Origin of the sequence: Pigmentiphaga litoralis (assembly GCF_013408655.1) — a bacterium.
Classification (GTDB): domain Bacteria; phylum Pseudomonadota; class Gammaproteobacteria; order Burkholderiales; family Burkholderiaceae_B; genus Pigmentiphaga; species Pigmentiphaga litoralis_A.
Genome location: NZ_JACCBP010000002.1, coordinates 1 through 229,923, shown reverse-complemented (window position 1 = coordinate 229,923; position 229,923 = coordinate 1). Strand labels below are relative to the sequence as shown.

Genomic DNA, 229,923 nt, shown 5'->3' with positions numbered 1-229,923 from the left:
GAACATCGACGACCTGATCACGCACACCCTGCCCCTGGAACGCATCAACGAAGGCTTCGACCTGATGAAGAGCGGCGAGTCGATCCGGTCCGTGGTGCTGTATTGATGCCCGGGGAGTCCCGCATGCTTGAACTCCTGAACGAACACCGCTGCTTTGGCGGACACCAGCGCTTCTACCGGCACGCGTCGACCGCGATCGGCCTGCCCATGAAGTTCTCGGTGTTCGTGCCCGAAGGCGCCGAGGCCGGCAAGGTGCCCGTGCTGTTCTACCTGGCCGGCCTGACGTGTACTGAAGAAACCTTCATGACCAAAGGCGGCGCGCAGCAATTCGCGGCCGAGCACGGCATCATGCTGGTCGCGCCCGACACCAGCCCGCGCGGCGCCAACGTGCCCGGCGAAGCGGACAGCTGGGACTTTGGCGTGGGCGCCGGCTTTTATGTCGACGCCACCCAGGCGCCCTGGTCCACCCATTACCGGATGGACAGCTACGTGACGCAGGAACTGTTCGACATCGTCACGTCCGAGCTGCCCGGCGACGCCGATCGCGTGGGCATCTTCGGCCATTCGATGGGCGGCCACGGCGCGCTGGTCCTGGCGCTGCGCAACCCCGGCCGCTTCAAGTCGGTTTCGGCTTTCGCACCGATCGCCGCGCCCAGCCAGTGCCCCTGGGGGCACAAAGCCCTGGGCAATTACCTGGGACCGGACCGCGCGGCCTGGGCACGGTACGACGCCACCGCGCTGATGGCGACGATGCAGTCACCGTTCCCGCAAGGCATTCTGGTGGACCAGGGCCTGGCCGACAAATTCCTGGCGGAGCAGCTGTACCCCGACGCCTTCGAAGCCGCCTGCCAGCAGGCCGGCCAGCCGCTGACACTGCGGCGGCACGAGGGGTACGACCATGGGTACTACTTCATCTCGACGTTCATAAAGGATCACGTGGCGTTTCATGCGCGGAATCTGCAAGGATGATCGAGCGACAGAGCAGGCTTGACCCGCTTGGTCGATTCGCTTAGATTGGAGTTTCGGAACGACTGACCGGATGAGATTGAGCGTTCCCCAGCAGCGCAAGCTGTACTCGCGCAAGGCGGGTTGCAAATGGTGTCCGGATCTGCAGTACGAAAGGCGCCTTTATCGGCGCCTTTTTCTTTGGTTATTCGTATCGTCATCGGCGGGTACTAACTCGCTCCTCGCGATAGACCTTCCCGCACAACAGATGAAAATTCATGTGCCCTTTGAGCACCGGTGCGTGGCGCAGGCGGTCTTGGGGATAGGCGCTTTCGACGATCAGGTTCAGATCCTGACGCGACCGCATGGCAACGCCTGCCCGACGAATCTCAAAAAATACGTGGTACGGACCTGTGGGGTTGTCCACCCGAATCGACACGCGCTGGCGTCCTCCTCCATCCGGCAGCGCGTCCTTGTTTGCGTCCCTGGATTCATCCCATTTTTCAGTAAAGCAATGGTTGGAATAGGTGACATGCACGCGCAACTCACGGCCTGCCAATCGACTGAAGAACACCAGAGAAAAGGGGTCCAGGTGCGAGAGGTCAAAGGCCCGTTCCCCGACGATGACAGGTTTGAAGTACGCCACGTGACGCCGACCACAGTATCTATGCGGCCGTCAGTATGGCTTCCGGTTCGGCTAGCGGCCACCCGGCGCACGGACAAGAATGTCCGTATCACGAAGCGGGAAAGCCGAGCTGCGCGCAACCTGAATCCCATCCCCGCAAGTCGCCAAGGCGCCGTCGATCCGGCGCCTTTTTTTGCCTGCGTGATCACGTCCCGCGCAGCGCGTGCCCATGCTCCTGGCAGTACTCCACCAAGGTATCGATGAACAGCCGCACGCGGGGCAGCAGGTAGCGGCTTTCCAGGTAGGTGGCGTAGGCGATGCGGGTTTCGGAGGACCAGTCGGGCAGCAGGCGCGTAAGCGTGCCGGCGTGCACGGCTTCGTTGGCGACGTATTGCGGCAGGTAGCCGACGCCGAGGCCCGACGTGGTGCCGCGCATGACGGCGGTGCTGTTATTGACGCGCAGCAGGTGGCGCACCTGCAATTCGATTTCGCGTTTGCCTTTGCGCAGCATCAGGGCCGGCGAGTGGGCGGGGCCGCGGAAGGACAGGAAGCCGTGACGCCGCAGGTCGTCGGGCACCCGCACGGGCGGATGCTGCGACAGGTAGGCGGGGCTTGCATACAGGCCCCACTCAATCGGCATCAGCATCCGGGATTCGGCGTTGTCGGGCGGGTCGCGGCTGATGACGACCACCACATCCAGATCGGCTTCTTGCGGGTCCACCGTGCGGTCGGTCAGTTCCAGGTCGGACTGCACGAGGGCATTCCGTTCGACGAACCGGCACAAGGCGGGCATGACGGCGCGATTGCCGAAGGTCACGGGCGCGGTTACCCGCAGATTGCCCACCGGTTCTTCGGTCGTCTGCCGCAGGAACTGGTTGGCGCCTTTCTGTTCGGCCAGCACGCGCGCGCAGTAGGCGTAGTAGGCGCGGCCGATCTCGGTCACGTCGATCCTGCGGGTGGTGCGCCGAAGCAGCACCACGCCCAGCGACGCTTCGAGCCGCGCGATGTCCTTGCTGACCGACGATTTGGCGACGCCCAGGGACGCCGCCGCCTGCGTATAGCTGAGGGTCTCGACGATGCGGGCGAACACCGCCATCGCACCAAGCTGATCCAATGGACTCACTGTTCGCTCCTGGAAACAATCACGCCATACTAGCAGTTATCGTTTTCCAAACGAAGGACCGCTGCTATCTTGATCGCCATCGTTCAAGGAGCAGACATGCAACAGACACTGAGTCAGAAAGTGTTGGCAAAAGCCAGTGGCCGCGATCACGTGGCGGTCGGAGACGTGGTGTGGACCAAGGTGGACGTGCTGATGTCGCACGACCCCTGTATGCCCGGCGTGGTCGGCGTGTTCAAGCGGGAATTCGGCGAAGACGCCAAGGTGTGGAACGCCGACCGCTTCATCATGATCCCCGACCACTTCGTGTACACGGCCGATCCCCTGGCCAACCAGAACATCCGCCTGATGCGCACCTTTGCGCAGGCCCAGGGCATCAAACATTTCTATGACGTGGGCACCAAGGACTACAAGGGCGTCTGCCACATCGCGCTGGCTGAAGGCGGCCACAACCGGCCGGGCGAAGTGCTGTTGGGCACCGACTCGCATACCGTCACGGGCGGTGCGTTCGGCACGTTCTCGATCGGCGTGGGCAACACCGATGCGGCGTTCGCGCTGGGCACCGGCACCATCCCGCTCAAGGTGCCCGCAACCATCCGCGTGAATTACCACGGCATGATGCCCGCGCACGTCATGGCCAAGGACCTGATCCTGGAGTTGATCGGCCGATTGACGATCGAAGGCGCGACCTACATGACGCTGGAATTTGGCGGCGCGGTGGTCGATGCGATGTCGGTCGAATCACGCATGACGCTGTGCAATATGGTGGTCGAATGCGGCGCCAAGAACGGCATCATGGTGCCCAATGCGGCCACGCTGGCCTACCTGGCAGAACGCACCGACATCCCGTTCGAAGTGATGGAACCCGATGCAGACGCCATCTACGCGCAGGTGATCGATATCGACGTGACCACCCTGCAGCCGCGCGTGGCAAAGCCGCACTGCCCCGACAACGTGACGGATGTGGACACCTTGTTCGACGTGCCGCTTGCGCAGGCCTATATCGGCTCGTGCACCGGCGGCAAGCTGGAAGATTTCGTGGAAGCCGCGCGCGTGCTGCGCGGGCACACGGTGTCGGTGCCGACCTATGCCGTCCCGGCCACCAAAGAAGTGTTCCACGGCCTGATCCGCACGCATATCGCGGGGCAGTCGGTGTACGACATCCTGATCGATGCGGGGGTATTGCTGTCGTCGGAAACCGGCTGCGCTGCGTGCTGCGGCGGCCCGTCGGATACCTTTGGCCGCGTCAACGATGCGATCAGCGTGATATCGACCACCAACCGCAACTTCGTGGGACGCATGGGCAACAAGGGCGCGCAGGTCTACCTGGCCTCCCCGTACACCGTGGCCGCATCGGCCATTCGCGGGCGGATCGCCAACCCGGCGGACTATCTGGGCGCGGCCATTGCCGCGTCGGCTTCCACCCCCGCCTTTTCCCTTTGAGGAGTCGTTGATGTCATCCACTATCCCGGCCGGCCGCAACGTCATTCGCGGCACCGCCTATGTTCTTGGCGACAACATCGATACCGACCAGATCCTGACGGCCGAGTATCTCAAGATCAATCCGTCCACCCCCGACGGCTACGCCGAACTCGGCAAGCTCGCCATGTGCGGCCTGCCCGACGACGCCCTGCCCTTTGTCGATCCGGCAACCGGCGCCTGTGCCTATACGGTCATCATCGCGGGCGCGAACTTTGGCTGCGGCTCGTCGCGCGAACACGCGGTGATCGCGCTGGGGTCGGCCGGCATCCAGGCCGTGGTGGCGCAGTCCTTCGCGCGCATCTTCTTTCGCAATTGCGTGTCGACGGGCGAGGTCCTGCCCGTGGTCGCGCAGGCGGCCTTGAACGACACGGTGCGCACGGGCGACGAGGTCGAAGTGCATGTGGATGACGGCCGTGTCGTGGTGCAGGCGCGCGGCGTCAACGTGCCGACCGAACCCGTGGGCGAACTGGCCGACATCGTGACGGCGGGCGGCTTGTTCGCGTATGCCCGGGCTACCGGGCGGATGCCGGCGCGGGTGTAAGAAGGCGTGGGCGGAAGACGGCTCGCGACGCCCCCCCCTATTCCCGCTGCCGCCCCGTCGCGAACAGGTCATACGACATCTGGAACATGGCCTGCGCGTCCTGTTCCAGCACGGGGTTGTGCGGGGCGGGGCGCAGCTCGCCTGATGCGGCGTCGTAGGTCTCGGTCTGCACCGTCTTGCCGAAGCCCAGGGTCGCGATCTGATCGCCGCGCAGCATCGCAATGTTGCGGTTGTGGTTGAACACGGCGTAGCCGTCCTCCGGCTTCATGCGCAGGATGTCGCGGCCGGGCAGGCGTGACTCGTAGGACAGATGCAGCATGCCCAGCAGGGTCGGGCCGATGTCGATCTGGCTGGCCAGGGTGTCCACGCGTTGGGGCGCAAGGTAGGCCGGGGCGTGCACGATGAACGGGACCGAATAGGTCGGCACGGGGATCTGGGCGCGGCCATAGACGCGCGCGCCGTGATCGCCGGTCACCACCAGCACCGTGTCGCGATACCACGGCCGGGTCTTGAGCTTGTCGTAGAACTTGCCGATCGCGTAGTCGGCGTAACGCACGCCGGCGTCCCGGCCACCGCCCTTGGCCTGCACGCCCGCGATGCCTTCCGGGAACGTGAAGGGCTTGTGGTTGGACGTGCTCATCACCACCGAAAAGATCTTTTCGCCATGGGCGACTTGCTGGTCGAACACGTCCAGTGCGTTGTCCATCAGTTCTTCGTCGGCAATGCCCCAGATGTTGGAAAAGCGGGGCTTGGGCATGTCCACCCGATCCACCACGCGCCAGCCGTTACCGCCAAAGAACGCGTTCATGTTGTCGAAGGTGCCGTAGCCGCCATAGATGAAGGTGGGCGCATAGCCTGCGCGGCGGGCCACGGTCGACAGGTTGAACAGGCCTTCGTTGTGGCTGCGTTTGACGACGGCTTCGGGGGGCACGGGTGCGAGCGAGGTGGTCAGGGCTTCCATGCCGCGCACGGTGCGCGTGCCGCTGGCATACAGGTGCGTGAAGCTGACGCCGTCGCGCGCGATGCGATCCACGTTCGGCGTCAGGTCGCGGCCCCCCAGGCTGCCGACAAATTCCGAGCCCAGCGATTCCTGCAGCAGCACGATCACGTGCAGCTTGCGCGGCGGCCCCAGGTCGCTGTTGTCGACCTGGCGCGCCAGGGGATGGGTCGTGACCGACGGCGGCAGGAATTGCGTGTTGGACTGCTGCACGAGACGACGCAGGCGCACCGCGGCATCGGTGTCCGACAGGGTGGCGTAGTAGCGGTCGTAGTCGATGTCGGCATTCTTCAGTGCACTGAAGAACGAGTACACACCGTTGTCGGCCAGCTCGCCCGAGATGCGATTGGTGTTGGCGCCTTGCGCATTCTGCAAGGACAGGCCTTCGAGCGACAACGCGACCAGCACGCCGAAGACAAGCATGGCCAGCGTGCGCAGGCGCAGGGTGCCGGCGTCATCCTGGAAGGCCTGGCGGATGCGATGGCGCAGCAGAAAGGTCGCGCTCAGCCCGATCGATATCGCCGTCAGCAAGGCACGCCCGACCGGATAGGATTCACGGATATTGGTGAAGACTTCGGTGGGGTAGATCAGGTATTCGACGGCGGTGTAGTTGAAGCGCGCGTTGAACTCGTCAAAAAAGAAGACCTCGGCGGCCACCAGATACACGAAGGCGGCAATGGTCACGACAAAGCCCGCGAACACCAGGCGGCGTCCGAATCGCGACGCGAACAGGCGGCGCGGCGCGAGCCACAGGTACACGGCCAGACCGCCGCACAGATAGAGGCCAGTGACCGAATCGAGCAGCATGCCCATGGCAAAGGCGCGCGGCAGCATGGCCCAGCTGACCAGTCCGTCATGCAGGCTGACGGCCGACAGCACCACGCGGGTGATGAACGAGGTGGCCAGATAGGCCAGCCACACCAGGCCGAACAGGGCCAGGCGCCCATTGCGCAAGGACAGCGGCGCGCTGACGGGCAGCAGGGCCGCGGCAGGCGGCAGGGTTTTGACGGACGACACGATGGGGACTTCCTTGCTCCAGAGCAGACCGGAGCAAGACTACGGACCCGGGTGTCGAATCCCCGTTGAAGCCATGTCGAATTTGCGTCGAATCAGGCGGACATCAACCGAATTGCAAAGAAAACGCCGTATGGTGCGTGTCGCCCTCGGTGCTGGACGTGACCGTCAGCTTCCATCCTTGCGTGTCGCACACGCGTTTGGCAATGGCCAGGCCCAGCCCGCGTTCGCGGCCGGCCGCTTCGGGCGCCCCGGTTTCCATCCGGTCCTTCCAACGCCCGCGGTAGTAGCGTTCGAACACGAAGGGCAGATCGGGCGCCCCGATGCCGGGGCCATCGTCCGTCACCACCAGCCCGCTGCCTTGCGCCGTGACACGCAAGGTGGCCGGCGCCGCGTGGTCGATCGCGTTGCGGATCAGGTTGCGCAGCACGATCAGCAGGCCATACCGATCCAGTTCCGCCACGGCGGTGGGCGGCAGTTCGTTCACCAGCACCAGGCCCGCGCGCTGCCCGCGTTCGCTCAGGCCGCTCCAGGCGTCGTCCAGGCATTCGGCCAGGACCACCGGGGTGCGGGGGCCGGCTTCGGCGCTGCTGATGGCGCGCGCGGTTTCCAGGGTCGACCCGATCTCGTCGACGTTCTGCATGATGCGCGATAGCCGGTCGCGCAGCGGTGGCGAGACGTCTGCGTCCAGGGCAGCCATCTCGGCATCGGTGCGGATCGATGTGAGCGGCGTGCGGACTTCATGACTCAGGTTGGCCGAGAACTCGCGTTCCTGCGCAATGGATTGTTCGACCCGGTCCTGCACGCGGCTGAAGGCTTCGATCAGGCGGCCGGCTTCGTCATCGCGATCCACCTTGATCGCGGGCGCGCCCGGCGCCCAGCCCGACACGCGGTCCGTCACTTCCATCATCGGCCGCAGGATCAACCCGGCCACCGATCGCGACAGCCAGAACCCGGCCAGCGAACAGGCCAGCCACAGTCCCAGCAGGATCGCGCCGAACTCATACACCCGTTCTTCATTGTCGGTGGCGTCGTAGCGCACGAACACGCGGCCCGAGGGCGAGTCGGTCACGATCACGTGCCACACCGATTCATCGGGGTTGACCTGGTAGGCCCCCGGCGCCAGGGCCTGGATGCTTTCGGGGATCTCGTCATGTGTGCCCCCGGGCGGCGCCACCCAGGCCTTCAGGCTCGGCCCGAGTTCGAGCGGGCCACTGGCGGGCGGCACGACTTCGCCCAGCGCCAGCCGCTGCACCAGCCGCGTGGCTTCGGTCGTCACGATCTGGTCGACCAGCGCATCTTCCTGTTCGTCCAGCACCAGGTAGACCAGCGCCGCCTGCAACGCCACGAACAGGGCCACGGCGCCGGTCAGCGCCCACGTCACCCGCTGCTTCAGGGTCATGCGGCCAAAACGGCTGCCCTGCGCCACGCCCGGACGGCCCGTGACGCCGACGCCGGGGACCCCGGCCACCCGTGCCATTACGCGTCCCCCGCCGTATCGGCCAGCCGGTAGCCCACGCCATGCACGGTGTCGAGCCCGTCAAAGCCCGCGTCGGCCAACGCCTTGCGCAGCAGATGGATCTGGCTGCGCAGCGCGTCGCGTTCGGGCACGTCGTCCCCCCACAAGGCCGATTCCAGTTCGCTGCGGGGCACCACCCGGCCCGGGTCGCGGATCAGGACTTCAACGATGCGGCTGCCTTTGGGCGTCAGCTTGACGGGTTTGCCCGCCACTTTGACCGACCGCGTCCGCGCGTCAAACGCCAGTCGGCCGAATTCGCGCACGGGGTTGGCCACCACGCCGCTGGCCCGGTTCAGCAGCGCCCGCAGCCGCGCTTCGACTTCGGCCAGTGCATAGGGCTTGGTCACGTAATCGTCGGCGCCGTGCGAAAAGGCGTCCAGCTTGTCGCTCAGTTCGTCGCGCGCCGTGACCAGCAGCACGGGCGTGGCCAGCCGCAGTTCCGTGCGAAGGCGCCGCAGCACGGTAATGCCGTCCAGGCCCGGCAAGCCGATATCGAGCAGGATCGCGTCGAAGCTGTCGGCGCCCAGCCGGTACAGCGCCGACGCGCCGTCATACGCGACATCCACCGAAAAGCCCTTGGCTTCCATGAAGGCGCACAGGTTGGCCGAAATCGTAAGGTCGTCCTCGATGATGAGGACCCGGGGAAGCAGCGCGATCATGGCAGGGACACAGTCAGGTCGGCGGCCACCGGGACCGGGGCGCCGTTCAGCCGCTGAGTGTATCTGCCCGTTCATCAAAATGCGTTAAGGTTTTGCCTGCGCCGGGGTTTGCCTGCGCCGCGCCCACGAACGGAATCCCATGCCTGCCCTGACCTGTCGATCGCTGTTGGCGACCCTGCTGACCGCGCTGGCGCTTTGCGCCGGCGGGAAAAGTGCGTGGGCCGACGCCAGTGTCGACGCCAATCCCGAAGCCGCCACCGGGGTGACCGCCAAGGCGCTGGTGACGGCGCGCCACCTGATGGCCGCGACCGCCCACCCGCTGGCGACCGACGCCGCCTACGTGACGCTGCGGCGCGGCGGCAGTGCCGTCGATGCGGCGATTGCGGCGCAAATGGTGCTGACCCTGGTGGAGCCGCAATCGTCGGGCATCGGCGGCGGCGCGTTCCTGCTGCACTATGCGGCCAAGGATGGCGCGGTGCGATTCTTTGACGGCCGCGAGACGGCCCCCGCGCGGGTCAATGAAGACCTCTTTATGCGCAATGGCCGCCCCATGCCGTTCTTTGACGCCGTCAACAGCGGCAAGTCGGTCGGGGTGCCGGGTGTGCTGCGCATGCTGGAACTGGCGCATCGCCGGCACGGCAAGCTGCCCTGGGCCGACCTGTTCCAGCCCGCGATCGCCATGGCTGAAGACGGCTTTCTGGTCACGCCGCGCCTGGCCGGACTGATCGCCGGCAGCGACGCCCTGGCGCGCCAGCCGGCCGCCAGGGCCTACTTCTTTCGCCCCGATGGCACGCCGCTGCAGGTGGGCGACCGCCTGCGCAACCCTGCCCTGGCCGCCACCTTGCGCGCGATTGCCGCCCACGGCGCCGACGCCTTCTATATAGGCGCGCTGGCCGGCCGCATGGTGGACGCCGTGGCCAGCCACCCGGTGCCAGGCACCCTGTCTCGCCAGGACCTGTCGTCCTACACCGCGCTGGAACGCGAACCGGTCTGTGCGCCCTACCGCCACTACCGGGTCTGCGGCGCGTCGCCGCCCAGCTCCGGCGGCATCGCCATTGCGCAGATGCTGGGCATCCTGGCCCACACGCCGATTGACCGGCTGGCCCCCAATTCGGTTGACGCTGTCCACATATTCAGCGAGGCCGGGCGCCTGGCCTATGCCGACCGCGAACGGTACGTGGCGGATCCGGCCTTCCAGCCCGTGCCGGTCGACGCCATGATTGCGCCCGGCTATCTGGCGCAACGCGCCGCGCTGATCTCCCCCACCCGGTCCATGGGACGCGCCGCGCCTGGCGACCCGGTGCCCGGCGGCCTGGTGCGCCTGGGGCTGGACGACACGCCTGAACTGCCGTCGACCACCCATCTGTCGATTGTGGATGCCGACGGCAATGCCGTGGCCATGACTTCGACCATTGAACAGGCCTTCGGCAGCAAGATCTTCGTGGATGGATTTCTGCTCAACAATGAGCTGACCGATTTTTCGCTGTCGCCTTCCGATCCGCAAGGCCGCCGCGTGGCCAACCGGGTCGAGCCGGGCAAACGGCCGCGCAGCACCATGGCGCCCACGATCGTTCTGGCGCCTTCCAACGATGGCCGGCCGCCCCGCCTGCGGCTGGTGGTCGGGTCGCCCGGAGGCAGCGCCATCGTCAACTATGTCGCCCAGACCATCGTCGCCAATCTGGACTGGGGACTCGACATCCAGGCCGCGGTATCGCTCCCGCACCGGGGCAGCCGCAACCGCGAGACCGAACTTGAAGCCGCTACCGGGCTCGATTCGCTGATTCCCGCGCTGGAAAAGCGTGGTCATCATGTAACCTTGCATGAGTTCCCCAGTGGCGTGCATGCCATCGCGATCACGCCCGATGGTGGGTTGCAGTCGGGGGCCGACCCTCGCAGAGAAGGCACCGCGTTGGGGCGCTAGCCGAAGCCTGTTCTGCAACAGCCCGTGAATGGCGACTTACCTCGTTGCTGATGCAACATCTCGTATTACTTGCGTGAGAGTAAGGGGTATCGGATCTTGCCGTGCCCTCTAAAATCCCCCAAAGCTTTGCCCAGCCTTACACCTTTCTATTGCCAGACGTTAAGAGGTTCCGTGACTGAGTCTTCCACTATTGCCCATCGCGCGTACGCCCGACTGACCCGTTCGTTCATCGTGGGTCTGTTGGCCGTTTCCGGGGCCGTGAGTGCCACATCTGCGCACGCGTTCAATTTCTATGATGTCGCCCGGCGAGCCAAAGAGCTCTCCAATGAAAAGTTCAAGGCTCCGACCAGCGCCCTGCCGCGGGAGTTGCGCGACCTGAAGTTCGCCGACTACCAGCAGATCCAGCTCAAGCGCGAGAAATACCATTGGGCCGACAACAAGTCGCCCTTCGAACTCGTGTTCCATCACCAGGGCATGTACTTCGACCTGCCCATCAAGATCAATGAAGTGGATGCCGAAGGCGTCCGCGAGATCAAGTACGACCCGAACGACTTCGACTTCGGACCGCGCAAGCCCGACGCCAAGGCGCTCAACAACCTGGGCTTTGCCGGCTTCAAGGTGCTGTACCCGCTCAACAATTCGAAAAAGCCCGACGACGAGATCGCCTCGTTCCTGGGCGCCAGCTATTTCCGCGTGATCGGCAAGGGCCAGCAATATGGCATCTCGGCCCGCGGTCTGGCCATCGATACGGCGGTGCCATCGGGCGAAGAATTTCCGCGCTTTCGCGAGTTCTGGGTGTCCCGTCCGGCCAATTCCGACAAGCACATCGTGATCTACGCGCTGCTGGACTCGCCGCGCGCCACGGGCGCTTTCCGCTTCACGATCAATCCGGGCGAAGACACCACGGTGGACGTCAAGTCGCGGGTGTACCTGCGCGCGCCGGTCGCCAAGCTCGGCATTGCGCCCATGGCCAGCATGTTCCTGTATGGATCGAACCAGCCGACCACGTCGTCGAACTTCCGGTCCGAACTGCATGATTCCGATGGCCTGGCCTTCCATGCCGGCAATGGCGAATGGCTGTGGCGTCCGCTGAACAATCCACGCCGCCTGTCGACCAGTTCGTTCGGAATGGAAAATCCGAAGGGCTTCGGCTTGCAGCAGCGCGGCCGCGAATTCAGCCGCTATGAAGATATCGATGACCGCTACGAAACCCGTCCTTCCTTGTGGGTCGAGCCGAGCGGCAATTGGGGCAAGGGCCGGGTCGAGCTGATCGAGATCCCGACCGCCGACGAAACCAACGACAACATCGTGGCGTTCTGGGTGCCTGAAAACCAGCCCAAGCCGGGCGCGGCGCTGGACCTGGACTACACGCTGCGCTTCACGCGCAACGAAGCCAAGCTGCAGGACCCAAAGCTGGCGCGCGTGATCCAGACCCTACGGTCGGCCGGCGAGCTGAAAGGCGCCGACCTGATCCGCCGCGCCGATGGCAGCCTGGCGCTGATGATCGATTTCACGGCGCCGGCGACGGCCCGCAAGAATGATCCGCCGGTGCCGGTGTCGCTCAGCTTTTCCAACAACGGCAATGCCGACGTGATGGAAAACAGCCTGCGCCACAACCCGGTCACGGGTGGCTGGCGCGTGACGCTGCGCCTGAAGGTCAAGGACCCCACCAAACCGGTCGAGATGCGCGCTGCGCTGGTCAATGGCCAGACGCAGGTATCGGAAACCTGGAGCTATCAATTGCCCGCCAACGAGACGGCTGAATGATGAGCGTGCTACCTGACGACGGCGCCAGCGCCGCGGTCCCGAACGATCGCAAGGCGCTGGCACGCGCCTACGGTCCGGAGATGGACGCAGCGGGCCTGGTGCACGTCGCGCCCGACGGCGAAGCGTGCATTGCCGCCACGCCGCCGATGCATCGCAGTTCGATGGTGCCCGAGCCCTGGATCACCAACCCGCTGGTGCGCGGCTGGCGCAGCCTGCGCGGCAAGGCCCGCGCGGCCAAGGCCGGCCGCGACCAGTCGCAGGAACCGCGCTGGAAGTCGGCCGGGCGCGCGCGCCGCATGTGCCTGCTGATTGCCGTCATCGTGCAGACGGTGGTCGCGACCTGGTACATGAAGGCGGTGCTGCCCTACCAGGGCGGCCAGATCCTGGAAATCGCGATCCTGTTCCTGTTCGCGTTGCTGTTCTGCTGGGTGTCCGCCGGCTTCTGGACCGCCCTGATGGGCTTCCTGCAGCTGATGATAGGACGCGACCGCTACAGCATCTCCGGCACGGCGGCCGAAGGCATTCCGATCAACAAGTCCACCCGGACCGCGATCGTCATGCCCATCTGCAATGAAGACGTGGCCCGCGTGATGGCGGGCCTGCGCGCCACCTATGAATCGGTGGAACGATCGGGCGAACTCGCACAATTCGACTTCTTTATCCTGAGCGACAGCTACAAGGCCGACACGTGCGTGGCCGAGCAGCGCGCCTGGGTGGAACTGTGCAAGGCGGTGGGCGGCTTTGGCAAGATCTTCTATCGCCGCCGCCGGCGCCGCGTCAAACGCAAGAGCGGCAACATCGATGACTTCTGCCGCCGCTGGGGCGCCAACTACCAGTACATGGTGGTGCTGGATGCAGACAGCGTGATGAGCGGTGAATGCCTGAAGCGCCTCGTGGTGCTGATGGACGCCAACCCCGAAGCAGGCATCATCCAGAGCGCGCCGCGCGCCGCCGGCATGGACAGCCTGTATGCGCGGGTGCAGCAATTCGCGACCCGCATCTACGGCCCGCTGTTCACGGCCGGCCTGCATTACTGGCAGCTGGGCGAATCGCATTACTGGGGCCACAACGCCATCATCCGCCTGGAACCCTTCATCCAGCATTGCGCGCTGGCGCCCTTGCCGGGCAAGGGCAGCTTTGCGGGCGCCATCCTGTCGCACGACTTTGTCGAAGCGGCACTGATGCGCCGGGCAGGCTACGGCGTGTGGATTGCCTACGACTTGCCGGGCAGCTATGAAGAGTTGCCGCCCAATCTGCTGGACGAACTGCAGCGCGACCAGCGGTGGTGCCAGGGCAACCTGATGAACTTCCGCCTGTTCCTGGTCAAGGGCATGCACCCCGTGCACCGCGCGGTGTTCCTGACCGGCGTCATGTCCTACCTGTCGGCGCCGCTATGGTTCCTGTTCCTGGCCTTGTCGACGGCGCTGCTGGCGGTGCACACGCTGACCGAACCGCAATACTTCGTGGCGCCGCATCAGCTGTTCCCGGTATGGCCGCAGTGGCATCCCGAAGAAGCCATTGCGCTGTTCTCGACCACGGCCGTGCTGCTGTTCTTTCCGAAGATCCTCAGTGTGCTGCTGGTCTGGGCCAAGGGCGCGAAAGAATACGGCGGTGGCGTGAAGCTGTTCTGGAGCATGCTGTGGGAAGTGCTGTTCTCGATGCTGCTGGCGCCCATCCGCATGGTCTTCCACACGCGTTTCGTGGTGGCGGCATTCCTGGGCATGGCGGTGCAGTGGAACTCGCCCAAGCGCGACAACAACCAGACGTCGTGGGGTGAAGCTTCCCGCCGCCACGGTTTGCAGACCTTGCTGGGCCTGTGCTGGGGCGCGCTGGTGGCCTGGCTGAATCCGAACTTCCTGTGGTGGATGATCCCGATCCTGTTGTCGCTGGTGTTGGCGATTCCGCTGTCGGTGCTGTCGAGCCGCGTGGCGCTGGGCAAGGCCGCGTACCGCAACCGCCTGTTCCAGATCCCGGAAGAAACCCATCCGCCCGTGGAACTGGTCCATACCAAGACCTACACGCAGCAGAACAACACGTCCTTGCCCAGTCCGGGCTTTGCCGATGCGCTGCACGATCCGGAAGTGAATGCCCTGTCGGCCGCGATGGCGACGGGCCGGCACATTCCAACGGCGCTGCTGGCGCAAAGCCGGGCGGCCCGCGTTGCCCGCGCGCTGGAACGAGGTCCGGAAACCCTGCCCGAGCCGGAAAAAGTCCGGTTGCTGGACGACCCGGTGGTGCTGCGGGAAGTGCATCGCCAGCTGGTGTTGGCACAGCCCAAGGAAGGATTGGCGGCGTAAGCCGACACGACTTCGGGTGCCTGGATAACGCAACGCCCCGGTCTTTGGACCGGGGCGTTGTCGTTTGTGGGACCGCTGTCACGGTCCGGTCACTCGCGAAGCCTAGGCTGGCGCCTCTTCCCCCTTCTTGCGCCACGCCCAATCATGTCTTTTCGCCTGCCCCGCGCCGTCCTGCTCTGTACCGTCTTCCCCCTGCTGGTCCTTGCCGGCTGCGGCAGTGATGACGACGACAGCAACCCGGAACGCAGCGTGGGTTCGCTCAAGCTGATTGGCCAGCAGGTGCTGCCGCGCCGCGGCGAGTTCCAGGGCACCGTGGTGGGCGGGCTGTCGGGCATCGACTACGACGCGGCGCGCCAGCGCTACGTGTTCATCTCGGATGACCGCACCACCACCGATTCGCCCACGCCGCCCCGCATGTACACCGGCACGCTGACCTTCGACGCCACGACCTTCTCGGCGGTGCAGATGCAGTCGACGTTCACCATGAAGCAGCCCGGCGGCGCGGTCTACCCGAAAGTGCCCGACCCGCTGGTGGCCGATCCCGAATCGGTCCGCGTCGACCCGGTCAGCGGCAACTATGTGTGGACCAGCGAAGGCGATCGCACCCTGGCCAGCGGCACGACGGCCGAGCGTTTGATCAACCCGTTCGTTCGCGAGATCCGGCCCGACGGCACGCATGTTCGCGAGTACACCCTGCCCGGCATGTTCCAGATGTCGCGCACCGACAAAGGCCCGCGCGGCAACCTGGCGTTCGAAGGGCTGGCCTTCACCCCCGATTCATTGAGCGCGGCCGTGATGATGGAAGGCCCGTTGTTCGAAGACGGCCCGGCGCCGGCGGTCACGGCCGGCGCCCTGGCCCGCCTGACCGTGTTCAACCGCGCCGCGGGTGTGGCGGTGTCGCAATACGTCTACCCGGTCGACAAGGTGCAGGTCGCCCCCGTGCCCGCCGATCAGTTCTCGGTCAGTGGCGCCACCGAAATCCTGGCCATCACCAACACGCGTTTCCTGGTGCTGGAACGCAGCTTTTCGGTGGGCGTGACCGGCAACCAGATCCGCCTGTATGAAGTGGACATCGGCAAGGCCAGCAATGTACTGAACACCACGTCATTGGCAGGCGCGGCCTACACGCCCTTGACCAAACGCCTGGTGCTGGACTTTGAAACGCTCAAGACCCAGCTGGGCGGCATCGCCAACCTGGAAGGCATGACCTTCGGCCCGAAACTGCCCAATGGTCACGACTCGCTGGTGATCGTTGCGGATGACAACTTCCCGACGGCCGATTCGGCAACGGATCGCAACCAGATCATCGTGTTCGACGTGCAGCCGTAAAGGACGCTTCATGCGCCCGGCGGCATCATGCCCGCCGAGCGCATCAGCAGCCGGAACAGCCAGGCCACCAGGCCCAGCGCCGCGACGCTGCCCACCCAGATCAGCAGCAGCCAGCCGATGCGTTTCCACCATCTCATCAGTGGTACCCCTCGCCGTGCCGCACCTTGCCGCGGAACACGTAATAGCTCCAGGCCGTGTAGGCCAGAATCACCGGAATGATCAGCAGCGCACCCACCAGCGCAAAGCCCATGCTTTGCGGCGGTGATGCGGCCTGCCAGATCGTGATCGAGGGGGGAATCGCGTTGGGCCACAGGCTGATCCCCAGCCCCGTGTACCCCAGGAACACCAAGGCCAGCGCCGACACGAACGGGCGCGCATGGGATTCGGTGCGCAAAGACCGCAACAGCGATACCAGCGCCACCGCCACCAGAATCGGCACGGGCGCGAACCAGAACAGATTGGGCAGGGTGAACCAGCGTTCGGCGATTGCCGAATGGGCCAGCGGCGTCCAGATGCTGATCACCACCACGAAACCAAACACCGCCAACGCCGCCACGCGCGTCAGCCTGCGCATGCGCGCCTGCAAATCGCCTTCCGTTTTCATGACCAGCCAGGTACTGCCCAGCAAGGCATACGCGGCGATCAACGCCACGCCCGTGAACAGGCTGAACGGGGTCAGCCAGTCGTAGGCCCCGCCTGCAAAGGCATCGTCCCTGACCGGAATGCCGTTGATGTACGCGCCCAGCGTCACGCCCTGAAAGAAGGTGGCCAGCAGGGATCCGCCAATGAAGGCCTTGTCCCAGAAATGCCGCCGATGGTCGCTCGCCTTGAAGCGGAATTCAAAGGCCACGCCGCGGAACACCAGGCCGATCAGCATCAGGATGATCGGCAGGTACAGCGCGCTCAGCACGACCGCATAGGCCAGCGGAAACGCGGCCAGCAGGCCCGCGCCGCCCAGCACCAGCCAGGTCTCGTTGCCGTCCCACACCGGCGCCACCGTGTTCATCATCACGTCGCGGTCATGACGATCCGGCATGAAGGGAAACAGCAGGCCGATGCCCAGATCGAAGCCATCCATCACCACATACATCATCACGCCGAAAACGATGATCAGCGCCCAGATCAGCGCAAGGTCGATACCCATGGCGTCAGCTCCCGGTAGTGTGCGTGGAAGGGCTGTCATCCGCGGCGGCGGACAGCGGCCGCATCTGCTGGCGTTCTTCGCCCGGCCCGCCCAGCGGCGGTTGCGCGCCGTCGAACGCAGACGGCCCTTTGCCGATCAGCCGCAACACAAAGGCCGTGCCCGCGCCGAACACCACCAGATACACCACCACGAACAGGCCCAGCGTCATGCTCATCTGGATTGCGTCGTGCTTCGACACCGCATCGGCCGTGCGCATCACGCCATACACCACCCAGGGCTGGCGGCCGATCTCGGTCGTGTACCAGCCTGCCAGGATCGCCACGATGCCCGCCGGCCCCATCGCCACCGCGAAGCGCTGAAATCCGCGCGACGTGTACAGCCGCCCGCGCCAGCGCAACCACGCGCTGCACAGCCCGAGCAGGATCATGAGCAGACCCAGTCCGACCATGATCCGGAACGACCAGAACACCACCGTGGAATTGGGCCGGTCTTCTTTCGCGAATTCCTTGAGCGTGGGCAGATCGCCCGTCAGGCTGTGCGTCAGGATCAGGCTGCCCAGCTTGGGAATCTCGACGGCGTAGCGGGTCACTTCGCGTTCCATGTCCGGCAGGCCGAACAGGATCAGCGGCACGCCCTCCCCTGGCGGCGACTTTTCCCAATGCCCCTCGATCGCCGCGATCTTGGCCGGCTGATGTTTGAGCGTGTTCAATCCATGCATGTCACCGATCATCGCCTGCACGGGCGCCACGATCAGCGCCATCCACATGGCCATCGACAGCATCTTGCGGACGGCCTTGGTGTCATTGCCCTTGAGCAGATGCCACGCGCCCGATGCACCCACCATCAACGCCGTGGCCAGGAACGCCGCCACGCCCATGTGCGCCAGCCGGTACGGAAACGACGGGTTGAAAATGATCGCCAGCCAGTCCTGCGGCACGATGCGCCCGTCGATGATGGCGTGGCCCTGCGGCGTCTGCATCCAGCTGTTCGACGAGATGATCCACGTCATCGAGATCAGGGTGCCGACCGCCACCATGAGCGTCGAAAAGAAATGCAGGCCCGGCCCCACCCGGCTCCAGCCGAACAGCATGACGCCCAGGAAGCCCGCTTCCAGAAAGAACGCGGTCAGCACTTCATACGCCAGCAGCGGTCCCGTGACGCTGCCGGCAAAGGTGGAAAAGTAGCTCCAGTTGGTGCCGAACTGGTAGGACATGACCAGGCCCGACACGACGCCCATGCCAAAATTGACCGCAAAGATCTTGAGCCAGAAGTGATACAGGTCGCGATAGATGGCGCGGCGCGTCTTGAGCCAGCAGCCCTCCAGCACCGCCAGATAACTGGCCAGCCCGATGGTGATCGCCGGAAAGATGATGTGGAACGAGATGGTGAATCCGAACTGGATCCGCGCCAGCTCCAATGCGGTAAGGCCGAACATCCTGATCTCCCTGCAAGGCGGCACCTGTCACGACAGGTGTCCGGTTGCCAGCCAGAAACATGCCGGGGCAGGAAGCGGACGCGTCAGTCGGCGTACACCGCCGCCGCCTTGATAGGATCAGCCCATCGCCGGATTTCCGTGTGCAGATATTGGCGATGGCCCTGCGGTGTCAGCCGATTGTCGTCGACCGGGCGGATGCCCGCGTCTTGCTGCTGCTGCCGGAACGCCGGCGACGCCACTACGCCGCGAAGCGCGGACGACACGGTCTGCACGACGGCGCTGGACGTGCCGCGCGGCGCATACAGGCCATACCAGATCGTGATGGGCGTCTGATCGATACCGAACGATCGCAATGACGGGACGTGCGCGAGCGGCGTACCCGTCAATGGATCGTCCACCGTCAATGCCACGGCCTGCACCTTGGCAGCCTGGATCTGCGGCAGGGCATTGGCGGTCAGGTCACACATCAGGTCGACCTGCCCGCTCAGCATATCGATCATGGCTGGACCCGTGCCGCGATAGGGCACGGTGGTCATCCGGATCTTCAAGGCGTTCTGCAGCAGCAGGCCGCATAAATGCGACGCCGATCCCACGCCGGCATTGGCCAGGGTCACCTGTGGCTGCCGCGCCATCCAGCGCAGCAGGTCGCCCAGGCTGGCGGCAGGCACGTCGGGCCTGGCGATCAATACCAAGGGCGATTCGGCAATCACGCCCAGGGGCTCGAAGTCGTTGACCGGATCCACGTCAAGTTTGCGGTACAGGCTCGGCGCCGTCGCCATGTGCACATGGTCCAGCAGCAGGGTGTAGCCGTCAGGCGCGGCACGTTTGGCCGCCGCCGTGCCGATATTGCCCCCGGCGCCGCCCTGGTTCACCACCACCACGGTCTGCTTCAACAGGGGGTTGAGCTGCGCGGCCACCTGCCGTGCCAGCTTGTCCATCGGCCCGCCCGCTGCATAGGGGACGATGAGCGTGACCGGGCGTTCCGGGTAGGCGGCCAGGGCGGCTGGGGCGGTCAGGGCGAGGGTGGCCAGCAGGACGGTCAGGCCACCGGCAAGGCCAAGCAGGCGCGCAGGCGCAGGCCTTTGGCCAGGCAAAGGGGGAGGCACTGCCAGTCGCCGGCTCACGGCTGCGCACGCTGGCACTCCGGACCGCCCGTTCACGCCGCCGCCAGCCGCGACGCTGCCTGTTCCACGGCCTGCTTGCGAATCGCGTAACGCTGCCGCGTGGCATCCAGGCAGCGCTGCACGATGTACGGCGGCGATGTGGATGGCGTGCCGCCTTCGAAGGGCGGTTCGGGGTCGTATTCGATCTGCAGCTGGATCTGCCGCGCGGTGTCTTCGTCAATCATCTTGCCGACTGCCAGCAAGGCCATGTCGATCCCCGATGTCACGCCGCCCGATGTGAAGATATTGCCGTCGATACACGTGCGCGACGCATCTGGGATGGCGCCGAAGGCCGTCAGGAAATCGCGGGCCTGCCAGTGGCACGCGGCACGCTTGCCCTTCAACAGCCCCGCCGCACCCAGCAGCAAGGACCCGGTGCACACGCCGATCACATACGCGGCGGTGGCGGCCTGCTGCGCGGTAAAGGACACCCACCGCGCATCGGTCAGGCAGTCGTCCGTGCCCGGGCCGCCGGGCACGACCAGCACGTCGCACGGCCGCGCCGTGTCGAACGTGGTGGTGGGCATCATCACCAGTCCGCGGTCGGACCGCACCGGGTCCAGGGTCGGGGACACGAAGTCGATCGTAAAGCCCGGCGCGCGGGCCAGCACCTCGAACGGGCCGGTCAGGTCCAGTTGAGTCAGGTCAGGGAATAATAGAAAATTGACGTGCATGACATCCTCCGTATGAAGCCCAGACGATAGAAGGACGACCCATGACAGGCGCGCCAAAAAACAGTGAAAACGCGCCAATCAGCGTGGCGTTCCTGGTGTTCGACGGCTTCCAGCCGATTGACCTGAGCGGGCCGTGGCAGGCCTTCGCCACCGCCAATGACGAGCTCGGTCATGTCCGATATGCACTCAGTACCTGCGGCCTGGCAGACACGGCTTCGACGACTGACGGCGGCCTGCGGATCCTGGTTGATCACACGCTGGACGCGTCGTCAGCCACCGCGTTCCACACCGTTGTGGTGCCCGGGGGTGCAGGCGTGCATGCCGCCTCACGCGACTCCGCTTTTACACGCTGGCTTCGGCATCAGAACACCAGGTCACAGCGCACCTGCAGCGTATGTTCGGGTGCGTTCCTGCTTGCGGCGGCGGGCGTGCTCGATGGGCAATCCGTCACCACGCACTGGCGCACGGCCGACCGCCTGCGCCGCGACTACCCGCAGCTGGACGTGGCAGACGAACGCATCTTTTGTGAGAGCGGCAAGTATTGGACAGCAGCAGGTGTCACGGCTGGCATCGACCTGGCGCTGGGCCTGATTGAACGTGACTGCGGCGAACTGATCGCGCAGCGCGTGGCGCGGCGGCTGGTGGTCTACCTGCGCCGATCCGGCGATCAACGCCAATACAGCCAGACGCTGCGCCTGCAGGATCGCGCCAGTGCGCCCTTCCGGGCACTCATCGACAAGATGGAAGCGGACCTGGCGCGGGACTGGCACGTGGACGACATGTCGGACGAATGCGCCATGTCGCGCCGCACCTTTCAGCGCAAATTCAAGGCGCAGTTTGGGGTGGCGCCAAGCGAAGTGCTGCGCGGCCTGCGTACCGATCGTGCGCAGATGCTGCTGGCGGGCGGCACGCTGTCGCGCAAGGACATTGCGCGACAGGTTGGCATGGCGCCGGGAGACTTCTAGAGGTGTAGAGCGCTACATGAAGAGAGCTCCAGAGGTCCGGATAACCCGCGCCACGGACGAGACCGTGCACGTGCCTCCGGACCTGGCTCGTCACGGCGTGGGCTTGCCGCCTGTCACGCCATACACCTCGCCCGTGGTGAAGCTCGATTCCTGCGACGCCAGCAGCACATACACCGGCGCCAATTCCGCCGGCTGACCCGGACGCTTCAATGGCAGCTGTTCACCAAAGTGCACGACCTTCTCTGGCGGCTGGCCACCTGTCGGTTGCAACACCGTCCAGAACGGACCCGGGGCCACGGCGTTCACACGAATGCCCTTGGGCGCCATCTGCTCGGCCAGTGCCTTGGTAAAGCCGACGATGGCCGCCTTGGTTGATGCGTAATCCAGCAGGCCGCCCGACGGCTGATAGGACTGGATCGACGCCGTATTGACGATGGTCGCACCCGGCGGCATCAGCGGCACGGCCGCCTTGCACAGCCAGAACAGCGCATACACATTCGTCTTGAAGGTGGCGTCGAACTGCTCGGTGGTGATGTCTTCGATCGACTCTTGCGTCAGCTGCTTGCCGCCCACGTTCACCAGAATGTCGAGCCCGCCCAGCGCCTTGCTGGCATTGGCGATCAGCGACTTGCAGAACGATTCGCTGGTCAGGTCGCCCGGCAAGGGGAATGCCTTGCGACCGGCTTCTTCGATCAGCTGCACGACCTCTTTCGCATCGGGTTCTTCTTCAGGCAGATAGTTGATCGCCACATCGGCGCCTTCGCGCGCAAAGGCGATCGCCACCGCGCGGCCAATGCCCGAATCCCCGCCGGTGATCAGTGCCTTGCGGCCGGCCAGCCGGCCAAAACCGCGATAGGTTTTCTCGCCATGATCGGGTGGAGGGTTCATCTTCATGTCCAGTCCGGGCTCGGCCTGTTCCTGTCTAGGAAACGGCGGCTGGGGATACTGGGTCAGCGGATTCTGCATGGCGTACTGGTTGGGGGTCTGGTCATTCGACATCAAAAGGCTCCTGCATAAGGTTGAGTGAAGACGCGGCGTCTGGCGTGATGACGCGGCGGTCAGTCCTTGTCATTCGTGCGCTGGCCGCCGACCGGGCCACCCTGGCGGGCCGTGCCCTGCTCCAGGTCGCCGTCGCCCGCGGCCTTGTCGGGCTGGCTATGCGCGCGAGTACGTGCTGCATCGGCGTACTCATCCGTACCGGGCAGGGTGCCGACCCGCGCCTGCGATTCTTCCGCCGCCACGGCCTGGTCGAAACCGGGTTGGTCATGACGCTCGGCGCGCGGCACGTTGTCCATGGTGGAAACCGGGGCATCGTCCGCGTCGACGTGCTTGGGCCGGGGCGCGCCGCCCGTCATGTCGGGTTGGTCGGCAAGGCGCTCTTTCACGAGGGGATTGATGGTGTCTGGCATGGTGTGTCCTTATCGGTGTCGTTATGGGTGTCGTGTTGCATGTCCCGGCGTTTCAGCACATACCGTGCCGTACGCAGGCACAGAATCTGCGCAAGAGGACTCACCATCGTCCATCGCTGCGTCTCACTCATGCCCGTCGCTACTGCTGTCGCTGCATCGTCCCCTGCCCGCAAGGCGCCCCTCCGCCGCTCCACCCAAGCCGCGTCCCGCCGCCCCGGATCGTCCCGCTCCGCATCCGGCCGCGCGCCGTCGACGGCAACGTTCAAGACAGACATCGGCAGGCTGCTGCGCGATGTGTTCGGGCTGGAACGATTGCGCGAAGGGCAGTCGTCGGTGATCGACCGGGTCCTGCGCGGCAAGCACACGGTGGCCGTCATGCCGACCGGCGCGGGCAAGTCGTTGTGCTACCAATTGCCGGCGCTGATGCTGCCGGGTTGCACCGTCGTGGTCACGCCCTTGATCGCCCTGATGAAAGACCAGTGCGACAAGTTGCGCGCCCTGGGAATCGCGGCGGTGCAGTTGAACAGCGCCATCGAATCCGACGAAGTGCGCCAGACCGAATTGGCGATTGCCAACGGGTCCGCACGCATCGTGTTCACGACACCGGAACGCCTGGGCTCACCCGACATCATGGAAGCGTTGTCCGCCCATCCGATCAGCTTGCTGGTGGTGGACGAAGCGCACTGCATTTCTCAGTGGGGCCATGACTTTCGTCCGGCTTTCCTGGAAATCGGCGCGGCAGCCCGCGCGCTTGGCAGCCCGCCGGTGCTGGCGCTGACCGCCACGGCCACGCAGGAAGTCATCGCAGATCTGACACAACAATTGCAGATGCAAGACGCCGCGGTGATCAACACCGGCGTCTTCCGTCCCAACCTGCATTACGCGGTCGAGACGGTGACCGACGAACGGGCCAAGCTGTCCCGGGTGCGTGACCTGGTGCAGCGGACCGAAGGCGCGGGCATGGTGTATTGCGCCACGGTAGCCGCCGTCGAACAGGTGTACAGCGCTTTGGCCGAGACGGGCGAATCCGTGGGCCGCTACCACGGCCGCATGGGCTCCGCGCAGCGCCGCGCCAGCCAGGACGCCTTCATGACTGGAGACGTGCGTGTCATGGTCGCGACCAATGCATTTGGCCTGGGCGTCGACAAATCGGACATTCGCTTCGTGATCCACTACCAGACCCCGTCGGGCCTGGACGCCTATTACCAGGAGTCTGGCCGGGGCGGGCGCGATGGCGACGTGGCCCAGTGCACCCTGCTGTTCCATGACAAGGACCAGGCCGTGCAGCGCTTCTTCATGGCGGGGAAATATCCGTCGGCCGACGACGTTGGAGCGGTCTATGCCACCCTGCTCCATCCCCCGGAAAACGCCGCCACCGGCTGGACCACCGACGCCCTGTGCGAACACCTGGAGCGGCCCCGCAGCAAGGTGCAGGTGTCGATCAGCCTGCTGCTGGACCACGAAGTGATCGTGAAAGACCGGCAAGGCCGTTTGCGGGTTGCGATGGCGGAAGTACTGGATCGCGACCTGCACGCACTCGCCGCCGCGTACCGCGAAAAGCGCGAACACGACCGCGCCATGCTCGAAGAAATGGTGGCCTACGCGCACAGCGGCGCGTGCCGCTGGCAGGCCCTGCTGGCCCACTTTGACGCCACATCGGAAAGCGGCCCCTGCGGCACCTGCGACAGCTGCCTGCGGATCGCCGCGGCATCGGCCCGCCAGGCGGTGGAAGACACCGCGGAATCGGGCAGCGACGACGCCATCCGTATCGGGCGGGACGATGTGCTGATGGCACGCCGCAGTGGCGCAACGGGTGCCATTGGCGGCATTGCGGGCAGCGTGACTCATGGCCAGGCAGGCAAGGTCAACGGTCCGATCCGTTCTGTCGCGACCTCTGCCGTCAGCGCCGACACCGCCTCTTTGGTCCCCTCTTCGGGCCCATCATCCGCCGACCTGCCCCGTCCGGCCTTTTCCCCCGGCGACATCGTCAGTGTGCGTCGTCATGGCACTGGCACCGTCGAGCGCGTCGACGCGGACACCATCACCGTGTCATTCGAGGACGGCGCGCACCGCGCGTTCGTGGCGAGCTTCGTGCAACACGCCGAACGCGTCGCCAACGCGTGACCAGGCAGCCCGGACCGTGATTCGTCACAGGCTTGGGCAGCCCGTTCCGCGCAGCCGCCTTTATTCGCAACCTACCAGGAGAACCCAATGAAATTGCAAGGCAAACGTGCATTGATTACCGGCGCGGATTCCGGCATCGGCCAGGCCATCGCGGCCCTGTTCGCGCAGGAAGGCGCCGACGTCGCCATCACCTATCACACCGACAAAGATGGCGCGGAAGACACCCGCCGCCTGATCGAAGCCGCCGGCCGCCAGGCGATCGTGATCCAGGGCGACGTGGGCGACTCGTCATCCGTCGAACGCACTTTTGACGAAGTGATCAACACGTTCGGCAGCCTGGACATTCTGGTGAACAACGCGGGCAAGGGCATGGGCGGCGTGCCGGTCGTGGAATTGACCGACGAACAGGTCGAACTGATCCTGCGCACGGACCTGATGGGCCCGCTGTTCTGCTGCCGCGCCTTCATCAAGCGCCGCCGCGCGGCGGGCCCGGGCGGGCGCATCGTCAATATCTCGTCGGTCGCGCAGCATCTGCCGACCCCCGAAAGCGCCCCGTACGGCATGGCCAAGGCGGGTGTCGGATCGCTGGCCCGCAGCCTGTCGCGCGAACTGGCCGAAGACAAGATCAACGTGAACAACATCGCGCCGGGGCTGATCCAGACGCCCATGACCCAGGAACGTCTGGACGATCCGGAAAAGAAGGCGGAGTCCATGAAGGCCATTCCGTGGCACCGTCCGGGCCAGCCGGAAGAAATCGCCCGCCTGGCCCTGTTCCTGGCATCGGACGACGGCGATTACGTGACCGGCCAGACCTGGACGATGGACGGCGGACTGACCATGCAGTGGGGCGGCGCATGATCGTCACCCCTACCCCCACCGGGTAGTTTCCCTGACAGCGGCCGCGGCAACCCCGCGGCCGCTGTGCTACAAAGCCAGCACTTCCCTCGCTGTTCCCAGCGACGCGTCCTTGCCGCGCGGTTTCCGTTCCGCGGCGCTTACAAAGAAATATAAATCTGGACCGCCCTTGAAACGGGCCAACACCGTCCCTATAATTAGCACTCGATCGCATAGAGTGCTAACAGCGCCGGACGCCCTGCATCCGCCTGCCCCACCACTGCGATCCGGCATCCGCGGTGCCTTGTGCGTCCGGACTGCCGATCCTGGCTGACTCAGCCCCTTTTTCCAATTCATACGTCAATTTTTCGTATATCAGGAGTTTGTATGGCCCTCCGTCCCCTGCAGGATCGCGTGATCCTCAAGCGTCTCGACAACGTGCGTACAACCGCTTCGGGCATCGTCATCCCCGAAAGCGCTGCTGAAAAGCCTGATCAAGGCGAAGTCCTGGCTGTCGGTCCTGGCAAGAAGAGCGACGACGGCAAGGTGAGCCCGGTTGACCTGAAGGTCGGCGACAAGGTTCTGTTCGGCAAGTACGCCGGCCAGACCGTCAAGATCGACGGCGAAGAACTGATCGTTATCCGCGAAGAAGAAATCCTGGCCGTGATCCAGTAAGCGCCTGCTGCGCTCTGCTGTATTGATCACCCGATTTCGCTTCTAGACCCCTACTCAAGGAATATCCATGGCTGCTAAACAAGTTGTATTCGGCGACGACGCACGTGCTCGTATCGTCCGCGGCGTCAACGTTCTCGCGAACGCCGTCAAAGTCACCCTGGGCCCGAAAGGCCGTAACGTCGTGCTCGAGCGTTCATTCGGCGCCCCCACCGTCACGAAAGACGGCGTGTCGGTCGCGAAAGAAATCGAACTGAAAGACAAGTACGAAAACCTTGGCGCCCAGCTCGTCAAGGAAGTGGCTTCCAAGACCAGCGACAACGCCGGTGACGGTACCACCACCGCAACCGTGCTGGCCCAGGCCGTCGTGCTGGAAGGCCTGAAGTACGTGACCGCCGGCCTGAACCCGATGGACCTGAAGCGCGGCATCGACAAGGCCGTGGCTGCCGCCATCGCCGAACTCAAGAACATCAGCCGTCCTTGCGCCACCAGCAAGGAAATCGCCCAAGTCGGTTCGATCTCGGCCAACAGCGACAGCTCGATCGGCCAGATCATCGCCGACGCGATGGACAAGGTTGGCAAGGAAGGCGTCATCACCGTTGAAGACGGCAAGTCGCTCGACAACGAACTGGACGTCGTCGAAGGCATGCAATTCGACCGCGGCTACCTGTCGCCTTACTTCATCAACAGCCCGGAAAAGCAAGTTGCCGCGCTGGAAGACCCGTTCATCCTGATCCACGACAAGAAGATCAGCAACATCCGCGAACTGCTGCCGGTGCTGGAACAAGTCGCCAAGCAAAGCCGTCCGCTGCTGATCATCGCCGAAGACGTCGAAGGCGAAGCCCTGGCAACGCTGGTGGTCAACAACATCCGTGGCATCCTGAAGACCACCGCCGTGAAGGCGCCTGGCTTCGGCGATCGTCGCAAGGCGCTGCTGGAAGACATCGCCATCCTGACCGGCGGTACCGTGATCTCGGAAGAGACCGGCCTGTCGCTCGAGAAGGCAACCCTGGCTGAACTCGGCCAGGCCAAGCGCATCGAAGTGGCGAAAGAAAACACCACGATCATCGACGGCGCTGGCGACGGCAAGAACATCGAAGCCCGCGTCAAGCAAGTGCGTGCCCAGATCGAAGAAGCCACGTCGGACTACGACCGTGAAAAGCTGCAAGAACGCGTGGCCAAGCTGGCCGGCGGTGTTGCCGTGATCAAGGTTGGCGCAGCCACCGAAGTCGAAATGAAGGAAAAGAAGGCCCGCGTCGAAGACGCCCTGCACGCTACCCGTGCAGCCGTTGAAGAAGGCGTGGTTCCTGGCGGCGGCGTTGCACTGATCCGTGCCAAGCAAGCCATTCTGGACCTGAAGGGCGACAACGCCGATCAGGACGCAGGTATCAAGATCATCCTGCGCGCCATCGAAGAGCCGCTGCGCACCATCGTGTCGAACGCTGGCGACGAGCCTAGCGTCATCGTCAACGCGGTGCTGGCTGGCAAGGGCAACTACGGCTACAACGCACAGACCGGCGAATACGGCGACATGATCGAATTCGGCGTGCTGGACCCGACCAAGGTCACGCGTACCGCGCTGCAGAACGCTGCTTCGGTGGCCTCGCTGCTGCTGACGACGGAAGCCATCGTGGTTGAAGTGGCCGACGACAAGGCACCTGCCGGCGGTATGGGCGGCGGCGGCATGGGCGGCATGGGTGGCATGGGCGGCATGGACTTCTAAGTCCTTACTGCTTCACGCTTTACCTGCGTACGACCTCCCCGGGCTTGCCCGGGGCTGCAATACAAAAAACCCTCGACTTCGGTCGGGGGTTTTTTTATGGGCGGTCGGTATTCTTCGCGGCGCGATTCGTCACCCAAATCTGCTTGCCGGCAAGGGGTCGGCACGTCCATGATGGATGCTGGTAAACGCCTACTTCGCGAGACGCCCGCCCGCCATGCCCTATCGCACCCGCTTCGAATCGCTGGGCTACATGTTTCCCGACCTGAAGACCCTCATGGCCAAGGCCACGCCCGCACGATCGGGTGACCAACTGGCTGGACTTGCGGCATCCACGTACGAAGAACGGATGGCGGCGCGCATCGCCCTGGCCGACGTGCCGCTGCGCGACTTCCTGCAGAACGTGTTGATCCCGTACGAGACGGACGAGGTCACGCGGCTGATCATCGACACCCACGACGCGGCCGCCTTTGCGCCCATCAGCCACTTCACCGTGGGCGACTTTCGCAACTGGCTGCTGCTGGACACCACCGACAGCGCAGCGCTGACTGCGGCGGCGCCCGGCATCACCCCCGAAATGGCTGCGGCAGTCAGCAAGCTGATGCGCAACCAGGACCTGGTCCTGGCCGCGCGCAAGTGCAGCGTGGTGACCCGATTCCGGAACACCATCGGCCTGCCGGGACGGCTGTCGGTCCGGCTGCAGCCCAACCACCCGACCGACGACGTAGCCGGCATTGCCGCCAGCATGCTCGATGGCCTGCTGTATGGGGCGGGCGACGCGGTGGTCGGCATCAATCCGGCGAGCGATTCGCTGACGGCATTGACCCGTCTGTGGCAGATGCTGGACGACGTGCGGGCGCGCTTCGAGATTCCTACGCAGACCTGCGTGCTGACCCACGTGACCACGCAGATCCAGGCGATCGAACGCGGCGCGCCGATCGACCTGGTCTTCCAGTCCGTGGCCGGCACCGAAGGCGCGAACCGGGGCTTTGGTGTGACGCTGGACCTGCTGCGCGAAGCGCGCGCGGCTGCCTTGTCGCTCAATCGCGGCACGCTGGGTGACAACGTCATGTACCTGGAAACCGGCCAGGGCAGCGCGCTGTCATCCGGGTCGCACCACGGCGTGGACCAGCAGACCTGCGAGGCCCGCGCCTATGCGGTCGCCCGGGAGCTGAAGCCGCTGCTGACCAATTCCGTGGTCGGCTTCATCGGCCCGGAATACCTGTATGACGGCAAGCAGATCATCCGTGCCGGCCTGGAAGACCACTTCTGCGCCAAGCTGCTGGGCGTGCCCATGGGCTGCGACATCTGCTACACGAACCATGCCGAAGCGGATCAGGACGATATGGACACGCTGCTGACCATGCTTGGCGCGGCGGGCATCACCTTCATCATGGGCGTGCCGGGCGCGGACGACATCATGCTGAACTACCAGAGCACGTCTTTCCACGACGCGATCTACCTGCGCAACGTACTCGGCCTGAAACGCGCGCCGGAATTCGAGGCCTGGCTGGAAAAGATGGCGATTACCGATACCGCCGGCCGGCTGCGGGACGTGGGCGCAGGCCATGCGCTGCTGCGGCAGTTACCCGATATGTCGCAAGGCCGATAAGCCCATAGGAGTCACGATGAGCGATCCTGAATCGAAGCAAGGCGCGGCGCCGAAGCAGGCTGGCGGTGCGCCGTCCATGGCACCTCGGAATGGCGACGAGCCTTCCGTGCCCAGGACGCCTTTGTCGGAGCAATCCGCTGCCGAGCAATCCGCTGCCGGGCAATCTGCTGCCGGGCAGTCCGCTACCGAGCACTACGCCGCCGGGCAACATCGGCCCAAGTCGTCCCCGGCGCCCCAATCAGTCCCAGAGTCTGTTTCCCATCGGGCCCCCGCCGAGCAGTCCGTTTCGCGTTCGCCCGTTGTTCAGACGGCCGCCTTGCCGCCGCCCGCCGACGACCCCCTGGTCCAACCCGACCCATGGGACGCCCTGCGTGCGCACACGTCCGCCCGCATCGCCATCGGCCGTGTCGGCGGCAGCCTGCCCAGCGCCGAAGTGCTGCGCTTTGGCCTGGCGCACGCGCGGGCGCGCGATGCCGTGCACCATCCGCTTAACGGCGCCGACCTGGCGACCCGCCTGCGTACCGCCGGCTTTCGGGTCGCACAAGTGCGCAGCCAGGCCCCCGACCGGCAGACCTATCTGCTGCGGCCCGACCTGGGGCGGCGGCTGCATGACGACGACCGTGACGCCCTGCTGGCCGCGCCGCCGGCCCCCGAACTGGCCTTCGTGCTGGCCGATGGCCTGTCGACCTTTGCTGTCGAACGTCACGCCCTGCCCTTGCTGGAAGCCATGCGCGAGCGGTTCACGACCGACTGGGCCGCCACCCCGGTGGTGATGGTTGACCAGGGCCGCGTCGCAGTCGGCGACGACATTGGTGAAGCCCTGCAGGCCCGCATGGTGGTCGTGCTGGTGGGCGAACGCCCGGGGCTGACGTCGCCCGACAGCCTGGGCATCTATTTCACCTACCAACCCCGCACCGGACGCATGGACAGCGAACGCAACTGCATTTCCAACGTGCGGCCAGAAGGTCTGCCGGTGGATGCGGCGGCCGACAAACTTAGCCACATGTTGCGCCAGTCGCTGACCCTGCAACTGAGCGGCGTGGGCTTGAAGGACGACAGCGAAGCGCCGGAAGTCCTGAAAGCGAGCGCCACGGTGGACGTCGCCAACGCAGCGCCGTCCCAGCGCCCACTGCCCTGAACGAGGCCACGGGCACGGCTCGACCGTGAAGCCCCTCACTCAGCCGAGAAGCCCCTTACTCGACCGTGAAGCTCCTTACTCGGCCGTGAAGCCCCTTACTCAGCCGAGAAGGCCCTTACTCGACCGTGACGCCCGACGTCTTCACGACCTTGGCCCACTGGTCCGTTTCGGCCTTGATGAACGCGCCGAATTCCGCAGGTGACTGTTTGACAGCGACGGCGCCCAGCGCTTCAAGCTGCTGACGCGTCTCGGGCTTGTCCAGGACTTTGGCGATGGCCGCGTTGAGCGTCGCGACCACATCGGCAGGCGTCCTGGCCGGCGCCAGCACCCCGGTCCACGATGTGACGGTAAAGCCAGCAAAGCCCGATTCGATCATGGTGGGGATTTCCGGAGCGACGGGCGACCGTTCGGCCGACGTGACAGCCAGCGCCCGCAGCTTGCCGCTGCGCACGTGAGGCAGTGCCGACGGCAGGTTGTCGAACATGAACTGCGCCTGGTTGGCGGTCAGTTCGGCCAGGGCCGGCGCACTGCCACGAAACGCGGTGTGCGGCGTGTCGCCACCAATACGCTGCTTGAACAGTTCGCCAGTCATGTGGATGGACGTGCCCTGTCCCGACGACACGAATGTGAGCTTGCCCGGATTTTTCTTGATGGTGTCGGCCAGTTCCTTCGCGGTCTTGGCCGGCACCGACGGATGCACGACCAGCAGGTTCGGCACGCGGGCCATCATGCCGACCGGCGCGAAGTCCTTCAGCAGATCGAACGCGCTTTTCTTGACCAGCGAGTAGTTGATGGCGCTGTTGACGGCGGCCATGAACAGGACGGACCCGTCGGCGGGCGCCTTGGCCACGTAGTCGGCCGCCAGGTTGCCGGCGGCGCCCGGCTTGTTTTCGACGGTGACGTCCTGGCCCAGCGTGTCTTTCAGGCCCTTGGCCAGGATGCGCGCCAGTTGATCGGTGTTGCCCCCGGCGGCAAAGCCCAGCACGATGCGGACCGGCTTGTCGGGATAGGCCGCGTGGACCGTGCCGGGCGCGGCCAGGGACAGGCCAAGGCCCAGGCCCAGGCCGATGCAGATTGCAGCCGCAAGACCCGGAGCAGGCTTGAGGGAAGAGCGTGTTTTGCCCATGTCGTTTTCCTTGTCAGACAAAACGCCGCGGCGGCGCCGTGGTCGTGGTGACCCTAACGGCAGCAAGCCCTGCCCGCCCGATACGGGGACGTACGTACGGCAAGCAAGCGCACGGACGGCTAAGTCCTGGCCCGCCGGATACGGAAACCTACCCACGTGGCGGCACGCCCTGTCCGCTGCGCCGCAGTGCAGGGTTCCTACGGGTATTACCTAGCCGCCCGCAGGACTACGATCTGACACGCTCGCGCGCGGCGCGCGTCTTTAATTGTCCAGACAAAGGTGGGATACTCGTCCGGTGCATCGACGCTGCCTGCGCGTCATCCTTTCTTTTTTCCCGGAATCCGCTTCCCAGGAGAACCCCCGTGGTCGACTTCGTACTCAATGGCAAGCCCGTCTCGGCAGACGTGGCGGACGACAAGCCTTTGCTGTGGATCATCCGCGAAGATTTCAATCTGACCGGCACCAAATACGGTTGTGGCGTTGCCCAGTGCGGCGCCTGTACGGTGCATCTGAATGGCGCGCCGACACGTTCCTGTGTGCTGCCGGCCGCGGCCGTGGCCGGCATGCAGGTCACCACCATCGAAGGCGTGGCGGCCACGGCCGAAGGCAAGGCGCTCAGCGCCGCCTGGGTCGCGCAGCAGGCCCCGCAATGCGGCTACTGCCAGTCGGGCCAGATCATGACGGCCGCCGGCCTCCTGAAGGACGCCAAAGGCCCCCTGACCCGCGACGCCGTGCTTGAAGGCATGGCCGGCAATCTGTGCCGCTGCGGGACCTACAACCAGATCGCCGCTGCCGTCATCAGCGTGCACAAGGCTTCGGCCTGAGCCGACGGGAGCAGCACACATGGACATCAAGAACGTTTCCCGCCGCCGTTTCATCGTCGGCGCCGGCGCCTTTTCGGTGGGCGTCGCCTTCGGCCCGCTGACCTCGTTGAACGACGCGCAGGCAGCCGACGCTGCCACGGCCGCGGCGGCGTCGGGCGGCTTCCGCCCGGTGGCCTGGGTCAGCATCTCGCCCGACAACATCGCCACCATCTACTCGCCCGCGTCCGAAATGGGCCAGGGCACGATGACGGCCATTCCGATGATCTTTGCGGAAGAAATGAACCTGGACTGGAGCCGCGTCCGCGTTGAGCAAGCGCCCACTGACGCCAAGCGCTTCGGCAATCCGGCCTTCGGTGGCGGCCTCGTGACGGGGTCGTCCCGCACGATCAAGGGCTACTACGAATCGCTGCGACTGGCGGGCCTGCAGGCGCGCCTGGTGATGATCGATGCCGCGGCGCAGGCCTGGAAAGTCCCGGCCAGCGAGATCCGCGCCGAAAAGAGCACGCTGGTGCACACGCCCACGGGCCGCCGCGTGACCTACGGCGAAATCGCCGCGACCGCGCAGGCGCCGGCAGCCTTGCCCAAGGTCGACAAGACCATGCTCAAGCCGATGTCGGAATTCACGATCATCGGCACGGATCCGATGCGCGTCGAAGTCGCGTCCAAGGCGGATGGTACGGCCGTCTATGGGCTGGATATCCGCCGGCCGGGCATGGTGTGGGCGGCGATCCGCTACGCGCCCGTGCAAGGCGAAAAACCGGTCAAGGTGGATGACACCGCCGCGCGCGCCGTCAAGGGCGTCAAGCAGGTCGTGACGCTGCCGCAGGCCGTTGCCGTGGTGGCCGATTCGTTCGCGACCGCGCGCAAGGCCCGCGATCTGCTCGACGTGACATGGACTACGACGTCGCAGGCTCGCAGCTACGACAGCGACGTCGTCCTGAAAGAATATGTGAAGCGCGCCGAGAACCTGGACGACGCCGGCACCGTCTGGCACAAGAGCGGCGATGTGGCGGCGGCGCAGTCCGGCGTCGCCCGCACCTTCAAGGCGACCTACACCAGCGACCACGTTGCGCAGTTCACGATGGAACCCATGAACTGCACGGCGCTGGTCACGGGCGACATGATCGAGCTCTGGGTGCCTTCACAGGTGCCCAGCGTGGTGATCGGCACGGTGGCCGCGGCCGCCGGGTTCAAGCCCGAAAACATCAAGGTCAACATTACCCTGCTGGGCGGAGGCTACGGCCGCCGCGCCGAAGCCGACTACACGGTCGAGGCCGCCCAGCTGGCCAAGACCATGCCCGGCGTGCCGGTGCAGATGATCTGGACGCGCGAAGACGACTTCCAGCGGTCCAAGCCGCGTCCCCTGACCGCCCATCATGTGGTCGCAGGCGTCGATGCCAACGGCAAGCTGCAAAGCCTGCGCCACCGCACCGTGTCCGAAAGCATCTACGCCCGGACCTCGCCCGCGATCTTCAAGGCGGCGGGTGGCAAGGATTCGCCGGTCATGGAAGGCGCCGAGGGGGTCTACGGCATTCCGTCGACACTGATCGAGCATGTGCGTGACGAACGCGGCGTGGACGTCAGCTACTGGCGCGGCGTTGGCGCCGGCTACCAGAAATTCGTGACCGAAACCCTGGTTGACGAGATTGCCGCCGAGACGAAACAGGACCCGCTCAAGATCCGCATGGACCTGACGCAGGGGTCCCCGCGTGCGCAGGCAGTGTTGCGCACGGCAACCGATATGGCGGGCTGGGGCACGCCGCGCGCGAACGGCCGCGCGCTGGGCATGGCCTTCTCGGACGCCTGGAACACCTTCATTGCCATGGTGGTCGAGGTGTCCATGAAAGATGGCAAGCCCGTCGTGCATCAGATGTGGGCCGCGGTCGATTGCGGGCACGCGATCATGCCGCGCAACGTTCGCGCGCAGGTCGAAGGCGCGGCCATTTTCGGGCTGTCGGCGGCGCTGGGTGAGACGCTGAGCTACAAGGCCGGGCAGGTCCAGCAGAGCAATCTGACGGACTACCCGATCCTGCGGGCCGACGCGACACCGCTGGTGGAGATCAAGGTCTTGCCGACCGACAATCCCCCGGGCGGTATCGGTGAAGTCGGCTTGCCGCCAGTGGCGCCGGCAGTGGCCAACGCCATGGCCAGGCTGACCGGCAAGCGAGTGCGCAGTCTGCCGTTCCCGCAGGTGGCGTAAAGCAGGTCCGGTAGCGCCGCGGCCGCCAGGGCCGCGGCAAGAACCCGTGCGGCGGTCAGTCGACCGTCGCGCCCGACGCCTTGACCACGGTCGCCCACTGGGTGACTTCGGCCTTGATGAAGTTGCCGAACTCGGCAGGCGTCGTCTTGACCCACACCGCGCCCAGGTCCTTGAAGGACTTTTGCACCGACGGGTCATCCATCGCCTTCACCACCGCCGTATTCACCTTGGTCACCACGTCGGCCGGCGTGCCCGCGGGCGCGATCAGGCCGAACCATGACGACACATCGAAATTGGGAAAGCCCGACTCGGCCATGGTGGGCAGTTCGGGCGCCGTGGCCGACCGTTCCTTGGTGGTTACCGCCAGCGCGCGCAGCTTGCCGGCCTGCACCTGCGGCCATGACGACGGCATGTTGTCGAACATGTACTGGGTCTGGTTGCCGATCAGGTCGGTCACGGCCGGCGCGCTGCCCTTGTAGGGCACGTGCTGGATGTTCAGGCCGGACTGCAGCTTGAACAGTTCGCCCGCCATGTGGATCGACGTGCCGCTGCCCGATGACGCATACGACACCTTGGCCGAATTGGTCTTGAGGTAGCTGACCAGTTCCTGCACCGACTTGGCCGGTACGGCGGGATTGACCACCAGCAGGTTCGGCACCTTGACGACCAGCGCGATCGGCGTGAAGTCCTTGTTCAGGTCGAAGCTCAGATTCTTGTACAGGGTCTGGTTGATCGCGCTGGTGACGGCAACCATGTACAGCGTGTAGCCGTCAGGCTTGGCGCGCGCCACCTGTTCGGCGGCGATATTGCTGCCGGCGCCCGGCTTGTTTTCGACCACGAAGCTTTGACCCAGGGCGTCGGTCAGGGCCTTGGAGATGATGCGCGCGGCAATGTCGGTCGACCCGCCCGCGGCAAATCCCACCACCACCCGCACCGGCCTGTCAGGGTAGTCCGCCGCCGCAGCCGGCGCCGCCCAGGCCGCGGCCATCAGTGCTGCAAGCGCCAGGCGTGTCGCGTGCTTTTTCACGGTTCCATGACACGTGTCGGAATTGCCCATCGTCAGTCTCCATCCTTGTCGGTCCGCCGCGCGGTGATTCGCGGGCGTGCTGCTCGTGCCGGCAGCCTGACGACTATAGCGCCAGGAAAGGGGTTCGGAACAGGCGGGCAAACGCGCAAGGACAGGCATGTCCTGGCGTCATGCAACCGTTACCCGTCCGGTCAGAAATTGCCTGTATCCTGCTGCCACCTGACAGCTTCCGACCCATCCCGACATGACCAGCCCACCCGGACACTCTCCCTTCAAAAGCAAAGGCGGCCTGCAGCGGGTGGCGCGCGCGCTGCAATATTCGCTGCAGGGCCTGCGCGCGGCCTTCAAGCACGAGGCCGCGTTCCGCCAGGAAGCCGCGCTGGCCGTCGTCATGGTCCCGGCCGCCTTCTGGCTGGGCCGCGACCTGCTCGAAATCATTGTGCTGCTGGCGACGATCGTGCTGGTGCTGGTGACCGAACTGCTCAACTCGGCCGTGGAAGCGGTAGCCGATGCGCTGACGGTCGAACCGCACCCGCTGATCGGCCGGGCCAAGGACATCGGCAGCGCCGCGGTCATGGTGATGCTGATGTTTGCCGGCATGGTGTGGTTCGCGGTGGCCGCCGACCGCTGGCACTGGTTCGGCTGAAACACGCCGGATTTAGCGCATTTGCCGGTTGCTCCTACAATGGCGCGGTTGAACACCCCTCGCACGGCGCTCCCGATGTCATTCACCCAAAAGCTCGCCCAGGCCTGGTCGGCCTCCGATTCCCTGTTGACCGTGGGTCTCGACCCTGATCCGGCGCGGTTCCCCGCCGACCTGAAAGGCCGCCAGGACCGCATTTTCGACTTCTGCCGCGACATCGTCGACGCCAGCGCCCCCTACGCGTCCGCCTTCAAACCGCAGATCGCCTACTTCGCCGCGCAGCGGGCCGAAGACCAGCTTGAGGCGCTCTGTGCGCACATCCGCCAGGCCCATCCCACGATTCCGGTCGTGCTGGACGCCAAGCGCGGCGACATCGGGTCCACCGCCGAGCAATACGCGATCGAAGCCTTCGAGCGTTACCAGGCCGATGCCGTGACCGTCAGCCCCTACATGGGCGCGGATTCGGTCGAACCGTACTTTGCGTTCCCGGACCGCGGCGTGTTTGTGCTGTGCCGCACGTCCAACCCGGGCGGGTCCGACCTGCAATTCCTCGAAACCGATGGCGAACCGCTGTACCTGCGTGTTGCCAGCCTGGTGGCCGACAAGTGGAACCGCCATGGTCAGTGCGGCCTGGTGGTCGGCGCGACCTTTCCGGCGGAATTGGCGGCCGTGCGTGCCCGCGTCGGCGCCGACATGCCGCTGCTGGTGCCCGGTGTGGGCGCCCAGGGCGGCGACGTCCTGGCGACCGTCCAGGCCGGCTGCAATGCCGCCGGCACGGGCATGCTGATCAACTCGTCCCGCGCGATTCTGTACGCCAGCCAGGGCGACGACTGGCGCGACGCCGCCAAGGCCATGGCCCTGCAGACGCGCGATGCGATCAACGCGGCGCGGGCGCAGAAGGCCTGACGCCGCAGTTTGATTCGCTGACGCCCGGCCTGCTCAAACAGCGCCCAGGCCTTCGACAAGCGCGCCGGGCGCCTGCCCTGCCCTGAGCCCGGCGGTAAACGCCAGCATGCGATCGACAGGCCGGCGGGCGCGTTGTCCGAGCGCAGCGTCCAGGTGAACTTCCCCGCTGCCTGATTCCAGGGCGACCGCCACGCCGGCCAACCCGTTCATCGACATCCACGGACAGTGCGCACAGCTTTTGCACGTTGCGCCGTTGCCGGCGGTGGGCGCGGCAAGAAAGGTCTTGTCCGGATTCAGCGTGCGCAGCTTGTGCAACAGTCCGGCATCGGTTGCCACGATGAACACCGCAGCATCCGTATGCGCCGCAGCCTGCAGGATCGCCGAAGTGGACCCGACGGCGTCCGCCAGTGCGATGACATCGGCGGGGGATTCCGGGTGCACCAAGACCCGGGCGCCCGGATGCTCGCCCTTCAACAACGCCAGTTCAAGCGCCTGGAATTCGTCATGCACGATGCAGGCGCCGTTCCAGCTGACCATGTCCGCCCCCGTCTGGCGCCGAACGTAGTCGCCCAGATGGCGGTCCGGCCCCCACAGGATTTTTTGGCCGGACGCGTGCAGCGCCGCCACGATCTCTAGCGCACAGCTCGAGGTCACCACCCAGTCGGCGCGTGCCTTGACGGCGGCGCTGGTGTTCGCATAGACGACAACCGTCCGGTCCGGATGCGCGTCACAGAACGCGCTGAAGGGCGCCACCGGGCAACCCAGGTCCAGTGAACACGTCGCGTCCAGATCCGGCATCAGCACCCGTTTGTCAGGCGACAGCATTTTGGCGGTCTCGCCCATGAATCGCACGCCCGACACGACCAGGGTCCCCGCCGGATGGTCCCGGCCGAAGCGGGCCATCTCCAGCGAGTCACTGACGATGCCGCCCGTTTCCTCCGCCAGATCCTGCAGGTCGGGGTGTACATAGAAATGCGACACCATGACGGCGTCGCGTGCCTTGAGCAGGTGCTTGATGCGGTCCTTCAGCATCGCGCGTTCGGCGGGCGACGGGTCCGGCGGCACGCGCGCCCAGGCAAGCCGGGTATCACAGGCCGCGCCATGCGGGCCGGGTTGCGGATAGTCGACGGGGATGAGGGCAGTGTTCATGGGACGCGACCTTACCCGCGCCCAGGTCGGGCCGGTAGTCGGCATTCCACGTGCGCCGGCTTGCCGACGCGCCGTGCGGCGGCGATCTCACATGGCGGCGCCCGGCCGCTGTCTTACCCCGCGGCGTGCCGACTCAGTTCAGCGATATGCCGATCTCGTCGCCCAGCTTTCGCGTCTTGGCCACGTAGGCCAGCAGCATGGCGTCGAATTCTGACGGCGTGCTCGACACGGCATCGGCGCCGACCTCGTTCAGCCGGTCGCGCACCTCGGGCTTGGCCAGCGCGGCGGCGATATCGCGGCTGAGCTTTTCGCGAACGGCCATGGGCGTGCCGGTGGGCACCAGCGCGCCGAACCAGTCGTCCCCCTCGTACCCCGGCAGCCCCGCCTGCGACACGGTCGGCACGCCAGGCAGGAACTTGGCGCCCGCCGCCGAGCTGCTCGCCAGAATCACCACGCGGCCGTCCTTGGCCAGCGGCAAGGCGTTCGGTCCGGGTGAAAACACATACTGCACCCGGCCCAGCATGGCATCGGTCACGGCTTCGGGTGTGCCGCGATAGGCCGCGTGCGTGCCGGGAAATCCGCCCATGCTGGCAAACAGCGCCGCGTGCAGGTGGCCGGTACTGCCGACGCCTGCCGACCCATAGATCACGCCATTGGGCGCCGCGCGCGACGCGGCCACCAGTTCGGGCACGGTCTTGACGTTCAGGGACGGCGAGACCACCAGAAAGCTGGGCGCCCGTGCCATCAGGCCGATGCCGACCAGATCCTTCATGGGGTCGAACGTCAGTTTGTGATCAAGCGCCGCGCGCACGCCAAATGCGCTGGGCACGATCAGCACCGTCTGGCCGTCGGGCTTGGTGCCCACGACATACGATGCGCCCACGACCCCGCCCCCACCCGCGCGATTTTCGACAATGACGGGAGACGCCCAGGCGTCGGCAAGGTGTTTGGCGACCAGTCGGGCCACCACGTCCGTCGTGCCGCCAGGGGTGGCCGGCACGATGAAACGCACCGGGCCGTTGGGATAGGGCGCCGGCTGCGCCGCGCCCGGACCGGCAACAAGCAGGGCCGACAGCGACAGGACGGCGGCGAGCGCCGAAGCGCGGGTGAGACAGGCTGGCATGGAGAGTCCTCTTGAATGACATTGCACGAATGCCGCCCCGGTAACGCCATGCGTCAGCCCGGCCGCAGCCCTGGCTCCCGGCTGGACGTGATCCGCCGGAATCGCCACCTGTCCCCTCACCTTCTGTCTGGTCGACGTGTCGAGCTGCCCCGGACACCCCCCGCCACGTCAGGTCGCGAGGGCTGCCCCGGTGTTGTCTGTCGTCGTGGCGGAACGCTGCCGCCACCAGTGTTCGAGCCACCCCGCATTGCCGCCCTGCGCGATCAGTTCACGCAAGGCCGCCGGCACCGGTGCGAAAGTCGCTGTCGTGCCGCGGGTATGGTTCGTAAAAACGCCAGTCAGGAAATCGATCGCAATGTCTTCACCTGTCTCGCACAGGGCGGTGATGCCCGGGCACGGCGAAAGCACGCGCAGGCCCGTGCAGATCGCGGCGCGATAGGCCTGCACCGACATCGACTCGCACAGCAACCCCAGCCCCAATGCATGCATGGCGATGTAGCCGTTGCCCTTCGGTCCCGTGCCAAAGTTGCGGCCGGTCACGATCAGGTCACCGGGCTGGCAGCGGGACGAAAAGCCCGGGTCGGTCGCTTCGAACAGATGCGGCACCAGCACCTGCGGGTCCATCTCGCGGGCCGTCACGAAGTGCGCGGGGATGACGCCGTCGGGATGCGGGACGTCATCGCCCAGCTTGTAGCAGCGGCCGCGCAGGGCCCAGATGAAGGTGTCGGGGATCCCGTCAGGCATAGGCCGCCTCCGCCAGACGCGTCAGCGGCGTGTCCGCCGTCATCTCGCGCGGGTCAGTGATGCAGCCCGTGACGGCCGACGCCGCCACCGTCAGCGGACTCCCCAGGAACAGGCGCGCACTGGTCGGCCCAAAGCGGCCCGCATTGTTGTTGGTTGCCGTCGAGATCGACACTTCACCTGCCGCCACCGGGCCGACGACCGCGTCATTACAGGGACCACAGCCTGCCGGCAGCAACATGGCGCCGGCGTCCAGGAACACCTGCATCAGCCCGTCGCCCAGCAGGCGGCGCATGGACGCTTCCGACCCGGGCACGATGAACAGCCGCACGCCATCGGCAATCCGCCGTCCTTTCAGCACACTGGCCGCGGCGGCCAGATCGTCATACATGCCCGATCCGCAGGACCCGATGAACGCATGGCTGACAGGCGTGCCGGCCGCGCTGCCTACGTCGACCGCATTGCCCACATTGCCCGGCAGGCACACCTGCGGCGCGATATCGCCCAACGCGATGCTATGGCGGGATTCAAAGACGGCGTCGTCGTCGCTGTAGACCGGGTCGAACGGGCGCTGTGCGTGCTTGCGGCAGTACGCCAGTACGGCGGCCGACGGCGGCACGAACACACCGCCCGCCCGCATTTCGGTCGGCGTGCTGCACAGCGCCACGCGGGCGCCCAGCCCGAAGGCATCCAGATCGCCGGCATATTCCAGCACCCGGTAATCCAGGTCCACGTCCCACAACCCGGCCTTGACGATGCGCGCCAGATAGAAGCCGATGTCGCGGGCATGCACGCCGTCACCCAGGCGGCCCCGCAGTTCCAGCCTGACGGTTTTCGGCACCTCGACCCAGGTCGTGCCAGTCGCCAGCACCCGTGAAATCTCGTTGCCCACGCGCAGGCCGAACGCCCCCACCGCGCCCGCATTGGTGGCGTGGGTGTCGTTATCGAAATAGAACATGCCGGGCAGGACCTTGCCCTGCTCCATCGGGAAGATGTGCCCGTGGCCGCCCCGGCCGGCATCATAGAAGTTGGCGATCTGCCATTGGCGCGCCGCCGCGCGGTTGAAGGCGCCGCGTTCCGCGGCGCGCGCGCTGCCGTAGACGACATCATGGTCGCTGACCATCATCACCTTCTCGGGCGCCGCCACGCGGCCGATCCCGATACGGTCCAGTTCGCCCTTGGCTTCGCGCACCAGGCCGTCATGGATCATGACCATGTCCGGCTCGGGGTAGACCAGATCCCCGGCGACCACGCCCGCCTGACCCGACGTGCGCGCCATCACCTTTTCGATTGCGGTGTATCCCACTGCGACCTCCACCGAGCTGCTGTGGGATCAGTGTCGGCCCTGAGCTTATATAAGTAAAATAACAATCGACTATTCATTCATCAAGGTATGCAATGAATCTGAATCTTCGGCAAGTGGAAGCCTTTGTGCAGCTGGCGCGGCTGGGCGGCTTTTCGCGCGCGGCGGCGCAACTGCATGTCAGCCAGGCCGGCTTGAGCATCCTGATCCGCAAGCTGGAAGACAAGCTGGCCATGAAGCTCGTCGAGCGCACCACGCGCAGCGTCAGCCTCACGCCCGCCGGCCACGAAATCCTGCCCATGGCCGAACGCATGCTGGCCGATGCCGAAGCCATCCTGTCCAGCAGCCGCGGCATCGTCGCGCAGCACTCCGGCCGCATCGCGCTCGCCCTGCCGCCCATGCTGGCCGGCACGGTGCTGCCCGAGGTGCTGAAACGATTTCGCGACGACCATCCCCGCGTCGCCGTCGCGTTCCGCGAATGCGTGAACGAAGAACTGATCGGCCGCATCTACGCGCGCGACGTGGAATTCGGCCTGGCCTTCGGCGTGCAAGCCAGCAGCGAACTGGTGTGCCAACCCGTGCTGGAAGACGAACTGGCCGTGGCCTGCCTGGCCACCCATCGCCTGGCCCGCAAACGCGTGGTGCGTTGGCGCGACCTGGCCGGCGAACCCATCATCACCCACGCCACCGGCAGCATCGCCCGCACCCTGACCGAAAACGCCTTCATGGAAGCCGGGCTGCTGCTGACCCCGGCTTATGAAGCGACGAATTCCTTGACGGCGCTGGCGCTGGCCGCCGAGGGCCTGGGCCTGGCGGTGGTGTCATCGGCCAGCACGCCCGCGGCCATGTCGGGGTCGCTGGTGCTGAAGGTGCTGCGAGAACCTTTGGTGAAGCGGCACCTGCAATTGGTGACCCGCCGCGGCGCAGTACTGTCGCCGCCGGCGCTGGCGTTTGTGGAAGTGTTTGCGGGGTGCATGAAGGCGGCGCGATCGGGGGCCAGACTGTGAGAGCAACCGCGCCTGAAGAGGAGGACCGCCATCCTTGGCTTGCCCCTTGTCTACCGCGACACGACGGATCTCACGTGCGATCCACGTGTCCCATGTCCCGTCCCGGATCCAGCCGGTCGCGCACGCGTTGCTTCAGCACCTTGGCTTCGGGAAAGCCGCCGTCGGCCTTGCGGTCCCAGATCAGGGTGTCGTCGTAGTGGATCTGGAAGATGCCGCCGGTGCCGGGGATCAGGGCGACTTCGCCCAATTCCGTGCTGAACGTGGACAGCAGTTCCTGCGCCATCCAGGCGGCGCGCAGCAGCCACAGGCATTGGGTGCAGTAGGTGATGGCGATGCGGGGGGCGGGTGCAGCCGTGGCGGGCGTTTCGGTCATGGGATGTCCATCGGGCAGGCGTCGGCGCCATCGTACCGCGCACGACGATGCGACGGCGCTTGCCCTGGTCCTGCCACCCGCCTTGCTGATCAAGGCGCACGCTGCGCCCTGCCTCACCGCACCAGCGACGCGCCCCCGCACAGCTGGATATCCTGCCCCGTCATGGCCTCTGCCGCGGGGGACAGCAGAAAGGCCACGGTGGACGCGATTTCTTCGGGGCGGATCAGGCGGCCGATGGGCGGCAGGCGCGGCGCGTCGGCGGCGCGGGCGGGGTCGTTCGACATCGCCGTCTGGGTGGCGGCGGGGGAAACGACGTTGATGGTGACACCGTAGGGGGCGACTTCGGCGGCCCAGCTGCGGGCCAGCGCGATCATCGCGGCTTTGGTGGCGGCGTATTGGCTGCGGCCGGCCATGCCTTGGGCGACGCGGCTGCCGAGCAGGACGACGCGGCCGTGACGGCGTTCGACCATGCCGGGGACCAGCACGTCGGCCAGGACGGACGCCGCCTGCACATGCAGCTGCCACATCAGGGCGCCGGCTGCGGCATCCAGTTGCCCGAGCGCGCCGACGCGCAGCACGCCTGCCGCATGGACGAAGGCGGCAACGTCCGTCAGCTCACGTGCGGCGGCGACCATGGCGTCGACGTTGCGCAGGTCCACGGTCATCGAGCGGAAGCCCGCATGATCGATTGTGGGCGGTGCGACGTCCAGGCCGCTGACCTGCCAGCCCTCGGCCAGCAGTCCGGTGGCAATGGCTTTGCCGATACCGGAACTGCTGCCGGTGACGACGGCGTGTCGGGTCGCCGTACCCTCTCCGGTCCCCGCCCCGGATTCAACATCATTCGGCACGAATATTCCCCTCGGTCACGATCTTGAGCGACCGCGCCATGTCATCGCGTTGAAAGGCCACGAAGTCGTCGATCGAACCGGGTTGCAGCACCAGGCCCTGCTGTTCGAGCCGGTCGCGCATGTCGCCGGCCAGGGCCTTGTTCACTTCCACGTTGAGCTTTTTGGCGATATCCATCGGCAGCTTGGACGGACCCCACAGGCCGTACCAGCTGTAGAACTCGTAGCCCGGGATGGTCTCGCCAACGGTGGGCACGTCGGGCAGCGTGCGGACGCGTGATTTGGAGGTGACGGCCAGGATCTTCAGCATGCCGCCTTTGTAGTAGGACATGGACCCCAGGATCGGGTCGATGAAGCCGGAAATCATGCCGCCGACCAGTCCCTGGTACGCAGGCGCGGAGCCTTTGTAGGGCACGACCAGGTATTCCATGTCGCCTGCGCGGCGCAGCAACTCGGTGGCGAGCTGGCCGGCCGATCCGGTCGACCCGATGGCGAAGCTGAGCTTGCCGGGGTTGGCCTTGGCATAGGCCAGCATGCCCTTGACGTCGTTGAAGGGCAGGTCTTTGTTGACGGCGACGGCCAGCGGCGCCTGGGCCACCAGCGCAACCGGCTGGAAGTCCTTGACGACGTCGAACGGGGCTTTCATGGTCATCGGCGTGGTGGTGAACGTCGAAGCGTTGAACAGCAGCGTGTAGCCGTCGGCGGGGGCCTTGGCCACCGCGTCTGCACCGATGATGCCGTTGCCGCCCGCGCGGTTTTCCACCACGAATTGCTGGCCGGTCTGTTCGGTCAGTTTCTGGGCCAGCAGGCGGCCCACGGTGTCGAGCGTGCCGCCCGGCGGGAAGGGAATCAGCATGCGGACCTGCTTGGACGGCCACGTGTCGGCCAGGGCCGCGGTGGCGGGAATCAGGGCAAAGGCGGCCACAAGGGCGCGCGCAGCAAGGGTGCGTAGCATGAAGGTGTCTCCGATATCTTTCTTATGATGGCCGCGGCACGGTGCGGCGGATTGTCGCCGTGAATCAGTGCCGTGGTGATGCAAAGGCACGATAGGGGGTGGCCCGGCCGCATCGTGATGCCGCAGACTGAAGCGGCACGATGATGCGGTCGATCGATGCTGCACGGGGCCACGATGGGGGGTCCCGGGCGAAGCGACGATGTGGGCTGCCGCTCCTAGCGCTTCAGCAGCCCTGCCTTGCGCAGCCCAACTCGCAGCGCCTCGTTGTCGGCAGCGGTCGGCGCTTCCGTGGGCGGGCGCACTGTCGGGTCTTCAATCACACCGGCCAGGTACATGCCGGCCTTCATGCGGGCATGAGCTTCACCGGTCGGCTCGCCGCCGCCGTACACCGCGTCCTTCAAGGGGGTGATCAGCGCCTGCACTTCCTGCGCCTTCTTCAGGTCGCCGGCCTTCACGGCATTCCACAGGTCGATGATCAGTTGCGGGATGAAGGTCGCGAAGCCGACCAGTGCGCCATCCACGCCCTGCACCATCGATGCCAGCAGGTATTCATCATGGCAGGTCAGGATGGCCTTGCTGGCATCGGCGTCGCGGATCGCCTGGATGTCGCGGGCATATTTGTTCATGTCACGCTGGCCCACCTTGAAGGCCGCCAGGTAAGGCAGGCGGGCCAGGTCGGCCAGCAGTTGCGACGAGTAGGACGCCCGCGTCCAAGCCGGGTAGACGTGGCACACCAGGTCCAGTTCGGGGGCCGCGCGGTGGATGGCGTCGAAGTATTCCAGCGCATGGCCTGGCGTGAAGCCGAAGCGCAGCCAGTGATGCGGCGGCATGACGTCCAGCGCCTTGGCGCCGGCAGCCTGGGCGGCGCGGGCATGTTCGGCGGCTTCGACCACGCCTTCGCACACGATGGACGAGATCACGGGCATCTTGCCTTCCAGTTCCGACGCAACGATGCGGGTGACCTCGGCGCGCTCGGCCGGCGTCAGGGAAAACACTTCCCCTGTATGACCGTTGGTCATGATCGCGACCACGCCGTCATGGCCGGCGAGCCACGACGCCAGCTTGCGCAGCGCGGGTTCGTCAATGCGGTGATCGGGCGTGAACGGGCACGAAATGGCGGGGATGATTCCGTGGTAATTGGTGATCGAGGGCATGGCGTCTCCGGTGTCTTGGTGTGAGTAGAATGACTGCATCATTGCCGCCCGCGCCCGGACGGTCCAATACTCGAATCGCATACATCTATCCACGGAGCATCGGCAGCATGGGACCCGGCAACCGGCCCCTCGACATCGAGTGGCTCGAAGACTTCGTGACCTTGGCCGAGACCGGCAGTTTTTCGCGTGCGGCCGAAGCGCGCACCATCGCGCAGCCCGCGTTCAGCCGCCACATCCGTGCACTGGAAGAATGGGTGGGCGCCGACCTGGTGGACCGCGGCGCGCATCCGGCCACGCTGACCGCCGCGGGCAAACGCTTTCTTCCCCTGACTGAAGACGTGCTCGCCCGCCTGATCGCCGCCCGCATCAAGGCACGCATGGCGCACGACCAGAGCGTGGCCAGCCTGCGCTTTGCGGCCACGCATGCGCTGTCGCTGGGCTACTTTCCGCAATGGCTGGGGCGCATCGAAGCGCAGGGTGCGCTGGGGCCGATCGAGATGATGTCGGACAGCACCCTGGGCTGCGAAGAACTGATGCTGCAGCGGCGCGCGCAATTCCTGATGTGCTATGCGCACGACGCGGTGCCGAACCGGCTGGATGAAGCGGGTGTGGCGTGGGTGAAGCTGGAAGACGACCTGCTGGCGCCCGTGTCGGCGGTGGACGCGCACGGGGCGCCCCGTTTCAGGCTTGACCAGGGCACGTCATTGCCCTTGCTGGCCTACAGCGATGCGTCGGGCGTGGGCCGCATCATGCGGGGCCGCTTGCGGGCCGTGTCCGCCAAGGATGCGCCTTTTCACACGGTGTTTACCGGCCACCACGCATTGGTGCTGAAAAGCCTGGCGCTGGAAGGACGGGGCCTGGCCTGGCTGCCCACGCGGCTGATTGCCGAGGAACTGGCCAGCGGCCGCCTGGCGGTGACGGGGGGCGAGCCCTGGCAGTTGCCGCTGGAGATCCGGCTGTATCGCCAGCCGGTGGTGATGTCGGACGCGGCCGAAGCCTTGTGGGCGACGGTCGGGGCGGTGGCGAAGGCGTAGGCCCTCACTGCCCGGTCATTGCACGGCCGGTCATTGCACGGCCGATCCTTACACGGTCGATCCTTACACGGCACATCCTTACACCGCCGGCATGTCCAGCAGTCCCCGCAGCGCGACTTGGACGGCCGCTTCGCGCACGTCGGTGCGGTCGCCGGGGAACACGTCGGTCAGCATGCGGGTGCAGCGGCCTTCGGGACTGTCCCAGGCCCAGGCAAAACACACCATGCCGACCGGCTTGCCTTCCGTCGCGCCCCCGGGTCCCGCAATGCCGGTGGTGGACACGGCCACATTGGCCTGGCTGCCTTCCAGGGCGCCAATGGCCATCTCCAGCGCCGTGGCTTCGCTGACCGCGCCGTGCGCCTTCAGGGTGTCTTCCCGCACACCGATTTCCTGCGACTTGGCGTCGTTGCTGTAGGTGACATAACCCCGGTCAAAGCAGGCGCTGGACCCCGCAATCGCGGTGATGGCGCCGGCCACGAGGCCGCCCGTGCACGATTCGGCCGTGGCCAGCACGCGCCCGCCCACGGTCAGACGATTGACGACCTGTTCGGCCAGTATCAGGGTCTTGGGATCGAACATCAGGGTCTCCGTAAAAAGGTCAGCCGAATACGCGCGACACCAGCGCAAACACCAGCACGGCGTAGAACGCGGCCACCAGATCGTCCCACATCACGCCCAGGCCGCTCTTGAACCGCTTGTCGAAATACGCGATCGGCGGCGGTTTCAGGATATCGAACAGACGGAACAGCAGGAAGCCGAACGCCTGCGCCACCGCCGTATCCGGAATCAGCCACAGCACGACCCAGAATGCGACGACCTCGTCCCAGACCAGGCCGCTGTAGTCGGCCACGCCCAGTTCACGGCCGACCCGGTCACAGGCCCACACGCCGATGCCAAAGGCCAGCAGCAAGAAAAGGGCCATCGCCCCGGGGGACGTGATCATGGACACGGGCTGCCACAGCAGCCAGGCCAGCAGCGTGCCCCAGGTGCCGGGCGCGGGCTTGATCAGGCCGCTGCCAAAACCGAAGGCAATCAGGCGGCTCAGTTTGAGGCGCATCCACCCGAACGTGGGCTGGACGAGCAGATTCTTGGTGGACGATTCAGCCATGGCTCACGCGAAATGGTCGTAGCCGCCATGCGGCAGGGGATCGATCGGGTCGCCCGACGCATCGACCAGGCGCAGGCCGGGTGCGGCGGTGATCTGGCCGATACGGGTGACGGGAACACCGGCAGCCGCCGCGGCGGCGATCACCCGGGCACGGGACCCAGGCGCGGCGGTAAAACAGAGTTCATACACGTCGCCGCCCGACAGCGCCGCCAGGCGCCGCAACGGGACCGGCAGGGCCGCGACCGCGGGCGACACAGGCACGGCGTCGGCATCGACCCGCGCGCCCACGCCGCTGGCCGTGAGCACATGGCCCAGGTCCTGCAGCAGGCCGTCGGAGATATCCAGCGCGGCGCAGGCCACGCCGCGCAGGCCCTGCCCCAGCGCCAGGCGCGGCTCGGGCCATTCCAGGGCGCGGCGGGTAGCGGCGAGCAGGGCGGAACGGTCTGCGCCCGGCGGGAAAGCGTCTTCGCCCAGCAACAAGCGCAGCGCAATATCCGCATCGCCCAGGCAGCCAGACACCCAGATGTCGTCGTCCGGCCGCGCGCCGTCGCGCCGCAGGGCGTCATCGGGCGCCACCGTGCCAAAGATCGTGATGGAGATGACGATGCCGTCCTGCCCGCGCGTCGTGTCACCACCGATCAGCGGACAGGCGTGGCGGTCGGCCAGGGCGTACATGCCCCTGGCAAAGCCGGCCAGGAAGTCGTGGTCGATGCGGGGCAGCGCCAGCCCCAGCACGAAGCCCGCGGGCTGGGCGCCCATGGCGGCCAGGTCCGACAGGTTGACCGCCAGGGACTTGTGGCCCAGCGCCGCCGGGTCCACATCGGAAAAGAAATGCCGGCCTTCCACCAGCAGGTCCGTGCTGATCGCCATGGCGCCCGGCTGCGTGGGCAGCAGCGCGCAATCGTCGCCCACGCCCAGAACGCCGGGCGGGGCGGGCCGGCTGAAGTGCCGGCGGATCAGGTCGAACTCGCCGTCGGCCATGCTCAGGCGCGACGCACTGGCGCGGCCGCAGCCATCAGCGACGCAGGGACTGCACTTCGTTGGGCCGCACTTCGGCCGCCAGCTTGTCCAGCACGCCGTTCACGAACTTGAAGCCGTCGGTGCCGCCAAACGACTTGGCCAGTTCCACGGCCTCGTTGATGACGACCTTGTACGGGATCTCGACGTGGGTCGACAGCTCGTACGCGCCGATCAGCAGAATGCCGTGTTCGACCGGCGACAGTTCATGGACCGGGCGGTCCAGGAACGGCGCGAACTTTTCGCGCAGCACGGCGGCGTCACGCACCGCGCCGTGCAGCAGCGCGCGGTAGTGCGCCAGGTCGGCTTCGTCGAAACCTTCGGCGTCGCGCATGTGGGCGTCGATTTCGCCGGCTTCTTCAGGGTTGCCCCCTTTCACCAGCCATTCGTACATGCCTTGCAGGGCGAACTCGCGCGCACGACGGCGTGCGCTGCGCGCGTTCTGCCGTTGGGTGCTGTCATTCATCCTGGTCGTCCTCGTCAACAAAACGGGGATCTTCGTCGTCCTCGTCGTCTTCTTCCGGCTCCAGGCCGGCCAGCAGGTTCGCCATTTCAACGGCGGCCTGGGCGCAATCGCGGCCCTTGACCTCGGCGCGTTCCAGCGCCTGGGCTTCGGTGTCGACGGTCAGCACGCCGTTGGCGATCGCAATGCCGGTTTCGAGCGACACGCGCGTGATGGCGGCGGCGCTTTCATTGCTGACCACTTCGAAGTGATAGGTCTCGCCGCGCACCACCGCGCCCAGCGCGATCAGGGCGTCGAATTCGCCGGTGTTGGCCAGTTGCGCCAGGGTCACGCCCAGTTCCAGTGCGCCAGGCACGGACACGACCATGATGTCCTGTTCGTCGACGCCCAGCTTGCCGAGTTCGGCCAGGCAGGCATCCAGTTCGATTTCGCCGATGTTTTCATTGAAGCGCGCACGGACCACGCAGATGTGCAGCCCTTCGCCGTTCAGATCGGGAGTGAGGGTATAGGGATTCATGATGCGGCATCGTCCTGTGCGGAGTGAGAGTCATGACCGGCTTCATAGCCGGTCACGGTAAGGGAAAAGCCTGCCATGCTGGGCATCTTGCGCGGCTGCGCAAGCAGCTTCATCTGGCAGACATCGAGATCTTTCAGGATCTGGGCGCCAATGCCGTAGGTGCGCAGGTCGACACGCACGGGGGCGGTCCCGGTGCGTGCGCCAGTGCGGTCCATGTCGGTCAATTGCTGGAATTCCTGGAACAGGTCACCGGCGGCGCCATCGCAGTTGAGCAGGATCACGACGCCGGATTCGGCCGCCGCGATCGCTTCCAGCGCGGCCGGCACGCTCCAGCTGTGCGTGCTCTTGTCGACTTCCAGCAGGTCCAGCACCGACGTGGGTTCATGCACCCGCACCAGCGTTTCGCGGTCGGGCTGGATGGTGCCGTGGACCAGGGCCAGGTGCGGCGCGCCGCTGGGCGTGTCGCGATACAGCACGCAGCGGAAGTCGCCATGCACGGTGTGGATCACCCGTTCGGCCACCCGCTGCACCATGGATTCGTGTTCGCTGCGGTACTGGATCAGGTCGGCAATCGTGCCGATCTTCAGGCCGTGCTGCTTCGAAAATTCGATCAGGTCGGGCAGCCGCGCCATGGTGCCGTCTTCGTTCAGCACTTCGCAGATCACCGAGGCGGGCGTCAGGCCGGCCAGCGCCGTCAGGTCGCACCCGGCTTCGGTATGGCCGGCGCGCATCAGCACCCCGCCGTTGGCGGCCTTGAGCGGAAAGATGTGGCCAGGCTGCACCAGGTCGGAAGGCTTGGTGTCGCGGGCCACGGCCACCTGCACGGTGCGGGCGCGGTCGGCGGCCGAAATGCCGGTGGTCACGCCGGTGGCCGCTTCGATCGACACCGTAAAGTTGGTGCCGTGCTTGGTGCCGTTGGCGCTGACCATCAACGGCAGGGCCAGCTGGCGGCAGCGCTGTTCGGTCAGGGTCAGGCAGATCAGGCCGCGGCCATAACGCGCCATGAAATTGATGGCTTCGGGGGTGACGTGCTCGGCGGCCATGACCAGGTCGCCTTCGTTTTCACGGTCTTCTTCGTCGACCAGGATCACCATGCGGCCCGCGCGCAGCTCGGCAATGATGTCCGATACCGACGCGATGGCCGATCCCTCGAAAGAGACGGCCGGCGCGGCGTGGTTCGGCACGGCGGGAACGGCGGCGGCAACTGGATCAAATGCAGACATGGGCGGGGGTCCGGCGGGGTTGGCTCGGCGCGGCGTCGAATCTTGTATGCGACGCGGGTCGGCTAAGGAAGGAAACCGCGCATTTTACCGCCTGAAAGCGAAAATCTTCAGCGCGGGTGGGACAACGGTGTCCAGGTGGCTTTTTGACGTCAGGCGGCGGGGGCGTTCACGCGGGGCTGCAGCCCGGCATCCAGGGTCTCGCGCTCGTCGAACACGAAGCAGCTGCCGTGGAATCCGGCGCCCCCGGTTTCCTCGAAATACTTCAGGATCCCGCCTTCCAGCTGGTAGACGTGATCGATGCCCGCATCGGCCATGTAGATCGCCGCCTTTTCGCAGCGGATGCCGCCCGTGCAGAAGCTGACCACCGTCTTGCCTTCCAGCTCGGCCCGATGCGCCTGCACTGCGGCCGGAAATTCGGTGAACTTGCCGATGCGCCAGTCGATGGCGCCTTCAAACGTGCCTTCGTCCACTTCGAACGCATTGCGGGTGTCGAGCATGACCACGTCCCGCCCTTCATCATCCTTGCCCTGCTGCAGCCAGCGGGCGGCGGTGCGCGCATCGACCGCGGGCGCGCGGCCGGCGGCGGGGCGGATCGTCGGGTGGTCCATGCGGATGATTTCGCGCTTGATCTTGACCAGCAGCTTGCGAAACGGCACGCCGTCCGACGTGCTGAATTTGACTTCCAGGTCGTCCAGCAGGCCCGGGAACGCCGGGCCGTTGCGCAGCCAGTCCAGCCAGCCGTCGATCGCGGCGCGCTCGCCCGCCAGGAACAGGTTGATGCCTTCTTCGGCCAGCAGCACCGTGCCCTTCAGCCCCGCGGCGGCGGCCTGCTCGCGTACGGCCTGCTGGCGTTCCGGCAGGCGGTCGAGCGACACGAATTTGTAGGCGGCGATGTTGACGATGGCGGGCACAGCGGACTTCCAGAACAAAACGATCAGCCGGCCATTTTACGCGGAAGCGGTTTGGTTTTCGTCCTCGCCCTCGCCTTCGAACTGCACGTGGTGGAAGCCATACCGTTCGGCCGTCATGTGCGCGATGATCGCCACCGCGATTTCCGGCGGCGTGCGGGCGCCGATGCGCAGGCCCACCGGCCCGTGCAGGCGGTCGATCTGTTCCGGGCTCACATCGAATTCCAGCAGCCGTTCGCGGCGGCGCGCCTGGTTCTTGCGCGATCCGATGGCGCCCACATAGAAGGCGTCGGACTTCAGCGCTTCCATCAGCGCCAGGTCGTCCAGCTTGGGGTCGTGCGTCAGCGCCACTACCGCCATGTGGCGATCCGGGCGCATTTCAATCACGGTGTCATCGGGCATGGTCCGCACCAGGGTCGTCCCGGGCACGCTCCAGTGGTCCGCATATTCTTCGCGCGGATCGCAGATCACCACGTCGTAATCCAGCGCGCGCGCCATCTGCGCCAGGTATTGCGTCATCTGTCCGGCGCCGATGACCAGCAGGCGCCAGCTCGGGCCGTGCGTGGAAATCAGGCTGCTGTCGGTGATTTCGAACGCGTCTTCGCCCTTGGCCGGGCTGTGGGTCACCTGGCCGGACGCAATGTCCAGTTCGCGCCGCACCCGCTTGCCGGCATCCAGGTCGGCCAGCAATTCGTCCAGCCGCGTGGCGGGCGTGACGGGTTCCAGCACCAGTTCCAGCGTGCCGCCACAGGGCAGGCCGAACCGGTTGGCTTCTTCGGCCGATACGCCATACCGGGTCAGGGCCGGGGCGTCGGAAGGCAGTTCGCCCTGGCGGGCCTTGATGATGAGGTCATCTTCGATACAGCCGCCCGACACCGATCCGGCGATCGACCCGTCATCGCGTACAGCCACGACCGACCCGATCGGCCGGGGCGCCGAGCCCCAGGTGCGGGTGACGGTCCCCATGACCACCCGGTGCCCTTCCCGCTGCCAGGCCGCGACGCGCCGCAAGACGTCAAGGTCGACGTTGTCCATAGTTCATCCTCATGTGCTGGAGCGCGGCAGAACCGCGCGATGGGCACCATGATAATGCGGCGCGGCAGTAAGCCCTCCCTATGCACCTACGCCGCGGCAGGAAAACGCCCTGCCCGGGCCAGCCCGCTCATCGGCGGGTGGCCCAGCCGGTCACCCAGCCAGCCCGCCGTATCGATCAGCATTTGCAGATCGACACCCGTATCGATCCCCATGCGTTCGAGCAGATACACCACGTCTTCGGTCGCGACGTTGCCCGTGGCCGCCGGCGCAAACGGGCAGCCGCCAAAGCCGCCGATGCTGCTGTCGAGGGCGTGCACGCCAGCTTCAACCGCGGCCAGCACGTTGGCCAGCGCGGTGCTACGGGTGTTGTGGAAGTGGCAGCGCAGGCGCATGCCGGCATCCAGCGCCTTCGCCCCCGCCAGCAGTTCGCGCACTTGCGTGGGCACGCCACACCCGATGGTGTCGGCAAACGCAATTTCGTCCGGCCGCGCGGGCAGCAGCGATTCGACCAGGCCCAGCACCTTGGCCGCGGGCACTTCGCCTTCAAAGGGGCAGCCAAACGCGGCGGCGATCGTGACCGATGCCGGGATGCCCGCCTCGCGCGACTGCGCCAGGATGGCGGACGCGGCGGCCACCATGTCGGCAATGCCCGCGCCCTGGTTCTTGCGCGAAAAGGTCTCGCTGGCCACCACCACCACATTGATCTCGTCGCACCGCGCCGCGCGCGCCCGATCAAAGCCGGCCTGATTCAGCACCAGCCCGATCAGGGCCGCATGACCCGGCTCGGCCCGCGCACCCGCCATGACGGCTTCGGCATCGGCCATCTGCGGCACGCGTTTGGGGCTGACGAAACTGGTGGCCTCGGTACGGCGCAGGCCCGCGGCGTGGATACGCCGCAGCAGCTCCAGCTTGTCGTCGGTCGACAGCACCACCTTTTCGTTCTGGATGCCGTCGCGAGGGGATACCTCGATCAGTTCGACGCGTCGCGCCGCGTGTTGTCCTTCGGTTGTCATGGCTGCCTCCAAGCATGCATTCCCAGCGGTCAGCGGATAGTATAGTATTTGTCCGGACAAAGCATCCGACTCACTTGAGTGACCACCAGACCACAAGGAATGCCATGGACGAAGCGCGAGATGCCACCCGGTCGGGCCCCCTGACCGACCTGCGGGTCATTGAAATGGGCCAGTTGCTGGCCGGTCCGTTCTGCGGCCAGCTGTTTGCCGATTTTGGCGCCGAAGTCATCAAGGTCGAACAGCCCGGGCTGGGCGATCCGATGCGTGAATGGGGCCGCGAAAAGCCGCACGGCAAGTCGTTGTGGTGGCCGGTGGTGGCGCGCAACAAGAAGTCGGTGGAGATCAATGCGCGCGAAGCGGAGGGCCAGGCGCTGATCCGCGACCTGGTCAAGGATGCCGACATCCTGCTCGAAAATTTCCGGCCGGGCACCATGGAACGCTGGGGCCTGGATTACGCCACGCTGCGCGAGCTGAATCCACGGCTGATCATGGTGCGGGTGTCGGGCTACGGGCAGACCGGGCCCTATGCCTCGCGCGCCGGTTACGGGGCGATCGGCGAAGCCATGGGGGGCCTGCGCTATGTGGTGGGCGACCCCTCTACCCCGCCCAGCCGCATGGGCATTTCAATCGGCGACACGCTGGCCGCCACCTTTGCCTGCCTGGGCGCGCTGACGGCGCTGCATCATGTGCAAAAGACCGGCCGCGGCCAGATCGTGGACAGCGCCATCTATGAAGCCGTGCTGGCCGTGATGGAATCGCTGGTGACCGAGTACGACCAGACCGGCTATGTGCGCGAACGCACCGGCGCGATCCTGCCGAACATTTCTCCGTCCAATGTGTACCCGACCAATGACGGGCGCTTCACCTTGATCGCCGCCAACCAGGACACGGTGTTCAAGCGGCTGGCCACGGCCATGGACCGCGCCGATCTGCTGGCCGATCCGCGCTACATCACGCACACCGCGCGCGGTCAGCATCAGACCGAACTGGACGACATCATTGCCGCGTGGACCCGCACCCTGAGCGCCGACGCGCTGGCCGCGCTGATGGAACAGCACGGCGTGCCCTACGGCGACATCTACCGCGCGCCCGACATGCTGGCCGATGCCCACTTCAAGGCCCGCAATGCGATCGCCGACGTGCTGCATCCGGCCTTCGGTTCGCTCAAGATGCAGAACGTCGCGCCGCGCCTGTCCGAAACCCCGGGCAGCATCGTGTCGTGCGGACCGGAACTGGGCCAGCACAACCGCGAAGTGTTCGAAGGCATCCTGAAGATGGACCGTTCAACATTGAGCGCGCTCATGGAAAAGGGCATTATCGGGACCCTGGACAAGGATGCTGCCGAGGTCCCCGCATGACACCCCTCCGGTTAGGCGTGATCGCGCCGCCCACCAATACCGTCAACGAAAAGGAATGGGCGACGCTGCTGCCGGCTGGCGTGTCCATGCAGTTCACCCGCATGGCGCTGCACGCGAACACGGATACGCCGTCCGGCAAGCAGGCCCTGCACGACGACCTGGCCACCGCCATGACCCAGCTGCGCAACGAGGGCGCCGATGTCATGGTGTACGCGTGCACGGCCGGGTCCATGACGATTCCGCATCACGACCTGCCCGACTGGATGGCCCGGACGGCGGGCGCTCCGGCCGTCACCACGGCTGCGGCTATCGTGGACGCGCTGCGTTTCCTGGATGTGAAACGTGTGGCCGTGGCCACCCCGTATCACGATGCCTTGAACGACCACGAAACCCACTTTCTTGAACACGCGGGGTTCAAGGTACTGGCCTGCAAGGGGTTGGGCATCGGCGCGAACGGACCCCACGAATATGTGCAGATCGCCAAGGTGCATCCGGCAGCGATTCAGGCGCACGTCAGGTCGGTGCATCAAGATGGCGCTGACGCACTGCTGGTGTCGTGCACCGATTTCCCGACGCTCGGCCTGATCGATGCGCTGGAACAGGAATTCGGCATCCCGGTGCTCTCGTCCAATACCGCCACTCTCTGGGCCGCCCTGCGCGCCGGCGGCGTCCATTTCCAGGATGCCCCGGTGCCTGCATCGGGCGGCCAGCTCTTCAACCCTGGGAATCAAGCATGAACGAATCGGATCTGTCGTTGAAGGATCGTGTCGTCGTCGTTACGGGCGGCACGCGCGGGCTGGGCAAGGAAATGGCGCTGGCGCTGCTGGCCGCCGGCGCGCGGGTGGCCATCACCGGATCGGAAATCACGCCCGCCATGGATGCGACGCTGGCCGAAGGCCGGGCATTGGCCGGTGAAGACCGCATGTTCGCGGTGGCGGCCGACGTGGCCGATCCCGGCGACTGCCGCCGGGCCATCGACCAGATCATCGACGTGTTCGGCGCGGTGCATGTGCTCGTCAACAACGCGGGCCGCGGCATGCGGCTGATCAGCGAGACCTTCAACACGCAGCCCACCCGCTTCTGGGAAGCCGATCCCATTGCGTGGCGCAAGATCATCGATACCAATGTGAACGGCCCGTTCAACATGGCGCATGCCATCACGCCGCACATGCTGGCGCAGGGCTTTGGCAAGATCATCAACGTGTCGACCAGCGACGTGACCATGGTGCGCAAGGGCTACGCGCCCTATGGCCCATCCAAGGCCGCGCTGGAAGCCGCATCGCGGGTGTGGGCGCAGGACCTGGCCGGCACGGGCGTGACCGTCAATGTGTACCTGCCGGGCGGCGCGGCCGATACCGACCTGCTGCCCACCGGCCCCGACAAGAAGGGCGCCGATGGCAAACTGCTGTCGCCGGCCATCATGCGGCGGGGCATTCTGTGGCTGTGCTCGGACGCGTCCAACAGCCATACCGGCGAACGCTACACGGCGCGGTTGTGGGACGAGGCCTTGCCGGCGGATCAGGCCGCGGCCGGTGCACGATCGGCGGCGGTGGAAAAGCCTGCGATCATGTGAGCCGCGGGACGCAGGATGCGGGACGCAGGACGCAGGACGCAAGCCTAGCGCTTGCGTTCGATCTGCATCTTGTAGCTGAAGCTGTCGGCCGGATGCCAGTTGAACGACGCGATCTGTACGCCTTCGGCCGAAAAGTATTGCCGGATCAGGCACAGCGCGATCGCGTCGTCACTTGCCCCAAACACATCCAGCAGATGCGCGGGCATCCGTTCGCCCCGGATCTCTTGGGTTGCATGGGTCAGGGGTTCCTTGCTGCGCTCTTCGATGTGCGCATAGAACGGCCCGACACAATCGGGAAGCTCGGGCCCGACCCAGGCCAGGCGTTCCGGAATGAAAGAACTGGTGCAGCAGATCGGCGTGCCGCCCGGCGCGGTCCAGCGCACGCTGTCCACCTGCAGCCAGCGCTCGCCGGGCTCGGCGCCCAGGGTGCGCGCGATCTCTTCGGTCAGCTCGACCAGCGTGCTTGAACGGATCAGTACATAGGTGTCCAGCGCGAACTGGAACAGATCGGCCAGCGAACTGATGGACTGCTGATACGCCCGCTGCGAATGCGCCGCGATCACCACCGTGCCGATGCCCTTGCGGCGCGTCACCATGCCATGTTCGACCAGATGGCTCAGCGCCGCGCGCACCGTATAGCGGCTCACATCGAATTCTTCGCACAACTCGCTTTCGGTCGGCACGTGGCTGCCCACCGGATAGATCCCCTGCGCCACACGTTCGGTCAGCGTCTTCAGGATCTGGCGATAGCGAGGGCTATCGTCGGCGGGTGCGACGTCAGCCGTCTTGTGTTTTTTTGCCGGCATACCGCTGTCATCCTCAACCATGCATTATTCGACTAGCCCGGGAAGATACCACTTCCCACGGTGGGTCCCGGGCGCCGACGCTTACTCCGGCTTGACGCCAGCGTCCTGCAAGGCCTTGGTCAGACGCACCGACTCCTTGTCGATGAACGCCACGAAATCGGCAGTGGTGCCGCCGGTGGCGTCGGCGCCGCCGTTGGTGATGGCGGTCTGCATGGCCGGCGACGCAAGGATCTTGGCTGCGACCGACTGCAGCTTTTCGATAATGTCGGGCGGCGTGCCGGCGGGGGCCAGCAGGCCGAACCAGCCGGTCAGTTCATAGGGCACGCCCAGCACTTCCGATACGGTCGGCACATCCGGCATCAGGGGCGAGCGTTTGGCCGACGTGACCGCCAGCGGGCGCAGCTTGCCGCTGTTCACGAAGGGCACGGCCACCGGCGTGTTGACGATGCCAAATTGCAGGCTGCCGCCCAGCAGGTCGGTCGTGGCCTGCGCGTTGCCGCGATAGGCCAGGTGCACGATGTCCACGCCGGTGGCCGACGCCAGCAGCACGCCCGACAGATGGCCCGAACTGCCGTTGGCGGGCGATCCATAGTTGAAGCTGCCCGGCTTGGCCTTGGCCAGCGCAATGAATTGCTTCAGGTCCTTGGCGGGCGAGTCGGGCGTGACCGCGATCACGTTGGACATGCCGCCCACCGAGATGATCGGCGCAAAGTCCTTGATCGGGTCATACGGCAGCTTGTTGAACAGCGCCTTGTTGGTGGCCAGCGTAATGCCGTTGACCAGCAGCGTGTAGCCGTCGGGCGCGGACTTGGCCACGTAATCATTGCCGATATTGGTGCCGGCGCCGGCGCGGTTTTCGACCACGAAGGGCACGCCCATCGCTTCGGACATCTTGGTCGACAGGATGCGGCCCAGGAAGTCGGCCGTGCCCCCGGGCGCCGAGGGCACGATCACGTGCACCGGTTTCGACGGGTAGGCTTGGGCCAGCGCAGGGGAGGTGGCCAGGCTGGCGGCGGTCAGGCATAGGGAAGTCAGCGCAAGTCGGATCATCTCGTTTCTCGGTCAGAAGGGTCAGGAAAGGTCGAAGCCAAAAACAGGTCGATGCCAAAAGCCGTCCGGCGGGCGCCATGCGCCTGCCTGTCTCCTGCGGGGGTCGAGTCGCGGTCTTGATGCCGGCTGTCTGGAAAATCAGTAGTGCGACAGCAGCTTGCCAAAGCCCTGGATCTTGTCGTCGATGCCGTTCTGCCGCAGCGCCCACCAGTAGGTCGCGGTGTTGATCGCGATCACGGGCTTGCCCAGCCAGAATTCGGCAATGCCGGCCACGCGCGCCATGGCCAGGTTGGTGCCGACCTGTACGATCGCGTCAACCGTCGGGTCGTCCACCTCGATGATCGCGTCGCGCAGTTCGGCTTCGCTCACATGCGCGATCAGCATCGGACCGGGGCACTTCAGGCCCTTCAGGTTGACGACTTCGAAGCCGCAATCCGCAAAGAATTTGCGCACCTGCTGGTCGCCCACCGGCATGTAGGGCGTGATGACCGAAATGCGCTTGATGCCGCCATAGGCTTTCAGGGCGGCGCGGCAGGCATCCGATCCCATCGCGACCTTGACGCCGGCGCGCGCTTCCACGCGCTGCTGCAATTCGACGGATCCGTCCAGGCCGTCCCAGAAGGTTTCGGCCGACATGCCCATGACGATGTAGTCGGGGCTGCAGGTCATGACCGCATCGACCGAGTCCATCAGCGTCGAGCGGATGTCGTTCATCAGCTTGTTGAAATCGTCATCGTTCCGGACCGGATTGTCGGGAATGACGATGCGTGAAAAGTGGTTGGTGACACCGACCGGCCGCATCGAGTCGAATTCGGGTTGCACCGAGGTATTCGTGCTGGGGGCAATGACGCCGAACTTGCGGCGGTAGCCAAGACTGTCAGTCATGCGGGTTCCTTAGCGATCTGAGGATTCAACGATGGATCAGGGCGTCGACCGACGACAGGTCGGCATACTTCTGCCCCATGTCGAACAGGTTCGCGTCATGCGGGCCGATCGCCCGGTCGCCGGTGGCGTCCACCGGCAAAATGGTGCGGAAGTTGTGGGCCACGCTGTCGATCACGGTGGCGCGCACGCAGCCCGACGTGGTGCAGCCGGACACCACCAGCGTGTCGGCGCCGCGCCAGTGCAGCCAGCCGGCCAGCTCGGTGCCAAAGAAGGCCGATGCCTGCCGCTTGCGCACGATCAGCTCGCCCGGCATGGGTTCCAGTTCCGGCACGATCTGGCTCAAGGACGAGTGCTCGGTCAGCTTGAGCAGGCCGGGCACCTTGCTGGTGAACGCATTGGCATCCGACGCGTCATCGGCGTACACGACACGGGTGTGCGCAATCGGCCATCCCTGCGTGCGGGCGTGGGCCAGCAGCTTGACGGTCTGCGTAATGGCGGCAGCAATGTTGCCGCCGCCAAAGTGGGCGGGGTCGGCAAAGGCCACCACAAAGTCGACGATCACCAGCGCCGGGGTCTTGCCGAAGCCGACGCTCTGCCCCATGCCCTGGCGGCGGTACACGTCGAGTTCGTCGTTGGCGGCATCGGGGGCCGGGTTGTGCGAAGTCGTGTTCATGCCACGGTATCCAGGTCGCGCAGCGATTGGATCATGGACGATTGCAACAGGTATTCGCGATGCTTTGCCGGGTCCCGCACGGTGGCGCGCAGGCTGTCGTGATGCGCGCGGCGCGCGGCCGGATCGCGTTCGTTCAGCACCTTGCGGTTGCGCAGCGCCTGCATCTGCACAGTCTCGACCGCCACCTTGCGGCGTTGCCGTTCATACCGTTCCATGGTGTCCAGCGGCGCGCCCTTCCAGACGTCAGACAGCTTTTCCGCCAGGTTCATGGCATCGTGGATGCCGCCGTTCATGCCCATGCCGCCCAGCGGATTGTTCAGGTGCGCCGCGTCGCCCGCCAGGAACACCCGGCCCTGCACGTAGTGCTCGGCCACGCGTTCATGCACGCGGTAAGCGGTGCAATGCGCGATCTCGTAATTGCCGTCGATGGGGTTCAGTTTCTGCAGGCGCGCTTCGATCGCATCGGCCTGCTTGATGACGTCTTCGGGCTGGCTGGGATCGGTCGGCAACAGCACGCGCCACAGGGTGGGCGTGCGCAGCAGTACGGCCCATTCTTCCGGATCCGAAATGTAGGCGATGTTGCTCAGCCCGCCGATGTCGTCGCTGAAGGAATGCGGGGTCGACATCGACAGATAGATCTCGGGAATCGTCATGCCATCGAAGGCCACGCCCAACGATTTGCGCACCGTGCTGCGCGCGCCATCGGCGCCGATCAGGTAGCGGCCACGATGGGTTTCGTTCACGCCATCGGGCATCGTGACGGTCAGCGTCACGCCGTCGTCATCCTGCTCGACGGCCGTGGCGCTGGCGCCGTAGATGAACTCGGTGCCAGCGGCTTCGAGCTTGGCGCGCAGCAGCCGCGTCAGCTTCCATTGCTCGCATTGCAGCCGATACGGATGCCGTGTGTCGTTGGCCAGCACGGCCAGATTGAAGGTGACGATGGGGCCTTCCTGCCGGTCGCGGAATTGCCATTCCGGGCAGATCAGCCCTTGCGCGATGCAGGCATCGGCCACGCCAAAACGGTCGAGCATGTCGAGCGTGGGCGGATGGAAGGTCGACGCGCGCAGGTCTTCGGGCAGCTCGCGGCTCAACTCGAACACGGTCACGGGAATGCCTTCACTGGCCAGATAGGTGGCGGCCACCAGTCCGACCGGACCCGCGCCAACGATAAGTACGCGATCACGCGCCATACAGCCGTTCTCCTGAAGTCATCCGGGGCAGCGCCACGGCACGGCACGCTGCCGACATGGCTCACATCCTAAGACGAAATCTTTGTCCGGACAATATAAATATGCGTTGGCGGACCGGGCGTCCGGCGGCGTGTCGGCGCGGTGCCGGATGGCGCGTGACAGGCGCACCAGAACGGATCGCGGTGCAGCATCCGGCGGATCACGGCGGGCCAAGGGGAAGACGGCGATGCGTGCGCGCAATAGGCGCAAAGTGGTGCATGGCAGCGCGGCGCGCGCACCGGCATGCGACGCGATGGCGGAGGCAAAAAAAAAACGGGTCCCGAAGGACCCGATCCATGCTGGCGGCGGCTACAGCTCCATCGTCAGCACATGATGGAACATGGTCCGCTTGGGGTTGCGGAACAGGGGGCGCACACGATCGCTCCACGGCGACGCACGCACTTTCAACCACGCCGGCGACCCGAAGGTTTCCTGCGTTTCCAGTTCATACAAGGCGTGATACCTGGGCGACCCGGTGGGGTCGGACAGGCGCTGCGCCAGCACGGTCCCGGGCACCGACGCCAATCCCGGCAGGTGTTCCTGGTCGTACCACGCATTCAGGTCGTCTTCGCCGCCTTGCGCGACGTCGGTTTCGACCACGTAATGGAACGGCGCCGGCTGGCCTGCCGATGCGCCGGCAACCGACATCATCATCTGCAGCGGCATTAGCTGCGCGCCGGGTTCGGTACGCGCCAGCGCGTCCTGCAGCGGCCCCAGGTGCGGCACGCCCGGTTGACGCAGCGCCAGGTACACATACGATTCGACCGACTCGATCGCCGCATGCGCCGCGATGTGGCGCAGCGGCGGCGCCACATCCCGCAGCGCCGCGGCCAGTTCGCGCACGCCGGCGGCGTCGATGCGACGCGCAGGCAGCTTGAGCAACAGCACGTCGATGGAAGTCATGCGCGTCTCCGTCTCAATGGCCGATATGCATCGCGACCAGGAAGCGCGACACCATGTTGTAGGCCGCCACTGTGGCGGTCAGCTCCACCATGCCCTGCGGACCGAAGTGGTCTTGAAGCGCGTTGAACTGCGCATCGGGCACTTCGATCTCGCGGGTCATGGTGTCGGTCAAGGCAAGCACCTGCCGATCCAGATCGTCCAGCTCGATACCGCGAATGGCGCCATCGGCATCCTCGCGCAGCGCATCGATCGCAGCCTGCGACACACCGCCCTTGAGCGCATGCGGCACGTGCGCGTCGAACTCATAGGCGGCGCGATTGAGCATCGCGACACGCAGGATCACGAGTTCGCGATGCCGGGCCGAGATGCCCGTTTTGTTGCGGATCGCGGTCAGCATGGCTTCCCAGCCTTCGACCACGGCCGGGCTGTTCAGCAGCACCTGGTACAGCGGCGAGATGCGGCCGCGCGCACCCTGGATGCGGGCTTCCATCTCGGCCAGTTCCGGCCGCGTGCCGGGCTCGACCAGCGCGACGCGCGGGCCGTGTGTCGCGTTCGGGTTCGCGTTCGGGTTCGTTGAAGTTGTCATTCATTCCGCCTTGATGTTCTTGGCCTTGATCAGGCCGCCCCACTTGGCCGTGTCCGACGCCATCAGCTTGCCCAGTTCGTCGGGCGTCGATGGCGCGGGTTCGGTCCCCAGCGCAATCAGCTTGCTGCGCACGGCCTCGTTGCCCAGCGACTTACGCACGGCAGCATTCAACTTGTCGATGGTGGCCTTGGGTGTCTTGGCCGGCACGACAATGCCATACCAGTTGTTGGATTCAACATCCTTGATGCCCAGCTCGCCCAGTGTCTTGACGTCAGGCAGCAGCGGATGGCGCTTGGGCGATGCAATGCCGATGGCCTTGAGCTTGCCGCCCTTCACGAAGTTGATCACGCCCGGCACGTCGCCAAAAAAGCCGGCCACCTGATTGCCCATCACGTCGTTGATCACGGGCGCCGCGCCCTTGTACGGCACGTGCAGCACGTTGGCGCCGCTGGACGCCGCGAACAGTTCCATCGTCAGGTGCGGAATGCTGCCCACGCCCGACGATCCGATCGCCACGGCCTGCTTGGCCGTTTTGGAACGGGCCACGAAATCCTTGGCGTCGGTAGCCGGATTGGACGGGTTCACCACGAACAGTTCGGCGTTGTTCACCACCAGCGACACGGGGGCAAAGTCCTTGGCCGGGTCATAGGGCAGCGTTTCGTACAGGGCCGGGCTGACCGCCACGGCGCCCACGCTGGTCAGCAGCATGACGGTGCCATCGGCCGGGCCACGGGCCACGGTGTCGGCGCCGATGTTGCCGTTGGCGCCCGCGCGGTTTTCAACGATCACGCGCTCGCCCAGTTCTTCGGACAATTGCTGCGCAAGGATGCGGCCGACTAGGTCAACCGGCCCCCCCGGCGGAAAGGCCACGACCATGCGGGTCACGTTGTTCTGGGCCTGGGCGCCGCCGATCAGGGCAAGGCTGGCAGCGACCGCAAGCAGGCTGGTACGCAAAAATGCTTTCATGGATACGTCTCCGTTGGTTTTATCGGTAAGGCGGACTCAGAACCCGAACAGCCGGGCCGGATTGTCCACCAGGATCTTCTGGCGGGTGGCGGCATCAGGGCAGGCTTCAAAGAAGCTGTTCACCAGTTCGCCATCATCGGGCATGTCACCCGCCACGTTGGGATGCGGCCAGTCGGTGCCCCAGACCAGGCGGTCGGGCATGGCGTCGATCAGCGCGCGAATGTACGGCAGGCCGTCATCAAAGGGCCGCTTGCCGCTGGAAATCCGGTCGATGCCCGACACCTTCACCCAGCCGGTCGGCACGTCTTTCAGACGCAGCAGATTGACGAAGGCCGGATCGTCCAGGCCCCGGTCGGCGCGGATGCGGGCCATGTGGTCGATCACGAAGGGCATGGGAAGCCTGACGAAACGGTCCAGGTGCTGGGTCAGGTCCTTGCCGTCGATGTGCAGCGCAATGTGCCAGCCATAGGGCGCGACCAGATCGACGATCCGGTCGAATACCTCGGGCGACGGCGCGCCGCCCAGATGGGGCACGAAGTTGAAACGCACGCCGCGCATGCCGCCGTCGTGCAGCGCACGCACCTGGGCATCCGTCGCACCGGCGCCCAGCAGGCACACGCCGCGATACCGGCCTTCGCTGCGGGCCAGCGTATCGAGCAACGCAGAGTGGTCGGTGCCGTGGCAGTTGGCCTGCACGATCACGGCGCGGCTGGCGCCCACGTGCGCATGCAGCGCGGCCAGCTTTTCATAGGGCGCGTCGGGCGGCGTGTAGGACCGGCCTTCGGCATACGGGAAGCGGTCCCCCGGGCCGAACACGTGGCAGTGGCTGTCGCAGGCGAGCGGCGGCAGCGCATGGCGCGGAGCGGAGGGGTGCGACAGCGGAGGCGCGCAATCAGGCATGGCGGTCGGTCCGGAAACAGGAAAGACGCCTATCCTCCAAGATCCTGCATCAAGGAACAAACCGATATCGAAAATTTCTGATATCTCAAAATGAGATATCCTGACGGCACCATCCGAACAAAAGCCCAAACGGCTGCCAGGAGGAGACCCCTGTGGATCTGAAGCAGATCGAATATTTTCTGCGCGTGGCCGAACTGCGCAGCTTTTCGCGCGCGGCCGAATACCTGAACATTTCGCAGTCCGCGCTGAGCCGCCAGGTGCGGCTGCTGGAACTGGACCTGCGCCAGCACCTGCTGTATCGCAATGGCCGGGGCGTGGAGCCCACCGAAGCGGGCGAGCGTTTTGTCGGTTACGCCAAGGCGCTGTTGCAACTGGTGGATCGGGCGCGCGAAGACATGCAAAGCATGCAGGATGCGCCATCGGGCAAGGTGACGCTGGGCCTGCCGCCGCGGGTCGCCCACGTGCTCACGCCGCCCATGGTGCTGGCCTTTCGCAAACAATTTCCGCAAGGCGCGATCAGCGTGGCCGAAGGCCTGAGCGCCCAGACCCGCGAATGGTTGATCACCGGCCGGGTCGATATCGCCCTGCTGTATGACCCGCCGCCCTCCCCCCTGCTGGGATACGAAACGCTGTTTCGCGAGGAACTGGTGCTGGTGTGCGCCCGTACGCAAACGCCGGCGCTGCCCGCGTCGGTCACCGTGGCCGACCTGGCCAACTATCCGCTGATCCTGCCCAGCCAGCCCAATGCCATCCGCACCCTGACGGAACGGGTGTGCGGATCACAGAACGTGCGGCTCAATGTGGTGGCGGAAGTGGATGCGGTGCATACGATCACCGAGTTGGCCGCGCAGGGTCACGCCTACGCGATCCTGCCGGAATCGGCCGTGGTGCTGGAAGCCAATCCCGAGGCCTTCGCCACCGCGCGGATCACGTCGCCCGCGATCCGGAACAACCTGGTGCTGGCGGTGCCGCGCAGCCGGCCCATGACGCGGCTGGCGGTGGCGACGGCGGAACTGATCCGGGGAACGGATTTCCCGTCGTTGTTCGTCAAGACCGCGCGGGCCGGGCAGGCGGTGCGGGCCGGAAGGCCGGCCGCGGCGCAAACCGAAACGGCCGACATGGAGTCGCAGTAAGGCAGAGGGCCTTGCTGCCCGCGGTCAGCGCACCTCGGCCAGCACCCGGTGGTAGTCGTACGAACATACACGCTGGAACAGCGTGCGTTTGGTGTTGGTGAACATGGGCCGCACCACGCCGCTCCACGGCGTGTTGCGCACCGCCAGCCAGGCCGGACTGCCGGCCGTGTGCGAGCTTTCCAGGTCATAGCATGCGTGATAGCGGGGCGAGCCACTGCTGCTGCGAAACCGGCGCGCCAGCACATTGCCCGGAACGGCGGCCAGACCCGGCAGATGCTCGTTGTCGTACCACTCGTTCAACTCTTTTTCAGCCACCGGCACCACATCGGTTTCCACCGTATACCGGTAGGGCGCGGGGCGGCCGGCCGATGCGCCGGGCAAGCACAGCAACAGATTCAGGTCGACCAGCTTGAGCGACGGATTCACGTCGGCCAGGTGCGCGCGCGCCCGGCTCATGCACATCGCGCCCCCCAGGATAGGTTCGACCGTCAGGTAGATGTAGGCCTCACGCGTTTCGAGGCCGTTGTAGGCTGCGACATGCAGCACCTGGGGATACGCCGGTGCAAGCCGTTGCACCAGCGAACGTACCCACGTTTCATCGACATGCGTGTCCGCAGCTTTCAGCAGTAAGACGGAGATGTCGGACATAGTCTTCAGTAGTACCTCAATTGGCCAATACGATGCAGCAGGCGTGGACCCGCCCGCCGCGATGCGGCGCCACGATATCGACGCGGCAGCCTGTCGACATGCGACAGGGCGGCGCCAACCTCGCGCTGTTCATAACCAGGGGAATGTGGACTCGTCGGACGGGACGTCGATGCGCGCGCGCATCTGCGATGACCGAGCCAGGATGAATACCTCGCTATGCTCCGGCATACCGCCGCGAATGACAATGCGACTTGGCGTATTTCTGATATCCATAAATGGGATATCGGGCGATTGCCAGGCGGTCATCATAAACCACAATCCGTGAGTATCCGGAGAACTCCTGACTTGGTACACGGCGTTTCCCGGCTGTCAGAACTGTTTCCGAATGCCATTTCGGTGCGCAAACGCAGCGGTTTACAGGATGATCCTTCCTGCGCCGCGCCGTGTGGCGCGCGCGATACTTCAAGGGCATTACCGCGGTCCCTATCCGCGGTGACCAGGCAGTCACGAAGTCGCAGCGACTTCAGGGAGTGAGAACATGCAACGCAGAAAAATGATGGCAGGCCTCGTGATGGGCGCCGCAGCGCTGATGCTGGGCGCGTGCACGACGACCCCGCAGACCCCGGTGGACAAGGCAGCCAAGCGCACCGAAATTAACAACAGCTATGACACCGCGCTGAACAAGCTGTATGCGTCGGCCCCCAGTTCGCGCGAGCTGGTGAGCCGCGCCCGCGGCGTGCTGGTGTTCCCGAACGTGCTGGCCGCAGGCCTGGGCGTGGGCGGCGAATACGGCGACGGCGCGCTGAAGGTCGGCAACCGCACCGAAGGCTACTACCGCACCATCTCGGGCTCGTTCGGCCTGCAGATCGGCGCGCAGTCCAAGGCGGTGATCCTGCTGTTCATGACGCAGGATTCGCTCGACAAGTTCGTGGCCAGCAAGGGCTGGACGGCAGGCGTCGACGCCTCGGTGGCGGTGGCCAAGATCGGCGCCAACGGCGACATCGACACCAACACGATCCGTCAGCCGGTCATCGGCTTTGTCGTCACCAACGCCGGCCTGATGGCGAACCTGACGGTGGAAGGCACGAAGATCACCCGCCTCGATCTGTAAACCGGATCCGGTGTGGCAAAACGGCGCCAGGACATCCCTGGCGCCGTTTTTTTTGATGACGCGGCGCCAGGACTTTCCCGGCGCCGCTTTTTTTTGCCGCGTTCTCTTTAATCCTTCAAAGCAAACAGACTCGTCGCCTGCAGGTCCAGCACTTCGACATTTTCCTGGTTGAACAGCTGCCAGCGCCACCGCAATATGCCCATCGGCCTGGTGCGCGCGCGGCGCACCTCCACCACTTCGGCCCTGACGCGCAAGTGGTCGTTGGCGCGCACCGGGTGCGGCCACTTGATGTACTCGATCCCCGGCGACGCAAACGATTCCGACCCTGCCAGCGCATGGTCGGCAATCAGGCGCATGGCAATGCCGCAGGTCTGCCAGCCGCTGGCGATCAGGCCGCCGAACGGGCCGCCCTGCGCGGCATCCGGATCCGTATGGAACCACTGCGGATCGTAGCGATCCGCGAACTGCAGCATCTCGTCTTCGGCCAGCACATAGGGGCCGGCTTCGATGATCTGGCCAACATGGAATTCGGCAAACTTCATGACGCAGCTCCTGCCGGGATGGTCGGGATGGTCGGGGTGGACGGGGCGGTCGCGGGAACATCCCACCGCGGCGCATAGTTCGGCGCACGGCGTTCGGCCATGGCCGCCAGGCCTTCGCGCGCATCGGCGCCCGCAAAGCCGGCGATCTCGGCACTCAATGAATGTTCAAACGCCGGCCACGCGGCGCGCAGCCAATGGTTCAGGCTGCGTTTGGTCGCGGCGATTGCACGCGGACTGCCGGCAGCCAATTGGCGTGCCACCTGCCGCGCCGTGTCCAGCAACCGGTCATCGGCCACCACGCGGCTGACCAGGCCGATCCGTTCGGCCTCGGCGCCGGTCAGCGGCTCGTTGGTCAGCAGGTAGTACTTGGCCTTGGCCATGCCGCACAGCAGCGGCCAGATCAACGCCGCATGGTCGCCCGCGGCCACACCGATCTTGACGTGTCCGTCGATCACCTTGGCCGATTGGCCCGCGATCGATACATCGGCCAGCAAGGCCACGGCAGCACCCGCCCCCACTGCCGCGCCGTTGATGGCGGACACGATCGGCAGTTCACAATCGACCATGCCTTGCACCAGCGCCCGCGCTTCGCGCATCACGCGCATGCGGGCCGATTCGTTGTCCAGCATGTCGTTGACCAGGTCCATGTGCCCGCCCGCGCAAAAGCCCTTGCCGGCGCTGCGGACCAGCACCGCGCGCACATCGGCCTGCGCTTCCAGCTGCGACCACACGGCAGCCAGTGCGCCATGACCGCGTGCGTCGGTGGTGGGCATGGTGCCCGCCTGGCCCAGCACGATCTCGGCCACGCCGTCGTCGCCGATATCGACGGCAAAATCGTTGGTATCTACAACCAGTGTGCGGCTCATGCCTTGCCCTCGCCCTTGTCCGACATCCACGCCGCCGGGCGCTTGTCCAGAAACGCCGCGAAGCCTTCGCGCGCTTCGTCCGTCATGCGCACGCGTGCAATGGTGCGTGCCGTCAGTTCGCGTGTGGCCTCCGTCACCTCGCCCACCGGCAGCTGGCTGAACAAGGCTTTGATCTCGGCCAGCGAGTCCGGGCCGTTGCGCAGCAATTCATCGACACGCGTCTGCACGGCGGCATCCAGTCCGTCACGCGTGACAACTTCGTCGATCATGCCGATACGCTGCGCTTCGACCGCACCGATGCGGCTCGCCAGCAAGGCCAGGCGGCGCGCATGGCGGCGGCCCACCGCATTTGTCAGGTACGGACCGATCACCGACGGCAGAATACCAAAGCGCGCTTCGCTGGCTGCAAAGGCCGCGTCGCCGCTCGCCACCGCCATGTCGCAGGCGCAGATCAGGCCCACGCCGCCGCCCAGCGCCACGCCATGCACGCGGGCAATGGTCGGCTTGGGGCAGGCGTCGATCCGCTGCAGCATCGCGGCGAAACGCCGGGCGTCTTCCAGGTTATCGGCTTCGCTGGCCACGCTGGCGCGCTTCATCCACTGCAGGTCGGCGCCGGCCGAAAAGGCCTTGCCCTGCCCTGCCAGCACGATCACGCGCACGGCCGGATCCTGGCCGAGCGTGGTGAACACCTCGGTCAGTTCCGCGATCATGGTTTCGTCAAAGGCGTTGTATACCTCGGGGCGCGCCATCTCTACGGTGGTCACGCCCGCTGCGCCGTACGCTACGGCCAGGGTCTTCATGCTGTGATGTCTCCCTTCTTGTTGTTCGATCACCGGCCCACCCGCTGCGTCAGTACGTCTCCAGGTGCAGCCGCCCTTCTTTCTTGAGCGATCCCGCCACGCTGTCCCAGTCCAGCCCCGCGTCCCGCACGATGTCGCGCAGGGTCAGCACCACGCCTTCTTCCATGCTCTTCAGGCCGCACACATAGATGTGCGTGGCGCCGTCCTGCAGCAGTTGCGCCAGGTCGGCCGCGCGCTCGCGCATCACGTCCTGCACATAGCGTTTGGGCTGGTTGGGCGCGCGCGAAAACGCCAGGTTCACGTCAATGAAATCCTTGGGCAGGTTCTGCAGCGGACCGAAGTACGGCAGTTCCTGCTGCGTGCGCGCGCCAAAGAACAGCATCAGCTTGCCGCCTTCGAACTTGCCGCTGGCCCGCAAGCGGCGGCGCCATTCGGTCATGGCGCGCATGGGCGCACTGCCCGTGCCGGTGCAGATCATCACGATGTGCGACTTGGGGTGGTTGGGCATCAGGAAGGAATGGCCGAACGGCCCCACCACCTGCACCTTGTCGCCCACCTTCAGGTCGCACACATAGTTCGACGCCACGCCACGCACCGGGTTGCCCGCATGGTCCACGGTCACCCGCTTCACGGTCAGCGCCACGTTGTTGTAGTTGGGCCGCTCGCCATTGCGCGGGCTGGCCACCGAATATTGGCGCGGCATGTGCGCCTTGCCGTTGGCATCCGTGCCCGGCGGGATGATGCCGATCGATTGGCCTTCCAGCACCGGGAAAGGCATCGACCCGAAATCGAGCACCACGTGATGGGTCTCGCTGTCGAAGCCGGCATCGGTACAGTTGTAATTGCCAACGACCGTGGCGGTCGTCGCATTCTTGGGGCCATACAGATTCGTGAAGGCCTTGGCCGCTGACCAGGGCGGCGTCGTGGCGCCGTACGAGGCCGAATTGAACACGTCCTCGCCCGCGGGCGCGACCGGCGCGGTCGCCGCGCCGAACGATGCCGCCACGTCAATATCCGCGGCATCCACTTCCATCTGCTCGGGCGTCAGTTCCGCCGGCAGCACTTCCCACGTCAGCTGTTCTTCGATCGAATAGGCCTTGGCCACCGGCATCGTTCGCCAGTTGTCGATCGAGCCGGTCGGGCACGGCGAGATGCAGGCCATACAGCCATTGCAGATGTCGGCACGGACCACGTAGTTGTTGTCATCGTGCGTGATGGCGTTGACCGGGCAGGTCGCCTCACAGGTGTTGCACCGGATGCAGATCTCGGGATCGATCAGATGCTGCTTGATGATCGTCACGTCGGTAGCCATGTCCATGTCGTCTCCTCTCTTGCTGCAGGGCGGACCCTGCGTGCACAAGCCCGCCGAGGCGGACCTGCGCGGCGGGCTTGTGTGGCCGGTTGGTATTGCCTGGATCAGCCGAAGCGCACGTATTCGAAATCCACCGGCTGGCGGTTGATGCCCATGACCGGAGGTGCGATCCAGTTGGCGAACTTGCCAGCCTCGGTCACCCGGCCCATCAACGACGCCACGAAGGCGCGGTCATCGGGCGTGGGCAGCCATTCGTCCTTGCGGCCTTCCCATTCGGCGGCGCTGATCACCTTGCCTTCGGGCGACATGCGGATACCGGCCAGGGCGCCGATCTGACGGTTGAACGCCTTGTGCGGCACGGTCAGGCGCATGGGCAGGCCGGCCTTTTCGATCACCTTGTTCCAGCGGTTCACACCGGCAATCGAATCCTTGATGAAGTCGTCGCGCAGCACTTCATTGAGCGCGTTCAACATCGGGGCTTCCTTCTCGACCAGCTGGCCGTTCTGGACTTCCAGCACCTTGTAGGTCTGGCCCTTGAGCACGTGATCGTCAGTACGCTTGCCTTCTTCGTACCGGCCCTTCAGGCCGCTGCTGTAGAAGCTGGCGGCGTTGCTGGACTGGTCGGCGCCGAACAGATCGATCGTGACGCTGTAATGGAAGTTCAGGTAACGCTGGATGGTCGGCAGATCGATCACGCCGGCGGCGCGGATCTTTTCCACGTCGTCCGTCTTCAGTTCGTTCATGACCTGGCAGGTGCGCGAGATGGTGCGCGAAATGCCGCTTTCGCCCACGAACATGTGGTGCGCTTCTTCGGTCAGCATGAACTTGGTGGTGCGGGCCAGCGGATCGAACGCGCTTTCGGCCAGGGCAGACAGCTGGAACTTGCCGTCGCGATCGGTAAAGTACGTGAACATGAAGAAGGCCAGCCAGTCCGGCGTCTTCTCGTTGAACGCGCCCAGGATGCGCGGATTGTCCACGTCACCCGACGTGCGCTGCAGCAGCGCATCGGCTTCTTCGCGGCCATCGCGGCCAAAGTGCTTGTGCAGCAGATAGACCATGGCCCACAGGTGGCGGCCTTCTTCCACGTTGATCTGGAACAGGTTGCGCAGGTCATACATCGACGGCGCGGTCAGGCCCAGGTGGCGCTGCTGTTCGACCGATGCGGGTTCCGTGTCTCCCTGCGTCACGATGATGCGGCGCAGGTTGGCGCGGTGTTCCCCGGGCACGTCCTGCCACACCTTCTGGCCCTTGTGATCGCCAAAGTGCACTTCACGACTGGCGTCACCCGGGTTCAGGAAAATGCCCCAGCGGTAGTCGCGCATCTTGACGTGGCCGAACTGGGCCCAGCCTTGCGGGTCCACGCTCACGGCGGTGCGCAGGTAGACGTCATGGTTGGTCGATCCTTCCGGACCCACGTCATCCCACCAGTTGATGAAGTTGGGTTGCCACTGCTCCAGCGCGCGCTGCAGCGTGCGGTCTTCGGCCAGGTTGACGTTGTTCGGGATACGTTCGCTGTAGTTGATGGAAGACATGTCGGATTCCTTGGATGCGTGAATTGTTTACGGTCAGACCCGGTTCAGGTCGAAGGCAGCCTTTTCGCCGGTGCCGTAATTCTTCAGCGCACCTTTTTCTCCTACAGCGTTGGGCCGGTTGAAAATCCAGTTCTGCCAGGCGGTCAGCCGCCCGAAAATACGCGTGACCATGTTTTCGTTGCTCGAGAAGCGCAGGTTCGCTTCCAGCCCGGTCAGGGCGTCGGGCGACATGGCCGCGCGCTCTTCGATGGCGATGCGGATCTCGTCGTCCCAATCGATGTCATCAGGCGCAGCAGTCACCAGGCCCAGGGCCAGCGCTTCGTCGGCGTCCAGCGGCTTGCCCGCCGCGCCACGCAGCGCTTCCATCGGCGACGTTTCTTCATAGAAACGGCGCTGCAGGCGGCTCTGGTCGTTCACCATCGGGTAGTAGCCAAAGTTCATTTCGTTCAGGGCAATACGGGGTGCGCGCTCGGGGTCGTCGGGCAGGGCCAGCATGTAGGCGCGGTCGGCGGCAAAGGCCACTTCAGCCAGCGTGCCGACAAAGCACGAACCCGGTTCGATCAGCGCAAACAGACTGCGCGACGACACGTCCAGACGCGCCAGCGTGCGGCGCAGCAGGCCGATCGTTTCGTTCACCAGCCAGTGGTCCTTGTGGGCCAGCAGCGTAGCGTCGGACGCCAGCACGGCATCGGCATCCCCTTCGGTCTTGAGCAGCCAGGTGCCCACGTCGAGCTCATTGGTGCGCATCACCAGGATTGCGTCGTCCAGCTGACGGCCCATGGCCAGCGGCCACCAGGTGGCGCCCTGCGCTTCGATGCCTGCAATGTCGGTCGGCGTGGCCGTCGTCGGCGCCTTGATGGTGAAGGTGGCGCAGCGCTTGGCGCGGTCGATCGATACCGTCACGTATTCATAGTTCACACCGTTGTCGGTGTCTTCGCGTTCGATGCGCGGCAGGGCGACGCCCTTGCCATCGGCCGGACGGGTGCTGCCTTGCGCCAGCTTTGCAGCGCGTTCCTGCACGGTGGCGGCGAACTGGGCGGGCTTGGCCACGGCGTCGACCAGACGCCATTCCACGGCCTTCTGTCCGCGCACGCCTTCCACGCTGGTGCAGAAGATGTCGGCCAGGTCATGGCGCACATGGCGCTTGTCGGTGACGCGGGTCAGGCCGCCGGTGCCCGGCAGCACACCCAGCAGCGGCACTTCGGGCAGCGACACGGCCGATGACCGATCGTCCACCAGAACGATGTCATCGCAGGCCAGGGCCAGTTCATAGCCGCCGCCGGCGCAGGCGCCGTTCACGGCCGCCAGGAATTTCAGGCCCGAATGACGCGACGAGTCTTCGATGCCGTTGCGGGTTTCATTCGTGAATTTGCAGAAGTTGACCTTCCACGCATGGCTGGACACGCCCAGCATGAAGATGTTGGCGCCGGAACAGAAGATCCGGTCCTTGCCGCTGGTCACGACCACGGTGCGAACTTCGGGGTGTTCGAAGCGCACGCGGTTCAACGCGTCGTGCAGTTCGATGTCGACACCCAGGTCGTAGCTGTTGAGCTTGAGTTTGTAGCCGGGGCGGATGCCGCCATCTTCGGCGATATCGAGCGACAGGCGAGCCACCGAGCCCTCGGTGGAAAGCGTCCAGTGACGGTACTTGGACGGTTCGGTGCGGTAATCGACGCGCGGGGCTGCGGTGGTGGTCATACGGTCTCCGACGGGCAGTGGAAATATAATGCAGCTTCTGTTTGCTGATGTCTGCAGAATATTGCACTAAACTTCCACTGTCAACCGGGACGTGATGCTTTTTATTGCATGCTGGGGATTACCTGGGGGGCATGCCCGCCGCCTGCCGCACCATGCTGCGCAGCGTGCCGAACGACTGCTCCAGCGTCTGCCCCGTGGTATCGACCGTCAGGTCCGCCTTGGAATAGAAGGCGGACCGGCCGCTCAGGATGCGCCGCAGGTCTTCCATGGCCTCGGTGCTGGCCGCCATGGGGCGGGTGTCGCCCTGCGCCGTGACGCGTCCCATGTGTTCTTCGGGCGCCGCCTGGAGCCAGACCGTCGTGCAATGGGTCAGCAGCTGATTGAAGGTGGCTGCGTCGGACACGATGCCGCCGGGCGTGGCGATCACCACGTCGGCATGGATCTGGATGGTTTCTTCCAGCGCCCGGCGCTCGTAGCGGCGGTAGGCATTGGTGCCATACAGATCATGGATCTCGCGAATGCTGCAGCCGGCGAATTTTTCGATCTCGCGGCTCAGCTCGACAAAGGGCACGTCCAGGTCATTGGCCAGCATCTGCCCCAGCGTGGACTTGCCCGCGCCGCGCAGGCCGACCAGGGCGATCCGCCGGTGGCGCGCGTCGTCTTGCGTGCCGGCGCCCAGCAATTCCGAGATGCCGATACGCACGCGCCGCAACTCGGCCTCGCTGCGGTTTTCCAGCATTTCGCGGATCAACAGCCATTCGGGGGAGCTGGTCGTCACGTCGCCCAGCAGCTCGGACATGGAGCACTGCAAGGCCCCGGCCACCTGCTGCAGTACCAGGATGGACGCGTTGCCCGTGCCGTATTCCAGGTTGGCCAGGTGGCGCTCGGAAACATCGGCCGACAGCGCCACGGCCTTGCGCGTGAGCCCGCGCCGTGCGCGCAGCGTACGCACCCGCTCGCCCAGCGCTTCAAGCAAAGGATTCTTTTCGGAGGGAACGACAGACAAGGGCGTATCGGAGCCGGAAGGGTTGGCGTTCAACATGTCAGGGAAATCACCATAGATGCATTATATTGCTTGACACTCATTTCGCACGACGCTACCTTGCAGTCACCAGCAAGATACTGCATAAGGCATCGACCAACAAGCGACGCCCCAGCAGCTTATAAGGGAGACACGCATGTCGCAGCAGGAATTTCGGGCCTTGATCCAGAACGTGACGTCCCAGCTGGCCGGCCGTTCCATCGATGCGTCGCTCGACACGTGGCTGAATGCCGAGCACGGCGCCCAAAGCGACACCTACCGTCATCTTACGCAAGCCTGTCGACGCGGCGTGGAAGAGGGCTGGCTGGCCGACCGCGAACATGGCGGCATCCGCTACGGGCGGATCTTCAAGGCCGATGACGACCTGCATGGATTTTCGGTCGATGTGGTCGACATGAACGACATTGCCGGTCCCCACCACGTGCACCCGAACGGCGAGATCGACCTGATCATGCCGATCGACGACGACGCCCGCTTTGATGGCCGCCACGCCGGCTGGTGTGTCTATCCCCCCGGCAGCGCCCACCGCCCCACCGTCAGCCAGGGCCGTGCCCTGGTGTTGTACCTGCTGCCGCAAGGCGCCATCGAATTCACCCGGAACTGATCCCAAAGGATGCACGTGGACCTCTTGAAAAACCATGTTGGCGGACAGTGGATCGCCGGTCACGGAGACGGCATCGCCCTGCGCGACGCCGTGCTGGGCAATGAAGTGGCACGCGTGTCGTCGGCCGGCATCGACCTGCCTGCCGCCTACCGCTATGCCCGCGAGACGGGCGGCGCCGCCCTGCGCGCCCTGACCCATGCGCAGCGCGCCAGGCTGCTGGCCGACGTGGCCGCGGTGCTGCAACAGAACCGCGACGCCTACTACGACATCTCGATGCAGAACTCGGGCACGGTCAGGAACGATTCGGCCGTGGACATCGATGGCGGGCTCTACACCCTGAACTATTACGCCAAGGCGGGCGCGGCACTGGGCCAGCACAGCGCGCGCACCGATGGCGATGCGGTGTCGCTCGCCAAAGACAAGGCCTTCCAGTCGCAGCACGTCATGGTGCCCACGCGCGGCCTGGCCCTGTTGATCAATGCCTTCAATTTCCCGAGCTGGGGCTTCCTGGAAAAGGCCGCCCCGGCCTGGCTCGCAGGCGTGCCGCTGGTGGTCAAGCCGGCCACCGCCACGGCCTGGCTCACGCACCAGATGGTCAAGGACATCCTGGACGCCAAGGTGCTGCCCGAAGGCGCGCTGTCCATCGTCTGCGGGAGTTCCGATGGCCTGCTGGACCCGCTGTCGCCCTTCGATGTGGTGTCGTTCACCGGCTCCGCGGCCACCGCGTCGGTGCTGCGCCGCCATGCCGCGTTTGCCGATCGCTCGGTCCGCCTGAATGCGGAAACGGACAGCCTGAACAGCGCCATCCTGGGGCCCGACGCCGCGCCGGGCACCGAGGCGTTCGACGCCCTGGTGCGCGAAGTGGTCCGCGAAATGACCGTCAAGTCCGGCCAGAAGTGCACGGCCATCCGCCGCATCCTGGTGCCGCAGGCCTGGTATGACGAGACCGCGCAAGCGATTGCGGCCAAGCTGGCCAAGACGACGGTCGGCAACCCGCGCAATGAATCGGTGCGCATGGGGTCGCTCGTGGGCCGCGCGCAATACGACACGGTGCAAGCCGGGCTGCGCGAACTGGGCGGCGTGTGCGACACGCTGTTCGACGGCAGCGGCGTGAGCCTGGTCGATGCCGATCCGGCCGTGGCCGCCTGTGTGGCCCCCCACCTGTTCGGCACCCGCGATGCCGACGCCACTGACCTGGTGCACGACCTGGAAGTGTTCGGTCCGGTCGCCACCTTGATGCCGTATCGCGATGCCGCGCATGCCAATGACCTGGCGCGCCGCGGTCACGGTTCCCTGGTGACGTCGCTGTACAGCGCCGATACGGCCTACCTGGGCGCCACCGCGCTGGACCTGGCCGACAGCCATGGCCGCGTGCACGTGATCACCCCGGACGTGGCCAAGGTGCAGACCGGCCATGGCAATGTCATGCCGCAATCGCTGCATGGCGGCCCCGGCCGCGCAGGCGGCGGCGAAGAACTGGGCGGACTGCGGGCACTGGGCTTGTATCAGCGCCGCGCCGCGATCCAGGCGTCGCCGGACGTCGTGGCCGCGCTGTTCCCGGCGCAGGCTTCCGATGCGTCCTCGCCCCCCGCTGACCGCAACTGATCCGCGAGCCGCCCACCCGACTTTTACCTACTGATCCCACGCGCGAAGGCAGCCAACAGAGCCGCCCACGCGCCATGCAGGAGACCATCGTGACGATCACCCCACCCAGCAGCGACCTCAACTTCGCCAGCTACCTGTTAGACCTGAATGCCGGGCGCGGCGACAAGCTGGCGTTCATCGACGACACCCGCCGCCTGACCTATGGCCAGTTGGGCGATCGCATTCGTCAGTTCGCCGGCGTGTTGCGGGACCTGGGCGTACGCCGCGAAGAACGTGTGCTGCTGCTGATGCACGACACCATCGACTGGCCCGTGGTGTTCCTGGGTTCGCTGTATGCCGGGGTGGTGCCCGTAGCCGTCAATACGCTGCTGACCGCCGACGACTACGCCTACATCCTGGCGCACAGCCGGTCGCGCGCCGCCTTCGTGTCGGGCGCGCTGCTGGATACGCTCAAGCAGGCGATGGCATCGGGCCCGAACCAGGTCGAACACATCGTGGTGTCGCAACCGGTTGCGGACAACAACGTTGCGGAAAGCAACGTTGCCGATAACAACCGATCCGTCCCGGCCCTGCATGAATTTGAAGCCAGCATGGCCGCCGCCGCGCCGCGGGCGCAGGCTGCTCGCACCCTGGCGGACGAGATCGCATTCTGGCTGTATTCGTCCGGGTCCACCGGCCGCCCCAAGGGCGTGGTGCACAGCCACTGCAATCTTTGGTACACCGCCGAACTCTATGCCAAGCCCGTCCTCGGCATCACGGAAAACGACATTACCTTCTCGGCCGCCAAGCTGTTCTTTGCGTATGGCCTGGGCAATGGCCTGACCTTTCCGCTGTCGGTCGGCGCCACGTCGGTGCTGATGGCCGAGCGCCCCACACCCGCAGCCACCTACGCACGCATTGTCGACCACCAGCCCACCATCTTTTTTGGCGTGCCCACGTTGTACGCCAGCATGCTTGCGCACACCGCGATCCCGGCGCGCAGCGATGTGGCCCTGCGTGTCTGTGCGTCGGCCGGCGAAGCCCTGCCGCAAGACATCGGCGATCGATTCACCCAGCACTTCGGTTGCGAAATCCTGGACGGCATCGGGTCCACCGAAATGCTGCACATCTTCCTGTCCAACCACAGCGGCAAGGTGCGCTACGGCACCACCGGCCTGCCGGTGCAAGGCTATGAAGTGGAACTGCGCGACGAAAACGGCAAGCCGGTGGGCGACGGCGAAATCGGCGACCTGTACATCCGGGGTCCCAGCGCCGCCGTCATGTACTGGAACAACCGCGAAAAGACGCGCCAGACCTTTCTGGGCGACTGGCTGAAAAGCGGCGACAAATATCAACGCGACGCCGACGGCTACTACACCTACGCCGGCCGCAGCGACGACATGCTCAAGGTCAGCGGCCTGTATGTCTCGCCCGTGGAAGTCGAAAACGTGCTGTCGCAACATCCGGCCGTGCTCGAAGCCGCGGTGGTCGGACTGACCGACAGCGATGGCCTGGTCAAGACCAAGGCGTACGTGGTGCTGTGCCAGGGCAATGAGCCGTCGGTGGCCATGCAGGAAACGCTCAAGCAATTCGTGAAGGCGCATCTGGCGCCGTTCAAGTACCCGCGCTACATCGAATTCGTGGACGACCTGCCCAAGACGGCGACCGGCAAGATCCAGCGCTTCAAGCTGCGCCAGGCGCAGGAAGCGGTTGCCCATCCCGGAGCCGCGGCGTGAGTGCGCCGTCGTCGTTCGTCGACATCCGGCACGGCGATCGCGACTACCGCATCGAATACCGGTGGGTCCATGGCGAGCGCGTCAACGCGCCTGTCATCGTGTTCCTGCATGAAGGGCTCGGCTCGGTATCGATGTGGAAGGACTGGCCATCCGAAGTGTGCAGCGCGCTCGGCATGCGCGGCCTGGTGTTCTCGCGCTACGGCTATGGCAAGTCGACACCCCGTCCCGATGCCGAACGCTGGACGCCCGAGTTCCTGTTCGAGCAGGCGCGCGATGCCCTGCCCGCCGTGCTGCGCGGGGTCGGCATCGACGCCAAGCGCGACCGGCCGGTGATCCTGGGCCATAGCGATGGCGCATCGATCGGCCTGATCTACGCGGCGCTGTATCCGGATTCGCTGTCGTCGCTGATCGTGCTGGCGCCGCATGTCATGGTCGAAGACGTGGCCATCCAGAGCATTGCCGCCGCCCGCGAAGCGTATCTGAACACCGACCTGCCCCGCCGCCTGGCCCGCTATCACGCGTCGCCCGATTCGGCCTTCTGGGGCTGGAACGACGTGTGGCTGTCGCCGGCCTTTCGCGCATGGAGCATCGAAAGCCTGTTGCCGCGCATTACCTGCCCCGTGCTGGCGGTGCAGGGGGTCGATGATGAATACGGAACCCTCGACCAAGTGCGCATCATCCGTCGGCGTACCCCGCAAACCCTACTGGCGATCCTTGACGATTGCCGGCATTCTCCCCACAAAGATCAGCCTGTCGAGCTGGCAAAACAACTCAAAGGCTTTCTACAAGCCCAACTGCAGCACACATAAAAGTCACTCAGGAGACACACCATGACTTCGTTGCGCGACAAAGTACTGCAGGCCACCGCCTGCGCCACCCTCAGCCTGATCGCAGTGGGCGCCCAGGCCCAGGAAAAGATCAAGGTCGGCTTCATGCTGCCTTACAGCGGCACCTACGCCGCCCTTGGCACCGCCATCGAAAACGGCTTCAAGCTGTATGTCGAAGAACAAGGCGGCAAGCTGTCGGGCCGCGAAGTGCAGTACTTCAAGGTGGACGACGAATCGGATCCGGCCAAGGCCACGGCCAATGCCGACCGCCTGATCAAGCGCGACAAGGTCGACCTGCTGGTCGGCACGGTGCATTCCGGCGTGGCCATGGCCTTGACCAAGGCCGCCAAAGACAACGACGTGACGCTGATCGTGCCGAATGCCGGCGCCGATGCGATTACCGGCCCGATGTGTGGACCCGGCGTGTTCCGCAGCTCGTTCTCGAACTGGCAGCCCGGCTTTGCAATGGGCAAGGTTGCTGCCGAAAAAGGCAAGAAGACGGCCGTGACCGTGACCTGGAAATACGCAGCCGGTGACGAGTCGGTCGGCGGCTTCAAGGAAGGTTTCGAGAAAGGCGGCGGCAAGGTGCTGCGTGACCTGAACGTGCCCTTCCCCAACGTCGAATTCCAGTCGCTGCTGACCGAAATCGCTTCGCTCAAACCCGACGCGGTCTATGTGTTCTTTGCCGGCGGCGGCGCCGTCAAGTTCGTGCAGGACTACGCGGCCAGCGGCCTGGGCAAGACGTCCACCCTGTATGGCGCGGGCTTCCTGACCGACGGCACGCTGCAGGCCCAGGGCGCCACCGCGCAGGGCCTGTTCACCACGCTGCACTATGCCGACGGCCTGAACACCGCGCGCGACACCTCGTTCCGCACGGCCTACGCCAAGTCCTTCAAGATGCAGCCTGACGTGTACGCAGTGCAGGGCTACGACGCAGCGCAGATGTACGGCGCCGGCCTGAAGGCCGTGAAGGGTGACTTCACCAAGAAGGCCGATCTGCGCTCCGCCATCCGCGTCGCCAAGATCGACAGCCCGCGCGGTCCGTTCAGCCTGTCCAAGGCCGGCAACCCGGTGCAGGACATGTATCTGCGCCAGGTCGACGGCATGGAAAACAAGCTGGTGGGCGTGGCGGTGAAAGGCCTGGTCGATCCGGGCCGCGGCTGCCGCCTCTGATCCTGTAGCACGATCCCTGTAGCACGATCCGCCAGACCTGGCCTGCGCCGCCGCGTGATGTGATGCGCGGCGGCGCGTGCCGGGCCCGACAGCCAGGGTTGCGTTCGCGCGCCCGTGCAATGGACTCACCATGGATGTATCGATCTTTCTGATCCAGTGTCTCAACGCGGTCCAGTACGGACTGCTGCTGTTCCTGGTCGCCAGCGGGCTGACGCTGATCTTCGGCGTCATGGGCGTCATCAATCTCGCGCACGGCAGTTTCTACATGATCGGCGCCTACATGGCGTTCGCGCTGTCCCCGCTCGTCCAGGGCGTGGTGGGCGGTGGCTTCTTCACGACGCTGGTGTTCGGTCTGCTTCTTTCGGCGGTGCTCGGCTATCTGCTCGAGTGGGCCTTCTTCAGTTATCTGTACGACCGGGATCACCTGCAGCAGGTGCTCATGACCTACGGCCTGATCCTGGTATTCGAAGAGCTGCGCAGCATTCTGGTCGGCAACGACGTGCACGGCGTCAAGGTGCCCGACTGGCTGGCCGGCACGGTGCAGCTGGGTGACGTCATGACGTACCCGGTGTACCGGCTCTTCATCTCCGCCGTCTGTATCGGCGTCGCGCTCCTGCTGTACTTCCTGATCGGCCGCACGCGGCTTGGCATGATGGTGCGCGCCGGCGCCAGCAACCGCGAAATGATTACCTCTCTGGGTATCAACATCAAGCGCCTGTACCGCATCGTGTTCGCGGTCGGCGTGGTGCTTGCGGCGCTGGCCGGCATGCTTGCCGCGCCCATGTCGTCGGTGTATCCGGGCATGGGCAACCATGTGCTGATCATCTGCTTCGTGGTGGTGGTGATCGGCGGCATCGGGTCGATCCGCGGCGCTTTCCTGGCCGCGCTTCTGGTGGGCTTCGTCGATACCTTCGGCAAGGTGCTGTTCGCGGAAGCGGCCGGCGTGGCGGTGTATGTGCTCATGGCCGCCATCCTTTTGTACAAACCCGAAGGCTTGTTCAAGCAAGGCTGATTCCATGCAAAACGCAACTACCCACGCCTTGCCCGCGGCCTTGCCGGCGGGCCTGCCACAGACCCGCAGCGGCACGCTGGCACGCGCCGTGCCGCTGGTCGCGGCGCTGGTCCTGCTGGCCGTCTTCCCGATGTTTGGCGACAGCTACTACACCGGCCTCGTCATCAAGATCATGATCTACGCCGTGTTCGCGCTCAGCCTGGAACTGCTGGTGGGGCAGACCGGACTGGTGTGCTTCGGGCATGCCGCATTCTTTGGCATCGCGGCCTATACCGCCGCGCTGCTGACGCCGCAGGCCGGTCCGGTGTCGATCTTTTTCCTGCTGCCGGCCGCGCTGATCGTCACGGCGCTGTATGCGCTGATCACCGGCGCGCTGTCGCTGCGCACCAAAGGCATCTACTTCATCATGGTGACGCTGGCCTTTTCACAGATGGCCTACTTTGTCTTTCACGACACCAAGATCGGGCGCGGCAGCGACGGCATCTATCTGTACTTCAAGCCGCTGGTCGAATTGGGCGGATGGGCGCCCTTCAGCCTGGAAGACGGCAGCACCTTCTACTACTTCGTGCTGGGCGCCCTGGTGCTGACCTACGCCTTCCTGGCCATGCTGCTGAACTCCCGCTTTGGCCGCGCGCTGGCCGGCATCCGCGTCAATGAACAGCGCATGCGGGCCGCCGGCTTTTCCACCTTCCCGTACAAGCTGACCGCCTTTGTGGTGTCGGGCACCCTGGCCGGCCTGGCAGGCTTTCTGTTCGCCCTGAAAGACGGCTTTGTGAATCCGGAATTCCTGTCGTGGCACCAGTCGGGCGCCGTGCTGCTGATGATCATCCTGGGCGGCATGGGCAGCCTGCGGGGCGCGGTGCTGGGCGCCTTCATCTTGACGATGCTGCAGGAAGTCTTCCAGTCGCAGGAAATCTTTGGCGACTTTGCCAGCCACTGGAACCTGAGCCTGGGCCTGGCCATCATCGTGCTGGTCGCGCTGCTGCCCAAGGGCGTGATCGGCCTGCCCGCGCAACTTGGCGCACGCTTCAACAAGGGGACCCGTCCATGACTGACATTCTTGTCCAGGCCGACAACATCACGCGCCGCTTCGGCGGGCTGACGGCCGTCAATGACGTGTCGCTGACCCTGCAACGCGGCCAGGTGCATGCAGTCATCGGCACCAATGGCGCTGGCAAATCGACGCTGGTGCACGTGCTGTCGGGCGAGATCCCGCCCACGTCCGGCACCATCCACCTGGGCGGCCGCGATGTGACGCGCGCCACCCAGCCCGACCGCGCCCGCGCGGGCCTGGGCCGCAGCTATCAACGCACCACCATCTTTCCGCAATTCAGCGTGTTCGAAAATGCGCGGCTGTCGGCGCAGGGCGGTTATCAACGTTTCTGGAACTGGTGGTCGCGCGCATCGACCTGCCCGGATTCGTCGGCGATCGCAGCCGACGCGCTGCGTCTGGCCGGACTGGATGCGGTAGCCGACCGCCCTGCCGGACTGCTGTCCCACGGGCAGAAGCGGCAGCTGGAAATCGCGATGTGCCTGGCGCTGCGGCCCAAGGTGCTGCTGCTGGACGAGCCCCTGGCCGGCATGGGCGCCGAAGAAACCGAACGCATGCTGGCCCTGCTGCATTCGCTGAAAACCGATCACGCGATCCTGCTGGTCGAGCACGACATGGATGCGGTGTTCCGCGTGTCGGACGTGATCACGGTCATGGTGAACGGCAGCGTGATCGCCAAGGGCGCACCCGAAGCGATCCGCGCCGATCCGCTGGTGCAGACGGCCTATCTGGGCGAGACGCATGCCGAGGCGGGGGCGGAACCGTCAGCTTTTGCGGTGTCTTCCGCCGCCGGTCATGCCGCGCCGGTTCAACCCTCTTCAGTGCACTGATCATGACAGCAACAATGACCGCTCCCGCGTCCGCAGCCGTTTCCGCCACCGCGGCGGGCCGCGACACCGCGCCCCCGACGGCAGCCGCCGCGGCCACCACGCCGGCGCTGATCCAGGCCCAGAACCTGCATGTGCACTACGGCGCGAGCCACGTGCTGCGCGGCATCGACCTGGCGATCGCACCGGGCGAATCCATCGGCCTGCTCGGCCGCAACGGCATGGGCAAGACCACGCTGATCCGCACCTTGATGGGCCACCTGCGCGCCACCGAAGGCAAGGTCCACATCCGTGCCCGCGACTGCACCCGCACGCCGCCCTACGGCATCGCGCAGCAGGGCATCGCCTACGTGCCCGAAGGCCGGGGCATCTTCCCGAACCTGAGCGTGCGCGAGAACCTGCTGGTGGCGGCCCGCGCCGGCGTCAACGGCCAACGCGCCTGGACCTACGACCGTGTGCTGCAAGTCTTTCCGCGCTTGAGCGAGCGGCTCGGCAACGGCGGCAATCAGCTGTCGGGTGGCGAGCAGCAGATGCTGGCGATCGGCCGAGCACTGATGACCAACCCCGACCTGATCATCCTGGATGAAGCCACCGAGGGCCTGGCGCCGCTGATCGTCGCCGACATCTGGCGCATCATCGGCGAGATCCGCAAGACCGGCATTTCGTCATTGATTGTGGATCGCAACTATCGCAGCGTGCTCGAGCACACCGATCGCTGCGTGGTGATGGAAAAAGGCCAGTGGGTGTTCCAGGGCGACTCACGGTCCATCGCGTCGCAGCCGGATGTGCTGACGCGGCATCTGGGGGTATAGGAAGCGTCCGCGTCAGGGCGCCAGGGCGCAGCCACGGACGCCGCGCGACGATAGCGTGCGCTGGCGGCCTGGTTTGTATCGCATCACCGGGGCGTCTTGAACGCCTGGATCACTTCCGGTTCGACGCGGATCGCGGCTTGCCCGCCCCCTTGTCCACTTCCCTGTTGCGACTCGATGGCCGTCTTGGCCGCCAGCGCCGCTGCCGGGCTGGGATAGACCAGCATCGCCATCGACGCAGCGGCGATCAGGCTGTCCACCGCGCCGCCCGTGCTGCTTGCCACGGAGGCAGCCTGCGCAGTCGACACGCCAAACAGCTTCAGGTGATTCGAGACCAGCACCGGACTGCCCGTGCGCCGGTTCACGGCGACAAGATAGTCGGAAGTTGGGGAGGAGGACGGCGCCGATTGCGGTGCTACCGCGCCGCTCGCGGCGGCGGTCGATCCTGTCGCCGGCAAGGTAATCGTGTAGTCACCGATCGTGCCCACCGTCACGGCCCCTGCAGTCCCTGCTGCTGAACCCGCCGCGCGCGCTGCCGGATCCGCGCTGCCCCGTTCCGCCCGCGCGCGCGTCACCACCTGATAAGGCGTGCCGCCCACCGTAAAACTGGCGCCATCGGCCGAGCCGATCAGCGTCGCGTCGGCCGCTTCCGCAACCGTGGAAAAGGATGCCCCTGCCATTGCCGTCACCGCCGTCACCATCGACAACAGCAAGCCATTCACGGTCCTTGAAACGAAAGTCATGATGACGCTCCTGTCAGATCATGCAGGGTAAAAATGTGCGTGTGCGCCAGGTTCATCACCGCCCCGTCACCCGCAAGGACCACGACACCAGCTGGCTGGGACTCGTGCCCGACGCCGCCGTCACGTCCACCACCTCCAGCCGCCAGGTGCCCTGCGCGTTTTCATCCAGGAAGGCATTGGTCAGCATGCGGTCCGACCCGAAACCTGCCGTGGTCGATCCGGTCAGCGGCCGGATGCCACTGAACGGCCACACCAGGATGCTGCGCGTGCCGCTGGGCGAAATCAGCGCCACCCGCAGATTTGCCGGCCGGCGATGCGTCGTGTTGAACGCCACCTGCACGCTTTCCACCGTCAGGCTCGCGCCCACCGAAATCGGCAGGCTGCCCGCCGTGCCCGCGCCATCCCGAAAGGGAATTGGCACCGGGGTGGCCGGCGCTGCCGTCTGCCAGTCGATCTGCCGGCGCGGCGCCAACGGCGTGAAGGACCGCGCCGCCGCGACCGCCGCCTGCGCGTCGACCACCCCGAACCCGTACGAATTGCTGAACGCCCGCCGCGCCCCATTCACGACCCACCCGTCGTACACCGCCACGCCCTGGAACTGCACCGGTGTGCCCGGATAATCGATGCGACGCGCCGTAGTGGCCAGCAGGTACTGCACTTCCCGCTGCGACAGCTGCGGATTCACCTGCAGCATCAGCGCCGCCACCCCGGCCACGGTCGGCGCCGCGGCAGACGTCCCGTTGAAGATGGCCGTGTAGTTGCACGACGGATCCAGGGGCGACGGCCCGACCAGATCCAGCGGATTGGCCGGCGTGCCCACCGTACGGTGGTAGCCCTTATCGCAACCGGAATAATCGGTGGTCAGCAATGCCGGCTGGTAGGCCACGTCGGCCTGGCCTGGCGCCTGCGCCCGGTTTTCGCCAAATTCACCGCCCAGCCCCATCACCGCCAGCGACGCACCCTGCGACGAATACGATGCCCGCCGGCCCGCAGCGTTGACCGACCCCACCACCGTCATCGACACCAGATTGCTTGACGTTTCCAGATTGGTATTGCCGCAGCTCACACCCAGGCGCTGCGCCACGCTGCAATCCACGCCATCGATCGAAAAGAAACCATTGCCGGCCGACTTGACGTAAATGCCGCCCCGCCCGACCCGTGACGACGCCATCACCTGCTCGCGCGCGGCCAGTTCATCGGCCGACACCACCGCGACTTCGGACAGATCCTCGCCATAACTCAGGTTGAACACCTGCACCGGCGCCGCCTGCGCCGCACCGCCAAATGACGCCAATTCGTTGGCCAGCGTCGGCGCAACCAGGAAATTGAAGCCGTGCAACACCGCTTCAGGCGCCACGCCGCGGCCGCCCAGCCCGTTCCAGGCCCGCGCCGCCACCACGCCCGCCACCGACGTGCCATGGTCGCCGCCCGTGCTGGCCGACGTCGGGTCACCCGACCCATTGCGGAAATTGATCGACCCGCCAATCGCCACATTGGCCTGCAGGTCTTCATGGCGGATGTCGAGCCCGGTGTCCAGCACCGCCACACTCACCCCCGTCCCACGCACGCCCGAGTCATACAGCGTGCCCAGGTTCAGGTCCACGCCCGCCACCGGCCGTGTGGATGACAGCGCGTCCTGCCCCGTGTTGAGCAAGTGCCACTGATAGCGCGCCAGCGGATCCTCGGCCACCACCGACGGCACCACCGGCAACGTGACCGGTGGCAAGGTCCCGGGCGGCGTCGTCGTCGCCGCGGCCGTCTCGTCCCCGCCGCCCCCACCGCCGCATCCCGCCAGCAGCAGGGCGGCGATCAGTGCCGACAGCGCCGGGGCGTGTGAAAGGCGATGCGCGTAAGGAAGGCGCAGCGCGTCGGGCAGCGCCGGCGCACAGGGCAGGCCGGACGATCCCTGGTCGGCCGCGTCGAATCGAACATGCATCATCACCTGCCCCCGTCACGCACGCCGTCATGGCAGCGCACTGTCAACCCGCAACAGCGCGGGCGTTCCCAGATATTCCGCGTGCGCGGTGACGCTGGCAAGCGCGGCAGGAAAAGACTTGTGTAACGAGTCGCGAATGCGGGGATCGTGACGTGTCATGGACGGGTCATGGACAGGTCCTGGCACACTTTGGGAGCCGTCCATGCTGGGCGGCGGAGCACGGAGTGCAGTCAGCACCACGCGTGACCGCACGGCATCCCGCCCGGCCAGGCCGATGCCTACCTGGGCGTCATGAACGCCTGGATGACTTCCGGTTCCGCCTGCGCGCCACCCCCGCCGCCCTGGATGGCCTCCAGCGCCACCAGGGCCGCCGCCGGGCTCGCGTACAGCAGCACCGCCATCGACGCAGCAGACACGGCAATCTCGACACTGCCGCCAGTCTGGCGGGCCACCGACGCCGCCTGGTCGGCCGACACCTTGAACAGCTTCAGCCGGCGGGACACCAGCGCCGGGCCGCCTGTGCGCCGATTCACGGCAACCGCGTACTCGGACGATGCCGCCGACTGCGTGACATAACCGTTCGTGCCGCCGAGGGTGATGCGGTAGTTGCCGATACGGCCGACCACGGCAGCGGGCGCCCCGATTGCGTCCCGGGTAACCAGGCCGTTGCCGGTGCTGCCGCCGCCAGAGCCGCTGCCGCCGTCGGAACCGCTGCCGACGCTGCCACTGCCGGTATGGCCACTGCCAGCACTGCCACCGCCGGCAGCCGCATTCGGCACCGCACGCGCCGCTGTCACCACCTGATAAGGCGTGCTGCCAATGCTGAACGCGGGGCCGTCGGCTGCACTCAGCAAGACGGCGTCGGACGCCATGGCGGAAGCGGGCGACAGCGCCAGCGGCAATACCCACAGCGCCGCGGGCAAGACCGAGGCCGCCGCCACGATGACCGCGCGCAACGAAGCAGGCAACAAAGCAGGCAACAAAGAAAGGGGATGATTCGTCATGATGATCGCTCCTGATTAACGGCCGGCAATACGCAGCGACCAATGGGTGAACTGCGACGTGCTCGTTCCCGAAGGCGCCGACACATCGACCACCTCCAGCCGCCACGTGCCCTGCGCCTTCTCATCCAGGAAAGCGTTCGACCGCATCAGATCCGACCCAAAGCCCGCCACCGTCGTCCCAGCCAACGGCTTGAGCCCGCTGAACGGCCACACCAGAATGCTGCGTGTCCCGCTCGGCGAAATCAGCGTCACCCGCAGCTTCGCCGGGTCACGGTGAGTCGTGCTGAACGACACCTGCACGGTTTCCACCGTCAGCGGATCGTTGACCGCAATCGGGATGCTGCCGCGGGTGCCCGCGCCATCGCGATACGGAATCGCCTCGGGCGACGCAGGACGCGCTTCCAGCCAGTTCGACCGGCGCGGCGCGGACAGTCCACTGCCACGACGCGCCGCCTCAACCGCCGCCCCGGCATCAACCAACCCGAACCCGAAGGTATTGCTGAACGCCCGATTGGCGCCGTTCACCACCCACGCGTCATCGATGGCCACGCCTTCAAACTTCACCGGCGTGCCCGGGTAATCGACGCGGCGCGCCGTGGTGGCCAGGATGTATTGCACTTCGCGCTGGGTCAGGGCGGGATTCACCTGCAACATCATCGCCACCACGCCGGAGACGGACGGCGCTGCTGCCGACGTGCCGTAGAAGATTGCCGTGTAGTTGCAAGACGGGTCGAGCGGCGACGGCCCCACAACGTCCAGCGCATTGATCGACCTTCCAATATTCCGGTGATAGCCTTTGTCGCAGCCCGACAGATCCGTCGTCAACACGGCCGGCTGGTACATGATTTCCTGCGCGCCTGGCGCCTGATTGCGATGCGCGCCAGCCTCGCCTCCCAAGCCTGCCACCAGCACGGATGCGCCCGGTGTCGAGTAGGACGAGCGCTTGCCCGCGGCATTGACTGCGCCCACGACCGTGATCGCCGAAAGATTGAAGACCGTCTCGAAGTTGCTGTTCGCGCAGCCCACACCGTAACGTTGAGCCAGCGAGCAATCCACGTTGGCCATCTCCAGGAAGCTGTTGCCTGCCGACTTGACGTAAATGCCACCGCGGTTGGACCGGGTCGACGCAAAGAATTGATCGAGCGTCTGAATATCGTTGGCGGAAATCGGGGCAATATCCAGGGTTTCGGCCCCAAAGCTGAGGTTGAACACCTGGGTCGCGGCAGTCAGCGGCGAGACCCCCAAGGCCAGGGCCAGGTTGGTCGCATTCTGCGCCGCCATGAAATTGAAGCCCTGCAGCCGGGCTTCCGGCGCCACGCCCCGCCCGCCAACGCCGTTCCAGCCGCGCGCTGCCACGATGCCGGCTACCGCCGTGCCGTGATCCGGATCCGACTTGCCCGGCGTAGGATCGCCAGAGTTGTTCAGGAAATTGATGGACGCGCCCGCAACCACGTTGGCTTGCAGATCTTCATGGCGGATGTCCAGCCCGCTATCCACGATGGCCACCCGGACGCCCGTGCCCCGCACCCCCGCCGCATGCAGCCCGCCAACGTTGAGGTCAACCCCAGGCACGGGCCGCGTCGACGACAACGCGTCCTGACCGGAATTTGCCAGATGCCATTGATAAGGGAACAAAGGGTCGGTCAGCGTCGTGACCGGTGGCGTGACGGGTGTGGGATCCGGCGTGGTGACCGGTGTCGTCACCGGCGGGGTGACCGGGCCCGTGACTGGCGCCGTGGCGGGCGGCGACGCCGCACTCGGGCTGTCGCCCCCTCCCCCGCCGCCGCACCCGGTCGCCACCAGCGCCGCCATCACTGCCACGGCCAGCGCCGCAGCATCCCGCCGGAGTCCCTGCCTGCCTGTGTCTGTCATCGTCAAGTCCTCTGTCCGCGGGCCGCTTGCAGGGCCCGGTAGTCACCCGCAACATGCGGGCAACGTCGGATGGTGCTCAGAGGACATCAACCCAACCAGTTCGTAGTCCACACAATTGCCTAACGGGATGCCTTGCCGATCCACGCACGCGTGACCAAGACGACAACGAAAATTCCTAACGCAACGATGACAACCCAGCGATATCCACGGCAATCCCAATGCCCGGCCGATCCGTCAACGTCAGCCGCCCATCAATCACGTCCGGGAAATCGGGCGCCGACAAGGTCCGCAGCGGATTCACGTTCACGTCCAGCTCCAGCCTGCCATCCCCCCCCACCGCCGCAAGCACATGCGCCGCGTGGGCCGCGCCGACATACGTGCCGAACGAATGCGGGCAGTAACGCAGACCGTGCGCCAAGGCAGCCCGGGCCAACGGCACCACGCCACTGACGCCGCCCCACTTCCCCAGGTCGGGCTGGATGACGCCCAGCCAGTCGAACGCCGCCTCGAACCGCGATCGCGACAACAGGTTCTCGCCAGCGGCCAGGGGATGGCGGGTGCGCGCGGCAAGCCTGTGCCAGGCATCGTCGGCCACCTCGGGGCCCACCGGCTCTTCGATCCATTCCAGCGGACAGCCCGCCAGCGCATCGAACGCCCGCTCGGCCGCAGCGACGTCCCATCCGCAATTGGCATCAATCATCATGTGCTCGCCGGCCGCCAGGTCCCTGCCTTGCCGCCGCAAATGGCCCAAGGTCGCCGCGTCGTCAAAGCCGGCCTTGAACTTGAACGCGCGAAACCCGGCCTGGCGCAGGGTGTCCATTGCAGCCGGGTCAAGGTCAGGCCGGATGCCGCTGGCGTAGGTCGCCATCGTCGCGCCGGTCCCGCCAAGTAAGCGATACAGGGGCAGGCCGCTGCGCGTCGCCGCAAGATCCCACAGTGCGCAGTCGATGCCCGCAATGACCTGCGACACCGGACCCGGCTCGCCTGCCAGCCGTTCGATCGGCAGCATGGCGGCGTGCAGCTGTTGCGAGACATGATCGATGCGCCGGACGCGTTGACCGATCAGCAGGGGCGCCGCAATGTGGGTCAGCAAGTCGTACCGATGCCCCGCGCCAAAGGCCGGCATGCCAGTCCAGATCTCGCCCCAACCGACCTGGCCATCCGTGTCTTCGATCGACACCAACAGACAGCTTCGTTCGGTGACCCACCCGAACGAAGAGCGGATGGGCGGCACGACCGGCGCGTCGAACCGGTAGGCCTTGACGTCCTGGATGACGACATCGACCGAGTGGTCGGTCAATGACGCCCCACCCCGATCCGCCTCATCCTGCCGTCCTCGCAGGGCAAAGCCGGCCGCGTCTGCCCGCCCGGCCTCAGACATGCCCGTACGTCTCCAGCGCCTGGGCGAGGCTCAGCCCATTGGCCAGGTCGGTGCGTATCTTCGCTTCCTGCGCCGTCAACCGTTCCGCTTCGTTCAGTACCTGCTCCACGTACTCGCCCGGAATGGCGATGACGCCGTCGTCGTCACCCAAAATAAAGTCGCCCGGCGACACGCTCACTTGCGGCCGCGTCGCGCCGGCGATCCACACCGGCTCTTGCCATCCCGTCACCTTCCAGCGGCCGATCGACTGCACCGGGGTGCGATAGGCCGCAAACACCGGGAAGCCCAGCTTCTTGAGCCAATGAATGTCGCGGATGCCGCCGTCCACCAGCGCCCCGACACTGCCACGCTCGCGCATGCCCAGCGCAATTAATTCGCCGAAGTAGCAGATGCCGTGGCCGTCACCGCTCCAGACGCTGACCTCGCCTTCGGCAATGGCGTGGCACGCCGTCATCTTATTGGCGTCACCGCCCTGCGGTCCCGGCGCCATCTGTCCGCGCAGCGTGAATGCCCAGCCGGCCAGACGTGGCCCGCCCGTGAAAGGCTTGAAGTGCGGAGCAAGACCCTGGTCGAAGATGCCCATCGAGTCCAGTACGTCGGCAACGTTGGCGGTGTCGATGACCGAAAATCGTTGGCGAATGGCGTTCTTTTTTTCTTGTGTGTGGGTCATGAAAGTGCTCTTCAGAAAATGCTTGGGATCAGGCCGCCATCGACCCGCAACACGGTGCCGGTGATGTAGCTTGCGCGCGTGCTTGCCAGGAAGGTGACCGCATCCGCGTATTCGCGGGGATCGCCGTAGCGGCCGACAGGGATCGATGCCACGCTGGCAGCCGATACGTCTTCGACCGCCTTGCCCTGCTTCGACGCCTTGATGGCATCGAGCGACGCGACACGTTGCGTGGCGATCCGGCCGGGCACCACGACGTTGACGGTAATGCCGTCCAGGGCGACCTCGCGCGCCAGCGTTTTGGACCATCCCAGCAACGCGATACGCAAGGTGTTCGACACACCCAAGGTATCGATGGGGGCGATCACGCCCGACGACGCGCTGGTCAGGATGCGTCCCCACCGCCGCGTTTTCATGTCGGGCAACACGGCGTTGGTCAGCGCAACCAACGAGACGACCATGGCATTGAAGTGCTGCTGCCATGCTTCGATACCGACGTCGGCCAGCGGCGACGGAGGGGGACCGCCGGAATTGTTGAAGAGGATGTCGATGGGGCCGAGCTGTTCGTTGACGCGCGCCACCTTGCCTGGCATGTCGGCCAGCCCGTTCAGATCCCACTGCAAGGCAATGGCGTTGCCGCCCTGCGCCTGGATGCGTGCAACGGTGCGCAAGGCAGCCGCCTCGTCGATATCGGCGACCGCAACGCGCGCGCCTTCATGGGCCAGCGAGACCGCCACTGCGCCACCGATACCGCCCCCACCGCCCATGACAAGGGCGACCTTGTCCTTGATACCGAGATCCATGCTGCTACTCCTGTTGAAGGGCTTTCGATTGAGCGACCGTCTTTTCCCACAGGGCGGCTTCGGCGCGCCAGAAGGCTTCGAAGCTTGGCGCCGAGGCATCGCCTGGCAACAGCCCTGCGGTGTGCAGCTTGCGCGCCATGTCGCGATTCGCCAGCACCTTGCCGATCGCCGATGACAAGGTCGCAATGCGGTCGGGTGCGACGCCACGCGGCACGAACGCACCTGCCCAGGTCGTGATGACGAACCGGGGTACGCCCGACTCCGCCACGGTCGGAAGCGTGGGCACCAGCTTGAAGCGCGATGCACCCGTCATGGCGATGCGCTTGGCACGGCCTGAACTGACGACCGGTTCCGTCGACGCCACGGTTTCGAACAACAGGTCGGCATTGCCGGACGCAACGGCCAGCGCGGCCGCTGGACTGGTGTTGAAAGGCACGGTGTAGATGTCGACCCCGGCCTGCTGCTTGAACAGCTCGATCGCCACATGCGACGCACTGCCCACAGCGGCATAGGCCGCGGTCAGCTTGCCCGGCGATTTGCGCGCGGCGTCCAGCAACGCACCGACCGACTCCAGGCCTTCACCAGACCGCACGATCAGGCTCATGTCGGTTTGATAGATCTGGCTGACTGCCGAAAAATCATTCAACACCTGCCCTGCCTGCTTCTTGTAGACATGCGGCGTGACGGCCATGGTGCTCGACGGCGCTACCAGCACCGTGTATCCATCGGCCGGGCTCTTCAAGACTTCGCGCACGGCGATCAGTCCGTTGACGCCTGGCTTGTTCTCGACAATGACCGGCTGCTTGAGATCTTCAGTCAGGTATTGCGCCAGCAATCGCGCACCCACGTCGGGCGTCGACCCGGGCGGCGTCGCAATCACCAGCCTGATCGGCCGGTTGGGATACCCGGTGGCAGGCTGAGCCATCGCTGCGCCACACACCACAAACAGACTCCAAAACGCTATCAGTTTTCGCATGTCGTTCCGATTGGTCAAAGGCGACCCGGTGTCGATGTCACGGGTGTGATCGACGGCAGGCATGCAATGAAGTCTAGAGCGCGCGCGATAGGCAGACTAATATTGAATTTCACCTGTGCGATACGAATGTCCTATCGCTGCGATTCACGTGTTGCCTTGGGGACCCCTGTGGAACTGAAAGCCATGCGGCAGTTTCTGGCCGTTGCCGAAGCCCTGAGCTTTCGCAAGGCGGCTGAACGCCTGCACATGTCGCAGCCGCCGCTGAGCGTCGCGATCCGGCAGCTGGAAACCGAGTTGGGTGTTGCCCTGTTCGACCGGCACAGCACCGGGGTGTCGCTGACCCCGGCCGGGTGCACCTACCAGCGTGAATGCCTCCGCCTGGTGACCCTGGCCGAACAGGCCGTTGCCCGGACCCGGGCCGTCGCACAGGGCGGCGCAGGCGAAGTGCGGGTGGGATTCATCAGTTCTGCCATGATCGAGTTCCTGCCGAAGGTGCTGGTGGCGTTCCGGGCGGCGCATTCCGGTGTGCGCCTGAAGCTGGTCGAAGGGATTTCGATCGATGTGGCGCGCATGGTCGAACTGGGGCAGGTCGACGTCGGCCTGCTGTCGCCGCCTGTCACCTTTGCCGCCGCCATGCGCCAGGACGCGCTGCTGTCCGACTGCCTGGTGGCCGTCCTGCCCGTCGACCATCCCCTGGCCGCGTCGCCCCACATTGCGCTGAGCGCGCTCAAGAATGAACCGTTCGTGTCGTTCACGGCGGCGCGGGTGGCGTCCTTCCATCACCGTATCGTGGCGGCATGCATGGAGCAGGGATTCGAACCCGACATCGTCCAAGAAGCCACGCAGGTCTATACGATCCTGTCGCTGGTGGCGGGCGGCATGGGCGTGGCCTTGCTGCCCTCGGCAACCGCGTCGTTGCGGCACCCGGGTGTCGTGCATGTCCCCATCAGCGATGCATCGACGCTGCTGCGCACGCAGATCGACGCCGTGACCCTGGACGGTCCGATAGCGGCCGCCGCGCGGGCCTTTCTTGACGTGGCAAAAGCAGTGGCCGCCTCGGCGGGTTAGGCGGCATAGGCGGCATCATTGGCTTCGATGGCGTCCAGCCACGCGCCGCATCCAGGTCAATCCAGCACGATCCGGTTCGCCTCGATCACCGGCTTCCATCGCGCATATTCCTTGTCCATCTATACCTTGAATTCTTCCGGCGTGCTGGCCACGACATCCATCATCTGCTGACCCAGCAACGTCCGCGTGGCCGGATCGTTGAGTACCGCAACGATCTCGTCATGCAGCCGCCTGGCGATCGGCGCGGGCAGGCCGGCCGGGGCCACGATGCCCATCCACGCGCCGGCGTCGATGTCGGACATGCCTTGCTCGCTCAGCGTCGGGATGTCGGGCAGCAAGGCGGATCGTTTGGCGGTGCTGGCGCCGATCACGCGCAGCTTGCCCGCCTTGACTTGCGGCAGCACGGCCAGCGCGGGCAGCACCGCCATGTCGACGTCGCTCGAGATCATGGCCATGACGGCCTGGCTTGATCCGGGGTATGGCACGTGCACGATACGGGTGCCGCTGCGGGCGGCAAGCAGTTCCATCGTCAGGTGCGAGAGCGAACCGTTGCCGATGGACGCATAGTTGTACTTGCCGGGCTGACGCTTGAGCTCCGCAACCAGTTCGGACAGGTTGCGCGCGGTCAGTCCATTGCGCACGACGAGCAGGCTGGTCTGGTTGACGGCGACCGAGATGGGCAGCAGATCGCGCACCGGGTCATACGGCATGGACTTGTACAGCATGCGGTTGTTGACGAGCGGCCCGGGCACGCTGACGCCGATCGTGTAGCCATCGGGCGCTGCCTTCGCGACCGTGTTGGTGCCGATCATGCCGGCGCCACCGCCTTCGTTCTTTACGACCACGGCCTTGCCGAGCCGCTTGCCCAGCCCTTCGGCCAGCACGCGCGCCAGGGTGTCTGGCGTGGATGCCGGAGCGAAAGGGGTAATCAGCGTGATGGGGCGCGCGGGCCAGTCTTCGGCGTGGGCCGATGGGGTCAGCGCGACAGTCAATGCGAGCGCGGCCAGACGGACAAACATGTTCATGAATGGTCTCCTTCGATATTGTTTTGGGTGCGGTTCCGCAAGTGCATGACGAGCTTCGGCACGCCGTGACACGGGGTATTGCGCAGATGCGCAGGGGACCTGCGCCGGATCCTTTTGAGAGTGAAGTTCCGCAGCAATCAGCCCAGGAACGCACCGTCCTGCTGCAAGGTGCGCTGCAAGACCGCCACGTCGATATCGCGCACGCGCACACCTTGGCTGTGTGCCTGCGCGGCCGCCGTGCCAGCCGCCTGGCCCATCACGAAACACGCGCCGGACACCCGCGCGGCGGACTGCCCCATGTGGGTCATCGAAGCGCAGCGGCCCGCGACCAGCAGGTTGTCGACGACCTGCGGCACGATCATGCGGTAGGGCAATTGGTTGTAGCCGCGCACTTTCGGTATGTCGGGAAACTTGAAGACAACGTCACCGGCCACATGCGCTTCGATCGGCCAGCCATTGACGCCGATGCTGTCGTCGAAACCCACGCACTGCAGCACATCGTCTTCGGTCAGCTGGTAGCCGCCAACAATGCGGCGGGTTTCGCGCACGCCCACCTGCGGCGCAATTTCAAGGATGTAGGCGTTTTCGAAACCGGGCGCCGTGCTGCGCAGGAATTCAAAGAAATCGACGATCTGCCGGCGGCCTTCCATCTCGGCCCAGCTCAGTTGTTCCGCATTCGTGCAGTCGACGGCGGACCCATCCGGCATGGCCAGCTGCGTGACGTTCGCGCGCCATTCCATCGGATTCTTTTGCGGCCGGATGATGGGCGTCTTGCGGGGAAACACGCGGCCCTTGGCGATCGCTTCATCCATCCATCGGCCAAAGTGATTCCAGGCGTCGCCAGCACGCACGGGGTCCACGCCGTTCACCCGGAACATGGTTGAGGGATACAACATGTCGTGGCCGCCCTCGCCTTTTTCGAAGGGTGCGCCGGCCAGGGCCGCCATGTCGCCGTCGCCCGAGCAGTCGATGTAGGTACGCGCGGTGACGGCCAGGCGGCCCGACTTGGTCTCGATCAGCAGCGCGTCAATCTCGCTGGGTGATCGCATGATCACTCCCACGGCTCGCGCATGGAACAGGACGGCCGCGCCGCTTTCCTGCACCAGCTGATCGGCCGCAACCTTGAAGGCGGCGTTGTCGTAGGCCTGCGCGGCGATCTTGCCCTGGAACATGACGTGCGGTTCGCTCAGCCCGCCCAGTGCCCGCATGCGCGACAGCAGCGTGTCGGCGTCGCCATGCACGACCTGCTGGATATCGCCGAACACGTTGGCGTGCAAGCCGCAGAAGTTGGTGACGCCCGCGGCGGTGCCCATGCCACCCAGGAAGCCGTAGTGCTCGATCAGCAAGGTGCGTTGGCCGGCGCGTGCCGCCGACGCAGCGGCGGTCATGCCGGCCGGACCGCCGCCCAGCACCACCACGTCGTAGTCACCGAACAAAGGGGTCTTGCGGGCGGGCTCGTCGATCTCGCGGCGGGTGGGGGATGTGGACATGCAATGACTCCAGACAGTAGCGGCCAGGTGCCGCGTTGGGGTCATTCTATCTACGCCAGGCGGCAAGCAATTGCTCTATATTGCGAGACCATCTATCGCGATTCTGAACAGATCAAGGCGCCGTCATGGACACGTTGGGCAACCTCAGGGCGTTTCTTGCCACCGTCAAACTCGGCAACTTTTCGGAAGCGGCGCGTGAGCTGAGTGTGGTGCCGTCGGTCGTTGCAAAGCGCATCAATCACCTGGAATGGACGCTGGGCGTCACGCTGTTCCAGCGATCGACCCGCAAGGTGACACTGACCGAGGCCGGCCACCGCTTCCTGCCCAAGGCCAGTGCGTTGCTTGCGCAGTTCGATGGCATCGTGCGCAGCTTCGAGCAGGAAGCCGGCGCGGTCGAAGGGCATGTGCGGCTGAAGGCGCCCACGTCGGTCACAGTGCTGTACCTGGCCGACATGCTGGCGCGATTCAAGAAGGCGTATCCGGCGATCACGCTCGACGTGATGCTGGTGGACCGGTCCGTCAATCCGATCGAAGAAAACTACGACATCGCCATTGGTGGCCGCGCGGGCGCGTACGACGGCGTGACCGATGAACCCCTGTGCCGGTTGCGGCAGGTGCTGTGCGCGTCGCCGGATTACCTTGCCGCGGCCGGCCTGACCGCGAAGGGCATGCCTACGCACCCGCGCGATCTGCTCGACCACCCCTGCCTGGTCTTCAGTCCGACCGGCAACACGTGGCGCTTCGAAGGCACGCGCGGCCCGGTCAGCGTGGACGTACCGGTGGCATTGTCATCGAACGACAATCACATGCTGTACTCGGCCGCCTGCGCCGGCACAGGCATCGCCATCCTGCCGTCCTATGTGGCGCGGCAGGCGGTGCTGACCGGCCTGCTGGTGGAATTGCTGGAAGATTTTGCGCTGCAGTCCACTTGGCTCAAGGCGCAGGTGCCGACCCGCAAGACGGGCTTGCGGCGGGTGCAGGTGCTGCTGGACTGGCTCAGGAACGAGCTGGGACCGGTGCCGCCCTGGGAATCCTAGGCGGCGCTCAATGTTGAGCAGGCTCGGCATTCCCCGCTGCGGGCGCCGTGGCCATGCGCTCCACATATCGCGCGATCATGTCGATTTCGACATTGACCTTGCGGCCGACGCGGAGGTGCTTGAGCGTGGTCACCTCGATCGTGTGCGGGATCAGGTTGATCGACACGTCGCAGCCGGCCTGGTGATCGCGCACGCTGTTCACGGTCAGGCTCACGCCGTTGATGGTGATCGATCCCTTGTAGGCCAGGAAGCGCGCCAGATCGGCGGGCACGCGCACTACCAGTTCATGCGATTCGCCAACCGGTTCGAACTTCATGACGGTGCCCAGGCCATCGACGTGGCCCGACACCATGTGCCCGCCCAGCCGGTCGCCCAGCCGCATGGCCTTTTCCAGATTGACGTCGCCTTCGGCGTCCAGCCCCACCGTGCGGTTCAGGCTTTCGCGCGACACGTCCACGACGAAGTGATCGTTGTCGAATTCAACGACCGTCATGCAGGCGCCCTGGATCGCGATCGAGTCGCCCAATTGCACGTCGGTCAGATCAAGGCCGCCTGACGCGATATCCAGCCGCACGCCGCCTTCGATGTCGCCACCCTGCGACGCCACGCGCGTCACGCGTCCGACTGCTGCAACGATGCCTGTGAACATGGTCCTGCTCCTGGAATGCTTGATGTATGGGTTCTGAAAGAATGTCTTGCTACGGCCTGCCGGGATCGACGCGCCAACCTGAGTCTGCATCGACTGCCCTTTATCACGCCGCGACTTCGACTGCCTTGCGCAGCGACTGCCAGCGCGCTTCAACCTGCGCGCGCACACGCAGATCATCGCCCAACTGCCGCACGTCCGTGTAGCGATAACGCTGCGCCTGGTCCAGCTGCGTCAGCACCGGCAGCTTGGCCATCGCGGCGCCTTCGCCCAGCAGCATTGGCGCCAGGTACAACAACAGTTCGTCAACGCAACCGGTGCGCAGCAACGAACCATTCAATTTTTCGCCGGCTTCGGCATGCACTTCGTTGATCTCGTGGCGGCCGAGCCACTGCATCATGGCCGTCAGATCCACCTTGCCGGCCGCGTCGGGCAGGCAGGTCACGACGATGCCCCGGTCGGCCAGCACGGCGGCCTTGGCCGCGTCCTCGCGTGCCGTAAAAATCCATGTCGGCGCGCCGTCCAGCAGCCTGGCGTCCAGCGGCACTTCAAAGCGCGAGTCGAGCAGGATCTTGCGCGGCTGGCGCGGCGTGCTGACGGCTCGCACGTTCATTTGCGGATCGTCGGCCAGCACGGTGCCGATGCCGGTCAATACCGCGCAACTGCGCGCGCGCCAATGGTGGCCGTCGGCCCGCGCATCGGGCCCAGTAATCCATTGCGACACGCCATTGGGCAGCGCGCTGCGCCCGTCCAATGACGACGCCATCTTGAGCCACATCCACGGCGTGCCACGATGCATGCGGGCGATGAAGCCGATGTTCAACGCCAGCGCGTCGTCCAGCAGGACACCCGCCGTGACCGCGATACCCGCCGCGCGCAAGCGGGCCAGGCCCTGGCCATTCACCTGCGGATTGGGGTCGCCCATCGCGATGACCACCCGCGCGGGCGCGGCTGCGACCAGCGCGTCCACGCACGGTGGCGTGCGGCCGTAATGGCTGCAGGGTTCCAGCGTCACGTAGACGGTCGCGCCTGCCACGGATTCACCGCGTGCCTGCGCATCGCGCAAGGCCATGACTTCGGCATGCGGGCCGCCCACGGGTTGCGTAGCGCCTTCGCCGATCAGCCGGCCGCCCTGCACGATCACGCAGCCGACACGGGGATTGGGGGTGGTGGTGTAGAGCACGCCTTCGGCCAGCGACAGCGCGCGCCGCATCCACATCAGGTCGTCGGACGGGTCGTGCATCACGGCAGCCGTCATTCCGTGGGCGGGCGCGTCACCGCAGGAGGTGGCGCAGCGGGGGACGAGGTCGACGATGGCGACGCCACTGCAACGGCAGGCGCCGCAGCGATAGACGATGTTGCCGATGCAGCACCGGCGGCGGCGCCTGCAAGCGGCTTGGGCACCGCGGGCGGGCCCTGCATCTCGCGGACTTCATCGGCGAATTCGTCGATGTCTTCGAAATTCTTGTACACCGACGCAAATCGGATGTACGCAATCTTGTCGAGCTTCTTGAGCTCCTGCATCACCAGTTCGCCCACACGGTGCGAGGGCAGCTCGCGCAGGCCGCTGGTCATCAGCGCTTCTTCGATACGCGTGATCGCAAGTTCCACGGCATCGGCGCTAACCGCCCGTTTGCGCAGCGCCAGCATCAGGCTGCCGCGCAACTTGGCGGGATCGTATTCGGTCCGGCTGCCATTGCGTTTCACGACCGCGGGCATGAGCAGCTCGGCCCGCTCGAAGGTCGTGAAACGGCGATCACAGCTCGTGCAACGCCGCCGGCGCCGGATGGCGTCGCCTTCTTCGAGCACCCGGGTGTCGACCACCTGGGTGTCGTCGTGACGACAGAAGGGGCACTTCATGTGTCAGTCCGGCGCGGGGCGATGGGAACGATCAGCCGTAGACCGGGAACTGCGCGGTCAGGGCATTGACGCGTTCGCGCACGGACGCGATCACGGCTTCGTCGTTCGGATTGTCGAGCACGTCGGCAATCAGGTGCGCAGTCAGTTCCGCCTCGGCTTCCTTGAAGCCGCGGGTGGTCATGGCCGGCGTACCGAGGCGAATGCCGCTGGTCACGAAAGGCTTTTCAGGATCGTTCGGGATCGCGTTCTTGTTGCACGTGATGTGCGCGCGGCCCAGCGCAGCTTCGGCTTCCTTGCCGTTGATGCCCTTGGAACGCAGATCCACCAGCATGACGTGGCTTTCGGTACGGCCCGACACGATACGCAGACCGCGTTCGACCAGGGTATCCGCCAGCACGCGGGCGTTCTTCACGACCTGCGCGGCGTAGTCCTGGAACGAAGGGTCCAGCGCTTCCTGGAACGCCACGGCCTTGGCGGCAATGACGTGTTCCAGCGGACCGCCCTGGATGCCCGGGAAGATCGCCGAGTTGATGATCTTTTCGTGCTGCGCCTTGCACAGGATCAGGCCACCGCGCGGACCACGCAGCGACTTGTGCGTGGTCGACGTGACGAAGTCCGCATGGGGCACCGGGTTCGGGTACACGCCGCCCGCCACCAGGCCTGCGTAGTGGGCGATGTCAACCATGAACAGCGCGCCGCACGCCTTGGCGATCTCGGCGAAGCGGGCAAAGTCGATCTTGAGCGAGTAGGCGGAGGCACCGGCCACGATCAGCTTGGGCTTGTGTTCCTGCGCCAGGCGTTCGACCTGTTCGTAGTCGATTTCTTCTTCGGCATTCAGGCCGTAGGAGATGAAGTTGTACAACTTGCCCGAAGCATTCACCGGCGAGCCGTGCGTCAGGTGACCGCCTTCGGCCAGGCTCATGCCCAGCACGGTGTCGCCCGGCTTCAGGACGGCCATGTACACGCCCTGGTTGGCCTGCGAACCCGAATTCGGCTGGACGTTGGCGGCTTCGGCGCCGAAGATTTTCTTGACGCGATCGATGGCCAGCTGCTCGACGATGTCGACGAACTCGCAACCGCCGTAATAGCGCTTGCCTGGGTAGCCTTCGGCGTACTTGTTGGTGAGCTGGGTGCCCTGCGCCTGCATGACAGCCGGGCTGGCGTAGTTTTCGGACGCGATCAGCTCGATATGCTGTTCCTGGCGTTCGTTTTCCTGCTCGATGGCGGCCCACAAGGCGGGGTCGATCTGGGCGATGGTGACTTTACGGTCGAACATGTAGGTTCCTTCCTGTGCAGAACGAGGGGACCGACCGGGACACAAGGGGAATCCGGCCAGCCGCGAATGTGCGAATACCGTACCGAACGGGCGCGGAACGCGATTTCCAGGGAAAAAGCGACCCGGCAAGACCGGAACGATTGTCGTAACTGCCTACGGCTGCCCAGGCGAACGGCGTGGCGCGGAGCGCACGCAACGATGCCGTGCACTGCCTCGCCAGAACCCTGCGCTTCCTTGTGGTGATCCCACCTAGGGTGGCCGCTTTGAAGTGGCCCCTAGAATTCGCCAGTCACGCAGGGAAAGGCATGGGTATTATACCCCCCCGCGGCGCTTCGCGCCTCCCCCAGGGGCGACGCGGGCGGACTGGCGGAGCCAGATCCGCCGCGTCCTGGATCTGGGGCGGGGTGGTGCGGGCCAACCCGGAATCAGGGCGGCTTCGTCGTTGACGGCTCCGGCCCCATCCTCGCGGCGATAGCTTCAATCATCCTTACCCCGCCTCGCCGTCATAAAACACCTTCCGCGCGTTGGCATCCCACGGCACGTCTTCGCCAAGTTCCTCCGCCCAGGCGGACGGCAGCGCGTGCAGCGCTTCGTAGTCAGCGTCCGGCTCGAAGTTCGTGCAAGGCCAGTCGGATCCCCACAGCAGGCGGTCGGTGCCTAGCAGGCTTGCCCAGCGGCGCAGCAGCGCGGCGGGGTCCTGGCCTTGCAGGCGGTAGGCGGCGCTGCACTTCACGTACACGGGGTGGTGGTCGGCCAGGGACATGGCGGCGGTGAAGGTGGCGCAGGTGCTGCCGCGAGCGGGGTCGGGCTTGCCAAAGTGGTCGAGCACGAGCCGGATGCCGGTCGAGGCCAGGTCGGGCAGGCGGGCCAGCGCGGCGGGCATGCCCCCGACATCGCCATGCACTTCCAGGTGCCAGCCCAACGACGCCACCTGCGCCAGCAAGGCGGGCCAGTGTGGGTGCGACCATGCTTCGTCGTTGACGCGGCCGGCCATGTTCCAGCGCACGCCGCGGACACCCGCCGCATGCAATGACGCGACCTCGTCCGCCGAAGTGTCGGGCCGCAGTTGCACGACGCCGCGCATGTGTGGGGCGCGGGCCAGCACGTCAAGCAGCGCGCGATTGTCGGCGCCCAGAAAGCTGGGTTGCACCAGCACGCCGGCGCGCACGCCACAGGGCTGAGCTAGGGCTTCCCATTGCTCATGGGTGGCGGCGTAGGCCGGACGATAGCGCGCGCCGGGCACGGCGTCGGCATCGGCGGGAAACACGTGGAAATGGGTGTCGATGGAAGGCGACGACACCGAAGATTTGACAACTGCCATGACCGGCCCCTATGCTGCGTCCTCTAGATGACTAGAGCTATCAATGACCGAGTATAACGGTCCGACAACGAGACGTCATGCCCGCATCCTCCCCCGCTTCAGACAAGTACACGCAGTCGCAGCCCTTGTGGGCGCGCATCGCGCTGGCCCTGCGCGGCCGCGTGCTGGCGGGTGAATGGAAAGCGGGCGAGGCCATCCCGGCCGAAAGCGCGCTGAGCGAGTTCTACGGTGTGGCGCTGGGCACCATGCGCGGCGCGATCCAGTCGCTGGTCGAAGACGGCCTGCTGGAACGCATCCACGGCCGCGGCACGTTCGTGCGCGGCGGGTTGACGGGCGCGACCATGCTGCGCTTTTTCCGCTTCGGGTCGGCGGAAGGCGATGTGCCGGCGTCGCGCATCAAGAGCGTCAAGGCAGTCAAGGCGCCCGCGCTGGCTGCGCGTGAGTTGCTGCTGGCCGCCGACGAGCAGGCGATCTGCATCGAACGTCAGCGCTGCTGGGGCGGCAAGGTGCAGTTGCTGGAAACGCTATGGGTGCCGCATGGCCCGTTCAAGGCGCTGCTGGATCTCGACAAGAAGGATTTTTCGCCGCTGATGTATCCGATGTATGCCGAACGCCTGGGCATCACGGTGAACCGAGCGGTGGATGAGCTGAGCTTCGACCGGCTGTCGGCCGCGCAGGCCCGCACGCTGGACCTGCCGGTGGGCCACCCCGCGCTGCGTGTGGAACGCGTGGCATTCGACCTGGCCGGCCGGCGCATTGAATTTCGCGTCACCGTCGGGAACGCCGACCACTTCCGTTATCGGGCCGAAATCCGCTAATCCACAAGATCGACCGCAAGTGGGTCGCTTCACTCGATTACCGCGGGCCGCAGAGCCCGCAACTGGAGATTCCATGTTTGCCCGTCTGACCTCCCTTCCCCGCCTGACCGCGCTCGGCGCGCTGGCCGTATCGTTTGCCGCGGCCGCGCCCGCGACCGCGCAACAGGCCGCGTGGCCGGCACGCATGCCGATCCGCCTGGTCGTGACCTATGCCCCCGGTGGCGGCGCGGACACCATGGCCCGCCTGATCGCGCCCAAGGTGGGCCAGATCCTGGGCCAGACCGTGGTGGTGGAGAACCGCCCGGGCGGCAGCGGCCAGATCGCCGCCGCGAACGTGGCCCGCAGCGCGCCCGATGGCTATACCTTCATGGTCGATGCCGCGTCGTTCTCGACCAACCCGTCGCTGTTCAAGAAGCTGCCGTACGACACCGCGCGCGATTTCACGCCCGTGTCGGTACTGGCCCGCTTTCCGAACATGCTGGTGGTGACGCCGACCCTGCCGCAAAAGAACGTGCAGGAATTGATCCAGGCGATCCGCAGCAAGCCCGAATCGCTGGCCTATGCATCGTCGGGCAACGGGTCGGCGCAGCATCTGGCCGGCGCGCTGTTCGCGCAGCGGCTGAAGCTTGAACTGCTGCATGTGCCGTACAAGGGCGGTGGCCCGGCCATGACCGACGTGATGGCCGGCCAGGTGCCGATCTTTTTTGCGAACACGGCATCGGGCCTGCAGCATGTGAAGTCGGGCAAGCTGCGCGCGCTGGCGGTGACGGGCGCGACCCGGGTCGGCGCGCTGCCGCAGGTGCCGACGCTGCTTGAATCGGGCGTGACGGACTACGAAGTGTATGAATGGAACCCGGTGCTGGCCCCGGCCGGCACGCCGGCCGATATCGTGGCCAAGATGTCGGACGCGATTGCGCAGACGCTGCGGTCGCCGGAAGTGACCAAGCAGATCGAAGAATTGGGCGGGCGGGTGGATGCCATGTCGCCGGAACAGGCCAAGACGTTCATCACGGCGGAAATGCAGCGCTGGGATGGCGTGATCAAGGCGGCCAAGATCCAGCTGGACTGAGCAGACAGCTGCGTCAGGGTACCCACCTAAAGGTACCTGAAGTCGGTACCGCCCCAAGGTAACTACTTCAAGGTCCCTACCTCAAGGCACTGACCTCAAGCTGCCGACCTCAAGCCGGGTGGATCTCCGCCGGCGCGCCTGCCAGGTGCGACACGTCGCCCCAACCCAGCACGCGCCAGTGTTCCCCGTCGATTTCCAGACGGTTGATGCTGGCGTTGGGCACCGACCGGCGCCGCTCCGCTTCGACCGGAATGCCCATCGCGTACCGGTAGGCCATGTCGATCACACCGCTGTGCGTGAACACCAGCACCCGCTGATCGGGATGCTGCGCGGCGATTCGCGTCAGCGTGCTCACGACGCGCTGCTGGAACTGCCGCAGCGATTCGCCGCCCATCATGTCGTAGTCCGGACGTCGGTGATGCACGGCATCGGCCGCTTCAGGAAAACGTTCGGCCAGCTCCGGAAAGCTCAGCCCTTCGAACACCCCGTATTTGCGCTCGCGCAGGCCGGGCTCGATGCCCAGTGGCAATCCGAGCTGCGCCGTGCCGGGCCGCGCCGTGTCATGGGCGCGGTCGAGATCACTGGTGTAGCTGGCATGCGCCTGCGGCGAGACCTCGCGAAAGTGCGCCGCCAGCTGCTCCGCCTGACGATGGCCTTCTTCGTCCAGGGCGATATTCAGCATGCCTTGCACACGATGCGCGCGATTCCATTCGGTCACGCCGTGGCGTATGAGCCAGAGTTCAGTCATCTGCTGCGATCTGCTTTGGCGCGAGGGCCGGGTTCAGGGTGTAGGTGCCGGTGATGGCTGCCTGGTCGATCACGTGCTTCTCGATCGCCCGGCGGACATCGGCCCCCGTAAAATTGCCTTCGACCGGCAATACCGGAATGTCCAGCGCGTACAGCGTGAACACATAGTGGTGCACCAGCGCGTCGTTCCACGGAGGGCACGGGCCGTCGTAGCCGTAGTAGTCGCCGTTCATGTCGTGATCGGCCGAAAACCAGATGGTGTAATCGTTGATGCCCTGGCGCGCGTCAAAGGGCGTGGCCGGGCTCTTGCCGCGAGGGGTCACGCCGCTGCTGAACGCGGCTTCGTCGATGTCGCGCAGGTCGGCCGGCAGGTCCACCAGCACCCAGTGGAAGAAGTCGACGCGCGGCAGGTCGGCCGGCACTTCGACGCCCGACTGGTTGACGGTGTCGCCCACGCTGGGCACGTCGTAGTCGTGGCAAAGCAGCACAAAAGACTGCGTGCCCAGGGGCACGTCGCTCCATCCCAGCTGCGGGTTCAGGTTGTCCGACAGCGTCACCTGAGTCTTGGGATCGATCTTCCCGAACGCATAACGTGGGGGGATCGGCTGTCCGTCCGCGAATGAGTTGCTCCAGATCTTCATCGCGCTGCTCCTAGAAAGGTGAGGTCGAGATTGGCGTGCCAGGTTCTATTATTCACCATGCACCGCAGCAAATTGCGGCGTCGTCGATGCTTTTACACCCTGGAACGCGCGTCACGTCCGTACGCGCGCCGAATACGAAGGTCTCGTGTTCCGGCTACAGGAAAGCCCTTAGGCGTCTCCGACGATAGCACGCACCCGGGTGTACTCCCTGTGTCCGGAGCGCGACACTTGCCGAAGCAAAAGGCGGGCACCCTGTCAGATCTGCCAGGTGCCCGCCGGCCGTGCTGCTCTGCGGCGTGAAACGGCTGTCGAACCACCCGCCGCAGCGCGGTCCGCGCTCGGCCCTTAACCTTTCAGCACACAGCTTCAGAGCCTCAGCCCAGGGTCACCCGCGCGAACTTGCGCTTGCCGACCTGCAGCACGTAGGTGCCGGCGTCCAGCTTCAGGCCCTTGTCGTCGACCTTGACGCCGTCCACCCGCACGCCGCCCTGCTCGACGTTTCGCTGCGCGTCGGACGACGACGTGCACAGGCTGGCTTCGCGCAGCACTTGCAGGATGCCCATCGGCGCGCCGGTCAGTGCGACTTCGGGCAGGTTGTCGGGAATTTCCTTGTTCTTGGTGCGGGCCACGAAATCGGTCCAGGCCTGTTCGGCGGCTGCCTGGCTGTGGAAGCGCGCCACGATTTCCTGCGCCAGCAGCACCTTCACGTCGCGCGGATTGCGGCCGTTCTCGGTTTCCTGCTTGAGCGCGGCGATCTCGTCCAGCGACTTGAACGACAACAAGGTGAAGTACTTCCACATCATCACGTCGGAAATCGACATGAGCTTGCCGAACATCGACTCGGGCGTTTCCGAAATGCCGATGTAGTTGTTCTTGGACTTGGACATCTTTTCGACGCCGTCCGTGCCTTCCAGCAGCGGCATTGTGAGCACGCACTGCGGTTCCTGCCCGTATTCCTTCTGCAGTTCGCGGCCAACCAGCAGGTTGAACTTCTGGTCGGTGCCGCCCAGCTCCAGATCGGACTTCAGGGCGACCGAGTCGTAGCCCTGCATGAGCGGGTACAGGAATTCGTGGACCGAAATCGGTACGCCGCCCTTGTAGCGCTTGGTGAAATCCTCACGCTCCAGCATGCGGGCTACCGTGTAGCGCGACGCCAGCTGGATCATGCCGCGGGCGCCCAAGGGGTCGCACCATTCGGAGTTGTAGCGGACTTCGGTGCGCGCCGGGTCGAGCACCAGGCTGGCCTGCTGATAGTAGGTTTCCGCATTGACGGCGATCTGCTCTTTTGTGAGCGGCGGGCGGGTGGCGTTGCGGCCGCTGGGGTCGCCGATCATGGACGTGAAGTCGCCAATCAGGAAGATCACGGTGTGACCCAGTTCCTGCAGCTGGCGCATCTTGTTCAGCACCACCGTGTGGCCCAGGTGGATGTCGGGCGCGGTGGGGTCCAGTCCCAGCTTGATCCGCAGGGGCACACCGGTTGCGCGGCTGCGGGCCAGCTTGCGCGCGAACTCGGATTCCACCAGCAGTTCGTCACAGCCCCGCTTCACGATCACCAGGTCGCGTTCGACCTCGGGAGTGATCGGATAGGCCGCAGCAGCGGCGGTGGAAGGGGTCGGAGAAACCGGTAAGGTGGAGTCAGTCATTTCAGCCGTATGGGGGAAGAGATGTAAATGGTAAGGAGGGCGTGTTGGCACGCCAGCTTGAGTTATATATACTCGGCGCGTTCCGGTTGAAACATCGTTGTTACATATACGGGTTCAATTGGTGCGCGCGCAGTCCTGATTGCGTCGGTCCCGAACATGGCTTCCGACGCGGCGATGCGTGTGCTGCAGCCGGAACCCGCCGCGTTTCGAACCCGCACTTCGAAGCAAATTCTAGCCCAACCGTCTCTCGGGGCCAGGACGCATGAATCCTAAGTTTTCAGGCGTTGCTCACGCAATGCTCAGCCGTATCGCGCACGCCGTGCGCACCGCCATCACCCGCATCACCTCTCCCGGCACTACCGCACAACCCACCGTCGCTCCGATCAAGAAGCGCATTCTGATCGGCGTGGGCGCTGTTGGCGTGTTCGCCACCGCAGCCGCCATTGGCGTGGCGCCGCTGTCGCCCGACGATGCCCTGCCGCCCACCACCCGCGTCACGCAGGCCCTGCTGCTGCCCGACCTGGCCGACCAGGTCTTGCGCGACGAAGCCGCCGCACCTGCCGATTTCATCCGCGAAGAGCGGGTCCAGCGGGGCGACTCCATCGCGTCGCTGCTGAACCGGCTGGGCGTGGACGATCCGGAAGTCGAAAAATTCCTGCGCACGTCGCCGGAAGCCAAAGGGTTCTATCAGCTGGTGCCGGGCCGCACCATCCAGGCGTCGACCGACGTTCTCGGTCAGGTCCGCTGGCTGCGCTACCTGCATACGCCGGGCGCCGATGTGGACGGCAAGGTCGTCTCCAAGATGCTGCAGGTAGCACGCACCGACGCCGGCCTGAACGCCAGCGAAGTGCAGTTCGATACCGACCGCCAGGTCCGCATGGCCCATGGCGAGATCCTGAGTTCGCTGTTCGGCGCCACTGACGCCGCCGACATTCCCGACTCGGTCGCGACCCAGATCGCCGAAATCCTGTCGGGCGAGATCGACTTCCACCGCGACCTGCGCCGCGGCGACCACTTCAATGTGGTGTACGAAACCTATACCCACCAGGGCAACTACGTGCGCGCCGGCAAGGTGCTGGCGCTGGAATTCGTCAACAAGGGCGAGTCGCACGAAGCCATCTGGTTCGACCAGCAGCCCGGCGCGACCGGCGGCTACTACACCTTTGCCGGCAAGAGCCTGCGCAAGGCCTTCCTGCGGTCGCCCATGGAATTCACGCGCGTGACCTCCGGCTTTTCGCGCCGCTTCCACCCGATCCTGAAGACCTGGCGCGAGCACAAGGGCGTGGACTACGGCGCACCGACCGGCACGCCGATCCGCAGCACCGCCGACGGCGTGGTCGACTTCGTTGGCACGCAGAACGGCTACGGCAACGTGGTCGTGCTGCGCCACAGCGGCCAGTATTCGACCCTGTACGGCCACATGAGCGCGTTCGCGCCCGGCCTGAAGAAGGGCCAGCGGGTGCAGCAGGGCGAATTCATCGGCAAGGTCGGCTCCACCGGCTGGGCGACCGGACCGCATCTGCACTACGAATTCAAGATTGCCGGCAATGCCGTCGATCCGCTGACCGTAGCCCTGCCCGGCGCGCCCGACCTGAGCGCCAAGAGCCTGGCGCTGTTCCGCAGCTACACCGACCCGCTGCATCATCAGATGGAACTGCTGGCGAAGCTGAACGGCCCCACCGGCCCCGGCCTGCCTGTCGCTGCCAAATGAGCACGGACTCGTCATCAGACCTCTACATCGGTCTGATGTCGGGGACCAGCCTCGACGGAGTCGATGGCGTGCTGGCCCGCTGCCCGGTTGACGGCCCCCCGGTCGTGCTGGCGCATGCCGACCTGCCCTTCCCGCCCGGACTGCGGGACACCCTGCTTGCCCTGAACGCCCCCGGCCCCGATGAACTGGATCGGGCCGCCCGGGCGTCGGTGGCGTTGGCGCAGGTGTATGCCAACGTGGTCAATGCCGTGCTGAAGGAATCCGGCGTGGGCGCCTCGGCCGTGCGGGCCGTGGGCGCCCATGGCCAGACGGTGCGCCACCGGCCGGAACTCGGCTACACGCTGCAGCTGAACGCGCCGGCGCAATTGGCCGAAGCCATCGGCATTCCAGTGGTGGCCGATTTCCGCAGCCGCGATGTGGCGGCCGGGGGCCAGGGCGCGCCCCTGGTGCCCGCCTTCCATGCAGCCTGCTTCGGCACCGGCACGCCCCGGGTGATCCTGAACCTGGGCGGCATTGCCAACGTCACCCTGCTGCAGCCAGATCAACCGGTCACCGGCTTCGACACCGGGCCGGCCAACCTGTTGCTGGACCTTTGGTGTGCGCGTCATACCGGGCAGCCGTACGACGCCCAGGGCGCGTTTGCCGCATCGGGAAGCGTGTCGGACAGCCTGCTTGCCCATCTCGTCGCCAGCGAGCCCTGGCTGGCCCTGCCACCGCCCAAGTCGACCGGACGTGACCTGTTCCATGCCGACTGGCTGGACCAGCGCCTGGCCGCCTGGCAGGTGTCGCACGAGGCGCAAGGCACAGACGAAGCCCAGGAGGTGGAAGGCGTGGCCGGCCCCCTGCCCCCGGCCGACGTGCAGGCCACCCTGCAACGGCTGACCGCGCAGACCGTCGCCGACGCCTTGCAAGGACGCGTTGCCGATACCACCGAGGTCTGGGTGTGCGGCGGGGGCGCGCGCAACGATGGGCTCATGGCCGATCTGGCGCGGTGTCTGCGGCGGCCGGTGCAATCCACCGAGGCCCTGGGCATCCCGCCGCAGCAGGTGGAAGCGCTTGCTTTCGCCTGGCTGGCCGCCCGCCATGTGCAGGGGCGGACGGCCAACCTTCCTGCCGTCACGGGCGCGCGGGGCGAAAGGATCCTGGGCGCGTACTACCCGGCGTGATCCGACGGCGTATCACCCGGCCGGATCCGGCGTGGCCGCCTCGGCCTCGGCATCGGGCTTGGCCCTGATCCTGGCCTGCCGACCCGACGGCGGATGCGACGACCCGTCGCAATATTCGATCAGCAAATCAATCAGCGCGCGGATCTTCCGGGCGGGATGTTGCCCGGGCGGCCGGACCACGTAGGCGCCCGCGGGCGGCGGTGGGTAGCCCGGCAGGACGGGCACCAGCGCACCGGACGACAGGTGCTCGTGGATCAGGCAATCCGGCAGATACGCAATGCCCAGCCCCGCCACGGCCGCGGCGACCAGCGCCACGCCGCTGTCCGACTTGAATCGCCCTTGCGGACGCACCGTACGAATCGTTTCGCCGTCCGTCAGCTGCCAGACTTCCGGCCCCTTCGTCAGCGCCTCGTGGTGGGCCAGGTCGTCCGGCGTCACCGGATGGCCATGTGCCTCCAGGTAGTCCGGACTGGCCACCATCTGACCGTACAAGGGCCCCACGCGTCGGGCGATCAGGTTCGAATCCGGCAGGTGGCCGACACGGATCGCGCAGTCGTAGCCTTCGGCAATCAGGTCGACGAAACGGTCGGTGTAGCAGGCCTGCATCTGCAGCTGCGGATGGCGCCGCGCCATTTCCGCCAGGGCTGGCGCAAAATGATTCGGACCGAACGACATTGGCGCCGAGATGCGCAAGTGCCCGCGCAGGGGGCCGCTGGGCAGAATCGCTTCCTTGCCGATCTCGATATCGGCGCACACCTTGGCCGCGTAGTCCCGGAAGGTTGCGCCCGCCTCGGTCAGCGCCGCGCCACGGGTGGTCCGGGACAGCAGTTGCACACCCAGGTCCGCTTCGAGTCGCGCCAGGCGACGGCTGACGATCGACTTCGATACGCCCAGCCGCAGGGCGCCTGGCGAGATGCCGCCGGCATCGGCCACTTCGACAAATGTCCTGAGTTCTTCGATGTCCATGCTGGCGTTCCCCCGCTGACGTTCCAGTTTTCGCGACACAGCTTGCCCGCCGATGGTACTACTGGAGCGGGAACAGGAACATGACAATGCAGCTCCGGCACATCGCGACAGGCGATGGCTGCCGGTCAATCTCTAACGACTGACCGAAGAGGATGCATGCAATGACTTTACGCAACGGCCTTGATTCGCTGCTACGCCCCGAAGATTCCGTTCTGGTCCTGATCGACCATCAGCCCTTCCAGCTCACCAACCTGAACAGCCACGACCCGCAGGCGGTGGTCAACAACGCGACGGCGCTGGCGAAATCCGCCAAGGCCTTCAACGTGCCGACGATACTGACCAGTGTGATTGCCGACCGGGGCGGCTATATCTTCCCGCAGATCACCGACGTGTTCCCGGGCCAGGACATCATCGACCGGACCCTGATCAACACGTGGCAGGACAAGAAAGTCGTCGATGCCGTCAAGGCGACCGGCCGCAAGCAATTGATCATTGCGGGCCTGTGGACGGAAGTCTGCGTGGCGATGCCGGTCATCCAGGCGCTGGGCGAAGGATGGGACGTGACGGTCGTGACCGACGCGTCGGGTGGCATTTCGGTGGAAGCGCATCAGGTGGCGATCCAGCGCATGATCGGCGCCGGCGCCAACATGATGACGTGGATGGCCGTGGCGGCCGAATGGCAGCGGGATTGGGCGCGGCTGGAAACCGCCGGCGCCGTGACGGACGTGCTGAAGCAGCACGCCGCCGGCAGCGGTATTGCCTATCTGTGGGAGCAGCAGCTGCTGAACACGCCAGTGCCTGCAGCCACGTAAACGGCCCGTCAGCCGCGCTTGCTTTCCAGCGCTTCCCAGCGTTCCAGCTTCTGCAGCATCTCGGCCTCGATGTCGGCCAGGCGCTTTTCGAATGCGGCGGCGTCGGCGGGCTTGTCGCGGTAGATCATGCCGTCCGCCAGCCTGGCGGTCAGGTCGGTCTGTTCGCTTTCGAGCTTGGCGATGGCGTCCGGCAGGCTGTCCAGTTCCTTGGCTTCCCACGAGCTGAGACGCGACTTTTCGGCGGGCTTGGCGGCCGGGGCCGCTGCGGCCGGCCTGGCGGCGGCGGCGGCTTCCGCAGCCGGTGCCGCCGCAGCGGTTGACGCAGCCTTGGCCGCGGCAGCGGGCTTCGCTGCCGCGGGCGCGGCCGCGGCCGGCACGGCCACGGCGGCCTTGGCTTCATACGCCGCTTCGGCCGCCGACGACCGCTGGTTCAGCCAGTCTTCATAGCCGCCCACGTAATCACGCCAGCGCGCATCGCCTTCGTAGGCGATGGTCTGCGTGACGACGTTGTCCAGGAACGCGCGGTCATGGCTGACCAGGAAGACGGTGCCACTGTAGTCCTGCAGCAGGTCTTCCAGCAGTTCCAGGGTTTCGATATCCAGGTCGTTGGTCGGTTCGTCCAGCACCAGCACGTTGGCCGGGCGGGCAAACAGCCGGGCAAGCAGCAGGCGGGCGCGTTCGCCCCCCGACAGGCTCTTGACCGGCGAACGGGCGCGTTCCGGCGCGAACAGGAAGTCGCCCAGGTAGCTCATGACGTGCTTGCGCTGGCCGTTGATTTCGACCCATTCGCTGCCCGGGCTGATGACGTCGACCAGGGCGTCGTCTTCGTTCAGTGCACTGCGCATCTGGTCGAAATAGGCCACAGCCACGTTGGCGCCCAGCTTGACCGTGCCGCTGTCGGCGGGCAACTGGCCCAGGATTAGCTTGAGCAGGGTCGTCTTGCCGGCGCCGTTGGGCCCGATCAGGCCGATGCGGTCGCCGCGCATGACGGTGGTGGAAAACTCGCGGATGATCGCGCGATCCCCAAACGACTTGGATACGTTTTCCAGATCCGCCACCAGCTTGCCCGACCGTGCGCCTTCCGCCACTTCGATCGCCACCTTGCCGACCTGGTCACGGCGCATGGTGCGCTGCTGCCGCATTTCCTGCAGGCGCTTGATCCGGCTGACACTGCGCGTCCGGCGCGCTTCCACGCCCTTGCGGATCCAGACTTCTTCCTGCGCCAGCATCTTGTCGAAACGCGCATTTTCCAGCCGTTCGTTTTCCAGCATGTCGGCCTTGCGGGCCTGGTATTCCTTGTAGGAACCCGGAAAGCTCACCAGCTTGCCGCGATCCAGTTCGACAATCCGGGTCGCCACGGCATCCAGGAAGTGCCGATCGTGGGTCACGAAGATGACACTGCCGGCAAAACCGCGCAGCAGGTCTTCCAGCCAGGCGATCGCATGGAAATCCAGGTGGTTGGTCGGCTCGTCCAGCAGCAGCAGATCGGGATCGCCCAGCAGCGCGCGGGCCAGGGCGACGCGCTTGCGGGTGCCGCCCGACAGGCCCGAAATCAGGGCGTCGGCCGGCAGGTTGAGCTTGACCAGGGTGGCTTCGATCCGCGCCTGCACGGTCCAGCCGTCCTGCGCTTCCAGCTTGCCCTGCAGCACCATCAACTCGTCCATCAGCGCGTCGTAGTCGACGTCCTCGCCCGGCTCGGCCAGGTCGTGCGTGACCCGGTGATACGCCCGCAGCAGGTCGCGGCTTTCGGCCAGGCCTTCGCTCACGGCATCGAATACGGTGTCGTCGTCGTTCAGCAGGGGTTCCTGCTCGACGGTCGTGACCTTGAGCTTGCCCTGGCGCACCAGCAGGCCGTCGTCCGGCACGGAACGGCCATCGAGCAGGCGCAGCAGCGACGATTTGCCGGTGCCGTTACGCCCGATCAGGCCCACACGTTCGCCCGTCTCGATCGAGAAGTTCGCTTGGTGCAGCAGGGGAACGTGGCCAAATGCCAGTTCGATGTCGGTCAGAGCAAGGAGAGCCATAAGGGGGCGGCGCGGCGTACCGGCCTGAATGAGGTCACAGACCAAAGACAAAAAGCGCCCCGCTTGCGCAAGGGCGCTCCAGGCACCGGCCAAGGCCGGTGGCGAAGGGATACTTACCGGATCAGACCGAGAAGGACGAACCGCAACCGCAGCTGCTGGACGCGTTCGGGTTCTTGATCACGAACTGCGCGCCTTCCAGGCCTTCCTTGTAGTCGATCTCGGCGCCGACCAGGTATTGAAAGCTCATGGCGTCGATCAACAGTTCCACGCCATTCTTTTCGAACGTCGTGTCGTCGTCGTTCACGTCTTCGTCAAACGTGAAGCCATATTGGAAACCGGAACAGCCGCCACCCTGGACGAACACGCGCAGCTTGAGCGCGGCGTTGCCCTCTTCTTCGATCAATTCCTTGACCTTGGCTGCGGCCGAATCGGTAAAGATCAGCTGCATGGGAGGGGCGTCGAGGTTGACTTGTTCTACTGCTGCATTCATGGACTGCTCCTTGTGCACGCCCGCTGCGACGGCCCGTTGGGGAAGCCTGCGAACGAAGGTGCTGAATCGATCTTGCGATACGGGTGACGCGGCCAGGGTAACGGGCCGCGATCGGTTCTATTCTGCGATAAGGCTATTGCACCGCTATCGTCGGCTAAATTCAACCCCGGCGGCGTCAGGGGTTCTTCCGCAACATTCAAGATGCGGGCTGTTGGCTGAAGTTCAAGCGCGCGGCTGAACTCCGAACCCATGATAGTACCGTTAACCACCCGGGTTCGCACGTAACCGTTCAGGGCATCAGGTTGACGGTACTTTGCGACCGGACCGCGCCGCCTTCCAGGACCCGCACGGTAACGGTGCGCGGCGTGAAATTGCCCGGCAGCGCCAGCGCCCCTTCGGCACGCTGATACTGCCGGAAGCTCAGGGCCAGCGGATTGCCGCCTGGCGCGGCCGGTGCCGCCGCCGATCCGGGCAACGGATTCCCCAGTACCGGCGCGCCCAGCACCGGCGCCGAAGGCCGGATCCCGCCTGGCATCGCCACGCCCGGCGCGGCCGGCTCGACCAGCGGCTGCAGGTCCACCGTGGCAGTGGCGCCACTGCGAATCCCCACCGCCGAAAACTGCAGCGTCCCCTTGAACTCGCCAGAAGGCCGGCCGCTGCGCATCAGCAATACCCGATAGCGTAGCGCGGTGCCCTGCTTTTCCAGTTCGGCAGACCGGATGCTGACCTGCCCCATCCGCGGATCGGCCGGAATCAGCTGTTCAAAAAACGCCAGGTCGTTGCGCAGGTCGCCCACTTCCTTTTGCGACGCGCGCAATTCGGCTTCCAGCTTGTCCTTGGCGGCGCGTTCCATTTCAATCCGGCCATCGGCGGCGTTGAGCCGGCCCTGCAAGGCCTGCAGTTCGGCCGCCAGCCGTTCGCGGTCCGCCTGCAAGCTTGCCGCGTCGGACGCGCTGACCTGCGGCGCAAGTCCGACCACACGGCGCACCCATTCATACAGCCCGCTGCCCAGCGCGGCGCCCAGCGCCAGGATCAGCAGCAGGGCAAACGCGCGCAGGGGCCACGGCGCACGGGCCTTGGCAGCGCGAGGGGCGGACGCCGCCGCCAGCCGTCGCCTGCGCTGGACTGCCGCAGGAAACAGAGGGCGGCGCTTCATCAGGGCAGGACCGCGACGTGACCCAGACCGGCGTTTTCGGGCAGACCAAACATCAGGTTCATGTTCTGCACGGCCTGGCCTGACGCGCCCTTTACCAGGTTGTCCTGCACCACCAGGATCACCAGTTGATCCCCGCCGTTGGGGCGGAAGACCGAGATGCGAACCATGTTCGATGCGCGCACCGACCGCGTTTCGGGCGTGCTGCCGGCAGGCATCACATCCACGAAGGGCTCGTCGGCATAACGTTTTTCGAACAGCGCCTGGAAGTCGACGTCGCGCGCCTCGGGCTGGATGCGGGCATACAGGGTTGAATGCATGCCGCGGATCATTGGCGTCAAGTGCGGCACGAAGGTCAGGCCGACCGGGCCGCCATGCAGCTTTTCCAGCTGTTCGACGATTTCGGGGTGATGGCGGTGACCGCCCACGCCATAGGCCTTGAAGTTGTCGGAGGCTTCCGAAAACAGGATATGCACTTCGGCCTTGCGGCCGGCGCCGGTGACGCCTGAAGCGCAATCGGCGATCAGGGTCTGCACGTCGACCAGCGGCTTGGCGTCGCTGCCCCGCCCTTCAAGCAAGGGCGCCAGGCCGAGCACCACCGTGGTCGGGTAGCAGCCGGGATTGCCCACGACCCGGGCGTTGCGGATCCGGTCGCGGTTCACTTCGACCAGGCCATACACCGACTCTTCCAGGATGTCGGGGCAGGTGTGCGGCATCTTGTACCACTTCTCGAATACCGCGGTGTCCTGCAGGCGGAAGTCGGCGGCCAGGTCAATGATCTTGACGCCCGCATCGAGCAGCGCCTGGGCCTGAGCCATGGCGACGCCGTGCGGCGTCGCAAAGAACACCACATCGCATTCTTCAAGCTTCGCGTTGTCGGGCGACGAGAACTTCAGGTCGACCACGCCGCGCAGGTTCGAATACATGTCGGCCACCGGCAGACCGTCTTCCTTGCGGGAGGTGATGGCTCGCAGTTCGGCATGGGGGTGCTGGGACAACAGGCGGAGCAACTCGACACCGGTATAACCCGTGCCACCCACGATACCTACTTTGATCTTGGCGGTACCCGCCTCGTCGCGACTTGCCATCTTCCTCTCCAGATTTTGTACAGCCAGAATCGGCAGGGTGCCCTCTGAAACCGGGCACCAGCATGCCATCGCAATATGAACACAAAACAAAAAAGGCCGCATCGCTGCGGCCTTTTTTTGCCCACCCCAGGTGAATCCACCTGGGGAACTGCCGGGCAAGCAGGGATCAGCGCTTGCTGAACTGCTTCCTGCGTCGTGCTTTACGGAAGCCGACTTTCTTACGTTCAACTTCACGCGCATCGCGCGTGACGAAGCCAGCTTGCGACAGCTGCGACTTCAGCGTTGCGTCGTAGTCGATCAGAGCGCGGGTGATGCCGTGACGCACCGCACCGGCCTGGCCGCTTTCGCCGCCACCGCCAACGTTGACGTGAAAATCGAACGACTCGACGTGACCGGTCAGCACCAGTGGCTGGCGAACGATCATGCGGCCCGTTTCACGAGCAAAATATTCGTCGACAGGCTTGCCGTTGACGACAATCTTGCCCGAACCTTTCTTGAGGAACACGCGCGCAACCGAAGACTTCCGGCGGCCGGTTCCATAATTCCAGTTACCGATCATTCACGGCTCCTCAGAGTTCCAGCAGCTTGGGCTGCTGGGCGGTGTGCGGATGCTCGGATCCAGCGTACACCTTCATCTTCTTGATCATGGCATAGCCCAGGGGACCCTTGGGCAACATGCCCTTGACGGCCTTCTGGATCGCACGACCAGGAAAACGCTCTTGCATCTTCTGGAAGGTGGTTTCAGTAATACCGCCCGGGTAGCCCGAGTGACGGTAGTACCGCTTGTCTTGTGCTTTGTTGCCGGTAACGACAATGTCGGCGGCGTTGATGATGACGATGTAATCGCCGGTATCAACGTGAGGCGTGAATTCTGGCTTGTGTTTACCGCGCAAACGGCGTGCGACTTCGCTGGCCACACGACCTAGGACTTTGCCCTTGGCGTCAATCACGTACCAGTCACGCGTCACTTCTTGCGGCTTCGCAACGAAGGTTTTTTGCATGAGAGTGTTCTCTGTGACGTTGGTTTTTTGCCGGCAAGCCCCCTTCGGACTTGCCTGACTGCCGCATTGGCGCTGGCCCCGCTACCGCTACTACATACTGCACCGGGCTGGCCTTTGCGACCCCTGCCCCGGCATCACCTCGGCATTGTCTAACTGCGAGTGTAAATAGGGGCAAGCCTTTGATCATAGCGGGTTTGGGACCCGAAAGTCAAAACAAGATTGCCAAAATGGTGTAGGCAAAAAAAAGCCCGGAGCCGTGAGGCTTCGGGCTTAATCCACCAAATGAGGAGGTGGAGGAGACACGTTAGAGATCGCTTTGCGGGACTTTCCGTCGAATGCCGAGGGGCCTGAGGCCGTGTCTGCATCCAAAGCGACATCTGTTGAATGAATTATAGGAAGCTTTTTTGTGCGGTGCAAGACCTATTTGAGCGATTTACCACAATGCGGTGTGGCATTTCACAAACAGGATTGCCTTATAAAACAAGTACTTAAAACCTAAAGCATTCTGGATGTGCGTAAAAGCCAGGCAAATCAACGACTTATCAGCTGAGCATCACCGCTGTCCCAAGCCGATAAAGCCGTATTTCATGGCGCACCGCAACATGGATCGAGAGGCCAAATATGCGCATCGTTAACATCCGAGCGACAGATCGAGCCAAAGTTCCGTTGCGTTTACGCATCCTTCGCCGTGCGCAGAGCGGGCGGCAAGGGCAGATGGCAGTTGAAGTCCGACAACAGGTCGTGTGCGTGGATCGTAGACTGACGACAGCTACCCGCAAATATCGGACCGTGAACCGTCGCCCGCTATGACCGGACAAAAAAAAGCCCGGAGCCGTGAAGGCTTCGGGCTTAATCCACCAAATAAGGAGGGTGGAGGAGACACTTTGGAGATCGCTTTGCGGTGCTGTCCGACGGAGACGAGGGGCCCTGGGCCGTGTCGTCACTCAAAGCGACTTCCGTTAGAACAATTATAGGAAGGCGTTTTGTGCAGCGCAAGAATTTTCTAGGGTTTTCGTGTAGGTAGTGGCCTCCGGTGTGGCGACGGCGCTGATGCCGCCGGGCCGCACGCTATCATCCCGCCCTACCGACACCGCATCATCAAAGGACGATCGACATGGAATGCACAGTGAGCTGGGGCGGCCCCCAGGGGATGTTGTTCACGGCCCAGACCGGCAGCGGCCATATTGCCGTGATGGACGGCGCGCCCGATGGGGGCGGCAACAACCTGGCGCCGCGGCCGATGGAACTGGTGCTGGCCGGAACCGGTGGCTGCACGGCCTATGACGTCGTGCTGATCCTGAAGCGCGGCCGCCATGCGGTGCGCGGCTGCACGGTCGCCATGCAGGCCGAACGCGCCGAAACGGACCCCAAGGTGTTTACCAAGATCCACTTCCAGTTCACCGTGACCGGCAAGAACCTGCCGGTCGCCGCCGTGGAACGCGCGGTGCAGCTGTCGCACGACAAATACTGCTCGGCGTCGGCCATGCTGGAACACACGGTCGCCATGACCTGGGGTGTGGACGTGGTGGAAGCCGACTGAGGCTGGCAAGGAAGGCTGGCACGGCAGGCCGCCGCTGCAGCCCGGCCCACGCCCCCGGCCTGCGGCCTGCGTCCTCAAATATAGTAGGACGTCGTCGTCATCACTTTCGAGCCCGCCCGCATGGCGGCGCGCGCCAGGGGCGGCAGAGGCCGCCCGCCTGCATGCTGGGCGGTCTCGCGGTGATGGCGCTCTTCTTCGCACATCTGCGTCACGATCGCCCGTGACCGCACGTCATTGACCGGCAATTTCTGCAGATGCCCGTCAAGATGCTGTTCCACCTGCTTTTCGGTTTCGGCCATGAAGCCCAGGTTGACGGCGTCCCCTGCCCGTCCCGCCAGCACCCCCAGGCCGAACGCACCCGCGTACCAGAGCGGGTTCAGGAAACTGGGGCGTGATTTCAATTCCTTGAGCCGATCGGCCAACCAGGTCAGGTGATCGGTCTCTTCGACCGCGGCTTCTAAGAAGATGGCGCGCGTCGACGCGTGCCGGCTGACCAGCGCCTGCCCGCGATACAGGGCTTGCGCGCAGACCTCCCCGACATGATTGACGCGCATCAGCCCGGCCGCGTGGCGGGTTTCGGCGGGCGTCAGTTCCGTGGACGTCGCGGGATCGTCGGTATTCAGGCCGCCAGTCACGCCGCCACTCACGGCACCACCCGCGCCCGCCGCGGTCGACACGCCGACCACGGCCAGCGGTTCCGTCGCCAGGACGGCCGGGGGCGCCGGCTTGCGCAGCGCCGCGGCGGGATTGGGGCGCGTGCCGGACGTGCTGCCTGACAGCACCCGCAGTGCGCGGTCGGCTTCGGCCAGCAGGCGGTCGAGTGGCGAGATCCGGCGGAAGCTGGACGGCGACGAAGAAGAAAAAGACGAAGGGGAAGAAGAGGTCATGACCGGTGCCTTCTGCATGCGGCCCGCCGGACAGGCAGGCACGGACGAACGATCTGCCCAGTATAGGCAATCGCGAAGATGTCATCGGCCAAGCACGCGGAGTACCCGCCGCCAGGACGGCCCTCCGGCGCCTGCCCAGCGTCGTTGCACGAACACAACAAAGGATGAGCGGCCCGGGCGTTGTCACGTGGTGCACATATTCACTCGTCATTCTGACCGCCGTGCACCAGGAAAGACGTGCCGCACCACCATCCCTTATTCGGAGCTCCAATTGAACAAGACCCTTATCGCCGCCGCCCTGCTCGCTGGCTTCGCGGGAGCCGCCCAGGCTCAAAGCAACGTCACCCTGTACGGCATTGCCGACGCGGGCTTCGTCTCCAGCAAGAACGACGGTCAGCGCGCCACCAACGGCATTGACAGCGGCTATGCCGGCGGTTCGCGCTGGGGCATCCGCGGTTCGGAAGACCTGGGCAACGGTCTGAAGGCCAACTTCCAGCTGGAAAGCGGCATCAACATCGACCAGGGCACCACCGGTCAATCGCTGGGCACCACCAGCCGCCTGTTCGGCCGTACCGCCTGGGTGGGTCTGCAATCGACGTCGCTGGGCGAACTGCGCCTGGGCCGTCAGGACTCGTTCGCGTTCGGCTGGTTCGGCAGCAGCATCAACCCGTTCGGCAACGCCTACGGCCAGGCCCAATCGCAAACCATCTTCGGCTTCAACGCCACGGGTGGCACGGGTGACCGTCTGGACAACACCGCTCTGTACATGACGCCCGTGTTCGCAGGCTTCCAGGCCGGCGTGGGCTACAGCTTCAACGCCGCCGGCGCCGAAGCCACCGTCGCCTCGGGCGCAGCGCGTACCGACCAGCGCGTCATCACCAGCGGTCTGCGCTATAACAACGGCCCCCTGGCCGTCGTGTTCACGTACGACCAGCGCAATGCGCCTGACTCGGCAGCCGCCGCGGCCAGCAGCGACATCAAGAACTACCAGCTGGGCGCCACCTACGACTTCGGCGTCGTCAAGGCCCACGCCGGTTACGGCCGCCTGCAGAACTACGCGTTCCGCTCGGCGTCGGAAAAAGAAAATGCGTACCTGCTGGGCCTGAGCGTGCCGTTCGGCGCCCACGCCCTGCTGGCCACGTACCAGCGCCTGGACAACCGCAACAAGAACCTGGGCCGCGAAGACAACAACATCGACGGCTTTGCCATCGCCTACAACTACAAGCTGTCAAAGCGCACCATGGTCTACGCCGCGGCCAGCCAGTACAGCGATTCGGTGCAGTACACCGGCGCCGCCGCCACGCGTACGGGCGACCGCCGCGAACTCGGCTTCGGTATCCAGCACCGCTTCTGATCGGTCCCGCAAAGACCTGTACGGCAACCGGATTCATCCGGTTGCCATCCCGGATGGCAGAAATTGCTACCGGCGCTCAAGGCTCGTTCCCCAGGGAAACGGGCCTTTTTGCTGCCTCTGTTGGTACAAAAGCACGTCTGACGTAAGCAGTCGTAAAAACACGGGCTCAACTGCAGGCAATCTTGGCCCTTGAACGAATTTTTTGATGGAATAGCACCACGGCTTCCAACGAGGCCAACTAGACCGGGCCCAAGGCAGGGACCGGAACCGACGCTGCGGGCGTGCATCGACCGCCCCCGTCGGCCCCCTGCCCGGCCCGTCTTCCAGACAACAACCATCCGATCCCGGAGATCTTCATGAAGAAAACGCTCATCCTCGCAGCCATCCTGGCCAGCGCAGCAGGTACCGCCCAGGCACAAAGCTCGGTCACGCTCTACGGTCTCGTGGACGCCGGTTTCCTGCATTCGAAGGTTGACGGCCAGAGCTCGCGCAATGCGCTGGACAGCGGCATCCAGAACGACTCGCGCTTCGGCATGCGCGGTTCGGAAGATCTGGGCGGTGGCTTGAAGGCCAACTTCACTCTGGAAAGCGGCATCAACGTCGATGACGGCACGACGACCGGCAGCGGCCTGTTCAACCGTCAGGCATGGGTGGGTCTGTCGCACTCGCGTTTCGGTGAAATGCGTCTGGGCCGCCAGTTCATCCTGGGCTCGGCATTCTTCACGTCGATCGACCCGTTCGGCACCGTGTTCCGCCAGGCCGGTATCGGCTCGACGGTGATCGCCGCCAACCAGGTGCGCAACGACAACACCGCCATGTTCTTCTCGCCGAACTTCGGTGGCCTGCAAGCCGCGATCGGCTACAGCTTCACGCGTTCGGGTCAGGAAGTTCCTGGCAACGCCAACAACAACCGCGCTGTCACGACCGGTGTTCGCTACAACAACGGCCCGATCGAAGCCGCTGTGACGTATGACCGCCTTGACCCGGGTACGGGCGGCGCGAACGGCATCTCGACGCAAGTCGGTGGCGCCTATGACTTCGGCGTCGTGAAGGTCCACGCCCTGTACGCTGACCAGCGCAACATCGCCGTGACCGCCGGTACCGCAGCCACGCCGGCCACCAGCGTGCCGTTCGCATCGAACACCAAGTCGTACATGGTGGGTCTGTCGGCACCGATCGGCGCCGGCCGCGTGTTCGGTTCGTACCAGAAGGCGAAGGACTGGGACATCAAGGGCTACAGCGTCGGCTACACCTACGCACTGTCGCGCCGCACGAACGCCTACGCGTTCTTCAGCGACATCGACAACCTGGGCAGCCGCGCCTCGGTTCGCAACGACATCGGTACCCGCCAGGCCGGTTTCGGCGTGCGCCACATGTTCTAAGAATCTCCGGGGCTTCGGCCCTTGGGATTTGCGGAAAGAAAAAAGCCGGATCGCAAGATCCGGCTTTTTTTCGTCCTGGCGATGCCTGTCGATCAGGCGTCGGCCAGCGCCTGCAAGGCTTCGTCACGCGTCATGACGGTGGCGTACTTCTGGCCCATGTCGAACAGGTTGGCGTCGTGCGGCGCAATCGCGCGGTCACCCACGCAATCGGACAGCACCAGCGGCCGGTAGCCGTACGACATGGCGTCGACCACGCTGGCCCGGACGCAGCCGCTCGTGACCGCACCAGCGATCACCAGAGTCTTGACGCCGCGCTGCGCCAGCCACGCCGTCAGCATGGTGCCAAAGAAGGCCGACGGCACCGTCTTGCGTACCACCAGCTCGCCCTGCGCAGGCGCGAGTTCCGGCACGATCGCGCTGCGCGCTTCGTTTTCCTTCAGGGTCAGCATGCCCGGCACTTTCTGCGCGAACACGTTGTGGTCACCGCCGTCATCGGCGAACACGATGCGGCTGTGCGCCACCGGCCAGCCGCGCTTGCGCGCTTCTTCGAGCAGGGGCACGGTGTTGGCGATGGCTTGGGGAATGTTGCCGCCGCCGAAGATCTCGGGGTCGGCAAAGCCGTTGACGAAGTCAATGATCAGAAGACCGACCGGGCCTTCGAGTTTCAGCGCGGTGCCGAAGCCCTGGCGCTGGTAGGTGTGAACGTCGTTGTTCATCAATTGTCCTGTGGTTGATCCAATACCTTGCCGTTGCGCACCACCGGATCGCCATCCAGGCTGACCGTGCAGTCGCGCAGCGGGATATCGATATGGCAGGCGGTGCTGCGGCTGCCGCCTGCTTCGTTGTTGGGCCCGAGCGAGAACAGGAAGTTGCCTTCGTAGGCGCGCGCGTCCATGCCGATGGTGGCTTCACGATCGTACAACCCCAATGTGGACCAGCGCGCGCGGGGCTGCAGGCCCCAGCCGATGTGCGAGATCGCATAGGCCTCGGGGTCATTGAACGACGACATGTAGTCGCGCAGCAAGGCCGCATCGACCCCGCCTTCGATCTTCGTGGCGTAGCCGTTTTCCACCGTCAGCGTGATGGGCTCGGTCACGTAGCATTTCTGCGGCAGCAGGATGTCGCCCTTGTCGATCACGATGCGGCCCGACGTCTTGCCATCGTCCGGGAAGGTCAGCACGAAGCCGCTCGGCCAGTGGTCCCATCGGCCGGGTTCATCCACGAAACCGTATTCGCTGATGACCGGGAACTGGCCCATCGGGCAGGTCAGTTCCGTGCCGGCACCCGAGGTGACCGTCATGGTCCTGGCGCGCGACAGGCGGGCGTTGGCCTTGGTGACCCGTTCGCGATCGGCTGCCGTCGGCACCAGGCGCACCAGCACTTCGGGCGGCTCCACCGCCAGCAGGATCTTGGTGCCGGTCTTCAGGATGTCGTGCTGCTCGGCCGAGAACAGCAAGGTCATCAGATCCAGCACCAGATCGCTTTCCTTCAACGCGGCAATGGCGGCGTTGTTGCCCGTCAGGGGCGTGGTGCCCAGGTAGGCCAGCGAATCCCGGCTGAGCGCCTTGTCGGCATTGACCGGCAACAGGTCGAGCCGGTTGACCACCGCCCCCAGCGACTGCGCCGCGACCAGCGCGCTCGACAGCGTCTGCGGATGGGTGGCGGCGCCGGTCAGCACCGTGACGGTCTGGCCCGCCTCGAGCTTCGACAGCTTCAGCACCTGGGTCCAGGCGTTGATCATTTCATAGTCACTGACCGGCATGGCGGTTACTCCTGGAAGGTCTAGAGGCGGGGTTCAGGCAACGCGCCATCAGGGCGTGGCGGGCGTGCCCATGGCGGGGTCGTCGTTGGCCGCGCCTGCCTTGCCCAGCGGCGCGCCCAGGAAGGAGCCAAAGGCGGCATAGAAGCCGGCTTCGTCGTCCCACGGAATCATGTGGCCGGCATTGGGGACATGGGCCACTTCGGTGTCGGCGTGCAGCGAGGTGATCTCTTGGATGTCTTCGGGGCGGATCACGTCGCCGCGGCCCGCCACCATCAGCATGACCGGCACGGTCAGCTTGGGCAGGTCGGCATGGATGTCATCGGTCGCGAAGGCTTCGAAACTGGTCAGGATCGCGCTTTCGTTGCAGGTATGCAGCCATTCGGCGCGCAGCGCGCGCTGCTCTTCGGTCCAGGTCGGGCAGAAGGCCAGCATGCCTTCGGCGTCGGTGCCTTGCATGGCCAGGCGGATCGAGTCGATATACCAGGGCAGCTTGGCCGGGTAGGCGCGGCGGCCCGGACCCGACACGGGCGGGTCGATCAGCACCATGCGCTCCAGACCCGCGGGGGCCGTGCGGCCGGCGCGAACCGCGATGCGGCCACCCATCGAATGGCCCACGATCATCCAGCGGTCCAGCTTGAGCGCCTGCGCAAAGGCCAGCACGTCGGCCGCCTGGGCATCCAGGCTGTAGTCCAGGCCGTCTTCGGCCGACGACAGGCCACGGCCGCGCACGTCCAGCACATAGGTGTCGAACTGCTCGCCGAACACCTCGCCCACGAAGCCCCAGGTAATGGCCGGGCTGGTGATGCCGGGGACCAGGATCACGGTGGGACGCGAGGCGCGCGCTTCGGTGGCGCCGCCGTAACGAAGGTAGTGTTGGCGGATGCCATTGGCGTGCACGTTGCCGCCAGCGATGAATGTGCTCAAAAGTTGCTCCTGTTCGCGATGAGGAACGCCTGCGTCAGGCCACGACGACGACACGTCGGGGCCCGAAGGCAGGCGCTGTCTGGGCGGGCCGCCTGCTGCGGCCCCGGTGGCGCGTTGCGGTCTGAAGCTGATGAAGCCTTACAGCTTGAACAGGCGCTCGGCGTTGCCGTGGCAGATCAGGTGACGGGTTGCCTCGTCGAGCGGGGCGGCTTCGATGAAATCGGCCGCGTCGGCGCTCGACTCGTAAGGATAGTCTACCGAGAACATGACGGCTTCGGCACCCATCTCTTCGATCGCGCCCATCAGCGCGCCTGGCGAACAGACGCCCGATGTGGTGATGACGATGTTGCTGCCGATGTATTCCGACGGCTTGCGCTGCAGCGTGATGCCGTGCGGATAGGCCGCGAAGCGGCTGTCGAAACGCCAGCGCTGGTAGGGCAGGCCTTCGCCCATGTGACCAATGACGATCTTCAGGTCCGGGAAGCGGTCGAACACACCGGCGAACAGCAGGCGCAAGGTATGCGTGCCGGTTTCGACGCCCCAGCCCCAGGCCGCGCGGCTGATTTCAGGATGGTCGTTATAGGCGTGCGGCATGATGAACGCATCGGTGGGATGCAGATACATCGGCACGTCCAGCGCCTGCATGCGTTCCCAGAACGCGTCGTACTTGGGCTCGTCCAGGTACACGCCGTTGGTATGACCGTTGACCAGCGAACCCTTGAAGCCAAGGTCGTTCACGCAGCGTTCGAGTTCGTCGGCGGCGGTCTTGGGGTCATGCATGGGCAGCGTGGCGAAGCCGGCATACCGGGTCGGGTGACGCTGCACCTGGCTGGCCAGGAAGTCATTGTTTTCGCGGGCGCGGCGCAAGGCGACGTCGGCATCGGGTTCGGCCTGCACGCCCGGACCGCTTTGCGACAGGATCGCCAGATCAATGCCGGCCGCATCCATTTCGGCCAGGCGCATGTCGTCGAAGTCCGACAGGCGCGAACCGAGTTCGGCGATCTGGACCGGATCGATGTGCTTCAGGAAGCTCGATGAATAACTCTGGAAGCCGGCTCCCATGAAGTGTTCTTCGAACGCAATCTTGCGAATCCTCGTCATTTTCCTCTTCCCCAGGGTGGCCGGTGGCTGGCGGTTGCGGGCGTCTGCCCGTCATCGATTGTCAGTGTACTGATAATAAAGTCTAGCAACGGAAATCGTAAAAGTCCACCTGTCGCACGTGCATGGAATCGGTGCCGGGCCGCGTGCGTCCTCACGGATTCGGTGCGCGGCGGCTCCCGTTTCTGGTGCGCCTACCCCGGGCATCCCCTAGCGCCGCACGCCGTTGACCCTGTCCAAGTCCGTCAGTATGCTCACCATATGTTCAGTGTACTAACGAACAATTCAGTATACGTACAGACTTGCAGGCAGGCTGCGCGCGGCATTGGCATGCAGATTGCTTGATGGCCCCATCCGAATTTCCTTTCCTTCCTCGAGGTCGCCATGCTCCAGAAAATGATTTCCACGATTGCCGGCGCAGGCGCCATCGGTCTGCTGGGATTCTGTCTGTCCACCCCCGCCATGGCGCAGACGGCCGAGCCGCTGCGGGTGCGCCTGGACTGGACACCGTGGGGCGTGCAGGCGCCATTCCACCTGGCGCAGCAAAAGGGCTGGTTCAAGCAGGCGGGCCTCGATGTCATGCTGGAAGACGGCAACGGGTCGGTCACCACGGTGCAGATCGTCGGATCGGGCGACAGTTTTGAAGTGGGCCATGCCGCGCTGGCATCCATGATGATTGCGCGCGACAAGGGCCTGCCGGTCAAGGCCGTGGCCGTGTTTGCGCGCCAGAGCGACATCGGTCTTCTGGTGCCCGAAGGCAGCGGCATTACCGGCCCGGCCCAGCTCAAGGGCAAGAAGATCGCGTACACGGCGGGCTCGCTTGAAGCGCCGTTTGTCGACGCCTTCCTGGCGGCCGGCAAGCTCAAGCGCACCGACGTGGAACTGTTGAACGTGGACGCCGCCAGCAAGGCGACGACCTATGCCGTCGGCCGCGCCGATGCGGCGTTCTCGACCATTCCTTTCTTCTTGCCGTCGGTTTCGAAGCAACGGCCATCACAAGCCGTGCGGTTTGCCGACTATGGCCTGAACATGCCCAGCTTCGGCCTGTTCGCCAGCGAAGCCAAGCTGGCCAGCAAGCGTGACGCGATCAGCCGCTTTGCCAGCGTGACGGCCATGGCCTGGGAATACATCCACGCCGGCCACCAGGACGAAGCGGTTGACGCGATCGTCGCGCAGCGTCCGCAGGCACGCCTGGACAAGACCGTCCTGCGCGGCCAGATCGATGCGCTCAAGCCTTACTTTGGCACGGGTGGGCGGGTGGGTGCGATGGTGCCCGCCGATTGGGCCGATGCGGTCAAGACGCTGTCGTCGGTCGGCCTGATCGGCACGACCCGCGCCGCCAACGACTACTACGTCGACGGCCTGGCCACGCCCGAAAAATTCAGCGCGCTGGCCACCAAGAAATGAGTGGTTCGGTTCACGCAGCAGGCGTACACAAGCAGTATCCCGGACCGCGCGGCGTCCAGGCGCTGGCGGGCATCGACGCGGACATTCCGCAGGGCCGCTTCGTCAGCATCCTGGGCCCCAGCGGCTGTGGCAAGAGCACTTTCCTGCGCTGCGTAGCCGGCCTGGAAACCATTACGGACGGCACGCTGGAAGTGCATGGCAAGCCCGTGCGCGGCGCGCCCGACGGCATCGGCATCGTGTTCCAGCGCGACGCCCTGCTCGACTGGCGCAGCATCCGCAGCAACATCCTGCTGCCCGTGGAATTCGCGCACAAGCCGGTTGCGCGGTATGCCGAAAAAGTCGATCACCTGCTGGCGCTGACCAAGCTGACCGACTTTGCCAACAGCTATCCGCGTGAACTGTCGGGCGGCATGCGCCAGCGCGCCGCGATCTGCCGCGCCCTGGTGGATGACCCCGAACTGTTGTTGATGGATGAGCCCTTTGGCGCGCTGGACGCATTGACGCGTGATCAGATGAATGTGGAGTTGCAGCGGATCTGGATGGAAACGCGCAACACCGTCATGTTCGTGACGCACGGCATTGCCGAAGCGGTGTTCCTGGGCGACGTGGTGATGGTGTTCTCGCCGCGCCCCGGCCGTATTGTCGAGACGATCACCATTGACCTGCCCCGCCCTCGTCCGCTCGCCATCCGCGAAACGCCCGAATTCGGCAAGTATGTCGCGCACATTCGCGGCCTGTTCCAGGACATGGGACTGATCGACGAGAAGAAGGCCTGACATGCGCGAGTCCCGTTATTCCAGCACCCTGGCCGGCCTGTTCTCGACCGTGGTCGTGCTGCTGTTGTGGGAAGCCGCCGGCCGCCTGTTGCAGGTGCGGCCCATCATGCTGCCCCTGCCGTCCGCCATCCTGATGGAACTGGGCGCCGAGTTTCCCTGGTACATGGGCCACGCGGCCTACACCTTGCTGACCACGATGGGCGGCTTTCTGCTGTCGGTGATCGGCGGCGTGGCGATCGCGGCCGTCATTGTCGGATCCCGGACGTTCGAACGCTTCGTGTGGCCGGTCATCGTGGCCTTCAACAGCGTACCCAAGGTCGCCATCGCACCCCTGTTCGTGATCTGGATGGGCACCGGCGCCGAACCGAAAGTCGCCATTGCCTTCCTGATCGCCGTGTTCGCGATCATCGTCGATACCGTCCATGGTTTGCGTTCGGTGCCGCCCGACGTGACGGACCTGTCGCGCGTGCTGAAGGGGTCGGCGTGGGACGTGTTCTGGAAGGTGAAGCTGCCGTGTGCCTTGCCGTCGATCGTGACGGGCATGAAGGTCGCGATATCCCTGGCGCTGGTCGGTGCGATCGTGGGCGAATTCGTGTCGTCGCAACGCGGCCTGGGCTACGTGATCATGAGCGCGCAAGGCACGTTCGACACGGTGCGCGTGTTTGCCGCGCTGTTCATTCTTGCGATCATGGGCATGGTGCTGTACGGCGCGCTGGTGCTGCTGGAACGCCGCGCCACGCCCTGGCGGAACGACCCGTCGCATTGAGCGGAAAGCTGGCGCGCACAAATCGCCCGCGCCATCTTCCATTCGGCAATAATCTCAGTATACTGACGATTATTAGTCAGCATACTTACAGATAGGTTTATTATGGCCTGGATCAAAGTCGCAAATGCCGATCAGCTGCAGAACGGCGACGTGATCGGCGTGCATGCCGGTCAGGCGCACATCGCGCTCTACCGCGACGACGACAGCTACTTCGCGACCGACAACGTCTGTACGCACCAGTACGCGCTGCTGTCCGACGGCTACATGGAAGACGGCTGCATCGAATGCCCGCTGCACCAGGCCACCTTCGACATCCGCACCGGCAAGGCCCAATGCGCGCCGGCGACCAAGGACCTGGTGACGTACCCGGTCAAGGTCGAGGGCGACGACGTGCTGGTCGACGCATAAAGGCACGCCATGAGCGCCGATACCCCCCTCAACGATTCCGCTGCCAAGCCCATCCTGATCATCGGGGCGGGTCAGGCTGGCGCCACCGCCGCGGCCACGCTGCGCCAGCTGGGCCACACCGGTGGCATCGTCATGCTCGGCAGCGAAGCGCATGCCCCGTACGAACGCCCGCCGCTGTCCAAGTCGGTGCTGAGCGGTGAGCAGGCCGACCACGAGATCGGCGTGCACCCCACGGCGTTCTACGACGAGAACACCATCGACCTGCACCTGGGCCGCACCATTGCCTCGCTGGACGTGGCGGCCTCGGTCGCGCACGACAGCGCAGGCGAAACGATTGCCTACAGCCATTGCCTGATCGCCACCGGCGGCACCGCGCGCGAACTGCCCGAACTGCCGGCTGGCACGCCTGGCGTGCACTATATCCGTTCGCTGGACGACGCCCGTGGCCTGCGCGCCGCGCTGGCCGCCCTGCCTGCGGGCGAGACCGTGCTGGTCATTGGCGGCGGCTTTCTGGGCCTGGAAACGGCATCGACGGCACTGACGCTGGGCCGCCGGGTGGTCCTGGTCGAAGCCGGCAGCCGCCTGCTGGAACGCGCCGTGCCGCCCGCCCTGTCGGAATGGCTGTCGGCCCGCGCGCGGCACGCCGGCGTGGACCTGCGGCTGGGCCGCCGTATCGCCAAGCTGACCCATACCCCCGACGGCACCTCATTGATGCTGGATGATGGCGCCGAAGTGTCGGCCAGCCTGACCGTCGTCGCGATCGGGCTTGTGCCCGACACGGCCCTGGCTGACGCCGCCGGCATTGCCGTGCACCCGGTCAATCGCGGGGTGCGCATCGACGCGCAGTGCCGCACCAACATTGCCAACGTGTTTGCCGCGGGTGACTGCGCGTCGCAATTCCAGCCGCTGTTCAAGCAGGAAATGCGGATGGAGTCGTGGCAAAGCGCGAATGAACAGGCCCGCCTGGCCGCCGCCGCCATGTTGGGCGTGGACACCGCGCCGCAGGCCGTGCCGTGGTTCTGGACGGACCAGTTCGGCTGCAACTTCCAGATGCTGGGCGCGTACGACCCGGCCCTGGACTACATCCTGCGCGGCAATGCCGATCCGGACGCGGCCGCGCCCAAGTTCCTGCTGCTCGGCCTGGACAACGGCCACCTGCGCCATGGCATTGCCGTGAACGCCGGCGGCGACCTGCGCCAGCTGCGGGTGCTGATCGAAAAAGACCTTCCCTGCGCGCCCGCGGCGCTTCAGGACACGACGCTGAATCTGCGGCAACTGGTGCGCGACGCTGTCGCCGCGTCGCCCGCCGCGCCCCTTCCCTGACAGGAATCGCCATGTATAACGCCCACGCAGTCATCAACCGGACGCTCGGCCACAAGGATGCGGAGCTTTCCTCCTATGCCTGGCCCGAAGACGCGCTGCACGAAATCCCGGACTGGATCTACACCAGCAATGCCGTGTACGACCAGGAATTGCAGAAGATCTTCAAAGGCCGGGTCTGGAACTTTGTCGGCCTGGAAGCCGAAGTGCCGAACGCCGGCGACTACAAGCGCTCGTACGTTGGCGCAACGCCCGTGGTCATGTCGCGCGCCGAAGACGGCTCGGTCAACGTGTTCGAGAACCGCTGCGCGCATCGCGGCGCCGAGTTCTGTCGCAACAGCCAGGGCAACGCAAAAGAGTTCGTGTGCCCCTATCACCAGTGGTCGTATGACCTGAAGGGCAACCTGCAGGGCGTGCCCTTCAAGCGCGGCGTGAACCGGATCGGCGGCATGCCCAAGGACTTCAAGAACGAAGACCACGGCCTGCTCAAGCTGCACACCACGACCTACAACGGCGTGGTGTTCGCGTCCTATCACGACGACGTCGAACCGATCCCCGAATACCTGACGCCCGAAATCCTGAAGGACTTCGATCATGTGTTCAACGGCAAGAAGCTGAAGATCCTTGGGTATTACAAGAACGAGCTGCCCTGCAACTGGAAGATGTATCACGAGAACCTGAAGGATCCGTATCACGCGACCCTGCTGCACTCGTTCCTGGTGGTGTTCGGCCTGCTGGTGGCGGGCAATGATTCGGCCATGATCGCCGACCCCGTGCATGGCCGCCACGGCACCATGGCGTCGGCCAAGAAAGAAGACAAGTACGCCGAAGTCAGCAGCGAGAACAAGAAGGAAATGCGTTCGTACCATGAAGGCATGCGCCTGCAGGACGACCGCTTCCTGGAATACATCAAGGAAACGGATTCGCGCTGGTCCGTGACGATGCAGACGATCTGGCCCAACCTGGTCGTTCAACGCGAGATGAACACGCTGGGCGTGCGCCACATCGTGCCCAACGGTCCGGACAGCATGCTGATGATGTGGACCATGTTCGGCTACGAAGACGACACCGAAGAAATGACGCAGCACCGTCTGCGCCAGGGCAACCTGATGGGCCCGGCCGGCTTCCTGGGCCTGGAAGACAACGAGGCCATGAAGTTCGTGCAGGAAGGCGTGCGCCGCACCAGCACCGACGTCAACGTGCTGAAACTGGAGTCGGGCCACGTGGGCACCAGCGAGACGCTGATCTCGGAAGCGGCCATCCGTGCCATGTACCAATACTATCGCGGCGTCATGGGATTCTGACCGTTATGACCTTCACTACGACTTCACTGTTTCACGCGTCGACGCTGGCGCCTGCCCGCGCGCTGGAGTTGCGCCAGCACGTCGAGACCTTCCATGCCGACTACTGCGCGACCCTGGATTCGGGATCGCTGGAAGACTGGCCCGAGTTCTTTACCGAGCAAGGCATCTACCGGGTGACGGCGCGCGAAAACGCCGAACTGGGGTTGCCTGTGGGCCTGGTGTATTGCGAAGGCAAGGGCATGCTGCAGGACCGCGCGGTCGCGATCAACCGCACGCAGATGTTCGCACCCCGCTACATGCTGCATCTGGTGACCAACACGCGGGTGACGGCCGAAGAGGCCGATGGGGCGATCGTTGCGCAAGCCAACTTTCTGTTGATGCAGACGCTGGTGGAAGGCCCGACCACGGTGCACATGGCCGGCACCTATCACGACGTGTTCGTGAGGGAAGGCGATCGACTGCTGTTGAAGGACCGCCAGGTGATCTACGACAGCACCATCATCGCCAACGACCTGGTGTATCCGGTCTGACCGGATTCCGGCTTGCCGGAAGGGAAAGAAAAAGCCGCGGGGCGCGATGCACCCCGCGGCTTTTTTTATCAGCTGCGCAGCGCGGCGCGGCTGTACTGGTTGTTGGCTTCCACCAGTTGCGAGACCAGCTTCATGAATGTTTTCTGCTGCGCGTCGGTCAGGGGGCTGAGCATGCGTTCCTGCGCGCGGACCATGTCGGCATGCATGGCGTTGACGGCGCTTTTGCCCTCGCGCGTGAGGAAGACATGACGCGTGCGGCGGTCGGCTTCGTTCTCGCGGCGTTCGAGCAGGCCCCGCTCTTCAAGGCGGCGCACGACGTCGGCCGTGGTGGTGCGATCCAGTCCCACTTCCTGGCCCAGCGCAGTCTGGTCCAGGCCAGGCATGACGGCCAGCGCCGACAGGATGGCGTATTGCACGGGCGTGGTGTTCGACGATTTGCACTCTTCGAAGAACATGGCCACGTGGATCTGGTGCAGCCGGCGCACGAGGAAGCCGGGCCGCGCCCACAGCAGTTCCTTGGCGGGATCGACAACAGCCGCCGCCGCGGGCTTGCTGGATTTCTTCTTGACTGCGGGTCGGCTGGTGCTCGACGACATGAGAGTGCCCGGGGTTATTAGTATGCTGAAGATTATAACCGCCGGCACCCGCGCCAGCAGGCCGAATACGCCCGAAATACGGCCGATGTGCGGCCAGGGGCGCCGCGATTCGTGGTTGTCCGGATGAATGCGCGGCATACGTCGTATATGCTCAGTATGCTGATAATCCGTTGGTACGCGTATCGCCGCGTCTGGCATGTCCCTTGCATTGCCGCAGGTCCCTGCCCTCGGAGTTCATCATGTCATCACCCGTCCTTTCGCTGTCGACCCAGGGCGCCCGCCGCCGTCTCGTATGGCTGGGTCTGTCGGTCAGCGCCGCCCTGTTGCCCGGGCTGGTCCAGGCCCAGGGGGACACCTATCCCGCCAAGCCGATCCGCGTCATGGTGCCCTTCAATACGGGCGGCGCGGCCGACACGCTGGCACGGGTGATCGGCGTGCCGCTGGGCCAGCGATTCGGCCAGCAATTCGTGGTGGAAAACCGTCCGGGCGCGGGCGGCACCATCGGCATGGAAGCGGGCAAGCGCCTGCCCGCCGACGGCTACGGCCTGATCCTGATCAGCAACAGCCAGGCCGTCAGCGAAGCGATCTATCCCAAGCTCAGCTATGACCTGCGCAAGGACTTCATGCCGATCAACGTGATTGCCGACTCGCCCATGGTGATCGCCGCCAATCCGGGCATCGGCGTCAAGACGATGCCGGAACTGGTGGCCTATGCACGCAAGAATCCGGGCAAGCTGTCCTACGGTTCGTGCGGGGTCGGCACCGCGCATCACCTGGCCATGGAAATCGTCAAGGTCGAAGCCAAGGTAGACATCGTGCACGCGCCCTATCGCGGCTGTGCGCCCGCCACGCTCGACACCGTGGGCGGGCAGATCCAGGTGGTCGTGGGGTCGGCGCCCGCCGTGCTGCCGCATATCAAGGCGGGCAAGCTGGTGGCCCTGGCGGTGACCAATCCGAAGCGGTCGCGTTCCCTGCCCGACGTGCCCACCATTGCCGAAAGCGGCGTGCCGGAACTGGCCAAGAGCGCCATCGGCAACTGGTACGGTTTCATGGCGCCGGCAGGCGTGCCGAAAGAGCGTATTGCGCTGATGGATGCCGCCATCCGTGAAGAGATCGCCAAGCCCGAGGTGGGCGAAAAACTCAGCGCCGCCGGGATCGAAGTCGAGGTGGCCGACGCGGCCGCGCTGGACCGTCTGCTGCGCGGCGATATCGCGCAATTCACCGAGGTCGTCACCGCCGGGAACATCCGTCCGGAATGACCCGCGGGCGTGCTGCGAATAATCGTCAGCATACTGCTCATCTGCACTAAAACGGGCCGGCGTTGCGCCCCAACATGCCGCAGCGCCGGGCCGCTTTTGGTGCATTGCAGATGCCCCCCGCCTGCCGGCCGCAGGATCAGGATTAACCCCGAGCCGATCCGAAAAAATTTTTCATACCGTCAGTACACTGATAATATGCCTCAGCATACTGACGAATCGCAGGAAGCGCCCGGGCGGTGAGGGCGCCATTTTTTCAAAGTGGCATAGCGCTTGCTTGATGCTTGCTCCCCTACCCCGAACCTTCTGCAGGAGTCTTCCATGTCGTTCTGGAAACGTGTTTCAGTATGCGCCTCCGTGCTGGCCGTCAGCTGTCTGTCATCGGCCACCGCCGTGGCGGCCGATGCTGCGACCTTCCCGACCAAGCCCGTCACGATCATCGTGACCTTTCCCCCGGGCGGAGGTACCGACCTGCTTGCCCGCCTGATCGGCGGCGAACTCCAGAAGGTCTGGGGCCAGACCGTGATCGTTGACAACCGCACGGGTGCGAGCGGCAACATCGGCGCCCGCGCCGTGGCCGAAAGCCCGGCCGACGGCTACACCCTGTTGATGGTGAACAGCTCGTTCGCGGTCAACCCAGGCGTGTTCCGCAACCTGCCCTTCGATCCCAAGGCCGACTTTGCGCCTGCCGTGAACGTGGCCTTCGTGCCGTCGGTGATCGTGGTGTCGGCCGAGTCCCAGTACAAGACCCTGCCCGAGATGATGGCCGCGGCCAAGCCGGGCGCAGGCGGCGTGTCCTTCGGTTCGTGCGGCAACGGCACCCCCCAGCATCTGGCGGGTGAAATGCTGAACGTGCAGGGCAAGATCGCCATGCAGCACATTCCCTATCGCGGTTGCGGCCCGGCCCTGACCGACGTGCTCGGCAAGCAGGTGCCCGTCGCGATCGTGACCGCGTCGTCGGCCATGCCGTACGTGAAGGCCGGCAAGCTGCGCGCGCTGGCGGTGACGTCCAAGGGCCGCTCGCCCTTCCTGCCTGACGTGCCGACCGTGGCCGAGAACAACATGGCCGGCTATGAGCTCGACCAGTGGCATGGCCTGCTGGCCCCGTCCAAGACGCCGAAGGCCGTGGTCGACAAGATCAATGCCGACGTCGCCAAGATCGTGGCCCGTCCGGACATCAATGAAAAGCTGCTGGGCCTGGTGTATGCGCCAACGTCCAGCACGCCTGCGGAGTTCAGCAAGATCGTGTCCGACGACATCGATCGCTTTACCAAATTGACGCAGCAAATCGGTCTCAAGGTAGATTAACGGTTGCGTGGCCACCGGCGCGGATGCGCCGGTTTTTGTTCAACATCGTTTGAGAAAATCAGATGAAGAAATTGCAGATCAGCCTCTCGTGTGGCGACTATGACCGGACCCGTGCCATTCTGGATGGCCGCGCGCAGATTGAAGGGTGCGAGGTCGTCACCGCGGCCATCGAACCGGAAGAAGCTTTCCACCGCGCATTCCGCTACCAGGAATTCGACGTCACCGAAATTTCGATGAGCAGTCACATGATGACGACGGCTCGCGGCGACAACGAGTACATCGGCATCCCGGCCTTCATTTCGCGCGTGTTCCGCCAGTCGGGCATCTATGTGCGCACCGACCGCGGCATCAACACGCCGCAGGACCTGAAGGGCAAGACCATTGGCGTGCCCGAATACCAGATCACGGCCAACGTGTGGATCCGCGGCATCCTGAAAGACGAATACGGTCTGGAACCGCGTGACGTGAAGTGGGTGCGTGGCGGAATCGAAGAACCCGGCCGCGGCGAACGCTCGCCCATCGTGCTGGACGACGACATCGACCTGACCCAGATCCCCGACGACAAGACCCTGTCGCAGATGCTGGAAGACGGCGAGATCGATGGCTACATCGGCGCGCGCGCCCCGTCGTGTTTCCTGCGCGGCGCCCCCAATGTGGGCCGCCTGTTCGGCGACTACATCGAGGCCGAAAAGGATTACTTCCGCCGCACCCGCATCTTCCCGATCATGCACATGGTCGGCATCCGCAAGTCGCTGGTCGAACAGCATCCGTGGCTGCCCGTGAGCGTGTACAAGGCCTTCATCAAGTCGAAGGAAATGGCGATCCACGAACTGAACGAGATCTGCCACCTGGCCGTGACCCTGCCATGGATGGTGCATCACCTGAACGAAGCCAAGGCACTGATGGGCGACGACTACTGGCCGTTCGGCATGGAAAACAACCGCCATACCATCGAGACGTTCGCGCGCTATCACTACGATCAAGGCCTGTCGAAGCGCCTGGTCAAGCCCGAAGAACTGTTCCACCCGGCAGCGCTCGACCTGTCGAAGATCTGATACAAGGCAGGCCGTAGTGAAACCTCCCGTCGTAGGCTACCACTCCCCCTCCAGCGTCGATGAAGCATTGCGGCTGCTGGCGGCCCACGAGAACGTTCGCGTGCTCGCCGGCGGCCAGTCCCTGATGGCGATGCTGAACATGCGTTTTGCGTTCCCCGACCATCTGGTCGATATCAACGGGCTGCAGGAACTGGGCTATATCCGTGACGACGGGTCCGCGGTCCGCATCGGCGCGCTCACGCGCCAGCGGGACGTGGAATTTTCGCAGGTGGTCAAGGACCGCCTGCCGCTGCTGGCCGAAGCCATTTTGCAGGTCGGGCATCGCCAGACCCGCAATCGGGGCACGGTCGGCGGCAGCTTGTGCCAGCTGGATCCGGCGGCCGAGATCCCTTCCGTTGCGATGGCGATGGATGCGGTCATCACGGTCGCCAACCAGGGCGGCACACGCCAGATTGCCATGACGGATTTCCCGGCCGGCTACATGACGCCGTCCATGGAACCCGACGAATTGCTGACCGACATCACATTCACGCCCTGGCCTGCCGGCCACGGCTGGTCGTTCCTGGAATACGCGCGCCGCCATGGCGACTTCGCGATCGTGTCGGTGGCTGTCCTGCTGGCGCCGGGCGCCGACGGCAGCATCGCGCGCGCATCGATCACCCTGGGCGGCGTGGGCTCGGGCCCGGTCCGCATGACGGACGCCGAAGCGCTGCTGGTCGGCTCGCGCGGCAATGCGGCCTTCGATGCCGCCGCGGCCGCCTGTGCGCTGATTGACGCCAGCAGCGATTCCTATGTACCGGCGTGGTATCGCCAGCGGCTTGCGCGCGTGCTGACGCGCCGCGCCCTGGATACCGCGCTTTCACGCATCGCAAGGTAAGCCATGGAAGAATTCGATCCCGCGCAAAAGCGCACCATCATGCTCAAGGTCAACGGCACGGACCACCAGTGCGAGGTCGACGTGCGCATGCACCTGGCCGACTGCCTGCGTGGCGAGCTGGGCCTGACGGGCACCCACGTTGGCTGCGAGCACGGCGTGTGCGGCGCCTGTACGGTGCTGGTCGACGGCCATTCGGCACGCAGCTGCCTGATGCTGGCGGTGCAGGGCAATGGCCACGAGATTTCCACGGTGGAAGGCCTGGCCGATCCGGCCGACCCGCTGCACCCGATCCAGCAAGCCTTCCATGACCTGCATGGCTTGCAATGCGGCTATTGCACGCCGGGTATCCTGATGTCGGTGGCCGAGTTGCTGGCCGACGACCCGGACCCTTCGGAAGCCACGGTGCGCGACGTGCTGTCGGGCCACCTGTGCCGCTGCACCGGATACCAGAACATCGTTGCCGCGACGCTGCGCGCGGCCCACATGCTCAAAGCGAGGCCCGATCATGGACACGCGGGTTAAACACGGCGCCGGCGTCAGCGTCGGCCGCATGGAAGACCAGGCGCTGCTGCGCGGCACGGCGCGTTTCGTCGACGACGTGCCCGTGACGGCGCCCCTGCACGCCTGCTTCGTGCGCAGCCCGCACGCGCACGCGCGTATCTTGTCGATCGACACGTCGATGGCGGCCGATCTGCCCGGCGTGGTCGGCATCTATTCGGCGGCCGACCTGCGCGGCGACGTGACCACGCTGCGCATGCCGCTGGGCTTTCCGTCGCCGACCATGCCCAAGAACACCACGCCGTTCGTGCTGGCGCCCGATGAAGTCAGCTTCGTGGGCGAAGCGCTGGCGGTGGTGGTGGCCGAGTCGCGCTACCTGGCCGAAGACGCCGCGCAAATGGTGATGGTCGACTACGACATCCTGCCAGCGGTATCGGACTGCCGCGCCGCGGTCGAACCCGGTTCGCCCACCGTGCGCACCGAGATCGAATCGAATGTACTGCAGCAGTATCAGCTGGCCTATGGCGATTGCGATTCGGTATTCACCGCGGGCCACACCATCGTTGCCGACGACTTCTGGGTGCATCGCGGCTGCGCGCATTCGATGGAAGGCCGCGGCGTGCTGGCCGTGCCCGACCTCTCGTCAGACACGCTGATGGTGTGGTCGTCGACGCAACTGGCGCACGAACTGCATGCCGCCATTGCGCAGATGCTGGGCCAGCCCGAAGACAAGCTGCGCGTGATCACGCCCGACGTGGGCGGCGGCTTTGGCGCCAAGTTCATGATCTATCCGGAAGAAGTCGCGATCCCGGCCGTGGCGCGCAAGCTGCGCCGCCCGGTCAAGTGGGTCGAAGACCGCCGCGAACACTTCACCAGCGCCATCCAGGAACGGGACCAGTACTGGCATGCCGAGATGGCGGTCGATGCGGCCGGCAAGATCGTCGGCCTGCGCGGCAGCATGATCCACGATCACGGCGCCTACACGCCGCAAGGCACCAACGTTGCGTACAACGCGGCGTCGTCCCTGACCGGTCCGTATGTGGTGCCGAACTTCCTGCTGGATGTGCAGGTGGCCCATACCAACAAGGTGCCGGTCGCGACCATTCGCGGCGCGGGCTATCCGCAAGCCAACTTCGTCATGGAACGCCTGCTGGACCAGGCCGCCCTGGTGTTGGGCCTGGACCGCGCCGACCTGCGCCAGCGCAACCTGATCCCGCCCGAAAAGATTCCGTACACCAAGCCGCTCAAATCGCGTGCCGGCCTGCCCCTAGTCGTTGACAGTGGCAACTTTCCGGCGCTGCAGGCGGCGCTGCTGGAACGCATTGACTATGCCGGCTTCCAGGCCCGCCAGGATGCGGCCCGGGCGCGCGGCGTGTATCTGGGCATCGGCATTGCGAACAGCGTCAAGCCCACCGGCCGCGGCCCGTTCGAGACCGCCAAGGTGCGCGTGCTGCCCTCGGGCAAGATCACGGTCTACACGGGCGCGCTGGCCATGGGCCAGGGCCTGAAGACCACGCTTGCGCAGATCTGCGCGGGCCACTTCGGGGTGTCGATCGACGCGATCGATGTGATCGCGGGCGACACGTCGTTCGTGGGGTACGGCATGGGCGGCTTTGCCAGCCGGCAGACCATCATGGCCGGGTCGGCCGTGCACCAGGCGTCGATCGACGTGGTGGCCAAGGCGCGTGCCGTGGCCGCCTCCATGCTCAAGCAACCCGAGTCCGAGATGTCGGTGCAGGACGGCTACGTGACCGGCGCCGAAGGCAAGAGCCTGTCGCTGGCGCAGATCGCACTCGCCATGAAAGGCGCACCCGGGTATTCCTTGCCCTATGCATCGGACCCCGGCCTGGAAGCCACGTCGCATTTTCATTGCGATGACCAGACCTATGCCGGCGCATCGCATGGCTGCGAGGTCGAGGTCGACCCCATGACCGGCGCGATCACGCTGACGCGCTACGTGGCCGTGCAGGACAGCGGCAACCTGATCAACCCGCAAGTGGCCGAAGGCCAGGTGCACGGCGGTGTGGTGCACGGCATCGGCAATGCGCTGTTCGAGTTCATGGCCTACGATGAAAGCGCGCAGCCGGTGTCGACCACCTTTGCCGAATACCTGCTGCCGACCGCGCCCGAATTGCCGCACATCGACGTGCTGTTCTGCAACTTCCCGTCGCCGCTCAACCCGTTGGGCGTCAAGGGCATCGGCGAAACCGCCACGATCCCCGTTGCATCGGCCATCATCGGCGCGGTGGAACATGCCCTGTCGGACATCGGCGTGCGGATCGCCGAATCCCCGCTGGGCCCGGTGCGTCTGCTCGAATTGATCGACGCGACCGGCCACGACGCACATCTCCGCTAGGAAAACCGCATGGAATTCACCAATAAATTTCACGTTCCGCTGCCCATCGACCAAGCCTGGGCGCTGCTGCTTGACGTGCCGCGCATCATGCCTTGCCTGCCGGGCGCCAAGCTGACGGAAGTCGTCGGGCCGGGCAAGTACAAGGGGTCGGTCAGCGTCAAGCTGGGCCCGGTCTCGTTGACGTTCAATGGCCTGGTGGAACTCGTCAAGCAGGACGACGTGGCCCACATCGCGTGGCTGAAAGGGTCGGGCGTCGACCCGAAAGGCCGTGGCGGCGCGCAGTCGGAATTCAGCTTTGCGCTGACCGAAGCGGGCGCCGGCACTGATGTGCTGGTGACGACGAATCTGGCATTGTCCGGATCGGTCGCGCAGTATGGCCGCGGCAGCGGCATGATTTCGGAAGTGGCGGCGCAGATCCTGAAGCAGTTCGAAAAGAACCTGGCCAAGTCGTTCGCGCAGCCTGACGGGGCGGCGCCGGCGGCTGCGCCTGCTGTTGCGCCTGCTGTGGCACCTTCAGCGGCGCCTGCCGCGATGCCGGCAGGGGCTTCCGGCGCACCGGGCGTGACCGACACGTCGTCCCACGCCGCACCGGCTGCCGGCGTGGCCGCGGCGACGGCTGCGGTGCCCGCATCGACCGGTGTGCATGCCCCGGCATCCATGGCGGCGATGGCTGCCGCAGCCGATGGCGCGGCGTCACCTGTCGCGCCTGTCAGCCCAAGCTCGACGGCAGGGGCAGCGCCCTCCCCCGCACCCGCCTATCGTCAGCCCCCCGTGGCCAACGACGAGCCGGTGCAGGAAATCAACATGCTGGCCATTGGCCTGAAAGCCATGTGGCGTTCGTTTCTGGGCATGTTCGGCATCGGCAAGAAGCGCTGATCTGAACTGCATTGCCCTGCCTTGCGCCGAACGCATCGCGGCATAAAAAAAGCGCGCGGAAGACCAAACTTCCCCGCGCTTTTTTGTTGTCGCGCTGGCTCGCGGCAGGCGCGCCTCAATGCGCGGCGGCCCCCGCATTGGCGGGCGCTGTCCGCTTTGGAAACGCCAGGTTCGCCACCAGCGCGGCGGCCACGCCGCAGCCTGCAATCGCACCCAGCATCGGCGCTGCCGTGCCGTCGGCCAATGCCGCGACGATCGCGCTGCCGATGGCGCCCAGACCAAACTGGAACGCGCCCATCAATGCGGCGGCCGTGCCGGCAATCGCGCCGTGCGCTTCCATCGCCAGCATGGTGCTGGGCGGCAACAAAAAGCCCATGCTGGTGATCACGACGAACAGCAGCACGCACAGCAGGGGCAGGCTGGCATAGCCCGCCTGGTCGGCCAGGGCCAGCACGACGGCCGCGATTGCATACACCACCGTCGCACACCGCACCACCGGCGCTGCGCCATGCTTGCGCACGAAGCGTGCATTCAATTGCGCGCCGGCAATCAGGCCCACGGCATTGACGCCGAAGATGATGCTGTACGCCATGGGCGACAGGCCGTGTAGCGAGATGAAGACGAAGGACGACGCCGACAGGTAGGCAAAGAAGCCGGCCTGCGCCAGGGCCAAGGCCAGCACATAGGGAATGAACTTGCTGCTGACCAGCAGGCCGGCGTAATGCTTGAACGCGGCCGATGGATGGCTGACCGCGCGCAGTTCCGGCATCCGGCTTTCAGGCAGGAAGCGCGCCACGACGGCGATCGCCACCACGCCGTAGATGGCCAGCACGATAAAGATGATCTGCCATGTGGCCACCGACAGCACCACGCTGCCGAACAGCGGCGCAAGAATCGGCGCGATGCCCAGCACCATGATCATCAGCGACATGAGCCGCCCTGCCAGCGCGCCCGTGTACAGGTCACGCACCACAGCCATGCCGATCACCATGCCGATCGATCCGCCCAGGCCCTGCACCAGCCGCAGCAGGGTCAGCTGGTCGATCGACGTGGCCATCGCGCAGCCGATCGACCCCAGCGTGAACAGCGCCAGGCCCACATAGATCACGGGCTTGCGGCCGACCTTGTCGGACACCGGCCCGTACACCAGCTGGCCAAGCGTCAGCCCGATAAAAAACGACATTAGGCTGCGTTGAACCGCGCCGTCATTGGTGGCGAGATCGTTCACCATCATCGGCAGCGCCGGCAGATACATATCGATGGCCAGCGGCCCGAGCGCGCTGAGAGCGCCCAGGATGATGGCGATGCGCAAAGCGCGTTTGTCCATGATCGGTAGTCAAAAGAGGGGGAAGCCCGTATTATGGAACTATTGAGTTTCCTTAATCAAGGCTTGTGACCGCTCCGATGACGCAAGACACCGACACGACCGAAAAAAAGGGGCCCGGACGCCCCCCTGTGTTGTCGGCAACCGACAGGCGGCGCCGCATCCTGGACGCCGCCGAAGCGCTGTTCACCGCAAAGGGATATGGCGACACGAGCATGGACGACATCGCCCGGGCCTGCGGCATGTCGAAGAAAACGCTGTATGCGGTGTTCGCGGACAAGGCCACCCTGTTCTCGTCCCTGATCGCCGACAATGAGGCCTTTCCCATCCTGGCCTACGAAGGCGGCAAGACGGTCGCCGACACCCGCGCGGCGCTGACGGACGTGCTGACTGGACTGGTGGATTTCATTCTGATGCCCAGGCAGGTGTCGATGACCCGCCTGGCGATTTGCGAAACGCTGCATGCGCCGGAACTGAGCCAGCAGTTCTTTACCGCCGCACTCGATCGCGGTGAAAGCTATCTGCGCGATGCGCTGACACGTGTCTTTCCGGCCTGGAATGCCAGGACGATCCAGCCGCTGCTGCCCATTATGGTGGGCGCCGCGCTGGGGGGCCTGCAACTGCGCGCGCTGGTCGAACCCGGCAAGCTGCCCGACCGGCGTACCCGGCGACGCAACATCGCCACGTGCGTGGCCATGGTGTGGCCGCTCCTCAGCCAGCCACCGGGGGCGGCCGACTGAAGCGCGGGGATAACCGCCGCGTCGCGACGTGACGGATGTCTGACCGCATGACGGTCAGGGGACGGTCGTGTGTGCGCGTTTGGCCGGCGACGATGATGCGACCACGGTCTGCGCCTTGATGCCCTTGGACTTCTTGCCGACCATCATGGCCAGCATGACCATGCCGTAAATGAGGGCGCACGTGCCGCCGATGAGACCTACAACGATGAGTAGCGTAACCATGGCAACTCCTTGACTAGTGAGCTTCCAGTCTAGGAGTGCAAGGCCGGCAGAAACCGGAATGCGCCTTACCGTATGGATAGGCAGGAATCGCCCGCGACGCCCGGTATCGCTCAATATTGAGCTTGCTCAGGGGTTACGGTTTGGTAAGAAACGCGGCTGACCGAGGGATAACCCGGCCAGCCCGTGTGCGGTTGCAAGGCGACGTGCACGCCTTACAGGAAGCCCATCGTGCGCGAACCGAAGTTGCCGATGCCCGGCACCACCAGGCTCAACTCGCTGTCGGACACGCCAAACCAGCGGGCCATCGTCGCCGCGAACTGATCGACCGACGTGGTCGGCAACAGGCGGCCCTGACCGACATCGTCCGGCCCGTTGACCGACACCGACGGCGCCGTGCCGTAGAACTGCTTGCCCTTGACCGCGCCGCCCACCACGAAGTGGTGCGAGCCCCAGCCGTGGTCGGAGCCGTCGCCGTTGGACACCAGCGTGCGGCCAAAGTCGGATGCCGTGAAGGCCGTCACGCTGTTGGCAATGCCCAGTTCCACCGTGTTGGCGTAGAAGGCGGTCATGGCTTCCGACACCTTGGCCAGCAAGGCCGGGTGCTGATAGGGCAGGCCGTCATGCAAGTCGAAGCCGCCCATCGACACCATGAACACCTGGCGTTTGGTGCCCAGCGCGCTGCGTGCCGAAATCAGCTTGGCCACCATCTGCAGCTGCGCAGCCAGCGGGTTGTCGGCGGGGTAGGCCGTGGTGGACGTGGGAATGCCGGCCAGCGCCGCACCGACTTGCGCTTCGGCCGCGATGGAACGGCTGGTCACACGGGCGTATTCGTTTTCCAGCGTGTGCGTGCTCGAACCGGTAATGAGCGACTTGAGCGCCGCGCTGCACGCGTTCGATCCATACAGGCCGCTTTTGGTAGGCCACATCGACACGGGGCCCGACGGGCTGACCTGGTATTGCAGGGCGGAATCGCCCGACAGGTACACGGCGTTGCCGGACACGGAAATGCAGGTGAAGACCGAGCTGCCGTTATTGGCCATGGCCAGGTCACCCATGCGACCGCCCCAGCCGCGCGTTGCGCCTTCGGTCTGCGACGACTGCCAGATGGATTGCTGGTCGTTGTGCGAAAACAGCTTGGGCGGCAGCGGCACCGAACGCGCCTGATATTGCGCCAGGGTGGTCGGCACGCGCAGCGGGCCCACGTTCAATTGCACCGCCATGCGGCCGCTGTCGAACAATTGCTTGAGGCCGGTCATTTGCGGCGCCAGGGCCAGCTTCATGCCGTTGGGCAGGGCCGTCGACGGGTCGAGCGTCGTGCCGGCCAGGCTGGCTTGCGGCAGGCCGAGGCCGCCACGGATCGTGGCGTACTTGGCATAGTTGGCGGCGTCGACCGGGATCACGGTGTTGCCGTGATCGTTGCCGCCGTACAGGAACACGCAGACCAGCGCCTTGTAGTCCGACGCCGTAAAGGCGGCAGCCTCGCCAATGGCGGCAAGGTTGAGTGCCCACGGCGTGGCCACGCCGGCCAGTCCGAGTTGACCCGCGCGGCGCAGGAAGGCGCGGCGGGCGAGCTGGCCCGAAGAATGAAGAGGAGTCATGGCGGGGCCTATTTCTGGACGATGTATTGCGGGGAAGCCATCACCAACAGGATGGCGGCATAGACCCGGTTCTTCAGACCGTCGGCCGAATTGGCCGAGATCGACGACACGGCGGTCACGATGGTGTTGAGGGTCGCGGCGCTGAGTTGCCGGCCCGACATCAACAGGTTGACGCGGTCCACCAATGCGGTGGCGTCGGCGGCGATGCTGAGTTCCTTGCTGTAGTTGGGCACCAGTTGCACAAAGCCCTTGCGGACGGTGTCGGCCATGAAGTTGATGTAGCAGGCCACGGTCGATTCGTTCGTGATCTGGAATTCAGGCGCCACCTGGCCGGTCGCGGCCAATGCGGTATCGGGCGGCACATAGCCCGGCCGGAAAAAGTTGAAGACCGATGACGAGTAGAACGGGCTCTGCCCCAGGGCCCACGAGCTGCTGTTCAAATCGCCCAGGGTCCATTCGCCCGACGGCGAGCTGGCGTTGAAGGTGCGTGCCCACTGGATGAAGCGGACCATGGGTTCGCGCAGCTTGCCCCAGGTCGGACCGCTGGCGATGCTGCCGCTGCGAGCTTCGTCGTCCAGCAGGATCGCGCGGAGCACCGCCTTCAGGTCACCCCGGACGCCCGAGCCATTGTTGTTCCAGACTGCCGACACGCGGCCGATATAGGCCGGGCTGGGATTGCTGGTGACCAGACGCTGGATCAGCTGACGGCCAATGAAGGGCGCCACGTTCGGATGGTTGGCCAGGGTGTCGAGCGCCACCTTGAGCGCGGTCGCGCCGTCCGTGCCGGCCGCCACGTTCGTGCCCAGGAAGCTGGCGGCCGCGGTCGAGTGCAAGGCGGCGTTGAGCTTCATGGGCAGGCGCACCTGCACCGGATTTTCTTGCGTGTGGCCTTGCGTGTAGTCGTAGTCCCAGCCCGTAAAGACGCTGGCCATGGCTGTCACGGTGGCCTGGTTGTAGGTTTCGATCGGCTGACCGTTGCCGTCGGTCTTGAGCGAGCCGTCCTGGTTCAGTTCGTACAGCCCGATCGAAAACAGCTGCATGACTTCGCGGCCGAAGTTCTCGTCGGGTGCGCGGCCGGTGCTGGGGTTGGCCTTCTGGTTGCCCCGCACGTTCAGGAAATAGCCCATGGCCGGGTTCAGCGTGACCGCTTCAAGCAGCTGGCGATAGGTGCCGAAGGCATTGCTGGACAGCATGTCCCAGTAGGCGGCCAGCAGGAACAGCGGCCGTTCGGCGCCCTGCACGTTTTCGGCGGCCACCACGAAGATTTCGGACAGGGCGAGCGCGACACGCTTGCGCACGGCGTCGCCGCTCATGATGAGCTGGTGCCACGCCATGTAGTTGATCGGGAAGAAGTTGCCGTTCTGGTTGCTGCCGTTCAGGCCGCGGCTGATCAGCCAGTCCCAGCCGCTGATGGCGGACGGGGCGTTGAATTGCTGATCCAGCCACGCCTTGTAGCCGGCCGTCTGCACTGCGGAGATTTCCGCATCCGACGCCGAGAATTGCGCTTGCTGCAGGAAGCGCGACGCTTCGGCAGCCGTGGGCGCGATCGCGGGCTGCGGCTGCGGGGTCGGCTCGGGCGTGGGCTGAGGCGTCGGCTGGGGGGTCGGCTGCGGCGTCGGGGTGGGGTCCGGCGTCGGGGTGGGTGTTGGGGTGGGTGTCGGTGTCGGTGTCGGCGTCGGCGTGGGCGTTGGCGTCGGCGTGGGCGTCGGGGTTGGCGTCGGCGTCGGGGTTGGCGTCGGTGTCGGCGTTGGCGTCGGCGTTGGCGTCGGCGTTGGCGTCGGGGTCGGCGTTGGCGTCGGGGTCGGGGTCGGGGTCGGCGTTGGCGTCGGGGTCGCTACTGCAGACCCGACTTCCGCACCGCCTTCACCGCCACCGCAGGCGGCGAGCACGGTCGCGGCCAGGGCCGACGGCCAGGCAAACAGCGACGACCGCACGGTATTGAGCAGTCCGTTGGACGCCGGCGACGCAGCTACGTCTTCCGGTTCAGGCATGGCGACGCCGGTCACGGCGTCATCGATCGTCACGTTGGACGCGATCGGGTCGTCAAGGCTGGGATGGGTGCTCAAGGGGTCTTCCGCCGCTGCAAAGGGCCGGCTGCTTCAACGCAACCGGACTATGTAGAATCTATATTTACGTGGTAATCCTTACAAATAGTGAATGACGGCCAAGATGTACATCGTTCGAAAAGGACTACTTTCCCGGTTCTAATCTTGTATGTCTCAAAAATGGCGACACTTGCCGAAAAGCCCGCTACAGCGGGCTTTTACGTATGTTCCACCTAAGGACGGTAAGAAGCCTGCCTACATACTTCAGGACCTATACTGCTTCCTGTTGAGCAGCCAAGCCAATCCTGTCAAAACTTCACTCCCCGACAAGTAAGGAATACAACCCGTCCCGTGCATGGGTGTCCCTGACACATCCTCTGACAGACATTCCCTTACACGAGGTTGACACCCACGCCCGCCGCAGCACGAAAAAAAACCGGCCACCCAAGCCGGTCGTTGTTGCTGCAAACACCACAGTTCCTACAAGGCTGCGGCAAATCGGTCATATCAGCGTCACGCCAACGTCACGGCATGGTCACGGGATGGTCATGGCGCAGTCAGGCTGTCGCGCTTACAGCCGAGCAGCCAGGAGGCCACCGACCTTTTGCGAGCGCATCAGCCAGTCACGCGTGTGCCAGCAACGCATCCCTACCAATTGGCTTATTGCATCCAGGTGGTCTGCCAGGGGCATCTGGAAGACTGGCTCATGGTGAGCAATGCGGTTCCTAAGATGACGCAGCGTTTTCAGTTGGGCATTCATGGACGCGCGCACCACGCTGTATTTCGTGGAACGAGGCACCTGCGGCAGAACCCGATGCAAATGCTTGTCCCAAAGACCCGCATCAAATCGGGCAGTCAGCATCGATTCCCAGAATGCGAACTTGATCTCTGCGACGACGGCTCCGGTTGGAGCTGCTGGTCCGTGCCTGCGCCGGACCTTTTCCGCTGCCAGCACAAGCTCTTTACGAGGATTGAAGTTGCCCGAATCCGGCAGATTCAACAGGAAGCCCCGCGACCATGGCCAGCCCGCGCCGTGTGTGGCTTCTATCGCTTCAGAAATCGTGTTCCTCACGACGACCTCACAGATGTGCAAGGGATGAAGAAAAGCAGCCGACACGTGGGCATTCCAGTTGTAGAGGTCAATGGCGCTCTGAAGATCATTGGGCAGCCGCGCCGCCTTCATGAAGGTGCCCATTCTTGCAGGGGAAATAGCGGCTTGAATCGCGGCTCGATGAGGCATGGGCGGAAAGGTCGGGCCAGGATGTTGACGACGATGTTTGGACTTGGCTACTATAGAACCACTAGCCGCTCAGACCGGGCCGGCACATGGACATAAATGTGCAGGTTCCCTGGGGGACGCACGCAGTACCAAAAAGCCCGCAATGCGGGCTTTTTTCGTCTTATCCCGAGCCCGCCATGCGGGCTATCACCCGAGCCTGAGCACAACGAAAAAAGCCGGATCATCCAAAGATGATCCGGCTTTCCGATTCTTGGTCGGGGCGAGAGGATTCGAACCTCCGACTCCTGCGTCCCGAACGCAGTACTCTACCGGGCTGAGCTACGCCCCGACGGTAACGCTACTTCTGACCGGTCGCCCGATCACGGGATTCTTTCAGCGATCTCGATTGACCGCGAAAGCGCAGAATTCTATCAAAGAATTTCTGAAATCGGAAATGGGATAGGCCTCCAGCGCCTGCCGCGCCGCATCGGCTTCTTCCACTGCGCGCTGGCGGGTGTAGGCCAGGGCGTCGGACTCGCGGATGGCGGCGGCGACGGCGGCAAAGTCGCCTTCGCCCGTCTCGATGGCTTCGCGGATCAGGGCCTGCTGCGACGGCGTGCCGACGTTCATGACGCGGATCAACGGCAGGGTGGGTTTGCCTTCGCGCAAGTCGTCGCCCAGGTTCTTGCCCAGGGCATCGGCGTCCCCACTGTAGTCGAGCACGTCGTCGATCAGCTGGAAGGCAGTGCCGATGCGGCGGCCGAATTCGGTCGCGGCGGCTTCCTGTTCGGGGGTGGCCCCGGCCAGCACGGCGCCCAGTTGCGACGATGCTTCGAACAGGCGCGCAGTCTTGTAGCGGACCACCTGGAAGTAGCGTTCTTCGGTCACCAGGGGATCGTGCACATTCAATAGCTGCAGCACTTCGCCTTCGGCAATCACGTTGGTGGCGTCGGCCAGGATCTGCATGACGCGCACGGATCCGGTCTCGACCATCATCTGGAACGAGCGGGAATGCAGGAAGTCGCCCACCAGCACGCTGGCGGCGTTGCCGAACACCGCGTTGGCGGTGGGCCGGCCGCGGCGCAGGCTGGATTCGTCGACGACGTCGTCGTGCAGCAGGGTGGCCGTGTGGATGAATTCGACCACGGCTGCCATCAGGTGATGGTTGGTGCCCTGGTAATTGAGGGAACGCGCGATCAACAATAGCAAGGCAGGCCGCATCCGCTTGCCGCCCGCGCCGATGATGTAATCGGCAATGGTGCGGATGAGCGGCACATCGGAGTCGAGACGCGCGCGGATCACGGCATCGACAGCTTTCATGTCGTCGGCGATCGGGGCAAACAGCGTAGGCAGGCTCAAGGGGAATCCGGGCGGCAAACTGGCTGCCGAAGGTCGGGTGCACACCCGGCGGCCAGGACAGTGATCAATGACCGAGAACCCCGGTCGGCGGCAGACGTGCAGATTGCCCTGCAGTCGTTCGGCACATCGGGGAAACCCCGGCGCGCGTTCCCCGATTATACGGTGCTGCGCGCCCGCCACGGCTCGGGTTGACGCCGTGAAACAAGTCTTGCTATAGTCGCATGTTCACCCTGTCAAAAGGATGAATACGTGCGCATGCAGCGTGTTGAATGCGTACGGAGCACTGCAGAAAGATGCACTACAGGCAATACGCACTACCAACGACGCATCATGAAGTGACGCCCGCACGCCCCTTGGCGCTGCATTCCGGCAGGCTTCGCGTCAGCACTATCAGCACGACCCTCAGCATGGCTGCCGGACGTTGTCCGCCGCGGCCTTGCAAACAACCCAAGAAAGAAGCTAGAGGTTATCCCATGTACGCGGTCATAAAAACCGGTGGCAAGCAATATCGCGTTGCTACTGGTGAAAAATTGAAGATAGAACAGATACCGGCAGACATTGGGCAAGAAATCACGCTGGACCAGGTGTTGGCAGTGGGTGAAGGCGATCAGATCGTGATCGGCGCTCCCCTCCTGACCACCGCGGTCGTTACGGCAACGATTCTTGCACACGGTCGTCATGACAAGGTCCGCATTTTCAAGATGCGTCGGCGCAAGCACTACCAGAAGCGCCAGGGCCACCGTCAGAACTACACCGAAATCCAGATCGGCACCATCACCGCCTAAAGCAGGCTGGATGTTCCCTGGATTGCCGGCGTAGCGGGCAAGAATCTTAAGAGTAGTAGGAGTTCAAAATGGCACAGAAGAAGGGCGGCGGTTCTACACGGAACGGCCGCGACTCAGAATCAAAGCGCCTGGGCGTCAAAGCCTACGGTGGTCAAGTCATCTCGGCAGGTTCGATCATCGTGCGTCAGCGCGGTACGCGTTTCCACGCCGGCGTGAATGTTGGCATGGGCAAGGACCACACCCTGTTCGCGCTGAGCGAAGGCCGTGTGACGTTCGCGTTCAAGGGCGCCCTGCGCAAGCAGGTCGTCTCGATCGTACCGGCCTGATAGCCGTCAGCCCTGCGCGGCAGGCCATTGCGCCTGCCACGCATTGCGGCGTCTAGGTCGTGCACAATGGGTCCTGTCTCTCGCGTGGCAGGACCTTTGTTTTTTGCAGTCCTGATTTTTGCACTCCCCTGTTTCCGGCGTCGGCCTGACTGACGCTGTTTTGCCGTTGATTCACAGCGGCGGTTCCTATTTGCGGTACTGATCATGAAATTCGTCGACGAAGCCACCATCGAAGTCATTGCCGGCAAGGGCGGCAACGGCGTGGCGAGCTTTCGCCGCGAAAAATTCATTCCCTTCGGCGGCCCCGATGGCGGCGACGGCGGACGTGGCGGCACGATCTACGCGATCGCCGACCGCAACATCAACACCCTGATCGACTACCGGTACGCCCGGCTGCACCGCGCCCAGAACGGCGAACAGGGCAGCGGGTCCGACCGGTACGGCGCGGGCGGCAAGGACATCACCCTGCGGATGCCCGTCGGCACGATCGTGCACGACGCGGACACCGGTGAATTCCTGTTCGACCTGTCGACCCATGGCCAGCGCGTCGTGCTGGCGGCGGGCGGCGCCGGCGGCCTGGGCAACCTGCACTTCAAGTCGAGCACGAACCGCGCCCCGCGCCAGTTCACGTTCGGCGCCGAAGGCGGTCAGCGCAAGCTCAAGCTGGAACTGAAGGTGCTGGCCGATGTGGGCCTGCTGGGCATGCCGAACGCCGGCAAGTCCACCCTGATCCGCAAGGTGTCGAACGCGCGGCCCAAGGTGGCGGACTATCCGTTCACCACCCTGCACCCGAACCTGGGCGTGGTCCGCACCGACACGGATCGCAGCTTTGTGATCGCCGACATTCCCGGGCTGATCGAAGGCGCATCCGACGGCGCGGGCCTGGGTCACCAGTTCCTGCGTCACCTGTCGCGCACCCGCGTGCTGCTGCACCTGGTGGACGTGGCCCCGCTGGATTCGTCGGTCGACCCCGTGCACGAAGCGCGCGCGATCGTCGAAGAACTCCGCCGCTATGACGAAGAGCTCTACAACAAGCCACGCTGGCTGATCCTGAACAAGCTGGACATGGTGGACGACCCCAAGGGTCTGCAGGAAGCGTTCTGCTATGAACTGGGCTGGGATGGTCCGGTGTTCGGCATTTCGGCGCTGAGCGGCGCCGGCACCCAGGAACTGGTGTGGGCCTTGCAGAACTGGCTGGATGAACAGCGCCTGGCCGAACAGGCCTTCGACCAGGACTCGCGTTTTGCCGACAGCCGGTCGGCGGCGTCGGCCCGGGCCGAACACGATGCGGTCATGTCGGCAGCGCAAGCCGGCGTGGATGCCGGTGACTACCCCGGTTCGGACGACGACGCCGGCCACGGCGCGCATGGCAACGATGCCATCCGCGACGAAGACCAGGACGACCAGGATGGCGAAGCCTTCGTCAAACGCAGCGACGATCCCCGCTTCCGTTAAATCGTCAGGCCCTTCCCGATGACATCGACTTCAGTGATCGCCGAGGCCAAGCGCCTGGTAGTAAAAGTGGGTTCCTCCCTTGTGACCGACGAGGGCCGCGGCCTGGATCGCCAGGCCCTGGCCCGGTGGGCGGCGCAGATCGCGCAGCTGCGCGCGATGGGCAAGGACGTGGTGCTGGTGTCGAGCGGCGCGATTGCCGAAGGCATGCTGCGCCTGGGCTGGGACAAGCGCCCCACCCACATTCCCGAATTGCAGGCTGCGGCCGCCGTGGGGCAGATGGGCCTGGCGCAAGCCTATGAAACCAGCTTTGCGCAGCATGGCATCCATACCGCGCAGATCCTGCTGACCCATGACGACCTGTCGGACCGCCGCCGCTACCTGAACGCACGGTCGACCCTGTTCACGCTGCTGCGCCTGGGTGTCGTGCCCATCATCAATGAAAACGACACGGTCGTGACCGACGAGATCAAGTTCGGCGACAACGACACGCTCGGGTCGCTCGTGACCAATCTGATCGAAGCCAACGCGCTCGTGATCCTGACGGATCAGGCTGGGCTGTATTCGGCCGACCCGCGCAAGCAGCCCGACGCCCGGTTCATCTCGCTGGCCAACGCCGGCGACCCGGCGCTGGAACTGATGGCGGGCGGCGCGGGCAGCAGCCTGGGCCGCGGCGGCATGCTGACCAAGATCCTGGCCGCCAAACGCGCGGCCGGCAGTGGCGCGCACACCGTGATCGCCTCGGGCCGCGAACCCAACATCCTGGAACGGCTGGCCGGTGGCGAGTGTATCGGCACCGAACTGCGTGCGTCCGTGCCGATGCTGTCGGCCCGCAAGCAGTGGCTGGCCGATCACCTGCAATTGCGCGGGCGCATCACCCTGGACGAAGGCGCCGCCAAGGCGCTGACCCGCGATGGCAAAAGCTTGCTGCCAATCGGCGTCACGGCCGTGGAAGGGGAATTCGAGCGGGGGGATGTGGTGGCGTGCATCGACGCTTCGGGCCAGGAACTGGCCCGGGGGCTGATCAATTATTCAGCCAGCGACACCCGGCGCATCATGCGCAAGGCGTCCAGCCAGATCGCCGCGATCCTGGGCAGCATGGAAGCGCCCGAGCTGATGCATCGCGACAATCTGGTGGTTCGGTAGGCAGACAAGCCGCACGCAGAAAATGCCGCGGCCACCCACCCCGCCCGGTTCACCGGAACAGGTCGGGCGCCGTCGCATCCGCGTAGCGCGTCCAGTTCCGCAAGCGGTAGACCAGGTCCTGCGGCCGCACGGCAGCCGGGCCGCCGCCGGTGCAGAACACACCATTGCGCAGCACCTGCTGGACCGAATCGTTGTCGATCGGGCGCCAGGCTTCCTGGTAAGGCCGCTCCCACCCCGTCCCCTTGCGCAGCGTGGCCACCGGCCGCCATTCCTTGCTGCGGCAGCGGATCGACTCGTAGCTGGCCGTTTCGGCACCCCGATCACTGACCTGGTACAGCGTGTAGCGCACAATCCCGCCGGGCGCCACGCCGACCGACCGCGGGTCGATCCCGAAATCGAAGGTACGGTTCTGCCGCACCGACATCGGTTCGATCGGCAAGGTGTCGGTCCTGGTCGGCACGGGCGGCAGCTGGGTCCGGAGTTCTTCCCAGCCCGCGTCGGGCAGCATCTTGTCTTCGTCCAGATCGTCGAGCAGATAGGTGCCCGGCTGACGCGGCGCGCCGCAAGCGGCCAGCCCGGCCACCAGGCCCACGGCGACTCCGGTCATGACCGCGCGGCGCAGCCAGGTGCGGCCCCGTGCGAAGTCAGGCGTATTCCCCGCGGCAGGCGCGGGTGTCCCAGCGTTCAAAAGCATCATTCGATTTCCGGCGCGCCGCTTTTCAGCAACGGTTGTTCTTCGGTTTGCGTGCGGCGATGCGTGCCCACGTGCTGGCGCAGATAGCGCGTTTCGTGGCTGCGGCGAAACAGCACGAGCGACAGCTCGTTCAGCGCCAGCGTGTACACATCGCGCTTGAATTCGATGACGGCGTCCAACGGGACCCAATAATCGCTCCAGCGCCACGCATCGAATTCCGGATGCGTGGACGCGCGCAGGCAGACATCACAGTCCCGGCCCAGCATTCGCAGCAGGAACCAGATCTGTTTTTGCCCCTTGTAGTGCCCTCTCCATTCGCGTCTGACGAAATGATCGGGCACGTTATAGCGTAACCAGTCTCGCGTTCTTCCCAAGATACGGACATGCTCGGGCTTCAAGCCCACTTCTTCATAGAGCTCGCGGAACATGGCTTGCGCAGGGCTTTCACCGTGCTTGATGCCCCCCTGCGGAAACTGCCAGGAGTGTTCGTTGATTCGCTTGCCCCAAAAGACCTCGTTACGTTGATTCACGAGGATGATGCCGACGTTGGGACGGTAACCTTCGCGGTCAAGCATGAGCCACCCCAGCGATTCTCATACAATTGAGTCGATTATAGGCCCGAGGGGGCCGAACCCACATTTACTCTCGTGAGCAACGCAATGCGCGCATCGCAGTTCCATATCAGCACGCTCAAGGAAGCGCCGGCCGAAGCCGAAATCGCCAGTCATCAATTGATGACCCGCGCAGGCATGATCCGCAAGTTGGCGGGCGGCATCTACAACTACATGCCCCTGGGCCTGCGCGTGATCCGCAAGGTCGAAGGCATCATTCGCGACGAAATGCAGCGCGCCGGCGCGCTCGAATTGCTGATGCCCCTGGTACAGCCGGCCGAGCTCTGGCAGGAAACCGGCCGCTGGGAACTCTACGGTCCGGAACTGCTGCGCATCAAGGACCGGCATGGCCGCGATTTCGTACTGCAGCCGACGTCGGAAGAAGTCATTACCGACATCGCGCGCAACGAGATCCACAGCTGGCGCCAGCTGCCCAAGAACTTCTTCCACATCCAGACCAAGTTCCGCGACGAACGCCGTCCACGCTTTGGCGTGATGCGCGGCCGCGAATTCACCATGAAAGACGCGTATTCGTTCGATCGTGATGAAGCGTCGGCGCAGAAGAGCTACGACGTGATGTACTCGGCGTACATGCGCATTTTTGAACGCATGGGCCTGACCTTCCGCGCGGTGGCGGCCGACACCGGTTCGATCGGCGGCTCGCGCAGCCATGAATTCCAGGTGATTGCCGATACCGGCGAAGACCTGCTGGTCTACAACCCCGACACGCAATACGCGGCCAATATCGAACTGGCCGAAGCGCCCTGCCTGATCGCGGAACGCGCCGCTGCGGCCCAGCCGCTGACCAAGGTGTCGACGCCAGGCGCCGGCAAGTGCGACGCCGTGGCCGAGATGCTGAAGCTGCCGCTGTCGCAGCAGGTCAAGACCCTGGCGATCGCGGTCGAGCCGGAAACCGCCGGCCAGCCGGTCGAGATCTGGGCCCTGCTGCTGCGCGCCGACCACGACCTGAACGAGATCAAGGCCGGCAAGATCGAGGGCCTGAAGCGCGGCTTCCGGTTTGCGACCGACGACGAAATCGTGGCGCACTTTGGCTGCCGCCCGGGCTTCATCGGCCCGATCGGCACGGCCAAGCCGGTCCGCACGATTGTCGATCGCACCGTGGCCAACATGAACGATTTCGTGTGCGGCGCGAACGAGGCCGACTTCCACTACACCGGTGCGAACTGGGGCCGCGACCTGCCCGAGCCGACCCTGGTGGCCGACCTGCGCAACGTGGTGGCGGGCGATCCGTCGCCCGACGGCAATGGCTCCCTGGCCATCCAGCGCGGCATTGAAGTCGGCCACGTGTTCTACCTGGGCACCAAGTATTCGTCAGCCCTGAAGGCGACCTACCTGGACGAAACCGGCAAGCCGGCCCTGCTCGAAATGGGCTGCTACGGCATCGGCGTGACCCGTCTGCTGGGCGCCGCGATCGAACAGAATCACGACGCCAAGGGCATCATGTGGCCGCGCGCCCTGGCGCCGTTCGAAGTCGTGATCTGCCCGGTGGGCTGGGGCAAGAGCGAAGCCGTGCGCGACGAGGCCACCCGCCTGTACGAGCAACTGCAGGCGCAGGGTGTGGACGTGCTGCTGGATGACCGCGACGAGCGGCCTGGCGTCATGTTTGCCGATTGGGAACTGATCGGCGTGCCGGTGCGCGTGACCGTGGGCGATCGCAGCCTGAAAGATGGCGTGATCGAACTGCAGGGCCGCCGCGACAGCGCTTCGGCCAAGGTCGAAGTGGCGCGCGGGCTGGAAGAGACGCTGGCCAAGCTGGCTGCCGCGGTGTAAGCAGCAGGCCGGGACGAAGTTGGGTCCCGGCCCCCGCTCCGCCTACTTCCCCAGCAGCGCGATCATGCGCGCCTGCATGTCGATGTCCGGGTACGGCCCCACGCCTGCCTGGACGTTGTCCCGCATGTGGTCAGGTTTGCCCGTGCCGGGAATGGCGCACGTGACCGCCGGGTGGGCCAGCACGAATTTAAGCAGCAGTTGCGCCCAGGACGTGCAGCCGATCTCGCCTGCCCACGATGGCAGCGACTGGCTGCCCAAAGACCGCAACAGCCCCCCGCCACCAAACGGCTGATTCACGATCACGGCCACGCCACGATCCGCCGCCAGGGGCAGCAGGCGCTGCGCGGCTGCGCGATCATCCAGCGCGTAGTTCAGCTGCACGAAATCGAGCTTTTCAGACTTGATGACGGCTTCGAGCTGCGCATGCGCGCTGGCGGTGTAGTGCGTCACCCCCAGGTAGCGGATGCGCCCTTCGGCCTTCCACGCGCGCAGCGTGGGCAGGTGCACCTTCCAGTCCACCAGATTGTGGATCTGCATGAGGTCAAGCTTGTCGTCGCGCAGCAGGCGCATGGATTCGCGCATCTGCGTGATGCCGGCCTCGCGGCCCTGCGTCCACACCTTGGTGGCCAGGAAGGCGCGGCCGTGGGCCTCGTTGGTAAAGCCGTCCATCAGGGCCAGCACGTCGCCGGTGACTTTTTCGGACGCGCCATACATGGGCGAACTGTCGATGACCGACCCGCCCGCATCGAACAGCACCTGGAGCACCTCGGCCAGCGGCGCGCGGTCTTGCGGCCGGTCGCCCACGTCAAAGGTGCGCCAGGTGCCCACGCCGATCACCGGCAGGTTCTCGCCACTGGAGGGGATACGGCGTTGCTGCATCTGCCCCTTGGCGGGCGCCGCGCCGGTGGCATCTGCCGATTGAGCCGCCGCCTGGTCGGGCGAAGGCGGTGGCGACGATGTGGCGCCCGATGCCGGATTGGCGCCGATCGACGGCGTCTTGGCCAATGGCGGAGGATCGACCCGGCCGGACTGCACCGCGGTTGCGGCATTGAGCGCGCGGGCCGCGGCGTCGGATGCGGCCGACGCGCGCGCCGTGCCGGGCACCAAGCCCAGCGAGCCTGCGACTGCCGCGCCCGCACTGGCCACGCCAAAACGCAGGAAGTCAGCGCGGGTCATCCGTGTATCGGGGTCGCGTCGCTGCGGGGTTCGCTTCATCGTGCCTCCTAATCGAACAGGCGTTGGCCGCGTGATCCCGGGCGCGTGATCAGCGCCACCCGACACGGCCCGCCACCCGGCCGTCGCCTCGTCACGCCACCCACCGCATCACTTCATGCCGGGCAGGCCCTTCATGCCCTTCAATGCCTTCATGCCGCCCATGGCCCGCATCATCTTGGCCATGCCGCCCTTCTTCATCTGCTTCATCATCGACTGCATCTGCTCGAACTGCGACAGCATGCGGTTGATTTCCTGCACCGGCACGCCCGAACCGGCCGCAATGCGCCGCTTGCGCGAGGCCTTGAGCAGTTCCGGCTTGGCCCGTTCCATTTCCGTCATGGAATTCAGGATGCCTTCCATGCGGCGGATCTGGCGCGACGCCTGTTTGCTGTCGACCTGCGACGCCGCCTGCGAAAACTGCGCGGGCAGCTTTTCCAGCAGCGAGCTCATGTCGCCCATGTTCTTCATTTGCGCGATCTGGGCGCGGAAGTCGTTCAGGTCGAACTTGTCGCCGGCCTTCATCTTCGCGGCGAGCTTTTGCGCCTCGTCGACGTTGATGGCTTTTTGCGCTTCTTCGACCAGCGACAGGATGTCGCCCATGCCCAGCACGCGCTGCGCCATCCGTTCCGGGTGGAAGGGTTCCAGGCCGGCCAGCTTTTCGGACACGCCCACGAACTTGAGCGGCTTGCCCGTCACGTGACGCACCGACAGCGCCGCACCGCCGCGCGCATCGCCGTCCAGCTTGGTCAGCACCACACCGGTCAGCGGCAGCGCTTCATTGAAGGCCTTGGCGACGTTGACGGCGTCCTGGCCCAGCATGGCGTCAACCACGAACAGGGTTTCGATCGGCTTGAGCAGGGCGTGCAGCGCACGGATTTCCTGCATCATGGCTTCGTCGATGCCCAGGCGGCCGGCCGTGTCGACGATCAGCACGTCATGGTGGTGGCGCTTGGCAAAGTCCAGCGCATTGCGGGCGATGTCTTCGGGCTTCTGGTCGGCCGACGACGGCATGAAATCGACGCCAGCCTGCGCCGCGACGGTTTTCAGCTGTTCGATAGCGGCCGGACGGTACACGTCGGCACTGACCACCAGCACTTTCTTCTTGCCCGACTTGTGGCCGTTCTGGCTGTGGCCGCCTTCGGCCAGCCAGCGGGCCAGCTTGCCGGTGGTGGTGGTCTTGCCCGAGCCCTGCAGGCCGGCCATCAGGATGATCGCGGGGGGCTGCTGCGCCAGCGACAGTTCGCTGGCATGCGGGCCCAGGTCGCCGCCCATCAGGGACGTCAATTCCTTGTGGACCACGCCGACCAGGGCCTGGCCCGGCGTCAGGCTGTTGGCGACTTCCTCGCCCAACGCCTTTTCTTTGACGCGCGACACGAATTCGCGCACGACCGGCAGCGAGACGTCCGCCTCGAGCAGCGCCAGGCGCACTTCGCGCAGCATGTCCTGGGTATTGGCCTCGGTCAGTCGGGCTTCGCCGCGCAGCGTCTTGACGACGCGCGACAGGCGGTTGGTAAGGTTATCAAGCATGACTGGGTTCGCTTACACTTCCATATGGATATGGGAATTGTATTGCACGCACTGGCCGCAGCCGGTTACGCCGTTTTGGCGGTAGTCGCCTGGCGCGCCGTTTCCTCGCACCCCGAAGCCCGGGCAGGCGCGGCCGAACGTGTCGGCCTGGCCCTGGTGCTGCTCGTCCATGGCATTGCCGTGCAACAAGGCATGCTGGGGGACGGCGACTTGCGCCTGGGATTTGCGCTGGGCGTGTCGGCGGCCTTGTGGATGGGGCTGGTCGTGTTCTGGGGGGAAAGCCTGTGGATCGCGATCGACGGCCTGCGCCTGTGGCTGATGCCGATCGGCGCCATCGCCACCCTGCTGGTGCTGCTGTTTCCCGATGGCCGGGTGATCGCCCATGCCGACAGCGGCTGGCTGCGCGTGCACCTGGCCATTTCGCTGTCGGCCTACGCCATGATCACGATCGCCGCGCTGCACGCCCTGCTGATGGCGTCGGCCGACCGCCGCCTGCATGAATTGTCGACCGACGCCGCCGTGCCGGCGACCCGCACGGGCCAGGTGCTGGCGCGGCTGTTCGACGCCATGCCGCCGCTGCTGATGCTGGAACGCCTGCTGTTCCGGCTGATCTGGGTGGGTTTCGTGCTGCTGACCCTGGCGGTCATGACGGGCATCATCATTTCGGAAGCCCTGTCGGGCAAACCGCTGCCCTTCGACCATAAAACGGTGTTCACGCTGCTGTCGTGGCTCACGTTCGGCCTGCTGCTGCTGGGCCGGCAGGTGTGGGGCTGGCGTGGCCGGATCGCGCTGCGCTGGACCCTGACCGGCTTTGCACTGTTGCTTCTTGCGTATACCGGCAGCCGTTTCGTGCTGGAAGTCATCCTTCACCGCTAAGCTGACAGATATCCCCGGCCGCCGTCCGGCGCGCCTGGTCCTGCATTCGCCCCCTTCCCTGCACCCTTCCCTGACCCTATGAGCAAGCTTCTTTTCTGGATCGTGATCATCCTGGTGGCGCTGGTGGTCGCGCGGCTCCTGGCGCAAAAAGCCGCCCGGGGCGCCCCGCCCACGCCGTCATCACGGCATCAGCACCCGCCGGGCACCCGGCCGGGCGCCAAAGGCAACGGCAACGGCACGGGAACCGAACTGATGGTGCGCTGCGCCCACTGCGGCATCCAGTTGCCCACCGATGAAGCCGTGCGGCGCAAGGGCTATAACTATTGCGGGCTGGCGCATTCGCTGCGCGGCCCGAAGTCCTGATCGAGCGTCACGATGGCGCAGTCTGATTTCCGCGACACGCAATGGCCCGACCCTGGCGGCACGCTGACGCCATCCCATACTGGCGGCCGGCTGGCGCAGGCCGAGGCCGCGGCTGCGCCCCTGTCCCAGTCCGACCCCCTGGGGCCGGTGGTTGCGGCCCCCGCCATCCTGGACCGGCATGGCTGGATCATCCACCCGGCCGTGCGCCACGCGCCGTCGCCCAACAGCGACGCCCGCCCGCCCGGCACCCAGGTGTCCCTGCTGGTGCTCCACAACATCAGCCTGCCCCCGGGCGAATTCGGCGGACCGTACGTGCGCGGGCTGTTTACCAACACCCTGGATTACACTGCGCACCCCTGGTTCGACCGCTTGCGGCCGCTGCGGGTGTCGGCGCACTTCGTAATCGGCCGGGACGGCGTGATCGTGCAGTTCGTGAGCACCGACCGGCGGGCCTGGCACGCGGGCGTCTCGTCGTTTCGCGGGCGGGACCGCTGCAATGACTTTTCGATCGGCATCGAGCTGGAAGGCACCGACACCCTGCCTTTCACTGCCGCGCAATACCGGTCGCTGGCCTGGCTGACGCCCGCGCTGCGCACCCGCTACCCGCTATGGGCCGTGCGGGGGCATGAACATATCGCGCCAGGGCGCAAGACCGACCCGGGCCCGGCCTTCGACTGGGGACGTTTTGCCACAGAAGCGGGTTGGGCGCTGCGGCAATTGCCCGCCTGAAAATTTTTTTCTGGCGCGTTCCGGCCGGCCGGAATCGTTGCGGAACGGGCTTCTCCAGCGGATTCTGGCTGGAATCCCTTGCCAATGATCGATGCCCGTCACAAAGCGGCGCAGTTCATGCGTTTGGAGGAGGTGACCCCGGTATTTTGCGTAGCCGCAAGCCGCTTTCGACAGCCGATAACAGGTTTGCCGCGCTTGATCAAGGGCACCTCGCACCACTACACTTAGTGCTATCGCTTCGAGACACCACTGCATCTAGTGTTTACAAGACGAATTTCGCACGTTCAAGCAGTACCCAATTTGCACGGTCAGTCGACCCGTATGTCGGAAAGGCCTCACCGCCCGGCGGTTAGGCCTTTCGCTTTACTACAAAGCCTTCGACGTGGGCGCCAGTACCTGTCCAGCCTTATCTCATAACCCGATCTTGAGCATCGACCTTCCCTGCTCACAGTCTTCGAGGAGCCACCATGCAACTATCCACGCCATCGGCCCAACCGGCCGCCGTGCCGCCCGCCACCAAGCCAGCCGCCCCGGCGGCCGAGTCCAAGGCGGTCTACAACGACCACAAGATCATCCGTCGTAACGGCAGCGTGGTCAGTTTCGAACCCGGCAAGATTTCTGTCGCGCTCACCAAAGCCTTTCTCGCCGTCAATGGCGGCCAGGGCGCTGCTTCCGCGCGTGTGCGCGAGCTGGTCGAGCAGCTGACCGGCCAGGTGGTGAACGCGCTCGTGCGCCGCCAGCCCAGCGGCGGCACCGTGCATATCGAAGACATCCAGGACCAGGTCGAACTCGCGCTGATGCGCTCGGGTGAACACGACGTGGCCCGCGCCTACGTGCTGTACCGTGAAAAGCGCGCCCAGCAGCGCGCCCTGATGCACACCGACGCCAGCCAGCCCACCTTGCACGTGACCGACAACGGCCGCCGCGTGCCGCTGGACCCGGCCCATCTGCATTCCGTGATCGAAGCCGCTTGCGTCGGCCTGACCGAGTTCGTGTCGGTCGACGGCATCTTCAAGGAAACGGTCAAGAACCTGTACGACGGCGTGCCTGTCGACGAGATCTTCAAGTCGGCCATCCTGGCAGCCCGTTCGCAGCTCGAAAAGGATCCGGCGTACAGCACCGTCACCGCGCGCCTGCTGCTGCACACGATCCGCAAGGAAGTGCTGGGTGAAGAAGTCGAGCAGTCGGCCATGGAAGAGCGCTACGCCGAATACTTCCCGACCTTCATCGCCCGCGGCATCGAAGGCGGCCTGCTGAACCCGGAACTGGCCAAGTTCGACCTGGACCGCATCGGCAAGGCGCTGGACGACAAGCGCGACCTGCAGTTCACCTACCTGGGCCTGCAGACCCTGTACGACCGTTATTTCCTGCACATCGAAGGCAAGCGTCTGGAACTGCCGCAGGCCTTCTTCATGCGCGTCGCGATGGGCCTGGCGATCGCTGAAAAAGACCGCGAGACCCGCGCGATCGAGTTCTACAACATCCTGTCGTCGTTCGACTTCATGAGCTCGACCCCGACCCTGTTCAACTCGGGCACGCTGCACTCGCAACTGTCGTCGTGCTACCTGACCACGGTTGCCGACAACTTGGAAGGCATCTACGACGCCATCAAGGAAAACGCGCTGCTGGCCAAGTACGCCGGCGGCCTTGGCAACGACTGGACCCCGGTCCGCGCGCTGCGCAGCCACATCAAGGGCACCAACGGCGAAAGCCAGGGCGTGGTCCCGTTCCTGAAGGTCGTCAACGACACGGCCGTCGCGGTCAACCAGGGCGGCAAGCGCAAGGGCGCGGTCTGCACCTACCTGGAAACGTGGCACCTGGACATCGAAGAATTCCTGGAACTGCGCAAGAACACGGGCGACGAACGCCGCCGCACGCACGACATGAACACGGCGAACTGGATTCCCGACCTGTTCATGAAGCGCGTGATGGAAGGCGCGGACTGGACGCTGTTCTCGCCATCGGACACGCCTGACCTGCACGACCTGGTCGGCAAGGACTTCGAAGCCGCGTACCTGGGCTACGAAAACAAGACGCAGACCGGCGAACTGAAGCTGTTCAAGAAGATGCCTGCGCTGAATCTGTGGCGCAAGATGCTGTCGATGCTGTTCGAAACCGGCCACCCATGGATCACGTTCAAGGATCCTTGCAACATCCGGTCGCCGCAGCAGCACGTCGGCGTCGTCCACAGCTCGAACCTGTGCACCGAAATCACGCTGAACACCAACGACTCCGAAATCGCCGTGTGCAACCTGGGTTCCGTGAACCTGGTGGCTCACCTGACGACCGGCGCCGATGGCAAGGTCACGCTCGACCACGACAAGCTCAAGCGCACCATCGACATCGCGATGCGCATGCTCGACAACGTGATCGACATCAACTACTACGCTGTCGACAAGGCCCGCAATTCGAACGCGCGTCATCGTCCGGTCGGCCTGGGCATCATGGGCTTCCAGGACTCGCTGCACATCATGCGCGTGCCGTACGCCTCGCAAGACGCCGTCAGCTTTGCCGACACGTCGATGGAAGCGGTCTGCTATTACGCCTACCTGGCCTCGACCCGTCTGGCCGAAGAGCGCGGCGCCTATCAGTCGTTCAAGGGTTCGCTGTGGGATCAGGGCATCCTGCCGAAAGACTCGGTGCAACTGCTGCGTGACGCACGCGGCGGCTATGTCGACGTCGACGACAGCGAGACGCTGGACTGGAACGCGTTGCGCACCCGCATCAAGGCCCATGGCATGCGCAATTCGAACTGCGTCGCCATCGCGCCCACCGCCACGATTTCCAATATCATTGGCGTATCCGCGTGCATCGAACCGACCTATCAGAACCTGTACGTGAAGTCGAACCTGTCGGGTGAATTCACCATCGTCAACGATTACCTGGTCCGCGATCTGAAGAAGCTCGGACTGTGGGACGAAGTGATGGTCGCCGACCTGAAGTATTTCGACGGCAGCCTGGCCAAGATCGACCGCGTGCCGGCCGAAATGCGCCAGCTGTACGCCACCGCGTTCGAAGTCGAACCCAGCTGGCTGGTGGAATGCGCCTCGCGCCGCCAGAAGTGGATCGACCAGTCGCAGTCGCTGAACATCTACATGGCTGGCGCGTCTGGCAAGAAGCTGGACGAAACCTACAAACTGGCATGGCAACGGGGTCTCAAGACCACCTACTACCTGCGCACGATGGGCGCGACCAGCGCCGAGAAGTCGACGGGCCGTGGCGGCGAACTGAATGCCGTGGCCAACGCGTCTTCCGCCGCGAACTCCGCCGCATCGGGTCAGCCGGGCCTGCCCGAGGCCGAGATCCTCGGCGCGGCATGCACGATGCGGCCAGGCGACCCTGGCTTCGAAGAGTGCGAAGCCTGCCAGTAAACCGCAACACAAGAATTTGGAGTGAATGACATGCTGTCCTGGGACGAAGACGTCGCAACCCCTACCCCCGCACGTGGCGCACGCCCCGCTGCGGGGGCGCCCCGGCCTGTCGACAGTTCGTTTGACGATGGCGCGCTTGCCGTGCCTGCCGTTGCGAACCCGGCCGCCGAGGCCCCTGCCGCCCACCGTGTGAACGTGGCCGACAAACGCATCATCAATGGCGAGACCGACGTCAATCAGTTGGTTCCGTTCAAGTACAAGTGGGCCTGGGAAAAGTACCTGGCCACGTGCGCGAACCATTGGATGCCGCAAGAAATCAACATGTCGCGCGACATCGCGCTGTGGAAGAACCCCACCGGGCTGACCGAAGACGAGCGCCGCATCGTCAAGCGCAACCTGGGCTTCTTCGTCACGGCCGACTCGCTGGCCGCGAACAACATCGTGCTCGGCACGTACCGCCACATCACCGCGCCGGAATGCCGCCAGTTCCTGCTGCGCCAGGCCTTTGAAGAAGCGATCCACACGCACGCCTATCAGTACATCGTTGAAAGCCTGGACCTTGATGAGTCCGAGATCTTCAACGCGTACAACGAAGTGCCGTCGATCCGCGCCAAGGATCAGTTCCTGATCCCGTTCATCGACGCGATCGCCGATCCCCACTTCAAGACCGGCACGCCCGAAGCCGACCAGACACTGCTCAAGTCGCTGATCGTTTTCGCATGCCTGATGGAAGGGTTGTTCTTCTATGTCGGCTTCACGCAGATCCTTGCGTTGGGCCGCCAGAACAAGATGACCGGCGCGGCCGAGCAGTACATGTACATCCTTCGCGATGAATCCATGCACTGCAACTTCGGCATCGACCTCATCAACACGATCAAACTGGAAAATCCTCACCTTTGGACACCAGAATTTCGTGAAGAAATCCGTGCACTCTTCCGCAAAGCTGTCGATCTGGAATACGCTTACGCCGAAGACACGATGCCGCGTGGCGTGTTGGGTCTGAATGCACCGATGTTCAAGTCGTATTTGCGCTTCATCGCAAATCGCCGGTGCCAGCAGATCGGAATCGAACCGTTGTTTGCGCAGGAAGAAAATCCCTTCCCGTGGATGGCGGAAATGATCGACCTGAAGAAGGAACGCAACTTCTTCGAAACGCGAGTGATCGAGTACCAGACCGGCGGTGCGCTGAACTGGGATTGATCTCACGATTGCGACAACGGTGTGATGTGCACCGTTGATTGAAGACGGCGCGAGTTGCGCCGTTGGAAGATACGGCGCCTTGTGCGCCCGAGCTGCGAAGTTGGATGCGTCAGACGCGAGCGGGAGAGGCACCTTGCCCCCGCACCCCGCGCACCATCGAACTTCGATGCGGCAGGCCGATCGGCCTGCGGCACAGCCGGGACACAAGGCGCCATTCGGCATACGGGAAACAGACCGTCTGCCAGGCCATTCGACATCGGCCGCACCGGATGCGGGTTATGTCGAATGGCTGTGTGCCTGATTCATTAGCGCAAACCGTGGCGCTGACTGGAGATCGTGTCCAGCAGCGGGGCTTGCGCCGATGAATAGCCCGTCAGGATGGTCCGAGCGGGTTTGTGTTCTGGGTCCCTGAACGTCTCGTAAAGGAGCAGACCATGGCGACAGCCAAGAAGGCCGCGAAAACGGCCGCAAAAAAACCGGCAGCCACTAAGGCGCCGGCGAAGAAAGTAGCGGTCAAGAAAGCCGCCGCGACGAAGGCACCGGCCAAAAAAGCCGCTGTGAAGAAAACTGCAGCTACCAAGAGTGCAGCGACCAAAGCTCCGGCAAAGAAAGCCGCAGTGAAGAAGACAGCAGCCACCAAGGCACCGGCGAAAAAAGCGCCCGCCAAGAAAGCCGCTGTAAAGAAAGTCGCAGCAAAGAAGGCCCCGGCCAAAAAAGCGCCTGCCAAGAAAGCCGCCGTAAAGAAAACGGCAGCCACCAAGGCACCCGCAAAGAAAGCCCCGGCCAAGAAGGCAGCAGTAAAGAAGGTCGCGGCCAAGAAAGCGCCTGCCAAGGCCCCCGCGAAGAAAGCCGCAGCAAAGAAGACGCCAGCCGCTAAAAAGGCTCCGGCGAAGAAAGCAGCTGCCACCAAGGCACCTGTGAAGCCGGCGGCCACGAAGGCGCCTGCAAAGAAGCCTGCAGCCAAGAAACCGGCAGCAAAGAAAGTCGCAGCGGCGCCCGCAGCCGACGCGCCCGCAGCAAAGACCGCAGCCAATCCGGCAGCCGCCGCTTGGCCATTCCCAACGGGCAGCCGTCCGTGAACGAATGATCGTCGCGCCTCTGGCGCGTCGATGCGAGCCCCACCCGGGCAGTCCGCCGGGTGGGGTTTTTTATTGGCTGCACGAAGCTGACATTTTGCTGACCTGCCCCATGCGAGGCGCAGCGACTCCGTGCGACAATCGACGCTCTGTTGATGGTCCGCCACTTGGGCGGGTTTACCGGAGCCACTGTCATGGGCGATATTGCCCGCTTTATCCTGAATATTCTCTTCACCCTGTTTGGCGCGGTGCTGCTGCTTCGCGTGTGGCTGCAAATGGCGCGCATGCCGCCGTTCAATACGGTGTCGCAAACCGTGTTCAAGGTCACGGACTGGCTGGTGATTCCGCTGCGCCGGGTGCTCGGCAGCCGCGGCGGCATCGACTGGGCTTGCGTGTTCGCCGCCTGGTTGTGCGCAGTGGTCTTCCTGTTTGCCACGGTGGCCGTGTCGGGCATCAGCCCGCTGGACTTCTTTCCGGAAGCCTTGTGGATCGCAGTGGTGATGGTCCTGAAGTGGGCCGTGAACCTGGTGATGTGGATCACGCTGTTGATGGTGATCATGTCGTGGGTCAACCCCAGCGCGCCTGCCATGCCGGTGCTGATCGCACTGACGGATCCGCTGCTGGCGCCCATCCGCCGCGTCATGCCGTCGCTGGGCGGGCTGGACCTGGCGCCCATCGTGCTGTTCATCCTGACGCAGGTCGCGTTGATGGTGATCGCGCGGATCGGACTCCCATTCCTGGGAATGTAGTCTCGGGAAGCGGAATGAAAAAAGGGAGACCCGAGGGTCTCCCTTTTTTATTGCAGCGTTGCTGAGGCGATCAGCGATGCGTGACGCGCGATGCGCCGCTGCCGCTCAACACACGCACCCGGTCGCCCACGTAGAACTGCTCGTCGGCTTCCTGCACGATCGACCGGATCTCGCCGCTTTCAAAGCGCACGGTCAATTCCAGGCCCTGCTTCTTTTGCACGCCGCCTTCAATGGCCTGACCCGCCAGGCCACCGGCAATCGCGCCGAGTACGCTGGTGATGATCGAGCCGCGGCCGCCGCCGATGGAGCTGCCGGCTACGCCGCCAACGATGGCGCCGCCCGCGGTGCCCACACCGCTCTGGCCACGGTCGATGGTCACCGGACGCACACCTTCGATCGTGCCGTAGCGAACGACCTGCTCGCGTTGGGTGGAGTTGCGGTCGTACACCGCGCCCGAGTTGCTTGCGCTCGTCCCGCCGCCCGCCGCGCATCCAGCCAGCGAGGCGACGAGGGTCAGCGCAGCTGCCATCACCGTCAGGCGGGCGCGGGGCGCGTTATGGAGGTTGGAACCACGTTGGGCTTGCATAGTATTTTTCCCTGCAGGTGACCGGCGTCAGGCAGCCGGCAAAACCGAATCATGTCTGTTTGACGTAGTTATACCTGCTAGGTTCGGTCAAATTGCCACAGTCCAGCCAGCCACCCCCTGAAAGGTGTGTCAAACGATAACAACTCAGGGCAGCGTCAGGCCATAGTGCTGCTGCAGCAGGGCCGAGATCTGTTCGCGTGTGGCGCTGTGATTCTGCGCGCCACGTTCGGCGATCTTGAGCGATCCCATCAGGCTGGCAATGCGGCAGCAATCGGCCCATCCCCAACCCAATGTCAGGCCGTACAGCAGGCCGGCGCGATAGGCGTCGCCGCAACCGGTCGGGTCCACCACTGCGGTCGCCCTGACGGCCGGGATATGCGTTTCGGCGCCGTCGGCCAGCAGGGTCGATCCCTTTTCACCACGCGTGATGATCGCGGCCTGCAGGGTCTTGGCAATGTCGGCCATGGAACGGCCGGTGCGCTGTTCGACCACCGTCGCTTCGTAGTCATTCACGGTAATGACCTGCGCCATCGTCAACATCTCTTCGATGTCGGCGCCGCTAAACAGCGGCATCGCCTGGCCCAGGTCGAAAATGAAGGGGATGCCGCGGGCATGCAGACGGCGGGCATGCGCGAACATGCCATCCTTGGCGTCAGGCGCCACGATGCCCCACACGCCTTGCGCCGCCGACAGATCGTTGCTGGCCGAATCGCCCATCGCGCCCGGATGGAAAGCCGTGATCTGGTTGTCGGACAGGTCGGTCGTGATGAAGCACTGCGCCGTGAAGGTATCGGGGATCACCTTGACGAACGACGTGTCGGTGCCCTGTTCCTGCATGCGCGCCAGGTAGTCGCCCGCGTCCTGGCCGACGGTGGCCACCGGCACGGGCTGGCCGCCGAGCAGGCGCATGTTGTAGGCCATGTTGCCGGCGCAGCCGCCATATTCCTTGCGCATCGACGGCACCAGGAAGGACACGCTGAGCGCATGCACCTGGTCAGGCAGGATGTGGTCCTGGAACTTGCCTTCGAAGACCATGATGGTGTCGAAGGCCACCGAACCGCAAATGATGACCGGGGATGTCTGGGGGCTGTGCATGGCGGAATGGGACCTGGCGGAATTCAAGGAAAGAAGGCGGCAACACGATAGCCGCTGGCACGCGCTTCCGTGGTGTCGATCGGAATGCGCAGCGAACGTTCTTGCCCCGCGGGGATCGGATCGGCCAGTTGCTGCGGCGGCAGGTAGGTGGACGGCAGCAAGACGCGCCGCGACACCACGGTTTCGGAAAAATCGGTCAACGACAGTTCAAGCGCGGGCCACGGTTGCGGATGCTTGGCGCGATTGCGCAGCGTGACCCGCAAGGCCAGGTGCCGCACGCCGGGGGTGGCGGACGACGCCGCTGCCGGGGTGCCGGTTTGAGCCGACGGGGCGATCGCGGTGGTGTCCGACGTGCCTGTTCCCGTGCTTGCGCCCGTGCCGGTGGCCGCGGCCCCGGTGGCGCCATCGGCGCCCGCCGCCGCTTCGGGCGACCAGGTTTCCAGCGCCGACGATTCGACCGTCAGTTGCCGCGGGTCGCGCGGGTAGCTGACCGTGCAATCGAGCTGCACGCAGGCCTTTTCCAGCGCGGGCCGCATGGCCGGGAACCACGTCGCCAATTCGGTGCGATACAGCCAGATGGACTGACCCAGCAGCGCCAGCACCGCCACGACAGCCAGGACGATCCAGACCCAGCGCCACGGCGACGGTTCGGCGTCGTCCGGCGTCCCCATGAAGCCGGGGGACGAGGGGTGCGGGGCGTCGGGGGTTACAGCCGGAGACGTGTGGGGAATGTCATCGGCATCGTCGTCGCGGAGGTGGTCGCGCGGGTTGTCGCGCGTGTCGTCGCGCGTGTCATCGTGCGTGTCGCCAATGACAAAGTGCGGTTCACGATCGTCGCGCGCCAGCGGTGGCGTGCCGAACGTGGGTTCGGTCGTGCGCAGGCGCGGTTCGGACGGTGTGGTTGTCGGTGATGACGCCGCTGCGGCTGTGGACGTGACCGGGCCGAACGTGGGCTCGGTCTGGCGAGAGACGGGATCGTTGCCACGGCGCGGGGCGTCGGCAGCCCCCATCGACGGCTCGGACGTGCGCAACGTCGTGTCGCCAAAGGAAGGTTCGGTACCGCGTGGCGACGGATCCGGGCGTTCGAACAGGGGCTCGACGCTGCGTGGTGGAGCCGTGCGTGGCTCAAACGCGGGTTCGTCGCTGCGCGATGGCGTGGCGCGGGTATTGAACGTCGGTTCGTTGGCCCGTAGCGAGGCCATCTGCGGATCGAAGGTTGGCTCGTTGGCGCGCAGCGACGGTTCCGTGCCCCGCAAACCAGTGTGTGCGCTTGCACCCGACTCGCCCGCCCACACGGACGGCTCGGTGCGGCCCGACGCGGCGCCTTGCCCCAGCGCGGCACGCAAGTGCGCGGCCGATGCAGCTTCGGTATCGGCGCGGAAGGTGGGGTTCGGGACAAACGGGCCCGGCGCGGCAGACGCCGTGTCCGGTTCTGGACGAACCGGCGGTGCTGAAGGCGCCACCGATGCAGTCCGTACCGGCGCGGCTGGCGCCGCAGCCAGCACAGGGGCCGGCACAGGGGCCGGCACAGAGGCCTTCACAAACGTCGGCGCAACCGGTTGCGATTCCACCGGCAAGGCCGCCCGCCGGGCGGCATCGGCCGCCGGATACAGATCGGGCACCGGACCGAAGCTGGCCGCATCGTCCCGCGGCAGCGCTATCCCGCCGCCCGCGAATCCCGGCGCGGCAGGCGCAGCCGCATTGCCATCGGCCGGACTGGGCGCACGCGGCACCCGCGTCCGCAACACGGCCGGATGGTCTTCGATCGGGTCCGGCGCAGGCGGCGCGGGCTGGGCCGAATGCGGTTCGGCCACCGGGGCCTGCGCCGCCACCGGCGGTTCCACCGGCGCCGGCGTGGCCGGCACGTCGATCTCGATCAGCGACGCATGGCTGTCGAACGGCGTGGAACACACGCCGCAACGCACCCAGCCTTCACGCAGCTTGATCTGGTCGCGCACCACCCGAAACGTGGTGCCGCACTTTGGACAGCGGGTTGCCAGCGCCATGATCGCGCTCAGCTGGCCTGGGTGGTGCGCTGCCCGTGCAGGCAGACCCAACCGTCAAGCGAACGCCAGACGCTGAGCTGTATCCACGGCGCATAGAAGGCCGCCACTTCATCGGCCTGGCGTTCCAGGACGCCCGACAGCACCAGATGGCCGCCATCGACCACGCGCTCGCACAGCATGGGCGCCAGCACTTTCAGGGGATTGGACAGGATATTGGCGACAACCACATCGGCATGCCAACCCGGCAGCATGTCGGGCAGACCAACTTCGATCACCACGTCGTTGGCCGACGCGTTGTCTTGCGCGGATTGCACCGCTTGCGGGTCAATGTCGATGCCGACGGTATCACCCGCGCCCAGCTTGCGGGCGGCGATCGCCAGGATGCCGGACCCGCAGCCGTAATCCAGCACGCGCTGGCCGGCCTGCAGATGCCGCGCCAGCCACGACAGGCACAGGTGCGTGGTGGGATGGCTGCCCGTGCCAAAGGCCAGGCCCGGGTCGAGCCGGATGGAAATGGCATCGCCCAGTTCAGGCACTTCATGCCACGACGGCACGATCCAGATCCGGTCGTCGATCGAAATGGGGTCGAACTGCGATTGCGTCAGGCGCACCCAGTCGGCGTCGGGCACGTCCCGCAACGACCATTCGGGCACGTCGGTGATGCCCGTGGCGGCGCAGGCCGATTCCAGCATCAGGGCCGGATCCTCGCCGTCGGGCAACAGCGCGACAACACGGTTCCGGCTCCAGGCCTGGGTGGTGGGTTCAAGGCCGGGCTCGCCGAACAGCGGCTGCTCGGCCTCGGTACCGAAGTCGGCGTCTTCGACGGACACCGAGAGGATGCCCGCGTCGAGCAGCGCGTCGGACAGGGCTTCCGCCAATTGCTCGGGACAATCGAAGACGAGTTCACGCATGGGGCGATCTTATTCCGGACGCTGCGACAGACGGTGTTCCAGGTAATGGATGTTGGTGCCGCCTTCAATGAAGCGGGCATCCTGGAGCAGTTCGCGGTGCAGCGCGATGTTGGTGGAAATGCCTTCGACCGCCATTTCGGACAGCGCGATACGCATGCGGGCAAGCGCCTGCTCGCGCGTGTCGCCGTAAGAAATGACCTTGGCGATCATCGAATCGTAGTTCGGCGGCACGAAGTAGCCAGCGTACACATGCGAGTCGACACGGATGCCAGGGCCGCCCGGCACATGCCAGTTCAGGATGCGACCTGGGCTGGGCGTGAAACGGAAGGCATCTTCGGCGTTGATCCGGCATTCGATGGCATGGCCACGGAAGACGATGTCGCGCTGGCGCAGGCGCAGCTTTTCGCCGCAGGCGATGTAGATCTGTTCCTGCACGAGGTCGACCCCGGTAATGGCTTCCGTGACCGGATGCTCCACCTGGATCCGCGTGTTCATTTCAATGAAATAGAACTCGTTGTTTTCGTACAGGAATTCGAAGGTACCCGCACCGCGATAGCCCATCTTGCGGCAGGCGTCGGCGCAGCGATCGCCGATCCGGTCGATCAGGCGGCGCGGAATGTGCGGCGCCGGCGCTTCTTCAATGATTTTCTGGTGGCGGCGCTGCATCGAGCAATCGCGCTCGCCCAGCCACACGGCGCCACGCTGGCCGTCGGACAGCACCTGGATTTCCACATGGCGAGGGTTCTCAAGGAACTTCTCCATGTAGACCTCGGGGTTGTTGAACGCGGCGCCCGCTTCGGAACGGGTCATCGTCACGGCGTTCAACAAGGCCGCTTCGGTGTGCACCACACGCATGCCACGTCCGCCACCGCCACCCGCCGCCTTGATGATGACGGGATAGCCGACCTTGCGGGCGATCTGGATGATTTCTTTCGGGTCTTCAGGCAGGGCGCCTTCGGAGCCGGGCACGACCGGCACGCCGGCAGCGATCATGGCCTGCTTGGCACTGACCTTGTCGCCCATCAGGCGGATCGTTTCGGGCTTCGGACCGATGAACACGAAGCCGCTCTTTTCGACGCGTTCCGCGAAGTCGGCGTTTTCGGAAAGGAACCCGTAACCCGGGTGGATCGCTTCCGCGTCGGTGACTTCGGCCGCGGAAATGATCGCGGGCATGTTCAGATAGCTTTCCCGCGACGGCGCGGGGCCGATGCAGACCGACTCGTCGGCCAGCTTCACGTACTTGGCCTCGCGATCAGCCTCGGAATGGACGACCACCGTCTTGATGCCCAGCTCGCGGCACGCGCGCTGGATACGCAGGGCGATTTCCCCGCGATTGGCGATCAGGATCTTCTCAAACATGATGAACGGATGTCCTGAAAACGTCGGGGCGTGCGGTCTGGCCGCGTCCTGGCGGCCAGCGCCACGCGGGCGCGCGCGCCCCGACAGATACATAATTGCGGCGCCGCATCGCCCCAGGCGTCATGCGGCGCGGAAGGCTGACCGGAATCAGCCGATGATGAACAGCGGTTGGCCGTATTCGACCGGCTGGCCGTTCTCGACCAGGATTTCCTTGATCACGCCGGACTTGTCGGCTTCGATCTCGTTCAGCAGCTTCATCGCTTCGATGATGCACAGCGGGTCGCCTTCCTTGACGGTCTGACCCACTTCGACAAACACCGGCGAGCCGGGGTTGGGCGCGCGGTAGAACGTGCCGACCATGGGCGACTTCACGGCGTGGCCCGTGGGGGCCGGGGCCGGAACCGGTGCGGCTTCGGCAGCAGGCGCGGCGGCGGGCGGTGCGGCCTGCGGCGCGACGGGGTAAGGCTGCACGCCGGACATCACGCCAACCTGCCCACCCTGCGCAAATTTGACGATACGGACCTTGCCTTCGCCCTCGGTGATTTCCAGTTCGGCAATACCGGACTCGGCAACGAGGTCGATCAAGGTTTTCAGCTTTCGGAGATCCATGGATGGTTCCCTAACAAAATTCTTTTTAGTGCGTCAGTGCGTAGCGCACTGCCGCTTCGTAGCCATCGGCACCCAGCCCGGCAATCACACCCACGGCCAGATCGGAAAAGTAGGAGTGATGCCTGAACGCTTCCCGCTTGTGGACGTTCGACAGGTGGACCTCGATGAACGGGAGGCCCACGGCTGCCAACGCATCCCGAATACCGACACTGGTATGCGTGAACGCCGCCGGGTTGATGACGATGAAATCGGTCCCATCATCCCGCGCAGCCTGAATGCGATCGATCAGCGCGCCTTCATGATTGCTCTGATAAGAGGCGGTCACCGCGCCGCTGGTCTGCGCAAGCGCAGCCAGGCGGGCATCGATGTCGGCCATCGTCGTCGACCCGTAGATACCGGGTTCACGGGTGCCGAGCAGATTCAGGTTCGGGCCGTGCAAGACGAGGATGCGTGTGGCCATGGTGCCTGTAAGCGAGTCAGAAGGGCGCGATTTTTACGCGAATCACCCTACATTGTCCATCAAGTGTAACCAAAACGCGGATTTTTCTTGCCTGGGCGGGTCAGAAACGTCCTGCCGCTGCCACGTCAGGCTCCGCGCACGACCGAACGCAAAGTATCCACGTGGATCCGCCCGGCGTATTGATGGATAAGCGCGCCTTTTTCGTCGATCACGACGGTAAAAGGCAGCCCGCCGCTGGTATTGCCCAATTCACGGGCCAATTCGGTGCCGACGTTGCCGGCGACCAGCAAGGGGTAGCGCACCGCGACCTTTTCAACAAATCGCTTCATGTTGGCGGCTGAATCGATGCCGATGCCAATAAATTGCGCCGTATCCTTGAGTTCAGCCTGCAAGGCGTCGAGTTCGGGCATCTCGTCCACGCAGGGCGCGCACCAGGTTGCCCAGAAATTGACCACCAGCGGCCGTCCTTGCCACTGGGACAAGGCCTGCTCGGTACCATCCAACGCGGCCAGCCGCTGGGCAAACAGGATATTCACGGCCTTGTCGCCTGCGGCGCCCGGGGCATAACGCTGCCAGGCCAGTGTGCCGCCGGCCACCGCGGCCAAGGCGCCGACACCGGCAAAGGTCAACGCACGTCGGCGATTCATTCGTCATCTCCTGAAGGCGTGGCGGTCTCGTTGATGAGCCGTTCAAGCGCCTTGGCATTGGCGCGTTCAGGGCGCCCGTCGGCCCCCGTACGCAGTGCGCCGCGCAGGGCGTGGCTGTCGTAGATGCTCAGGACCACGCCTTCGTCCTGCCACATGAAGTACAACGCTTCGACCATCTTCCGGCCACCACGAAAATCCGGGCGTTCACCCACTTCGTACTGGATGCCATGGTTGATCAGGTAGATCTCGACTTCCTTGGAAGAGTCGACAAAGCACTGCAGATAGATATCGGAATGCTCCCCCGCCGTGCCGGTCCACACCGGACCCACCAGGTACGGACGGAAGATGGCCAGCCGTTCCATGACCGACAGCGCGACCTGACGCAGGCGAGCCAGCCGCATCGGCTGCGTGTCGCCCATATACAAGGCCTGGTACTCGCGCACCTCGGTCTCGATCTCGTCGTTGTCGGGCAGGAGGTCGCCACGCGGAAGGGTGCCCGGCCCCACCAGCTGCTTGATCGCCTTGCGTTTGGCCGTGCTGTAGTCCAGCCCGTCTTCGGCGATCATGCGGGCCGCCGCCGCGGCGATTTCCTGGCGCAAAAAGGGGTGCGTCATGATTGCTCCAAGAATGCGACCTCTCATGATACTTCCTGAGCGCTGCGCCAACATGCCGCCGCCTGGACGTCTTGCGCCTTGTTACCCTCCGGCCGATCGCCTGCCCTGCCGCCGTCCGGTGGCGCTGCATGGACAGTTTTGCCCTGCCCGGATGGGGGCTCGCGGCGCAAGACGCTCTACAATCCCCCTCCCTAACCTGATACGCGCCGCACCGCGCGGACTTCCGGACATGCACCTACACATCCTTGGCATCTGCGGCACCTTCATGGGCGGCCTGGCACTGATCGCCCGGGCGGCCGGCCACCGGGTGACCGGTTGCGACGCGGGCGTCTATCCGCCCATGAGCACCCAGCTGACCGAACAGGGCATCGACCTGATCGAAGGCTTTGGCGCCGACCAGATCGCGCTGCGGCCCGACCTGTTCGTGATCGGCAACGTGGTGACCCGCGGCAACCCGCTGATGGAAGCGATTCTTGACGCCGGGCTGCCCTATACGTCGGGCCCGCAGTGGCTGGGCGAGCATGTGCTGGCCGGCCGCCATGTTCTGGCCGTGGCAGGCACGCACGGAAAGACGACCACGACAGCGATGCTGGCGTGGATCCTGGAACAGGCCGGACTGGCGCCATCGTTCCTGGTGGGCGGGGTGCCGCAGGACTTCGGCATGTCCGCGCGGCTGGGCACCACCCCCGCCCCGGGCGCGGCGGGGCGCAACGTGTTCGCGATCGAAGCCGACGAATACGACACCGCGTTTTTCGACAAGCGGTCGAAGTTTGTCCATTACCGTGCGCGCACAGTAGTGCTCAACAATCTGGAATACGACCACGCCGATATCTTTCCGGATCTTACGGCGATCGAAACCCAATTCCATCATCTGGTCCGCACCGTGCCCATGTCGGGCCGGATCATTGCCCCGACGCACACGAGCGCGATCGACCGTGTGCTGGCCCGGGGGTGCTGGTCGGACACCGTCACCTTCGGTGCCGACGCCGACTGGCAGGCTGGCGCCGAACAGGATGACGGCGCGTTCGAAGTTGCCCTGCGTGGATCCCCGGTGGGTACGGTGCGATGGGCGTTGAGCGGCGCGCACAACCGGATGAACGCGCTGGCGGCGATTGCCGCGGCCGATCACGTCGGCGTGTCACCCTCCGAGGCCACTGCGGCGCTGAGCCGCTTTGCCGGGGTCAAACGCCGCATGGAATTGCGGGGCACGGTAGCCGACATCCGTGTCTACGACGACTTTGCGCATCACCCCACCGCGATCGAGACGACTGTGGCGGGATTGCGCCGCCGCATGCCGTCCGGCCGTATCCTGGCCGTGCTGGAACCGCGTTCCAACACGATGAAACTGGGCGCCATGAAGGCGCAATTGCCGGCGTCGCTGCATCAGGCCGACCAGGTCTATTGCTACGGCGCGACCGACGGCAAGCAGGCGCTGGGCTGGTCCGCGGCGGACGCCCTGGCGCCCCTGGGCAACAAGGCCCAGGTGTTCTCTGACCTGCAGGCGCTGGTGGCGGCGGTGTCGGCAGACGCCGCGCCGGGCGATCACGTACTGGTCATGAGCAATGGCGGATTTGGCGGCGTGCACGGCAAGCTGCTGGCGGCGCTGGCGGCGCGGTTCGATGGCGGCTCGGTGCAAGGTGCCGTCGGGGCGGTGGGGACTGCGGATGTCCCAGATCCGACGCGTCCCGCGGCGTCTTCTGCCAAAGGATCGCAGCCATGATCCTGTATCTGCACGGATTCCGCTCATCGCCCGAATCGTTCAAGTCGCGGCTGCTGGCGCAGGTCCTGGCCGCGCAGGGGCGCAGTGATGAATGGGCCTGCCCTGCCCTGTCCGCCAGCCCGCGGCGTGCCGTCGAACTGGCGGAATCGCTGGCGGCCGACCTGCAGCGCCGGGCCGGCGTGCGCCAGTCGGCCGACCGTCCGCGCCCCGGCCTGACCATTATCGGATCGTCGCTGGGCGGCTACTATGCCACCTGGCTGGCCGAACGCCTGGGGTGCCGCGCCGTGCTGCTCAACCCGGCTGTCCACGCCGCGCGGGACCTTGCCACGCAAGTGGGCGAACACACCTCTTACCATGACAACCAGCCCTTCGTGTTCACGCCGGCGTACGTCGACGAACTGAAGGCCATGGAAGTCCCGCGCATTACCGACCCTGACCGCTACTTTCTGGTGGCCGCGACGGGCGACGAAGTGCTCGACTGGACTGAAATGCGCGATTTCTACGCCGGTGCGCGCCAACGCATCATCGAAGGCAGCGACCATGGCATCGCCGATTTTGCGACCTGGCTGCCTGAAGTACTGGCCTTTGCCGATGCCCCGCATCCGCATGCCCCCCATGACGAATAACGCGCCGCTGGCGCAGCAGGATTGTTAGCAATGCATGTCTTATACGAGGATGACGGCGGTTTCAAGGCGGCCACCCTGCTGAGCGAGACCGACGCCAGCCTGCAGGTCGAAGCCACCTCCGGCAAACGCAGCAAGATCAAGAAAACCGCCGTCATTCTGCGGTTTGAAAAGCCGTCGCCCGACGCGCTCGTCAAGGAAGCCGAGGCTGCCTCGGGCGACCTCGACCTGGAATTCCTGTGGGAATGCGCGCCCAAGGAAGACTTTGACGTGCCGGCCCTGGCCGAAGAATATTTTGGCCACAAGCCCGGCCCGGTCGAACAGGCCGCGCTGCTGTTCCGCCTGCACGGCGCACCGGTGTATTTCCATCGTCGCGGCAAGGGCAAATTCCGTCCGGCGCCGCCCGACATTCTGGCCGCCGCGCTGGCCGCGGTCGAAAAGAAGAAACGCCAGGCCGAACAACAGCAGGCCTGGGCCGACGAAATGAAGGCGGGCACGCTGCCCGACGCCATGGCGCGCATGGCCGAGATCCTGCTGTTCAAGCCGGACAAGAACACGCAAGAGTGGAAGGCCTTTGATATGGCCTGCACGCAGATCCAGATCCGTCCGGACCGCCTGCTGCTGAATCTGGGCGCCTTCCCCAGCGCCCTTGCGATCCACAAGCGCCGCTTCCATGGCGAGCATTTCCCGAAAGGCACGGCGTTCGCGCCCGTGACCGTGCCGCCCGTGCCCACCGAATTGCCGCTGGCCACGGTCGACGCGTATTCGATCGACGACGTCACCACGACCGAAATCGACGACGCCCTGTCGGTGGAAACGCTGGCCGACGGCAACGTGCGCGTGGGCATCCACATCGCCGCGCCGGCCCTGAGCGTGACCCGCGACAGCCCGCTCGACCTGCTCGCGCGCGGCCGCATGTCCACCGTCTACATGCCCGGCGAAAAGATCCCGATGCAGCCGGACGAGGTCATTGCGGCGTTCTCGCTCGACGCCGGCAAGCCCGTGCCGGCGCTGTCCTTGTACGTGACGGCCGACCCCGCTACCGGCGACGTGATTGCGAGCGAGACGCGCATCGAACGTGTCGTCGTCAAAGAGAATTTGCGGCACAACCTGCTGGACGAGTCCGTCAGCGAAGCCGCCCTGGACGACCCCGCGTCCGACCTGCCCTACGCCGACCTGTTCCGCCCGCTGTGGAACCTGGCGCAGAAGCTGTCCGCCAAACGGGACGCCGTCCGCGGCCGTCCGGAACTGAACAACCGCGTCGACTTCAGCTTCTATGTCGATGGCGACCCCGACCTGCCCGACGAGGCGACGGTTCGCATCGTGCAGCGCAAGCGCAATGCGCCGCTGGACCGCATGGTGGCCGAGTACATGATCCTGGCCAACAACCTGTGGGGCGGATTGCTCGCCAGCTGCGGCGTACCCGGCATCTACCGGTCGCAGCAGATGGGCCGCGTGCGCATGAGCACCGTGGCCGCGCCGCACGATTCGATCGGCGTGCCGCAATACGCCTGGTGCACGTCGCCGCTGCGGCGGTATGTCGACCTGGTCAACCAGGGCCAGCTGCTGGCCGCGGTGGAACACGGCGTGTCGGCGCGCCTGGTGGCGCCCTTCAAGCCGCGCGAAGCCGACCTGTTCGCCATCATCAGCAACTTCGATGGCAAGTATTCGGCGTACTCGGACTTCCAGCAGCAGATGGAACGCTTCTGGTGCCTGCGCTGGCTCAAGCAGGAAGGCGTCACCCGCGCCGAGGCCGTCGTGCTGCGCGAAGACGCCGTCCGCCTCAAGGACGTGCCGCTCTTCACGCGGGTCGGCGGCCTTCCGGCGCTGCAGCGCGGCCAGACCGTCCTGCTCGACATCATGGGCAGCGACGAGCTCGACCTGGAACTTGACTGCCGCTTTGTGGAAGTGGTCCAGACCGAAGCCCTGGAAGCCCCTGAAGAGGAGCCCCTGCTCGTCGACACCGACGTGGAACTGGCCACCGGCGACGTCAGCCCCGACGCCGTCGCCGAGACCGCCGAAGTCGAAGCCGCGGATGGCCCGGATGCCAACGATTTGCCGTTGGACACGGCGGGAGCCAGCGAACCGCCGCTGGATACGTCAGCGGACAGCGAACCGTCCGCACCGCCGCAATGACAAAGGGTGCCGAAAGGCACCCTTTGTCAGATCATGCCGCGACATCCTGCCGGCTGCGGATAAGGCGCAGCACGCTATTGCCCAGCCGCGCATGGTGACTGCGCGTCGCGTTGTACGCCCCTTCGCAATCGCCGGCCAGAATCGCCTGGACAATGGCGGCGTGATCATCGTGAGAGATCTGTAGCCGGTCGTCGACCTGCGACTGAGCCTGGCGAAACGGAGCAAGCCGCTCGCGCAGATCGGCCACCATTCCGGTCAGCACATCGTTGTGCGCGCCCACCAGAATCAGATTGTGGAATTGCCGGTTGTTGGCCAGGTAGGCTTCGATATCGCCCTCCCGGCTGAGCGTTGTGCTTTGCTCGAAAATGAATTCGAGTTCCTTCTTCTCCATGGCTGTCATGCATTCGGCGGCGCGGCGGGCACAGAGCGCTTCCAGCTCGCAATCTGCTTCCAGAAGCTTGGCCAGTTCACCGACGCCGATGCGCGCGACCACCACCCCGCGCCGAGGCACGACTTCGACCAGCCCCTTGCTTCCCAACTCCCGCAGCGCTTCGCGGATCGGCGTACGCGACACCTCGAATTTTTCAGCCAGCACCCGCTCTTCGAGTTTCGCGCCCGGGGGGTAGGTGCCATCGACAATCTGTGCAGCGAGCAGTTTGGAAAGTTTGGACGAGATGGTGGACATGACTGCCTGGGTTAAGCCTGACCGCCCGCGCGAAGGTCCGGGCGCGGGCGTGGACCCTGAAAGATACACGATCACGCAGTGCGCATGAAATCGAGGATCTCGCGTCCCAGCAGCTCTTCACCGCTGTCGAAATGCGCCACGATCGACGTGTGATTGTGTTTGCGCATCTGCAGGAATCGAGGCACCTTGCCGCGGGCTTCGCACAGGCTCTGCACGAAGGCGACCCCGTACAGATCCAGATACGGGTTTTCGTATTCGGCAATGACGACCATGACCGGCAGGTCGCAATGGGCAGCGTGGGTGGCCGGCGAACGCAGCGCGTACGTCGAGGCATCGTCGCCGAAATAGGCCTGCACTGCCTTGGCGTTGGGATTGCCGTCCAGCACGTCCGCCTGCAACCGGCCACTGATCAGAATGGCGCCGCAGACTTCGGCCGCCGCGCGGCGTGGATGGTTCGGGTCAAAACAATAACTGGCGACGTGCGTGCCGCCCGCCGAATGGCCGATCAGGAACACCCGGCGCGGGTTGCCTCCGAACGAGGCAATGTTGGCCACGACCCAGTCCACGGCCGACGCAACGTCTTCTGTTCCGCCAGGAAATGGTGCCTCGGCCGCCAGCCGGTATTCGACATTGACGGCCACGCATCCCTGGCGCGCGAACCACCAGCACACGTTGTCGTAGATATGGCCGTTCGAACTTTTGGCGCCACGGATGAACGCGCCGCCATGCACAAAGACGACCACGTCGGCGTCTTGAGCTCCCTCAGGCTGGAACACGTCCAGCACCTGTCTGGCGCTTGCGCCATACGCCAGGTCTTTATGCATCGTCATGCCCTCTTTGGGCGTCGCCGACACCAGAGGCGTGTAGGCATTGAACACGACATCGCGAAACCCGTTGATGTCGGTTCCCCAAATCGGGCCAATCGATTCCAGCAAGGCCGCCTGGTCGGCCGGCAAACTGCCTAGCGGTTCAAGCGGATTGATGACGCGGGTGGAATCAATCGATGGCATTGGCGGTTTCCAGGCTTTCAAGAAGGGAAGCCCGGCGCATATAGCGGCGGGCGGACTCTGGATTGGAAGCCGTGCGGCGCAGTTCGTCAAACTTGGCCAGCCGGCTGGCAGGATCCTTTTCTTCAAGCAGCTTTTTGTTGGCAATGGTCTGCGCCTGCACGAACGACACCGCAGCATGGCGGCGTTGACGGCTGTACAGGTCCAGATGTGCGCCGTCCACACCGTGCAGCAGCACATCGGTCAGCTTGCCCGCCAGATTGATCGCATCATGGATCCCGCCGTTCATGCCCATGCCGCCGATGGGATTATTGACATGCGCGGCGTCCCCCACCAGCAGAAGGCGGCCGCGATGGAAGGTCTGGGCCACCCGCTGGCTGACGTTGTAGACATTGACGTAGGCCACGTCGTAGCGCCCGGCCTTCGGAAAGAACTTTTGCAGCCGGGCTTCGATACCGTCGGGGCTGAGCGCTTCGGCTTCCGACTCATCCGACCGGGTGGGGAAGATGGCGCGCCACAGCCCGGCGCCGTCTTCACCGCGTACCTTGAACAGATTGCACCATTCGTCGGGATCGGAAAAATAGTTGCGGTACGCGTAGTCCGGATGGCCCGATTGAAAGTCGAAGTCGGTGGCGATCTTGATGAAGCGTTCCTGATAGGTGAACCCTTCGAACGCGATGCCGGCCGCCTTGCGCACGGTGCTGCGGCCGCCGTCCGCGCCGATCAGATACGCACCCGAATGACGCTCGGGACCATCAGGACCGTCGACTTCGATGTCCACGCTACCGTCGTGCTGCACCACCGACCGCAGGCGATGCCCATAACGCACGTCGAAGTCAGATTGATCGGCGTAGGTTTGCGCGATGTCATGCGTCAGCTTGTATTGCTCATACTGCAGCACGTAGGGAAACCGGAAGACATCGCGCATCGTCGACAGATCGAATTCGGCGATCAACGCGCCACTGACCCGATCACGGTACTGATAGGTCTCCGACACCAGGCCCCGCGGCACGATGGTCCGGGTCACGCCCAGGTCGTCGAGCATGTCCAGCGTGGTGGGGTGCAGCGACGCCGCCCGCTGATCGTGGACCGGGCCGGCTTCCTGCTCGAACACAGTGACGGGAATGCCTTGCCGATGCAATGCCAGGGCACACACCATGCCGACCGGCCCGGCGCCGACGATCAGGACGCGCTGGGGTTGTCCATGCTTCATGCTGTTCATCTCCTGACTGCTCTCATGGCACCGCGCCCTCACTCGGGTGTGATGCCTGCTTGTTCAGCGATGGGTTTCCAGGTCGCGATGTCGTTCTGGATACGCCGCGCAAAAGCCGCTTTGGCTTCGGGCAACGGGGTAATGCCAGCGTCTTCAAGGCGCTTCTGGAACTCGGGCGACGCATGCGCCGCCATCACGGCTTCGGCGATCCTGTCGACGATGGCGCTGGGCATCGCGGCAGGTCCGACCAGGCCGTTCCACGTTTCGACCGGTTGGGCATCGGGAAAGAGTTCGGAGACCGTGGGCACGTCCGGCAACTGCCGGATGCGCGACTTGCTCGACACCGCCATCAACCGGACCTTGGCGTTGTTCGCATAAGGAAGCACTTCCGACAGGTTTCCCGAATACAGATCGGTCTGGCCGCTCAGCACGTCCGCCAGCGCCAACGCCGCGCCCTTGTAGGGCACCTCCGTCACTTCGATGCCCGCCCGCCTGGCGAACAACAAGCCGGACAGGTGAGTCAGGCCACCCACCCCGGCGTTGCCCATATTCAATTTGCCGGGATTGCGTTTGCCGTAATCGATCATCTCCGCCACGGTCTTGTACGGCTTCTGGGTGCTGACAGTAATCACGAACGGGTTGCCGCCCACATTGGCGATTGGCACAAAGTCCTTGATGGGGTCGTATCGGATCTTGTTGGTGAACGGCGCCGTGGATATCTGAGTGAGCGTTGCCATGAAGAGCGTGTACCCATCGGCGGGTGCCTTGGCAACGAAGTCGGCAGCGATGGTCCCGCCAGCGCCTCCCTTGTTGTCGACGATGAAGGGTCCACCCAATGACTTGGTCAGGCGTTCGCCGATCAGGCGCGCCATGAGATCCGTGTTCCCCCCTGGGGCGAAGGGCACCACGATCGTTACTGGCCGCGTCGGCCATGCCGGCGCAGGCGTGTCGGCCGCACTAGTGTGCGTGATCAGCGCGGAAACGACGGCGAGGAAGCTTGAGGCGATGAAGCAAGACCTGCGTGTCATGGCGATACCCCTAGGAATGGAAGACTGAACGCCGCACCCGATTGGGGCAGCAAGGCGATGCGAACTTCACAATGCAATTTGCATTCCAGAAGTCTTTCTGGTGCGCAGACCTGGCTAATTTGTTCTCTTGTTCTTCTTTGGGTATACCAATAATATATCCAGGAATACTTTTTCAACAGCTTTTTCCACTTGCGCGGGTTCGCAGGTAGCCGGAGAGATCATGGACAAACTCAGACATATCGCGTTGTCGGTCAGCGACCCGGAAGCGGCCGCGCAGTTTTTCGAGAAGGCTTTCGGCATGACCCGGGCCGGCCCCGCGATGCGAGGCATTTACATGACTGACGGCGTCATGAACGTGGCGCTACTCGACTTTACGAACGAGACGGTGCCGGGATTCGCCGGACTGAAAGACGTGCGGGGAGTGATTCACTTCGGGATGTGGGTGGACAACCTTGAAGAGGCCGAACAGCGTGTGATGGATGCGGGCGGCACCTATCTCACGGGCCGCAGAGAAACCGATCCGAACGTCTTTTATGAGGTCAAATACCGCATGCCTGACGGCACGGTGTTCGACATCACGGAAAGCGGCTGGAAGGGCGCCGTCAAGGAAGTGGCTGCTGTCGACCCTTCAACGGTCCCCTCTACCCTGCCCTGACTCTTCACATAGGTCCCCCATGCCCCACGACGTCCTGGCGCTGATCGGTCTGTCCGGTCCGATGCGCACCGCGCTGGAATCCCGCTTCCGGCTGCACTTGTATGAACAGGGGCCGGACACGATGGACTGGGCCGAGCCGGGCTTGTCGGACACCGTGGCCGTGCTCACCAACGGCACCGTGGGCTGTGCGCCGGCGCTGATGGACCGCATGCCCCGCCTCAAGCTGATCATGGCGATCGGCGCGGGGTACGAGAACATCGATGTGGCGGCGGCGGCGCAGCGGGGCGTGACGGTCACGCACGGGCCGGGGACCAATTCGGTGTCGGTGGCGGAACATGCGGTGGGGTTTGCGCTGAGTCTGGCGCGGGGCTATGCGCCGCTGCACCAGGCCTTGCGAGGCGGCACGCCGTGGATGGATCTGCGGGCGTCGCGGCCGGCGTTCAGCGGGTCGCGGGTGGGCATTCTTGGAATGGGGCAGATCGGGCAGCTGGTGGCGGCGCGGGCGGCGGCGTTCGGGGCGTCGATCGCCTATCACTCGCCCCGGCGCAAGCCCGAGGTGGAGTCGGCTTTCCAGGCCAGCTATCACCCCGACGTTATCAGCCTGGCGGCGGCCAGCGATTTTCTGTTTGCCTGCTGTCCGGGCGGCCCGGCCACCCGTCATTTGCTGTCGAAACCGGCGTTTGATGCCCTGGGGCCTAAGGGTTTCGTGATCAATGTGGCGCGGGGGTCGGTCCTCAAGACGGCGGACCTGCTGGACGCGCTGCGCAGCGGCACGATCGCGGGGGCGGGGCTGGATGTGCTGGAAGAAGAGCCGTCGCCGTCGCCGGAACTGCTGGCGGAACTGACCTCGTATCCCAATGTGCTGATGACGCCGCATATGTCGGGCCGGTCGCCGGCGTCCGTCCTGGCGCAGCGTGACGTGGTGGTGCAGGCGATCGAAGCCATCCTGGCGGGCCAAGCGCCGGCGTATCGGGTCACCGCCTAGCCAGACTTATCGAGTCACTGCGTAGCCGCCGCCTTCCGCCTGGCGCATAGCGATTGCTCACTAGCGTCGAGCCTCGCGCCGCTACGGTCGAGCATCCCGAACTGTCCAGCCGTTGTTTACGCCGCAGCGCGACGGTTTGAGTCTCACCCGTGCCGTAACTTGCCCCTACAATTGCGGCGTGCCAGCTACCTTGACTTCTCGCTCTTCCGCTCCGCCTCGCGCAGCGCGGACTGCGCCGCGATCCTCACCGCCTCCCAGGCGCCCAGACCGCCCGGCGGGCCCGATTGCGTCCCTGTTCCACGATCGCCGCTATCGTCTGATGCGAACCGCGGTGGTGATTTCGCTGCTGACGCACGGCCTGGCGATGACGGTGCATTTCACGTCGCCCGAACCGCCCAAGCCGACGGCGCAGGAAATCGGCATGGAAGTGATCCTGGTCAACGCCGGGACCAAGTCCGCGCCAGCCAAGGCCGAGGTGCTGGCCCAGGTGAACAGCGATGGCGGTGGCAACAGCGATCGGGGCCGTGCCGCGGCGCCGGTCCCGCGGTCGGCTGCCAACAGCGAAGGCGAGATGCTGGCCAGCGTGCAGCAGCAACAGGCGCAGCTGGAAGCCCAGCAACGCCTGCTGGCGGCCGAGGTCGAGGCGCAGAAGCGGCATGTCGCGCCGCCGCCCGCGCCCGAGGGGGCCAATGGGGTGCCGACCCAGCAGCCGGTGGATGCCAAGACGCGGGCGAATCAGCTCACGCGGCAGTTTGCCGAGATTGCCAATCGCATCGAGGATTACAACAAGCGTCCGCGCAAGCATTTCTTTGCGCCGTCGACGTCCGAATACCGTTTTGCGACCTACGTGGACCAGTGGCGCACCCGGATCGAAGCGGTGGGGAACCGCAACTATCCGCCGGAAGCGCGTGGCCGGCTGTATGGATCCTTGCGGATGACCGTGTTGATACGGGCCGATGGCAGCATCGAGTCCTTCGATATCGACCGCCCGTCAGAACATAAAGTCCTGAACGACGCCGCCCGCCGCATCGTGGCGCTGGCTGCGCCTTTCCCGCCCTTCCCGCCCCAGATCGCGAAAGACACGGATATCCTCGCCATCACGCGCACCTGGCACTTCACCAAAGATTCCTTGATAGCGACACCCGGTTAATGGCCCCCACTGACCTTCCCTCGCGCTACGCCGTGATCGGCAACCCGGTCATGCACAGCAAGTCTCCCCAGATCCATGCGGCTTTTGCGGGCCAGACGGATCAGAACATGGTCTATGAACGGCTGGCGGCCCCGGTCGATGCCTTTCCGCATACGGTCGACGAGTTCTTTTCGACGGGTGGGGCGGGCCTGAACGTGACGGTGCCGTTCAAGATGGAAGCGTTCGAACTGACGCGCGGCCGCCAGACGCCGCGCGCGATGGCGGCGGGCGCGGTCAACACGCTGTGGGTCAGGCATGGCGAGTTCCATGGCTGCAATACCGATGGCGTGGGGCTGCTGCGCGACCTGGGCCGCCTGGGCGTCGCGCTGGATCGCGCACGGGTGCTGCTGGTGGGCGCGGGCGGCGCGGCGCGCGGCGTGGTGCTGCCCTTGCTGTCGGCGGGTGCGCAGCGCCTGCACGTGGTCAATCGCACCGAAGACCGCGCGCATGAACTGGTGCAGGCGTTTGCCGAGCACCCCGCCGCGGCGCGCCTGAGCGCCGGCGGCACGGCCAGCGGCATCATGCTGCACAGCCAGTGGGATGTGGTGATCAATGCCACGGCAAGCAGCCTGGGCGACACCGCGCCCGATCTGCCCCCCGGTCTGTATGCACCCGATTCGCTGGCGTACGACATGATGTATGCCTCGCAGCCCACGGCATTCATGCGTCAGGCCACGACCGATGGCGCGGCGCGCACGGCCGACGGCCTGGGCATGCTGGTCGAGCAGGCAGCCGAAAGCTTCTTCTTGTGGCGCGGCGTGCGGCCGCAGACGGCGCCGGTGCTGTCGTCGCTGCGCGCCATGTTGCAGACGGGCGCCTGAACGATGGCGGCACGGAAGGCGGCAGCGTCGGGCCGGGGCACCAAGACCCGCAAGCGTGGGGTGGTGGGGACCGTGTTCAAGATCCTGGGCGTCTTCCTGCTGCTGGTCGTGCTGTACCAGGCGTGGCTGTTCGGCTGGGTCGTCTGGTACGCCTACCAGGCGCCGGGATCGACGTCGGTCATGCGCAGCGAACTGTCGCGCTTGCAAACGATCGACCCCAATCGCCGTCTGCAGTATCAGTGGGTCGATTACGGCCGCATCAGCAATAACCTCAAACGTGCGGCCATCGCGGCCGAAGACGCCAACTTCATCGAGCATGGCGGCATCGACTGGGACGCCATCGAGCGCGCCTACGAACACAATCGTCAACTGGCCGAAGCCACCGAACGCGCCCTGGCCCGCGGCCGCAAGCCGCCGTCCAAGCCCGTGCGCGGCGGATCGACGATCACCCAGCAGGTCGCCAAGAACCTGTTCCTGTCCAACTCGCGCAATTACGTGCGCAAGGCGCAGGAAGTCGTCATCACCTACATGATCGAAACGGTCATGAGCAAAGAGCGGATTCTTGAGCTCTACCTGAACATTGCCGAGTGGGGAGAAGGCGTGTTCGGCGCCGAAGCCGCGGCCCGCCACTACTTCCGCACGTCGGCCAGCAATCTGACGGCCTATCAATCAGCGCGGCTGGCGTCCATGCTGCCGCGGCCGCGCTTCTACGACCAGCATCCGGGGTCCGCCTACCTGGCGTCGCGCACCGATACGCTGGTGCGCCGCATGGCCGGCACGCCCATCCCCTGACGCAATTGCAACAAACCGGGACTGCCTTCTTGCTGCAATGACGGAAGAGCAACCGCCCGCGTACAATCCTCGCTTCGTTGACTCCGCGGCGCCTTCCCGCCGCTCACCGGAATGGCCTCACCGCCACCCCCAAGCATCCCAGCCCGCAGTGCCGGTTTCCTGAATTCCGGATCTCGCACCCGCCCGCTCTGACCGCCGCGCCCTCGCGCATGACGGTCAGGCGCACGGCCCGTGCGGACCCGTTTTGCCTTTCCCCGCGCGATGGTCGAATCCGTTCACACCCACAAGTCGCTCGAGCGTAACCGGCTCGAACCCGAAGACGCCCAGGAAGCCCTGGAACACGTCCAGGAACTCTTGCGCCGCCAGCATCTGGTGGCGGATCTGGTCCATCGCCAGGAAGTCGGCGATAGCCGCGGCCCCCTAGTCGAAGCCCTTGTCCATCGCCAGCACGACGCCGAACTGAGCGCGCTGCTCGACGATCTGCATTCGGCCGACGTCGCCTTCATTCTTGAATCGCTGCCCAAGGACGATCGCCAGAGCATCTGGCAATTGGTGCGGGCCGATCGTGATGGCGAGATCCTGCTGGAAGTGGCCGACTGGGTTCGTGAATCGCTGATCTCGACCATGGACCAGCAGGAGCTGGTCGCGGCCACCGAGAATCTGGAAGCCGACGAGCTGGCCGACCTGGCCCCCGATCTGCCGCCCGAAGTGGTGGCCGAGGTGCAGAAAGGCCTGACCGACGAAGAGCGGGCCCGGCTGACCGCGGTCATGAGCTACCCCGAGGACTCGGTGGGCGCGATCATGGACTTTGAGATGGTCCGGGTGCGCAATGATGTGACGCTGGAAGTCGTGCTGCGCTATCTGCGCCGCCTGCAGGAATTGCCCGACCATACCGACCAGATCTTTATCGTCGACCGCCAGGAAAAGCTGATTGGCGGGCTGCCGATCAACCGCCTTTTGGTGACGGATCCGGAACGGCAGGTGACCGACGTCATGGATACCGAAATCCTGACCCTGGCCCCGCTGGACGAGGCTGATGAAGCCGCCGCGGCGTTTGAACGATACGACCTGGTGTCGGCCCCGGTGGTCGATGCCGTGGGCCGGCTGATCGGCCGCGTGACCGTGAACGACGTCGTGGACGTGATCCGCGAAGCCTCCGACGAACAGGCCCTGTCCAAGGCCGGTCTGGGTGAAGAAGACATTTTTGCGCCGGTGTCCCAGGCCATCCGCAACCGTGCGCCATGGCTGCTGGTGAATCTGTGCACCGCCGCCATCGCGTCCTTCGTGGCATCGCGTTTCGAAGACACCGTGGGCCACATCGTTATCCTGGCCTTCCTGATGTCGATCGTCGCGGGCATTGGCGGGAACTCGGGCAACCAGACCATGACCCTGATCATCCGGGCATTGGCGGTTGGCCGGATCAACAGCGCCAACGTGTCCAAGCTGGTGCGCCGCGAATTGCAGATTGCGCTGGTCGTCGGCATTGGCGGCGGACTGGTCGCGGCGCTGTTCGCGTGGGCCATTTCGGGCCGCTATTCGCTGGGCCTGGTGATGATGTCGGCCATGGTGCTGAACCTGCTGGTGGGCGCCAGCATCGGCATGCTCGTGCCCCTGACCCGGACGCGCTTCGGCAAGGACCCCGCCATCGGGTCGTCGGTGTTGTTGACCTTTGCAACCGACACGATGGGGTTCTTCATCTTTCTGGGCCTGGCGACGGTGTTCCTGCTGTAAGGGAGCGTGGGCCCGCAGCCCGGGTTACCTCGCCGTCCAGGGCCACGTACTCCCGGCCCAGCGAAGATGCCTCCGCCATCAACTTTGCGCTGACCCCATGACCCGAACGCCCCTCGTCTTCCTGCCCGGCCTGCTCTGCGACGACGCCTTGTGGCGCGCGCAGGCGGCTGACCTGTCGGACGTTGCCGATCCGCTGATCGCCGACCTGACCCTGGACGACACGATCGCCGCCATGGCCCGCCGCACCCTGGACGCAGCCCCGGAACGCTTTGCCCTGGCCGCGCTGTCCATGGGCGGCTACGTGGCCTTTGAAATCCTGCGCCAGGCGCCCGACCGCGTCACCCGCCTTGCGCTGTTCGACACCCGCGCCACGCCCGACCATCCCGACAAGATCGCCGAGCGCCGCGCCGGCATCGCGTCCCTGGAAATCGGCCAGTTCCGCGGCGTCACCACCCGCCTGTTGCCGCGACTGGTCCACGCGTCGCACGTGGCCGGCCCCGTAGGAGATGAGGTCAAAGCCATGGCCCTGCGCGTAGGCGGCCCCGCCTTCATGCGCCAGCAACTCGCCATCCTCGGCCGCCCCGACTCCCGCCCCCTGCTCCCCACCCTTGCAGTCCCCACCCTGATCGCCGTCGGCGACCACGACGTCCTCACCCCGCCCAGCGACGCCCAGGCCCTGCACAAAGCCATCCTCGGCTCGCGCCTGCACACCTTCCAAGACTGCGGCCACCTGCCCGCATTGGAACAGCCCGAAGCCACGAGCCAGGTGCTGAGAGACTGGCTGAGCTGGTAAGGCCAGCAGCCTCAGTTCAGAAGCCCAAAAGAAAAATGCCCGCGAACCATCGCGGGCATTCTTCATTCAAGCCAAGCAACCCACCACCAGCACCTACGCTCCCCCAAATCCAGGACGCGGCGGATCTGGCTTTGCCAGTCCGCTCGCGTCGCCCCTGGGGGAGGCGCGAAGCGCCATGGGGGGTTACTCTAATTTTCCGTGGCACTGCTTGTATTTCTTGCCGCTGCCACACGGGCACGGATCATTGCGTCCCACCTTCGGCACCAGATTGCGCACGGTATCTTCGTCGCTGCGATCCGTAGCCGCTTCCGCCGCCGCCATCGCCTCGTCGTAGTCCGAGTGGTGGTACTGCACGTTCTGCACTTGCGGCTGGGCCATGTCTTCGGCCTGCTCGACCTGTTCAGGCGACTGCACGCGCACCGTCATCAGCACCTTGACCACTTCGTTGCGGATGCGGTCCAGCATGCCCGAAAACAGTTCGTAGGCCTCGCGCTTGTATTCCTGCTTCGGATTCTTCTGCGCATAGCCGCGCAGATGGATGCCCTGACGCAGGTGGTCCAGCGACGACAGATGTTCACGCCAGTGCGTGTCGATCGACTGGAGCATGATCGACCGTTCGAACTGCGCCCACATCTCGTCGCCCACCAGTGCGACCTTGCTGCGGTAGCTGTCGTTGGCCGTCTGCACCACGCGTTCCAGCAGGTCTTCGTCGGTCAGGTTGGGTTCGGCGTCGACGATGCTGGCCAGCGGCATCGGCGTCTGCCATTCCAATTCCAGCACCTTTTCCAGGCCCGCGATATCCCACTGCTCTTCCACCGAATTTTCCGGCACGTAGCTGCGGAACACGTCGGTAAAGGCCGCCACGCGCAGGTTCGAGACCATGTCGGAAATCGACGCGGCTTCGAGCACTTCATTGCGCTGCGCGTAGATCACCTTGCGCTGCTCGTTCGACACGTCGTCGTATTCAAGCAGTTGCTTGCGGATGTCGAAGTTGCGGCCTTCCACCTTGCGCTGAGCGGTTTCGATCGACCGGGACACCATGCCCGCTTCGATCGGCTCGCCTTCGGGCAGCTTCAGGCGTTCCATGATGCCGCGCACACGATCGCCCGCGAAGATGCGCATCAGCGGATCTTCCAGCGACAGGTAGAAGCGCGACGACCCCGGGTCGCCCTGGCGGCCGGCACGGCCACGCAGCTGGTTGTCGATACGGCGCGATTCGTGACGTTCGGTGCCGATGATGCGCAGGCCACCGGCCTGTTTCACCACGTCGTTCAGCGGCTTCCATTCGGCGCGCACCGTGGCGATCTGCGCTTCCTTGGCGTCTTCGGTCAGCGCATCGTTCGCGCGGATCAGGTCGATCTGCTTTTCGACGCTGCCGCCCAGCACGATGTCGGTCCCGCGGCCCGCCATGTTGGTCGCGATCGTGATGCGGCCCGGCTTGCCGGCTTCGGCCACGATCTCGGCTTCGCGGGCATGCTGCTTGGCGTTCAGCACTTCGTGCTTCAGCTTGGCGTTGGTCAGCATGTCGGACAGCAGTTCCGAGTTTTCAATGCTGGTCGTACCGACAAGCACTGGCTGATTGCGTTGCTGGCAGTCCCGGATGTCTTCCAGGATCGCGTTGTACTTTTCCTGCACCGTCTTGAAGACCTGGTCGTTCTGGTCTTTCCGGACCATGGGACGGTTGGTCGGCATGATGATCGTTTCCAGGCGATAGATTTCCTGGAATTCGAACGCTTCGGTGTCGGCCGTACCGGTCATGCCGGACAGCTTGTTGTACATGCGGAAGTAGTTCTGGAACGTGATCGACGCCAGCGTCTGGTTCTCGTTCTGGATCTTGGCGCCTTCCTTGGCTTCGACGGCCTGGTGCAAGCCGTCGGACCAGCGGCGGCCCACCATCAGGCGGCCCGTGAATTCGTCAACGATGACCACTTCACCGTCCTGCACCACGTAGTGCTGGTCGCGGTGGAAGAGGTTGTGCGCGCGCAGCGCCGCCATCAGGTGATGCATCAGCGAGATGTGGCGCGGCTCGTACAGCGATTCGCCCGGCGGCAGCAGGCCCTGGCGTTCCAGGATTTCTTCGGCCTTTTCGTGGCCGGCTTCGGACAGGAAGAGCTGATTGCCCTTCTCGTCCACCCAGAAGTCGCCTTCGGGTTCGGGTTCGTTCGTTTTCGGTTCGGACGCCATGCGCGTGAGCAGCGGCGGCACCGCGTTCATGCGGATGTACATCTCGGTGTGGTCTTCGGCCTGACCCGAGATGATCAGCGGCGTGCGCGCCTCGTCGATCAGGATCGAGTCCACTTCGTCGACCACCGCAAAGAACAGGTCGCGCTGGCGGCGGTCCTGCACCTGGTATTCCATGTTGTCGCGCAGGTAGTCGAAGCCGAACTCGTTGTTCGTGCCGTACGTGATGTCGGCCTGATACGCGGCCTTCTTCTCGTCATTGTCCTGCTGAGACACCACCACGCCGATCGACAGACCCAGGAAGCGGTACAGCCGCCCCATCCAGGCCGCGTCACGCGTTGCCAGGTAGTCGTTGACCGTGACCACGTGCACGCCTTTGCCGGCAAGCGCGTTCAGGTAGGTGGGCAGCGTCGCGACCAGCGTCTTGCCTTCACCCGTGCGCATTTCGGCGATGCGGCCGGAATGCAGCACGATGCCGCCCAGCAGCTGCACGTCGAAGTGGCGCATGCCCAGCGCGCGCTTGCCCCCTTCGCGCACCACGGCGAAAGCTTCAGGCAGCAGGTCGTCCAGCGTCTCGCCATTCTGGTAGCGCTGCTTGAATTCCTGCGTGCGGGCGGCGAGTTGCTCGTCGGTAAGGGCAGCGGTCTGGGATTCCAGCGCATTGATGCGCTCAACCAACTTGCCGTACTGCTTCAGGAGCCGGTCATTACGGCTGCCGAATAATTTCTTGAGCAGAGAGGAAACCATTGCGCGATGTCTGCAAGGAACCGGGGCGCCGAACCACTGGCGCAACGACCCAGCCTATAGATAGAGGGAAGCCGACGAGTTTAGCACCGTAGTGGCAAAACGGCCGCCCGGGGGCGGCCGTGAGTGTCCATGCAGGCCGCGCGGAGGCGGCGCGGCGGTGCTGCAAGGCCGGACGAATCAGTCCAGCGGCTGCGCAGGCAGCGTCGCGATCACCGGTGCATTGGGCACCGGCTGCTTGCCGGGGCCATGGACCAGAAACATATTGGGATCGACCGCAACACCCGAGATCCGTACCTCGAAGTGCAGGTGCGGCCCGGTGGATCGCCCGGTGCTGCCGACCAGCGCAATCTTTTGTCCCCGCTTGACCAGATCGCCGGTCTTGACCAGCAGGCGCGAGGTGTGGGCATAGCGGGTGACCAGGTCGTTGCCGTGATCCAGATCGATCATGTAACCATATCCCGCGTGGTGCTCGGCCGCCTGCACCACCCCGCCCGCCGCCGCCACGATCGGGGTACCGCTGGGCGCGGTGAAGTCGATCCCTTCATGCAGCGACCGCGAACCCGTGAACGGGTCCAGCCGCCAGCCAAAGCTGGACACGTGCAGGCCTTCGGACACCGGCATGACCGTGGGCGTCATGGATTTGCGCACCGACAGCGTCGTCAATTGGGCGTCGAGCACGCTCAGGTAATCGGACCGCTCGGCCAGCTGCGATTCAAGCTTGTCCAGTTCGCTGCTGACATCCTTGCGCGACAGTTCGTGCGGATCGACCAGCAGGCCGCCGCGGCCGGGGTTGCGCTTCATGTTGAAAGTGGGGGTCACGCCTGCCAGTCCGGCCACCCGTTCACCCAGGGCGTCGAGCTGGACTAGCTTGGCCTGCATTTCGCCCACGCGGCGGGCCAGCTGGTTGATGTTTTCGCGCATGGCCGCTTCCTGGCGGGCCTCGTCGGATTCGACGCGTGCGGTCGTTTCCTGCCACGGCAGCACGCTGTCGGTGCTGGCGGTGACCGCATGCAGCAGCAGCGCGCCAAGCGCCACGGTGGCCAGCAGGGCCGCCACCGCGCCCGCCGCAAGGCGCGGCGTGATGGTAAGCGTGCGTGCCTGGCGCAAGCGCGGATGCACTATGATGATCTGCACTTGCGTGCCTCCTGGACTGATGCGCCTTGCTCGGCGCGCTGCACCCTTCTGGTACGTAGGGTTCCCGGGTATCCGGACGAACCTGAATTTCGACTATCGAGACCTTCTCGCAGTGCTACGACGCAAGAAAAAACTGACCGATCCGGCTTCGCAGACCGCCACGATGAACTGGCTGCGCCACGACAGCCGCGGGGCCAGCCTGATGAGCACGGCCACCCAGTTGATGGCCCTGCAGAATCAGGTCGATGCCGTGCTGCCCGAAGCCCTGCGCGGCGCCTGCCGCGTGCTCCGCTTCCAGGACAATAACCTGACTTTGGGGGTGCCGGCCGCATCGCACTCGGCCAAATTGCGCCAGCTGGCGCCCCGGATCGTGGCCGGGCTCGAGAAGCAAGGGTGGCAGGTTAACGGAATCGCAGTGCGCGTTCAAGCATCCCTGACCCGTCCCGTTGAAGCCCTCATGGCTGAACATGCCCTGCCCCGCCAGCCCGCCCAACCCCTGGGAAATCAAGGCATTGCGGCGTTCGAGGAACTGCAGGGACACCTGCGCGAAGGACCGCTGGCCAACGCCGTGGCGCGGCTGCTGGCCCGGCGCAAGCCGGGTTGATCAGTCCATCAGCCGGCTGACGAACAGCACCCCGAAGAACACCAGCGCGACGGCAATGCCGATCCGGCCGAGCTTCCATGCACGCTGGTAGTACTTGCGATTGCCCGTGACGAAACCGGCCACGATCAGCAGGCCGACCGCAACGGCCAGCAGCACGACAAGGAGGCGGACGAGAACCAAGGGGACAGGTCGAAGCGGCAGCAGGCGGCGGCGAGCGTGATGCTCAGGCCAGCGCCCACTCCTGGCGGAACGCCCGCGGCGCGGCGGCCGTGGATTCGAACGACACCAGTTCCCACGCGTCCTGTTTGGCCAGCAGTGCGCGCACCAGCTGGTTGTTCATGCCGTGGCCGGACTTGTGCGCGACATACCGGGCGATCAGCGGCTTGCCGATCAGGTACAGGTCGCCAATCGCATCCAGGATCTTGTGTTTGACGAATTCGTCGTCGTACCGAAGGCCGTCGGCATTCAGCACGCGGTATTCGTCCATCACGATGGCGTTGTCGAGACTGCCGCCCCGGGCCAGGCCCGCGGCACGCAGGTTTTCGACGTCCTGCATGAAGCCGAAGGTACGGGCGCGGGCGATCTCGCGCACGTACGACTGCTTGGAGAAATCGATCTCGGCAAAATTCGCGGTCGAATCGATGGCCGGATGATGGAAGTCGATGGAAAACGCCAGCGCATAGCCGTCGAACGGTTCCAGGCGGGCCCACTTGGCGCCCTCGCCTTCGCCTTCGCGCACTTCCACGGGTTCGAGCACCCGGATGAATTTCTTGGCGGCGTTCTGCTCTTCCAGCCCGGCCGATTGCAGCAGGAACACGAACGTGCCCGCGCTGCCGTCCATGATCGGCACTTCTTCGGCCGTCAGGTCGACATGCAGATTGTCGATCCCCAGGCCGGCGCACGCCGACATCAGGTGTTCCACGGTGGACACCCGCACATTGCCTTTCTGCAGCACCGACGCCATGCGCGTGTCGCCCACTTCCAGCGCGGACGCGGGCAGGTCGACAGGTTCGGGCAGGTCGATACGGTGGAACACGATGCCGGTATCAGGCGCCGCGGGCCGCAGCGTCAGCTCGACCCGACGACCTGAGTGCAGGCCGACGCCGGTCGTGCGGGTAACGCTTTGGATGGTGCGCTGACGAAGCATGGCAATGGGCCAAAAGAAGGAAAGCAGAGGGGGATTGTAACGTTTCTATGCTAGGGGAGCCAGATGGCGTCGTCGCGCCAGCCACAGAGAGGCTGAAACCGGTTGCAACGCAGCATGCGAAAAGCGATACAGATGGCTCATCCATAGAGGGACAAGCTGGGGAAAAGTTCGCGCCGGGGGTGGCCGAGGGTCTTGCGGGGTGTGGGAACCTGGCTGCAGCAGGAGGGCCGGCAGCAGAATGGCACTGCCCAGTCGGCGCCTTGCCCCCCGCGTCGTGCCTTACAGCTGGCCGAGCATCGTCGCGCCGTCGCTGACTTCGTACTTGCCGGCGGCTTCGACGTTCAGTTGCTTGACGACGCCGTCATCCAGCAGCATCGAATAGCGCTGCGAACGCACGCCCATGCCGCGTTCGGTCAGGTCCATGTCCAGACCCAGCGCCTTGGTCCACTTGACCGAACCGTCGGCCATGAAGCGGATCTTGCCGCTGGCCTTCTGGTCCTTGGCCCACGCGCCCATGACGAATGCGTCATTGGTCGCCACGCACCAGATCTCGTCCACACCCTTGGCCTTGATGGCGTCGAAGTTTTCCAGATAGCTGGGAACGTGCTTGGCCGAGCAGGTCGGGGTAAAGGCGCCAGGAACCGCGAAAACCGCGATCTTCTTGCCCTTGACCAGGTCTGCTACCGGGAAGGCATTGGGGCCCAGGGAGCAGCCCTCGGTTTCCACTGCGATGAACTCGGTCAGGGTGCCGTCGGGAACGCGATCGCCAACTTTGATGGTCATGCTCAACTCCAGTAAGAGGGAAATACAGCCGGACAGTATAGGCAACTATCGATTGCAACTTCGTACCCTTCTGAAATTCTTGCGCGGCTAAGATCGGTGCACCCCTCCACTCATCAGGACATCCATGCGCCCCATCGCCCTGCCCCTCGCCGCCATCGTCTGCGCCATCGCCTCGGCGAATGTGTCGGCGCTCGAGTTGGCGAGCTATCCCAAAGTGTTCACGGCCGACGAAGGCGTCGAAGTCGTGATCGCTCCGACTGCGGACGGCAAGCAGGCACTGATGCGCATCAGCGGCGTCAATCATCCGGTCGACAAGGTCGTGTTCCTGACTCGCGTGGAACGCTGGGGCAGCGGCACCGATGCCTATGTGACGACGTTCGACGGCCGCGACTCCGGCATGGTGCAAAAGAAAGGCAGCGTGTACGGCGGCGGTGACCGCTACGTGGCCTACCTGCCCGGCCGCAAGCAGGAATACGCGCTGTCGTTCGACGAAAAGAAAACCAAGGCGATGAAGCCGGCAGCGCTGCTGGCCAGCTATGAGTCGCAGAACAAGCAGGGCGTGCAACAGAAGCTGGCGCGCTTTGATCGGGAAAAGCACGTGACGCAGGGCCAGGCCGCGCTGGCCGCGACCGATGCGGCCGCCAGCGCGTCGTGCGGCGTGCCGGTCAAGACCACCGTCGATTGGGCGGCGATCAACGACGATCGCTTGAAGAAGGTCAGCGTGCAGGGCTACTGCGGTGCGGTGGCGGCCGGGCTGGACCGGATGTGCGGCGATGCGTCGGCCAACTTCAAGCAGAAGGCAGGCGCCCTGAGCCAGATCACCTGCCAGTTCGGTCCTGAACTGCGCGCCCGCGTGGTGGATCGCAAGGTCGTGTTCACCACGGAAGAAAACGCGCCGAACCAGGACGATTTCATCCGCGAATTCCTGCGGAACAACTGATCGATGCGGAACACTGCTGTCATGCTGACAGGGTGGATAGCCAGCATGTTGGCAGCGTCAGCTGCGATTGCGACAGAGAACCCAGGCTTCTTCGGCGTGGCCACTGTCAAGCCGAACGGCGAGATCTGCCTGCAGTTGCGGTCGGCAGAACCAGGGCGACCGGTGGCCGAAAGCTACCAATGCTACGGGCCGCGGCATCCGGACTTTGCCATGATCCGCGAGCATGTCGGGCCGATCCGGCCGGGCGAAGAAAAGGTCATCCGCCCCTTCCGTTAGCGGATGACCTTGCAGCCGGAACATCAAGCCTGCGGCCGGTTCGCCCCCGATGCGTCAGCAGTCACATCAGCGGGTCCGTCGCCGCCTGCGTTTTCCGACTGCATCGTCACTGGTGCCGCCGTGCCGGCACTGGCCGCGCCCGCACCTGCCATCACCAGCGCTTCCGCCGCCTGTTGCTGCTGCGCGCGCATGACCTGGTGGCGATGCCAGTACTGGCCTACCGCCGCCTTGAACTCGTCTTTGCGCTTGGCCAACCCGGTCAGCTTGATGGTGGTGGTCTTGGCGCCCAGGGTGCCCTTTTCAAAGTGGGTCACTTTCAATGTGTCGCGGCCAAAGTTGCTGTCCTTGAAGGTCAGCCCCTTGATCTCGTCCCAGGTCATCGTCGTGCCCATGTTGGCGCTGGGTGTCAGGCCGAGATAGCTCACGACAATGTTGCCTTCCTTCAGGTCGAATGACACGGGCGGGAAAAAGCGCAGCACGTGTTCCGTCTCGTCTTCGGTCGCGGGCTCGTAGCGGTAGGCCAGGCTCAGTTCATGGTCCTGCACGAAGCGTTGTTCATACTCGCTCCACAGGCGCTGCTCGATCGCATCGGCGGTTTCGATGTCGTCGACCCAGGTTGCCGCCGGCGTCGCCGTTACGATCGCGCCGTATTCCTGCTCGGCAATGTGATGCCCCACATGGCGCATGCGTTCCGACAAGGGCGGGTGGCTGTCGTAGGGATGCGGCACGCCGCCCTGCTGCATGTCAGCCAGGAAATCCGACGACCGGGCATACGGGGGCAGGCCTTCGGCCACGAACCGCGCAATGCCCAGTGCGCCATCATGCTGATGCTGCTGCGCGAACAACCGGTTTTCGACGTCATTGCGATAGCTGGCGTACGCAGTGATCTTGATCAGCGCGCGGATCACGGCGCCGGGTTCGGTCACCTCAGCCGCCACGCGGTCGGCCGCATGTTCGCGCTCGCGGCTGTCACGCGCCAACGCATATTCGATGATCATGCGGAACAGGCGCAGCAGGTAATGCGTGACGATGGTCAGGCCGCCTTCGCGCATCTGCCAGGTGTATCGATCGAACTGCTGCAGCTTGGGGCCCAGGGCCGCGCTCAGGCGCGTATCGCCACCGCCCAGATGCGCCAGTTCATGCGCCAGCACGGCATCGGCTTCGGCCTGGTCCAGCACCCGCAACAGCGGCAGGCTGACGAACAGCGTGCGGCCGGTCAGGGTCCGGCCGCCCACGTCGCACGGCGCTTCGGTCACGAAAAAGTTGGTGTCGATGCCGGCCACGACATGGTCGGGCGGCGTGGTCTTGGCGGCCGCGGCCAGCTGGCGGATGCGGTCCCACAGGCGCGGCGCATCGGCCTCGTTGATCAGCTCGCCTTCCACGGCGTTGCCCGACGGAATGCGTTTGAACAGCGTCCAGATCGCAAAGAACACGGCGGCTGCCGCGGCAATGCCGGCCAGCGCGATCAGCTTCACGTAGTAGCTGTTCCAGAAATACGCGGTCACCCAGAACGACAGCCACACCAGCATCACGCTTTGCAGCACGACTTCAATCGCGCTGGTGATCGTGACCAGGCGCCAACCCGCCACAAACGCCGCATACCGCAGCGGCCGGCTGGCATAGGCGATGGCGCCCAGCGCAAGCGCTGCAAGCAGCAAGGCCACGCCGAGCACCAGCGTCCAGATCGCGGTCAGTTCAAGGTAGTGGAACTGCCAGTGCATCGAGTACGGACTGCAGACCTTGTCGTGATAGACCTGGTCTTCCGGACTGGTAGCGGCACACGCGCCCGACAGCGGATGGCTGCGGTAGTACGCGATGGAGTCGGCGCGTTCGGCGGCCGACATGCTGGAATCGGACCCCATGCGCTGTTCGATGCCCTGGATGAATTCCGCGTCTTGCGTGCGCAAGGCGTATTCGGTGAACAGCAGGGTGGCGATGGGGATCAGGAACAGCGATACGAGGGTCAACAGGAAAATTCGTACGAGCTGGGTGCGTGGGTTGGACATCGACAACTCCAGGGTGGGTGCGCAGAGCGTATCCCGTGCTCTTCCGTCGATGGCGTAACAAAAGCGCAGCGGTGTATCCGAACTCTCTCCTGTTGCTCACATGCTGCAAGCCGGTCGTTGTCATCATCAACGACTATAAAAAAACCGCCGCGTGGATCGCTCCACGCGGCGGTTTTGCTGAAAGATCGAACGATCTCAGTCGGCTTGCTTGCGCAGGAAGGCCGGGATGTCCAGATGTTCCATGCCCGAGCTTTCCAGAGCCTGGACACGCATCGATGCGTCACGCGGATTGCGGAACACGGTCGGCGTGTCGTAGTCGTGGTAGTTGGTCGAACCGTTGTGGTTGCTGTTGCCGCCGCCTGCATTGCCGGTGTTGCCGCCGGCTTGCTGGTAGGCGTGGGCATCGCTGGTGCCGGTGCGCAGCTGGGGCATGGCGTTCTGCACCAGTTGCGGCTTGGCCTTCGCACGGCCCAGGCCGGTGGCGACCACGGTCACGCGCAGGTCTTCACCGATCGCGTCGTCGTACGCCACGCCAAAGATCACGGTGGCTTCTTCCGCGGCATAGCTGCGGATGGTGTCCATGATTTCGCGCGTTTCGCGCATCTTCAGCGAACGGCTGGCAGTGATGTTGACCAGCACGCCGCGCGCGCCGTTCAGATCGATGCCTTCGAGCAGCGGGCATGCAATCGCATGCTCGGCAGCCACGCGCGCGCGGTCCACGCCGCTGGCGATGGCCGTGCCCATCATGGCCTTGCCCTGCTCGCTCATGATGGTCTTGACGTCTTCGAAGTCGACGTTGACGTTGCCGTCGACGTTGATGATTTCGGCGATGCCGGCGCAAGCGTTGTGCAGCACGTCGTCGGCGTTCTTGAAGCAGTCTTCCTGGGTGGCGTCTTCGCCCATCAGGTCATACAGCTTTTCGTTCAGCACGACGATCAAGGAATGCACGTGTTCCGACAGCGCGTCGATGCCTTCTTCGGCCATGCGCATGCGCTTGCCGCCTTCGAACGCGAACGGCTTGGTGACCACGGCCACCGTCAGGATGCCCAGTTCCTTCGCGACTTCCGCCACGACCGGACCGGCGCCCGTGCCCGTGCCACCGCCCATGCCGGCGGTAATGAAGACCATGTTGGCGCCTTGCAGCGCGTCACGGATTTCTTCGCGTGCCGTGTCAGCGGCAGCGCGGCCCTGCTCAGGCTTGGCGCCAGCGCCCAGGCCGCTGCGGCCCAGACGGATCTGGATCGGGGCATTGGTGTGGGCCAGCGCTTGTGCGTCGGTATTGGCGCAGATGAAGTCCACGCCCTGGACGCCACGGCGAATCATGTGGGCGACGGCGTTGCCACCGGCTCCGCCCACACCCACGACCTTGATGACCGTGCCACGGGTATCGGTGTCTAGCATTTCGAATTTCATAAGGTTCTCCGAAGAGGTTCTGGCAGTTTGGGAGTGGGTGATCGGGAATACGAAAAATGAAAAGCGATCCGGACAAGCAGCCTTGCGGCAAAAACAACCCGGCCGTGACCCCGCCAAGGATCACGCTTCATATTTCATATTCCCGGCACACGCGGCTCCATAGGTTGAATGAACAAGAAAGTACCGGTGGCTTGCGCCGGCCGGGCACTGCAACTACGACTGCGACTGCAGGACTTGCACAAAATCTTTCTGCGACTGGGCTCGCACTCAGAAATTCCCCAGAAACCACTCTTTCATGCGCGCGAAAATCTGCGTGACGTTGCCGGTCTGCTGTGCAACGCGGCGGCCGCGGACACGTTGCAAACGCGCCTCGGCCAACAGGCCCATCACGGTGGAAAATCGCGGACTGCGCACCACGTCCGCCAGGCTGCCGGTGTATTCCGGCACGCCCAGGCGAACGGGTTTCAGGAAAATGTCTTCGGCCAGCTCGACCACGCCAGGCATTTGCGATGTACCGCCGGTCAGCACGATGCCGGACGACAGCAGCTCGTCGTAACCGGATTCGCGCACCACCTGCTGCACGAAGGTGAACAGCTCTTCAACGCGCGGTTCGATAACGGCGCCCAGGGCCTGGCGCGATAGTTGACGCGGTCCACGATCGCCCAGGCCGGGCACTTCGATCCGTTCGTCGGGGCTGGCCAGCACTTGTTTGGCCACGCCATAGCGCAACTTGATCTCTTCGGCGTCGGGCGTCGGCGTGCGCAGCGCGGCGGCAATGTCGCCGGTGATCTGGTCGCCCGCAATCGGGATTACGGCCGTGTGGCGGATCGCGCCGCCGGTAAAAATGGCGATGTCGGTCGTGCCGCCGCCGATGTCGACCAGGACCACGCCCAGTTCCTTTTCGTCGGTGGTCAGGCACGCCAGGCTGGACGCCAGCGGTTGCAGGATCAGGTCCTGCACTTCCAGGCCGCAGCGGCGCACGCACTTCACGATGTTCTGCGCGGCGCTGACGGCGCCGGTCACGATGTGCACGCGCACTTCCAGGCGGATGCCGCTCATGCCGATCGGCTCGCGAATGTCTTCCTGGCCGTCAACGATGAATTCCTGCGTCAGCACGTGCAGGACTTGCTGGTCGGTCGGGATGTTGATGGCCTTGGCCGTCTCGATCACGCGGGCCACGTCGGCCGCGGTGACTTCCTTGTCCTTGATCGCGACCATGCCGCTGGAATTGAAGCTGCGGATGTGGCTGCCGGCAATGCCGGTGAACACGTCGCGGATCTTGCAGTCGGCCATCAGCTCGGCTTCTTCAAGCGCGCGCTGAATGGAATTGACGGTCGTCTCGATGTTGACGACAACGCCCTTGCGCATCCCGCGCGACTCGTGCTGCCCGAGTCCGAGGACTTCGAAGCGCCCTTCCGGCTGCATCTCGGCGACCACTGCCACCACTTTGCTGGTGCCAATGTCGAGGGCAACGATCAGGTCCTTGGTTTCACGGGTCATGGCTTTTTCTGGGTAGTTTTCGGGGTTGATGCGGGTTTCTTGGTGCCTGGCGCCGCCTTAGGCGCCGGGGCCGGCTTTGCCGTGGTGATGGCAAAACCGTTGGGGTAACGCAGGTCGGCATGGATCGTCTTGCCGATCCGGCTGTCGATGACCGGGGCGGCCTGCACGAAACGCTGCACACGCGATTCGAGCGAGGCCGGATCGGTCCCGCCGACCGAGGTCGGATCCCGACCCAGGTCGATCGTCAGACCGGTCGACAATTCGACCTGCCACGCGTACCGCTGAGTCAGCAGTACCCGGGACGGGTCGACCTTGATGGGCGCAAACCAGCGGATCAATTCCGCGTAGCGCTGCGCCACGAGTTTTTCCGAGCCCGGCGGGCCGCCGAACACCGGCAGCGCGCCGTCTTCCTCGGCCTCGCCCAGGTTCGCCGTGAACGACTCCCCATAGGTGTTGAGCAGCCGGTTTTCGTTCCACAAGCCCAGCACCCGGTGCTCTTCCACCGTCACGCGCAGCGCATTGGGCCACTGGCGACGAATCGAGGCATGGCGCACCCAGGGCACGGTCTCGAGCACCTGCCGTACCTGCTCCAGGTCGGCCGTGAAGAAATTGCCCGTCAGCCGTCCCTCGATGGTCGCGCGCACGCTGGCGGTCGTCACATGCTGCAGCTCGGCGTTGTCGGCTTCCACCACGATGCCCTTGAGCGCGAACACCGGCCGCTGCGCCATCCACAGCAAGGCGGCCAACCCCAATGCCAGCGCCGCCAACAGATACAGCGTGTTGGCAAGAAGGTTGAGGGTTCGGGAGTCGTTCCACACAGATCGTCCGATTAAGCGCTTTGGGGCCGGCTGGCCGAGACCTTGCACCGGGCATCCGCAAGGAGCTCGACACACAGGCTTTCATAGTTCATGCCGTTCGCGGCAGCCGCCATCGGGACCAGCGAATGGCTGGTCATGCCGGGCGACGTGTTGATCTCGAGCAGGTACGGTTCGCCGTTGTCCGCCAGGATCACGTCGGCGCGGCCCCAGCCTTCGCAGCCAATGGCGCGATAGGCGGCCACGCAGATGTCCTGGATGCGGCGGGTGGTGTCTTCCGGCAGATTGGCCGGGCAGAAGTACTTGGTCTCGTCGCCAAAATACTTGTGCTCGTAGTCATAGTTGCCATCGGGCGCGACGATCTCGATCACCGGCAGGGCATACGCATTCGCGCCCTTGCCCAGGATCGCCACCGTCAGTTCGCGGCCGCTGATGAAGGCTTCGGCCAGCACGTCTTCGTCGAATTCCGATGCCTTGGCATAGGCCGCGGCCAGGTCTTCGCGGCGCGTGACCTTGGTCACGCCCAGGGTCGAGCCTTCATGCGGCGGCTTGACGAACACGGGCAGGCCCAGCGTCGAGATCACATTGTCCAGATCCGTCTCGGCATCGAGCACGGCATAGCGCGGCGTGGGCAGCGCTTCGTGCAGCCACACGCGTTTGGTCATGATCTTGTCCATGGCCAGCGACGACGCCAGCGGGCCGCTGCCGGTGTAGGGAATGCCCAGCAGTTCCAATGCGCCCTGCAGCGTGCCGTCTTCGCCATAGCGGCCATGCAGCGCGATGAAGACGCGATCGAAACCTTCGGCGGCCAGTTCGGCCAGCGAGCGTTCGCCGGTGTCGAACAGGTGCGCGTCGACGCCGGCATTGCGCAGGGCCTGGTGCACCCCGGTACCGGACATGATCGAGACGTCGCGCTCGGCGGACTTGCCGCCGTACAGCACGCCGACTTTGCCAAAGGACTGCGGGGACTTCATGACGGACTTCCTTGAAGAATCGGTGCGGCCGCGTGCTGCGGGTCGGCGAACATCGCGCCCACCTTGGCCGGAACGGCGCCAATCGAACCGGCGCCCATGACGATGACCACGTCGCCATCGCGCGCAAAGTCGGCGATGGTGTGCGGCATGTCGGCAATGTCTTCGACGAACACGGGCTCGACGCGGCCCACCACCCGCACGGCGCGGGTCAGCGACCGGCCGTCGGCGGCCACGATCGGGGTTTCGCCGGCGGGGTAGACCTCGGCCAGCAGCACAGCGTCGGCGGTGCCCAGGACTTTGACGAAGTCTTCAAAGCAGTCGCGCGTGCGGGTGTAGCGGTGCGGCTGGAAGGCCAGCACGATGCGGTGTTCCGGATAGGCGCCCCGGGCCGCGGCCAGCGTGGCGGCCATTTCCACCGGGTGATGACCGTAGTCGTCGATCACACGGAAGCTGCCGCCGCCGTTGGCGTCGGTCACCGGGAAGACGCCGGCCTGCGTGAAGCGGCGGTTCACGCCGTTGAAGGCGGCCAGCGCATCGCGAATGGCCGCATCGGACACGCCCAGTTCGGTCGCCACCGCGATCGCAGCCAGGGCGTTGCGCACGTTGTGCTCGCCCGGCAGGTTCAGCGTGATGTCGATCGGCGGCAGTTCCACGTCGCGGTCGCGGCGCAGCACGGTAAAGCACATGCGGGGGCCATCGGCGCGCACGTCGATCGCGCGGATCTGCGCGTCGGCATTGAAGCCATAGGTCGTGATCGGACGTGAGATGAACGGCATGATCTCGCGCACGCTGGCGTCGTCCGAACACAGCACCGCCGTGCCGTAGAACGGCATGCGCTGCGTGAATTCGACGAAGGCGCTTTTGAGCCGCGCGAAGTCATGGCCATACGTGTCCATATGGTCCGCGTCGATGTTCGTGATCACGGCCATGACGGGCAGCAGGTTCAGGAACGATGCGTCGGACTCGTCGGCCTCGACCACAATGAATTCGCCCTGCCCGAGCTTGGCGTTGGCGCCGGCCGAGTTCAGGCGGCCGCCGATCACGAAGGTCGGATCCAGGTCGCCCGCGGCCAGGATGCTGGCCACCAGGCTGGTCGTGGTGGTCTTGCCATGCGTGCCGGCCACGGCAATGCCGCGCTTCAGGCGCATCAGCTCGGCCAGCATCAAGGCGCGCGGCACGACCGGAATGCGTTTGTTGCGGGCCGCAATCACTTCCGGATTGTTGCCCGCCACGGCGGTCGACGTGACGATGGCATCGACGCCTTCGATGTTCTCGGCCTTGTGGCCTTGCACGATGCACGCGCCCAGCGCGGCCAGGCGTTGCGTGGTCGCGTTGTCGGCCAGGTCGGACCCGCTGATGCGATAGCCGAGGTTCAGCAGGACTTCGGCGATACCGCTCATGCCGGAGCCGCCGATGCCGACGAAATGGATGTGTCTGATCCGGTGTCTCATGGTTTCTCTTTGCGCGCCGCGGCTTCGCAGATGTCGGCGATGCGGGCGGTTGCCTGCGGCCGGGCCATCGCACGCGCACGCGTCGCGGTCTCGATCAATTCGGGGCGCGTGCGCTCGGCCAGCCAGGCCGCGAGCCACTCGGGCGTCAGCGCCGATTGCGGCTTGAGCCAGCCGGCCTGCGCATCGCTCAGGTATTTGGCGTTGGTGGTCTGGTGGTCGTCGACCGCGTGCGGGAACGGCACGAACAGCGCGGCCGCGCCGGCCGAGCAGATCTCGGCCACCGTCATGGCGCCCGATCGGCAGATCACCAGGTCGGCGTCGGCATAGGCCGCCGCCATGTCGGTGATGAAGGCGCGGCAATCGCCCGTCACGCCGGCCTTGTCATAGGACGCCTGCAAGGCCGCCAGATGCTTTTCGCCGGCCTGATGCACGACCGTGGGTCGCGCATCGGCAGGCAGGCGGGCCAGGGCTTGCGGCACCGTATCGTTCAGGGCTTGCGCGCCCAGGCTGCCGCCGACGACCAGCAGGCGCAGCGGGCCGGTGCGGCCAGCCAGGCGGTCCGCGGGCGCCGCGAGACGGGTCATTTCAGGACGCACCGGATTGCCGACCTGTTCGACCGCCGCGTTGCCGCCCTTGCCCGGGAACGCGCCCGGGAAAGCCGTCAGCACCTGGTCCGCCACCCGGGCAAGCACCTTGTTGGTCATGCCGGCCACGGAATTCTGTTCGTGCAGCACCAGCGGAATGCCGCGCATCGCCGCCATCAGCCCGCCGGGCAACGCCACATAGCCGCCCATGCCCAGCACGACGTCGGGCTTGTGCCGGCCCAGGGCCGAGAAGGCCTGGCCCAGTGCACGCAGCAACGTGAACGGCAGCTTGACCAGCGTCTTGACGCCCTTGCCCCGCACGCCCGAAAAGCGCAGCGGCACCAGCGGAATGCCTTGCGGCGGCACCAGGCGCGATTCCATGCCATCGGGGTGGCCCATCCAGACCACGTTCCAGCCGCGCGCGCGCAGGTCTTGCGCGACGGCCAGGCCGGGCATGATGTGCCCGCCCGTGCCACCGGCCATGACCATGAGGGTGCGTGCGTGAGCCGTCACAGGCGCCCTCCACGCATCAGGATGCGGTTTTCGTAATCCACGCGCATCAGCACCGCCAGCGCGCACATGTTGAACACGATGCCCGTGCCGCCAAAGCTCATGAACGGCAGGGTCAGGCCCTTGGTCGGCAGCAGGCCCAGGTTCACGCCCATGTTGATCAGCGTCTGCACGCCGAACCACAGCACGACACCCTTGGCGACCAGACCGCTGAAGGTGCGGTCCATGGCAATGGCCTGGCGGCCGATCTCAAAGCCGCGGCGCACGATGGTCGCGAACAGCAGGATCACGACGGCGACGCCGACAAAGCCCAGTTCCTCGCCAATCACGGCGAGCAGAAAGTCGGTATGCGCTTCGGGCAGGTAATGCAGTTTTTCGACGCTGCCGCCCAGGCCCACGCCCAGCCATTCGCCGCGGCCGAACGCGATCAGGGAATGCGACAGCTGATACGCCTTGCCCAGCGCATTGCCCTCGCTCCACGGATCCAGGTAGGCGAACAGACGTTCCCGGCGCCACGGCGCGGCCCAGATCAGCAGCATGAAGGTGCCGACCAGCACGCCCGTCAGGCCCGCGAACAGCTTGCCGTTCATGCCGCCCAGGAACAGGATGCCCATCGAAATCGCCACGACCACCACGAAGGCGCCCAGGTCGGGCTCGAGCAGCAGCAACAGGCCGGACGCCGCCATGGCCACCGCCATCGGCACAAAGCCGCGCCAGAAGAACTGCATGTGTTCCTGCTTGCGCACCGTGTAGTCGGCCGCGTAGATCAGCACGGCCAGCTTCATCAATTCCGACGGCTGGAAGTTGACGACGCCCAGCGGCAGCCAGCGGTGCGCGCCGTTCACTTCCCGGCCGATGCCTGGCACCAGCACCACCGCCAGGAGCACCAGCGAAATTGAGAACAGCGCCATGGCGTACTTCTGCCACGTATCCAGCCGGATCGAAAACGTGAACACGGCCGCGAACAGCCCCACCATCAGGTAGGCAACATGGCGGATAAGGAAAAAGTAATTGCCGTAGTTCTTGTACTTGGGCGAATCGGCCAGCGTGACCGATGCCGAATACACCATGACCAGGCCGATCAGCATCAGGGCAGCCGCCGACACCACCAGCGCGGCGTCGTAATTGAGCATGCGCGTGCGGCTGGGGCGGACGGCGTTCACGCCATTGGACAGTTCTGCGAACAGGCTCATGTCAGATCTCTCCGCGGTCGTGCGCGAGTTCGGTGACCGCGGCGTCGAACACATCGGCGCGGTGCTTGTAGTCGCGGAACATGTCGAAGCTGGCGCAGGCTGGCGACAGCAGCACCGCGTCGCCATCTTCGGCGTGTGTCAGGGCGGTATGGACGGCGGCTTCGAGCGACTCGCTCGTCACCAGCGGCACGTTGGTGCTGGCCAAGGCATCGGCAATCGCAGGTGCGTCGCGCCCGATCAGGACCACGGCGCGGGCATGCAGCGCCACGGCGCGCGCCAGGGGTGCAAAGTCCTGCCCCTTACCCACACCGCCCGCGATCAACACCGACCGCTGGCCCAGGCCTTCGAGCGCCGCCACGGTGGCGCCCACGTTCGTGCCCTTGCTGTCGTCGATGAAGTCCACGCCACCAATGGTGCGCAGGAATTCCACCCGATGCGGCTCGCCGCGGTAATCGCGCACCGAGTGCAGCATCGGCACCAACGACAGGCCGATGCACCGGGCCAGTTGCAGCGCCGCCAGCACATTGGCGGCGTTGTGCTGACCGCGCACCAGCAAGGCGTCGACCGGCATCAGGCGCACGACGCGCCCGGCGGCCCGCAGGATGGGATCGTTCTTTTTGCGCTTGACCGGCTCGGCATCGAATTCGTCAAACGCCGATTCGGCCAGCCAGGCCACGCCATGGCTGTGGTCCATGCCCATGTCGCCGGCCAGCGCGGGCAGGTCGCGGCCAAAGCTGCGCACCCGTTCGGCGTCCAGGCGATCGACCATGGCGACCGTGGTCGGGTCATCACGATTCACGATCGCGATGGCGGACGCGGCCAGCAGCTTGGCTTTGGCGGCAGCGTAGGACGCCATGTCGCCATGCCAGTCCAGGTGGTCCTGCGTCACGTTCAGCACCACCGCGGCGTCGGGCCGCAGGCTGCTCGTGGTCTCCATCTGGAAGCTGGACAGCTCCAGCACCCACACGTCGGGCAAGGCGCCGGCGTCTTGCGCGGCCATCAGGGCCGTCAGCGCGGCGGGGCTGATGTTGCCCGCCACCGCCACCGACTTGCCCGCGGCGGCCACCAGCCGGCCGGTCAGGGACGTGACCGTGGTCTTGCCATTGGTGCCGGTAATGGCCAATACCTTGGGGGCATAAGCCTGCTCATTCTTGAGCATGTTCAGTGCTTGCGCGAACAGTTCGATTTCGCCGATGACCGGAATGCCGCGTGCCTTGGCCGCATCGACCAGCGCGCGGGCCGGAGCCAGGCGGGGCGACAGGCCGGGGCTCAACACGACACGTTCCACGCCATCCAGCAGCGCGGGGTCGAACTGCGATTCGCCATCGATGTCCCGCAGGGCCGCCGCGCCGAGCACGAACTCGGCGTCGCCCGCCTGCTCGCGCAGCGCGGCCAGGCCGTTCGTTTCGGTCCGCGTGTCGGCGACGCGCACGCCGCAGCCGGTGCGTACGCACCACTGCACGGCGGCCGAGCCCGTCTCGCCCAGGCCAAGGACCAGGGTGAACGGCATCGCGACAGGAGACTCCAGCGTGTCCATCAAGGCTTCCACATCACCGCAACTTGAGGGTCGACAGTCCGATCAGCACCAACATCATGGTGATGATCCAGAACCGCACGACGACCTGCGTTTCTTTCCAGCCGCTGACTTCAAAGTGATGGTGCAGCGGCGCCATCTTGAAGATGCGGCGGCCTTGGCCATACCGCTTCTTCGTGTACTTGAACCACGTGACCTGCATGATCACCGACAGCGTTTCGACCACGAACACGCCGCCCATGATGAACAGCACGATTTCCTGGCGCACGATCACGGCCATGGTGCCCAGCGCGCCGCCCAGCGCCAGCGCGCCGACGTCACCCATGAACACCTGCGCCGGATACGCGTTGAACCACAGGAACGCCAGGCCCGCGCCGGCCAGCGCCGCGCAGATCACCATCAGTTCCGATGCGCCCGGAATGTACGGAAACAGCAGGTAGCGCGAATAGTCGGTCCGGCCGACGACATACGCGAACACGCCCAGCGCACTGCCCACCAGCACGGTCGGCATGATCGCCAGGCCATCCAGCCCGTCGGTCAGGTTGACCGCATTGCTGGTGCCAACAATCACCATCCACGTCAGCACCATGAAGCCCAGCGCGCCCAGCGGCAGGCTGATGCTCTTGAAGAACGGCACGATCAGGTCGGCCCGCGTCGGCAACGCCATCGTGAAGCCGCCGTGGATCCAATCCCGGAACAGCACCCAGGTGCCGGCCAGGTCGGGCGCCGCGATCGCAAAGGTCAGATAGACCGAGGCCACCAGGCCGATCAGCGCCTGCCAGAACATCTTTTCGCGCGCCGGCATGCCTTCCGGATCGCGGCGCACCACCTTGCGGTAATCGTCGGCCCAGCCGATCCAGCCAAAGCCGAAGGTCACCAGCAGCACCACCCACACGAAGCGGTTGCTCCAGTCGGCCCACAACACGGTCGACACGCCGATCGAAATCAGGATCAGCGCGCCGCCCATGGTCGGCGTGCCGTTCTTGACCAGATGCGATTCCGGACCGTAGGCGCGCACGGCCTGGCCGATCTTGAGCGCGGTCAGGCGGCGGATCACCCACGGCCCGGCCACCAGCCCGATCAACAACGACGTTGCGCATGCGAACACCGCGCGCAGCGTGATATAGCTGAAAACCGAGAAGCCCCGGAAGTCTTCGGATAGCCACTGGGCCAGTTCAAGCAGCATTCCGCGTACCATTCAAAAAGTCATTTGACGGGTCGTTGCCGGCCAGCAAGGCCGCCACCACCCGTTCCATACGCATGAAGCGTGAACCCTTCACCAGCACCGACGCCGGCCGCACGGCCCGGATCGCCGGGGCCAGGTCTTCCACCCGGTCCGCATGCACACCGCGCCGGGTGGCGTTGTCGTTGCCAGCGTCATTGCCTTGGCCGTCGTTGAACGCCGCCACCGTGTCGCGCGTGGCATCGCCCAGCGCGAACACCGCATCGATGCCGCAGGCACGGGCGTATTCGCCCACTTCCCGATGCATGGCGGGGCCGTCATTGCCAACTTCGCCCATGTCACCCAATACCAGGACACGCGGTGACGGCAGGCTGGCCAGCACGTCGATCGCGGCGCGGGCCGAATCCGGATTGGCGTTATAGGTGTCGTCGATCAGCAGGCCGCCGGAGGGCAGCGCATGACGCTGCATGCGGCCCTTGACCGGCGCAAACGCCTGCAGACCATCCACGACCTTAGCCAACGGCGTGCCAATGGCCAGCGCGCAGGCCGCGGCGGCCAATGCGTTGCGCACGTTGTGCAGCCCGGCCGCGGCCAGCACGACCGGTGCCGAACCCGCCGGAGTCACCAACGTAAAGCGGGTATCGAAAGCCTGCATGTCGATGCCCGTGGCCGTGACGTCGGCAGTCACGTCAGCCGTACCGTCCAGGCCAAACCGCAGGCACGGACGCGCACCGGCCAGCGCCATCCAGATCGGGGTATGCGGATCGTCGCTCGGGAACACGGCCACGCCATCGGGCGGCAGGTGCTCGATCACGGCGCCGTTTTCACGCGCGACCGCTTCCACGGTATGCATGAATTCCTGATGCTCGCGCTGCGCGTTGTTCACCAGGCCCACGGTCGGCGCGGCAATATGCGCCAGCTGGGCGATCTCGCCCGGGTGGTTCATGCCCAATTCCACCACCGCGCTCTGGTGCTCAGGGGTCAGGCGCAGCAAGGTCAGCGGCACGCCGATCTCATTGTTCAGATTGCCGCGGGTCGCCAGACGCGCCGGCTCGCCATGCCACGCCGCCAGAATCGACGCGATCATTTCCTTGGTGGTCGTCTTGCCATTGCTGCCGGTCACGCCAATCAGCGGAATCGCAAACCGCGCGCGCCAGGCGGCGGCCAGACGGGCCAGCGCCACGCGCGTGTCGGACACGACGATCTGTGGCACGCCCACATCGTCCATCGGACGCTGCACCACGACCGCCGCCGCACCGGCTTGCGCCACGGCCGCGACGTAATCGTGCGCATCGAATGTGTCGCCCACCAGCGCAATGAACAGGTCGCTTGCGGCAACGCTGCGTGAATCCGTGCTGACACCGTGGATCGCGATGCGCGGCGCGGCGGCCGTTTCACCCGATGCGCCGTGCAGCACGCCTTGCATGGCGGACGTCGCATCCGCCAGACTCATGAAGCCCAAAATACGTGTTTCCTGTCGCGGGTAGCCGGCAAGCACCTTGCGCGCTTCGTCGACATCCGAGAAGGGCTGTCGCACACCGGCAATTTCCTGGTAAGACTCGTGACCCTTGCCCGCGAGCAGGATCACGTCGTGGATGTCCGCGCCCAGAATGGCGGCGCGGATGGCGTGCGCCCGATCGATGTCGGACGTCACGCGGTCAGCATGCTGCAGCAGATCCGCGGGCACGCCGGCAAGGATCTGTTCGATGATGGCGCGCGGCGATTCGCTGCGCGGATTGTCGCTGGTGACAACGACACGGTCGGCGCGCGCCGCCGCGATGCGGCCCATTTCCGGGCGCTTGCCGGCGTCGCGATCGCCGCCGCAGCCGAACACGCACACGCAGCGGCCGCCGCGCGCGGCCGCCACGGGCAGCAATGCGTCGATCGCGCGTTCCAGCGCGTCGGGCGAATGGGCGTAGTCGACCACCACCAGGGGGGTGCCGTGACCCGGCGTGCTGTCTGGCGCGGCCACGGCTTCCAGGCGGCCCGGCGCGGCCTGGGCCGACCCCAGCGCGCCCGCCGTGTCCTGCACCGACCAGCCCAGCGCGCGCAGCACGCCGCCCACGGCCAGCAGGTTGGCCACGTTGTGCGCGCCCAGCAAGTGCGTGGCGATCTGCACCGACCGGTCATCCAGGTTCAAGGTAAAGACCATGCCCTGGCTCGTGCCGTGCAGATCGCTGGCCGACAGGACGGCAACGCCGGCGGGCATCACTGCCGATGCGGCGTCGAGGGTGAAACCCGTCAGGGCCACCGGTTCGACCGCGCTGGCTTCGGCTGCATTCGCCGCGATCGCCTCCAGCACGCGATGCCCGGCCGGATCATCCAGGTTGACGATGGCCGCGCGCACGCCCTTCCAGGTGAACAGCCGCGTCTTCTGCCGTTCGTATTCGGCCATGTCGCCGTGGTAGTCCAGGTGATCGCGCGTCAGGTTGGTCAGCACGGCCACATCCACGTGCAGACCATCCATACGGCCTTCGGCAATGCCGATCGACGATGCCTCGATCGCCACGGCCACCGTGCCCGCCGCGCGCATCTGCGCCAGCGACCGGTGCAGGGCCACGGCGTCGGGCGTCGTCAGCCCGGTCACGACATGCGCGCCCGCGCCATCGGCCGTCGGCGTGCGAATGCCCAGCGTGCCGATCACGCCGCAGGGCTGGCCATGGGCGGTCAACGCATCGGCCAGCCATTGCGTGCACGACGTCTTGCCATTGGTGCCGGTCACTGCGATCACGGTCATGGCCTTGGATGGCTCGCCATACCAGGCCGACGCCGTCTCGCCCAAGGCTTCTTTCAGGCCGACAAAGGCGCACGCAGGCACGCCACGTTCCGCCAGCACCGCATCGATCTCGGCGCCATGGGCGCCTTCGGCCGCTTCATACACCACGGCCGCGGCGCCTTGCGCCAGCGCCTGGCGCAGGTAGTCGCGGCCATCGCTGCGCGCCCCCGGGTAGGCCAGGAACACGTCGCCCGCCACCACCGCCCGCGAATCCAGGGTCAGCTGCGCCGACGCCAGCACGTTCGCGCGCAGCCACGCCACCAGGGCGGACGGATCGCGCGCCTGCGTGCGGAAGTCCACCGCGCTCACAGCACTTCTTCCATCAACGGCACATCGGGCACGACCAGCGACTTGAACGGCGCATCGGGTTCGACGCCCATCAACCGCAGGGTGCCGCCCACCACATTCGAGAACACCGGGCCCGCGACGGCGCCGCCGTACACGCTGCCGGTGGTCGGTTCGTCCATCATCACCGCCACGACCAGGCGCGGGTTGGACGCGGGCGCCAGCCCGATGAACGACGCCACATACTTGGTGCTGTAGGCGCCGTTGATGATCTTGCGCGCGGTGCCGGTCTTGCCGGCAATGCGATAGCCCATGACCTGCGCCTGCACGGCGGTGCCGCCCGCGCCCGTCACGGCTTCCATCATCTTGCGCATGGTCCGGGCCGTGGCCGGTGTGTAAACCTGCGTCGGGGTCGGCTCGCGATCGGTCTTCAGGAACGACAGCGGCACCATGTCGCCATTGCGGGCAAACACCGTGTAGGCCTGGGCCATCTGCACCAGCGACACCGACAGGCCGTAGCCGTAAGCCATCGTGGCCTTTTCAATCGGACGCCACCGGTCATACGGCCGCAGGCGGCCCGCCACCGCACCCGGAAAGTCCAGCTTCGGCACCTGGCCGAAGCCCAGCTCGCTGTACTTGTTCCACATTTCGCGGTTTTCGATCAGGTTCGCAATCAGCGACGTGCCGATGTTGCTCGACTTCTCGATAACGCCGGCTGTGCTCAACACCCCGTAGCCGTGGGTGTCCGAAATCGACCGGCCAAAGAACGTCATGCGGCCATTGCCGGTGTCGAACGTGCTGGTCGGACGGATACGGCCCAGGTCCATGGCCAGCGCAATGGAAAACGGCTTGATGGTCGAACCCGGCTCGAACGTGTCGGTCAGCGCGCGATTGCGCAACTGGCCGCCATTGAGCCCTTCGCGGGCATTCGGGTTGTAGGTCGGCAGATTGACCAGCGCCAGGATCTCGCCCGTGCGGGTATCGACCACGACCGCGGCCGCGCCGCGCGCCTTGCTCTTGTCCACCGCCGCCTTCAATTGCGAAAACAGCAGGTATTGAATGCGGGTGTCGATCGACAGCGTCAGGTCGTGGCCGTTGGCGGGCGAACGCACGGCCTGCACGTCTTCGACCACGCGGCCCAGACGGTCCTTGATCACGCGGCGGCTGCCGGCGCGGCCTGCCAGCTGCGAGTTGTACGCCAGCTCGATGCCTTCCTGGCCCTTGTCTTCGATATTGGTAAAGCCCAGCACGTGCGCCACCATTTCCCCTTCCGGGTAGTAGCGCATCGTTTCGCGTTGCTGGTGGATGCCTTCCAGGCCCAGCGCGGCCACTTTGTCGGCCGTCTCGACCGTCAGCTGGCGCTTCAGGTAGACAAACGTCTTGTCTTCATTGGACAGCTTGCGCTGCAGATCGCGCAGCGGAATGCCCAGCAGGTTCGCCAGTTCGGCCAGCTTGTCGGGCGGCGCCTTCACGTCTTCCGGGATCGCCCACACGGCGCGCGCGGGCACGCTCGACGCGATCACCACGCCGTTGCGGTCGGTGATCTTGCCGCGCGACGCCGGCAGCACCAGCGTGCGCGCATAGCGCGATTCGCCCTGCCGCTGCAGGAATTCGTTCGACAGTCCCTGCAGATACAGGGCCCGCACCATCAAGGTCGCAAAGCCGGCGAACAGCAGGAACAGCACGAAGCGCGACCGCCATGGCGGCAGCTTGGCATGCAGCACGGGGTTGGACGAAAAGCGGACGCTTTGTGTGCTCTTGCGCTTCATCGGCGGGCTCCCGACGGATTGCGGCCGGCAGGCGCCGGCATCGGTTCGCCCAGCGGTCCGAACGGCAGGACCACGGGCGCATCGCCCTGGTCGCGGCGCTGCGCGAGATAAATGGTGCGAGCCGGCGTGACCGGCTCCATCTTGAGCGTGTTGCGGGCCACATTGTCGATCAGGCCGTGCTTGGAATGATCGGTCTGTTCCAGCTGCAGACGGCGCCAGTCCACGTCCAGGTCGCGCGTCACGACCTGCGCGCGTTCCAGCTCCATGAACAGGCTGCGCGCTTCGTACTGGCTGCTGACGAGCGACAGCGCGCAGCCGATCAGCGCGAGGGTCAGGACGAACAGAAGACGGGCCATGGCGCCGGGACCTAGGTCGACGAGCGTGCTTGCGCACGCACCTGCCGCGGACGCGACGACGCGGGGCGGCGAGCCGCACCCACGGGCAATTCGGACCGGATGAACGCCGCGCCGCCTTCGGCAGGCAGCGGCACCGACGTGCGCTCGGCCACCCGCAGCACGGCGGAACGCGCGCGCGGATTGCCGTCGACTTCTTCATGGGTCGGCAGGATGCGGCCGATCGACAGCAGCACCGGCTGGGGCCGGTCGCGTTCGGGAATCGGCAGGCGAGCGGTCTCGGCGCCCGGATTGGCGGCGGCCGCGATGAATTGCTTGACGATGCGGTCTTCCAGCGAGTGAAAGCTGATCACCGCGAGACGCGCACCCGGCGCAAGCAACTCTAGAATGGACGCGAGCGCACGCGAGAGCTCTTCAAGTTCCTGATTGAGGAAAATCCGTATAGCTTGAAAGGTGCGTGTCGCTGGATGTTGCCCCTTCTCCCGCGTGCGGACTGTACCAGCCACGAGGTGGGCAAGCTCACCGGTTGTCGTAAGAGCCCGCACCTCGCGGCCAGCTGCAATCGCCTTTGCAATCTGGAAAGCAAACCGTTCTTCTCCATAGCGCGCTATGACCTCCCGCATATCGTCGATGCTTGCCTCGGCAAGCCATTGCGCGGCGGTCAGGCCGCGCGTCGTGTCCATCCGCATATCGAGCGGGCCGTCCCGCATGAACGAAAATCCACGCTCCGGATCGTCGATCTGCGGCGAAGAAATTCCCAGATCCATCATGACGCCGTCGACCTGGGTGATGCCCAGCCCGGCCAGCTCTTCACGGATATCGGCAAAGCCGGCATGCACGATGGTCAGGCGAGGATCGGCGGCCGCGACTTCGCGTGCCGCCTCAACCGCCTGGGGGTCTTTGTCGAAAGCAATCAGCCGTGCGTCCGGTCCCAGGCGCGCCAGAAGCGCGCGAGAATGACCGCCACGGCCGAACGTCGTGTCCACCCACACGCCGCCCACGGCGTCGCCGTCGTCCTGTCTGGACAACGCGTCTATCGTCGGCGCCAGCAGCACGGGCCGATGTTGAAAGGGGGAATTCACGATTTAGAAAGAAAACTGATTGAGGACTTCTGGCGAGGCCTGATCGAGCAGTTCCTGCTCTTTTCGGGCCAAAGCGGCGGCGTCCCAGAGTTCGAAGTGCGCGCCCATGCCGAGCAGCATCACATCGCGTTCCAGGGAGGCAGCCGAGCGTAACTCGGGGGCAATCAGGATCCGTCCCGTTCCGTCGAGTTCGACGTCTTGCGCGCTTCCGAGCAACAATCGCTGAAGCCCGCGCGCCTGCATCGGAAACGCCGCGATCTGTTCGCGTTTCGTTTCCCAAATCGGACGAGGATAGACCAGAAGGCAACCATCGGGATGTCGGGTGAGTGTCAGGCGCCCTTCAGCTTGAACCATCAACGCGTCACGATGCCGGGTCGGGATCGATACCCGCCCCTTCGCATCCAGCGTTAATGCGCTGCTGCCCTGGAACACGACTTTGTCACCCCACTTTTTTGCACAAAATTCTACTATTTCCCACTCTAAAGGACCGCCCTTGCAGGGTCAAGCCGGTAACGGCCATTTATCCATTAGTAACAAGGACTTAGCCGAACTTGCTCGAAGATTCACGATATGAAATATCGAATCGAATCAGTGCCTTGGGTGTAGAAGTGAATGCGAGACGTGAGGATTCCGGGAAAAACGCCCCTCTCAAGAGTGTGGTAACTAGATACAAGTGCTTTCCCGGGCCACCCCGTATTGCTGTCCAAACTTGCCTGACCACGAAGGATGGCCAGCCTGACATCCGCCTGAAACGGACGGCGAAACGGCTTGCTCGCGGCCATCCTGGAATCGGGGGAAAGGGATCCTCTCCTGTTGGCGAAGGGTAGGGACGCACGAAACGGCCTGCTCGAGGCGGCGTTTCGGTACGGAAATGGGGAGGCAAAGCAGATCGATAGGCCGGATTCTGTACACGGGTCGCCCCGCGGGCAATCATTCCTCTAGGCGGACCATTGCTGGCCAGCTCAAGCCACCTACCCGCATGCGCGAACTAGCCGCCCTCCACGGCCCGGGGGCCGCATGCATGCCTATTTGGTGTTGCTCCGGATGGAGGTTGCCGCGTTTCACCCTGCTGCGCCGCGCCCGGGGTGACCCGAACGCGCAGCACGGAGATGCCGTGCCGGTGCGGATCGAAATCCGCCCTCGCCGCAGACTCGTCTCTGTGGCCCTGTTCCTCGGCTTCGCGCCCCATGCTTGCGCACGGGACGATCGCCGGACGGTCGTTAGCCGCCATCCTGCTATATGGAGTCCGGACCTTCCTCGCCGCTTGCGCGCCGCGATTGCCTGATCTGCTCTGCGCCGACAGTTTACCTCTGACGCGAACGCCCCGGCCGGAATACGTCGGTATCGTCGTAAAAGCCGGGCGCCGTGTTGGCGGCCCACCACCCTGGCAGGCCCAGCACGGGCAACGGCGACAGGTCGCGCGGGGTAAAGAAGGGCCAGTTGGCCAGCCAGTCGCTGACCAGGCGGTCGATGGTGGACCGCCGCTCGCCAAACGACGCGCGAAAGTAGGAATCGTCCACCGGCACGATCAACGTGTGCGCCGTGATCGACTTGTACGGGTTCATGAGCTTTTCGAGCAGCGCGTGCCCCACCACCCACGGCTCGGTCTGCACGAGCGTGGCGGTGCGCCGGTCCTGGAACAGCGTCTGCCAGTCGAAGCGCCGCAGCGCTGTCGCCAGTTCGTCGTTGGAGCAAGCCAGCACCAGGCCGTTTTCGTCGAACAGGGTGACCGCATCGCGAAGTGCCCCGCGGCCGTTCTTGCCGCCTTCACCTGGCGGCGGCATGTGCGGCTGCGCCAGCGCGTGGGCCTGCGTGGCGTTCAGGCGCGACTTGATGTGCGGGTAGGACAGCCAGGCCAGGCCGTTGAACAGGTCGTGCAGGTTGTCGCGGGTCGGGATGCGGCCCGTGTCGTAGATGTGCTTTTCGTAGGGCGTGCCGTCCGGCAGGTCGGACTGGGGCGCGAATACGATCGGCTTGCCCGAATCCATTTGCGGCCGCACGCCCCGCGCCGACGACGTCACCAGCAGCCGATTCAGGCGATCGCACAGCGGCTCGCCCGCCTCCAGCGACAGCAGCGCGCCGGCAGGCGCCACGCCGGTGAACCAGGGCTGTTCCCAATCGATCACGGTTGCGCCCGCGTTCGTGCCGTCCTGGGCGTCGTCGGGGCCATTCTGCGGCCCGGCGTTCAGCTCGCGACCCGCCATGGCAGCGTCTCCCCGGCGGCAAGCGGCACCACCGTCTGCGCACCATAGGGGAGTTCGTCAGGGATCGTCATGGGTTCGCGCAGCAGGGTCAGCGTGCCGGTGTTGCGGGGCAGGCCATAGAAGTCGGGGCCAAAGAAGCTGGCAAAGCCTTCCAGCGCCTCGATCTTGCCGGCCAGATCGAACGCCTGCGCATACAGCTCCATGGCGTGCAGGGCGGTGTAGCAGCCCGCACAGCCGCAAGCATGTTCCTTCAGCCCCCGGGCATGCGGCGCGCTGTCCGTGCCAAGGAAGAACTTGGGATTCCCGCTGGTGGCGACCTCGACCAGCGCCTGGCGATGCCGCTCCCGTTTCAGCACCGGCAGGCAATACCAGTGCGGCCGCACGCCGCCCACGAACAGCGCATTGCGGTTGTACAGCAGGTGATGCGCCGTCACGGTCGCGGCGGTGGGGCCATCGGTATCGCGCACATAGTGGGCAGCGTCCGCCGTGGTGATGTGTTCAAAGACCACTTTCAGCCCCGGGAACGACTTGCGCAGCGGAATCATGACCGTGTCGATAAACGCCTTTTCGCGATCGAACAGGTCAATGCCCGGATCGGTCACTTCGCCATGCACCAGCAGCGGCAGGCCGACTTTTTCCATGGCTTCAAGCGCTGGCGCGCAGCGCCCCAGCAGATCGGTCACCCCGGCGTCGGAATTGGTCGTGGCGCCGGCGGGATACAGCTTGACCGCATGCACGAAGCCCGAGGCCTTGGCCTTTTCGATTTCGGCGGGCGGCGTATTGTCGGTCAGGTACAGCGTCATCAGCGGCGTAAATGCCGGCGCATCGGCCGGCCGCGACGACAGCGCCTGCAGGATGCGGTCGCGGTACGCGCCGGCCTGCTCGGACGTGGTGACCGGCGGTTTCAAGTTGGGCATGACGATGGCGCGGGCAAACTGGTCGGCGGTATGCCCCACCACGGCCGCCAGCGCCTCGCCATCGCGCAGATGCAGGTGCCAGTCGTCGGGTCGGGTGATCGTAAGCGTAGGAGTCGTCATCGTCATGGCCGCCGTAGCGGCTTCGGGAAATGGGGAAATGCGGAAGGAACGCTCCGCAGGTTGTGGGGAATGTTAACCGCTGTCGTTCGCTTCGCCCGCGACGGGCCCCTGATGCAGGGTGCGTTCGTCCAGGTCAGTCCACCACCGGCATGCTGCGTTCCACGATCGACGCCATCACCCCGGCGCCGACAGGAATGATCGCATCGTTGAAGTCGTAGCCCGTGTTGTGCAGGAAGCATCCGCTTTCGGCGCCGCCCTGTCCGACGCGGAAGTACGCACCCGCCCGCCCCTGCAGCATGAACGAAAAGTCCTCGGCGCCCATCGATGGGGTCAGGTCGCGGATCACGTTGTCCTTGCCGATCATCGCGGTCGCGACGTCAGCCACGAAATTGGCTTCGTGCGGCGTGTTGATGGTGGCCGGATAGATGCGTTCGTACTTCAGCGCAGCCGTCGCTCCGAACGCCCCGGCGATCGACGACGCGATGTCGCCCAGCCGCGTCTCGACCATCTCTTGCACACTGCGGCGGAAGGTCCGAACCGTGCCCACCAGCCGCGCCTCGCTCGGGATGACACTCATCGCGCCCGGATGGCCGGCCTGCACCGAACAGATCGACACCACCGCCGCATCCAGCGGGCTCACGTTGCGCGACACGATGGATTGCGCCGCCGTGATGATGTGGGCGGCCACCACCACCGGGTCGATCGTCTGGTAAGGATGCGCGCCATGGCCGCCCTTGCCGTTCACGACGATCTCGAACCGGTCGGCCGCCGCCATCATCGGGCCCGGGTTGATGCCGATCTTGCCGGGCGGCAGGCCCGGCCAGTTATGCATCGCGTAGATGGCGTTGCACGGAAAGATATCGAACAGCCCGTCTTCGATCATCGCCTTCGCGCCGCCCAGGCCTTCTTCGGCGGGCTGGAATATCAACACGGCGGTGCCGTCGAAGTTGCGGGTGCGCGCCAGGTATTTGGCGACGCCTATCAGGATGGCGGTGTGCCCGTCGTGACCGCAGCCATGCATCAGGCCGGGCTTGGTCGAACGATGGCCAAAGGTGTTCTGCTCGGTCATGGGCAGCGCGTCCATGTCGGCACGCAGCGCAATCATCCGGCCGCTGTCGCAGCGCCGCCCGCGAATCACGCCCACCAGGCCGGTCTTGCCGATGCCGCGGTGCACCTCGATGCCAAGCAGTTCAAGACTGCGCGCCACGATGCCCGACGTGCGGACCTCTTCGAATCCCAGTTCCGGATGCGCGTGCAGATCGCGCCGCAGCGCCGTCAGCTCGTCATGAAATTTGCGGATCGCTTCCAGCGGCGACCGCAAGCCCACCCCAACATCCATCCTGTTCTCCGAAGTCTGCGTCGTGCCTGCTTCTAGTCGATTGCCGTCGGGCCCTGGGAGTTCCCCAACGCGGTCGTGCGTTCGGTCAGCAAATGAATATCGCCGTACCAGGCTTCGGCGCGCTGACGCGTGTTGTCGGTGTCGGTCAGTACACCCACGCCCAACAATTTGCCCGGAGGTTCACCAAATATCTCGGTGTAGTCCTTCACGTAGTCGCGCTTGTAGGACAGCCATTGGCCCACGCGCGCGGGGCCGGATTCCACCACCTTCTTCTTCACGCGCGACGTATGCGAATTGGCGATCACCGTGCCCACGGGTTGCTTCGTATCCCACGTGTAGATCAGCGTCGCATACGGCATGTCGCGGCCCAACAGCATGCGCGCCGTTTCGGCCAGCATGCGTTCCTTCATGGGCAGGCGGCTCATGTCGCCATCGAATGCCAGCACCACCCGCGTTGGCGCATCTTCGGCGTCGGCGCGCGTGCTGTCCGCGCCCGGGATCATTGCATCGGTGCGCCACGTCCACGTGATCGACGATGCGGACGGGGCCACGGGCATCGGCACCCACAATCCGCTGGCCGATGAATCGGCGGCCGCATGCAGCACGCGCGTCGGCTTGGCCGCCACGTGTTTATGCGTGACGCTATAGCTGGTGCGAGTCTTGTCGCGGCGAATGATGAGCGGCTGCCAGCCTGCGGGTGGCTCGCCAATCGGCGACGCCGACGTCGACACCACCAGGGCTTGTTCAGGGGCAATCACGACCGCATCGGATGCAGGTGTAACCACCTGCTCATGGTCGTGTTCATCTTCATAGTTGGGCAATTCGGGATGCGTTGCGCAGCCACTTACCACCAGGCCGAAAAGCGCGCTGCAGCAGGCGTTTCGGGCGAGACGAACGGGCAAGGAAGACATAGATTTCACAGTCGGCACCGGCGCTCATGAAAGACGGTCGGGTCATTCTACCGGCCTGGCGTGACGTCCAAGCGTTGCGCACCGGGCAAATTCTGCTGGGAAACACCAATTCAAACGAAATTTTGTTGTAGCTTTCCCTGGCGAAACGATATGCTGCGCTCGCGGGGTTATTCCGCAGTACTGGAGTTTGCCTCTCTCGCGCACTGCGGTGTGGCCCTGCTACCGATCGGACGATTCTTCTTTGTAGGAGTACAGCATGGCCACAGCCAAGAAGGCAGCAGCGAAAACCGCCGCGCCCGCCAAGAAAGCAGCCCCGGCTAAGACCCCCGCCGCTAAAAAAGCAGCGCCGGCCGGCACGAAAGCGGCTCCTGCCGCCAAGAAAGCAGCAGCCACCAAGGCTCCGCGTAAAGTCAACGCAGCTTTCCTCAAGCCCCTGACCCCGAGCGCCGAACTGGCCGCGGTCATCGGCTCGGAACCGCTGCCGCGTACCGAAGTCACGCGCAAGATCTGGGAATACATCAAGAAGCACGACCTGCAAGACCCGAAGGCCAAGCGCAACATCAACGCCGATGCCAAGCTGAAAGAACTGTTCGGCAAGCCTACCGTCGATATGTTCGAACTGACCAAGATCGTGAACGCCCACTTGAAGTAAACCAAGCAGCCCTGGCATGCCCCCGGGTACTCCGGGACCGCTTGACGCCCACATTGACGTACGTCGCTGTGGGCGTTTTTACGTGGGTACCCGCAGCAGCAGCCGGCCAGTGGCGCCTTGGCGTTCGATGAGATTGTGGTCTTCGATGCTGACATGCCGTGAAAGCGTCAGCACCCGATCGACCCGAGCCGGTCAACCGCCCGCGGGCTTGAGCACGATCACTTGCCCGCGTGGTGCATCCGTCAGCAGATAGACCTCTCCTTGCCGGCCCACCGTCACGTTGCGCACGCGCGCTTCGCCCGACATATAGCGGTCTTCCTTCACGATCCGATCACCCTGGCGCTGCAGCCGGATCAAGGCCTGGCCGCTCAACGCACCCAGCAGCACACTGCCCTTCCATTCCGGGATTCGGTCGCTGGTATAGAACGCCAGGCCGCTCGGCGAAATCGATGGCACCCAGCTGTACAGCGGCGGCATATAGCCTGGCGCGGACGCTTCTTCACCGATCTTGCCGCCGCCATACTGCTCGCCGTAGGTGAACTTGGGCCAGCCATAGTTCTGGCCGCGCTTCACGATGTTGACCTCGTCCCCACCCTGCGGCCCATGCTCGGCCACCCACAGTTCGCCATTGACCGGATCCAGCGCCGCGCCTTGAGGATTGCGATGGCCCAAGGAGTAGATCTCGGGCAGCGCACCCTTCGTCGTGCGTTGAGCCGAAGGGTCTGCATAAGGATTGCCTGGCGCCGGCTTGCCCGCATCGGTCAGTCGCACGACCTTGCCGTGGTGCGTGCTCAGGTCCTGCGCATCCACGCTGCGTGACGATCGCTCGCCCAAGGTCACGAACAAGGCGCCGTCCCGATCGAACACCATGCGCGACCCGAAGTGCAGGCTGCTCGCATACTTGGGGGCCTGCCGGAAGATCATGGTCGTCTCAGTCAGCGCCCACGTGCCCGAGGTCTGCACCAGCTTGCCGCGCATCACGGCAGTGCTATTGGTTCGCGCCGCTTCGCCCGGTTCCGAATAGCTCAGATAGACCCACTGGTTGCGCGCAAAGTCCGGGTGCAAAACGACGTCCAGCAGTCCCCCCTGCCCCCGCGCATCCACCTGCGGCGTACCCGTTACAGGCGCCGACAAGGACCCGTCTTTTGCGACCACACGCAGCCGGCCTGGACGCTCGGTCACCAACGCTTCGCCGGACGGCAACAAAGCCAGTCCCCAGGGATGTTCCAATCCATCCGCCCAAGTGCTTTTGGTGACGCCATTGGGCAAGGATGCGCGTTCAGCACGCACGTCACTGCCCGGCCGCACCGCCTGGGCCTGCGCCTGCAGGGCAGTGGCCAAGGCAAGGACACTGAAGCCGGCGGCCGCAGCCTGCCGGAAGAAACGTTGTGGATGCATCGAGGCTCCCTGTGATGTCGCTGTGATGTCGTCTACGCGCACGCACGCCCCGCGAGAACGTGCCGAGCCCAGCTGCGGACTCACGCGTGATTGGATGGTGTGAGGGAAGACTGTAAGCGCAGAGCGATAGGCGTGCCGGTGTCGAACGGACGCAATGCGTAATTGGGAGTAAATGCGGGGGAGAACAGCGGGGGAGTTGACGCGGGGGATTACCTGCGTTCCCCAAAAGCAAAACCCCCCGCAGCGTTCGCTACGAGGGGTTCTGGGTATAACTAGCCTGACAATGACCTACTTTCACAGACGTCCGTC

The 229,923-nt window shown here is 65.2% G+C and carries 211 protein-coding genes, 1 tRNA gene, 1 other RNA gene, 2 pseudogenes and 1 riboswitch (1 of these 216 only partly in view); of the genes and pseudogenes, 86 read left to right on the top strand and 129 right to left on the bottom strand.

Features of this window, described 5'->3' with window-relative positions; all coding sequences use genetic code 11:
• Together HD883_RS21365 and fghA are read left to right on the top strand one after the other, a co-directional pair.
• A protein-coding gene (locus tag HD883_RS21365; RefSeq protein WP_179589014.1) for an S-(hydroxymethyl)glutathione dehydrogenase/class III alcohol dehydrogenase crosses the window boundary here: on the top strand, positions 1–106 show its 3' end. Its footprint begins 1,001 nt before the window's first position; 106 of the gene's 1,107 nt are visible here — the last part of the coding sequence; its start codon lies off the left edge, out of view; its stop codon occupies positions 104–106.
• Positions 107–123: 17 nt separating this feature from the next.
• Positions 124–969, top strand: coding sequence for an S-formylglutathione hydrolase (fghA, locus tag HD883_RS21360; RefSeq protein WP_179589013.1), 846 nt, complete (start codon positions 124–126; stop codon positions 967–969).
• A 193-nt stretch (positions 970–1,162) separates the two neighbouring features.
• On the opposite strand, the gene HD883_RS21355 is transcribed toward fghA, so the two are convergent.
• Both HD883_RS21355 and HD883_RS21350 read right to left on the bottom strand, forming a co-directional pair.
• Positions 1,163–1,591, bottom strand: coding sequence for a hypothetical protein (locus HD883_RS21355; protein WP_179589012.1), 429 nt, complete (start codon positions 1,589–1,591; stop codon positions 1,163–1,165).
• A gap of 184 nt (positions 1,592–1,775) precedes the next feature.
• Positions 1,776–2,693, bottom strand: coding sequence for a LysR family transcriptional regulator (locus HD883_RS21350; protein WP_373563446.1), 918 nt, complete (start codon positions 2,691–2,693; stop codon positions 1,776–1,778).
• A 96-nt stretch (positions 2,694–2,789) separates the two neighbouring features.
• On the opposite strand from HD883_RS21350, the gene HD883_RS21345 reads away from it, so the two are divergent.
• On the top strand, positions 2,790–4,133 hold the full coding sequence (locus HD883_RS21345) for a 3-isopropylmalate dehydratase large subunit (protein ID WP_179589011.1): 1,344 nt from the start codon (positions 2,790–2,792) through the stop codon (positions 4,131–4,133).
• 10 nt (positions 4,134–4,143) lie between these two features.
• Positions 4,144–4,713 carry a LeuD/DmdB family oxidoreductase small subunit gene (locus HD883_RS21340; RefSeq protein ID WP_179589010.1) on the top strand — a complete coding sequence of 190 codons (570 nt, stop codon included), beginning with the start codon at positions 4,144–4,146 and terminating at the stop codon, positions 4,711–4,713.
• Between the two features lie 37 nt (positions 4,714–4,750).
• On the opposite strand, the gene HD883_RS21335 is transcribed toward HD883_RS21340, so the two are convergent.
• The 3 genes from HD883_RS21335 to HD883_RS21325 form a co-directional block, all read right to left on the bottom strand.
• Entirely contained in the window at positions 4,751–6,727 is a 1,977-nt protein-coding gene (locus tag HD883_RS21335; protein ID WP_179589009.1) for an LTA synthase family protein, read from the bottom strand.
• A gap of 103 nt (positions 6,728–6,830) precedes the next feature.
• Positions 6,831–8,126, bottom strand: coding sequence for a sensor histidine kinase (locus tag HD883_RS21330; RefSeq protein ID WP_179589731.1), 1,296 nt, complete (start codon positions 8,124–8,126; stop codon positions 6,831–6,833).
• A gap of 77 nt (positions 8,127–8,203) precedes the next feature.
• Positions 8,204–8,902 (bottom strand): response regulator transcription factor, encoded by a 699-nt coding sequence (locus HD883_RS21325; RefSeq protein ID WP_179589008.1) that lies wholly within the window; start codon positions 8,900–8,902, stop codon positions 8,204–8,206.
• A gap of 148 nt (positions 8,903–9,050) precedes the next feature.
• On the opposite strand from HD883_RS21325, the gene ggt reads away from it, so the two are divergent.
• The 4 genes from ggt (at position 9,051) to HD883_RS21305 (ending at position 16,216) form a co-directional block, all read left to right on the top strand.
• Positions 9,051–10,823, top strand: coding sequence for a gamma-glutamyltransferase (gene ggt, locus HD883_RS21320; RefSeq protein WP_179589729.1), 1,773 nt, complete (start codon positions 9,051–9,053; stop codon positions 10,821–10,823).
• A 171-nt stretch (positions 10,824–10,994) separates the two neighbouring features.
• Positions 10,995–12,590: a glucan biosynthesis protein G gene (locus HD883_RS21315; protein ID WP_373563445.1), complete on the top strand. Its 1,596-nt coding sequence runs from the start codon at positions 10,995–10,997 to the stop codon at positions 12,588–12,590.
• Positions 12,590–14,887, top strand: coding sequence for a glucans biosynthesis glucosyltransferase MdoH (mdoH, locus tag HD883_RS21310; protein WP_257022577.1), 2,298 nt, complete (start codon positions 12,590–12,592; stop codon positions 14,885–14,887). Before HD883_RS21315 ends, mdoH begins: the two co-directional genes overlap by 1 nt.
• A 144-nt stretch (positions 14,888–15,031) precedes the next feature.
• On the top strand, positions 15,032–16,216 hold the full coding sequence (locus HD883_RS21305) for an esterase-like activity of phytase family protein (RefSeq protein WP_179589006.1): 1,185 nt from the start codon (positions 15,032–15,034) through the stop codon (positions 16,214–16,216).
• Positions 16,217–16,224: 8 nt separating this feature from the next.
• Here HD883_RS21305 and HD883_RS21300 read toward each other — a convergent pair whose 3' ends face one another.
• The 5 genes from HD883_RS21300 to HD883_RS21280 all read right to left on the bottom strand — a co-directional run bounded on the left by HD883_RS21300 (position 16,225) and on the right by HD883_RS21280 (position 20,632).
• Positions 16,225–16,353 (bottom strand): DUF2474 domain-containing protein, encoded by a 129-nt coding sequence (locus tag HD883_RS21300; RefSeq protein ID WP_179589005.1) that lies wholly within the window; start codon positions 16,351–16,353, stop codon positions 16,225–16,227.
• Positions 16,353–17,360 carry a cytochrome d ubiquinol oxidase subunit II gene (cydB, locus tag HD883_RS21295; protein ID WP_179589004.1) on the bottom strand — a complete coding sequence of 336 codons (1,008 nt, stop codon included), beginning with the start codon at positions 17,358–17,360 and terminating at the stop codon, positions 16,353–16,355. Before cydB ends, HD883_RS21300 begins: the two co-directional genes overlap by 1 nt.
• Before the next feature lie 4 nt (positions 17,361–17,364).
• Positions 17,365–18,795, bottom strand: coding sequence for a cytochrome ubiquinol oxidase subunit I (locus tag HD883_RS21290; protein WP_179589003.1), 1,431 nt, complete (start codon positions 18,793–18,795; stop codon positions 17,365–17,367).
• Positions 18,796–18,878: 83 nt separating this feature from the next.
• Positions 18,879–19,901, bottom strand: coding sequence for a tripartite tricarboxylate transporter substrate-binding protein (locus HD883_RS21285; RefSeq protein WP_373563444.1), 1,023 nt, complete (start codon positions 19,899–19,901; stop codon positions 18,879–18,881).
• Between the two features lie 50 nt (positions 19,902–19,951).
• Positions 19,952–20,632, bottom strand: a complete 681-nt coding sequence (locus HD883_RS21280) for a DJ-1/PfpI family protein (protein WP_179589002.1) — start codon at positions 20,630–20,632, stop codon at positions 19,952–19,954.
• A 41-nt stretch (positions 20,633–20,673) separates the two neighbouring features.
• On the opposite strand from HD883_RS21280, the gene HD883_RS21275 reads away from it, so the two are divergent.
• The gene (locus tag HD883_RS21275; protein ID WP_218863547.1) at positions 20,674–21,597 is read left to right on the top strand and encodes a GlxA family transcriptional regulator; all 924 of its coding nucleotides are present in this window, start codon (positions 20,674–20,676) and stop codon (positions 21,595–21,597) included.
• A gap of 90 nt (positions 21,598–21,687) precedes the next feature.
• Here the strand turns inward: HD883_RS21275 and HD883_RS21270 are convergent, their stop codons facing one another.
• Positions 21,688–22,596 carry an SDR family oxidoreductase gene (locus HD883_RS21270; protein ID WP_179589001.1) on the bottom strand — a complete coding sequence of 303 codons (909 nt, stop codon included), beginning with the start codon at positions 22,594–22,596 and terminating at the stop codon, positions 21,688–21,690.
• Positions 22,597–22,655: 59 nt separating this feature from the next.
• Positions 22,656–23,006: a hypothetical protein gene (locus HD883_RS21265; protein ID WP_179589000.1), complete on the bottom strand. Its 351-nt coding sequence runs from the start codon at positions 23,004–23,006 to the stop codon at positions 22,656–22,658.
• Positions 23,007–23,135: 129 nt separating this feature from the next.
• On the opposite strand from HD883_RS21265, the gene HD883_RS21260 reads away from it, so the two are divergent.
• From HD883_RS21260 to eutC, 6 genes are all read left to right on the top strand, one after another.
• Positions 23,136–25,130: a RecQ family ATP-dependent DNA helicase gene (locus HD883_RS21260; protein WP_179588999.1), complete on the top strand. Its 1,995-nt coding sequence runs from the start codon at positions 23,136–23,138 to the stop codon at positions 25,128–25,130.
• A gap of 87 nt (positions 25,131–25,217) precedes the next feature.
• Positions 25,218–25,988: an SDR family NAD(P)-dependent oxidoreductase gene (locus HD883_RS21255; protein ID WP_179588998.1), complete on the top strand. Its 771-nt coding sequence runs from the start codon at positions 25,218–25,220 to the stop codon at positions 25,986–25,988.
• Between the two features lie 363 nt (positions 25,989–26,351).
• Positions 26,352–26,639 (top strand): co-chaperone GroES, encoded by a 288-nt coding sequence (locus HD883_RS21250; RefSeq protein WP_179588997.1) that lies wholly within the window; start codon positions 26,352–26,354, stop codon positions 26,637–26,639.
• Between the two features lie 67 nt (positions 26,640–26,706).
• The gene (gene groL / locus HD883_RS21245; protein ID WP_179588996.1) at positions 26,707–28,359 is read left to right on the top strand and encodes a chaperonin GroEL; all 1,653 of its coding nucleotides are present in this window, start codon (positions 26,707–26,709) and stop codon (positions 28,357–28,359) included.
• A 214-nt stretch (positions 28,360–28,573) separates the two neighbouring features.
• On the top strand, positions 28,574–29,968 hold the full coding sequence (locus HD883_RS21240; RefSeq protein ID WP_179588995.1) for an ethanolamine ammonia-lyase subunit EutB: 1,395 nt from the start codon (positions 28,574–28,576) through the stop codon (positions 29,966–29,968).
• Positions 29,969–30,284: 316 nt separating this feature from the next.
• Positions 30,285–31,106, top strand: a complete 822-nt coding sequence (gene eutC / locus HD883_RS21235) for an ethanolamine ammonia-lyase subunit EutC (RefSeq protein ID WP_373563463.1) — start codon at positions 30,285–30,287, stop codon at positions 31,104–31,106.
• Positions 31,107–31,221: 115 nt separating this feature from the next.
• Here eutC and HD883_RS21230 read toward each other — a convergent pair whose 3' ends face one another.
• Positions 31,222–32,232, bottom strand: a complete 1,011-nt coding sequence (locus HD883_RS21230) for a Bug family tripartite tricarboxylate transporter substrate binding protein (protein ID WP_179588994.1) — start codon at positions 32,230–32,232, stop codon at positions 31,222–31,224.
• Between the two features lie 362 nt (positions 32,233–32,594).
• Here HD883_RS21230 and HD883_RS21225 point away from each other — a divergent pair, with 362 nt between their 5' ends.
• Both HD883_RS21225 and HD883_RS21220 read left to right on the top strand, forming a co-directional pair.
• A complete protein-coding gene (locus HD883_RS21225; protein ID WP_179588993.1) occupies positions 32,595–33,056 on the top strand; it encodes a (2Fe-2S)-binding protein in 462 nt (153 codons plus the stop codon).
• Positions 33,057–33,075: 19 nt separating this feature from the next.
• Entirely contained in the window at positions 33,076–35,256 is a 2,181-nt protein-coding gene (locus HD883_RS21220) for a xanthine dehydrogenase family protein molybdopterin-binding subunit (RefSeq protein ID WP_179588992.1), read from the top strand.
• Between the two features lie 55 nt (positions 35,257–35,311).
• Here the strand turns inward: HD883_RS21220 and HD883_RS21215 are convergent, their stop codons facing one another.
• A complete protein-coding gene (locus HD883_RS21215) occupies positions 35,312–36,313 on the bottom strand; it encodes a tripartite tricarboxylate transporter substrate binding protein (protein ID WP_179588991.1) in 1,002 nt (333 codons plus the stop codon).
• Positions 36,314–36,527: 214 nt separating this feature from the next.
• On the opposite strand from HD883_RS21215, the gene HD883_RS21210 reads away from it, so the two are divergent.
• Complete coding sequence (locus tag HD883_RS21210) at positions 36,528–36,929, top strand: diacylglycerol kinase (protein ID WP_179588990.1); 402 nt, start codon at positions 36,528–36,530, stop codon at positions 36,927–36,929.
• Positions 36,930–37,004: 75 nt separating this feature from the next.
• Complete coding sequence (pyrF, locus tag HD883_RS21205; RefSeq protein WP_179588989.1) at positions 37,005–37,832, top strand: orotidine-5'-phosphate decarboxylase; 828 nt, start codon at positions 37,005–37,007, stop codon at positions 37,830–37,832.
• 33 nt (positions 37,833–37,865) lie between these two features.
• On the opposite strand, the gene nadA is transcribed toward pyrF, so the two are convergent.
• From nadA to HD883_RS21185, 4 genes are all read right to left on the bottom strand, one after another.
• The gene (gene nadA, locus HD883_RS21200; RefSeq protein ID WP_179588988.1) at positions 37,866–38,981 is read right to left on the bottom strand and encodes a quinolinate synthase NadA; all 1,116 of its coding nucleotides are present in this window, start codon (positions 38,979–38,981) and stop codon (positions 37,866–37,868) included.
• A gap of 133 nt (positions 38,982–39,114) precedes the next feature.
• Positions 39,115–40,104, bottom strand: coding sequence for a Bug family tripartite tricarboxylate transporter substrate binding protein (locus tag HD883_RS21195; RefSeq protein WP_179588987.1), 990 nt, complete (start codon positions 40,102–40,104; stop codon positions 39,115–39,117).
• Between the two features lie 168 nt (positions 40,105–40,272).
• Positions 40,273–40,848 (bottom strand): hypothetical protein, encoded by a 576-nt coding sequence (locus HD883_RS21190; protein WP_179588986.1) that lies wholly within the window; start codon positions 40,846–40,848, stop codon positions 40,273–40,275.
• The gene (locus HD883_RS21185; RefSeq protein WP_179588985.1) at positions 40,841–42,151 is read right to left on the bottom strand and encodes a 3-isopropylmalate dehydratase large subunit; all 1,311 of its coding nucleotides are present in this window, start codon (positions 42,149–42,151) and stop codon (positions 40,841–40,843) included. The genes HD883_RS21190 and HD883_RS21185 overlap by 8 nt, the downstream gene beginning before the upstream one ends.
• Before the next feature lie 92 nt (positions 42,152–42,243).
• On the opposite strand from HD883_RS21185, the gene HD883_RS21180 reads away from it, so the two are divergent.
• Positions 42,244–43,155, top strand: coding sequence for a LysR family transcriptional regulator (locus HD883_RS21180; RefSeq protein WP_179588984.1), 912 nt, complete (start codon positions 42,244–42,246; stop codon positions 43,153–43,155).
• 70 nt (positions 43,156–43,225) lie between these two features.
• On the opposite strand, the gene HD883_RS21175 is transcribed toward HD883_RS21180, so the two are convergent.
• The 4 genes from HD883_RS21175 to HD883_RS21160 form a co-directional block, all read right to left on the bottom strand.
• The gene (locus HD883_RS21175) at positions 43,226–43,528 is read right to left on the bottom strand and encodes a SelT/SelW/SelH family protein (RefSeq protein ID WP_179588983.1); all 303 of its coding nucleotides are present in this window, start codon (positions 43,526–43,528) and stop codon (positions 43,226–43,228) included.
• Between the two features lie 113 nt (positions 43,529–43,641).
• Positions 43,642–44,376, bottom strand: coding sequence for an SDR family NAD(P)-dependent oxidoreductase (locus HD883_RS21170; RefSeq protein ID WP_179588982.1), 735 nt, complete (start codon positions 44,374–44,376; stop codon positions 43,642–43,644).
• Positions 44,366–45,328, bottom strand: coding sequence for a Bug family tripartite tricarboxylate transporter substrate binding protein (locus HD883_RS21165; protein WP_179588981.1), 963 nt, complete (start codon positions 45,326–45,328; stop codon positions 44,366–44,368). The genes HD883_RS21170 and HD883_RS21165 overlap by 11 nt, the downstream gene beginning before the upstream one ends.
• 215 nt (positions 45,329–45,543) lie before the next feature.
• Positions 45,544–46,482: a dihydrodipicolinate synthase family protein gene (locus HD883_RS21160; RefSeq protein WP_179588980.1), complete on the bottom strand. Its 939-nt coding sequence runs from the start codon at positions 46,480–46,482 to the stop codon at positions 45,544–45,546.
• A 107-nt stretch (positions 46,483–46,589) separates the two neighbouring features.
• Between HD883_RS21160 and HD883_RS21155 the strand changes: the two genes are divergently transcribed.
• Positions 46,590–47,516, top strand: a complete 927-nt coding sequence (locus HD883_RS21155) for a LysR family transcriptional regulator (RefSeq protein WP_179588979.1) — start codon at positions 46,590–46,592, stop codon at positions 47,514–47,516.
• Between the two features lie 78 nt (positions 47,517–47,594).
• Here the strand turns inward: HD883_RS21155 and HD883_RS21150 are convergent, their stop codons facing one another.
• From HD883_RS21150 to HD883_RS21110, 9 genes are all read right to left on the bottom strand, one after another.
• Positions 47,595–48,095, bottom strand: a complete 501-nt coding sequence (locus tag HD883_RS21150; protein ID WP_179588978.1) for a CinA family protein — start codon at positions 48,093–48,095, stop codon at positions 47,595–47,597.
• A 19-nt stretch (positions 48,096–48,114) separates the two neighbouring features.
• Positions 48,115–48,624: a phosphatidylglycerophosphatase A family protein gene (locus HD883_RS21145; protein WP_179588977.1), complete on the bottom strand. Its 510-nt coding sequence runs from the start codon at positions 48,622–48,624 to the stop codon at positions 48,115–48,117.
• A gap of 3 nt (positions 48,625–48,627) precedes the next feature.
• Complete coding sequence (gene thiL, locus HD883_RS21140) at positions 48,628–49,605, bottom strand: thiamine-phosphate kinase (protein WP_179588976.1); 978 nt, start codon at positions 49,603–49,605, stop codon at positions 48,628–48,630.
• Positions 49,606–49,639: 34 nt separating this feature from the next.
• A complete protein-coding gene (gene nusB, locus HD883_RS21135) occupies positions 49,640–50,107 on the bottom strand; it encodes a transcription antitermination factor NusB (RefSeq protein ID WP_179588975.1) in 468 nt (155 codons plus the stop codon).
• Positions 50,100–50,621: a 6,7-dimethyl-8-ribityllumazine synthase gene (gene ribH, locus HD883_RS21130; protein ID WP_179588974.1), complete on the bottom strand. Its 522-nt coding sequence runs from the start codon at positions 50,619–50,621 to the stop codon at positions 50,100–50,102. Before ribH ends, nusB begins: the two co-directional genes overlap by 8 nt.
• A complete protein-coding gene (gene ribBA / locus HD883_RS21125) occupies positions 50,618–51,715 on the bottom strand; it encodes a bifunctional 3,4-dihydroxy-2-butanone-4-phosphate synthase/GTP cyclohydrolase II (protein WP_373563462.1) in 1,098 nt (365 codons plus the stop codon). The genes ribH and ribBA overlap by 4 nt, the downstream gene beginning before the upstream one ends.
• Before the next feature lie 278 nt (positions 51,716–51,993).
• The gene (locus HD883_RS21120) at positions 51,994–52,755 is read right to left on the bottom strand and encodes a sulfurtransferase (protein ID WP_179588972.1); all 762 of its coding nucleotides are present in this window, start codon (positions 52,753–52,755) and stop codon (positions 51,994–51,996) included.
• A 36-nt stretch (positions 52,756–52,791) separates the two neighbouring features.
• Positions 52,792–53,787, bottom strand: a complete 996-nt coding sequence (locus HD883_RS21115; protein WP_179588971.1) for an XdhC family protein — start codon at positions 53,785–53,787, stop codon at positions 52,792–52,794.
• 86 nt (positions 53,788–53,873) lie between these two features.
• Entirely contained in the window at positions 53,874–54,800 is a 927-nt protein-coding gene (locus tag HD883_RS21110) for a hydroxymethylglutaryl-CoA lyase (RefSeq protein ID WP_179588970.1), read from the bottom strand.
• Between the two features lie 104 nt (positions 54,801–54,904).
• Between HD883_RS21110 and HD883_RS21105 the strand changes: the two genes are divergently transcribed.
• Genes HD883_RS21105 through HD883_RS21095 form a run of 3 tightly spaced genes read left to right on the top strand, consistent with a single transcriptional unit; the run spans position 54,905 to position 57,731 of the window.
• The gene (locus HD883_RS21105) at positions 54,905–56,158 is read left to right on the top strand and encodes a CaiB/BaiF CoA transferase family protein (RefSeq protein ID WP_179588969.1); all 1,254 of its coding nucleotides are present in this window, start codon (positions 54,905–54,907) and stop codon (positions 56,156–56,158) included.
• Positions 56,155–56,895: a maleate cis-trans isomerase family protein gene (locus HD883_RS21100; protein WP_179588968.1), complete on the top strand. Its 741-nt coding sequence runs from the start codon at positions 56,155–56,157 to the stop codon at positions 56,893–56,895. The genes HD883_RS21105 and HD883_RS21100 overlap by 4 nt, the downstream gene beginning before the upstream one ends.
• Positions 56,892–57,731 carry an SDR family NAD(P)-dependent oxidoreductase gene (locus HD883_RS21095; protein ID WP_179588967.1) on the top strand — a complete coding sequence of 280 codons (840 nt, stop codon included), beginning with the start codon at positions 56,892–56,894 and terminating at the stop codon, positions 57,729–57,731. The genes HD883_RS21100 and HD883_RS21095 overlap by 4 nt, the downstream gene beginning before the upstream one ends.
• 44 nt (positions 57,732–57,775) lie before the next feature.
• Here the strand turns inward: HD883_RS21095 and HD883_RS21090 are convergent, their stop codons facing one another.
• The 9 genes from HD883_RS21090 to HD883_RS21050 form a co-directional block, all read right to left on the bottom strand.
• Positions 57,776–58,537, bottom strand: a complete 762-nt coding sequence (locus HD883_RS21090) for a GntR family transcriptional regulator (RefSeq protein ID WP_179588966.1) — start codon at positions 58,535–58,537, stop codon at positions 57,776–57,778.
• An 81-nt stretch (positions 58,538–58,618) separates the two neighbouring features.
• A complete protein-coding gene (locus tag HD883_RS21085) occupies positions 58,619–59,587 on the bottom strand; it encodes a Bug family tripartite tricarboxylate transporter substrate binding protein (RefSeq protein ID WP_179588965.1) in 969 nt (322 codons plus the stop codon).
• Positions 59,588–59,725: 138 nt separating this feature from the next.
• Entirely contained in the window at positions 59,726–60,472 is a 747-nt protein-coding gene (locus HD883_RS21080; RefSeq protein WP_179588964.1) for a maleate cis-trans isomerase family protein, read from the bottom strand.
• A gap of 25 nt (positions 60,473–60,497) precedes the next feature.
• Positions 60,498–61,145 carry an isochorismatase family protein gene (locus HD883_RS21075; protein ID WP_373563443.1) on the bottom strand — a complete coding sequence of 216 codons (648 nt, stop codon included), beginning with the start codon at positions 61,143–61,145 and terminating at the stop codon, positions 60,498–60,500.
• The gene (locus HD883_RS21070; protein WP_179588963.1) at positions 61,142–62,335 is read right to left on the bottom strand and encodes an FAD-dependent oxidoreductase; all 1,194 of its coding nucleotides are present in this window, start codon (positions 62,333–62,335) and stop codon (positions 61,142–61,144) included. The genes HD883_RS21075 and HD883_RS21070 overlap by 4 nt, the downstream gene beginning before the upstream one ends.
• A 348-nt stretch (positions 62,336–62,683) precedes the next feature.
• A complete protein-coding gene (locus HD883_RS21065) occupies positions 62,684–63,277 on the bottom strand; it encodes a DUF4286 family protein (protein WP_179588962.1) in 594 nt (197 codons plus the stop codon).
• 13 nt (positions 63,278–63,290) lie between these two features.
• Positions 63,291–63,863, bottom strand: a complete 573-nt coding sequence (locus tag HD883_RS21060) for a carboxymuconolactone decarboxylase family protein (protein ID WP_179588961.1) — start codon at positions 63,861–63,863, stop codon at positions 63,291–63,293.
• The gene (locus HD883_RS21055) at positions 63,864–64,829 is read right to left on the bottom strand and encodes a Bug family tripartite tricarboxylate transporter substrate binding protein (RefSeq protein WP_179588960.1); all 966 of its coding nucleotides are present in this window, start codon (positions 64,827–64,829) and stop codon (positions 63,864–63,866) included.
• A 36-nt stretch (positions 64,830–64,865) separates the two neighbouring features.
• Entirely contained in the window at positions 64,866–65,729 is an 864-nt protein-coding gene (locus HD883_RS21050) for an amidohydrolase family protein (RefSeq protein ID WP_179588959.1), read from the bottom strand.
• A gap of 152 nt (positions 65,730–65,881) precedes the next feature.
• Here HD883_RS21050 and HD883_RS21045 point away from each other — a divergent pair, with 152 nt between their 5' ends.
• Entirely contained in the window at positions 65,882–66,862 is a 981-nt protein-coding gene (locus tag HD883_RS21045; protein ID WP_179588958.1) for a LysR family transcriptional regulator, read from the top strand.
• Between the two features lie 24 nt (positions 66,863–66,886).
• On the opposite strand, the gene HD883_RS21040 is transcribed toward HD883_RS21045, so the two are convergent.
• A complete protein-coding gene (locus HD883_RS21040; RefSeq protein WP_179588957.1) occupies positions 66,887–67,510 on the bottom strand; it encodes a DUF4286 family protein in 624 nt (207 codons plus the stop codon).
• A 538-nt stretch (positions 67,511–68,048) separates the two neighbouring features.
• On the opposite strand from HD883_RS21040, the gene HD883_RS21035 reads away from it, so the two are divergent.
• Entirely contained in the window at positions 68,049–68,621 is a 573-nt protein-coding gene (locus tag HD883_RS21035) for a BPSL1445 family SYLF domain-containing lipoprotein (RefSeq protein ID WP_179588956.1), read from the top strand.
• A gap of 107 nt (positions 68,622–68,728) precedes the next feature.
• Here the strand turns inward: HD883_RS21035 and HD883_RS21030 are convergent, their stop codons facing one another.
• From HD883_RS21030 to HD883_RS21000, 7 genes are all read right to left on the bottom strand, one after another.
• Positions 68,729–69,163, bottom strand: a complete 435-nt coding sequence (locus HD883_RS21030; RefSeq protein ID WP_179588955.1) for a MaoC family dehydratase — start codon at positions 69,161–69,163, stop codon at positions 68,729–68,731.
• On the bottom strand, positions 69,160–70,029 hold the full coding sequence (locus HD883_RS21025; RefSeq protein ID WP_179588954.1) for an enoyl-CoA hydratase/isomerase family protein: 870 nt from the start codon (positions 70,027–70,029) through the stop codon (positions 69,160–69,162). Before HD883_RS21025 ends, HD883_RS21030 begins: the two co-directional genes overlap by 4 nt.
• Positions 70,026–70,829 carry an enoyl-CoA hydratase-related protein gene (locus tag HD883_RS21020; RefSeq protein WP_179588953.1) on the bottom strand — a complete coding sequence of 268 codons (804 nt, stop codon included), beginning with the start codon at positions 70,827–70,829 and terminating at the stop codon, positions 70,026–70,028. The genes HD883_RS21025 and HD883_RS21020 overlap by 4 nt, the downstream gene beginning before the upstream one ends.
• 49 nt (positions 70,830–70,878) lie before the next feature.
• The gene (gene boxA, locus HD883_RS21015) at positions 70,879–72,147 is read right to left on the bottom strand and encodes a benzoyl-CoA 2,3-epoxidase subunit BoxA (RefSeq protein WP_179588952.1); all 1,269 of its coding nucleotides are present in this window, start codon (positions 72,145–72,147) and stop codon (positions 70,879–70,881) included.
• Between the two features lie 98 nt (positions 72,148–72,245).
• On the bottom strand, positions 72,246–73,673 hold the full coding sequence (gene boxB / locus HD883_RS21010; RefSeq protein WP_179588951.1) for a benzoyl-CoA 2,3-epoxidase subunit BoxB: 1,428 nt from the start codon (positions 73,671–73,673) through the stop codon (positions 72,246–72,248).
• Between the two features lie 33 nt (positions 73,674–73,706).
• The gene (gene boxC / locus HD883_RS21005; RefSeq protein ID WP_179588950.1) at positions 73,707–75,371 is read right to left on the bottom strand and encodes a 2,3-epoxybenzoyl-CoA dihydrolase; all 1,665 of its coding nucleotides are present in this window, start codon (positions 75,369–75,371) and stop codon (positions 73,707–73,709) included.
• A 118-nt stretch (positions 75,372–75,489) separates the two neighbouring features.
• On the bottom strand, positions 75,490–76,413 hold the full coding sequence (locus HD883_RS21000; protein WP_179588949.1) for a helix-turn-helix transcriptional regulator: 924 nt from the start codon (positions 76,411–76,413) through the stop codon (positions 75,490–75,492).
• Positions 76,414–76,549: 136 nt separating this feature from the next.
• Between HD883_RS21000 and HD883_RS20995 the strand changes: the two genes are divergently transcribed.
• The 9 genes from HD883_RS20995 (at position 76,550) to HD883_RS20955 (ending at position 86,039) form a co-directional block, all read left to right on the top strand.
• A complete protein-coding gene (locus HD883_RS20995; RefSeq protein WP_179588948.1) occupies positions 76,550–77,017 on the top strand; it encodes a DUF4863 family protein in 468 nt (155 codons plus the stop codon).
• A gap of 9 nt (positions 77,018–77,026) precedes the next feature.
• Entirely contained in the window at positions 77,027–78,622 is a 1,596-nt protein-coding gene (locus HD883_RS20990) for a 3,4-dehydroadipyl-CoA semialdehyde dehydrogenase (protein WP_179588947.1), read from the top strand.
• A gap of 74 nt (positions 78,623–78,696) precedes the next feature.
• Positions 78,697–80,337 carry a benzoate-CoA ligase family protein gene (locus tag HD883_RS20985; protein WP_179588946.1) on the top strand — a complete coding sequence of 547 codons (1,641 nt, stop codon included), beginning with the start codon at positions 78,697–78,699 and terminating at the stop codon, positions 80,335–80,337.
• Positions 80,334–81,146, top strand: a complete 813-nt coding sequence (locus HD883_RS20980; protein ID WP_179588945.1) for an alpha/beta fold hydrolase — start codon at positions 80,334–80,336, stop codon at positions 81,144–81,146. The genes HD883_RS20985 and HD883_RS20980 overlap by 4 nt, the downstream gene beginning before the upstream one ends.
• 21 nt (positions 81,147–81,167) lie before the next feature.
• The gene (locus tag HD883_RS20975) at positions 81,168–82,337 is read left to right on the top strand and encodes an ABC transporter substrate-binding protein (protein WP_179588944.1); all 1,170 of its coding nucleotides are present in this window, start codon (positions 81,168–81,170) and stop codon (positions 82,335–82,337) included.
• A gap of 130 nt (positions 82,338–82,467) precedes the next feature.
• A complete protein-coding gene (locus HD883_RS20970; protein WP_179588943.1) occupies positions 82,468–83,349 on the top strand; it encodes a branched-chain amino acid ABC transporter permease in 882 nt (293 codons plus the stop codon).
• A 130-nt stretch (positions 83,350–83,479) separates the two neighbouring features.
• Positions 83,480–84,400: a branched-chain amino acid ABC transporter permease gene (locus HD883_RS20965; RefSeq protein WP_257022634.1), complete on the top strand. Its 921-nt coding sequence runs from the start codon at positions 83,480–83,482 to the stop codon at positions 84,398–84,400.
• The gene (locus HD883_RS20960; RefSeq protein WP_179588941.1) at positions 84,397–85,230 is read left to right on the top strand and encodes an ABC transporter ATP-binding protein; all 834 of its coding nucleotides are present in this window, start codon (positions 84,397–84,399) and stop codon (positions 85,228–85,230) included. Before HD883_RS20965 ends, HD883_RS20960 begins: the two co-directional genes overlap by 4 nt.
• A 14-nt stretch (positions 85,231–85,244) precedes the next feature.
• Positions 85,245–86,039, top strand: a complete 795-nt coding sequence (locus HD883_RS20955) for an ABC transporter ATP-binding protein (RefSeq protein WP_179588940.1) — start codon at positions 85,245–85,247, stop codon at positions 86,037–86,039.
• An 83-nt stretch (positions 86,040–86,122) separates the two neighbouring features.
• Here the strand turns inward: HD883_RS20955 and HD883_RS20950 are convergent, their stop codons facing one another.
• From HD883_RS20950 to HD883_RS20915, 8 genes are all read right to left on the bottom strand, one after another.
• Complete coding sequence (locus HD883_RS20950; protein WP_179588939.1) at positions 86,123–86,779, bottom strand: hypothetical protein; 657 nt, start codon at positions 86,777–86,779, stop codon at positions 86,123–86,125.
• A 55-nt stretch (positions 86,780–86,834) separates the two neighbouring features.
• Positions 86,835–88,718, bottom strand: coding sequence for a S8 family serine peptidase (locus HD883_RS20945; protein WP_179588938.1), 1,884 nt, complete (start codon positions 88,716–88,718; stop codon positions 86,835–86,837).
• 275 nt (positions 88,719–88,993) lie between these two features.
• On the bottom strand, positions 88,994–89,719 hold the full coding sequence (locus tag HD883_RS20940; RefSeq protein WP_179588937.1) for a hypothetical protein: 726 nt from the start codon (positions 89,717–89,719) through the stop codon (positions 88,994–88,996).
• Positions 89,720–89,734: 15 nt separating this feature from the next.
• Complete coding sequence (locus HD883_RS20935; RefSeq protein WP_179588936.1) at positions 89,735–91,591, bottom strand: S8 family serine peptidase; 1,857 nt, start codon at positions 91,589–91,591, stop codon at positions 89,735–89,737.
• Positions 91,592–91,766: 175 nt separating this feature from the next.
• A complete protein-coding gene (locus HD883_RS20930; RefSeq protein ID WP_179588935.1) occupies positions 91,767–92,972 on the bottom strand; it encodes a mandelate racemase/muconate lactonizing enzyme family protein in 1,206 nt (401 codons plus the stop codon).
• Positions 92,965–93,642 (bottom strand): RraA family protein, encoded by a 678-nt coding sequence (locus HD883_RS20925; RefSeq protein WP_179588934.1) that lies wholly within the window; start codon positions 93,640–93,642, stop codon positions 92,965–92,967. Before HD883_RS20925 ends, HD883_RS20930 begins: the two co-directional genes overlap by 8 nt.
• An 11-nt stretch (positions 93,643–93,653) precedes the next feature.
• Positions 93,654–94,442 carry an SDR family oxidoreductase gene (locus tag HD883_RS20920; RefSeq protein WP_179588933.1) on the bottom strand — a complete coding sequence of 263 codons (789 nt, stop codon included), beginning with the start codon at positions 94,440–94,442 and terminating at the stop codon, positions 93,654–93,656.
• Between the two features lie 4 nt (positions 94,443–94,446).
• Positions 94,447–95,367, bottom strand: coding sequence for a Bug family tripartite tricarboxylate transporter substrate binding protein (locus tag HD883_RS20915; protein WP_179588932.1), 921 nt, complete (start codon positions 95,365–95,367; stop codon positions 94,447–94,449).
• Positions 95,368–95,601: 234 nt separating this feature from the next.
• Between HD883_RS20915 and HD883_RS20910 the strand changes: the two genes are divergently transcribed.
• Positions 95,602–96,486: a LysR substrate-binding domain-containing protein gene (locus tag HD883_RS20910; RefSeq protein WP_179588931.1), complete on the top strand. Its 885-nt coding sequence runs from the start codon at positions 95,602–95,604 to the stop codon at positions 96,484–96,486.
• 119 nt (positions 96,487–96,605) lie between these two features.
• On the opposite strand, the gene HD883_RS20905 is transcribed toward HD883_RS20910, so the two are convergent.
• Positions 96,606–97,511, bottom strand: a complete 906-nt coding sequence (locus HD883_RS20905; RefSeq protein WP_179588930.1) for a Bug family tripartite tricarboxylate transporter substrate binding protein — start codon at positions 97,509–97,511, stop codon at positions 96,606–96,608.
• A gap of 137 nt (positions 97,512–97,648) precedes the next feature.
• The gene (locus HD883_RS20900) at positions 97,649–99,001 is read right to left on the bottom strand and encodes an FAD-dependent oxidoreductase (RefSeq protein ID WP_179588929.1); all 1,353 of its coding nucleotides are present in this window, start codon (positions 98,999–99,001) and stop codon (positions 97,649–97,651) included.
• A 125-nt stretch (positions 99,002–99,126) separates the two neighbouring features.
• Between HD883_RS20900 and HD883_RS20895 the strand changes: the two genes are divergently transcribed.
• Positions 99,127–100,038, top strand: coding sequence for a LysR family transcriptional regulator (locus HD883_RS20895; RefSeq protein ID WP_179588928.1), 912 nt, complete (start codon positions 99,127–99,129; stop codon positions 100,036–100,038).
• 7 nt (positions 100,039–100,045) lie between these two features.
• Here the strand turns inward: HD883_RS20895 and HD883_RS20890 are convergent, their stop codons facing one another.
• The 5 genes and pseudogenes from HD883_RS20890 to HD883_RS20870 form a co-directional block, all read right to left on the bottom strand.
• Complete coding sequence (locus tag HD883_RS20890) at positions 100,046–100,687, bottom strand: riboflavin synthase (RefSeq protein WP_179588927.1); 642 nt, start codon at positions 100,685–100,687, stop codon at positions 100,046–100,048.
• A 103-nt stretch (positions 100,688–100,790) separates the two neighbouring features.
• Complete coding sequence (ribD, locus tag HD883_RS20885) at positions 100,791–101,927, bottom strand: bifunctional diaminohydroxyphosphoribosylaminopyrimidine deaminase/5-amino-6-(5-phosphoribosylamino)uracil reductase RibD (RefSeq protein ID WP_257022576.1); 1,137 nt, start codon at positions 101,925–101,927, stop codon at positions 100,791–100,793.
• A 167-nt stretch (positions 101,928–102,094) separates the two neighbouring features.
• A pseudogene (gene nrdR, locus HD883_RS20880) lies at positions 102,095–102,544 on the bottom strand (transcriptional regulator NrdR); the annotation flags it as partial.
• A 31-nt stretch (positions 102,545–102,575) separates the two neighbouring features.
• The gene (gene glyA, locus HD883_RS20875; protein WP_179588925.1) at positions 102,576–103,820 is read right to left on the bottom strand and encodes a serine hydroxymethyltransferase; all 1,245 of its coding nucleotides are present in this window, start codon (positions 103,818–103,820) and stop codon (positions 102,576–102,578) included.
• Positions 103,821–103,974: 154 nt separating this feature from the next.
• Positions 103,975–104,123: riboswitch (ZMP/ZTP riboswitch) on the bottom strand.
• Between the two features lie 184 nt (positions 104,124–104,307).
• Positions 104,308–105,141 carry an amidohydrolase family protein gene (locus tag HD883_RS20870; protein WP_179588924.1) on the bottom strand — a complete coding sequence of 278 codons (834 nt, stop codon included), beginning with the start codon at positions 105,139–105,141 and terminating at the stop codon, positions 104,308–104,310.
• A 77-nt stretch (positions 105,142–105,218) separates the two neighbouring features.
• Here HD883_RS20870 and HD883_RS20865 point away from each other — a divergent pair, with 77 nt between their 5' ends.
• Entirely contained in the window at positions 105,219–105,959 is a 741-nt protein-coding gene (locus tag HD883_RS20865; protein WP_179588923.1) for a GntR family transcriptional regulator, read from the top strand.
• 73 nt (positions 105,960–106,032) lie between these two features.
• Positions 106,033–107,028: a tripartite tricarboxylate transporter substrate binding protein gene (locus tag HD883_RS20860; protein WP_179588922.1), complete on the top strand. Its 996-nt coding sequence runs from the start codon at positions 106,033–106,035 to the stop codon at positions 107,026–107,028.
• 109 nt (positions 107,029–107,137) lie between these two features.
• Here the strand turns inward: HD883_RS20860 and HD883_RS20855 are convergent, their stop codons facing one another.
• From HD883_RS20855 to tyrS, 3 genes are all read right to left on the bottom strand, one after another.
• Entirely contained in the window at positions 107,138–107,776 is a 639-nt protein-coding gene (locus HD883_RS20855) for a histidine phosphatase family protein (RefSeq protein WP_179588921.1), read from the bottom strand.
• The gene (locus HD883_RS20850; RefSeq protein WP_179588920.1) at positions 107,769–108,416 is read right to left on the bottom strand and encodes a YbhB/YbcL family Raf kinase inhibitor-like protein; all 648 of its coding nucleotides are present in this window, start codon (positions 108,414–108,416) and stop codon (positions 107,769–107,771) included. The genes HD883_RS20855 and HD883_RS20850 overlap by 8 nt, the downstream gene beginning before the upstream one ends.
• Positions 108,417–108,790: 374 nt before the next feature.
• Positions 108,791–110,059, bottom strand: a complete 1,269-nt coding sequence (tyrS, locus tag HD883_RS20845; RefSeq protein ID WP_179588919.1) for a tyrosine--tRNA ligase — start codon at positions 110,057–110,059, stop codon at positions 108,791–108,793.
• A gap of 295 nt (positions 110,060–110,354) precedes the next feature.
• Between tyrS and HD883_RS20840 the strand changes: the two genes are divergently transcribed.
• Together HD883_RS20840 and HD883_RS20835 are read left to right on the top strand one after the other, a co-directional pair.
• The gene (locus tag HD883_RS20840; RefSeq protein WP_179588918.1) at positions 110,355–111,770 is read left to right on the top strand and encodes a M23 family metallopeptidase; all 1,416 of its coding nucleotides are present in this window, start codon (positions 110,355–110,357) and stop codon (positions 111,768–111,770) included.
• Positions 111,767–112,936, top strand: a complete 1,170-nt coding sequence (locus HD883_RS20835; RefSeq protein WP_179588917.1) for an anhydro-N-acetylmuramic acid kinase — start codon at positions 111,767–111,769, stop codon at positions 112,934–112,936. The genes HD883_RS20840 and HD883_RS20835 overlap by 4 nt, the downstream gene beginning before the upstream one ends.
• Positions 112,937–112,948: 12 nt before the next feature.
• Here the strand turns inward: HD883_RS20835 and HD883_RS20830 are convergent, their stop codons facing one another.
• Positions 112,949–113,902, bottom strand: coding sequence for a LysR family transcriptional regulator (locus HD883_RS20830; protein WP_179588916.1), 954 nt, complete (start codon positions 113,900–113,902; stop codon positions 112,949–112,951).
• Positions 113,903–114,063: 161 nt separating this feature from the next.
• Between HD883_RS20830 and HD883_RS20825 the strand changes: the two genes are divergently transcribed.
• Positions 114,064–114,714, top strand: a complete 651-nt coding sequence (locus HD883_RS20825; protein WP_179588915.1) for a hydrolase — start codon at positions 114,064–114,066, stop codon at positions 114,712–114,714.
• A gap of 8 nt (positions 114,715–114,722) precedes the next feature.
• Here HD883_RS20825 and HD883_RS20820 read toward each other — a convergent pair whose 3' ends face one another.
• The 6 genes from HD883_RS20820 to rplM all read right to left on the bottom strand — a co-directional run bounded on the left by HD883_RS20820 (position 114,723) and on the right by rplM (position 120,470).
• The gene (locus tag HD883_RS20820) at positions 114,723–116,738 is read right to left on the bottom strand and encodes an ATP-binding cassette domain-containing protein (RefSeq protein WP_179588914.1); all 2,016 of its coding nucleotides are present in this window, start codon (positions 116,736–116,738) and stop codon (positions 114,723–114,725) included.
• Between the two features lie 121 nt (positions 116,739–116,859).
• Entirely contained in the window at positions 116,860–117,228 is a 369-nt protein-coding gene (erpA, locus tag HD883_RS20815; protein WP_179588913.1) for an iron-sulfur cluster insertion protein ErpA, read from the bottom strand.
• 289 nt (positions 117,229–117,517) lie between these two features.
• Positions 117,518–118,384 carry a DUF6776 family protein gene (locus HD883_RS20810; RefSeq protein ID WP_179588912.1) on the bottom strand — a complete coding sequence of 289 codons (867 nt, stop codon included), beginning with the start codon at positions 118,382–118,384 and terminating at the stop codon, positions 117,518–117,520.
• The gene (argC, locus tag HD883_RS20805; protein WP_179588911.1) at positions 118,384–119,469 is read right to left on the bottom strand and encodes an N-acetyl-gamma-glutamyl-phosphate reductase; all 1,086 of its coding nucleotides are present in this window, start codon (positions 119,467–119,469) and stop codon (positions 118,384–118,386) included. The genes HD883_RS20810 and argC overlap by 1 nt, the downstream gene beginning before the upstream one ends.
• 166 nt (positions 119,470–119,635) lie before the next feature.
• Positions 119,636–120,028 carry a 30S ribosomal protein S9 gene (gene rpsI, locus HD883_RS20800; RefSeq protein WP_179588910.1) on the bottom strand — a complete coding sequence of 131 codons (393 nt, stop codon included), beginning with the start codon at positions 120,026–120,028 and terminating at the stop codon, positions 119,636–119,638.
• Between the two features lie 10 nt (positions 120,029–120,038).
• Positions 120,039–120,470: a 50S ribosomal protein L13 gene (rplM, locus tag HD883_RS20795; RefSeq protein ID WP_179588909.1), complete on the bottom strand. Its 432-nt coding sequence runs from the start codon at positions 120,468–120,470 to the stop codon at positions 120,039–120,041.
• 1,114 nt (positions 120,471–121,584) lie between these two features.
• Between rplM and HD883_RS20790 the strand changes: the two genes are divergently transcribed.
• Positions 121,585–122,010 (top strand): OsmC family protein, encoded by a 426-nt coding sequence (locus HD883_RS20790; protein ID WP_179588908.1) that lies wholly within the window; start codon positions 121,585–121,587, stop codon positions 122,008–122,010.
• A 74-nt stretch (positions 122,011–122,084) separates the two neighbouring features.
• On the opposite strand, the gene coq7 is transcribed toward HD883_RS20790, so the two are convergent.
• Positions 122,085–122,897, bottom strand: a complete 813-nt coding sequence (gene coq7, locus HD883_RS20785) for a 2-polyprenyl-3-methyl-6-methoxy-1,4-benzoquinone monooxygenase (RefSeq protein ID WP_179588907.1) — start codon at positions 122,895–122,897, stop codon at positions 122,085–122,087.
• A gap of 271 nt (positions 122,898–123,168) precedes the next feature.
• On the opposite strand from coq7, the gene HD883_RS20780 reads away from it, so the two are divergent.
• Both HD883_RS20780 and HD883_RS20775 read left to right on the top strand, forming a co-directional pair.
• Positions 123,169–124,251, top strand: coding sequence for a porin (locus HD883_RS20780; protein WP_179588906.1), 1,083 nt, complete (start codon positions 123,169–123,171; stop codon positions 124,249–124,251).
• 356 nt (positions 124,252–124,607) lie between these two features.
• Positions 124,608–125,633 (top strand): porin, encoded by a 1,026-nt coding sequence (locus HD883_RS20775; protein ID WP_179588905.1) that lies wholly within the window; start codon positions 124,608–124,610, stop codon positions 125,631–125,633.
• A 92-nt stretch (positions 125,634–125,725) separates the two neighbouring features.
• On the opposite strand, the gene HD883_RS20770 is transcribed toward HD883_RS20775, so the two are convergent.
• The 4 genes from HD883_RS20770 to HD883_RS20755 form a co-directional block, all read right to left on the bottom strand.
• Complete coding sequence (locus HD883_RS20770; protein WP_179588904.1) at positions 125,726–126,349, bottom strand: N-carbamoylsarcosine amidohydrolase; 624 nt, start codon at positions 126,347–126,349, stop codon at positions 125,726–125,728.
• A complete protein-coding gene (locus tag HD883_RS20765; protein WP_179588903.1) occupies positions 126,349–127,395 on the bottom strand; it encodes a 2,5-dihydroxypyridine 5,6-dioxygenase in 1,047 nt (348 codons plus the stop codon). The genes HD883_RS20770 and HD883_RS20765 overlap by 1 nt, the downstream gene beginning before the upstream one ends.
• A gap of 48 nt (positions 127,396–127,443) precedes the next feature.
• Positions 127,444–128,319, bottom strand: coding sequence for an alpha/beta fold hydrolase (locus HD883_RS20760; RefSeq protein ID WP_179588902.1), 876 nt, complete (start codon positions 128,317–128,319; stop codon positions 127,444–127,446).
• 138 nt (positions 128,320–128,457) lie between these two features.
• Complete coding sequence (locus HD883_RS20755; RefSeq protein WP_179588901.1) at positions 128,458–129,420, bottom strand: amidohydrolase family protein; 963 nt, start codon at positions 129,418–129,420, stop codon at positions 128,458–128,460.
• Between the two features lie 381 nt (positions 129,421–129,801).
• On the opposite strand from HD883_RS20755, the gene HD883_RS20750 reads away from it, so the two are divergent.
• From HD883_RS20750 to HD883_RS20720, 7 genes are all read left to right on the top strand, one after another.
• Positions 129,802–130,824, top strand: coding sequence for an ABC transporter substrate-binding protein (locus HD883_RS20750; protein WP_179588900.1), 1,023 nt, complete (start codon positions 129,802–129,804; stop codon positions 130,822–130,824).
• A complete protein-coding gene (locus HD883_RS20745) occupies positions 130,821–131,600 on the top strand; it encodes an ABC transporter ATP-binding protein (RefSeq protein ID WP_179588899.1) in 780 nt (259 codons plus the stop codon). Before HD883_RS20750 ends, HD883_RS20745 begins: the two co-directional genes overlap by 4 nt.
• A gap of 1 nt (position 131,601) precedes the next feature.
• A complete protein-coding gene (locus HD883_RS20740; RefSeq protein ID WP_179588898.1) occupies positions 131,602–132,366 on the top strand; it encodes an ABC transporter permease in 765 nt (254 codons plus the stop codon).
• A gap of 102 nt (positions 132,367–132,468) precedes the next feature.
• A complete protein-coding gene (locus HD883_RS20735) occupies positions 132,469–132,774 on the top strand; it encodes a non-heme iron oxygenase ferredoxin subunit (protein WP_179588897.1) in 306 nt (101 codons plus the stop codon).
• Positions 132,775–132,783: 9 nt separating this feature from the next.
• The gene (locus HD883_RS20730; protein ID WP_179588896.1) at positions 132,784–134,097 is read left to right on the top strand and encodes an NAD(P)/FAD-dependent oxidoreductase; all 1,314 of its coding nucleotides are present in this window, start codon (positions 132,784–132,786) and stop codon (positions 134,095–134,097) included.
• An 11-nt stretch (positions 134,098–134,108) separates the two neighbouring features.
• Positions 134,109–135,398: an aromatic ring-hydroxylating dioxygenase subunit alpha gene (locus HD883_RS20725; RefSeq protein ID WP_179588895.1), complete on the top strand. Its 1,290-nt coding sequence runs from the start codon at positions 134,109–134,111 to the stop codon at positions 135,396–135,398.
• A 5-nt stretch (positions 135,399–135,403) separates the two neighbouring features.
• Positions 135,404–135,928, top strand: coding sequence for an aromatic-ring-hydroxylating dioxygenase subunit beta (locus HD883_RS20720; protein ID WP_179588894.1), 525 nt, complete (start codon positions 135,404–135,406; stop codon positions 135,926–135,928).
• A gap of 68 nt (positions 135,929–135,996) precedes the next feature.
• Here HD883_RS20720 and HD883_RS20715 read toward each other — a convergent pair whose 3' ends face one another.
• Positions 135,997–136,524, bottom strand: a complete 528-nt coding sequence (locus HD883_RS20715; protein WP_179588893.1) for a MarR family winged helix-turn-helix transcriptional regulator — start codon at positions 136,522–136,524, stop codon at positions 135,997–135,999.
• Positions 136,525–136,763: 239 nt separating this feature from the next.
• On the opposite strand from HD883_RS20715, the gene HD883_RS20710 reads away from it, so the two are divergent.
• From HD883_RS20710 to HD883_RS20680, 7 genes are all read left to right on the top strand, one after another.
• Positions 136,764–137,783, top strand: a complete 1,020-nt coding sequence (locus HD883_RS20710) for a tripartite tricarboxylate transporter substrate binding protein (RefSeq protein WP_179588892.1) — start codon at positions 136,764–136,766, stop codon at positions 137,781–137,783.
• 318 nt (positions 137,784–138,101) lie between these two features.
• The gene (locus tag HD883_RS20705) at positions 138,102–139,088 is read left to right on the top strand and encodes a tripartite tricarboxylate transporter substrate binding protein (RefSeq protein ID WP_179588891.1); all 987 of its coding nucleotides are present in this window, start codon (positions 138,102–138,104) and stop codon (positions 139,086–139,088) included.
• Positions 139,089–139,150: 62 nt separating this feature from the next.
• Positions 139,151–140,143, top strand: coding sequence for an ABC transporter substrate-binding protein (locus HD883_RS20700; RefSeq protein WP_179588890.1), 993 nt, complete (start codon positions 139,151–139,153; stop codon positions 140,141–140,143).
• Positions 140,144–140,159: 16 nt separating this feature from the next.
• Entirely contained in the window at positions 140,160–141,020 is an 861-nt protein-coding gene (locus tag HD883_RS28045; protein ID WP_179588889.1) for an FAD binding domain-containing protein, read from the top strand.
• A gap of 3 nt (positions 141,021–141,023) precedes the next feature.
• Positions 141,024–141,542, top strand: coding sequence for a (2Fe-2S)-binding protein (locus HD883_RS20690; protein ID WP_179588888.1), 519 nt, complete (start codon positions 141,024–141,026; stop codon positions 141,540–141,542).
• A complete protein-coding gene (locus tag HD883_RS20685) occupies positions 141,526–143,874 on the top strand; it encodes a xanthine dehydrogenase family protein molybdopterin-binding subunit (protein WP_179588887.1) in 2,349 nt (782 codons plus the stop codon). The genes HD883_RS20690 and HD883_RS20685 overlap by 17 nt, the downstream gene beginning before the upstream one ends.
• Positions 143,875–143,883: 9 nt before the next feature.
• Positions 143,884–144,750 carry an SRPBCC family protein gene (locus tag HD883_RS20680; RefSeq protein WP_179588886.1) on the top strand — a complete coding sequence of 289 codons (867 nt, stop codon included), beginning with the start codon at positions 143,884–143,886 and terminating at the stop codon, positions 144,748–144,750.
• Positions 144,751–144,865: 115 nt separating this feature from the next.
• Here the strand turns inward: HD883_RS20680 and HD883_RS20675 are convergent, their stop codons facing one another.
• Positions 144,866–146,077, bottom strand: a complete 1,212-nt coding sequence (locus tag HD883_RS20675) for a multidrug effflux MFS transporter (RefSeq protein ID WP_179588885.1) — start codon at positions 146,075–146,077, stop codon at positions 144,866–144,868.
• 128 nt (positions 146,078–146,205) lie between these two features.
• Between HD883_RS20675 and HD883_RS20670 the strand changes: the two genes are divergently transcribed.
• Complete coding sequence (locus tag HD883_RS20670) at positions 146,206–146,814, top strand: TetR/AcrR family transcriptional regulator (protein WP_179588884.1); 609 nt, start codon at positions 146,206–146,208, stop codon at positions 146,812–146,814.
• 54 nt (positions 146,815–146,868) lie between these two features.
• On the opposite strand, the gene HD883_RS20665 is transcribed toward HD883_RS20670, so the two are convergent.
• From HD883_RS20665 to ispB, 6 genes are all read right to left on the bottom strand, one after another.
• The gene (locus tag HD883_RS20665) at positions 146,869–147,036 is read right to left on the bottom strand and encodes a hypothetical protein (RefSeq protein WP_179588883.1); all 168 of its coding nucleotides are present in this window, start codon (positions 147,034–147,036) and stop codon (positions 146,869–146,871) included.
• A gap of 212 nt (positions 147,037–147,248) precedes the next feature.
• Positions 147,249–148,634 (bottom strand): DUF1501 domain-containing protein, encoded by a 1,386-nt coding sequence (locus tag HD883_RS20660; RefSeq protein ID WP_179588882.1) that lies wholly within the window; start codon positions 148,632–148,634, stop codon positions 147,249–147,251.
• Positions 148,635–148,642: 8 nt separating this feature from the next.
• The gene (locus HD883_RS20655) at positions 148,643–150,700 is read right to left on the bottom strand and encodes a DUF1800 domain-containing protein (RefSeq protein ID WP_257022575.1); all 2,058 of its coding nucleotides are present in this window, start codon (positions 150,698–150,700) and stop codon (positions 148,643–148,645) included.
• Positions 150,701–151,250: 550 nt separating this feature from the next.
• Positions 151,251–151,919 carry an Abi family protein gene (locus HD883_RS20650; protein WP_179588881.1) on the bottom strand — a complete coding sequence of 223 codons (669 nt, stop codon included), beginning with the start codon at positions 151,917–151,919 and terminating at the stop codon, positions 151,251–151,253.
• 251 nt (positions 151,920–152,170) lie between these two features.
• Positions 152,171–152,247 (bottom strand) — tRNA-Pro (locus HD883_RS20645).
• 44 nt (positions 152,248–152,291) lie between these two features.
• Positions 152,292–153,257 (bottom strand): octaprenyl diphosphate synthase, encoded by a 966-nt coding sequence (gene ispB / locus HD883_RS20640; RefSeq protein ID WP_179588880.1) that lies wholly within the window; start codon positions 153,255–153,257, stop codon positions 152,292–152,294.
• A 473-nt stretch (positions 153,258–153,730) separates the two neighbouring features.
• Here ispB and rplU point away from each other — a divergent pair, with 473 nt between their 5' ends.
• From rplU to proB, 4 genes are all read left to right on the top strand, one after another.
• Positions 153,731–154,042, top strand: a complete 312-nt coding sequence (gene rplU, locus HD883_RS20635; protein ID WP_179589713.1) for a 50S ribosomal protein L21 — start codon at positions 153,731–153,733, stop codon at positions 154,040–154,042.
• A gap of 68 nt (positions 154,043–154,110) precedes the next feature.
• On the top strand, positions 154,111–154,368 hold the full coding sequence (gene rpmA / locus HD883_RS20630; protein WP_179588879.1) for a 50S ribosomal protein L27: 258 nt from the start codon (positions 154,111–154,113) through the stop codon (positions 154,366–154,368).
• 204 nt (positions 154,369–154,572) lie between these two features.
• Positions 154,573–155,823, top strand: coding sequence for a GTPase ObgE (obgE, locus tag HD883_RS20625; protein WP_179588878.1), 1,251 nt, complete (start codon positions 154,573–154,575; stop codon positions 155,821–155,823).
• 18 nt (positions 155,824–155,841) lie between these two features.
• Positions 155,842–156,966 carry a glutamate 5-kinase gene (gene proB, locus HD883_RS20620; protein ID WP_179588877.1) on the top strand — a complete coding sequence of 375 codons (1,125 nt, stop codon included), beginning with the start codon at positions 155,842–155,844 and terminating at the stop codon, positions 156,964–156,966.
• 49 nt (positions 156,967–157,015) lie between these two features.
• On the opposite strand, the gene HD883_RS20615 is transcribed toward proB, so the two are convergent.
• Entirely contained in the window at positions 157,016–157,663 is a 648-nt protein-coding gene (locus tag HD883_RS20615) for a CNP1-like family protein (protein WP_179588876.1), read from the bottom strand.
• Complete coding sequence (locus HD883_RS20610; RefSeq protein ID WP_179588875.1) at positions 157,660–158,235, bottom strand: RNA pyrophosphohydrolase; 576 nt, start codon at positions 158,233–158,235, stop codon at positions 157,660–157,662. The genes HD883_RS20615 and HD883_RS20610 overlap by 4 nt, the downstream gene beginning before the upstream one ends.
• An 84-nt stretch (positions 158,236–158,319) precedes the next feature.
• On the opposite strand from HD883_RS20610, the gene HD883_RS20605 reads away from it, so the two are divergent.
• Positions 158,320–160,062, top strand: a complete 1,743-nt coding sequence (locus HD883_RS20605; RefSeq protein ID WP_179588874.1) for a proline--tRNA ligase — start codon at positions 158,320–158,322, stop codon at positions 160,060–160,062.
• Between the two features lie 42 nt (positions 160,063–160,104).
• On the opposite strand, the gene HD883_RS20600 is transcribed toward HD883_RS20605, so the two are convergent.
• Both HD883_RS20600 and ffh read right to left on the bottom strand, forming a co-directional pair.
• Positions 160,105–161,277 carry an aldo/keto reductase gene (locus HD883_RS20600; protein WP_306455932.1) on the bottom strand — a complete coding sequence of 391 codons (1,173 nt, stop codon included), beginning with the start codon at positions 161,275–161,277 and terminating at the stop codon, positions 160,105–160,107.
• A gap of 108 nt (positions 161,278–161,385) precedes the next feature.
• Positions 161,386–162,804, bottom strand: coding sequence for a signal recognition particle protein (gene ffh / locus HD883_RS20595; RefSeq protein WP_179588873.1), 1,419 nt, complete (start codon positions 162,802–162,804; stop codon positions 161,386–161,388).
• Positions 162,805–162,828: 24 nt separating this feature from the next.
• On the opposite strand from ffh, the gene HD883_RS20590 reads away from it, so the two are divergent.
• From HD883_RS20590 to HD883_RS20560, 7 genes are all read left to right on the top strand, one after another.
• Positions 162,829–163,680, top strand: coding sequence for a cytochrome C assembly family protein (locus HD883_RS20590; protein WP_179588872.1), 852 nt, complete (start codon positions 162,829–162,831; stop codon positions 163,678–163,680).
• A 78-nt stretch (positions 163,681–163,758) separates the two neighbouring features.
• Entirely contained in the window at positions 163,759–164,043 is a 285-nt protein-coding gene (locus HD883_RS20585; RefSeq protein WP_179588871.1) for a PP0621 family protein, read from the top strand.
• 12 nt (positions 164,044–164,055) lie between these two features.
• A complete protein-coding gene (gene ampD, locus HD883_RS20580; RefSeq protein ID WP_179588870.1) occupies positions 164,056–164,772 on the top strand; it encodes a 1,6-anhydro-N-acetylmuramyl-L-alanine amidase AmpD in 717 nt (238 codons plus the stop codon).
• A gap of 467 nt (positions 164,773–165,239) precedes the next feature.
• Positions 165,240–168,143, top strand: coding sequence for a ribonucleoside-diphosphate reductase subunit alpha (locus tag HD883_RS20575; protein WP_179588869.1), 2,904 nt, complete (start codon positions 165,240–165,242; stop codon positions 168,141–168,143).
• Positions 168,144–168,173: 30 nt separating this feature from the next.
• Positions 168,174–169,343 (top strand): ribonucleotide-diphosphate reductase subunit beta, encoded by a 1,170-nt coding sequence (locus HD883_RS20570; protein WP_179588868.1) that lies wholly within the window; start codon positions 168,174–168,176, stop codon positions 169,341–169,343.
• Between the two features lie 434 nt (positions 169,344–169,777).
• Positions 169,778–170,422 (top strand): histone H1-like DNA-binding protein, encoded by a 645-nt coding sequence (locus HD883_RS20565; RefSeq protein WP_179588867.1) that lies wholly within the window; start codon positions 169,778–169,780, stop codon positions 170,420–170,422.
• A gap of 191 nt (positions 170,423–170,613) precedes the next feature.
• Positions 170,614–171,168, top strand: coding sequence for a YggT family protein (locus HD883_RS20560; RefSeq protein ID WP_257022574.1), 555 nt, complete (start codon positions 170,614–170,616; stop codon positions 171,166–171,168).
• Positions 171,169–171,238: 70 nt separating this feature from the next.
• Here the strand turns inward: HD883_RS20560 and HD883_RS20555 are convergent, their stop codons facing one another.
• The 9 genes from HD883_RS20555 to HD883_RS20515 form a co-directional block, all read right to left on the bottom strand.
• The gene (locus HD883_RS20555) at positions 171,239–171,754 is read right to left on the bottom strand and encodes an outer membrane lipoprotein (protein ID WP_179588865.1); all 516 of its coding nucleotides are present in this window, start codon (positions 171,752–171,754) and stop codon (positions 171,239–171,241) included.
• A 144-nt stretch (positions 171,755–171,898) separates the two neighbouring features.
• Positions 171,899–172,849 carry a carbohydrate kinase family protein gene (locus tag HD883_RS20550; protein WP_179588864.1) on the bottom strand — a complete coding sequence of 317 codons (951 nt, stop codon included), beginning with the start codon at positions 172,847–172,849 and terminating at the stop codon, positions 171,899–171,901.
• A gap of 23 nt (positions 172,850–172,872) precedes the next feature.
• Positions 172,873–174,855 (bottom strand): zinc-ribbon and DUF3426 domain-containing protein, encoded by a 1,983-nt coding sequence (locus HD883_RS20545; protein ID WP_179588863.1) that lies wholly within the window; start codon positions 174,853–174,855, stop codon positions 172,873–172,875.
• 8 nt (positions 174,856–174,863) lie between these two features.
• Complete coding sequence (prmA, locus tag HD883_RS20540) at positions 174,864–175,766, bottom strand: 50S ribosomal protein L11 methyltransferase (protein ID WP_179588862.1); 903 nt, start codon at positions 175,764–175,766, stop codon at positions 174,864–174,866.
• A 9-nt stretch (positions 175,767–175,775) separates the two neighbouring features.
• Positions 175,776–177,125, bottom strand: a complete 1,350-nt coding sequence (gene accC / locus HD883_RS20535) for an acetyl-CoA carboxylase biotin carboxylase subunit (protein WP_179588861.1) — start codon at positions 177,123–177,125, stop codon at positions 175,776–175,778.
• Between the two features lie 147 nt (positions 177,126–177,272).
• The gene (accB, locus tag HD883_RS20530; RefSeq protein WP_179588860.1) at positions 177,273–177,734 is read right to left on the bottom strand and encodes an acetyl-CoA carboxylase biotin carboxyl carrier protein; all 462 of its coding nucleotides are present in this window, start codon (positions 177,732–177,734) and stop codon (positions 177,273–177,275) included.
• A gap of 25 nt (positions 177,735–177,759) precedes the next feature.
• Entirely contained in the window at positions 177,760–178,194 is a 435-nt protein-coding gene (gene aroQ / locus HD883_RS20525) for a type II 3-dehydroquinate dehydratase (protein ID WP_179588859.1), read from the bottom strand.
• Positions 178,195–178,319: 125 nt separating this feature from the next.
• Positions 178,320–178,841, bottom strand: coding sequence for a TlpA family protein disulfide reductase (locus HD883_RS20520; protein ID WP_179588858.1), 522 nt, complete (start codon positions 178,839–178,841; stop codon positions 178,320–178,322).
• Positions 178,838–179,455, bottom strand: a complete 618-nt coding sequence (locus tag HD883_RS20515; RefSeq protein WP_179588857.1) for a hypothetical protein — start codon at positions 179,453–179,455, stop codon at positions 178,838–178,840. The genes HD883_RS20520 and HD883_RS20515 overlap by 4 nt, the downstream gene beginning before the upstream one ends.
• A 229-nt stretch (positions 179,456–179,684) precedes the next feature.
• Here HD883_RS20515 and mpl point away from each other — a divergent pair.
• The 3 genes and pseudogenes from mpl to HD883_RS20500 all read left to right on the top strand — a co-directional run.
• Positions 179,685–181,076, top strand: a pseudogene (gene mpl / locus HD883_RS20510) (UDP-N-acetylmuramate:L-alanyl-gamma-D-glutamyl-meso-diaminopimelate ligase); the annotation flags it as partial.
• A gap of 95 nt (positions 181,077–181,171) precedes the next feature.
• Positions 181,172–181,801, top strand: coding sequence for a YqiA/YcfP family alpha/beta fold hydrolase (locus tag HD883_RS20505; protein ID WP_179588855.1), 630 nt, complete (start codon positions 181,172–181,174; stop codon positions 181,799–181,801).
• A gap of 30 nt (positions 181,802–181,831) precedes the next feature.
• Entirely contained in the window at positions 181,832–183,934 is a 2,103-nt protein-coding gene (locus HD883_RS20500) for a ribonuclease catalytic domain-containing protein (protein ID WP_179588854.1), read from the top strand.
• Positions 183,935–183,965: 31 nt separating this feature from the next.
• On the opposite strand, the gene HD883_RS20495 is transcribed toward HD883_RS20500, so the two are convergent.
• The 4 genes from HD883_RS20495 to HD883_RS20480 form a co-directional block, all read right to left on the bottom strand.
• Entirely contained in the window at positions 183,966–184,619 is a 654-nt protein-coding gene (locus HD883_RS20495) for a GntR family transcriptional regulator (RefSeq protein WP_179588853.1), read from the bottom strand.
• A 71-nt stretch (positions 184,620–184,690) separates the two neighbouring features.
• The gene (locus tag HD883_RS20490; protein ID WP_179588852.1) at positions 184,691–185,629 is read right to left on the bottom strand and encodes an alpha/beta hydrolase; all 939 of its coding nucleotides are present in this window, start codon (positions 185,627–185,629) and stop codon (positions 184,691–184,693) included.
• The gene (locus HD883_RS20485; protein WP_179588851.1) at positions 185,616–186,839 is read right to left on the bottom strand and encodes an FAD-dependent oxidoreductase; all 1,224 of its coding nucleotides are present in this window, start codon (positions 186,837–186,839) and stop codon (positions 185,616–185,618) included. Before HD883_RS20485 ends, HD883_RS20490 begins: the two co-directional genes overlap by 14 nt.
• 38 nt (positions 186,840–186,877) lie before the next feature.
• Positions 186,878–187,711 carry a Bug family tripartite tricarboxylate transporter substrate binding protein gene (locus HD883_RS20480; protein ID WP_257022573.1) on the bottom strand — a complete coding sequence of 278 codons (834 nt, stop codon included), beginning with the start codon at positions 187,709–187,711 and terminating at the stop codon, positions 186,878–186,880.
• A gap of 376 nt (positions 187,712–188,087) precedes the next feature.
• On the opposite strand from HD883_RS20480, the gene HD883_RS20470 reads away from it, so the two are divergent.
• From HD883_RS20470 to HD883_RS20440, 7 genes are all read left to right on the top strand, one after another.
• The gene (locus HD883_RS20470; protein WP_179588849.1) at positions 188,088–188,522 is read left to right on the top strand and encodes a VOC family protein; all 435 of its coding nucleotides are present in this window, start codon (positions 188,088–188,090) and stop codon (positions 188,520–188,522) included.
• Between the two features lie 19 nt (positions 188,523–188,541).
• Positions 188,542–189,507, top strand: a complete 966-nt coding sequence (locus HD883_RS20465) for an NAD(P)-dependent oxidoreductase (protein ID WP_179588848.1) — start codon at positions 188,542–188,544, stop codon at positions 189,505–189,507.
• Positions 189,508–189,826: 319 nt separating this feature from the next.
• On the top strand, positions 189,827–190,657 hold the full coding sequence (locus HD883_RS20460; RefSeq protein ID WP_179588847.1) for a TonB family protein: 831 nt from the start codon (positions 189,827–189,829) through the stop codon (positions 190,655–190,657).
• Positions 190,657–191,517 (top strand): shikimate dehydrogenase, encoded by an 861-nt coding sequence (gene aroE, locus HD883_RS20455; protein ID WP_179588846.1) that lies wholly within the window; start codon positions 190,657–190,659, stop codon positions 191,515–191,517. Before HD883_RS20460 ends, aroE begins: the two co-directional genes overlap by 1 nt.
• A gap of 3 nt (positions 191,518–191,520) precedes the next feature.
• Entirely contained in the window at positions 191,521–192,309 is a 789-nt protein-coding gene (gene mtgA, locus HD883_RS20450; protein ID WP_179588845.1) for a monofunctional biosynthetic peptidoglycan transglycosylase, read from the top strand.
• Positions 192,310–192,570: 261 nt separating this feature from the next.
• Positions 192,571–194,040: a magnesium transporter gene (gene mgtE, locus HD883_RS20445; RefSeq protein ID WP_179589709.1), complete on the top strand. Its 1,470-nt coding sequence runs from the start codon at positions 192,571–192,573 to the stop codon at positions 194,038–194,040.
• Positions 194,041–194,137: 97 nt separating this feature from the next.
• Positions 194,138–194,833 (top strand): alpha/beta fold hydrolase, encoded by a 696-nt coding sequence (locus tag HD883_RS20440; protein ID WP_179588844.1) that lies wholly within the window; start codon positions 194,138–194,140, stop codon positions 194,831–194,833.
• Between the two features lie 183 nt (positions 194,834–195,016).
• Here HD883_RS20440 and secA read toward each other — a convergent pair whose 3' ends face one another.
• Both secA and HD883_RS20430 read right to left on the bottom strand, forming a co-directional pair.
• Positions 195,017–197,761 (bottom strand): preprotein translocase subunit SecA, encoded by a 2,745-nt coding sequence (secA, locus tag HD883_RS20435; protein WP_179588843.1) that lies wholly within the window; start codon positions 197,759–197,761, stop codon positions 195,017–195,019.
• Between the two features lie 177 nt (positions 197,762–197,938).
• Complete coding sequence (locus HD883_RS20430) at positions 197,939–198,895, bottom strand: M23 family metallopeptidase (protein ID WP_179588842.1); 957 nt, start codon at positions 198,893–198,895, stop codon at positions 197,939–197,941.
• Between the two features lie 19 nt (positions 198,896–198,914).
• Here HD883_RS20430 and HD883_RS20425 point away from each other — a divergent pair, with 19 nt between their 5' ends.
• Entirely contained in the window at positions 198,915–199,499 is a 585-nt protein-coding gene (locus HD883_RS20425; protein WP_257022572.1) for a DciA family protein, read from the top strand.
• On the opposite strand, the gene HD883_RS20420 is transcribed toward HD883_RS20425, so the two are convergent.
• The 3 genes from HD883_RS20420 to HD883_RS20410 form a co-directional block, all read right to left on the bottom strand.
• Positions 199,500–199,679, bottom strand: coding sequence for a hypothetical protein (locus tag HD883_RS20420; protein WP_179588841.1), 180 nt, complete (start codon positions 199,677–199,679; stop codon positions 199,500–199,502).
• Between the two features lie 43 nt (positions 199,680–199,722).
• Entirely contained in the window at positions 199,723–200,646 is a 924-nt protein-coding gene (gene lpxC, locus HD883_RS20415) for a UDP-3-O-acyl-N-acetylglucosamine deacetylase (protein ID WP_179588840.1), read from the bottom strand.
• Positions 200,647–200,925: 279 nt separating this feature from the next.
• On the bottom strand, positions 200,926–201,429 hold the full coding sequence (locus tag HD883_RS20410) for a peroxiredoxin (RefSeq protein ID WP_179588839.1): 504 nt from the start codon (positions 201,427–201,429) through the stop codon (positions 200,926–200,928).
• A gap of 124 nt (positions 201,430–201,553) precedes the next feature.
• Here HD883_RS20410 and HD883_RS20405 point away from each other — a divergent pair, with 124 nt between their 5' ends.
• Complete coding sequence (locus tag HD883_RS20405) at positions 201,554–202,369, top strand: hypothetical protein (RefSeq protein ID WP_179588838.1); 816 nt, start codon at positions 201,554–201,556, stop codon at positions 202,367–202,369.
• Between the two features lie 45 nt (positions 202,370–202,414).
• Positions 202,415–202,645, top strand: coding sequence for a hypothetical protein (locus tag HD883_RS20400; protein ID WP_179588837.1), 231 nt, complete (start codon positions 202,415–202,417; stop codon positions 202,643–202,645).
• 23 nt (positions 202,646–202,668) lie between these two features.
• On the opposite strand, the gene HD883_RS20395 is transcribed toward HD883_RS20400, so the two are convergent.
• The 20 genes from HD883_RS20395 to HD883_RS20300 all read right to left on the bottom strand — a co-directional run bounded on the left by HD883_RS20395 (position 202,669) and on the right by HD883_RS20300 (position 227,474).
• The gene (locus HD883_RS20395; protein WP_179588836.1) at positions 202,669–204,651 is read right to left on the bottom strand and encodes a M48 family metallopeptidase; all 1,983 of its coding nucleotides are present in this window, start codon (positions 204,649–204,651) and stop codon (positions 202,669–202,671) included.
• Positions 204,652–204,846: 195 nt separating this feature from the next.
• Positions 204,847–206,064 (bottom strand): cell division protein FtsZ, encoded by a 1,218-nt coding sequence (gene ftsZ / locus HD883_RS20390; protein ID WP_179588835.1) that lies wholly within the window; start codon positions 206,062–206,064, stop codon positions 204,847–204,849.
• 267 nt (positions 206,065–206,331) lie between these two features.
• Positions 206,332–207,564 carry a cell division protein FtsA gene (gene ftsA, locus HD883_RS20385; protein WP_179588834.1) on the bottom strand — a complete coding sequence of 411 codons (1,233 nt, stop codon included), beginning with the start codon at positions 207,562–207,564 and terminating at the stop codon, positions 206,332–206,334.
• Positions 207,561–208,382: a cell division protein FtsQ/DivIB gene (locus HD883_RS20380; protein ID WP_179588833.1), complete on the bottom strand. Its 822-nt coding sequence runs from the start codon at positions 208,380–208,382 to the stop codon at positions 207,561–207,563. Before HD883_RS20380 ends, ftsA begins: the two co-directional genes overlap by 4 nt.
• An 11-nt stretch (positions 208,383–208,393) precedes the next feature.
• Positions 208,394–209,353 carry a D-alanine--D-alanine ligase gene (locus HD883_RS20375; protein WP_179588832.1) on the bottom strand — a complete coding sequence of 320 codons (960 nt, stop codon included), beginning with the start codon at positions 209,351–209,353 and terminating at the stop codon, positions 208,394–208,396.
• Positions 209,350–210,804, bottom strand: coding sequence for a UDP-N-acetylmuramate--L-alanine ligase (murC, locus tag HD883_RS20370; RefSeq protein WP_179588831.1), 1,455 nt, complete (start codon positions 210,802–210,804; stop codon positions 209,350–209,352). The genes HD883_RS20375 and murC overlap by 4 nt, the downstream gene beginning before the upstream one ends.
• Complete coding sequence (gene murG / locus HD883_RS20365) at positions 210,801–211,877, bottom strand: undecaprenyldiphospho-muramoylpentapeptide beta-N-acetylglucosaminyltransferase (protein ID WP_179589705.1); 1,077 nt, start codon at positions 211,875–211,877, stop codon at positions 210,801–210,803. The genes murC and murG overlap by 4 nt, the downstream gene beginning before the upstream one ends.
• Before the next feature lie 20 nt (positions 211,878–211,897).
• Positions 211,898–213,091: a putative lipid II flippase FtsW gene (gene ftsW, locus HD883_RS20360; RefSeq protein ID WP_179588830.1), complete on the bottom strand. Its 1,194-nt coding sequence runs from the start codon at positions 213,089–213,091 to the stop codon at positions 211,898–211,900.
• Position 213,092: 1 nt separating this feature from the next.
• A complete protein-coding gene (murD, locus tag HD883_RS20355) occupies positions 213,093–214,628 on the bottom strand; it encodes a UDP-N-acetylmuramoyl-L-alanine--D-glutamate ligase (RefSeq protein WP_179588829.1) in 1,536 nt (511 codons plus the stop codon).
• A gap of 13 nt (positions 214,629–214,641) precedes the next feature.
• Entirely contained in the window at positions 214,642–215,811 is a 1,170-nt protein-coding gene (gene mraY / locus HD883_RS20350; RefSeq protein ID WP_179589703.1) for a phospho-N-acetylmuramoyl-pentapeptide-transferase, read from the bottom strand.
• On the bottom strand, positions 215,801–218,893 hold the full coding sequence (gene murF, locus HD883_RS20345; RefSeq protein WP_373563442.1) for a bifunctional UDP-N-acetylmuramoyl-L-alanyl-D-glutamate--2,6-diaminopimelate ligase MurE/UDP-N-acetylmuramoyl-tripeptide--D-alanyl-D-alanine ligase MurF: 3,093 nt from the start codon (positions 218,891–218,893) through the stop codon (positions 215,801–215,803). The genes mraY and murF overlap by 11 nt, the downstream gene beginning before the upstream one ends.
• The gene (locus HD883_RS20340) at positions 218,890–220,638 is read right to left on the bottom strand and encodes a peptidoglycan D,D-transpeptidase FtsI family protein (protein WP_179588828.1); all 1,749 of its coding nucleotides are present in this window, start codon (positions 220,636–220,638) and stop codon (positions 218,890–218,892) included. The genes murF and HD883_RS20340 overlap by 4 nt, the downstream gene beginning before the upstream one ends.
• A complete protein-coding gene (ftsL, locus tag HD883_RS20335; protein WP_179588827.1) occupies positions 220,635–220,994 on the bottom strand; it encodes a cell division protein FtsL in 360 nt (119 codons plus the stop codon). Before ftsL ends, HD883_RS20340 begins: the two co-directional genes overlap by 4 nt.
• An 11-nt stretch (positions 220,995–221,005) precedes the next feature.
• Positions 221,006–222,076: a 16S rRNA (cytosine(1402)-N(4))-methyltransferase RsmH gene (gene rsmH, locus HD883_RS20330; protein WP_179589699.1), complete on the bottom strand. Its 1,071-nt coding sequence runs from the start codon at positions 222,074–222,076 to the stop codon at positions 221,006–221,008.
• The gene (gene mraZ, locus HD883_RS20325; RefSeq protein WP_179588826.1) at positions 222,077–222,505 is read right to left on the bottom strand and encodes a division/cell wall cluster transcriptional repressor MraZ; all 429 of its coding nucleotides are present in this window, start codon (positions 222,503–222,505) and stop codon (positions 222,077–222,079) included.
• Between the two features lie 445 nt (positions 222,506–222,950).
• Positions 222,951–223,366, bottom strand: an RNA gene (gene rnpB / locus HD883_RS20320) — RNase P RNA component class A.
• A gap of 11 nt (positions 223,367–223,377) precedes the next feature.
• The gene (locus HD883_RS20315) at positions 223,378–224,277 is read right to left on the bottom strand and encodes a DUF3025 domain-containing protein (RefSeq protein ID WP_179588825.1); all 900 of its coding nucleotides are present in this window, start codon (positions 224,275–224,277) and stop codon (positions 223,378–223,380) included.
• Complete coding sequence (gene pyrC / locus HD883_RS20310; RefSeq protein ID WP_179588824.1) at positions 224,259–225,314, bottom strand: dihydroorotase; 1,056 nt, start codon at positions 225,312–225,314, stop codon at positions 224,259–224,261. Before pyrC ends, HD883_RS20315 begins: the two co-directional genes overlap by 19 nt.
• 133 nt (positions 225,315–225,447) lie before the next feature.
• Positions 225,448–226,641, bottom strand: coding sequence for a M20 aminoacylase family protein (locus tag HD883_RS20305; protein WP_179589697.1), 1,194 nt, complete (start codon positions 226,639–226,641; stop codon positions 225,448–225,450).
• Between the two features lie 44 nt (positions 226,642–226,685).
• Positions 226,686–227,474: a DUF3047 domain-containing protein gene (locus HD883_RS20300; RefSeq protein WP_179588823.1), complete on the bottom strand. Its 789-nt coding sequence runs from the start codon at positions 227,472–227,474 to the stop codon at positions 226,686–226,688.
• Between the two features lie 346 nt (positions 227,475–227,820).
• Between HD883_RS20300 and HD883_RS20295 the strand changes: the two genes are divergently transcribed.
• Positions 227,821–228,216: an SWIB/MDM2 domain-containing protein gene (locus HD883_RS20295; RefSeq protein WP_179588822.1), complete on the top strand. Its 396-nt coding sequence runs from the start codon at positions 227,821–227,823 to the stop codon at positions 228,214–228,216.
• A gap of 192 nt (positions 228,217–228,408) precedes the next feature.
• Here HD883_RS20295 and HD883_RS20290 read toward each other — a convergent pair whose 3' ends face one another.
• Positions 228,409–229,614: a PQQ-dependent sugar dehydrogenase gene (locus HD883_RS20290; protein ID WP_179588821.1), complete on the bottom strand. Its 1,206-nt coding sequence runs from the start codon at positions 229,612–229,614 to the stop codon at positions 228,409–228,411.
• Positions 229,615–229,923 lie beyond the last annotated feature (309 nt).

Bases quoted from the DNA above. Each gene is read 5' to 3' on its own strand.
- fghA (WP_179589013.1), top strand. From the start codon at position 124: ATGCTTGAACTCCTGAACGAACACCGCTGCTTTGGCGGACACCAGCGC.
- HD883_RS21345 (WP_179589011.1), top strand. From the start codon at position 2,790: ATGCAACAGACACTGAGTCAGAAAGTGTTGGCAAAAGCCAGTGGCCGC.
- HD883_RS21340 (WP_179589010.1), top strand. From the start codon at position 4,144: ATGTCATCCACTATCCCGGCCGGCCGCAACGTCATTCGCGGCACCGCC.
- HD883_RS21330 (WP_179589731.1), bottom strand. From the start codon at position 8,126: ATGACCCTGAAGCAGCGGGTGACGTGGGCGCTGACCGGCGCCGTGGCC.
- HD883_RS21325 (WP_179589008.1), bottom strand. From the start codon at position 8,902: ATGATCGCGCTGCTTCCCCGGGTCCTCATCATCGAGGACGACCTTACG.
- mdoH (WP_257022577.1), top strand. From the start codon at position 12,590: ATGAGCGTGCTACCTGACGACGGCGCCAGCGCCGCGGTCCCGAACGAT.
- HD883_RS21305 (WP_179589006.1), top strand. From the start codon at position 15,032: ATGTCTTTTCGCCTGCCCCGCGCCGTCCTGCTCTGTACCGTCTTCCCC.
- HD883_RS21300 (WP_179589005.1), bottom strand. From the start codon at position 16,353: ATGAGATGGTGGAAACGCATCGGCTGGCTGCTGCTGATCTGGGTGGGC.
- cydB (WP_179589004.1), bottom strand. From the start codon at position 17,360: ATGGGTATCGACCTTGCGCTGATCTGGGCGCTGATCATCGTTTTCGGC.
- HD883_RS21290 (WP_179589003.1), bottom strand. From the start codon at position 18,795: ATGTTCGGCCTTACCGCATTGGAGCTGGCGCGGATCCAGTTCGGATTC.
- HD883_RS21280 (WP_179589002.1), bottom strand. From the start codon at position 20,632: ATGCACGTCAATTTTCTATTATTCCCTGACCTGACTCAACTGGACCTG.
- HD883_RS21275 (WP_218863547.1), top strand. From the start codon at position 20,674: ATGACAGGCGCGCCAAAAAACAGTGAAAACGCGCCAATCAGCGTGGCG.
- HD883_RS21270 (WP_179589001.1), bottom strand. From the start codon at position 22,596: ATGTCGAATGACCAGACCCCCAACCAGTACGCCATGCAGAATCCGCTG.
- HD883_RS21265 (WP_179589000.1), bottom strand. From the start codon at position 23,006: ATGCCAGACACCATCAATCCCCTCGTGAAAGAGCGCCTTGCCGACCAA.
- HD883_RS21260 (WP_179588999.1), top strand. From the start codon at position 23,136: ATGCCCGTCGCTACTGCTGTCGCTGCATCGTCCCCTGCCCGCAAGGCG.
- HD883_RS21255 (WP_179588998.1), top strand. From the start codon at position 25,218: ATGAAATTGCAAGGCAAACGTGCATTGATTACCGGCGCGGATTCCGGC.
- HD883_RS21250 (WP_179588997.1), top strand. From the start codon at position 26,352: ATGGCCCTCCGTCCCCTGCAGGATCGCGTGATCCTCAAGCGTCTCGAC.
- groL (WP_179588996.1), top strand. From the start codon at position 26,707: ATGGCTGCTAAACAAGTTGTATTCGGCGACGACGCACGTGCTCGTATC.
- HD883_RS21240 (WP_179588995.1), top strand. From the start codon at position 28,574: ATGCCCTATCGCACCCGCTTCGAATCGCTGGGCTACATGTTTCCCGAC.
- HD883_RS21230 (WP_179588994.1), bottom strand. From the start codon at position 32,232: ATGGGCAAAACACGCTCTTCCCTCAAGCCTGCTCCGGGTCTTGCGGCT.
- HD883_RS21220 (WP_179588992.1), top strand. From the start codon at position 33,076: ATGGACATCAAGAACGTTTCCCGCCGCCGTTTCATCGTCGGCGCCGGC.
- HD883_RS21215 (WP_179588991.1), bottom strand. From the start codon at position 36,313: ATGGGCAATTCCGACACGTGTCATGGAACCGTGAAAAAGCACGCGACA.
- HD883_RS21210 (WP_179588990.1), top strand. From the start codon at position 36,528: ATGACCAGCCCACCCGGACACTCTCCCTTCAAAAGCAAAGGCGGCCTG.
- pyrF (WP_179588989.1), top strand. From the start codon at position 37,005: ATGTCATTCACCCAAAAGCTCGCCCAGGCCTGGTCGGCCTCCGATTCC.
- nadA (WP_179588988.1), bottom strand. From the start codon at position 38,981: ATGAACACTGCCCTCATCCCCGTCGACTATCCGCAACCCGGCCCGCAT.
- HD883_RS21195 (WP_179588987.1), bottom strand. From the start codon at position 40,104: ATGCCAGCCTGTCTCACCCGCGCTTCGGCGCTCGCCGCCGTCCTGTCG.
- HD883_RS21190 (WP_179588986.1), bottom strand. From the start codon at position 40,848: ATGCCTGACGGGATCCCCGACACCTTCATCTGGGCCCTGCGCGGCCGC.
- HD883_RS21180 (WP_179588984.1), top strand. From the start codon at position 42,244: ATGAATCTGAATCTTCGGCAAGTGGAAGCCTTTGTGCAGCTGGCGCGG.
- HD883_RS21175 (WP_179588983.1), bottom strand. From the start codon at position 43,528: ATGACCGAAACGCCCGCCACGGCTGCACCCGCCCCCCGCATCGCCATC.
- HD883_RS21165 (WP_179588981.1), bottom strand. From the start codon at position 45,328: ATGCTACGCACCCTTGCTGCGCGCGCCCTTGTGGCCGCCTTTGCCCTG.
- HD883_RS21160 (WP_179588980.1), bottom strand. From the start codon at position 46,482: ATGCCCTCGATCACCAATTACCACGGAATCATCCCCGCCATTTCGTGC.
- HD883_RS21155 (WP_179588979.1), top strand. From the start codon at position 46,590: ATGGGACCCGGCAACCGGCCCCTCGACATCGAGTGGCTCGAAGACTTC.
- HD883_RS21150 (WP_179588978.1), bottom strand. From the start codon at position 48,095: ATGTTCGATCCCAAGACCCTGATACTGGCCGAACAGGTCGTCAATCGT.
- HD883_RS21145 (WP_179588977.1), bottom strand. From the start codon at position 48,624: ATGGCTGAATCGTCCACCAAGAATCTGCTCGTCCAGCCCACGTTCGGG.
- thiL (WP_179588976.1), bottom strand. From the start codon at position 49,605: ATGGCCGACGGCGAGTTCGACCTGATCCGCCGGCACTTCAGCCGGCCC.
- nusB (WP_179588975.1), bottom strand. From the start codon at position 50,107: ATGAATGACAGCACCCAACGGCAGAACGCGCGCAGCGCACGCCGTCGT.
- ribH (WP_179588974.1), bottom strand. From the start codon at position 50,621: ATGAATCCCTATACCCTCACTCCCGATCTGAACGGCGAAGGGCTGCAC.
- ribBA (WP_373563462.1), bottom strand. From the start codon at position 51,715: ATGGTGATCCTGGTCGACGAAGAAGACCGTGAAAACGAAGGCGACCTG.
- HD883_RS21115 (WP_179588971.1), bottom strand. From the start codon at position 53,787: ATGGACAACGTCGACCTTGACGTCTTGCGGCGCGTCGCGGCCTGGCAG.
- HD883_RS21110 (WP_179588970.1), bottom strand. From the start codon at position 54,800: ATGACAACCGAAGGACAACACGCGGCGCGACGCGTCGAACTGATCGAG.
- HD883_RS21105 (WP_179588969.1), top strand. From the start codon at position 54,905: ATGGACGAAGCGCGAGATGCCACCCGGTCGGGCCCCCTGACCGACCTG.
- HD883_RS21100 (WP_179588968.1), top strand. From the start codon at position 56,155: ATGACACCCCTCCGGTTAGGCGTGATCGCGCCGCCCACCAATACCGTC.
- HD883_RS21095 (WP_179588967.1), top strand. From the start codon at position 56,892: ATGAACGAATCGGATCTGTCGTTGAAGGATCGTGTCGTCGTCGTTACG.
- HD883_RS21090 (WP_179588966.1), bottom strand. From the start codon at position 58,537: ATGCCGGCAAAAAAACACAAGACGGCTGACGTCGCACCCGCCGACGAT.
- HD883_RS21085 (WP_179588965.1), bottom strand. From the start codon at position 59,587: ATGATCCGACTTGCGCTGACTTCCCTATGCCTGACCGCCGCCAGCCTG.
- HD883_RS21080 (WP_179588964.1), bottom strand. From the start codon at position 60,472: ATGACTGACAGTCTTGGCTACCGCCGCAAGTTCGGCGTCATTGCCCCC.
- HD883_RS21075 (WP_373563443.1), bottom strand. From the start codon at position 61,145: ATGAACACGACTTCGCACAACCCGGCCCCCGATGCCGCCAACGACGAA.
- HD883_RS21070 (WP_179588963.1), bottom strand. From the start codon at position 62,335: ATGGCGCGTGATCGCGTACTTATCGTTGGCGCGGGTCCGGTCGGACTG.
- HD883_RS21065 (WP_179588962.1), bottom strand. From the start codon at position 63,277: ATGACTTCCATCGACGTGCTGTTGCTCAAGCTGCCTGCGCGTCGCATC.
- HD883_RS21060 (WP_179588961.1), bottom strand. From the start codon at position 63,863: ATGACAACTTCAACGAACCCGAACGCGAACCCGAACGCGACACACGGC.
- HD883_RS21055 (WP_179588960.1), bottom strand. From the start codon at position 64,829: ATGAAAGCATTTTTGCGTACCAGCCTGCTTGCGGTCGCTGCCAGCCTT.
- HD883_RS21050 (WP_179588959.1), bottom strand. From the start codon at position 65,729: ATGCCTGATTGCGCGCCTCCGCTGTCGCACCCCTCCGCTCCGCGCCAT.
- HD883_RS21040 (WP_179588957.1), bottom strand. From the start codon at position 67,510: ATGTCCGACATCTCCGTCTTACTGCTGAAAGCTGCGGACACGCATGTC.
- HD883_RS21035 (WP_179588956.1), top strand. From the start codon at position 68,049: ATGCAACGCAGAAAAATGATGGCAGGCCTCGTGATGGGCGCCGCAGCG.
- HD883_RS21030 (WP_179588955.1), bottom strand. From the start codon at position 69,163: ATGAAGTTTGCCGAATTCCATGTTGGCCAGATCATCGAAGCCGGCCCC.
- HD883_RS21025 (WP_179588954.1), bottom strand. From the start codon at position 70,029: ATGAGCCGCACACTGGTTGTAGATACCAACGATTTTGCCGTCGATATC.
- HD883_RS21020 (WP_179588953.1), bottom strand. From the start codon at position 70,829: ATGAAGACCCTGGCCGTAGCGTACGGCGCAGCGGGCGTGACCACCGTA.
- boxA (WP_179588952.1), bottom strand. From the start codon at position 72,147: ATGGACATGGCTACCGACGTGACGATCATCAAGCAGCATCTGATCGAT.
- boxB (WP_179588951.1), bottom strand. From the start codon at position 73,673: ATGTCTTCCATCAACTACAGCGAACGTATCCCGAACAACGTCAACCTG.
- boxC (WP_179588950.1), bottom strand. From the start codon at position 75,371: ATGACCACCACCGCAGCCCCGCGCGTCGATTACCGCACCGAACCGTCC.
- HD883_RS21000 (WP_179588949.1), bottom strand. From the start codon at position 76,413: ATGTTGAACGCCAACCCTTCCGGCTCCGATACGCCCTTGTCTGTCGTT.
- HD883_RS20995 (WP_179588948.1), top strand. From the start codon at position 76,550: ATGTCGCAGCAGGAATTTCGGGCCTTGATCCAGAACGTGACGTCCCAG.
- HD883_RS20990 (WP_179588947.1), top strand. From the start codon at position 77,027: ATGCACGTGGACCTCTTGAAAAACCATGTTGGCGGACAGTGGATCGCC.
- HD883_RS20985 (WP_179588946.1), top strand. From the start codon at position 78,697: ATGCAGGAGACCATCGTGACGATCACCCCACCCAGCAGCGACCTCAAC.
- HD883_RS20975 (WP_179588944.1), top strand. From the start codon at position 81,168: ATGACTTCGTTGCGCGACAAAGTACTGCAGGCCACCGCCTGCGCCACC.
- HD883_RS20970 (WP_179588943.1), top strand. From the start codon at position 82,468: ATGGATGTATCGATCTTTCTGATCCAGTGTCTCAACGCGGTCCAGTAC.
- HD883_RS20965 (WP_257022634.1), top strand. From the start codon at position 83,480: ATGTTTGGCGACAGCTACTACACCGGCCTCGTCATCAAGATCATGATC.
- HD883_RS20960 (WP_179588941.1), top strand. From the start codon at position 84,397: ATGACTGACATTCTTGTCCAGGCCGACAACATCACGCGCCGCTTCGGC.
- HD883_RS20955 (WP_179588940.1), top strand. From the start codon at position 85,245: ATGACCGCTCCCGCGTCCGCAGCCGTTTCCGCCACCGCGGCGGGCCGC.
- HD883_RS20950 (WP_179588939.1), bottom strand. From the start codon at position 86,779: ATGACTTTCGTTTCAAGGACCGTGAATGGCTTGCTGTTGTCGATGGTG.
- HD883_RS20945 (WP_179588938.1), bottom strand. From the start codon at position 88,718: ATGATGCATGTTCGATTCGACGCGGCCGACCAGGGATCGTCCGGCCTG.
- HD883_RS20940 (WP_179588937.1), bottom strand. From the start codon at position 89,719: ATGACGAATCATCCCCTTTCTTTGTTGCCTGCTTTGTTGCCTGCTTCG.
- HD883_RS20935 (WP_179588936.1), bottom strand. From the start codon at position 91,591: ATGACAGACACAGGCAGGCAGGGACTCCGGCGGGATGCTGCGGCGCTG.
- HD883_RS20930 (WP_179588935.1), bottom strand. From the start codon at position 92,972: ATGTCTGAGGCCGGGCGGGCAGACGCGGCCGGCTTTGCCCTGCGAGGA.
- HD883_RS20925 (WP_179588934.1), bottom strand. From the start codon at position 93,642: ATGACCCACACACAAGAAAAAAAGAACGCCATTCGCCAACGATTTTCG.
- HD883_RS20920 (WP_179588933.1), bottom strand. From the start codon at position 94,442: ATGGATCTCGGTATCAAGGACAAGGTCGCCCTTGTCATGGGCGGTGGG.
- HD883_RS20915 (WP_179588932.1), bottom strand. From the start codon at position 95,367: ATGGCTCAGCCTGCCACCGGGTATCCCAACCGGCCGATCAGGCTGGTG.
- HD883_RS20910 (WP_179588931.1), top strand. From the start codon at position 95,602: ATGCGGCAGTTTCTGGCCGTTGCCGAAGCCCTGAGCTTTCGCAAGGCG.
- HD883_RS20905 (WP_179588930.1), bottom strand. From the start codon at position 97,511: ATGAACATGTTTGTCCGTCTGGCCGCGCTCGCATTGACTGTCGCGCTG.
- HD883_RS20900 (WP_179588929.1), bottom strand. From the start codon at position 99,001: ATGTCCACATCCCCCACCCGCCGCGAGATCGACGAGCCCGCCCGCAAG.
- HD883_RS20895 (WP_179588928.1), top strand. From the start codon at position 99,127: ATGGACACGTTGGGCAACCTCAGGGCGTTTCTTGCCACCGTCAAACTC.
- HD883_RS20890 (WP_179588927.1), bottom strand. From the start codon at position 100,687: ATGTTCACAGGCATCGTTGCAGCAGTCGGACGCGTGACGCGCGTGGCG.
- ribD (WP_257022576.1), bottom strand. From the start codon at position 101,927: ATGCACGACCCGTCCGACGACCTGATGTGGATGCGGCGCGCGCTGTCG.
- glyA (WP_179588925.1), bottom strand. From the start codon at position 103,820: ATGTTCGACCGTAAAGTCACCATCGCCCAGATCGACCCCGCCTTGTGG.
- HD883_RS20870 (WP_179588924.1), bottom strand. From the start codon at position 105,141: ATGGCAGTTGTCAAATCTTCGGTGTCGTCGCCTTCCATCGACACCCAT.
- HD883_RS20865 (WP_179588923.1), top strand. From the start codon at position 105,219: ATGCCCGCATCCTCCCCCGCTTCAGACAAGTACACGCAGTCGCAGCCC.
- HD883_RS20860 (WP_179588922.1), top strand. From the start codon at position 106,033: ATGTTTGCCCGTCTGACCTCCCTTCCCCGCCTGACCGCGCTCGGCGCG.
- HD883_RS20855 (WP_179588921.1), bottom strand. From the start codon at position 107,776: ATGACTGAACTCTGGCTCATACGCCACGGCGTGACCGAATGGAATCGC.
- HD883_RS20850 (WP_179588920.1), bottom strand. From the start codon at position 108,416: ATGAAGATCTGGAGCAACTCATTCGCGGACGGACAGCCGATCCCCCCA.
- tyrS (WP_179588919.1), bottom strand. From the start codon at position 110,059: ATGACTGACTCCACCTTACCGGTTTCTCCGACCCCTTCCACCGCCGCT.
- HD883_RS20840 (WP_179588918.1), top strand. From the start codon at position 110,355: ATGCTCAGCCGTATCGCGCACGCCGTGCGCACCGCCATCACCCGCATC.
- HD883_RS20835 (WP_179588917.1), top strand. From the start codon at position 111,767: ATGAGCACGGACTCGTCATCAGACCTCTACATCGGTCTGATGTCGGGG.
- HD883_RS20830 (WP_179588916.1), bottom strand. From the start codon at position 113,902: ATGGACATCGAAGAACTCAGGACATTTGTCGAAGTGGCCGATGCCGGC.
- HD883_RS20825 (WP_179588915.1), top strand. From the start codon at position 114,064: ATGACTTTACGCAACGGCCTTGATTCGCTGCTACGCCCCGAAGATTCC.
- HD883_RS20820 (WP_179588914.1), bottom strand. From the start codon at position 116,738: ATGGCTCTCCTTGCTCTGACCGACATCGAACTGGCATTTGGCCACGTT.
- erpA (WP_179588913.1), bottom strand. From the start codon at position 117,228: ATGAATGCAGCAGTAGAACAAGTCAACCTCGACGCCCCTCCCATGCAG.
- HD883_RS20810 (WP_179588912.1), bottom strand. From the start codon at position 118,384: ATGAAGCGCCGCCCTCTGTTTCCTGCGGCAGTCCAGCGCAGGCGACGG.
- argC (WP_179588911.1), bottom strand. From the start codon at position 119,469: ATGGCAAGTCGCGACGAGGCGGGTACCGCCAAGATCAAAGTAGGTATC.
- rpsI (WP_179588910.1), bottom strand. From the start codon at position 120,028: ATGATCGGTAACTGGAATTATGGAACCGGCCGCCGGAAGTCTTCGGTT.
- rplM (WP_179588909.1), bottom strand. From the start codon at position 120,470: ATGCAAAAAACCTTCGTTGCGAAGCCGCAAGAAGTGACGCGTGACTGG.
- HD883_RS20790 (WP_179588908.1), top strand. From the start codon at position 121,585: ATGGAATGCACAGTGAGCTGGGGCGGCCCCCAGGGGATGTTGTTCACG.
- coq7 (WP_179588907.1), bottom strand. From the start codon at position 122,897: ATGACCTCTTCTTCCCCTTCGTCTTTTTCTTCTTCGTCGCCGTCCAGC.
- HD883_RS20775 (WP_179588905.1), top strand. From the start codon at position 124,608: ATGAAGAAAACGCTCATCCTCGCAGCCATCCTGGCCAGCGCAGCAGGT.
- HD883_RS20770 (WP_179588904.1), bottom strand. From the start codon at position 126,349: ATGAACAACGACGTTCACACCTACCAGCGCCAGGGCTTCGGCACCGCG.
- HD883_RS20765 (WP_179588903.1), bottom strand. From the start codon at position 127,395: ATGCCGGTCAGTGACTATGAAATGATCAACGCCTGGACCCAGGTGCTG.
- HD883_RS20755 (WP_179588901.1), bottom strand. From the start codon at position 129,420: ATGACGAGGATTCGCAAGATTGCGTTCGAAGAACACTTCATGGGAGCC.
- HD883_RS20750 (WP_179588900.1), top strand. From the start codon at position 129,802: ATGCTCCAGAAAATGATTTCCACGATTGCCGGCGCAGGCGCCATCGGT.
- HD883_RS20745 (WP_179588899.1), top strand. From the start codon at position 130,821: ATGAGTGGTTCGGTTCACGCAGCAGGCGTACACAAGCAGTATCCCGGA.
- HD883_RS20740 (WP_179588898.1), top strand. From the start codon at position 131,602: ATGCGCGAGTCCCGTTATTCCAGCACCCTGGCCGGCCTGTTCTCGACC.
- HD883_RS20735 (WP_179588897.1), top strand. From the start codon at position 132,469: ATGGCCTGGATCAAAGTCGCAAATGCCGATCAGCTGCAGAACGGCGAC.
- HD883_RS20730 (WP_179588896.1), top strand. From the start codon at position 132,784: ATGAGCGCCGATACCCCCCTCAACGATTCCGCTGCCAAGCCCATCCTG.
- HD883_RS20725 (WP_179588895.1), top strand. From the start codon at position 134,109: ATGTATAACGCCCACGCAGTCATCAACCGGACGCTCGGCCACAAGGAT.
- HD883_RS20720 (WP_179588894.1), top strand. From the start codon at position 135,404: ATGACCTTCACTACGACTTCACTGTTTCACGCGTCGACGCTGGCGCCT.
- HD883_RS20715 (WP_179588893.1), bottom strand. From the start codon at position 136,524: ATGTCGTCGAGCACCAGCCGACCCGCAGTCAAGAAGAAATCCAGCAAG.
- HD883_RS20710 (WP_179588892.1), top strand. From the start codon at position 136,764: ATGTCATCACCCGTCCTTTCGCTGTCGACCCAGGGCGCCCGCCGCCGT.
- HD883_RS20705 (WP_179588891.1), top strand. From the start codon at position 138,102: ATGTCGTTCTGGAAACGTGTTTCAGTATGCGCCTCCGTGCTGGCCGTC.
- HD883_RS20700 (WP_179588890.1), top strand. From the start codon at position 139,151: ATGAAGAAATTGCAGATCAGCCTCTCGTGTGGCGACTATGACCGGACC.
- HD883_RS20690 (WP_179588888.1), top strand. From the start codon at position 141,024: ATGGAAGAATTCGATCCCGCGCAAAAGCGCACCATCATGCTCAAGGTC.
- HD883_RS20685 (WP_179588887.1), top strand. From the start codon at position 141,526: ATGGACACGCGGGTTAAACACGGCGCCGGCGTCAGCGTCGGCCGCATG.
- HD883_RS20680 (WP_179588886.1), top strand. From the start codon at position 143,884: ATGGAATTCACCAATAAATTTCACGTTCCGCTGCCCATCGACCAAGCC.
- HD883_RS20675 (WP_179588885.1), bottom strand. From the start codon at position 146,077: ATGGACAAACGCGCTTTGCGCATCGCCATCATCCTGGGCGCTCTCAGC.
- HD883_RS20665 (WP_179588883.1), bottom strand. From the start codon at position 147,036: ATGGTTACGCTACTCATCGTTGTAGGTCTCATCGGCGGCACGTGCGCC.
- HD883_RS20660 (WP_179588882.1), bottom strand. From the start codon at position 148,634: ATGACTCCTCTTCATTCTTCGGGCCAGCTCGCCCGCCGCGCCTTCCTG.
- HD883_RS20650 (WP_179588881.1), bottom strand. From the start codon at position 151,919: ATGCCTCATCGAGCCGCGATTCAAGCCGCTATTTCCCCTGCAAGAATG.
- rplU (WP_179589713.1), top strand. From the start codon at position 153,731: ATGTACGCGGTCATAAAAACCGGTGGCAAGCAATATCGCGTTGCTACT.
- rpmA (WP_179588879.1), top strand. From the start codon at position 154,111: ATGGCACAGAAGAAGGGCGGCGGTTCTACACGGAACGGCCGCGACTCA.
- obgE (WP_179588878.1), top strand. From the start codon at position 154,573: ATGAAATTCGTCGACGAAGCCACCATCGAAGTCATTGCCGGCAAGGGC.
- proB (WP_179588877.1), top strand. From the start codon at position 155,842: ATGACATCGACTTCAGTGATCGCCGAGGCCAAGCGCCTGGTAGTAAAA.
- HD883_RS20615 (WP_179588876.1), bottom strand. From the start codon at position 157,663: ATGATGCTTTTGAACGCTGGGACACCCGCGCCTGCCGCGGGGAATACG.
- HD883_RS20610 (WP_179588875.1), bottom strand. From the start codon at position 158,235: ATGCTTGACCGCGAAGGTTACCGTCCCAACGTCGGCATCATCCTCGTG.
- HD883_RS20605 (WP_179588874.1), top strand. From the start codon at position 158,320: ATGCGCGCATCGCAGTTCCATATCAGCACGCTCAAGGAAGCGCCGGCC.
- HD883_RS20600 (WP_306455932.1), bottom strand. From the start codon at position 161,277: ATGAAGCGAACCCCGCAGCGACGCGACCCCGATACACGGATGACCCGC.
- ffh (WP_179588873.1), bottom strand. From the start codon at position 162,804: ATGCTTGATAACCTTACCAACCGCCTGTCGCGCGTCGTCAAGACGCTG.
- HD883_RS20590 (WP_179588872.1), top strand. From the start codon at position 162,829: ATGGATATGGGAATTGTATTGCACGCACTGGCCGCAGCCGGTTACGCC.
- HD883_RS20585 (WP_179588871.1), top strand. From the start codon at position 163,759: ATGAGCAAGCTTCTTTTCTGGATCGTGATCATCCTGGTGGCGCTGGTG.
- ampD (WP_179588870.1), top strand. From the start codon at position 164,056: ATGGCGCAGTCTGATTTCCGCGACACGCAATGGCCCGACCCTGGCGGC.
- HD883_RS20575 (WP_179588869.1), top strand. From the start codon at position 165,240: ATGCAACTATCCACGCCATCGGCCCAACCGGCCGCCGTGCCGCCCGCC.
- HD883_RS20570 (WP_179588868.1), top strand. From the start codon at position 168,174: ATGCTGTCCTGGGACGAAGACGTCGCAACCCCTACCCCCGCACGTGGC.
- HD883_RS20565 (WP_179588867.1), top strand. From the start codon at position 169,778: ATGGCGACAGCCAAGAAGGCCGCGAAAACGGCCGCAAAAAAACCGGCA.
- HD883_RS20560 (WP_257022574.1), top strand. From the start codon at position 170,614: ATGGGCGATATTGCCCGCTTTATCCTGAATATTCTCTTCACCCTGTTT.
- HD883_RS20555 (WP_179588865.1), bottom strand. From the start codon at position 171,754: ATGCAAGCCCAACGTGGTTCCAACCTCCATAACGCGCCCCGCGCCCGC.
- HD883_RS20550 (WP_179588864.1), bottom strand. From the start codon at position 172,849: ATGCACAGCCCCCAGACATCCCCGGTCATCATTTGCGGTTCGGTGGCC.
- HD883_RS20545 (WP_179588863.1), bottom strand. From the start codon at position 174,855: ATGGCGCTGGCAACCCGCTGTCCAAAGTGCGGCACCACGTTTCGGGTG.
- prmA (WP_179588862.1), bottom strand. From the start codon at position 175,766: ATGCGTGAACTCGTCTTCGATTGTCCCGAGCAATTGGCGGAAGCCCTG.
- accC (WP_179588861.1), bottom strand. From the start codon at position 177,125: ATGTTTGAGAAGATCCTGATCGCCAATCGCGGGGAAATCGCCCTGCGT.
- accB (WP_179588860.1), bottom strand. From the start codon at position 177,734: ATGGATCTCCGAAAGCTGAAAACCTTGATCGACCTCGTTGCCGAGTCC.
- aroQ (WP_179588859.1), bottom strand. From the start codon at position 178,194: ATGGCCACACGCATCCTCGTCTTGCACGGCCCGAACCTGAATCTGCTC.
- HD883_RS20520 (WP_179588858.1), bottom strand. From the start codon at position 178,841: ATGAATCGCCGACGTGCGTTGACCTTTGCCGGTGTCGGCGCCTTGGCC.
- HD883_RS20515 (WP_179588857.1), bottom strand. From the start codon at position 179,455: ATGACGCACCCCTTTTTGCGCCAGGAAATCGCCGCGGCGGCGGCCCGC.
- HD883_RS20505 (WP_179588855.1), top strand. From the start codon at position 181,172: ATGATCCTGTATCTGCACGGATTCCGCTCATCGCCCGAATCGTTCAAG.
- HD883_RS20500 (WP_179588854.1), top strand. From the start codon at position 181,832: ATGCATGTCTTATACGAGGATGACGGCGGTTTCAAGGCGGCCACCCTG.
- HD883_RS20495 (WP_179588853.1), bottom strand. From the start codon at position 184,619: ATGTCCACCATCTCGTCCAAACTTTCCAAACTGCTCGCTGCACAGATT.
- HD883_RS20490 (WP_179588852.1), bottom strand. From the start codon at position 185,629: ATGCCATCGATTGATTCCACCCGCGTCATCAATCCGCTTGAACCGCTA.
- HD883_RS20485 (WP_179588851.1), bottom strand. From the start codon at position 186,839: ATGAAGCATGGACAACCCCAGCGCGTCCTGATCGTCGGCGCCGGGCCG.
- HD883_RS20480 (WP_257022573.1), bottom strand. From the start codon at position 187,711: ATGGCGCGCCTGATCGGCGAACGCCTGACCAAGTCATTGGGTGGACCC.
- HD883_RS20470 (WP_179588849.1), top strand. From the start codon at position 188,088: ATGGACAAACTCAGACATATCGCGTTGTCGGTCAGCGACCCGGAAGCG.
- HD883_RS20465 (WP_179588848.1), top strand. From the start codon at position 188,542: ATGCCCCACGACGTCCTGGCGCTGATCGGTCTGTCCGGTCCGATGCGC.
- HD883_RS20460 (WP_179588847.1), top strand. From the start codon at position 189,827: ATGCGAACCGCGGTGGTGATTTCGCTGCTGACGCACGGCCTGGCGATG.
- aroE (WP_179588846.1), top strand. From the start codon at position 190,657: ATGGCCCCCACTGACCTTCCCTCGCGCTACGCCGTGATCGGCAACCCG.
- mtgA (WP_179588845.1), top strand. From the start codon at position 191,521: ATGGCGGCACGGAAGGCGGCAGCGTCGGGCCGGGGCACCAAGACCCGC.
- mgtE (WP_179589709.1), top strand. From the start codon at position 192,571: ATGGTCGAATCCGTTCACACCCACAAGTCGCTCGAGCGTAACCGGCTC.
- HD883_RS20440 (WP_179588844.1), top strand. From the start codon at position 194,138: ATGACCCGAACGCCCCTCGTCTTCCTGCCCGGCCTGCTCTGCGACGAC.
- secA (WP_179588843.1), bottom strand. From the start codon at position 197,761: ATGGTTTCCTCTCTGCTCAAGAAATTATTCGGCAGCCGTAATGACCGG.
- HD883_RS20425 (WP_257022572.1), top strand. From the start codon at position 198,915: ATGCGCCTTGCTCGGCGCGCTGCACCCTTCTGGTACGTAGGGTTCCCG.
- lpxC (WP_179588840.1), bottom strand. From the start codon at position 200,646: ATGCTTCGTCAGCGCACCATCCAAAGCGTTACCCGCACGACCGGCGTC.
- HD883_RS20410 (WP_179588839.1), bottom strand. From the start codon at position 201,429: ATGACCATCAAAGTTGGCGATCGCGTTCCCGACGGCACCCTGACCGAG.
- HD883_RS20405 (WP_179588838.1), top strand. From the start codon at position 201,554: ATGCGCCCCATCGCCCTGCCCCTCGCCGCCATCGTCTGCGCCATCGCC.
- HD883_RS20400 (WP_179588837.1), top strand. From the start codon at position 202,415: ATGTTGGCAGCGTCAGCTGCGATTGCGACAGAGAACCCAGGCTTCTTC.
- HD883_RS20395 (WP_179588836.1), bottom strand. From the start codon at position 204,651: ATGTCCAACCCACGCACCCAGCTCGTACGAATTTTCCTGTTGACCCTC.
- ftsZ (WP_179588835.1), bottom strand. From the start codon at position 206,064: ATGAAATTCGAAATGCTAGACACCGATACCCGTGGCACGGTCATCAAG.
- ftsA (WP_179588834.1), bottom strand. From the start codon at position 207,564: ATGACCCGTGAAACCAAGGACCTGATCGTTGCCCTCGACATTGGCACC.
- HD883_RS20375 (WP_179588832.1), bottom strand. From the start codon at position 209,353: ATGAAGTCCCCGCAGTCCTTTGGCAAAGTCGGCGTGCTGTACGGCGGC.
- murC (WP_179588831.1), bottom strand. From the start codon at position 210,804: ATGAGACACCGGATCAGACACATCCATTTCGTCGGCATCGGCGGCTCC.
- murG (WP_179589705.1), bottom strand. From the start codon at position 211,877: ATGGTCATGGCCGGTGGCACGGGCGGGCACATCATGCCCGGCCTGGCC.
- ftsW (WP_179588830.1), bottom strand. From the start codon at position 213,091: ATGAGCCTGTTCGCAGAACTGTCCAATGGCGTGAACGCCGTCCGCCCC.
- murD (WP_179588829.1), bottom strand. From the start codon at position 214,628: ATGGACACGCTGGAGTCTCCTGTCGCGATGCCGTTCACCCTGGTCCTT.
- mraY (WP_179589703.1), bottom strand. From the start codon at position 215,811: ATGCTGCTTGAACTGGCCCAGTGGCTATCCGAAGACTTCCGGGGCTTC.
- HD883_RS20340 (WP_179588828.1), bottom strand. From the start codon at position 220,638: ATGAAGCGCAAGAGCACACAAAGCGTCCGCTTTTCGTCCAACCCCGTG.
- ftsL (WP_179588827.1), bottom strand. From the start codon at position 220,994: ATGGCCCGTCTTCTGTTCGTCCTGACCCTCGCGCTGATCGGCTGCGCG.
- HD883_RS20315 (WP_179588825.1), bottom strand. From the start codon at position 224,277: ATGGCGGGTCGCGAGCTGAACGCCGGGCCGCAGAATGGCCCCGACGAC.
- pyrC (WP_179588824.1), bottom strand. From the start codon at position 225,314: ATGACGACTCCTACGCTTACGATCACCCGACCCGACGACTGGCACCTG.
- HD883_RS20295 (WP_179588822.1), top strand. From the start codon at position 227,821: ATGGCCACAGCCAAGAAGGCAGCAGCGAAAACCGCCGCGCCCGCCAAG.
- HD883_RS20290 (WP_179588821.1), bottom strand. From the start codon at position 229,614: ATGCATCCACAACGTTTCTTCCGGCAGGCTGCGGCCGCCGGCTTCAGT.